Raw genomic sequence first — 230,686 nt, 5'->3', positions numbered from 1 at the left:
CTGAACCTGGCGCTGGGCCATATTCGCGCCATCGAGCAGGGCGACCTGACCCAGCCAATTGAGATCGACCGCAGCGCGCGTAACGAAATGGCGCGTTTGCTGGCTGGCCTGCACGGCATGCAGCTGGCGCTGGTGAAAACCGTGGGTAACGTGCGCGCCAGTTCGGACAGCATTCTGACCGGCGTCAGTGAAATTGCCGCCGGTAACAACGACCTCTCTTCCCGCACCGAACAGCAGGCCGCCTCGCTGGAGCAAACGGCAGCCAGCATGGAGCAGATCACCGCTACCGTGAAGCAGAATGCCGATAACTCGCATCAGGCGGCAAAACTGGCGCTGTCAGCGGCGGAAACGGCAGAAAAGGGCGGAGAGATCGTCGATGGCGTAATCAAAACCATCTTCGGGCTGGAAGAAAGCTCGAAGAAAATCGCGGAAATCACCGGCGTGATTGAAAGTATTGCCTTCCAGACCAATATCCTGGCGCTGAATGCGGCGGTTGAAGCGGCGCGTGCCGGGGAAAATGGTCGTGGTTTTGCCGTGGTGGCCGGAGAAGTCCGTAATCTGGCACAGCGCAGTGCTGTCGCTGCCAAAGACATTAACACCCTGATTGCCGAATCGTCCGCGCGGGTGCAGAACGGTTCGAAGCTGGCGGGACAGGCCGAAGACTCGATGCAGGCGATAGTGGTGTCGGTGAAGCAGGTGCGCGACATCATGGACGAAATTTCTTCTGCTTCCGATGAGCAAAGCAAAGGCATCAGTCAGGTGGGGCTGGCGGTGTCAGAGCTGGATCGGGTGACGCAACAGAATGCGGCACTGGTGGAAGAAGCGTCCTCTGCCGCGCAGTCGCTGGAAGAGCAGGCAGCCCACCTTAACAGTGCCGTTGCGGTGTTCCATCTGACGCAGGAAGCGGAACGTAAGGCGGTGTCAGTGAAATCTGTCCCGTTACGCGCGGTAAGGAAACCGGCGATGGCCGTCGCCTCAAACACCAGTGAGAACTGGGAAGCGTTCTGATAGCAACCGGGCTGCCCCTTAACTGGGGCAGCCCGGTAGTGTCGCAGACTCTGGCTACATCGCCCGACCGATGATTGCGGCGTTTTAAATAAAAAAAAACCAGCAGCGTGGCCCTGCTGGTTGGAGAAAATGTGAAGTGTAGAATCCGTCAGCTTATTTTTGCTAAGCGACTGAGCGGGAGGCTGCTTTCTGAATGACCTTTTTTTCCTTCGCGATGCGGCGGTTCAGCTTCATGCGGATTAACGAGCCATACAGCGCCGGGTGATTTAACAGGATCATATTGATCAGGCTGCCGGGCTTCAGGTCGCGTCCCAGGTACTGCACCGCGTCGAGAAGGTATTGCGGTGGGGCGGTATTATCCCAGGCGCAGAGATACATCATCAGCTTGAACTGCTGGATGGCATACAAACGCTTCAGATAGTCGCGGTCAGGATCCTGATCCAACAGCATCAGCAGAATGTTGTATGAGCATAAAAAGGCATCGTAACGCTGACGGTAGAAGCTGTCGTTTTTGGCGCTGTTGGTTAAAGAACCACTTCTTATGCGCTGTTTATAATAGACATTCCGACTGACGAAGGCTTTGCCGCTGCGCAGAAAGGCCTCGACGGTGAAAATATGGTCTTCGTGCAGGCGACGGCTGTAGCGCATGCCGTTGTCGATAATCACCGCGCGTTTCAGCGCATAGTTCCAGGTGGCCGAGGTATAGCTGTCGGTTTCCAGTAACGAAGTGAAAACGGCCCTGGCGGGCATCAGGCCAAAGCGCTGATGGACCATTTTAGGCTGGGTTTTGGCTTCCGCATCATCATCAAACATCACCGAATTAAAGCAGAATATCTCCACATCAGTATGCTGATTGGTCACCCTGTTCAGCTCATCAAAGAAGCCGGCACCCAATACATCATCGGGATCGCAACAGAAGACAAATTCGCCCATCGCCATGCGAATGCCATAGTCACGTGCCTGGCCCAGTCCGCCATTGGGAATGGTAAACACTTTAACGTTACTCAGGTGGCGATAATGCATTTCGACCAGCGCTAACGTATTGTCGGTAGAGCCATCGTTAATAATAATTAATTCATTGGGTGCAGAGATCTGCATCAGGAGAGAATCAATGCACTCCACAATATACGGTGCGACATTATAGGCAGGGATGATTACGGATAGTTTCATTGAAATTCCCATCGGGCTGCGTTGGTTTTAATAATTCTATCAAGCCCTTTACCGTGGAATAAGTCAACTCTTTGTCCCAATGGCCAATGTTAATCAGAGGATTCGCACGGGAGAACGCTATTGCATCATAGCCGCTAATATCTTTACTTAACTTAGGCTGGGCGTAATTCCTGAGGTAAATCCGAAGGCAATGTAAAAAGCAGTAAGGTAATATGATAAAAACGCATAAGAAATAATTTCATATTGTTGTTTTAATTGATATTTTTATTTGTTTATTTTCTCTTATACCTTCCTTTCACGTCGTAAACCCATTTGGTTATTTACCATTATTAAAAACAATCGCCGAAAAAATCATTTGTAAGATTAACATTAGCGAATTCACATCAAAATTAACCTGGTATTGTCGCGGTATCAGGAATAAAGGCCGGGCGTCAACTATAGGAATAAACGGATGTTTACAATTTGTCATTGCTGTGGTGATGTAATGGCCATAAATATAAGAGAGCAACCGACAATGCTGTTTTCTCAAACACACAGGGCTAGAAGCGTAAACCTAATCGAGGTGCAGAATGATCGTCGGCATTTCTAATGATAGTTATCCTGAGAAGCGAACAATTATTGTCGACAATAATGTCGAATATATTAACTTCAAGACCAAAAACGTTTATTACTATATTAATCTTCTTAATATGAAGGTTTTGAAGAAAAGAAAGAACTTTCTCTTTAAACCCCTGAGCATCCAGGACAAGGGGAATGTCGATATATTCCATCTTTTTAACGAGGTAGCGCAGACCGATCGCAAATGGGTGGCCACCTTTGAGACAGAATTACCGCGGGTCCTGCCGCAAAAGAGTGGTGATAAAAGCGACAATTTTCCTGAACTGGATCGCCTGGCGCCGCTGCTGGCCGCCGACAACTGTTTAGCGCTGATTGCGCTTTCCGGTGCGGCTTACAAGATGGAAAGCAAGCTGTTTCTGCGCACGCCTGAGCTGGCAAAGGCGATTCTGGCTAAAACGGTGGTGATGCATCCACCGCAAAAACTCACCCTGGCACACCGCGAAGCGCGCGATCCTTCTCAACCGATTCATTTTGTCTTTATTGGTAATGAGTTTTACCGCAAAGGCGGCGGTGAGGTGGTTCGCGCCTTCAGCGAACTGGTGGAAGAAAACCTGATTAACCCAGAGCAGCTTAAAGTGACGCTGATTGGTGACCTGGAGAAAAAACATAACTACGCGCATGGCCACTATCAGGACGACCCGCTGTTTGCCAGCTACACAGAATCGGTCATTGCCCGCCACGGCTGGATTGAGCATGTCGGCTTTATGCCGAACGATCGGGTACTTAAGCTGTTGCAGCAGGCGGATGTCGGGCTGTTGCCGACCTGGGCTGAGACCTACGGTTTCTCGGTACTGGAAATGCAGTCCTGTGGCTGTCCGGTTATCACCACCAATGTCCGCGCACTGCCGGAGATTAATCCTGAACAGGCGGGCTGGCAGGTCATCAATAGCCTGAATGACGATCTGGATTACAGCGTGAAATCCATTCAGGAACGAAATTATGTCCGTATGCAAACCATCGAACAGCTCAAGGCTATTATCCTGTCGATCTTCGCCGCGCCGGAACAGATTAACCAGAAAGCGAATGCGGCTATTGCAAGAATTAGAAATGAACACGATATATTAGCCTATCAACAACAGCTTCAAATGCTTTACAACCGTTGAAAGCAGGGCGCTAAAGCCCGTGTTGTCAGAATAATTCCTAATAAGCCTCTGTAAAAGAGGCTTTTTTATGCCCAACACCTGCCTCGGACCCCGATCTTACCGTAGCTGCAAAGTATTACCGTACTGAAATAATAACCTGCTATACATTAAATAAATGGGTTTTATTTCTAATGTTTTTTTAGTTAAATTTGTGTTGTCGAATTGTAAGGGTTCGTAAGGATAATATTTATCCATTTGTATACATTGAGAGATGAAAATGATTAACAAATTGACGAGTATCGTTATAGCGATTGTGGGTCTCGCTATGCTTTACATGGGTGGTCAGTTGCTGATGATCGGCGGCTCACCATTTTATGCCATTATGGCAATCGGACTGCTGATTACCGCAGTTGCGCTGTTCAAGAATAAAAAGATTGCCTTAACCATTTACGCCATCCTGATGTGGATTGTTCTGGCGTGGATGATTTTTGAAGTCGGCTTCGACAAATGGCAGTGGATCCCTCGCGGCGATCTGATCGGCCTGATCGGTGTCTGGCTGGCCTTACCCTGGGTGGTTCGTCCGCTGTCGAAAGCACAGAACCCTGCAAACCCTGCCAAATTCCATCCTTTCCTGGGCACCACCGTTATCATCATGATCGCCATTGTGATTGGCCTGATGTTTTACGATCCGTATCCAAAGGAAGGGAACATCACTAACCAGCGTGCGCCAGCAGAGACCGACGTGGCAGGCAACGACTGGGCCGCTTACGGCGGAACCAACAACGGTGCGCGTTTCTCCAACCTGAAGCAGATCACCACTGACAACGTCAGCAATCTGGAAGTGGCCTGGACCTACCACACCGGCGACCTGCGTGATGCGAAAGATGCGTCAGAGTACACGTTCGAAGCCACGCCGCTGAAGGTGAACAACAGCATCTACTTCTGTACGCCACATAATGAAGTGCATGCACTGAACCCGGAAACGGGTGCGCTGAAGTGGAAATATGAGCCAACCAAAGATCGCTCATATCTGCAGCAGCATCAGACCTGTCGTGGCGTGAGCTACTACGAAGCGCCAGAAGCGGCAGCGACCAATGCCGTACAGCCTGCCGCCGTGGCTAACTCTCCAGCCGTTTGCCGTAAGCGTATCTTCAATGCGGCGAACGATGCCAAACTGCTGGCGCTGGATGCCGATACCGGCAAGCTGTGTGCTGATTTTGGTAATAACGGTGTGGTCGATCTGCGTGCCAACATGGGTGAAATCCGTCCGCATGCGCTGATGCAAACCGCAGCACCGCTGGTTGCCGGTAATCTGGTGATTGTGGGTGGTTCCGTGATGGATAACGGCTTCAACGCCGGCAACCCATCGGGCGTTATTCGCGCCTATGACGTGATCACCGGTCGTCTGGTGTGGAACTTCGATCCGGCTAATCCGGAAAACACCCAGCCGATTGCTGCGGGCCAGACCTATCCGCAGGATACGCCGGTTGCCTGGGCCACGCTGAGTGCTGACATTAAGAATGGCCTGGTGTATGTGCCGTTCGGTAATGCATCCCCGGATGAACTGGGTATTGAGCGTGATGCCAACAGCAACACCGAGAAATTCCGTGACACGCTGGTGGCACTGGATCTGAAAACGGGCCAGTTCAAATGGCGCTTCCAGTCCTCTAAACACGACCTGTGGGACCGTGATAATCCCTCCCAGCCGTCGCTGGTAGACATCGATTATCAGGGCAAAAAACAGCCGGTGGTTATCCTGCCAACCAAGACCGGTAACCTGTTTGTGCTGAACCGTCTGACCGGCGAAGCGGTATACCCAATCAATCAGGTGGATGTGTCGACCAAAGGGATTGCCGGTGAGAAGTATTCACCGACTCAGCCAGTGTCTGCGCTGAACTTCCTGCCAGACCCAATCAATGAGAAATCCATGTGGGGCCTGACGCCGTTCGATCAGATGGCGTGCCGCATCGACTTCAAATCTCTGCGTTATGATGGCAACCCATGGACACCGGCAACGGAAGGCGGCTCGATCATCTTCCCTGGCAACATTGGTGTCTTCAACTGGGGTTCTGTCACCGTGGATCCTCAGCGTCAGATCCTGATTGCCTCTCCAGTGCGTCTGGCGTACAAGTACAACCTGATCAAACGCACGCCAGAAACGGCCACTCAGCGTCTGTTCACCAAAGACGGCACGCCTTACTGGAACGAGAACTTCGACGGCGATTACGCAATCCATATCCAGCAGCTCTCTTCCAGCCTGGGTATTCCGTGTATCGCGCCACCGTGGGGCCGTATGGTCGGCGTGGATCTGAAAACCGGTAAAACCGAGTGGCTGCGCCGCGTGGGCACCACCAAAAACCTGAAAACCAGCTTCCTGCCGGGTCGCTTCCCAATTGGTTTCCCAATGGGCATGGTTGCACACGGTGGCCCACTGACCACCGCAGGTGATTTGGTGTTCCACGGTGCAACGGCGGATAACTTCTTCCGTGCGTATGACATCAGCACCGGTAAACTGCTGTGGGAAACCGAGCTGCCAGCCGGTGGCCAGGCCACACCGTCAACCTATATGGGCGCGGATAACAAGCAGTACGTGGTGATTGCCGCAGGTGGACATGGTTCACTGGGCACGAAAGAGGGTGATGCGGTTGTCGCATACCGTCTGAAGTAATACACTGAGGGCGGAACGCCAGTTCCGCCCTGATTTACCGCTCCGCCTGATGACTTTTTCCGGTCAACAATTCCCGCCTTATCCAGAATTCATATCTTAAAAATGAGATATTGGTCACACTTTTATTGAATAAAATTCAAATCGACCTACACTATTGCGCTTTCGGACGTCTTTCTTTCATCCAGGAGCTGCACGCTATGTCTGATTTGTTAGCCGTTTCGCGCAAGGTTGCCTGGTCCAGGGTTTTGACTCTGGCAGTTGCCGCCTTCGTGTTCAACACCACCGAATATATCCCTGTTGGTTTGCTCTCTGACATTGGCAGCAGTTTTGGCCTCGCGTCGTCGCAGGCCGGCATAATGATGACCGTCTACGCCTGGATAGTGGCGTTGATGTCGCTGCCGCTGATGCTGGCAACCAGCCAGGTGAATCGCCGCACGCTGCTGATCGTGCTGTTTATCCTGTTCGCCGGCAGCCATTTGCTGTCGTTTTTTGCCTGGAATTTTGACGTGCTGCTGATCAGCCGTGCGGGCGTGGCGCTGGCACATGCCTTGTTCTGGTCGATCACCGCGTCGCTGGCGGTGCGACTGGCACCGGCCGGTAAACGGGCCCAGGCGCTAAGCCTGCTGGCGATGGCCACCGCTTTAGCGTCGGTGCTGGGTTTGCCGTTGGGGCGCGTGATCGGCCAGTTTGCCGGCTGGCGTTATACCTTCCTGATCATCGGTGCCGCCGCGTTGGTACTGTTGTGGATGATTATCCGCGTGATGCCGTCAGTGAAGTCTGAGCAAGGCGGTTCGGTGAAAAACCTGCCGACGCTGCTGCGTCGTCCGGCACTGATGAGCCTGTATGCGGTGACGGTGGCGATTGTCACCGCCCATTTCACCGCCTTTACCTATATTGAATCCTTTGTGGTGCAGGTGGCCGGTTTCACCGAAGGATTTGCCACGCTGCTGCTGTTCCTGATTGGCATCGCCGGTATCGCCGGCAGCGTCATCTTCAGCCGGATGGGCGATCAGCGTCCTGCGCAGATGCTGACGGTGTCGATTGGGGTGATTTCGGTCTGCCTGCTGATCCTGCTGGCGGTGTCGGTCAGCGAATATGGCACCATTGCGGTCTCGATGCTGTGGGGCATGGCGTTTATGATCGTCGGCATGAGCCTGCAAATGAAGGTGCTGACGCTGGCACCGGATGCCACCGATGTGGCGATGGCGCTGTACTCCGGTATCGTCAATATTGGTATCGGTGCGGGGGCATTGCTGGGGAACAAGGTGAGCATGGATCTGAGCGTGTCATCGGTTGGCTACATTGCCGCCATTCCGGCCATCGCCGCGCTGATAGGGTCGGTGGCGATGTTCCGCAAATGGCCATCACGAACCGTCGAGACCGGCCAGCAGATGGGCGCGAAGTCGGAAGCCTGATACTCAGCTGCTGAAGAAGAAAAACCACTCCTGACCGGAGTGGTTTTTTTATGCGCGAAACCTTATACCTTCACCACCTTCAGCAAATGATCGGCCAGCCGCAGGCTTAACGCCGCGCCGGTCAGCGTCGGGTTCATGCAGGAGGCTGAAGGCATCACGCTGGTCCCGGCGATAAACAGGTTAGGGTGATCGTGGGTCCGGCAGTTGCTGTCGACCACCGAGGTTTTGGCATCGTTGCCCATAATGGTGGTGCCCATAATGTGCTGACGATCCTGATAGCCGGTATCGATTTTTGACACGTCGGCATTCAACAGACGGGCAAAATTATCGAAATCTTTCAACCCTTCGGCTTTGCCGGCATGCCAGTAATCGGTGACGCTGTAGTAAATCTCCGGCAGCGGCAGGCCAATTGCATCCTTTTTGGTTTTGCTGGGCACAATGCGGTTTTCGGCCAGCGGCAGCGTTTCAAAATCGATGGCAAAGTTCAGCGACCGCGCTGACAGGGTTTTCAGCTGTTGATCCAGCTTCGAGCCCAGCACGCCTTTCTTGATCAGCCCGGCGGCATAGTCGGCGGTCGGCACGGTATTGCGCACCTTGATTTTATAACTGGGGAAATTCTTCCTGAACGCGCCATCGCGGTTATTCAGGTACACCAGCAGCTCGGTCGGTCCCTGACCCGGCCAGACGTCCTCTTTCATCATCACGTTCATGCTGATCCCGGTATGGCCCATCAGATTCCGGCCGACCTGATCGGAGCCATTGGCGATGCCGTTCGGATAACGTTCGGAGGTGGACATCAGCAGCAGCTTGGGTGATTCGATGCCATACGCCGCCAGCACAAAGTAACGTGCGGTGAGATGATGCTCAGAACCGTCCGGCTTCTTGTACCAGATGCCGGTGATTTTCCCGCTATCATCGGCCTCAATGCGATACACCACCGAATTATCCAGCAGCTGCGCGCCGTGCCGTTCGGCCTCGTCGATGTGCATTGAGCCATCATATTTGGCGCCAATCGGACAGACCGGGTTGCAGTTGTTATTCCCGGCGCAGACCGGACGCTTACCGTAAGGGCGCGTGGCCCGTCCGTTCGGCTCCATCACCGGGTTGTAGCCGCCGTTGCCTAACAGCTCCGACAGCCGCTTAAACAGGTAGCTCGGCTCCAGACCGACCATCGGAAAAGGCGTGGAGCGCGGCGGCCAGGGCTGGCCACCGTGACCACTCTCATCCTGGCCATCCATGCCGGACACGCCGAGTTCCGCTTCCGCTTTGCCGTACCAGCTTTCCAGCTCGTCATAACCAAACGGCCAGTCCCGGCCGCGGCCATACAGACTTTGCAGCCGGAAGTCGTTAGGGATCATTCGCCACAGGGCGGAACCGAAGTGCCAGGTAGTGCCGCCGACCACCCGCAGGTATTTGGTCGGATACTTTACCGGGCCGGTTTGTTGCAGATACTCGCCGTAGGTGGACGGCACATGCGGCAGGTCGGGATAGGGCGAACCGACCCCTTGCAGCTTCATATTGGTCAGCGACATTTTGAACGGCGAATTGCGGAAGCGTTCGACTATGTCCTGGCGCTTAATGCGCGGACCGGCCTCAACGATAATCACCGATTTTCCCGCCTTCGCCAGCTGGGTTGCCACCAGACCGCCCATCACGCCGGAACCAATAATGATCACATCGGCATCGACTTTGTTCATGCTGTTGCTCCTTTCTCTGTCTGCGGGTCAACGGGCTTGCTACCCCAGGAATCTGGGCCGCCGCCATAGGTCGGGACCACCAGAATCCCCTGGGTGGGCAGGTACATCATCGCCCCGGAATAGGCGATCAGCTCGCTGTCCGCGCCTTCGCCAACCACGCCGGTGTACCAGCTGCCGATGATCAATGCCGCCGTCTGGTACAGGGCATCATCCGGCTTAACCGCCTGTAAAAAGTCATCCACATGGGCGAAATTATGCGTTTTCAGGGTGTCCGAAAGCGCAGCCAGCCGTGACGGAAAGTCGGTGTAGTGACGTTGTAACGCCTGATAGTAGCGTTGGCTGAGGATCGGGCTGGTTGGGCGGCTGACTAAAAAGGCCGACAGGCCCGCAAAGCCGCTGTCGACGGCCTGCTGCGCTCTGGCCATTTGTGCCGGAAACAGCGAGGCGCAAACCGCGCTGGCAGACAGCACCGCCATTCCTTGCAGCAAGCGGCGACGGCTAATCCCGGCGGGTGTATTACGATTTGCGGGCATGTTGCCTCCTGTTTCTGATCCAAACACCCATCAGGCCGAGCAACAGCACAACTCCCACCGCGCTCCCCAATACCGCAGGGCGCGTCAGCCTGACCAGCAGCGGCGTGTCACCGCCTTCACGCAGGGTTTTCACCCGCGCCTCGGTCACTGTCAGCTGAGGATTGCCGTAATTTTTCAGCACGTAATTGCTGACATCGGCAATCTGCCTGTCGCTCAGGCGGGTAGTGAAATCGGCATCCGGTCCAAAGGCCGGCATGGAAATGCCTTCGCCGTTCACCGTCCTGTGCACGCCATACAGGATGGCGGAGACCAGGTTATCGGGATTTTCAGCACCGGTGGCGGAGTTGTGGAACAGCGACGGGTAACGCGCGTTGCCCTGACCATCAGGCTGATGGCAGTTGGCGCAGCTGCCGCTGAATACCGTCCAGCCAGCATCGGCCGTGCCGCTCTGGCCACGAACCTGCTGCTCAGTTTCTGACGGCGCGCCGTAGCTGTCCCTCGGCATCACCGCGCCGTTGCTGACGGCGGGGATCTGGCGCAGATACGCCACCATCGCCTGGATATCGCTGTCAGACAGGTATTGCAGGCTGTGTTCCACCGCTTCCGCCATTGGACCGGCGGCCTGTGCTTTGCCGGCAACATGCCCGGTTTTCAGGTACTGAGCCAGCTCGGTAGCTGACCAGTTTCCGATCCCGGATTGCGGATCGGGGGTGATATTGGGCGCGTACCAACTGCCAAGGCTGCCTCCCGATAAGGCCCGATCGTTTTGCTGCCCCATCAGCACATTGCGCGGCGTGTGGCAGGTATCGCAGTGCGCCAGCGCGTTCACCAGATAGTCGCCGCGATTGACTTCAGCCGAGGCGCCAGGCGTCGGCGTCCAGGGTTTGTCTCCGGCAAACATCAGGTTCCACACCGCCATCGAACTGCGGATGCTGAACGGGAAAGGCAGCGCAGTGTGGGTTGGGGCGACATCAACCGGTGCTACGCCATGCATAAAATACGCGTACAGCGCGTGAATATCGTCATCGCTGATTTTTGCATAGGAGGGATAGGGCATCGCCGGGTAGAGATGTTGCCCTTGCTTGTTGATCCCTTGCCGCACGGCGCGGGCGAAATCCGCCTCGCTGTAGTGGCCGATGCCCTCGCTCAGTGAAGGGGTGATGTTGCTGGCATAAATACTGCCCATTGGGGAGGAGATTGCGACTCCGCCCGCCATCGGTGCACCCTGGTGAGGTGACGTGTGGCAAGCCCCGCAGTCGGCTGCGGTCGCGAGAATTTTTCCTTTCGCTATCAGATCGGGCGACGGCGGCGCAGCAACGCTGGCGGCCGACAGCAGGCTCAGACTGATGGCGAAAGGCAGACATAATCGTCTCACCTGACATGCTCCTTAAAAAAGAAAACGGTTTTTTTTATACAGGGTGCAAAGGGCGCCTCTGCGTGCGCCTCTGGGTTAAAGCAGTTCGTAATCGTTAAAAATCAGCGGGGTCTCGCCGCCGTTGGTTAATTCGATTTTGCCAGGCTGGGTCAACATCGCATCACCGCGATGGATCCACTGTTCTTTGTTGCGATTGGGCTGGCCGGGAATGGCGGTCAGCAGGCGACCTTCGGTGAAGAACACCCTGACGCCGGGGCCATGCTGGGTATACAGCGTGGTGCTTTCACCGGGTTGCAGCGTGACCTTCCAGCCTTTCACCGTTTTCTGATCCAGCACCTGCTGGAATAACGGCAAGGCGGGACGGGTCGCGCCGCCAAAATTCAGCGGACCGGCCTGTTTGATCTCAAAAGAAACCTGATGATTCAGCGTGGTGCCGGTATTGGTGACCTTATCGGTCTCGGATTTGCCCTGATGCGCGCCAAACTTGACGTTGCCGCTTTTCATCTCGGTATCTTTAGCCGGTTTGTCCGGGTAGGAGATATTCACCAGGCTGCCGTTAACGTGGGTATTCACATAATCAAGATGCTGCTCATGAAACATCGTCGACTCGCCCGGACGCAGCATCACCCGCATTACGGTGACATATTGGTTCTCAAGGATAACGTGATGGAGCGGTTCAAGATTGGTGGCAATCACCTGTTCGGCGGCCTGACTGGTTGGGATAGCGCAAAGCGCCAGCGAGCCCGCAGCGAGCAGGGCGGAAAGGGTTGAACGTTTCATAATGACTCCAGTTAGTTCAGACGCAGCCCGGCCAGAAACAGCGCGCCGGGCCCCAATGAATGTTTATTGTTCGACCATGGTCACCCAGTTGGCGCCTTTGCCGGTCGGATAGCGCCCGACCAGCGTCAGCTCACCGGTTGCTCCATTGATGGTGTACAGCGAAAGCTGGGTGGATTTCTGACCCGACTCGATCAGGAAACGCCCGGTTTTATCGATGGCAAACCCGCGAGGCTGCTGCTCGGTCTTGATGCTGGTGAGATAGCTCAAATGCCCGTTTTCAGCATCGACGGAGAAGGATGACAGGGTGCTGCTGGTGCGCTCGGTCGAGTAGAGATAGCGGCCATCCGGCGTCAGGTGCAGGTCGGCCTGCCAGATGCGCGGTTTATGCGATGGCGGCAGGTCGTCATCACCGGTTAACGGACGCGCTTCGCCACGCTGCAGCTCTTCTTTTGGAGACACCGAGCTGACGTCTTCCACCGGCGTCGCGGTGCCATCCTTATTCAGCGTCAGGCGGGTAATGTTGCCCGCCATCTCGGTCAGGATGTACATATTCTGCTTACCTTGCCGGTCCCGCTTCGGCGCGAGGACAAAGTGGCGCGGGCCGGTGGCGGCTTCGCTCTGAATATTGATAAACGGCGGCGTGTTTGGCGTGACGTGGCCGGTTGCCGCATCAAAATGGTACTGAAGCAGCTGGTCAGCGCCCAACAGCGTGACGTACAGATAATGATTGGTCGGGTCGACCTGAATGGCATGGGCGCGCTTACCGGTATGCACCACCTGCACCGGCTTAGCCTCGACCAGGCCGTTGCTCTGGATGCGGTTGATGCTGAACAGATCGCCACCGTAAGAGGCGCTCAGCAGATAGTGCCCGGTTTTATCCATCGACAGATAGGCCATGCTTTCCGGCAGCGGCGACTGTCCCGCTTTGATCAGCTTGCCGTCCGGCTGGATATCGAACACCACCACGCTGTAAGGTTTGCTGCGCACCGAGACATAGAGCTTTTTCTTATCCGGGGAAACCACGGAAGACATCGCTTTACTGCCCACCGGGAAGGTTCCGGTCGGCAGCAGTTTCATCTGCTGTTTATCCAGCTGATAGCCGGTTACCGTGCCGCTGTCGGCATTGGAAACATACAGCAGGCTTTCCGCCTGAGCGCCTGCACTGACCGCCATCATTGAGACCAGTGCGCCTGCGTAAATAGTGCGTTTCATGATCAATCCTTGCCTTTGTAGGGGAGAGCGAAGCCGCCGTCGTTAGAGTTATGGGATCAGGCCTGACGGTCGGCAGGGATAGCGTTAGTCACCTCGGGCTTTTTTTTCAGCTCGAGCGGCTCAACCTTGCCCATGATGAACAGGAAGTTAAAGGCGCCGAACAGGCAAATCCCACCGGCAACCAGCAACGGGATGACAAAGGAGCCGTGGCTCAGCGTCAGCATCAAACCGGTGAAGGAGGCGGTGACGATGCCCGCCAGATTGCCGGCAAAGTTCTGGATGCCGCCGAGGGTGCCCACGTACCCGGAGCTTGGCGCCACATCGGCCGGTAAGGTCCAGATATTGGCGGCGGTAAAGGCCAGTCCGGCATAGGTCAGCGAGAACAAGGTGAGGATCACCGCAATGCTGTCGGTAAAGGCGGCAAAGGCGATCACCGATGACAGCAACATGCCGGCAATCAGACAGGTTTTACGCGCGGTGGTCAGCGAGTAGCCTTTGCGGTACATCCAGTCGGAGGCCAGGCCACCCAGTAGGCTGCCGGGGATCCCCATCAGCGCAGGGATCGCGCCCAGCGTACCCAGCTCTTTCAGGGAGAAGCCGTGCGCCATGGTCAGATAGGTCGGGAACCAGGTGACGAAGAAGTAGGTGGCGAAGTTCATACAGAAGAAGCCGATCATCATTCCCCACACCGTTCTGTAACGGAACAGGGCGCCGATGTGCACTTTTTCACTCTTATCGACCACATGCACGCTGCGATCTTCCAGCAGATTCTGGCGCTCCTGCTCGTCCAGACCTTTCATCTCTTCCGGTTCGCGGTAGAACGCCAGCCAGACGCCGACCCAAATCAGCCCCAGCGCACCGGTAACGATAAACGAGGTTTCCCAGTTCCAGGTGCTGATCAGCCAGGCCACCAGCGGCAGGGCGATGGCGCTGCCCGCACGCGGACCGGCATCGAAGATCCCGCTGGCGGTGGCGCGTTCCTTTTTAGCAAACCAGGAGTAGACCACTTTTGCGCAGCCCGGATAGCCACCGGATTCACCGAGGCCGAGCATCAGGCGTGAGGCGAAAATTGAGGTGAAGCCTTTACCAAAGGCGGTAAACACGGTGAACAGTGACCACCAGCCCACGGCAATCGCCAGGCCGGTACGGGCACCCACGCGGTCAATCAGACGACCCGCCGGGATTTGCATCAGGGCATAGGTCCAGAAAAAAGCCCCGAGGATCAGACCCATACTGGTGTCATCCAGCCCCAAATCCGCTTTAATGTGAGGTGCCGCGATGGCCAGGTTAATGCGGTCTATATAGTTGATGGCGATGGCGAGGAAACAAAACGCGATCATCAGCCAGCGGACCCGTGGGTATCTACGCATGGTGAATTCCTTTATTATCTCGGTGCTTTTAAGGGCGAGGCCGGTGTCAGAGGAGGGTGCTCCGGCACGGCTCGTTGTTATCATTTGGTGAAACCAGACGCTATATTTGATAATATGATGTTAAAAGTAAGCGATTACAAAAATCAATCAAGCTAAAAGTAAGCGCTTTCAAAATGAATCTTTGCCTGTCTGCAAACTTTGTGGACGACGTCACTAATTTCAGCCTGGAGTCCGATCATGTCCGATAAGCCTTTACCTCCGTCGAGGGTTTCACTGGAAGATGTTGCGCTGCGTTCGGGGGTCTCCACGGCGACCGTTTCCAGGGTGCTGAACGGCAGCACCACCGTCAGGCAGTCGCGCCGCGAGGCGGTCGAGCAGGCATGTGAAGAGCTGGGCTATGTGATCAACCGGGCCGCACGAACGCTGGCTTCGCGCCGCAGTATGACCATCGGCGCCGTGGTGCCGACGCTGGCAACAGAGACGTTTTCCCGCCCGCTGGCGACCTTCCAGCAGCAGATCCACCAGTCGGGTTATACGATGCTGCTGGCGAATTCTGACTTCGATCCGGACACCGAGCTGAAGGAAGTGAACAAGCTGGTGGAGTACGGCATTGATGCGCTGATGCTGGTGGGGAATTCGCACCATCCTAAGTTGTGGGATCGGATCACCCAGCAGAACATTCCCTGTATTCAGACTTTCTCGGTCGACCAGCGCTATCCCAGCGTGGGCTATGACAATGAGCTGGCGGCGGGCGAGCTGACCGCACATCTTCTGGCGCTGGGGCATAAAAATTTCGGCGTGATTGTCGGTACGCCGCCGTCAAACGACCGCGTTTCCGATCGGATCACCGGCACGCGTCAGGCGCTGGCGGCGGCGGGCCTGAGCCTTGACGATCGCAATCTGTTTAACCGCGCGTTTTCAATGAACGATGCGCGTCAGGCGATGTTCCAGCTGCTGGATGGTCCCAATCCGCCAACGGCGGTGATTTGCGGTAACGATTTGCTGGCGTTTGGCGCGATGCGGGCGGCGGGCGAGCGCTATTTGCGCATCCCCAACGATATTTCGATCACCGGCTTTAATGACTATGAATACTCCGAACATCTGGAGCATCCGCTGACCACCATGCGGGTCGAGCTGGATGAGATTGGCGTGCGCGCCGCTGAGTTTTTGCTGGCAGAACTAAACGGCGAGACCGGCGTGCGACAGACGATATTGAAACCGGAATTGATTGTACGCGGCAGCACTGGCTCGGCGCCCCGCGTGGTAAGCAAGTAACGTTCGGCTAGTTACGCCACTGTAATCCAAAACCTTCAAACGCCTTGCGGGCCGCCCCGGTCCGCAGGCTGTTCAGCAACAGTGCAGCACCCTCTGGATTGGCGGCCTCAGTAAACACGCCGCCGGAAAACGACAGCACCTTTTCAGCACCAGCCGGCAGCGGTCCAATCACCTTGATGCCTTTCACCATCAACAGCTCGCTGATTTGCTGCACGGCGATATCCGCTTTGCCTTCCAGCAACAGGCTGGCGGTAAAGCCTTCCGGTATAGTGGTCGCTTTCGCGTTCACCTGCTGTTCTATCCCCAGGGTTTTCAGCAGCGTCTGGAAATAAAGCCCACTGGCACCGGCCAGCGAATAGCCCACCGAGCGTGCACTAAGCAGCGCCGTTTTTAGCGCCTCAACGCTGCTGATGTCTGGCACCCTGGCATCGGGCAGCATCGCCAGGCCCACCTGAGAATCCACCAGTTCTACCCGGCTGGCGGCCACAATCCGCCCGTCAGCGATCAGCTTGTCCATCGCCGGTGCGGTGACAATGGTGGCATCGGCCCGTTCGCCGCGGGCCACCTTCTCCTCAATCACCGTGGTCGGGTTCCAGTCAATCAGCAGCGGTTTATCAGGATGCTGTCGTTCCCATTCAGCCTGCAGTTCAACAAAGGGGGCGCGGATCGCCAGCACGTTGAACAGGCGGATCGGAAGTGCAGAAGTCATGGTCAATTTCCTTACAGGTCAGGGCATACGACGGAGGTAGCTGCTGTCCAGCTCGCCAGGGGTGCGCACGCCGATGAGCGCCAGGTCACGGTCAATTTCATCGCGCAGGATATGCATCGCATGTTCGACGCACGCCTGGCCGCCAATCACTGCGCCATACAGGAACGGTCTGCCAAGAAACACAAAGTCTGCACCGAGCGCCATCGCTTTCATCACGTCGGTACCGCGACGAATACCGCTGTCGATAATCACCTTCATCGCGCCTTTTTTCGCGGCAATTTCTTCCAGCGAATAGAGCGGTGGGAAGGTGTAATCCAGCTGACGACCGCCATGGTTGGAGAGGATCACCGCATCCGCGCCGAGGTCACGAGCGATAAAGGCATCTTCTGGCGACATCAGGCCCTTAACCACCAGATTACCGCGCCATTTTTTACGGATTGCTTCGACGTTTTTCCAGTTCAGCTTGTCCCGCGCCTGGGTATTTCGCACTTTACTCGACATCATCGGTGGCCCGCGCTCGGCATCGGTATTTTCAAAGTGCGGCGCGCCGTGGCGCAAAAAGGTTTGCGCCACGGTTCCCAGCAGCCAGCGTGGGCTCATGGCGCTTTCGAACGCCACTTTTGGCGTGATTTTAATCGGCATGCTGAAGCCGCTGCGGGTGTTGTGTTCACGGTTACCCAACATCGGCGTATCACCGGTGACGACCAGCGTTTTATAGCCTGCAGCGGCAACCCGATCGACCAGACGATCGATGCGCGGCTGATCGCCGGCCAGATAGGCCTGGAACCAGGCATCGGGGTTGGCCGCATGAACATCTTCCAGCTTCACCAGCGAAGACGCGCTGAGGATCATCGGCACATTCATCTCGCGGGCGGCTTTCGCTAACGCCACATCCGCCTGATAGGCGACAAACGACGCGCCGCCCAACGGCGCCACGCCAAAAGGGTGCTGATACGTATGGCCGAACAGGGTGGTGCGCTGGTCGCGTCCGGAGACGTCGCGGAACATGCGGGGCAGGAAGGCATACCGCTGATACGCCTCAAAGTTGCCGGCGATGCCCCGGCCAGTTTCCACGCCACCGGCGACATACTGGTAGATCATATTCGGTAAACGGCGGCGGGCGTGGCGTTCAAAATCATCCAGCGCCAGCAGATCGCGGAAGTGGCGCGGCAGTTTTTTTACCGCCGGGTTGCTGTCAGCCTTTGCCGGACTGGCGGCAGCGACATTGGGTAAAGATGAAGAGTTGGCAGGTGATGTCATAAGGCGTTCTCACACTCCGTCAGTAGCGTCCCGGCAGACAGGAGGAACCTGCCTTGCCGGAGTGGAATTTATTTTGTAAGCGCTATCAATTCTGGTCAATACTCACTAACATTTCAATAACACCTTATCGCTAACCGCGTGCTTTTATGTGATCCACTTCACTTTACAGAAACATTTGTAAGCCCTTACATTAGTATCACGCTTACGAATGCCAACCCGGAGTCAGTCATGACCACACGAATTGTATTACTGCATGCCACACCCGTTGCCATGGAGCCGATCCATACGGCTTTCAAAGAAGAGTGGCCAGAAGCCGAGCTGATAAACCTGCTCGACGATGGCCTGTCTTTGGATCGTTCCAGAGCGTCGGATCTGAGTGAATCCATGATTGAACGCTTTGTCCGCCTGGGTCAGTACGGCTATGACATGCAGGCCGACGGAATTTTGATTACCTGTTCGGCATTTGGTCCGGCTATCGACAGGCTGGCAGACAGCGTGCCGATCCCGGTGCTGAAGCCCAATGAAGCGATGTTTCATGAAGCGGTGGCGCAGGGGAAAAATATTGGCATGCTGGCCACCTTCGGCCCGTCAGTTGAGACCATGACCGAAGAGTTTAATGACTATGTCGCTGAACATGGTTCATCAGCGACGCTGACCACGCTGCTGGTGGCGGATGCCATCGATCTGATGAAAAAAGGGGATGCGGAAGGGCATAACCGGCTGGTGGCGGCCCGAGCCAACGAGCTGGCTCACTGTGATGTGATTATGCTGGCGCACTTCTCCACATCACGCGCCGCGGCGGACGTCCGTGCACAGGTGACGGTGCCGGTACTGACCGCGCCGCATGCGGCGGTGAAAAGAATGAAGGCCAGCGTGCTGGCGCAACACAACCGGTAAACGGGGGCCGGTCAGGCAATCTTGCTCTTCAACGCCGTGGCGTACTTGCTCATCAGCCTGACCAGCTGTTCAACATCTTCTTCCTGCCAGCTGGCGAAGATCTCCTTCGCCATTCTTTCCCTCGCCGCATCAACATGATCGGTCATGGTTTTGCCTTTAGGCGTGATAACCGCTTCTCGGACCCGACGATCGGCTTCGCTGGGGCGACGCTCTACCAGTTCACTGTTCTCTAACTTGGCCACCTGGCGACTGACGGTGGTGTAATCGCGCCCAACCCGTTCCGCCAGTTCCACCACGCCAATTGGCCCAAAGCGTTCAATTCCCACCAGTAACGGGAACAGGGCGCGTTCCAGATTGATCCCGGCTTCTTTAATCAGCACCTCATCGCCCTGTGGGCGGTTGATCACCGCGACAATTTCCAGTATCGCCCGATGCAGCTTATGCAACTGCTGGCTGATATGTGTATTTTGCACATTATTGCTTGACGACATACGACCTCCAATTTAATGTGTGCATTATACACCTAATTATTCATGCACCGACAGAGGGAAATTCATGAAAGCAGCCATAGTAACAAAAGCAGGGCAGTTACCGGTTTACGGGGACTTTGCAGAACCGGTCGCCACGGACAATGCTCAAAGGATCGTGGTGAAAGCCGCGGCGTTGAGTCATCTGGTAAAAAATCGCGCGTCAGGCAACCATTACAGCGCCAGCGGGCAATACCCGTTTATCGCCGGTATTGATGGCGTGGGTATTCAGGACGATGGGCAGCGGGTCTATTTTATCAAGCCGGTAGCGCCTTACGGCAGCATGGCAGAGCAGACCTTAGTGCCGGCCGCTCAGTGCATCGCGCTGGCGGATGATCTGGACGACATAACTGCGGCCGCGATTGCCAATCCCGGAATGTCTTCCTGGGCGGCATTAACGGAACGGGCGCAGCTGCAGATCGGCGAAACGGTGCTGATCAATGGCGCAACCGGCATATCGGGCAAGCTGGCGGTGCAGATTGCCCGCTATCTCGGGGCCAAAAAGATTATCGCTACCGGACGCAATCCCGCCGTGTTGGAGCAACTGATGCTGTTAGGGGCAGATGTGGTGATCCCGCTGACGCAGGAAGAGGAAGCGTTAAACGCACAGTTCGGCGAACAGTTTGCGCAGGGTGTCGATGTGGTGATCGATTATCTGTGGGGCAAGTCCGCCGGGCAGTTGCTGACATCCGCCGCAAAAATGGCGGAAGACGGCAAGCCAGTGCGCTTTGTGCAGGTCGGGTCAATGAGCGGCAATGAGATCACCTTATCCAGCGCAATTCTGCGCTCAAAGGCAATCGCCCTGATGGGCAGCGGATTGGGCAGCGTGTCCGATCGGGGATTACTGCGTACGCTGAAAGGATTGCTGAAAGCCGCCGTACCGGCTGGATTCCAGCTCGCCACCAACCCAGTGACGTTGTCACGCGTAGCGGAGGTCTGGGAAGCGGATGACAGCGCTGCACGCACGGTGTTTACGGTTTAACGTTGGGCTTCAAATTGCGATACGTTTTCAACGCGGCGGGTGATGTTCATCCCGCCGTGCGATTTCAGCGGTATTACAGGTGGGTTTTAAACCATGAGGTTTGAACGTCGATTACCTGCTTAAAGTGCTCGCCGGTATAGATGTCGTAATGACGGGCATCGGCTTGCTCATATAACCTTTTTTCTTTAGCACCGACCGCTTCAAACAACGCGCGCCCCTGCTCAGGTGGATTAACCCGGTCCTCGCCGGCGATAACTACCAGCGTCGGGCAGGTGACCTGTGCCGCATTCAGGGCAGGTTTATACAGCAGGGTTTCTCGTACGGTAAGAAAGGGTATTTTGATATCCATCCTGGGATACTGCGACCTGTTTTCTTCAAAGAAAGCTTTTGACTCATCATCACTCAAAACGCGGTTAACGCTAACAAACATCTCTTTTCCGGTAATCTTCTGCTTTTCAGCCATCTTATTCAGGGTTAACAGAAACGCCTCTTTATCTGAGTCATTCATTTTTCCTGTAACGATCTCTTCTCCATCCGCAAAGGCCAGCTGGCTGACAATGCATTTTATGGCCGGTTCTCTGGCTGCGGCGCCAAATACATGACAGCCACCAAATGATGTTCCCCACAGGCCAATACGCTGTGCGTCCAGCGAGGGCTGCGCTTTGGCCCAATTCACAACAGCAATAATATCGTCAATCTGCATGGCGGGTACCAGACGTCCGCGTTCACCATCGCTATCGCCGAAACCGCGATAGTCGAAGGTAATGGTCGCGAATCCGGCGCGGGTAAATGCTTCTGCAAAATCAGGCAGTAAAATATCCCTGATACCGCAGAAGCCATGGCACAGAATAATCACCGGAGTGTTGTGGCTGTTCGCAGGAGAGCGAAGCGTCAGGACAATGCCGTCAGAAAGCGTGTGTGTAGAGGTTTCCATTACAAACTATCCTTATAGAATTAACGTGAGCGAAGCGCCAGGAAGAAGTTAGCCATCCTGCCAGAGCGAATTTATTTATTGGATGAAAAAAACAGCCATAATGATTACCAATATAATTAATACGCCAACAATGGCAATAGTCAGTGTATAAAAGTAGCATCCAATAAATAGCGCTATGAAAACTGTTAACAATATTGGTGCAAGAATACAACTTAAAAATACCATTTTTTCTAAAAACCACTTTAAGTCGATTTTAGTCATGTTTATTTAATCCGACTGTAATTTTAATTATACCGAACAGCCTGAGGTGTTCTCATGCACAGACACGCTGGTTCCAGGTGTCACGGTAGATGATATTGGAGTCCGTGTACTTCCAGGTAATCGCTTCATAACGAAGTTCGAGCGTTTCCTGATGCGTGCTGCTCATGCCGCCGGGATACAGGTAAGGTGAAATCGTGGTGATTTTGACGTTTTCCAGAATGATATTGAAATATTCAGCCTCAATACCCGACTCAAGGATTCGATACATCCTGATCGTGGCCTTTTTCAGCGTGCGTCCCTCACATACTGCGCGATATAGAATTGGCGTTGCCTGGTCAAATTCTTTCACAATTTCAATAGCCCGATGGACGCGTGTGCCGGTGAGTTTTCCCCAGTTTGGATCGACAGGAATGGTGACGCCGTGAGAGAAAGACTTTAGCTCAATAGAGCCTGAACGCAACGGCATTAAACAACCGCCAATGATTGGCGAACCATTTTCATCTTCAAGCCATAAATGCGCAGGAGTAGACAAGTTATATCCTTATAAAGTTAATTTAATGTTATGCTGAACGTTAGAACCTTACCCTTTCACGTTTCGGGTGAAAATATATACCATTACTAGGAAGAAAATGGGTATCAGCCAGAGTGGGCTATTAGGAAATAAAAACTCCTTAACTAGTGCAAATATGATTGTCAGCACGGAGGGGCCATAATCAGTAAGTAGTGACCTTGATATCCGAAAAAATAGTCTTTTGATTAGATTATTCATGGTTATCGAATCATCCTGATGATGAGGTTTGCAATCTCTTCATCTGACGCTGATTGCCAGTAAGCATTTGCCCGTTCGAACAAGGGTTCGATCAGGAAGTACATCATTTCCAAATTTTGAGAGTAAAGTGATGCGTAATAAGCAGGGTGGGTATAATGAAGTTTATTGGCACTCTCCGCCGCTTTCTGAACGACGCCATACATCCCAACGCCTTCCAGTAAACCCGCCATCCTGTAACCGGTTAAGGCGCTGACATTGAAACTTAATTTTGTACCGACGGCGACAATTGAGGCAACCGCAAATGCGAATCCTGCCTTTGTAAGTGAGTTTGCTGCTATGTGCACATTTACTGCCATTAACCTTTTTTTTATACGTTCTAATTGATCAGATGTTTTATCTCTAAATATTATTTCAAAATATATTTCCAGCATTGCATAGATCACATCACCATGCAGTATAAGGTAAAAAACAGCTTTATTAAATCGGATATCTTCGGTCATCTGACGCTGACAAACATCTTGATACTCCTCAGTAAAACAAGATGTATAGAACAAGGCACGTTTCGCACCTGCCCCTATCAAATGAATCTTATTTGATACGGCACTACCAACACCTGACATTGCGTGGTCCAGCTTTAATGCGAGGATATTATTAGACTGCAAATAACGTATAACTTCATCTCTGTAGTACATCACTAAATCCCTCAGTTAATGACTCCATCACTCGGTAGAATACACTCCTTTTCTACCGGCAGTCAGCTCCGCTGACCTGACCGCTTCCAGTCATTAATAACATCTACCTTAAATAATCGGTCACATCCCAGCTTAAGACCCAGGAAAAATCCAGGAGTTCAAATTAAACGTGATGGTCTGCAATGCCGAAATTATTAAACTTCGGCATTACAAATTAATAACATTACGAATGGAAAGAATGACGATTATTCAGAAAGCGTCATTGGCTACCAGCTAAGCTGTTTGCCGGCGTAATCAATATAATGATGGCCGCCTTTGCCTGACCAGAGTTGCAGCTGATCGACGATGCAGCTGGTGCTCTCGTTGATGGTGAGAGTGGCGTTTTCTCCGCCCATATCCGTTTGCACCCAGCCCGGATGAACATTTAACAGCGTCTGACCGGTACTCAGTTTGGCCGCTAACGTGCGGGACAGCATATTCAGCGCCATCTTGCTGGCGGAATAGAGCGGGTAGGTTGCGCTGGTATTTTCGTTCAGGCTGGCTAACTGAGAGGTCATCAACGCCAGTACGCCGGTTGAAGAGAGCAGCGGCTGTAATTCCATGCCGCAGCGCACCGGGGAGATGGCGTTAGTCAGGAACAGTGTGGCCAGCTCATCATCTTTGGCCTGTTCGATATCCTGATGATCCGGCCCAAATACACCGGCGTTGACGAAGATCAGGTCAAAGGTTTGCTCTTCAATGGCATTCTTCAGCGTCTGCCGTTGGGTGGGCTCGTTGATGTCGGCGGTCAGCCAGTAAATGCCTGAATCGGAAAGGGGGGCGTTATTTCGGGTGGTGGCCGTCACTTTCCAGCCGCGTTGCGCCAGGGTGTTGGCCAGACCCAGCCCAATGCCGCGTGAAGCACCGATAATCAGCGCCTGTTTTGAGGTTTCCATATGCTTTCCCTTTAGTGAAGAAAAAAAACCGGTGCCCCAACTGTAGCAGATCGGGGTAGCATTCAGTGACTGGCAGCGGATAATGCAGAACAGTCTTGTTTATTCATCACTTTCTGGCAGGCCTGGCCTGCTGTGTTTTCTGATTAAAACAGACCCACGGTCTGAAAGGAGTCAGTATGTTTAAAGCACTTATGGTCCGTAAAGATGACGAAGGCTATCGGGCATGCATCGAAAACCTTGAGCTGTCGGCCTTTCCGGCGGGTGACGTGGTGGTTGACGTTGAATACTCCTCGCTGAATTACAAAGACGCGTTAGCCATCACCGGGCGCGGCCCAATCCTTAAATCCTTCCCGATGGTGCCGGGTATTGATCTTGCCGGCACGGTTAGTGAAAGCGACAGCGCGGATTTCAAACCGGGCGATAAGGTGCTGCTGACCGGCTGGGGCGTCGGCGAAAGCAGCTGGGGTGGTCTGGCGCAGAAAGCAAAAGTCGCCAGCCAGCATCTGGTGCCGCTGCCATCTTCTTTAACGACGCAACAGGCGATGTCGATTGGCACCGCAGGTTTCACTGCCATGCTTTGTGTGGAGGCGCTGGAAGCCTGTGGCATCACTCCTGAGCAAGGTCCGGTGCTGGTAACCGGCGCGTTGGGCGGCGTGGGCAGTTTTGCCATCAGCCTGCTTGCGGCGCTGGGCTACACCGTTGAAGCCTCGACCGGGCGGGTTGAGGAAAATGACTGGCTGCTGAAATCGCTGGGGGCCTCTGCGGTCATCAACCGCGATGAGCTGAACGCGCCCGGCAAGCCGCTGCAAAAATCCCGCTGGAACGCGGCGGTGGACACCGTTGGCAGCCATACGCTGAGTAACGTTTGTGCCAGCCTGAATTACGGCGGCGCGGTTGCCGCCTGCGGCATGGCTCAGGGGATGGATCTGCCTGCCAGCGTCGCGCCTTTTATCCTGCGTGCCGTGACGTTGAAAGGCGTCGACAGCGTACGCTATCCGGCAGAGCGTCGCGCAGCCGTCTGGCAAAGGCTGGCGTCTTTACTGTCACCAGAACAACTGGCCGGTCTTGCCGGTGTTTGTAGGCTGGACGAGGTGGCGGAGAGAGCCGTTGAGCTGCTGGACGGAAAGGTGCGCGGCAGACTGGTGGTGGAGTGCCGCTAAAAAATCAAGGCAATATATATATAAATGCCCTGGATGGCGATCCCGGGCAGATATCATCAATCAATGGGCAATTAGCCTTTAACTTCCTTTTTCCCCGACATCCAAATCCTCCGAGTGAATCGCCATATATAGCTGACTGGCTAATCTCCCTCCTTTATCCTACCCGATCGTAATCTGAGTAATTATCTTTTACCAATATAATGGATGAAATAAGCCAGATCATCACCCGTTAAATCAAAATGAGTTATCTCCAAGTCGGCGACCGAAAGAAACACCTCAGGGATGTGGTTAGGGCGTGAGAAGATAACTTATTGATTTTAGGTGCATTGTTCTCATGAAATTTTCATGAAACTCTCATAAAAAAATCATTCGGATTTTAAATATCATAAATTTCTCATTAATGGATTTTGCCATGGATTTTTTCATTTGAGTACATTAAATTCTCTACAAGAAATGAGTTCGCTACTGATTAATCATCAGTCCAAATTGATAAAATTAGAGGATAGCAATATGAACCCTATCTATTTCATAACGGCTCAAACGTGCACCATCATCAGCCGGTTAGCGCCGAAGGTTAATGAGAATGATCAACGGTTGTCTGAACTTTTAGAAAAAAACTTCGATGATGTATATGCGGTTATCGAGAAAAAACTTACTGAAAAGCTGAATGCAAAATAAAGGAGGTATTACTTTCATTTTTTACATGATGAGGTTAATAGAAGCCTTTAAATAACCACGTTTTTTAAAAACCAACCACTACTGGAGATTATTATGGAACAAATTAACGCAGAGACCAATGAGATTTTAGAGTGCAATCTTGAAGAATTCGGTAATGTAGAAGACTCATTAGAGTCAGTCAAGCATCATCAGGAAAACTTCATGTGTACCGAACTGGGTTGTTGTAGCATCATTACTTCAACGCTTTATTAATTGTTGAAATTAAATGGGGTTGATTAATCCAACCCCATTTTTTATAAAATGGCGCCTGAAAATATGAATGCATATACGAAAACATTAGAAGCCATCCTCAAAAAATATCCTGAAGCCAAAGATATTTATAGTGAGGTAGTAGGGGGGGGATTTGAATGCGAAGAGACTATTCACCCTGAGACTTTATTTGTTAAAGCCAATAGAGAAAGAATTCGCGATCGATTTTATCATTATGATCTTTCTCTAAATAATGCTAATGATTTCTTATGTGTTTTTAAAGATACTTTAACAAACGCAATAGCCGATGAGGTAAAATCTTTTCTTTATCAATTTAGGGATGTTTGCCATAATTTAGATGCGTTAGAAAATGATTTTTATAATCAGATTAAAATTAAATTGCCTGAGGATATTCGGCAGTTGTGCCTTTTCATCTCTAAAATGAATGCATCAACTAAAAATAAGATGGATAGCTGGGATAAGTTATTTACTACCTATCCTTCACTGCTTGATAAAGTCACATCTTATGCTGGGCATATGATGTATTCTTTTACCGATGTTTTGCATAACCTTGCTTCTGATAAAGAAATCGTTGCCAGAAATTTTGATATGGCAGATTACAGAGTATCAAAAATCGACATTTCAATGGGTGATTACCATTCTTTTGGCCAATGCGTCTCAAAGATAGTGTTTACTAACTCACTTGAGATTATTTATAAACCACGGACTGCAAAAAATGAACTCATTGTTTGTGAGCTTTTGGATTTATTAAAGCATGATCTAGGATATTTGAAAATTGGCATTCCTAAATGCATTGATAGGGTTACACATAGTTGGCATGAAAAGATAACCTTTAAAGACAGTTTGTCATCTGAAGAAATTTCACGTTTTTATGAAAACATTGGTGCAGCCGTAGGGCTATTCCATATGCTTAATGCAGGTGACTTTCATTTCGAAAACATTATATGTTCAAATGATATTCCCTTCTTTGTAGATTTAGAGTGTATTTTTTCTGGCGTAATAAAGACCAGTGATTTCTCAAATTCAGTCCTTACTACCTGCATTCTTCCAGGCCTTTCTGGAAGTACAGTTGATCGCTTCACTTGCGGCATCGGTGAAAGAGATCTCAATGGTGAGGTTGAAAAACAGGTTTTGTACATTGATGAAGATAATGAAATCATCAAGGGCAAGCAAACTGTTAAGATCCCCAACTTCCATAACAGGCCTGTAAGATATCGGTCTGACATATCAAATTGTGAGTTAAGAAAATCCGTTGCCAAAGGATTTGAGTGCATGATGAATGCTTTTAGTAAAAACATAAAAATTATAAGCATTCTAATCAATAAAAAAGAGTTACCTGGACGTCTCCTTTTGAGATCGAGCAAATACTACGGTGATGTGATTAATTTTTCAAGTCATCCCAGATACACGCTTTTCCCTAAACTTAGATCGCTCTTTATAGCATGTGCAGTGTATGATAAAACAAAGCCCATAGAGATAATTAAATATGAGTTTCAGTCTATTTATCAAAATATAATTCCAATTTTCTATTATGACATACTTAATGGTGAGTTTTTCCTCGGGGACAAAACGAAAATTGAACTTGATGAAAATTCGGAGTTTTTCAAAAAACTATATACCTTCAAAGAACTTAATGAAAAACATCTTAATAATGAAGCCTCCACTCATGCAATGTTGTATCAGCGGCATCTTTTGAATATGTCCTTATGGTCACTGCTACCATCAGTAAAGCCTCTGAATACAAGTAGTAACGATAATCAGGAATACATCAACTTCCTTAAGGGGAGTGCAGTCAAACATAATGGAAATGATGTATGGCTGGGTGTTAAAAAAGACTACTTTGGCGCAACAACGATCCTTAAAAGGAATGATGATCTTTATGACGGCCTTGCTGGCCCAATGATAATTCAGTTGTGTGATTTTATAGAATCCCCAACGCTTTTAAAAGAAAATGCTTTATTCAATCTTTATGAGAAAGCGGATGCGCAAAGGGAAGGCGATACTTATGGTATCTTCGAGTCCAATGGAGGGCTTTTATACATTGACTATCTGTTTGTGAAAAACTTTGGCACGGAACACGTTGAACGCTTTATGAAAAGATTAGAAAATGTCATTTCATTGTTTAATAGGAATAAAAAGTTTGATGTTATTAGTGGTGCTTCTGGGATCCTAATATTATGTTGTAGAGTATATTCTAAATCCCCTAATAACAAATTGCTATCCATAATATCATATTTAGCAGGGCAAATATTAAGTAGTTCAAAAAAAATTGATGATGAATGCATTACATGGGGGAAGAAATGGACGGGTTTCTCGCATGGTAATTCAGGCATTGCTTATTCGCTTGTACTTGCAAATAACATTTTGAATCGCAAGGACATTAACACGTTAATTCTTAAGTCTCTTAATTATGAAAAACGCTTCAAAATAAAATCGGGTTGGAAAGGGGTTGAGTTTCATGATAATGATACTGACTTCAATGCTTGGTGTAATGGGGCCCCAGGAATATATATGTCCCGCCAGGCAATAAGAGCAGAAGGCCTGAATATTTCAGGTGAAATTATGGATATTTTAGAGTCTGATATTAGTCATTATTTTAAAACTGCCGACGCCCGAGGTGTTAATAGTGCTAAATCCTTATGTCATGGGATTTATGGAAATACTATAATACAACGAGAAGATTTCTCGTCTCGGTTCCCTGTTGACCTGGACTTGAATAACCTTAGCGAAGAGAAGTCCTTAATGACCGGTGCTATTGGTGCAGTTTATGCTAATTTCATGCTTAAAAATAATCACTGCGACATGCCAAATGTTTTACTTTTAAAATAAAATGATATATCGAGAATTTCAAACATAGTTAGAATTCTGTGAGAACGCGTATTTCATGCCTGCAGAGAGTGCCCGGGATGGCGATCCCGGGCAGTCAGCATTAACTAAAGGTCAGCTGGACTTTGGCGGCCTGGCTTTTATCGCTGGCCATCTCCAGCGCTTTCACCACGTCCTGCTGCGGGAACACCGCAGAAAGCAGCGGCAGAGGATTAATGCGACCACTCTCCAGCCAGCGCACGGCAATGTCGAACTCATTGATAAAGCGGAATGAACCGACCAGCTCAATCTCTTTCACCAGCATCAACCCCAGCGGGAAGTCAACCGTCGCGGCACCCATGCCGAGCTGAACAATCCGACCTTTCGGACGGGTAAAGCCCACGGTGGAAGCAATGGCCGCCGGCGCGCCAGATGCCTCAAAGCAGACGTCAAAATAGCCGCTGTTTTCCTGCCATTTACCGGTGACCTCGCCATCGGTGGGATCGGCCGCTTTCGAGGCGCCCATTTCTAACGCCAGCGCACGGCAACGATCGCTCATATCGGTGGCGATAATCTCTGAAGCGCCTGCCGCAAAGGCTGCCGCAATCACCAGACAGCCAATCGGCCCGGAACCGGTCACCAGCACTTTTTTGCCGACCAGGTCACCCGCCTGATGTACCGCATGAATTGCCACGGCCAACGGTTCGGCAAAGGCGATCACCTTTGCATCGGCCTTATCGGAATAGGGCACACATTGCGCCGGGCTGACCGCGACAAAGCTGGCAAAGCCGCCCTGAACGTGCGGGAAGAACTGCGCGCTGCCCATAAATTTCATGGTGCGACACAGGTTCTGCTTACCCGACAGGCAAAATTCACAGGCGTTACAGGGTTGGGATGGATTCACCGCCACGCGCTGACCGACCTTCAGCCCGCTGTCTGCCGGGGCTTCCGCAATGCGACCAACAAATTCGTGGCCCAGCGTCATTGGCTCTTTCAGCACTGACATCCCCGCACGGCCATGCTGGAAATAGTGAATATCCGAGCCACAAATCCCGCCGCGTTCAACCTGTACCAGCACCTGGTCATCCGCGCATTCAATGGTGCGCGACTGGTTGCTGACGTCATGCGCGGCACTGACCACGCTGGCAACTATCTCTTTCTGCTTCATAACAAATCCTCAGGCTTTGGACGGGTTTTTGAACGGTTTCTGCGGCTCTTTTTCTTGCCCCCGATCGTCCGGTAGCGAAATCACCTCAATTTTACCCACCAGTAATAAGTAGGCGAGAAAACCGATCAGCGCCACGGCGGCGATATACCACATGGCGTACTGGAAGTTTTGCGTGCGTTGCAGGATCACGCCAATCACGATCGGGCTGATAATCCCGGAAAGGTTACCGAAAATGTTGAGAAATCCACCGATGGTGCCAATCAAATGACGGGGGATCACATCACTGCATACCACCCAACCCAGATTGGAAAACGCATTGGCGAAGAAGGCCACCGACAGGATGGCGATGGCGATGGTCGGGCTGTGCTGGAAGAAATTCACCAGCGCGATCGACGTCGTCACCAGCAAACCGGCCATCACCGGCAGCTTGCGGGCAAAGGTGCGGCTGTGGCCTTTTTTCAGCAGCATATCGCTCAGGGTTCCACCGCACAGCACCCCAGCCATCGCCATCAGGTAAGGAAACATCGCGCCGATACCGGCTTTGGCAATTGATAAGCCCAGTCCTTTCTCCAGATAGACAATAAACCACGTCAGGAAGAAATAGAGTGTGGAGGAGGCCGCAAACTGGGCAATAAACAGTCCCCAGACGGTGCGCTGACGCAGAATGTGCTTAACACTGGCCCAGTTTACTTTGTCATTCCCCCCTTGCTGATTGGCCGAGCCGTAACCGCCACCGTCACGTATGTAGGCCAGCTCGGCGTCGTTAACCTTGTTACTGTCCTGCGGATCGCGGTAGGCAATCAGCCAGTAGATGCCAAAAATAATTCCCACGCCGCCCGAAAGATAGAACGAGGCTTCCCAGCCATATTCGGCCACGATAAACGACAGTAACGGCGTCAATAAGGCCAGGCCAATGTACTGCGCGCTGGAGTAAAACGCCGTGGCGCGCGCCCGTTCATGGTCCGGGAACCAGCTGGCAATGATCTTGGTATTGGACGGGAACGAGGGCGCTTCCGCCACGCCAATTAACGCCCTGCAGACCAGCAGCATCGCAAAGGATGCGGTCGCGGTGGCGAAGATATGGTGAGACGCAAAGCCCATCACAAAGGTGAAGACGCTCCACAGCACGATAGCGCTGCCATACAGGATCCGGGAGCCTACCCGGTCGAGAATATAGCCCACCGGGATCTGGCTCATGGCATAAAACCAGGTAAACATCGAGAACAGCAGTCCGAGCTGCGTCGGGGACAGCTCAAATTGTCCCTGAATATGGGAACCGGCCACCGAGAGATTGGCGCGGTCCATATAATTTATCGCGGTCACCACAAACAGCATCATCAAAATGCTCAGGCGTGAACGGGTCGGTTTCATGATCATTTTTACCTCCCTGTGGTCAGTAAGCTGACGTGGTTTTCGCCACGACCGGCGTCTGACTGCTGAACCGGGTCAGAGCGGTCAGCAGCACTGCAAACACCAGCGATCCGCCCATAAAGACATAAGACGCATCCGGGCTGCCGGTGACGCCATTCAGATAACCGACAATCCACGCGCCGACGAAGGAACCCAGCGCACCAAAGCACACCACAAAGGACATGGCGCCAGCGACCACGTTGCGCGGGATCATTTCAGGGATGGCGGCAAAAAACGGACCGTACGGCGTGTACATTGCGCCGCCGGCGATCACCAGCAGTGCCCAGGAGAGCCAGAAGTGCGACGCACCAATGCTGAACGAGGCGATAAAGCAGACGGCGCCCAGTCCCAGGAACAGCACAACAATTAATTTACGTTGCTGGAATTTATCGGAGAACCAGGATGCGGCGAGCATTAGCGGAATGGCAAGCACATAAGGGGCGGCAGAAAGCCAGCCGGTAGCGACGATGCCGAGCCCGGATGCGGATTTGAGCATCGACGGCAGCCACATAATGAAACCGTACATGCCGATATTCCAGAAGAAGTGGATAAAGGCCAGCGCCAGCACTTTCGGTGAACGAAACGCTTCCCGATCGTTTTTAACCGGTTTGATATTTTCCTGCTCAGCCGCCAGCGCTTCTTCGATGGTTCGCTTTTCGCTGTCGTTCAGCCATTTAGCATCGCGCGGTCGGTCGGCGTACACCGCCCACCAGATAAAGGCCCAGAGGATAGCGGGCACCCCTTCGATAATAAACATTCCGCGCCAGCCAAAGGCATTAACCAGGTAACCGGAGAGGATCGACATCCACAACACGGTAATCGGGTTGCCAAGGAACAAAAAGGTGTTGGCTTTGGAGCGTTCCGCGCGGGTAAACCAGTGGCTGAGGAAGATCAGCATCGCCGGCATCACCACGCTTTCCGCCACACCCAGCAGGAAGCGGATGGCCGCCAGCAGGGCGATGTTGTGCACCATACCGGTGGCCGCAGCCAGTATCCCCCAGAGGATCAGGCTCCAGAAAATCAGACGCTTTGCCGAATGCTTTTCCGCATAAATCCCGCCAGGCACCTGAAAGAAGAAGTAGCCGAGGAAGAACAGGGCGCCCAGCAGAGAAGAGATGCCTGGGGTGATATTCAGATCTTCTGCCAGTCCGGCCGCCGCACCAAAGCCATAATTGGCGCGGTCCAGATAGGCAAGACTGTAAGTGATAAAGGCGATGGGGATCAGTTTCCCCCAGCGGCTGGCGGGCAATGTCCCTGCACGGGTCTGGTTCATGGTAGTACCTCGGCGTTTTCGAACGGTAGGGCACGAGGCCAGGTCTTATTGCCTGGCGGGATTATTATGTTGTGCTCGTGAGACGGTTACAGCGTGGCCAGCCAGCCACCATCGACATAGATGATCTGGCCGTTGACGTAATTAGAGGCGTCAGACGCCAGGTACACGGCGGTGCCAATCAGTTCATCGGGTTTTCCCCAGCGGCCGGAGGGGTTGCTGTTGCGCACCCATTGATCGAACTCAACGTTATCGACCAGCGCCTGGTTCATATCGGTAAGGATGTAGCCGGGACCAATTGCATTACTCTGGATGTTGTACTGTGCCCATTCAGCGGCCATTGATTTGGTCAGCAGCTTGATGCCGCCTTTCGCCGCGGTATAAGGCGCCACCGTGGCGCGGGCGGCCTCGCTGGTCAGCGATCCGATATTGATAATTTTGCCGCCGGTTTTGCGGGATACCATACGTCGGGCGGCGGTTCGGCCGATCAGAAAGGCGCTGGTCAGGTTTACGTCCAGCACGCGCTGCCAGTCACTTAACGCCAGCTCAAGCATCGGCTGACGGAACTGAATGCCGGCGTTGTTGATCACGATATCGACATGAATATCCCGATCGTCGAGCTCCTTAAACACCGCTTCGACCGCGTCTTCATCCGCCACGTTGAACAGGAAGCCATGCGCATTGGCGCCCTGTTCCTTCAACGTGGCCAGCGCCGTCTGCATATGGCTTTCCTGCGTGCCGTTCAGAATGACCGTTGCACCGGCAGCGGCCAGTCCCTGTGCGTAGGCCAGTCCCAGACCGCGAGTTGAACCGGTAATCAGCGCGGTTTTGCCGCTGAGAGAGAACAGTGAAGACATAATCACTCCTGAAAAACTTCATGTAACATGACTAACAAGTTGTGTTTTTAGATCTACGTGAGGCGAGGTAGTTGAGCAATCTACAGGTTAAGAAATTGTAGCCCCGATCACAATAATCTGTGGTGTGGCCACTTTATGCCTTGAATATAGCCTGTAAAAACAGGGTGATGAGGCGGTTTTGTGATTCACTTCACAGTCTGGCACAGTGAAAAACTATTCCTTGCCAGAGAGATATTGGGAGTGCTAAAAAGAGATTCGGACTTGTAGGACAAGCTGATGGTCGACGTCAATCATGCTGTTTTGCTGGTATCAGCAAGCCAGCAGAATAGAATGGCGACATTAACCAGCAACAGGGGAAAGACGTGACACTGGAAAGCGTGCAGAAGCATAACGTGGTGAACGTTATCTACGAGCAAATGAAACAGAATATCCAGGACGGCGTCTGGGAGCCCGGCTGCAAGCTGCCTTCCGAGTCAGAGCTGACGCAGACCTTTAACGTCAGCCGCGTCAGCGTTCGCAGTGCCGTGCAGAAGCTGCGCGATCTGGGCGTGGTGATCACCCATCAGGGCAAGGGCACCTACGTCACCCGTGAGATCGCCCGCTATGGCGCGTTCAGTGACAACCAGCCGATCCTGCACCTGTCGCAGGAAGAGTTTGATGATATGCGGGTGTTTCGTCAGACCGTGGAATTCCGCTGTATGGACCTGGCGGTAGAGAAGGCGACGGATGAGGACATCCGCCAGCTGGAGCAGGCCTTAAACCGCATGCTGGTCAGCAAAGACGACTATAAGAAATATTCGCAGGCCGACTATGATTTCCATCTGGCAATCGTTAAGGCGTCGCATAACAAGGTCTTCATCCATGTGATGGAGTCGCTGAAGAACATTTATATCCATTACCTTGAAGAGTTAAACCGGGTACTGGGGATCACGCTGGAAAGTGTTGAAGCACATATCAAAGTGTTTATGGCACTGAAGAATCGCGACGCGACCACCGCCAGCGAGACGTTAAACAATGCCATGGCCCACAACGTGGACGCGATTACAGAAGTGAAGCTGACAGAGAAATAACCTTAAGAAAACCTCGTCATGAGGTTTTTATTTACCTCTAACATGTAGGACATCATACATCATTGCGGTGATCCGGAGAGACTTATGGAAACGTTGAAAATTACCAACATTAAAACGCTGCTGACCGCCCCGGGTGGTATCGACCTGGTGGTGGTGAAAGTGGAAACCAATCAGCCGGGATTGTACGGCCTCGGCTGCGCCACCTTTACCCAGCGCATTTTTGCCGTGGAAGCCGCAATTGAAAACTATATGAAGCCGTTCCTGATTGGTAAGGATCCGCTGCGCAATGAAGATATCTGGCAGTCGGCGGCGGTCAGCGGTTACTGGCGCAGCGGCCCGGTGATGAACAATGCGCTTTCGGGCGTGGATATGGCGCTGTGGGATATCAAAGGGAAAGTGGCCGGCCTGCCGGTGTACCAGTTGCTGGGCGGACGTTGCCGCGACGGCATTCCGCTCTATCGCCACTGCGATGGTGCCGATGAAGTCGAAGTGGAAGATAACATTCGCGCCAGAATGGAAGAGGGTTATCAGTATGTCCGTTGCCAGATGGGCATGTACGGCGGTGCCGGCACTGACGATCTCAAGCTTATCGCCGGCAAACTGGCGAAGGCGCGCAATATTCAGCCGAAGGTCTCCCCGCGTTCGCAGACGCCGGGCATTTATTTCGATCCGGATGCTTACGCCCGCGCGGTGCCGCGTCTGTTCGATCATCTGCGCAACAAGCTTGGCTTTGGCGTCGAGTTTATCCACGATGTGCATGAACGCATCACGCCGGTTGCGTCGGTGCAGCTGGCCAAGAGCCTGGAGCCCTATCAGCTGTTCTTCCTCGAAGATCCGGTTGCACCGGAGAATATCGACTGGCTGAAAATGATCCGCGCACAGAGCAGCACGCCGATCTCGATGGGTGAGCTGTTTACCCACGTCAACGAGTGGAAACCGTTGATTCAGCAGCAGCTGATTGATTACATCCGTTGCCACGTCAGCACCATTGGCGGCATTACCCCGGCGAAAAAACTGGCTACCTATGCTGAGATCCACGGCGTGCGCACGGCCTGGCACGGACCGGGCGATATCTCGCCGGTGGGCGTGGCAGCCAATTTGCATCTGGATATGAGCGTCACCAACTTCGGAATTCAGGAATATACGCCGGTGAATGATGCGCTGATGGAGGTGTTCCCGGGTTGTCCTGAAATCGATCGCGGCTATGCCTACCTGAGCGATCGTCCGGGACTGGGCGTCGATATTGATGAAGAGAAGGCGAAACGCTTCCCGGTGACCGGTGGCTTGCCGGACTGGACTAACGCACGTTTGCCGGACGGCACCGCCGCCCGACCATAACGCTTAGCGATCCTGAGGTATCGTGGTGTCGCCTTCACCCAGCGTGCATTGCATCATCACGGTATCTACCCAGCGGCCATGCTTAAAGCCCACGGATTTCAGTACGCCGGTCAGCTCAAAACCCAGCGAGCGGTGCAGGGCCAGTGAAGCCACATTTTCACTGTTGCCGACGACGGTCATCACCTGACGGAATCCGGCTTCCTGCGCCTGGCGCAGGCCTTCACCGAGCAACGCGCGGCCAATACCGCGTCCGGCGCAGTCAGGATCGAGATAGATCGAATCCTCCAGCGTAAAGCGATAAGCATAACGCGGGCGGTAGGGCGCCAGGTAGCAGTAGCCGACAACCCGGTGCTCTTCTAATGCCACCAGCCAGAATCCTCCGCTTTCCTGTACTTTCGCAAGCCTTGCCAGCATCTCATCCGCAGTAGGCGGTTCGGTCTCAAAAGTCGCCAGTCCATTAAGGACGTGCCACGCATAAATCTGCTGTATTCCTGCAACATGAGCGGCTTGCGCCGTAACAATTTCCATGAGTTTCTCGTCGGTTGGCTGGTCTGCGCACTATCGTAACGCTGATCGGTTTTTTCCGGCAGAGGTGGCACGCATAGGAAATTCTTATGACGTGGATCGGGCTAAAGACCGGGGTCTGAGAGCCGGACATTTCCGGTTGCCTCAGAATTTCACTGTGGTAGGGTATACCCCGTTAAATATATTGCGGCACTCCCTGATACGTTATTCATGAAATAACCCTCACTCAGCGCAGCAAATATTTACCCAAAAACTGCCAGAGTGGCTGTTGTTATTTGTAAGAGAGTGGCGTGATTTTTTCTTCTATTTTTAGCGTTAACACCTAAAAAAATAAAAAGGACTCATCATGCGAACCAGCGGAATTTTGACGTTAGCCATTACAACCCTTGCCAGTGCATCCCCAGCGTTCTCGGCAACGTTACCAGGCAAAGGTGTAGTGGTTAACGCCGTACAGAGTAGCTTGCCGGAAGAAACCTTCCAGACCGAGCTGGTTAACCGGGCCTTACAGGCGTTAGGTTACGACGTTCAACCGATCAAAGAAGTGGATTACAACGTGGCCTACACGGCGATTGCCAGCGGTGACGCCACCTATATGGCGGTCAATTGGGATCCGCTGCAAAAGGACATGTACGCCTCAGCAGGTGGCGACAATAAATTTTATCGTCAGGGCACCTATATTTCCGGCGCTGCGCAGGGCTATCTGATCGATAAAAAGACCGCGGATAAATATCATATCCACGATATTTCGCAGCTGAAAGATCCCAATATCGCCAAATTATTTGATGCCGATGGCGATGGCAAAGCTGACCTTGCCGGCTGTAATCCAGGCTGGGTATGTGGCTCGGTAATCAGCACCCAGATTGAAGCGTATGGCTTGAGTAATACGGTGGTGCAGAACCAGGGAAATTATTCCGCTATTATCGCCGATACGCTCACCCGATTTAAGGCCGGCAAGCCGGTGCTTTATTATACCTGGACGCCATACTGGGTCAGCGATGAACTTAAGCCTGGGAAAGATGTGGTGTGGTTAACGGTGCCACATTCTGCCAATCCGGGTAGCCAGAAAGATCTGGATACCACTTTACCGAACGGCAAGAATTACGGCTTCCCGGTGAATAACGAACATATCGTCGCCAACAAGGCCTGGACCCAGGCGAATCCGGCCGCAGCGAAGCTGTTTGCGGTGATGAAGCTGCCGCTGGCGGACGTGAATGCGCAAAACCTGCGGATGCATGAAGGACAGGGCAGTTCCGACGATATCGACCGTCATGTGGATGGCTGGATTGCCTCCCATCAGGCGACGTTCGATGGCTGGGTGAAACAGGCTGCTGCTGCCAAATAACGCCGTTTCGCGTGCGTTAAGACAAAAAAAATGGCCTTCATTGCGAAGGCCATTTTGTTATTTAAGAGGATTAGCTGCGTTTCGCCCGTTCGTCAGTGACCTGCTGGGCAATGCGGTCGCCGATGGTCTGGTCGATATTGCGCCAGTATTCAAAGGCGCGCGACAACACCGGTTCCTCAACGCCATTCAGCAGATGGCCGGTAACGTTACTCACCAGACGATCGCGTCCCGCCTGATCCATCACCTTATTGATCAACGTATTGGCCTGGCCAAAATCGTCATCATCGCGGCGCAGGGTGTAAGGCGCGCGCACCATTTCGCCGCTGGACGGCCAGGTGGAGTCGGTCGGATAACGATCGCCATCCGCCACCGGGCCACCTTTGGAGTTAGGCGCATAGACCGGATCGGACACCGGATTCATGCGCATGGCGCCATCTTTGCTGTAGCTGTTCACCGGCGAGTGGGGAGCATTGACCGGGATCTGCTTGTAGTTGACGCCCAGACGCGCACGGTGCGCATCAGCATAAGAGAACACGCGGCCAATCAGCATTTTATCCGGGCTCAGTCCAATGCCGGGCACCAGGTTGTTCGGCTCAAAGGCAGCCTGTTCAATCTGCGCATGGTTATCCGTTGGGTTACGGTTAAGGGTTAATTTGCCCACCGGGATCAGCGGATAATCGCTGTGCGGCCAGACTTTGGTCAGGTCAAACGGGTTAAAGCGGTAGGTTTCCGCTTCGGCAAACGGCATGATTTGCATATGCAGCGTCCAGCTTGGGAACTGGCCGTTTTTGATCGACATGAACAGGTCGCGGGTATGGTAATCACCGTCTTCACCCGCCAGCTTGTCGGCTTCTTCCTGGGTCAGGTTCTCAATACCCTGATCGGTGTGGAAATGGTATTTCACCCAGAACTTCTCGCCCGCCGCATTCACCCACATATAGGTATGGCTGGAGTAGCCGTTCATATGGCGCCAGTTTTTCGGAATGCCGCGATCGCCCATCAGATAGGTCACCTGATGCGCTGACTCGGGTGACAGCGACCAGAAATCCCACTGCATATCGTTATCGCGCAGGTTGTTATCCGCACGACGCTTTTGCGAGCGAATAAAGTGCTGGAACTTCATCGGGTCACGGATAAAGAACACTGGCGTGTTGTTGCCCACCATGTCGTAGTTGCCTTCGGTGGTATAGAACTTGATCGAGAAACCACGCGGATCGCGCCAGGTATCCGGGCTGCCGCGTTCACCGGCAACGGTAGAGAATCGCATCACCAGATCGGTTTTGGTTCCCGGCTGGAAAACGGCGGCTTTGGTGTACTGGCTGACATCATGGGTCACTTCAAAGTGGCCAAAGGCACCGCTGCCTTTCGCATGCGGCTGGCGTTCCGGAATGCGTTCACGGTTAAAGTTCGCCATCTGTTCAATCAGATAGTGATCGTGGAGCAGGACAGGGCCATTCGGCCCGACTGATAATGAGTATTCATCGCTGGCAACCGGGATGCCAGCATCAGTGGTGGTAGGTTTACGTGGATCATTGCTCATTGTTGTCTCTCCGACTTATCGTTTCATCTTGCAGATAAAGATAGAAGAGATAAACAGGAATGCACATCCACAGACTGATTAAGGGCATTCGCTGCGCAAATCAGTCAGACCGCAGCACAACGATTCCCGGTTTCGACTGCATATATTCGATAAAAGGCGAATCCACGACTTTTCTGTTTGCGGCCAGCGAAGAGGCATTTCTGAACCACACCTTACCGTCGTGGCGAACCACAATCCCGACATGTGAAACATCCAGTCCGCTGAGTGGGGAGAAGACACCGACATAATCGCCGGGTTTCAGCCGGTTGAGCAGGTGTCCATTAATGGCCTTGCCGGGAACATAGTTGATTTTACGTGGATGAACGCCAAGGCCGGCAATGTATTCGCCACCGTCGGCTTTGCGGTTAAGTTGCTTGTTAGCGACGAGAAAGTCCGGACTGATCTCGGGCGTGACGTCGCGGGCATTGCGTGGGACGGTGGCGAACCAATCAGTAAAGAAGTGCCGGCGGCTGAGGTAGTCGACGTGCCCCCCGGCATAGCGGATTTTGACAAGGTTATTCAGGAAGGATTTTTGGTCGCGGCTTCGGGTCAGGGCTTCCACGTAGTCGATCAGGGTAAAGCAGTCTACATGGTTGAAATTGGCGACAAGCACTTCCGGGGTATCAGCTCCGCCAATCAGCGTGTCGGCCTGATAGGGCGTGCCGAGAAAGGCTGACGATACCCGGCTGATGACTTCACCGTGGCTTTCACCGGTTGAGGGAATAACGTCTGATTGGAGTATCCGCTGTATGTTTTCAGACGTGACGTTATCGATGAGGGTAGGATATTTTGCTGTTTCTGAGCCGGCACAAGCGGTCAGGAATAATGATATAACGAGAACTGCCCCTGTATTTATCTTCATTTTCATGTCCTTGAAAAGTAAAAAACGCCTTACCTTCACAGCAAATGCTTTGCGTGGCGAAAGAAAAACAACACTGGTTGAGTTTTCGTTGATAAATCACGGCACTGATGCTGAAAAATGCGATGTTCATCACCTGGCGAGACTGCATTAAGTTTTTACAAAGTATGTCTCAACTTGTTTTGCATCTGATTGTTTGCCAGGTTTAAGCCATTAAGGTCTAACCGAACCAGCGACAGGAAATGAATGATGAAACGCGATGTGCTGAGTGAAGAGTATTACGATGAAGTGTGCCGGGTGATTGGCGATGCGGTGATTGTGCTGGCAGAAGGGGGTTTAGACACCGATCGTAAGGTGTTGTCGAATCTGCTGTTAAAGACCCGGCAGGGCCGATCGGATGCCGACCGTGATGAACAGAAGGTGCTGGAACACGCTATCCGGCTGGTGAAGCCGGACTGATCACCGCCCGCCGAGACTGACCTGCCCTCTGCTGCAAGACAACGTTTACGTGAAATCCCCCTTTTGACTGAAAGCGACTTCACGTAGCGAGCGCCGTGCCGTTAACCTCTCCAGCGCGACTGGCGGATCACCTGACAGAAATTCCCCGGCGTAAAGCCTGCTTCCTTATCTTTAATCACGTCCGCTTTCACGTTGCCGAAGGTGGTTTGCGGCTTGTGCTTAATGCCGTCATAAAAGGCCTGAATGATCGCTTCTTTAAAGGCCTCAGGGCGCGGATGCAACGCGGTGACCGCCGCAATTTCCTGCTCGCTGTAATTCTCATATCCCATCCCCAGCACATCCATCTCCACGCCGGCAGTGACCAGTGCGATCTCCGGCGCCATAAATTCCGGGATACCTGGCGTGGTGTGCAGGGCAATCGCCGTCCAGACCTTATCAATATCGGCCTGTTCAATGCCGTGGCGCTGCAGGAAGTCCCGCGCTGCGTTAGCACCGTCCACTTCAAAACGTTTGTCGCAGCTACAGTGATCGTGAGTTAACCCCATATCGTGGAACATGCAGCCGACGTACAGCAGCTCGCTGTCGACCTTTAGCCCGCGCTGATGTCCCGCCAGCGCGCCCCAGTAGTAAACGCGGCTGGAATGGTGAAACAACAGTTCGGATTCGGTATCGCGCACCAATTCGGTGACTTCTTTCGCCATCTGACTGTCTGGAACGTTAATTGTCTGGTTCATGATTTTCTCGCCTTGGGATTGTGTTTAAGCAGTATGCTGTGCATCATAAATGACTTAAAGCGACTGATTAAGACGATACGGGACATTCCGGCAAACCCGGACACCGGAGGAATAATGAACAGTGATATTGCCATTCTCGCCGTGCCTGGCGTACAGATGCTGGATGTCTGCGGCCCGCTGGACGTGTTTGCCGAAGCGAACCGCATTCTGCAACGCCAGGTGTATACGCCGGCAGTGATGTCATTTTCCACGCCGGTGTTGCGTTCCTCTTCCGGCGTTCGCCTCACCGCCGATCGGCTGCTCAGTGAATCCGCAGATTACTCGCCGCAGACCTTTTTAGTGGCTGGCGCACCCGGTATCAGCGAAATCATTGCCGAGCCTCAACAGCTGGACGCGATTAGCGGGCTGTGCCGGCGAAGTCAGCGATTTGGCTCGGTGTGCAGCGGGGCATTATTGCTGGCACAAACGGGTCTGTTGCAGGGCAAGCGGGTGACCACGCACTGGGCCTGCGCCAGCGAGCTGGCCAGCCGTTTCCCGCAGATCAGCGTCGATGCTGATGCGCTGTATGTTGCCGATGGCCCGATCCGCACCGCAGCGGGCGTCACTTCAGGTCTCGATCTGGCGCTAAGGCTGGTGGAAGAAGATTTGGGGCGGGACGTCGCGCTGGAGATCGCCAGTAACCTGGTGATGTTCTTCCGCCGACCGGTAAGTCAGAATCATTTTATGCGCGGTGACAATGTCACTCTTTCCGGCCGTTCATCCTTTCAGGAGCTGCTGCGTTGGAGCGCCAGCCATCTCGATAAGGTGAAAAATGTCGCGGTGATGGCAGAGCATATGAACGTCAGCGAGCGCCACCTTTCCCGGTTGTTTCGTCAGACGTTGGCCGTTTCCCCGGCGCAATGGCTGGAAAGGGAGCGCGTGGCAAGAGCGAAACAGCTGCTGGAGCAGGGGATGGCCAGCAAAACCCTGGCCGGAGAGTGCGGCTTCGCCAGCGTCGATGTTTTGCGCCGAGCCTTTGTCAGAGTCACCGGCATGACGCCGGGTGTCTATGGACGGTTGTTTACGCGAGCTGAGGCCCAGGTGCACGAGAATGGTTACCCGATAAAAGATTGATACAGTCAAAAGCTTGCAAGCTACGGGTATTCAGCTTCATTCTGTCGGACGCATTACCACTTTTAACTCTGAAACAAGGCACTCCGGTCATGAAAAAAATTGGATTTCTGTCATTTGGACACTGGACGCCATCACCGCAGTCGGCGACGCGATCCGCTGCTGATGCGCTGTTGCAATCCATCGATCTGGCGGTGGCAGCAGAAGAATTAGGCGCTGACGGTGCCTATTTCCGCGTTCACCATTTTGCCCGCCAGCTTAGCGCACCGTTCCCGCTGCTGGCTGCGGTCGGCGCGAAAACCAAACGTATTGAGATTGGTACCGGCGTCATTGATATGCGCTACGAAAACCCGCTGTATATGGCCGAAGATGCCGGTGTGGCCGATCTGATCAGCGGCGGCCGTCTGCAGTTAGGTATCAGTCGTGGATCGCCGGAGCAGGTGATTGAAGGCTGGCGCCATTTTGGCTATGCGCCGCAGGAAGGGCAAAGCGATGCGGATATGGGGCGTCGTCATACCGAGCGTTTGCTGGAAGTGCTGAGCGGCGAAGGCTTTGCGAAACCTAATCCACAGCCAATGTTTCCTAATCCGCCAGGCCTGTTACGGCCGGAGCCCTTCTCCGAAGGCCTGCGTGAACGCATCTGGTGGGGATCCGGTTCTAACGCCACCTCGGTCTGGGCGGCGAAGCTGGGTATGAACCTGCAAAGCTCGACGCTGAAAGATGATGAAACCGGCGAGCCGTTCCATATTCAGCAGGCCAGACAGATCCGCGCCTATCGCGCCGCCTGGCAGGAAGCAGGGCACACGCGTGAGCCGCGCGTTTCCGTCAGCCGCAGCATCTTCGCTTTGATGAATGCGACAGATCGCGCCTACTTTGGTGCCAGCCGCGAAGGTGGCGATCAAATCGGTTATCTGGATGAGAAAACCCGCGCCATCTTTGGCCGTAGCTATTCAGCCGAGCCGGAAGCCTTGATTGCGCAGTTAGCGAAAGATGAGGCGATTGCTGAAGCGGATACGCTGCTGTTGACCATCCCGAACCAGCTGGGCGTCGACTATTGTGCGCATGTGATGGAGTCGATTCTGAAACATGTCGCGCCCGCGTTGGGCTGGCGCGACTAGTTCGAACAAATCAGAGAAAGGGTGCGTGCTGGAGGCCATCGCCTTCAGCGAGCCTTACCGGATGAAAATACCGACACCGTGACCGAATTATCCGTTAGTAGAGGACTCAGTGGTCTCGACTGGCGTGGCGGTTGAGCTGCCAGAGCTTTGCGCGTTTTCCGTGTTGCTGGTCGCTGAATGCGTTGTCTCGCTATCAGTACTCTTCGACGTTTCGGTGGTGGTCGTTGCCGGTTTGGCTGACGACTCCGTCGCGCTTTGCGTGGTGGTGGTGGTTGTCGTGGTCGCAGGCTGACTGGTTGTTGCCGCATTCTGCGTGGTGGTGGTCGACGTGGTTGCCGGCGCCGTGGCTGTCGTACTCTGCGTGGTGTCAGTTGAGGTCGCAGCCGGTGTTGCCGCCGAACTCTGACTGGCCGTTGCAGGTGTAGTGGTACTTTCAGTGGTTGTTGCAGGCGTTGACGTGCTCTGAACGGTAGCAGCAGGTGTAGTCGTCGCCGCGGTGGTGCTTTGCGTCGCTTGGGTACCCGTCGTTACCGGCACCGCAGCGGGTGGCGTGGCGGCAACCGTTGGGATGGTGGCTGAGGTTGCTGTTGCCGCAGTCTGGTCGGTCTGCGCTGGCGCAGCCTGTTCTGCCGGCGCTGCAGCCGGCGCCGCAACCGGTTTAGGCGGAAGCTTGGTGACACCTTCTTTCGCAAACACCGGCTTGTCGCGAGTGACCGAATAGGCCAGCTGCGTCACTTCTCCCGGTTTGGTTGTCACATCGACAGACTGAATCGTCACGCGCCCCAGGCCAAGCAGCGTCTGAGCATAACCCCCGACTTTGTGCTTACCGGCCGGAATATGCAGCTCGGTGTTTTTCCCGGCAACCAGTGGGCCAGCGTCATTACCGTCAACCGTCAGGAAAATGGCGGAACCATCGTCCGCACGGGTCACAACATGAGACACATTGATTTGGGTCGGGCCATTGAAGAAATCTTCTGGCGCGCCGGGCTTCTGTTGTTTGGCGCAACCGGTGAGCGTTATGGCGGCCGTTACTGCGGCCAGGGTGAAACGATAAGACATTATACCTCGCTATCCAGCGTTGCTTTGAGACGGCCATTTTAACGCTACTGGCCGGAGTAATACAGCAGCGTAGCGTTAGGGTTCGTCTCAAAAATTAACAGCAAGTATGTCAAGCGGGCGATCTTTGTTCGCAATCCACGCGTCCTGAAAATTCAACGCGGGCATTTATCCGTTTTTGAAAAAAGCCGATAGCGGCAGTCTCTGCTGGCCATCAGCAGTGAAGTTTGCGGCTGAGAGCCAGCCAGACAGTGCGGCCTCGATCGCCGGCCATTCGCCATCGATAATCGATAACCAGTCGGTGTCACGGTTGCGTTGCTTGCGGGTCATCGCCTGACGGAAACAGCCCTCGAAGGTAAAGCCGATCCGCTCAGCCGCGCGGCGTGAGGCGAGATTAGTTGAATCACAGCGCCAGGCCACGCGGCGATAGCCGAGGGAAAAGGCCTGGGTCAGCAGCAGAAACAGGGCGTCAGTGCCGAATACCGTGCGCTTCATCAGCGGCGACCAGGTGACGTGGCCGATTTCGCAGGCGCCGTTGACCGCATCAATATTGGCGAAGCACACTGCGCCAACGGCATGCCGGGTGCTGTTATCGACCACGGCATAGCTCACCAGCCCCTGATCCAGGCATTTATGCGTTACCCACGCGATCATCTCCGACAGTGAGGCCGGTTTTTGCGCCCCCAGCCAGGTCCAGTCGCGATCGTCTTCCGCCAGCGAAAAGGCCTGAAACAGGGCGTCGCTGTGCTGCGGATCAAGCGGTTCGAGCGTGCAATACCGTCCGGTTAGCGAACCGCGCGGAAAAGGGCGCGCGGGCTGCCAGTCGGGTAACGCCACGCCCACCTGTTGACCGTAATGATTGATATTCACCTGCCTTTCTCCTGTTATCGTCAGCGCGTTGCGGCGTTCTGAATCGAGCCTGTTAGTTTCTATACTACGATAAAGTCACTACTTTTCTGCGTTGAGCTTAAGCGCAACACTGGTGCTCACACAACCAGGAGGCTATCTGATGCTTGTATTTCTCACTGGCGCGACAGGGTTTATCGGCTCGCGCATTGTTACCGAACTGCTGGCTGCCGGACATCAGGTCCTTGGCGTCACCCGCTCTGACGCCGGGGCGGAAGCGTTAACCGCGGCGGGCGTGGAAGCGTATCGCGGCACGCTGGAAGATCCGGACAGCCTGCGTGCCGGGGCGGCTCGTGCGGATGCGGTGATCCATACCGCGTTCGATCATAACTTCGATAACTTTGTCGCCAACTGCGAAAAGGATCGTCGGGTGATCGAAGCGTTGGGGGATGCGCTGAAAGGCTCTGACCGCCCGCTGATCATTACCTCGGGCACCGGTATCGGCGATGCCGGCGACGGTCAGCCGGCGTCTGAATCGGTATTCAATCCTCAGCATGCCAACCCGCGCATTATGTCCGAATTAACCGGCAATACGCTGCTGGAGGCGGGCGTGAATGTGCAGGTGGTCAGGCTGCCACAGGTGCACGATACGGTGAAGCAGGGACTGATCACGCCGTATATCGCCATCAGCCGGGAGAAGGGCGTGGCGGCATATGTCGGCGAGGGCACTAACAGCTGGCCGGCGGCGCACGTGCTGGACGTGGCGAAGCTCTATCTGCTGGTGCTGGAAAAGGGCCAGAAAGGCCAGCGCTATCATGCGGTGGCTGAAGAGGGCGTGTCTGCCAAAGAGATCACCGACGTCGTTGCCGCCGGTCTGGGTGTTCAGGTGGTGTCGTTGCCGCCGGAAGAGGCAGCGGCGCACTTTGGCTGGTTTGCGATGTTCGCCAGCATGGATCTGCGCGCCTCAGGCAAATGGACGCAGCAACAGCTGGGTTGGCAGCCCAGGGGACGGGGATTGATAGCCGACTTGCAGGCAATGGATTACAGCCAGTAAAACTGCCATCCATGACGCAATAAAAAAACCGGTAACATCACTGTTACCGGCTTTTCTGTTAATGCTGCGAAAATTACGCGGCAATTAACGTCTGTGCAGTGCTCTCAACCAGCGCCAGCAGGATTTTGATGTCCTCAAGCGTTACGGTCGGGTTCAGCAAGGTCATTTTCAGACAGGTGACGCCATTCGACTCGGTCACACCGACGTTGGCGCGGCCTGAATCCAGCAGCGCATCACCAATCTTCTGGTTCAGCAGCGCAATAGCCGCATCCGTGGCGAACGCAGACTGCTGCGGACGATAACGGAACAGCACGCTTGCCAGCTGTGGCTTCATCACCAGCTCCAGCGCAGGCTGCTCAGCCACGTAGCTTGCCACCTGTTGCGCCAGGGTTACGCCGTGATCGATGATCTCCGCGTACTGCTTCTGTCCTAATGCTTCCAGACCCATCCACAGTTTCAGCGCATCGAAACGGCGGGTGGTTTGCAGCGATTTGGACACCAGATTTGGCACGCCCTGAGCTTCATCAAACTCGGAGTTCAGGTAAGCCGCCTGATAGCGCATCAGCTCATAGTGGCGCGCTTCTTTCAGCAGGAAGGCGCCGCAGCTGATGGTCTGGAAGAACTGCTTGTGGAAGTCCAGGGTAATGGAATCCACCAGCTCAATGCCGTCCAGATAATCGCGATACTTCTCAGACAGCAGCAGCGCACCGCCCCAGGCCGCATCAACGTGCACCCAGATCTGCTCTTCAGCGGCAAGCTTCGCAATCGCGCGCAGCGGATCGATAGCACCGGCATCGGTGGTGCCAGCGGTGGCGACAATCGCCAGCACCTGCTCACCGTTGGCTTTCGCCGCCGCCAGCTTCTCCGTTAAATCGGCCAAATCCATACGGGCGAATTCGTCGGTTTTAACCAGGGTAACGGACTGATAACCCAGACCCAGCAACGCCATGTTCTTCTGCACCGAGAAGTGCGCATGCTCAGAACAGAACACTTTAATCTTCTTCAGGTTGCCCACCAGGCCATCCTGCTGAATTGAGTGTCCCTGACGGGCAAAGAAGGCATCACGCGCCAGCATCAGGCCCATCAGATTGCTCTGGGTGCCGCCGCTGGTGAATACGCCCGCATCGCCAGCCTGATAGCCAACCTGAGTACGCAGCCATTCAATCAGCTTCATCTCAATGATGGTGGCTGACGGGCTTTGATCCCAGGAGTCCATGCTCTGATTGGTGGCGTTGATCAAGACTTCCGCCGCCTGGCTAACCACCAGGCTCGGGCAGTGCAGGTGCGCCACACACTGTGGGTGATGCACCGACAGGCTGTCTTTTAAGAAGAACTCAATCGCACGCTCAATAGCGGCCTGGTTACCCAGGCCCTGAGGATTAAAATCCAGCGTAATGCGTTCGCGAAGCTCAGCAACAGTTTTCCCCTGATACATCTCAGGTTGTTGCAGCCATTGCACCACGGCCTGGCTGCTCTGCTCGATCGCCTGCTTATATGCTTCTGTGCTCTGCGCAGAAGCCGCCAGAATAGGGTTTAATCCGGACATCAACTTCACTCCACTCAGACGGGTTTTACGCCAGCAGCTAACAGGGCGTTTTCAAATTTATCCAGGAACACGGTCAGCTCTTCCTGAGAAATCAACAGGGAAGGCAGCAGACGCAGCACGCAACCGTTACGGCCGCCGCGCTCAAGGATCAGACCCGCCTGGAAGCATTTCTTCTGCAACAGTGCAGAAAGTTCCGGATCGGCAGGGTAGCAACCCATATGATCCTGCGCTTCGCCTGGCTTCACGATCTCAATACCGATCATCAGGCCCAGACCGCGAATGTTACCGATCACCGGGAAACGTTTCTGCATCTCAGCCAGCTGGCCTTTCAGCCATTCGCCCTGTGCGGCCACTTTCCCGGCAATGTTGTTTTCGGTCAGGTGCTTCAGCGTGGTCAGGCCGGTCGCCATCGCCAGCTGGTTGCCACGGAAGGTGCCGGTGTGGTGACCCGGTTCCCAGGCATCAAATTCTTTCTTAATACCGAGCACCGCCAGTGGCAGACCGCCACCTACAGCTTTAGACATCACGATGATGTCTGGCTCAATGCCCGCGTGTTCGAAGGCGAACAGCTTGCCGGTACGGCAGAAGCCAGCCTGAACTTCATCGATGATCAGCAGGATGCCGTGCTCTTTGGTGACTTTACGGATGCGCTGCAGCCACTCAGCCGGCGCCGGGTTAACGCCGCCTTCGCCCTGAACGGCTTCGAGGATCACCGCCGCAGGTTTGCGCACGCCGCTTTCCACGTCGTTGATCAGGTTTTCGAAGTAGTAGGTCAACGCCTTCACGCCAGCTTCACCGCCAATGCCCAGCGGGCAGCGGTAGAGGTGCGGATACGGCATAAACTGCACTTCAGGCATCATGCCGTTGACGGCTTCTTTCGGCGACAGGTTACCTGTTACCGCCAGCGCGCCATGGGTCATGCCGTGATAGCCGCCGGAGAAGCTGATCACGCCAGTACGACCGGTATGTTTTTTTGCCAGTTTCAACGCCGCTTCGACGGCATCCGCGCCAGAAGGGCCGGTGAACTGCAGGCAGTACTCTTTACCCTGACCAGGGAGTAAAGAGAGAAGATAAGCAGAGAACTCATCTTTTAATGGCGTGGTCAGGTCCAGTGTATGTAACGGCAAGCCGCTGGTAATGACACTTTGTATGCTTTGCAGGACGTCAGGGTGGTTGTGGCCAAGAGCCAGGGTTCCCGCGCCAGCCAGGCAGTCAAGATAGTGATTATTCTCAACGTCGGTAATCCAGACGCCCTGTGCTTTTGCTATAGCAAACGGCAACTTGCGTGGATAACTCCTGACATTTGATTCAAATTCAGCTTGTCTCGCCAAATAGGTTTCATTGTTTGCATGTGAAGACTTTGCACCTAAAGTATCAATACGGACTTTATCCGTCATCATATCTCTCCTACAACCGGGGGCATCGTTGGCACCCTGATTGAAACTGGTTAAAAAAGTAGCGACTCTGTATAAAAGCGCGCCCAATATAGGGCTTTTCCCCCCCGAGCTCAATGATTAATTTTGTTAAGATTTGTTTACTATTTTTCTTTATGAATCATACCGTTGCAGTGTCCTTTTACTGTGTGTGGTTATCATACAAATGTGACGTTTTTGTTAAACAGCACAAAAGGGACTTTGAGACCGGCTGAGAAGAGGGATGTTTAAGCAGAAATCGGCCAAAAGATACGCAAACACTTACCTTGCGTAACATGTGTTTAAACTTCATTTAGTCACTAACACCTGATAACGGGTGCTGCGTCCGCCGCCCGGCAGTTTTTCAATGCAACCTTTGTCCAGCAGATCCGCTAAATGGCGGGTTGCGGTGGCCTTACTGACTTTGGCCACCTTTTGGTACTGACTGGCGCTGATGCCCGCTTCAAAGCCCTGATCGCCGCCATCCAGCAGGCGGTTAAGCACTTTAATTTGTTCCTTGCTTAGCGCGTCATGGTGATGGCGCTGCCAGAAGCGGGCTTTGATCTGCGTGCGCTCAACGCTGTTAATGGCTTCGCGGATGCTTTCCTGCAACGTGTCCAGAAACCAACTGAGCCAGTCGGTAATATCCAGGCCGCCTTTCTGCGTCTGTTCCAGTATCTGGTAATAACGTGCGCGCCTTGCCAGGATTGCCGGTGACATGGCATACAGCCGGATGGTCTGGCTGTCCGCCTGCGATAACGCCAGGTCGGTCAATGCGCGGGTGATACGTCCGTTGCCATCATCAAAGGGATGCAGGGTGATAAACCACAGATGACTGATGGCCGCACGCAGCAGAGGATCCAGCAGCGCATCTTTCTCACTGGCAATAAACCAGTCAATAAACTGGGCCAGCTGCGCTTCCAGCCCCTCGCGAGGTGGGGCAATAAAGTGGATCACCGGTTTATCGATACGTCCGGACACCACCTGCATCGGCTCATTGCCGCGTAATTTGCCCACCCCAAGCGAATGGATGGAAAGCCCCTCCTGCGGGAAGATCCACTGATGCCACTGACACAGGCGCTCGACGCTCAGCAGATGCTGCCGGTTATCGATGGCATCCAGCATCATCGCCGCCAGGCCTTCAGAACGATCGGAAACCGGCCAGGGATGCTCTTCCGTTACGCCCAGCCGGCGTGCCAGCGACGACCGCACCGACTGCACATTGATCGGCTCTTCTTCAATGGCGGAAGAGGAGAGGATATTGGCCAGCAGAGTATCAAGGGTTTGCACTTCATCATCGGGCAGCATTCCCGCGCGCCCGAGCAACAGCCCACGTTGCTGCTGAATATCGCGCAGACGTGGCAATAATGCCGCCTCATCCCAGCGAAAGTGGGGCCAGTCCGGCTGTTGCCAAATCCAATCTGAAGTCATATTTTTGCCCGCCTTAATCAAGTGGTGAGCCGATTAATCTGACTATTCGGCTCACTGGATGAGCCGAATATAGCAAACAATCGGCTCACGGGCGAATGTGACCACACTTCCAAACACCCAAGAGAGAGCGACGCCAACGGTGCAAAAGCCGGCAACGACACGGCTGGCATTCGCTGGCCGGTTTGGTCTGACTGAGAAGAATAAATATCGTTAAGAGGGGTTGAAATGGAAGGGAGATAATTTTTAATTGCCCGTTAAAATTTAAGCCTCTCATTGTTTACGTATTCAACTGGTTAGACCTTTTTTGTTGCTGAGTTTTTGTCATTAATCGGCAAGTTTGAAAAGTATAAAAATGAAACGGCAGTAAGCGTGTTATACTCGATCTATTACCACTGTCTCTCATTTGGTTTTAACGAAGATCCCTTCGTTTGTTACCTCATTATTTCCATGAGGATTATTTTATAATAATCAAGAAAGGAAATTCAATGATCGCTTATTTTATTCTTGCACACCGTTACCCTCACCAGTTTAAACGTCTGTTTAAATCTATCTATCATGCGGATAATCATTACCTGATCCATATCGATAAAGGTGCAGAGGCTGAAACGGTTGATGACATCACCCTGTTTTTAAAAGACTATGACAATGCGTCGATATTAGAAAGCAAAGATGCGATCTGGGGCGGCTATAGTCTGGTGGATGCAGCATTACGCGGCATTAAAAAACTGGTCAATATGGACGTTAAATGGGAATATTTTATCAACCTCAGCGGGCAGGACTTCCCGTTAAAAAGTCAGGCAGAGATACTGAGCTTCCTGAATCTGCATAAAGGCGTTGAATTTATTAAGGTTGCCGATCAGGCCAAAATCCGTCCGGAAACCCTGCACCGCATTAAAGACTATGTGCAGGAAGTGGGGGATAAATTAGAAATCGATCCGCTTGCCAACCGGATGTTTTTAAAAGGTGTGACGCCCTATATTGGCAATCAATGGATGATCCTCAGCCGGGCATTCTGTGAGTTCATTACCTACAGTCCTGAACTGAAAAAGTTTGAAGACTTCTACCGAAATACGCTGATCGCAGATGAAGGTTTTTTCCAGACGGTATTGATGAATACCACCTTTAAATCAGTGATCGTCTCCGACGATAAACGTGAAATTGACTGGGTCGCCAGTGACGATATTAAGCTGCGTCCGCGTGATTTTGTCCGAAAAGATTCAGTGGTTTTGCTTAACAGTAAAAATCTATTCGCCAGAAAGTTCGATGAACAGGTCGATAGCGCCATTCTGGGTATCCTTGAAGACAGCCTGACCAGCCTACCGGTAAAAGAAAGAAGTGCCGCAACGGCTAAATTCCATCTGGTTAATTAGTTAATCGTGTAACCTAAATCGGCTTTACGTCATCTGGTGTTTCTTTATTCATCAACCAGATGACGAATATTCTGTTTAATCGACTAATTCAATCCCCAATCCTTCCAGCAAATTCACCGCTTCAAGCCGCGAAAATTTCGCCCTCGCGACGGTATTGTGCATCACGTCAATAGTGAAGTTCCAGGAGTCGGTAAAATCCGCCGCCCGCAGATTGGTGTTGTTAAATAAACTGCCTGCCAGGTCGCAGCCGGTGATCGTTGCGTTGGCCAAATCACACTCGCGGAAGTCCACCTCATGCAGCTTGCACTCGTCCAGCGTCAAACCATTTAACTTCAATCCCTGAAACGACGCGTTGGTTAACAGGCATTGAGTAAACTGCAGCTCAGGATCGAGATTGAAGGTTGGCCACTGCGCGCGCGTCCAGTCGATGCCGCTCAGCTTGCACTCATTGAACGCCACCTCATAAAACGTCGACCAGCTGATGCCCGTCACGCTGAGGTTACAGTGGTTGAAGGTACATTGGGTGAACTTACAGCGGGTCAGTTGCGCCGAGGTAAAGTTGCAGTTATTGAACACGCACTCTTCAAATCGCGCGCTTTCCAGACTGGCTGAAATAAGATCCAGCTTATCGAAGGTTTGCTGAAAATAGTCTTGATTGCTGACCGGATGTTCCATGATGATGCTCCTTGAGTCTTGATACTATCGATCGCCATCATCAGCAGGAGAGTCTGGCATGTCAGAGGCAGAGATCGGCTACAAAATTAATGAACCTATCACCGAAACGCAGTTTATCAACTTACTGAAAGAGACCTCGCTTGGCGAGAGAAGGCCAATTGCCGATCGGGATCGCATCGCCGATATGCTGAAACACAGCAACCTGCTGGTGACCGCCTGGATTGGCGACCGGCTGGTGGGCGTGGCGCGATCGCTGACCGATTTCAGCTTTTGTTGCTATCTGTCCGACCTCGCGGTGTCCGAGACGGTGCAAAAGTCCGGGCTGGGTAAAAAGCTGATATCTGTCACCGCCGCGCAGCTTCATCCAAAATGCCGCGTTATCCTGCTGGCGGCGCCGCTGGCGGTGGAATACTACCCAAAAATCGGTTTTGAACAGCATCCCAGCGCCTGGAATTTACTGGCCGAACAGGTTGATTAGCGTCCCCAGCGTGAGCGCAGATAATCGACCGCTTTCTGCGTCTGCGGTTGATTAAGATAGTTCTCCCTGAACAGGATCGTGCCGTCAATCTGCGGCACGGCATCATTCAGATCGAGCTGCTTTTTCAACTCGGGCACGCCGCCTTCAATCATCCAGTCCGGCTCCATCTTCGACGGTTCGCCAATTTTATACAGCGCCACGCCGATATAGAGTTTGGTCGGGGTGTTTTTCACCACGTTCGCCCACCAGTTTGCCAGCACATCATAGCGCGCCGCATCACGCGCGAAAGGCCAGTACAGCTGCGGCGCAATATAATCCAGCAGGCCCTGTTGCACCCAGCGGCGGGTATCGGCATAGGATTCGTCATAGGCGGCGGCACCACGAGTCGCTGAACCAGCCGGATCGTGCGAAATATTCCGCCAGACGCCGGCCGGGCTGACGCCAAACTGCACATCCGGTTTCAGCTGCTTGATGGTGCGCGACACCTGCTCGATCAGCAGCTGGGTGTTATGTCGGCGCCAGTCCGCTTTTGAGGCAAACCCCTGACCATAGCGGCTGTAGGTTTGATTGTCGTTCAGGGCAGAGCCGGGCGATTCGGTGTAGAAGTAATCATCAAACTGCACGCCGTCTATCGGGTAACGGGCAACCACTTCGGAGACGATGCTGGTGATCCAGTCCCGCGCTTCCGGAATGCCCGGATCGAGGACAAAGCGATCGCCTGAGGTACGGATCCAGTCGGGATGCAGCACAAACACGCTGGCGGGATGTAACGAAACGGTGCGGTTTAACTCGGCAACCGTCGACGCTTTGGTGTTGACCGACACGCGATAGGGGTTAAACCAGGCATGCACCTTAATGCCGCGCTTGTGCGCTTCATCGAGCATAAACTGCAGCGGATCGTAACCCGGATCTTCGCCAATTTTGCCGGTCAGCATATCTGACCACGGCAGGATTTTGGAGGGCCACAGCGCGGTGGCATCCGGTTTAACCTGGAAGAAGACGGTATTGATGCCGAGGCTTTTCAGCTTATCCAGCTTGTCCTTCAGCGCCTGTTGCTGCTGGCTGATACGCAGCGCCGCACTGCTAACGTTCACCGACGAGACCGGTGGCCAGTCCAGCCGCGAAACGGTGGTCAGCCAGACGCCGCGCATCGGCTGCGCGGTAAGTGACGGTGTCACAGGAACCGGTTGCTTAGTCACTGCTGGAAAGGGCGTTACCAGCGATTTGGGTGGCTGTGAGGCGCAGCTGGCCAGCAGCAACGCGGTGCCAACCAGCGCCAGCGCGCTGAATTTTTTCAGATTGGTGGCCGGGAAAAAGCGGCGAGAAAGGGCGATGATAGCCTCCGTGCTGACGTAAAAAGTTGCCGTATCTTACCCTAATCAGGCGTCTCAGAGACACCTGATTACCGACGGTGATTACTTCGGTGTGTAAGAGATATAACCGGCGATGCCGCCCGCGCCGCCGTCTTTGGGGTGATTAAGGCCATCGGAGACCGGGACCGGGGAAAAGTCGAAAGGCGTAACGCCCTCAATGCAGGCGACGTTAATGCCGTAAAATTCCGGATTCGAACGCCGTTGGTGGAAGGTATAGACACCGCAGGTTTTGCAGAAGAAATGCGCGGCTTCGCCTGAATTAAAGCGGTACTCGGTCAGCATATCCTGCCCGTTGATCACCTCAACCCGTTTACCCATCGCCATCACCGCGCCACGCTTCGCGCACAGGGAACAGTTGCAGCGAAGCACGCCGTTAAAGCCATCAATAAGCTCGACGTTAAACACGACGGAACCACAATGGCACTGTGCTGACTTAATGTCTGACATGACGACCTCTGAATAGTGTTGGTTTATCCCCCACGGACCGAGCCACGCCACACCACGCTGGCTTCATACAGGCATTTGTCGCTGGGCCGATCGACGCGAGGATCCAGTTCATGGCTGCTTTTTTCCTGAGCAACCAGCCACTGTACCGCCTCGCGGGAAAAGGTTTCCATCGGCGGGGCGAAGGTGGTGAGGTTGTAGGATGACCAGCCGCTTTGCGCAATATTGTCGTAGCCCACGATACACAAATCTTCCGGGATGCGTAAGCTGAAACGGGTTCGCGCTTCGTCCATAAAACCACAGGCCACCAGATCGGTAACGCAAAATACCGCATCGGGCCGCTTCTGCCGGGTCAGCAGGCGATGCGCCAGTATCTGTCCGCTTTCATACGAGGTGGTGCCGAAGCGCTCAACGTCCACCGTCAGGCCGGCGCGTTCGGCCGCGGCCAGAAAATCTGTTTCTCGTTTCATCAGGCTGGGCGTACCGGCCTGCGAATTGGCAAAGGCCAGATGGCGACAGCCTGCGCGCACAAAGGCGCTGATGGCGGTATCGGCCGCCTTGCGGGAATCCAGGTTGATGCTCAGCGAACCGGGCAGGGATTCGTCACGGTTAATCAGAATCAGGTGCTGACCGTGCTGATAGCAAAGCTGAGTGATGCCGCTGTCCGGCATGCCTGAAAGAATAATCGAGGCATCGGCGCGGAAGTTGATCGCCTGCTGCAGGGCCGCCGAGACGCTGTTATCGGAAAGATCGGTGTTAATGATCATCGCCACCTTGCCGGCTTCCTGCAAAAAATGTGTCAGCCAACTGACCAGACTGGCACGGTAGGGCGTGGCGACATCGGAGACGATCAGGCACACGATGCCGCTGCGGTTACTGACCAGGCTACGCGCCAGATGATTAACGTGATAACCCAGCTCTTCAGCCGCTTTCATCACCCGGTTGCGGGTACTTTCCGACACGCTGGCACCCGGCGTAAAGGTGCGCGACACCGCCGATCGGGACACGCCGGCACGCTGCGCGACGTCATAGGCATTAATCCCCGTTTTACCCTGGCTCACATTTTCTCTCCTGCTGGCAACCACACCTGAATGACTATTCCACCTTTTGCACAAGTGTGCAAAATAATGCGCCGTGATTATGTTGCAATTTTGTGACACTGCCAGTCAATTTGAAACCAAGGTGATTGACGGGCCAATTTATGTACTCTATTACTTTGCACACATGTGCAAGATGCTTGTTTTATCAGCAACACAAATAACAATCAAGGAGAATACCCATGCGTCACACCTTGTTGATCACTGCCCTTACACTTTGCGGATCGAGTCTGCCGCTTATGGCCAGCGCCGCCGGGAACCTCAATATGATCTGTTCAGCGGATGTGGTGGTCTGCGAACATATGACCGACATCTTCAGCAAATCGCATCCGGACATTAAAGTTAGCATGGTCCGACTCTCCGCCGGAGAAGCCTATGCCCGTTTACGCAGCGAAGCGCGTAACCCGCGCACCGACATCTGGTGGGCTGGCACCGGCGATCCGCATATGCAGGCCGCATCAGAAGGGCTGACCCAGGTGTATAAATCGCCGCTGTTGCCGCAGCAGCAAGACTGGGCACAGAAGCAGGCCGAGATTTCCGGTTATCGTACCGTCGGCATCTACGCCGGTGCGCTGGGCTGGGGCTACAACACCAAATTACTTGCCGAGAAGAAGATCAAAGCGCCAGCCTGTTGGGCGGACCTGCTTGACCCGGCCTTCAAGGGCGAAATCCAAATCGCTAACCCGAATTCCTCCGGCACCGCCTATAACGCCTTAGCCACGTTGGTGCAGATCATGGGTGAAGATAAAGCGTTCGATTACCTGAAAAAGCTCAATGCCAATATCTCGCAGTACACCAAATCCGGCTCTGCGCCGGTGAAAGCGGCGGCACGCGGTGAAACCACCGTCGGCATCGTCTTTATGCATGATTCGGTAGCGATGGAAGTCGATGGCTTCCCGGTGAAAACGGTCGCACCTTGTGAAGGCACCGGCTACGAGATTGGGTCGATGTCGATTGTGAAGGGCGCACGCAACCTGGCCAGTGCCAAGGTCTGGTATGACTGGGCGTTGAGCGCAGAAGCCCAGTCGCATATGAAAGAAGCCAAATCCTTCCAGCTGCCGTCCAATACCAAAGCTGAAATCTCTGAATACGCGCCGCGCTTCGAAAATATCAAACTGATTGATTACGATTTCAAAACCTACGGCGATACCGCAAAGCGCAAGGCGCTGCTGGGCCGTTGGGATAAAGAAATCGGCGCAAGCGCTCAGTAATCTCGCACTGCCGGGATCGCCCGGTAGCTTTACCGAACAGCGGTGGCTCACGCCTGACGTCCGCTTCAGCCTGCCCGTTCAGGTCGAGGTGTTGTATGAATACAAATAACCGGCGGTTAGTCGGCGCGCTGGGTCTGGGCGCGGTCGCATTAACGCTGCTGCCCTGGTACAGCCTGGAAGCGGGGTTCTTCCAGTTCTCCTGGCTCACCACGCTGTGGGGCGATGAGGCGACCGCGCCAGGCCTGTGGCAGATGCTGTCGCATTTGCATCCGTGGTTAATGGCGATCGTCAGTTTGTTTGGGCTGGCGGCACTCAGTGGCTTGATCAAACACAGCGGCACGAGGAGTGCCTTATTGCTGGCGGTCAGCGCGCTGGGCATCGTATTTATGGTGGTTGAAGGGCACGCAATTGGCTACAGCGGCTGGAACTGGCTGTGGCTGGAAAATGCCTTCGGGCCGCTGGCACAGGGCCAACCCGCGTTTGGCGCCGGCGCAATTCTGATGCTTACCACCTTTCTGCTGCTGTTCTCCTTTGCGCTGGCAGAGCGTGGAGTGTTGAAAGGCGATGCCTTTGTGGTCGCGTCGATTGTGATGCTGGTCGCGCTGGTGAGCACCTTTGTGCTGTATCCGGTGCTGAGCCTGTTTGTCGCATCGGTGCAGGATGTCGACGGTAGCTTTAAGCCGGACGGGCTAATCAGCAATATTCAGGACCCTGCCATCTGGAGCCTGTCCTGCCTGAACGGCGGAAGTTGCGGCACCGCCTGGCGCACGCTGATGCTGGCGCTGATGACCGCCACCGGATCAACGTTACTGGGACTGGCTTTTGCGCTGGCGGTATCGCGTACCGGCTTGCCGTGTAAAAAAGCGCTACGGATGCTGACCATCCTGCCAATCATCACGCCGCCGTTTGTGATCGGGCTGGCCCTGATCCTGCTGTTTGGCCGTTCGGGTGTGGTCACTACGCAGCTCGCCGCGCTGTTTGGCATTGAACCGGGACGCTGGCTGTATGGCATGACCGGCATCTGGATTGCCCAGGTACTGTCGTTTACGCCGGTGGCCTTTATGGTGTTGATTGGCGTGGTGGAAGGCATCAGCCCGTCACTGGAAGAAGCGTCTCAAACGTTGCGCGGCAACCGCTGGCACACCTTTTCGCGGGTTTCGCTGCCGTTAATGGCGCCGGGACTGGCCAACGCCTTCCTGATCAGCTTTATCGAGAGCATGGCGGATTTCGGCAATCCGATGGTGCTGGGCGGCAGTCACGGCGTGCTTTCTACCGAGATTTTCTTCTCGGTGGTCGGTGCGCAGAACGATCCGAGCCGGGCAGCGGTGCTGGCAATGATCCTGCTCTGCTTTACCTTATGCGCCTTTATTATTCAGCGCGTGTGGCTCTCCGGTAAAAGCTTCGCCACCGTCACCGGCAAAGGGGATGGCGGCCGCCATGCGCAGTTACCGAAACCGATGCGGATTGGCGTGTATGGGTTGGTGATCCCGTGGGGACTGTTCACCCTGGTGATCTACGGCATGATTATGATCGGCGGTTTTGTACAGTCGTGGGGACTGAACAATAACCTGACGCTGGAACATTATATTCGCGCCTTTAGCATCACGCTGCAGGATGGGCATCTGCTGTGGACCGGCGTCGCCTGGAATTCGTTCTGGACCACGCTGGAAATCGCGCTGATCGCCGCACCTCTGACCGCCATCGTCGGCCTGTTAACCGCCTGGCTGATCGTCCGGCAGAAGTTTGCCGGTCGTCAGGCGTTTGAGTTTGCGCTGATGCTGAGTTTTGCCATTCCCGGCACGGTGATCGGCGTCAGCTATGTGATGGCCTACAACCTGCCGCCGCTGGAAATCACCGGCACCGCGTTGATCCTGATCGTCTGCTTTGTTTTCCGCAATATGCCGGTCGGCGTGCGCGGGGGTATCGCGGCGATGAGTCAGCTCGACCAGAGTCTTGATGAAGCCTCCTTAACCCTTGGGGCCAACAGCTTCCGCACGCTGAGAAAAGTGGTGCTGCCGTTGTTGAAACCGGCGATCAGCGCCGCGCTGGTGTATGCCTTTGTCCGGGCGATCACCTCAATCAGTGCGGTGATTTTCCTGGTCAGCGCGCAGTACAACATGGCGACCTCGTACATTGTTGGGCTGGTCGAAAACGGCGAGTACGGTGTGGCAATCGCCTATTCTTCGGTGCTGATCGTAGTGATGCTGGCGATCATTGCCGTATTCCAGTTGCTGGTCGGCGAACGTCGCCTGGGCCGGGCAAGTAAAACCACACAGGTGGCGACGATAGCACCGTCTGCCGCTGCCTTAACCCAGGAGAATGCCGTATGAGCGCGTTAAAAGCCGGAACCGTTGTGTTTGAACATGTCTCAAAGCGCTTTGCCGGATTCACCGCCGTTCCCGACCTGTCGCTGACGGTTGAGGCGGGCACGCTGGTGACGCTGCTGGGGCCTTCGGGCTGCGGCAAAACCACCACGCTGCGTTTACTGGCCGGACTGGAACATCCCACGTCCGGCACCATTCGCATCAGCGGCAAAGATGTGACCAATCTGCCGGCCAATGAGCGTGACGTGGCGATGGTGTTTCAGTCCTACGCGCTGTTCCCGCATATGTCGGCTCTGGACAACGTGATGTACGGATTGCAGGCCGGCGGCATGAACAAGAAGGAGGCGCAGGACCGCGCCAGAGAAGGGCTGAAGATGATCGGTCTGGAGCATCAGGGCAACCGGCTGCCTTCGGAACTCTCCGGCGGACAGCAGCAGCGTATTGCCGTCGCTCGCGCATTAGTTCTGGAACCGCAGGTGCTGCTGCTGGACGAGCCGCTGTCTAACCTCGATGAGCGCCTGCGCCGTCGGGTGCGGACGGATATCCGCGATCTGCAACAGCGCCTGGGGTTTACCGCCGTGTATGTCACCCACGATCAGGAAGAGGCGCTGGCCGTTTCCGATAAAATCATCGTGATGCAGGAGGGGAATATTGCCCAGCAGGGTGCGCCGGAAACCCTGTACCGCTCGCCGAACTCGGTGTTTATCGCCGATTTTATGGGTGAAGCGAACATCCTGCCGTGTGAAGTTGAAACATTGGAAGGGGATAATGCCCTGATCCGCCTCGGTAGCCAGCGTTATCGGGTGCAGGGGAACGGCGCGCAACCGGGCAAGGCTCAGCTCTCGGTGCGTCCGCAGTTCATCACCGTCTGCCCGTCTGGCGAAGGCGCGCTCGACGGTGAAATTATGCATACCACCTGGCTTGGTGATCATATTGAATATGAAGTGAAAACTGACCTTGGCGCGCTGTTTATCGTTGATACGCAAATGGAACAGCGGCTGCCGCCTAATGCTCGGGTGAAGCTGGATTTTAAACCGCAAGGCCTGGCGCTGATTGCCCCTTAACCCTGGATGTAAGGAAAAATTATGACTGATGTAGATAATGGCGCGCTGATGGAGCGTCTGGCGCTGGCCGAAAAAGCCGCCAGAACCGGCGGCGCGCTGGCCCTGAAGTGGTTCAATCAGCGTGAGCGTTTAGTGATTGAAACCAAGAAAGATCTGCAGGATGTGGTCTCGATTGCCGATCGCGAAGTCGAACAGCATATCGACGATTTGATCCGTACGCAGTTCGGCAACGACGGTTTCCTGGGTGAAGAAACCGGATTACAAACCGGCACCTCAGGCTTCACCTGGGTGGTCGATCCGATTGATGGCACCAGCCCGTTTCTTAACGGCATGCAAAACTGGTGCGTCTCCGTCGCAGTGCTGTATGCCGGTGAGCCGGTGATTGGAGTGATTTACGCGCCTTGTTTTGATGAGTGCTACATTGCCGCCAGTGGCAAGGGCGCAACCTTAAACGGCGTCACGTTGAAGGTCGATCCGGCCAGAACCTTGCAAAACCATGTGGTCGGTTTTGGTGCCAACAGCTACGTGACGCCAAAAGAAGTCGGCGAGTTGTTGAGCGCCGTGCTGGAAGCGGGCGGCAACTTTATCCGCATCGGATCGGGCGCATTGATGCTGGCGTGGGTCGCTGCCGGTCGCGTGGTCGGATATTTCGAACCCTATATGCATGCCTGGGATTGCCTGGCCGGATACTGCCTGGTGAAAGAAGCGGGCGGCTGGTATTTACCGTTTAACACCGAAGGCGATCGGATAACCAAAGGCGCTAAGGTTCTGGCGGTTGCACCGGGTGCGGAAGAAGAGCTTAAGCGGATCGCCGGCGTTAAGTAGTTGCCGAACCCGGTAAAAAAGTAGAAGAAAAGGGCGCAAATAACCAATTTGCGCCCTCTTTTTTGGTGTTGCTACGTGAATTCTGCAAGGCCAGTGCCTTGATAGATTGGCAGAATTCACGTAGCGCGATCACACGTCAAGTCGGTGGATAACGCTGACAAACTGGCTGACGCCGCTGTTGATTTCCTTCAGGCTGCGCGACAGGTCGGTGATTTTATCCTGCTCTGAGGTGACGAACTGTTTCACCGCATCGAGCTGCTTATACATCTGCTGGATCAGGTCTGAGTTCAATTCGACCACGGTGGTGATTTTTTGCGTGGCGCTGGCGGTTGACGCCGCCAGCCGGCGAACTTCCGCCGCAACCACGCTGAATCCACGTCCGGCTTCACCCGCGCGGGCGGATTCAATGGCGGCATTCAGCGCCAGAATGTTGGTCTGCGCGGCAATCACGTTAATGGTATCCACCACTTCGCTGATGCTTTTGGCCGAAGCACTGAGCTGTGCACCAATCTCTGTCGCCGCATTAACCTGAACGGCAACCAGCCCGGAGTTGCGCACCGTTTCATCCAGCACTTCATTGGCATTGTGGGTAATCTGCGAGGTTTGCTCGGAGGTGGTGACGGCAATGTCGGCCACGCGTTTAGCTGCTTCCACCCGGGCGGTGATGTCCGAGGCAATCTTGATCACCTTGTACACATGGCCATCGGCGTCATACACCGGGTTGTAGCTGGCTTCCAGCCAGATACGTTCACCGCTGGCGGTTTTGCGCTCGAAGCGTCCGACAAAGTGCTGGCCTTTGCCAATTTTCTGCCAAAAATCCGGGTTTTCCCGGTAGAAGCTTTCAAAGCAGAAGATGCGATGATGCTGCCCGACGATATCAGACAGGCTGTAGCCCATATGGGTGAGAAAGTTGCTGTTGGCCGTCAGGATTTTGCCATCCGGCGTGAACTCAATCACCGCCATCGACAGATCCAGCGCGGTGATCACCGCTTCTTTTTGTTCCAGTTCCTGATGGCGGGCGGTGATATCACTCGCCACTTTGATCACTTTATAAACCTGGCCTTTATCATCGCTGACCGGGAAGTAGGTCGCGCTGAGATAGAAACGCTGGCGCAGTTTACTGAAGCGTTCAAAGATGCCGGTAACGGACTCGCCGCTGGCTAAAGTTTGCCAGAAGGCGGCATAAGCGGATGAGCGGCTGAAGTCTGGCTTACAAAAAATTCGGTGGTGCTTGCCCTGAATCTCACTGAGCGTGTAGCCGGTAACGTCGAGGAACTGCTGATTGGCGCTGAGGATCTCTCCATCGGGCAAAAACTCAATCCATGCCACATGCTGTTTGATCGCATCGATATCCCTTGCGATGCTATTACTTTTGGACGAGGGCAGAGAAAAAACCGATTTTTTCACACCAAACATAGAACACCTCAGGAAGTTAGCAATAGCGCAATGATCCCGTTGCGGGCGCGGCGTCTGGCCACGTCCATCACAACGAAATTCTGTTCGGCAAGCGGCCGCGTAATTTTCCCTGCTGGACACTTGATCCAACGCCTTAAGGCGACGGACGTATCTCTTTACGCACGTTGGTGCGCATGCTGGGATGAAATTGGAGTCATTTTCCTGATGTTCTGTAAAAAGTAACGGGCACGCAAATGCCTGTCTTAATTGGTATCGGCAGCGGTGAGAAAAGGATGAGGGGAACATGCAGATCATTTACGTGTTTTGTGCACTGGATGGGGTTATGGATGAAGTGAACTGCAAGGTTAAGAGGCGAGGGAGCCTGGCAGGTCTGTGGTGGGCAGATTGAGAAACGTGGAAGCCGTTGATGTCAGCCTGCAATTTTACTAATGTTGCGTGGGATTTTTGTTTATTCAGAGGCATGCAATGCGCATCATAACCAGGTTGTACCGGCCAGAAGATTTGGATGCAGCGATTGCCGTGTTCCAATGCGCGGTGCGTGGCATCGCCAGCAAGGATTATGATCAACAGCAGATTCTGGCGTGGAGTCAGGTCGATCGTCAGCGCTGGCAGCAGCGGTTAAATGATAGCAAGGTTTGGCTGGCGGAAATCCATCGGCGCATTGTCGGCATCATCAGTCTGGAAGCAGATGGTCATCTGGATTTGTTGTTTACCGATGCGGAGTATCAGCGACGCGGCGTAGCGACAGCGCTGTACAACACGGTTGAACAATGGGCGAGGGAGAACGGCGTGACGTCGATGGTGACTGAAGCAAGCATCACGGCAAAACCGTTTTTCATTCACCAGGGTTTCGATGTGAACGAACAACAGCTGGTGCAGGTGCGGGGGCAAGCGTTTATCAATTTCAAAATGCAGAAGATGTTGTGACGATCCAGTGGCGTCCCAGATTGATGGCCAGCAGAGAGATTGGCAATGACTAGCCGCCAGATGAGTAATAGAGGGAAGGTATGGGATTTATCAATGGGCGATTCGCGGGTTAATATGCAATTTAACATAATATACATTATGCGAACCTAGGTGTCGTTACGGGGAATCTGTGCTTTTGAGCTGCCATTGGCTTTGGTAGCCTTTTGCCGCGCTTCTGGCTCTTCCATGGCAAGCTTCAGATAATGACTGATGAAATCGTTCTTCATCTGCTGATACTGCTTTATGTCATTCCTACAAACTTCGGCCGCGTTCTGTTTCAGCTCCGAGTAAGCTTCTGCCACTTGCGGGTTCTCAATCAGATAATCTCTGAACGCCAGATGTTTAACGATTTGTTCATCACCCACTTCAAACGCATGCACCTGATGACTCCGACGATCTCCGCCTTTGGTGAAGTATCTTCTGCCGGCAATGCCGTTTTCACCCCGAGCATCAAAACCTGACGCAGCCATGGCCCGGTTGCATTTATCCAACTCGCTCAGGTCTGTGACTTCCAGCAAAATGTCTATCACCGGCTTCGCCACCAATCCCGGTACTGATGTGCTGCCGATATGATGACTGGACACCATCACTGACTTCAGCACAGTCTCCAACCTGGCGCGTTCTGCTTGATACTGCACTGGCCACTGCTGATCGTATGGCGCTACGACGACAATGCGCATTGGTATGCCCTCCGTTTTATCGTTTTTCGATGGCGTCGCTACGTGAATTCTTTTATGACGTGGCACCCCTTGCCTTGCAGATTTCACGTAGCGATATCATTTTTGAATGTCCGCGCTGTGGATCTCAAGTTTCGCCACCTCACCGCGCCTGATCCCCGTTGACCATAATGGAGGTTAGCTCGAGTACTCCAGATAAATATTTAAAGTCGGATAATTGACTGTTTTTAAAACAATACCCATCATATTTAAAATCCAGCAATTTCTCAGTCATATGGCATCACTCATCATATCTAAATTTAATTCTATTCTTACCAGACTGTATTTCTAACGTTGGTCTGCCATCTGTACTGCACTCTCTGACAACTTTGATTGGCAGGGATTTCTTCATGCTGATATATTTTTCTTTGACTGCTCAACCAAAATATTAAATTCGTTAAAATCTAAATCCCAACTATTGGCATGCTGACAATTAAATATTTCTATACGCATTCCTGTATCTGGTTCATTAGATACCTCAGCGACCTGATCTGTACCTAAATATATTTCATAAACTACATTTTCTCTATCCGGCAAGCTCGCTATTTGAGCATGAAGTTTGTTTGTCATTTTGGTGGTACCTAAAAGTCTATAAGGTTTCCTTGAGAGTCATATCGCAGCCCCTGAACATTGGACGAGAAAAGATCGACTACATTCCAATAAATCCTTGATTTAGCTATATTTTTTAATAAACTCTTCTAGTATTCTTTTTATTGGCGGGGAAGATTTTTCTGATAGAGGTTTTACCTGAGATAAGAATTGCTCTCTTTTAGACTTACTTAATAATGATAAGTTTAAAAACCTTAATGAATCAATACAGGTGACAAACAGATCTTCATCCTCAATATTAATAAGGTTTAAAATCACCTCTAATTCATATGTATTGTGTAAGTCACCCAAACATTCTACAAGTCTTTTTTGCCAAAACAACGAATTATATTTTAGCTGTTTTAATAACATCTCCCAGTCATCATCATTAAATTGCTTTAGTATTTCAGTTGCCTCTACAACAGCGCAGTCATACCAATAATCACCAGGTTCCCTCTCGTGACTAAAATCAAATATACAAACTTCAAATTTATTATACATATCTAGTGTCTCTTTCTGTGCAAATTGGTTACCATGTTCTTCCACAATATGCTGCAACCCCGACTTAGAATTTCCCTTCTCGAGGAAAATGATTTTTCCACTATTTTGCTTCACCATCTGTGCCAGCAGTAAGGCCGGCAAACACGCCGCTGATGGCCTGCGCGGCAAGTTACCCGCGCCTCCGCCAGATCTAAAATATCTAGATTAAGTCTTCACCATTAAGAAGCATGATTACATTTTCTTTACCAAGCTCATTTCTAATTACATTCGCTATTCCATCTGTCGACATTTCTAACGCCTTGTTATTTACACTCATTATGAAGTAAGAACATGGATCTAATCCAAATTCATTTGAGATTTCTTTTTGAATAGGATGTGGCACTACAGCACTAGATAAATAATAATGCAATGGGAATAAGTCAGAATATTTTTCTGATAAGTTATTTAGCTTCCCTTGTAACTCATAAGGGGAGTATTTTGTATAACATGATATGTGTATAGACATAACCTCTCACTTTATCCTTACAGGGTTTCCTGTGGATTGCTGGCAGTTTTAACGATGCTGTCAATCGTGTCATACAGCCCTGCCGGAACCCCGGCGACCATACCCGCCGCAAAGCCCCCGTCCTGCCCCAGGTCAATCGCGGTCCATTTCGCCTGTGCGCCAGCTTTACAGGCTGTGGTCTGACATTCAGCGATTTCTTTCTCTTTCTGAGCCTGCTGTTTCTGGCTCAGATAGTTATTCTCAACCTCAGTCCTGCCTGCAGATGCCCCGCTTCCAATTCCTGCACTGCCATCCCCTGCTCCACCTGTTGCTGCGCCTGCCAGCGTAACAATATTGGCAATAAGCATTTTTTCATCAGCAGACAGTTCAGAAGGTTTCCTGCCAAACAACAATTTACTGAGCGCGTCGTTATAACCCATTAAGCCTGCAGTTAACCCGCCCGCAGCGCCCCCAGCCACGCTACCGCCCGCAAGTCCGGCAAACACGCCGCTGATGGCCTGCGCGGCAAGTTACCCGCGCCTCCGCCAGAACAGGAGATCATGCAGACGCTGAAGAAGGTCTGTAAGCTTTCGGGACGTAAGGCAGGCTGTTATTCTCAACCACCGCTACAGCATGGCGGTAATGACAAAACGTGGCCGGGATCTTTTATGTAATAAAAATGACCACGTATTACAGCCGCACACCCAGCCTGCACCTTAAAGGCGACTGGCTGGAAGAGGCCGGATTTGGGACAGATACGCCGGTTACCGTGGCCGTTGAGCGGGGGCAACTGGTGATCCGGCCGCTTGTCGCTGAGTGGCAGATAAAGAGATCCCAGCAACATGTGTTAGCCGGGATCTCCTTTATGGACCAACCCAAGTAAGTTTTGATTCTAAATTTTCAGGTGCTATATTAAATAGCTATTTAATATAGCTAAGATGTTGATTGTAATTTAGGGATAAATCTTCATTGCATTTTTTAAAATAATATTTTGCTTGGTTGTTTAAAAACCAAATATCGTGTTCTTTAAAATCCTTATCCAAGATAGTACTAGATAAGTTATGAACAAGTTCAGCTTCCAGATAGCAAGACATATTCAAGCTTTGTTCTTTATTTTCCAACCGCTGTAGATTTCGTATGTAAGGCAATGCAAGCCCTAACATTTTTACGTATATCTCATTTTTATACATGCGGCCATCCTCATGATTAGTATGCATAAATTTTATCACTTTCTTGTCGGCATAGAGGAAGCCCCAGCCGGAGCATTTTTGGTCTGAGTCCAGGAGCCATTTTGTATAAGTTTTTCTATATATGAAGCATCTCCTGTTTTCTGATATATTTCCTGCGCTGCAACCATCCTGTGATTACCTTCAGATATATAATAATTTCCTTTACTATCAACATATCCAGCAATGCGACCTTCAGGTGCGGTAAATTTAAAATTATCACTCATCATATCGTTTTTAAGCTGATCAACCTGCTGCGGATTTCGTAAGCCAACTTGCTTTTTTATAGATTCTGAATTGAGCATGAAAAAACTCAAGTAATCAATGATATATCTATCCATTATTACTTCCCAGCTCCGCTTTCTCTGCGTCGATTAGTTCCCTCCCAATAGCAGTTGTGCCCTCACCGCCTGCACGTAATGCGCTATCCAGCGTAATTAGTTTAATAATTTTTTTCTGGCTTCGTGTAATGCATTTTGAAGCCAGTCAAGATCCAATGCATCAATGTTGGATGAAAACTTAACTTTAATATCAGTAACGCCATCTTCTTGTTGCAAAAGAGCAATGAACTTATCATTACAATAAATTTCAGCTATTAAATTTACATAATCACTATCACTAGCGATTATGATCTTTAATTGATCTTTAAAATTCATAATTAAGGTTCCAAAAATCCCCGGAAGTGAGCGCTACTTCCCCACATTAGACTTGGTTAAAAGATAGTTCCGCATATAGATCATCTCTTTCTAATGAACTTCCTACACTTTATTCCAATATATTGAGAATCTCTCCAATTGATAGATGGCTCACGGAAGCGCCTGATAGCGGCGTTTATTTAACTGGTTGCCGCGCCACAGAATCGGCTGATAAGTGGCGGTAACTGACTGGTGTAAAAAGTAAAACCCCGGCTCAGTGGACGGGATTTATATTTATACTACTAGTTACCCGCGTCGCCGCAAGAACCGGGGATCATGCAGACGCTGAAGAAGGTCTGTAACCTTTCGCGACGTAAGGCAGGCTGTTATCAACCACCGCTACAGCATGGCGGTAATGACAAAGTGGCCGGGATTTAAAGTTCTAAATTGAAATATTTTCAATTGAACCATCTATAAAATAAACCGTAATTTCATCCTGACCCAATTTGACATGGTCAATATACTCAACAAAAGCAATGCATTTATATTTATCAAGAGTCTCTTTCATAAAAATAATAACTTCAATTTCACATACTACAAATATGTATCTTTCATCAAGCTCAAAATTATAAAAGAAAGAAGATAGTTCTACTCTCTTAATTAATTCATTATCTGCGAGGCAAAAAAATGCTACAACCTGATCAAAGCCAATAATGATTACATTGTCTAATCTCATAACGGTAGGTTTTATTTCACTTTGCATAGAAAATTTAAAAACCACCACTTCATCACAAATAACACAGTAATAATGATGAGCATATTCAACATCATGAAAAATAGAGGGAATGTTTTTATGATAAAAGTCATCTTTTGTTAGGGGGATAATGTTTATCATTTTTTATAACTCGCAATTTTAGGGATTAATGTTGTAACCTTCGGTGTTGCTGACATATTACCTTTAGGATAAAAGAAACCAACTTGAATAGCTCCTTTATCTGAAACAGAAATGTTTTTAACAACAGTAGTACCAAAGTTATTCGATTTCTGAGAAATTATCGCACCATCAACTGCTGCTTTATTAAACAAACTTGTTAGTGCCTGTTCATTATTTATTCCTAGTATATTTAGATCATTTAAATTCTGAGCAGATCTTTCAATATTGTGAGGATTACCAGTTGTAACTTTTCCGAAGAAATAATCGAATTTCTTTGGATCGATATTGTAACCTTTTGGTAGCACTTCATTTGGTACAGACGGTTTAACTACCTTACCCGGCTGTAATATCTCTATCCCCTTCATTCCCGCCAGCGCAACCACAATGCTCTGTGCCTGCATCGCCGAATCATACTGTTTCGCGACTTCATTCCAGCTTTTGCCTGAAGATTTCGCTATCGCCGTTATCGCCTGATCCCGGCTGATGCTGCCCGCGTCTAGCTCCTGAAGTATACTTTCAAGATTCGCTGCGTCCTGCGGATACAGGTCTTTATACAGCAGCGAGTAAGTGACATTTTCACCATACTTCTTCAGCGCCTCCTGTGCCGGGCCAACCAGTGCTCCGCAGCCTGAACCTCCTTTATTACCATCCGTACAGACCGCTTTTATCGCTTGGTCGCGGGATTTGTCTGTCTGGTTGATTGCCGCCAGCTCATTTTTCTCGTCAGGTGTAATGGCTCCGGATTTTTCCTTACGCTCCAGTACCGCTTTTCTTTCCGCTTCCTCAACGCTCAGATAGTTATTCTCAACCTCAGTCCTGCCTGCATATGCCCCGCTTCCAATTCCTGCACTGCCATCCACTGCTCCGCCTGTCGATGCGCCTGCCAGCGTAACAATATTGGCGATAAGCATTTTTTCATCAGCAGACAGCTCAGAAGGCTCCCTGCCAAACAACAATTTACTGAGCGCGTCGTTATAACCCATTAAGCCTGCAGTTAACCCGCCCGCAGCGCCTCCAGCCACGCTACCGCCCTGAGCTTTGGCAATAAGCCCCGATGCCAGGGTGTGCAACAGAATTCGCAACGGCTCATTGTCTTGCGAAACCTGCTTCACCATCTGTGCCAGCAGTGGAGCCGCACCGGCTGCGACAGCCCCGCCTACGTTCCCGCCCGCAAGGCCGGCAAACACGCCGCTGATGGCCTGCGCGGCAATCTGCATTTTTGAGCCAATACCATATTTATCTTCGGCTGCCTTATCCAGCACTTTTTCTTTTTCAACGTCAGACAGCTTGTTGAATTCGCTGTCGTTCTCAAGCTTTTTCTTCTGCTCTTGCTTCTCCTGTTCTTTCAGATAATCGAACGTCTGTGTAATGACCTGCTGTGCCAGTGCGGCCATCTCGCGCTGTACGGTGAGGCTGTTCTGTACTTTTTCAGCATCGAAGCCGTCCTTTAGCGCATTCTCTGCGGACGCCGTGTCCCGACTGAGTTGCGAGACATCCTGCTGCTGATCGTCCGGGTTTCGTATCTCGATAGTACCCGGCGAGATGGCGCTGTAGGTGGTTGAACCCGCACACCGCAGAAGCGGCCACGGAAGATCCCGGAAGGGACGATTGAGTGTCGGCAGACCTAAGGTAGCTCGCTGGTTATAAAGTAAAATCCCAGCTGTAAGGGCTGGGATTCCATCTTGGTTAGGATACTTTCAATTCTTCCATTGCTTCCTCTAATATCTGCAAAAAGCTGCTCAGACTAAATTTCATTGCATTCTGTTCAGCTAACATTCTGGCATCTGAGAAGAATTCGATCTCAATATTATCAGGACCTTTATCTTTGTTTAATTGGCAAACTATTTGATCCTTATAAGAGATCTCTGCTGTGATTTTTTCGTATTTAGAATCACTGAAGAACGTTATTTCAAAATTGTTATCCATATTTTTATCTCGGCATTTTAGGATCTAAGAAACCAGAAAATGAACCATCAGAGTTATATCGCACCCCTCTACCGTCAGGAAGTCTGTATTCTACGCCCCCTCTGGACAGGTCTGTTTTTACAGTGTTTTTATTGTTCAAAACTTCGTTTACAAACTGATTAGCTGCTTCGCTTTTTTGTGCGGGATTACCTTTTAATGGTTCAAAAACACCGCCAGGTCTACCTGCATGTTTTTCCCACGCTCTGGCCGCTGCTGATAATCCTTGCTCATTAATTGGCTCATTGGCCGAAGAGACAAGATCATCTTTTTTGAAACGATCAAAATTATTATTCTGTTTATTCTCATTATTCCGCGCATTCTCCTCATCCTGAGGCTCCCAGCCGCCCGGTGTTCCGGATCCGGATCCACTCAGTTCAGCCTTCTCTGCATCGGTCAGATCCTTTCCAATATTAGGCTGATTTGCGCTGCTTTCGCCAGTATCTTCAGAACAGGCCCGCCCGAATGAACACTGTGTGGCTTTATCTATGGCTTCACCAAAATCTTTCAGCGAACCGTCCAGGCCGGAAGCTATCTGCTTATCCGCATCCTGTTTGACCTGATCGCCGGGGCCAACGGGCACGCCCGGTACAGGCACTGGTGCAGGCAGAATAAGATTGTTGTTTTCGAGCGACGTTTTACCCGCCTGCGCCCCCGCAACCGCATCCGCCGTGCTGTCACCAACAACGCCACCGGCAAGTCCTGCCGCCAGTGTCCCCAGCGCGCTTATCGTCTGGCGCTGCTCTTCCGTCAGGTCTTTACGGTCAACGCCCGGATACATCTGCTGGGCTATGTATTCACCCATTACCGCGCCGGAGGCCCCTGCTAATGCGCTGTTGCCCGCAGCCCAGGAAGTTACTGCACCAACCACGGCATGAGCCATCAGGTTGGCTTGTGTGTTCACCACATCCTTACCGTCAGGGCCTTTTGTGGTGGTCATATTATGAATTTGCTCAGCGAGGTAAGGCGCCGCCGCGCCGCTGACTGCCTGAGCGATATTCCCACCCGCCAGACCCTGCACCGCCGCAGTCGCCGCCTGGATACCCTGCTGGATGGCGCTGCCGGTTCCCCATTGCTGTTGGGCCGTTTTATAGCCGGAGGTTTCCGTCAGGGCTTTATTCCAGGCGGCACGTTCTTCCTTCGTGGCATTCTCACCCGGTTCTTTAACGCCTTTCGCAGCCAGCTCTGCCTTACCGGCTTTTGTGGCTTCTATCTGGCCCTGCGTCCTGGCAATATCCATTGCTTGCACGCCGATCTCACCTATCAACTGCGCTGTCTGCAGACGTTTTTGTTCTTTCTCTTTGTTAAAGATCGGACTGATACTGTCGTTAGCATGCTCGGTATCACGGCTCAAGTCATCCACATTCTGCTGTTGATTGGCTTTATCACGAACAATGATTGTGCCCTGTGCCACAGCAGACTGGGTGGTTCCTTCTGCATGCCCGGAACCCCCTGCGCCTGCCAGCAGTGTATTTGCCATATTGCCCGCAAACTGCCCCCCCATGCTCGCACCAGAACTAATACCAATTCCCGCATGTTCGGTTTTATAATCTGCTTCATTATGAATATCGGTATAACCCAGGGTACCGGTATCAAGACGATTTTTATCAGCGTCCGCCTGGCTGGCAATTACGGCGCCGTTCAATTGCGTGTGATTACCGACCGTAATGTCGAAACCGCCCTTACCCGCATAAATCCCGCTCTGGTCAGTCACACTGTCATAATTGCTGTGCATCTTGTCCTGACTGACGTTGACGTAACCAGAGCCCGTCATGGAACCAAAGGTGAAACTGCCTCCTGCCCCAAAACTGGTTTGTTTCGAATCGTAATTGTCGCTGTCCTGAAGGCTGGCCATCGTCAGGTCACGCCCAATATCAGCTTTGACGCTGTTGCCATTCACCTGCGCACCGCTGAGCGTGGTATCACGGCCGCTAGTAATAGATACATCTCCACCGCTATCCAGAGTGGTCTCACTCCAGACAGTACCATTGCCTTTTTCATGACCTTTAGCGCCATTGACGCTGGCAAAGATACTAAGCCCTGCACTGCCCGACCCTACGCCAAAGCTGATCCCAACTCCGCCACCGCTGCTGCTGTTCTTTCCGGTGGTCTGTTGCGTGTTAGACGCCGCGGCCAGTGTGATGTCGTTTGCTGCATGTAAGGAGGTATCGCCAGCGGCTTTCAGCTGACTGCCGGCAATCAGCAGGTCACCGCTATTAACACCGTTTCCTTTACCGGTCGCATCAATACTGAGATTTTTTCCGGCATTGATCGTTGAGCCGCTAACCGTGTCTGATTGTTGGTGTTGTTGTGATTTAGATTGTTGAGTAGTCAGTGACAGACTGATGCCAATGCCGTTGTTGGGATCGCCATTTGCCTGTGCGAGCTGACTTCCCTGATTAGCTTGTACACCGGAGAGTACCGCTTTTGTCGCCTGTAATGCGGCAAGTCGTCCGTCACTCTCCTGCTTTGCAGATTGCGCTGCGGCAATAGCACTATTGACTGCTTCAGCCACTGCACCGGAGAGCGCAAGAGTCAGGCCACTCGTGCGTTGTTCAAACCGTTCATCACGCGTCCGTACGTCATGGCCCGGAGTGATTGTCACGCTATCGCCCTGGAGTGCCATGTTACCACCGGCAATAAGATCGGCACCGTTGACCTGAAGTTGCTTACCAGCCGTAATTGAAACATCCCCGGCGGTGCTACCCACCGTGCTAATGCTTTGACTTTGCGTAGTCCCTTTCTGCTTCATCTCGTGAAGAGATTTACTGCTACCAATGCTAATCCCTAGCCCACCGGTACCCATCAAACCGCTTTTTTTGGTTTCCGAGAAACGCCAGGCCGAATCCATGTTGGTTGCGGCTGCGATCTCAACGTTATTACCTGCGTTTAGGTCAACTTTTCCGTCACCAACCACTTGAGAACCCTTAACCAGCAGGTCATTTCCAGCAGAAACGGAGACATTATTCCCGCTTAGCAGCGTGCCTTTTTCATTGGTTGCACTGTCTTCCTGAATGGTATGCGTCGTCTTCTTGCTGAGCAGACCTTTTTTGGTTTTGGTTTCTTCTTTGTAGTAATAATCGCTCTCTGTTGCAGTACCCAGATCTACGTTATTACCGGCGTGCAATGTAATGTCCTGTTGAGCCGTTATATCACTCGCCTGACTGTTGATGTCATGGCCTGCTATTAATGAAGTATTGCCGCCGCTGGCTATTTCAGTGCCCTGCTGACGCACGGTTTCATTGATCACCGTTTTCTTGCTGCCGCGCTCGCTGTTGCCGGATGTTGTCGCTTCCGCTTCAAGGTTGATATCACGTCCCGCCTGAAGACCAATATCACCCTCTGCTGCCAGCGCTGCCGCCTGACTGGTTATATCCTGCCCGGCTCTTAACGTCAGATCGCCGCCGCTGGAAAGCGTTGTGCGCTCGGCACCTGAGCTATGCGTTTCTTTGTTGCCTATTTTGCGGCTTTCGCTGGTCGCGATGCTGTTGAGACTGAGGTCGTGCCCGGCATTGAGCAGCAGATCGCCACCAGCATTGAGTGAGGCACCAGTGATATTTATATCGTTGCCGGACTTCAGACTGAGCGCATCTTGTGACGTAATCGCCGCCTTCTGGCCAATCAGCGTCTTGCTTGCCTGCACCGGTCCGTTGCCGCCTATCGTCCACATTGAGCTGGCGGTGATGTTATTGATGTCACCGTTAATGCTCTCCAGAGCAACTTTTTTACCACTGATGGTTGAGCTGACGTTGTTGATATTGTTTAACGCGCCTAGCTGAAGGTCACTGCCCGCTTTAATGAGACCTGCGTTGAGATTGTCGATGTTATTCTGACTGTCTATCGCTGCGGCGTTCTGCGCAGTCATGCTGCTGCCACTATTAGTGATATTGCCACCTGACAGCGTGACGTTATTACCTGCAATTACGCTGCCGTCATTCATCGCTGCGTCTTTGGATGACAGGTAAACTTTAGGGACCAGTACTGTCTGGCCATTCACTGAAGCGGACTCCCACCAGATAATGCTCTTATCCAGTGACGCGATCTGTTCTGCCGTCAGAGATATACCAAACTGCAGCCCGAGTGATTGCTGTGCCGCTGCCGCGTTATCCATCAGGTACTGCATCTGATCCAACTCGGATCCAATCCCATTCAGATAGCGGCTACCGGTCTGATTAAGCACGGTATTGCTGACGTAACGCGTATCAAACGCCGCATCGCCGAGGAAGCGGTAATCGCTTTCAGGTTTCAGGTTGAGGCGATCAAGCAGATAGGCCGAACCGAGGAAGGTGTTTACATCGGTATATTGCTGACGCGTTTCCTGCAACGCACTCCCCGGCTGTTTACCCAGCAGCGCATTGAGATCGCCAAACAGACTGCTATCGAGTTGCCCTAATCCATTGAGTTTTGGGTTGAGGGTGATCAGGTACGGACTTTTGCTGTCTCCTGTAACGAAGTAGCCATTTTCACTGGAGGGTAGCGGATAGGCGCTGGTGTCGACGTTCGCAGCGGCGTAATGGTGAAGCGATGCGGGCAGCACACTGGTGCCACTGGCGGCATTATGTGCCTTTTCAACGTCAGTGAGGTTTTTTGTCGCTTCTGACCGATCCCCCAGCGTCGCGCCGCCGTTAACCTGCTGCAGCGCATTTTGCAGTTGATCGCGCCATTCTGGCGAGTTGATCGCCACATTCTCACTGCCCGTCAACTGCTGGCGTTGTAATGATGTCGTCTTGTTTATGCCCGACAGACCGCTGAGGGCTGGTGCGGCCAGCGTATTCCCGCTCCATCCGGCATTCGCCGTGGTTGAGGTGTTGCTGATGTCGCCGCTGAAGCTGGCATTGACGCTGCCTCCCGCCTGGATAACGGCCCGTAATCCGTCCCCTGTGTAAGTCGTCTCATATTCAGGAGTGCCAGACAAAATGTACGTGACGGTTTCATCGCTGGTGTTACCCCTGTTTATGGCGAACCGATCCGGATCGTAAAACTCTACGTTGCTTGCGCCAATGTTATCCTCACCAGGTTTTTTCTTAACAATGACCTGCATAACAGGCCTTATGTCTGCTAATGAGGTGTAGGTTAAATATTGGCTGGTTGTCCCGTTCTGCCAGGATGCATTATTCAACTGTCCTCCTGACAGATTCGCATTCCTGCCGGCAAGCAGATAACTTGCCTGATTGTTCAGCGTAGAAGCACTCACTGAAAGGTCCCGGCTTGCCGCGATCCGACCAGCTCCTCCGTCAGCAAAAGCAGTTACGTTGGTTTCGCTCACCAGATAGCGCTTTACGCGTGTTTTTTCAGTTGGTGCAAGATAGGCCCGTACGGTTCCGCTCGCGCCGTGTCCACTGCTACCACCTTTAGATTCTTTGAAATAGTAACCTAACTCTTTATTTTCAACAGAAAAGTCAGCCAACTCCAGCTCAAAAGACCCGCTTTCAGCTCCAGCTGGAATACCGGGCCCCTCAATGGTGGTGGAACTCGTCGTGAGCCCATCCCGCGTATTAAGCAGATGCCCGGTTTTAATGGTGATATCACCATTCTGTGACTCAATCGTCCCGGACGTATTAATCACCTCCCCGTTGGCATTCCCCGCCGCATCTCGCTGCAGCCAGAGACTGTTACCTGCCAGCATGTCGCCGCGTTGATTTTGGATACTGTTGCCGTACAGATAGAGATTTTGGCCGGCATACAGCAGCGCGGTGTTAATGATGCTGCCTGGCGAGTTGATGGTCAGATTGCCAAGCGTGCCGGTAAAGCCATTCACCACGACATCGCTGCGACTGGTCAGCGCCAGATTGCCGCCGCCCTGTAATGACCCTGCGCCGTTCAGGTTGATGCGGTTGCCGCTGAGGCTGCTGTCGCCGGTTCCGGTGGTGATCTGTCCGTTATTGGTGAGATCGCCCCCGGCACTCAGCGTCACTGCCTGACCCTGCATCTGGCTCTGGTTCTCGATAGCACCATTGCTGCTAATGCTGAGGCGGTTGCCTGCCGCCAGCGTGTTTCTGCCGGTAAAACCATTGATTAACTGCAAGGTAGCGTCGCCCAACGCCACGACCTGACCGAGCTGATCAAATCCGGTACTTTTCAGCAGCAGACTGCCGCCACTGAACAGTCTCCCCGAAGCCTGATGGGTGACCTGGGTGGCATTGACGGTGAGCTGGTCAACGCCTAACACCGTTCCGCTGTTATTGAGCTGTGCGTAATTGACTGCCAGATTGCCGCCCTGTGCCATGCCCTGATTCTCCAGTTGCGAGCCGGTGAGCGTTCCCTGTTGATCGGCAAGCAATGTGCCGCTGTTGGTGGCATTGGCGGCGTTAAGAGTCAGTTGCGCCGCCTGTAGCCAGCCACTGTTGGTGAGCTGGGGGGTATTAAATGTCAGCTCACCCGCTGAAAGTACTTTGCCGCTATTATTCGCTGTGTTATTAGCCGTAATACGGCCTGTACCACCCTGAATCAGCCCGTAGTTGTAAAGTTCCGGCGTGGTGAGCGTCAGTCCACTCTTACTGAGCAATGTGCCGCTGACATTATTAGTCAGCCGACCGCTGGCAGTGATTGCAAGGCTATTATCCCCCTGAATACGCCCGGCGTTATTGACTTCCCCGGTGGTGACTTCAAGGGTTTGTCCCTGAATCTGCCCGGCGTTACTTAACGACGCTGAATGCAGATCCAACTTGCCAGCGCTCAACAGCGTTTTATTCTGCTGCTGCGTCAGTGCCCCGCTAAGCTGAACGCTGAGTGCATCCACACCACTGATGTCGCCATTATTGTTTAACGTCCCACCCTGCAGCGTCAGGTTTTTAGCGATCCACTGACCCTGGTTCGTGAAATTAAGGGCATTGAATACGGCGCTGCCGTTGGCCGAAATCTTGCTGCCAGAAGTGGATGTGAGGTTATCGCGCAGTGTGATTTGCAGGCCGTCCGCGCTCTGGATGGCACCGCCATTCGTCAGGCTATTGGCATCCAGCAGAATTTGCTGTCCTTGCCAGATGCCGTTATTGGTTACAGTGTCACCGGTTAGGCTCAACGTGCCCTGAGTCAGCAGCTTACCGCCGGCATTATTGATAAGAACGCGCGACGGTGTTGCCTGCGCGATGCGCATTCTCAGCGCACTGCGCTGTTGCAGCGGCCCAAGAGTTAGCGACTGCAGGCCAATCATACTGCCCTGATTGGTTACGCTGGCTGGCGTAATATCCAGCGTTTCGCCCTGCACGGTACCCGTGTTGTTCAGTGCGCCGCCATTAAGCGTCATGGCTTTCTCAGCCAGCATCGAACCGTTATTCAGCAGATTTTGCGCTGAAAACTGCGCGGTTCCTTCTGAAAGCAATTCACCGTCGTTGCGCAATTCTTCATCGATTGCGGCCGACATCCCGTCCGTGCCCAGTAATGAACCCTGGTGCCACCAGGTGTTGGCGGTAATATGTGCGTTGGCACCCTGCAATGTTCCGGCCGTACTGAGATTGCTGGCATTAAGGAGGAGATCACCAGCACTTAACGCTTTACCCGTTGAGGTCTGCGTCAGATCGTTGGTGGCTTGTGCATCAAGAGAAGAGGCTCCTTGCCACAGTCCACTGTTACCCAGAGAGCCACCACGTAGCTGCAGACTCGTCGCCATGATTTTGCCGCTATTCAGCAAACGGACTGCGGTGATCTTTGCTTTACCGCCCGTTAGCAAACTGCCGCGGTTATCAAGTAATGTTGATGATGTCCCCGTTAAGGCAGCTTTACCGTTTACGGTACCGGTATTAAGCAGTGAATCGAGTTGATAAGTAAGCCCCTGTCCCTGCCAGACACCGGCATTGTTGAAGGTTGACCCCGTCAGCGTTAAGTCACCGCCGCTGAGCAGCACGCCATCAGCACTATTCGTAACTTCCCGGCTATTGAGCAACAGCGCATTGTCAGCCTGCAGCAGGCCCGTGTTATTGACCTGCTGTGCCGTCATGTTCAGTTGATCGGCCGCCAGCGTACCGGCGTTGGTGATGTCACCGCTGGTCAGATTAAAATCCTTTTCACTCACCAATGTGCCACTGTTATGCAGCGCTCCGCTGACCTCAGCACTCAGCAGTGTGGAGACGCGGGTGTTGCCTGCGTTCTGCCAGCTTTGCAGCGCTACATCAAGCCGATCGGCCTCTACAGAGCCCTGATTATCTAAGGCGTTGCCCTGAACATTCAGCGTCCCACCGCTCAGCAACTGTCCACCGCGCTTGTTGCTAACGTCTCCGCCCCGCAACGCCAGGGTTTTTGTACCCTGCATCAAGCCGCTGTTGATCAAATCGCCCTGTAGGGTCAGCACCTGCGCCATCAGCCGGCCGCTGTTATCAGTGGAACGGGATGTGAGTGTGAGCTGTTGTCCCTGCAGCAAGCCCTGGTTATCAAGCTTATCCGCAGCGACCGTCATCTGGCCTCCGCTGAGCAACGTCCCGCTGTTCGTCAGCTGTTTGCCCTGGGTTTGCAGAGACCCGGTACCCTGTAGCGTACCCGTGTTAGTGACCTGGGCGGTGTCGATATCCAATTTTTCAGCGGCTATCTGGCCTGCGTTAGCAAGCGAGTTGTTCTGTAAAGACAGGGTGTTATCCGCAAGAAGCAGGCCGCCCTGCTGATTATTCAAAATCGTGTTGTGTGCAGCAATATCAGCCGCATTAATTTCACCCTGATTGGTCAGATTGCTGCCGGACAGCGACAGCGTGGCACCGCTGGTGATCAGCCCGCTGTTATTCAGTTCAGGAAGGTTCAATGCAAAGCTGTTATCAGAGCTGAGCGTGCCACCCGCGAGGTTTGTTAAGCGATTACCCGTTATACCAAGCGATTGTGAGCCTTGAATCAAGCCGCTGTTATCAATTTCCGCGCTGCTGAGTGACAGAACTGGCGCTGAAAACACGCCAAGATTCACCAGGCTGTTGCTGTTAATAGCCAGGCTATTCACCGCAGAAATCGCCGCGCCTTTACTGTTCTGCAGGTCGGTCGCCACAACAGTAGTCGTTGCGCCGGCCAACATGCCTTTGTTATTCAATTGCTGCGCAGTAGCCGACAAATTTTTGCTGGCCGTTATCTGGCCACTGTTGTCAAACCGGTTTTTCGCCCGCAGTTGGATGCCGGCATCGCTAACCAGCGTGCCCTTTTCCAGAGCAATATTCTGCACGACATTAACCGTCACCTGCCCGCTGGCCTTGTTATCACCGCTGAGGGTCACCGAACTGGCATTTGCCGTCAGCGAACCGCTGCTCAGACTGTTGTTTAGCGTCAGTTTCCCCTGGGCATCCAGCACCATATCGCCCTGCCGCGCATTGAGGTTACCGAGGTTAACGCCAACCCCTTTTTCGCTCGACACCAGATGAATACGGTTGGCATACATGCCTCCTAGCGCGCGGGTATCCACTGCGACAGAAGGAGCCGCGCCTTCGCCGGCAATGGGTGTGATCGATCCATCTTTCCCAACCCGGTTTGCACCAACCGTCACCGTCAAATCTTTCGCGTAGATCCCGGCATTGATCTCCGTGGCGCGCGCGACGATCGACACCGCATCGGCGCTGCTGCCATCAAGCCCCTGTCCTTCAACAATCACCGAACCTTTTGTGACTTCAAGCGCTGCCAGATTGCCGTTTGCATCCAGTTGCGGTTTACCGGTCGTCAGCGTGGCGTTTGGCGTATTGATAAAGCCGCAGCCGTTACAGGTGATGCCGTAGGGGTTGGCCACAATGACATTGGCTGCTTTGCCCGCCACTTCGGTGTAGCCCTGCAGCTGTGAGCGGTTGGCACCCACCACTTCGTTAATGATCGACTGCGCTTCATGACCGGCTTTCAGGTTGGGGTTATTTTGGATCAGCCCGCCAAGTTGCGTCTGAGTTAGCTGTCCGGTGGCGTTATTGAGGATCAGCCCCTCTTTACCGACGTTGTACTGCTGATACTGGTTATGGGAAACACCGGCCTGATTGGGCGTGGCGATATTCACCACCGGCACGCCGTTGCCGGCCGCATCTATTTTGGTGCCGGGCGTCACCGGGGTGATCTGGTCAGCAAAAGCCGGCAGCAAAGGTTGCGTGGCAATCAGACCGCAAATCAGGTAGCTCAGCGCGCGACGAAAAAGGGAAACGGGTTGACGATCGTCCATAATCATTGCCTCTTAGAAAGTCAGCCCGATGCGGGCATAAATACTGATATTGTCGGGATGCAGCGAGTCAGGATGGCTGAGCGGAACACCGAGGGTGTATTGGGTGTAGACGTGCTGATTACGGGTGGTGATGCCAACGGCACTTCCCCACAGCGACCCGGTGTAGCCACGGTTGAATTTGTCGCTTTTGAGCCAGCCACCGTCGAGGGCCACAGTGGTGCTGATTTCTCCCACCACCGGCAACGTCATCAGGCTGACATTCACCTCGTTGCGCAGGTTGCCACCCACGTCACCGCTAAGGTATTGCTCTTTAAACCCGCGCACTGAGCTTTCCCCACCGAGGGTCAGGCGTTCACTGCCGTAAAGTCTGTCCGGTGACCACTGGCCATAAAAACTGCTCAGCCACCACACCCGCGCCGTCAGCGGACGTTGATAGCTGCCGCTCAGGCTCCATTTACGAAACTCAGCCTTGGGCAAGTCGCCGTTTTTTCCCCGATCGCTCTCCGCATTGAGCCACGGCATCCCACGACTGAACATCGGGTTGAGGGTGGCCACGCCGCCGGCGATTTTTTGGGTGTGAGCGATACCTGCCTGCAGGCTGGTAATTTTGCGACTGCTGGTTTGCAACAGCGTGCTGTTGAGATAGTTGTGGTTGGAATAATGATTGAGGCCGAGCTGAACGCCGGTTTTGATATCGCCATTACGAAACAGCACCCAGGGACCATTTAAGCGGTGCGCACTGTTGTCGCCATTGCTTAGCCAGGTATATCCGTTATTCTCGAAGCTGCTGTGATAGCTGCTCCAGCTGTAACTGTAATCCAGCAGTCCATAGCCATAAGGCACGCTCACGCCGGCCTGCAGGTTCTGGGCGTCACGCCAATGACTGAACGCGCTGCTTCGGCCACCGCTGATGAACCACTTGTCAGCAATGCCCAGTAAGTTATTCCCGGTTAGCGCTCCGTTTATCTGGCCAACACCGGTGGATTTTTGTCCGCTGTTATCAAAACTGAGCGACGGGCTTAACGGGAATTGCGATACCGTCGTGAGGTTCACCACCGAATAACCCGCTTTTGGCGAGGGCAGGATTTCGATTTGCGCAGGCGTGTTTTGCACGCGATTGATTTGTTCCATTCCCTGCTCAATATCCCGCAGGTTCAGAATGCCCCCTTCCATTCCCGGAAAGGTCGTTTTTAAAATGCGCGTATGTGCACCATCCAGACGAATGCTGTCCAGCCTGCCTTCCAGCACAGGAATAACCAGTTCGCCCTGCGTGAGATCCTGCTCGGTTAAAAATGCCCGACTGGTGATATAGCCACGTTGCATATACCAGTCAGAAATAGCGTGTACCAGCGCATTAATTTCCGTTAAGTTCAGACAACGATTAATATAAGGGCGGATAAACGTGCGTTTTTGCTTTTCTGATATCAGCGTGGAATTTTTGATTAGAATGTGACGAACGGTGAAACACGGTCCATTCTGATTGGGCTGCGGAACGGGCCGGCTTTCAGGCGTAGCCGCATGCCACAGCGCATCGCGCTGGTCCTGATTCTGCTGCAGGCGCTGGCTTTGTTCATTCTGAATGAAATCATGATCGCCCGGTGACAAGGGTGCCGCTATGGCGCTGAACGTCATTAGTCCGATGGCTAATGCCACCCACTTCCCTGTATTAAGTTTCATAAGTCTGCTGAACGTTATTCTGATTGTAAGGATTGTGTAAATGATGAAAAGAAGAATATCACTTTAACAATCAGAGAGTTCCCTAACAACAAAAATAATAATAATAAAATACCACTCGCCGTTAATTCACTATTAGCGTTTGCACTAAGTTAAATTAATAGGATCACTAACTCAAATGTGTAAATAACATGTCTGTGCAGACCATCCTAATCCACGACTGAGATAAGGATGGCTGATAAATGAAGGCGATAAAGAGGTATAAAAATTGCCCAGCTTGATGTGTTGCTTATGGTTTAAATCAGTTCGGATAGCGGGTCAAGAATGTTAACCGTTTCGGATTACCGCAAAGCGATATTGGCACCCTCATTGACTAATGCCGCGGCAAACGCCTCTTTGCCTGGCCCTGCCAGCCATTCCTGCAATCGGGTTAAATGACCAAACTCCTGGTTCAGCGCCGGCAAATCCGCATGACCGGCGCAGCGACCGTCGTCTATCACGGCAGCCAGACGCTTGAGAAAATCATTCTCATTGAGCAGCGTCTCGGAGAAACGCTGATAGTGGATAGGTTTACCGGCTGCCTGGCTGAGCAAAGCCTGCAAATCATTCCCGGTAACCCGATCGCCGGCGATCTCGAGGGTTCGTCCCACAAACTGTTGCGGCTTGCTAAAAATTTCAGCCACAATTTTGCCGATGTCCTGCACGGCGATAAGCTGAAAAGCCTGCTCCGGGCGGGCAAAGAAGGTGAATTTATCCTGATCCAGCGCCATGCCAGGCAGCAGCAGCAGTTCCATAAAGGCCGCTGGTCGGATAATCGTATAGCGAATTTCCATCTGCCGTATATGGTTCTCAATCTCGGTCTTGCTGTCAAAATGCCCCAGCCCGGTGGGGCCCTGACCTGCGGCGTTCACCGAGGTGTAAACCAGATGCTGAACCCGTTGCTCGACGGCGATATCGGCGATCGTCTTGCCGTAACGAATTTCCTGCTCATCCGTCACGCCGTAGGCTTCACCCTGCCCTGAACTTGGCTGGATGCTGAATACGCCATAGACGCCGCGCAGTGCTTCGCGGATAGATTCACCGTCGTTGAAGTCGCCCTTTACCAACTGTGCGCCAGCGGCCGCCAGACTCATGGAGGCGGGGCTGGTCAGATCGCGAACGAATGCCCTGACCGGTAGGCCACGGGATAATAATGCAGAAGCCACGGCTCCACCTTGCTGACCGGTGCTGCCAAAGACCAAAATGGGGCGATTGTGCGGATGATTAAGCGTCATAGTGCTCTCCTTGTTATCAGAGATCTTATTAGTATACTATTTATACCTGATTGCAATTAGGTACCTGAATGCCACCAGGTAGCCTGGAGTATCCTTCCTTATGTCTTCATCAACGCCTCAACAACTGGAATCAAGTCGGGTGATTCTGGAAGAGTTAACCAGTAAATGGACGCTGCTGGTCCTTAATGAACTCTGTCATGGACCCGTGCGCTTCAATGCACTGCGACGCGCGATGCCGGACATCACGCAAAAGGCGCTGACGCAGACGCTGAGGAGACTGGAAGCCAATGGATTTATTACCCGCACGGTACTGACCCAGTCGCCGGTGGCGGTGATCTATGAAATATCCGCCCTTGGGCGTTCGTTAGAACCGCATCTACAGGCGATTTTGCTGTGGGTTGAGCAGAATAAGGGGGAAATTGAGGCGGCTAAACGTAACTGGGTCGGTTAATATCCTAAACAATCTCTTTAAAAGGAAGGCCTGCATGGAAATGCATAAAGCATCAAAAGGCGTCTTTGTTACACCTCCGCCATTACGGGCGAAAAACCACTTTAGTTCGCCTGACCTGATTGATTGTTACGGGGTTATTTTGCCTGCGGGCACCCGGGCAGATGCCTACTGGCTTGCTCAGATTGCCTTTTCAAAGCCGCCGGCCCTGTTTCGTGGCCTGATGAAATTGCGGGATATGATAGTCTCGCCTTTTGGCGTCAAAACCTCCGAAGAGATTAAGCATCACGACAGCAACGTCGATCATATCGCCTTCTTCCCGGTGATCCACTCCTCGCCTGACGAAGTAGAGCTGGGAATGTTGGACAGCCATCTGGATTTCAGGGCCTGGTTTACGCTTGATGCTACCGACGCCGGGATGATGCTGCGTTCAACAACCAGCGTAAAGGTGAACAGCTGGTTTGGCAGAATTTATCTTTTTGTCATTACCCCGTTCCACGTCGCGGTGGTGCGATCCGCTTTGCGCCGGGTTGTCTCGCGATCGGGAGATCCGGACTGGCAGCCTGGGGCTAAAAATTTGACCACGATTTAAAAAGACAACTTTCCCGGCAAGACGAGTGTGTTATTGCGATCGTCGCTAAACGATCGCAATAACTCGCGGTTAGTTCAGTGGATCAGAGTGATTAACTGACGTCTTCCCAGCGGCGAAAGAGAACGCTGGCATTGACGCCGCCGAAACCGAAGCCGTTTGATAATGCATAGGTGATGGCCGTTGGACAGGCTTTTAATGCCACAAAATTCAGTCCTTTTCCGGCCTCATCAGGATGATGCAAATTCAGCGTCGGTGGAATCACCTGGTCACGCAGTGCCAGCAGGGTAAAGATGGCTTCAATCCCGCCCGCTGCGCCCAGCAAATGGCCGGTCGCAGACTTTGTCGAGCTGATGGCCACATCAGATTCTGTGCCAAACACCGACTTAATGGCCGCCAGTTCGCCCCGATCACCCACCGGGGTTGAGGTGGCATGGGCATTGATATGCTGAATGTCGTCAGCCTTAACCCCCGCCTGACCTAACGCCAGTTCCATTGCCCGCCGGGCACCGCTGCCGTCTTCCGGTCCTGCCGTCAGATGCCAGGCATCGGCACTGGTGCCATACCCTACCAGTTCGGCAAGCGGGGTCGCGCCGCGCGCCAGCGCATGCTCAAGCGATTCGATCACCAAAAGTCCGGCGCCCTCTGCCATCACAAAACCATTGCGATCGCAGTCAAAGGGCCGTGATGCCTGTTCCGGTGCATCTGCAAATCCGGTTGAGAGCGCGCGCGCAGCGGCAAAACAGCCCAATGTGACGCGATCGATGGCTGCCTCGGTGCCGCCGCAAAGGGCAATATCCGCTTCACCACATCGAATTAGCCGGGCCGCATCGCCAATCGCCTGAACGCCTGCAGCACAGGCGGTGATCGGTGCGCCGAGCGGTCCCCGGAAACCATAGCGGATCGAGACATGGCCAGCCGCCATATTGGCAAGGAATGAGGGCGCAGTGAACGGTGATAGCCTGCGCGGACCTCGGGTATCTGTCGTCCTCACCGCATCCGCGATGGCACCAAACCCGCCCACGCCGGAGGCGATAATGGTGGCGGTTCGTTGCTGCTGATGGTCATCCTCAGGATGCCAGCCGGCCTGCGTCAGCGCTTCTTCGGCCGCAACGAGGGCAAATTCGATGAAACGGTCCATTTTCTTGCGTTCTTTGGCGGCGATAAACCGATCCGGATCGTAGCCTGCCTCAGGGTCTTCTGACAGAGAAGGAACCTGGCCTGCGACGGTAACGCCGGTTCCTTCACTGATTTCAGGCGACAGGCGGGTAATCCCCGAGCGCCCTTCCAGCAGCCTTTGCCAGACTTTCTCCGTGCCGCATCCCAGAGGGCTGACCAGGCCGCAGCCGGTCACGACGATGCGCATGTTGTTATGACTGTTCATGGGGGACTACCTCTTTATCGTCAGGCGTTGATTGCTGGGGGCGAATTTTGAACCAGATTGCGTACATCGCCGGCAAGAACACCAGCGTGATGATGGTGCCACCGAATGTCCCGCCAATCAGGGTATAAGCCAGGGTTCCCCAGAATACGGAGTGTGTCAGGGGAATAAAGGCCAGAATCGCGGCCATTGCCGTCAGTAATACCGGCCGGGCGCGCTGCACCGTCGCTTCCACCACCGCATCGAATGGCGCAAGTCCTTCGCGTTGGTTGTGATCGATCTGCCCTATCAGGATCAGCGTGTTACGCATCAAAATCCCCGACAGCGCGATGAGGCCGACCAGCGCATTGATACCAAACGGCTGGTTGAAGAGCAGCAGCGTGGGCACGACCCCCACCAACCCCAGTGGCGCGGTGAGGAAAACCATCACCATCGCCGACATCGAGCGAACCTGCAGGATAATAATCAACAGCGTCATGGCTATCATGATCGGGAACAGCGGCGCCATCGCTTGGGTGGCTTTGCCGGACTCTTCGATCGATCCCGCCTGTTCGATGCGGTATCCGGCCGGAAGCTGGGCGATGATCGGCTGCAAAGCGGTCATGATTGCCGTGGAGACATCCGGCGGCTGCAGGTGCTCGGCAATATCGCCGCGCACGGTAATGGTCGGGGTGCGATCGCGTCGGCGCAGTAGCGGATCTTCCATCCGCACGTCAACCGCCCCGATTTGAGAAAGCGGAATGCGCTGGCCGGCGGAACCCACCAGGGTGAAACCGGCAATTTTTGCCGGATCGAGCCGGATATCGCCTGCCGCGCGTGCCATAACCTGCACCGAACGAATGTCTTCACGCACGGAGGTCAGCGGAACGCCTGACAGCAGGAACTGAAGCTGTTGCGCCACCGCATTGGAGGTCAGTCCCACCGCCTGCAGGCGATGCTGATCAAGTGTGAAATGCAGCGTCGGCACGCGTGGGCCCCAGTCAGTATTGACGGTCCTCATCATCGGGCTGGCCTGCATCACGGCTTCCACCTTGCCGGCGATGGCGCGCACGGTGTCGGGATCCGGTCCCATCACGCGATAGGCCACCGGATACGGGGAATACGGACCAAACACCAGCTGCGTCACCCGCACGCGCGCTTCGGGCGCCAGCCCCGCTGCTACGGCGTCACGAAGCCGAAACTTAAGCTTTTCACGCGCTTCCTGACTGTCGGTCAGCACCACAATCTTGGCAAATGACGGATCCGGTAGTTCTGGCGCCATGGCCAGATAAAAACGCGGCGGCCCCTGTCCGATGTAAGACGTGGTGATTTGTGCCTCTCTTTGCTTTCTAAGCCAGCTTTCGATTTTCGCGGTTGTGGCGCTGGTCTGCTCAATCGAGTTGCCATAAGGCATCTGCACTTCTACCAGCACTTCCGGGCGATCGGAGGTCGGGAAAAATTGTTTATTCACCGCGCCCATGCCGACTATCGCCACAGCGAAGAGGGCAATGACGCTGCCGGCCACCATCCACTTTCGTGCAATGACGCGGGTCAGTAAGCGGCGAAAGCGGTTGTAATGGCGGGTGTTGTAAATGGCCGCATGTCCCCCTTCCACCTTTTTGATGTCCGGCAGCATTTTAACACCCAGATAGGGCGTAAATACCACCGCCACCACCCAGGAGGCGATCAGCGCAATCCCGACGATCCAGAACATATTGCTGGTGTATTCACCGGCGGTGGACTGGGCAAACCCGTTGGGCATAAAACCGACGGCGGTGACCAGCGTGCCCGCCAGCATTGGTGCAGCCGTGTGAGACCAGGCATAGGCGGAAGCTTTAATTCGGTCGTAGCCCTCCTCCATTTTCACCACCATCATTTCGATGGCGATAATGGCATCATCGACCAGCAGACCCAGCGCCAGAATCAGCGAACCCAGCGTAATGCGGTCGAAGTTTTTCCCGGATGCCTCCATCACCACAAAGACGATGGCCAGGGTCAGCGGCACCGCGGCGGCCACCACTACCCCCACGCGCCATCCCATACTGACAAAGCACACCACCATCACCACAAGCAGCGCGACGAAAAACTTGATCATAAACTCGTCAACGGCAGAACTGATGTTGACGGACTGATCGGTGACCTTGGTCAGGCTCATTCCCAGCGGCATGCCGTGGTTGATTTTTGCCGTCTCCGCATCCAGCGCTTTACCCAGATCCAGGCCGTTCCAGCCATCCCGCATAACGATGCCCAGCAACAGCGCCGGCTCGCTCTGATTGCGGATCAGGAAGGTGGCAGGATCCTGATAACCACGCGCAACGGTTGCCACGTCAGAAAGTTGCAGGGTCCGGCCTCCGGCGATGATCGGCGTTTCACGGATTTTGTCCAGCTTGTCGAATGCGCCATCGAGGCGGATAAAGACCTGCGGTCCCTGGGTATCAATCGACCCGGCAGGCGTGAGCAGATTCTGACTGTTGAGGGCGGAGAAAATATCTTCAGGGGCAATGCCCAGCGTGGCCAGTCGGTCATGGGAGAAGGAAACAAAGATACGTTCGGCCTGTTCGCCGATGATATTGACCTTTTTTACGCCCGGCACATGCAGAAGCTGCTGGCGCAGCGATTCGGCATCACGGGCCAGCAGCCGCTGCGGTTCGCCTTTTGCCTTTAAGGCAAAAAGCGCAAAGGTCACGTCGGAGAATTCATCATTGATCATCGGCCCGGTAACGCCAGCCGGCAGGTTAACGGCCTCATCACCCAGCTTCTTACGTGCCTGATAAAATTCTTCCTGCACCTGTGAAGGCGGCGTGCTGTCCTGCAGTGACAGCAGGGTAAAAGCCAGACCGGGGCGCGTGTAGGTTTCACTGCGGTCGTACCACTTCAGTTCCTGCAACCGCTTTTCAAGCGGTTCGGCCACCTGGTCCTGCATTTCCTGTGCCGTGGCACCTGGCCAGGCCGTAATAATCGTCATCTGCTTGACGGTAAAAGGCGGATCCTCAGCGCGCCCCAGTTCAAAGAACGACAGAATGCCGGCCACGGTAATCAATATAATCAGAAACAGTGTGATTGAGCGCTCGCGAACGGCTAGCGCTGACAGATTGAATCGCCCTTCCCTCATGGCCGGCTCCCGGCAATGCTGGCGTCGTTCTGCGCGATGCGCACGGCTTCACCCTCATGCAACAGATGTGCGCCCAGCGCGACCACCTGCTCTCCCGGCTTAAGCGAACCGGTCACGCTTGCCGCATCGTCACCCAATCCCACTACCGAAACCGGTCGCCATGACACTTTGGCTGGCGAGCCCGAAATCGTCCAGACACCCGGCCCTTTCCCTGAATCATAGAGTGCGGCCAAAGGGACCTGCATCATCTGCTGCGGTAACGGAGAGTCGCTGATATGCAGCGTGACGGTGGATCCCAGCGGGGCTGCCGCCAGCGTCCCCCCAAGCACATATCGCGCTTCGAAGGTACGGGTGACCGGATCGGCCGCATCGGAAAGGAGCCGCAGTTTGGCAGGAACGGCCTGTTGGCCGGCACCGTACAGCGTTGCGGCGGCCTCGCTGCCGGGAGCCGGTCGTAGCGTCTCGGGCAGTTGCACCACCGCCTCCCGCTGCCCTGCTCTGGCCAGACGGACAACCGGCTGCCCGGCGCTGACGACCTGACCGGGTTCAGCCAATGTTTCCATCACCACGCCGTCAGCATCGGCCAGCAGTACGGCATAGCCGGTGGCGTTTTGTGCCACATTCGCCTGTGCCTGAGCCGCACTGAGTTCAGCTTTGGCCGACTCTGCCGCCGCTTTGATGCCATCGTAGGCCGAGGCTGATACTGCGCCCGTTTTCACCAGGCCACGATAGCGCCCCTCGTCATCAGTCGCTTGTTTTGCCCGCGCCCGTGCGGCAGCAACGGTCTGTTGCTGAGCCTGTGCCTGCAGGCGTAAATCAACCGGATCCAGACGCATCAATGGCTGACCGCGTTTAACGTTCTGGCCAGTATCAACCAGGCGTTCGAGGATCTTCCCTTCAACGCGAAAGCCGAGGTCGCTTTGCACACGAGCAACCACAACGCCGGTGAAGGCGCGTGAGGCATCGACCGCACTGACGACGGTTGCCGTTCTTATCAGAGGGGGCTGAGTCCGGGGATCGTCAGCAACGGAAGCGTCACCGCAGGCCACCAGGGCAAGCGGCAACAGGTAAACAGCAAAACGGGCAGGATGTAGCCTGAGCATCGGTTCCCTTACACTTTAACAGGAGAGTAACCGCATTCTCAGACTAGTGACCAATATTGTCAATAGTCACCAGTCGGGTGACAGACTTCTCAGTATCAACGAAGACAGGAGTGTTGCCGCAGCCGGCGCGGTTTCCAAATTGAATTGCAGTTGTACTGGACTGATGTAAGGCAGCATGACCAGATATATTGCCTGGGTTGCCTCATCCAGCGGCGTTTTACCTTCAAACTCCCCGGCCTGACGCCCTTCGACAATGATCTGTTCGATCAGCTGGCGCACCCGACCTTTATACGCTTCTGCTGAGGGCCAGCTATCACGCGACGCGACGGCAGCAATGTCATAAAGCTTGCGGTCGTGAAAAAACAGATCGCTGCCTGCTTCAGTTATGGCACTGAATAAACGCCGTATTTTTTCAGAGGCAGACGGTGCATCGGCAATGGCTGCATTGACGATCACCATAATCATCGCCAGTCGGTTGCTGCAAATCACCTCGCCGATGGCCTGCTTGGAATCGAAAAATTTGTAGATGTAAGACTTAGAAAAACCAATGGCTTTCGCCAGTTCCGACACGGTGGTTTTCTCATAGCCGTAATGTCCAAAATGCTCGGTGGCAGCTTCGACAACCTGATCGCGGACACTGTGATCCGACGGCCCCCGCGGGGGGAGTTTATTTATTTGTTTCGTCATTTTGCCAGCTTAGCGTAATGCGTTCTGATTGACAACGCGTGACCGTATCGTAATTAAGTCACTTGCTGATGTCAGGTTTAGGGTGGATTTCTGGCCCGTTGTTGTCGTAGTCAACGTCGCAAAAATCGTGCCGCGCCCGATTAGCAATATCGGGCGCGACGGGACGCTAGCGAGGGAGTTATCTACTCCATCACCTTAATCTTCATTGCGTTTTTCATACTCTTTTTTCCATTTCTCCATGATGGAATCCAGTTTTGGGCCATTTTTAATGGTTCCGACATTGCTGCCGCCCTTCAGGTTGCCCTGCGGACTCAATGCCCAAACTTTACGCTTAGGTTTTGATTGCACGGTTGCATCACCCAATGAGGGATCCGTTGCGGATGAAAGGCCAGTATCCGGGACAGTTGTCGGAGATTCATGGGCCGTATCGGTATCTGATGGCGATTTTTCAGTTGAGTTTCCTGTTGAAGGCTCCTTCGCTGAGGAATGGCCAACATCCGGTACCTTTATTGGCGTCTCATGTGCCTGGTCAGGCTTCGCTGTGGATTTATCCGTGCTATTACCTGGCGTTTTCTCAGTCGAATGGCCCGTGGAAGGATCCTTCGCCGAGGCATGTCCAGTATCTGGGACATTTGACGGCGAGTCGTGTACAGGATGTGAAGGTGAGGAGTTGCTACCAGATTGACTGCCAGATTGACTGCCAGATTGACTGCCAGTATCCGGCGTTGCAGACGCGGTATTATTGCCGTTCTCAGTCCTGGACTTAGTTTTACCCTTACCTCTTGCGTTTCCACCCAGTGTGGCCGAAATATCGCTCCCTGCCGTAAAGATATCTTCTGTGACTTCGCTCATATTACTGCTGTCTTGATTCAGTGTGCCGTTGACGCTACCTCCCGCTGTATGGTTGCCCACAGAGAGTGTGGATTTTTGATCTTCCTTATAGTGAACTTCATCAACCGTGGTGACATATGCACTGCCTGTCAGATTGCCTTTTTTATCAACTCCGCCACTTCCGCCCGCATACAATCCATCCTGTTCGATTGAATCGACTAGCGTGACTGCATTGATGTCACCCTCTACGTCAACGCGACTGTTTTCAGAGTCGGAAAGAATATGCCCGCCGGTCAGGTTGAGATCCTTGCCAACCTTAATATCCATCTCTCCACTGCTGGTGATACCACTTTGCTTAGTAACAGTAGCTGAATTGTAATATTCGCTTCCCTGACCATATCCCGCACTTGCCGTGGGTATAATTCCCGAGGTTGAAACCGCCGCACCTGCTGATGCGCTTGCCTGGCTGCTGGACGCCGTGGAGTTAACCGTATCCTGGGCGCTGGTGATGTTCAGATCCCCTGCCACATCCACATCCCCCTTATCGGCAACGATGTTCGCCCCTTCAAGCGTCATATTCCCGCCGGTGGTAATGTTGACGTTGCCGGCATTCATCTGGGAATTTGTGTGTGTAGTAGATGATGCTGAGGACTTCTCGTCATATTGAGCATAATCAAGACTGGCACCGACACCTGCGCCGGTCGCCCCCGCTGAAGCACCAACACTGAGACCGCCGCTTTTGGTGCTGGAATAGGTATCGGACTGCGAATAGGTTTTCGCAGATTCCATGGTAAAATCGCCTCCCGCCTCAACGGTGACATTTTCTGCATTAATATCCACACCACTCAGCACGGTGTTATTATTAGATTTAAGATTCAAACTGCCCACATTAATGTTGTTAATGTTTTCCTGCGCGTTATAGGTTTTTTCTCCAGAGGTCGTCGTCTGATAGCCAAAACTGACCGATCCTCCCGCCAGGTCATTAAATATCAGGTTTGTCGCGTCACCAACGGCAGAAGCCGTTGTTTCACCGATATTGACATCGTTCCCCTCTTGAGCTAATGCAGCATATTTGTTGGTAACATCCGCAACGACACTATGCCCTTCAGCGTTAATGCCGGTGAAAGTCTGTTTTGTTTCAGTGGTGGTCTTGGATTCATCCAGATATTTGGTTGACGCAATATTATTTGCCTCAACATTCATTTCCTCCATGGCGAAATCACCGCCGCCGATATCGACAGTTTCTTCAGCAGAAAACGTACCGGAATTTGAAAAATCGAATTGCGCATTGGCGTTTTTCACCGAAGACTTTTCTGTGGTTGTGGTGGTGCTTTGCATACCCGCTTTGAAACCGGCGGTCGGTGTCACTCCTGCTGCGCCATTACTTTTGCCGCGACCGGTGGTCTCGCCACCATACTGGTTCACGCTATCATATCCATTGGAGGTCCCCGTTTCTAAACCATCAACGCTTGAAGCCTCCATATCAGCGGAATATCCACCGCCGGAAGCACTTGCCCCAAACACGAGCTCATTTTTAGTGGTGGTTTCTTTTTCCCAGGTAACATCTTGCGCAGTGGCGATATTGACATCATTTCCTGCACCAAAACTGCCATTCTCGGCGGAGAACGACGCCCCCTCGATATTGATATCATTTGCGGCTTTCACCTTGAGGTCTCCACCGGACGATACGCTACTGGTAACGGCAGTGGCGGTAATACTCTGTTTATCGACAGTGGTATCCGAAAACAATCCGTCATTGCTGTACTCGATGCTCCGCTCGGAGACAATCTCGCTAAGCGCATTAAACTCAACATCACCGTCTGTTGCAGTAATTTCCGCATCGCCACCTGCAGCAACATCAATCGCATTGAGGATGACATTTTCACCGGTGACTTTCAGATTGCCACCTGCCTGAATACTGTCATCAATGGTGTGAAGCTTTTTATTACCATCATATTGGGTGCCAATACTGGCGGTAAAGGTCGTATCGCCCTTTTCAGCCGTGATGCTCATATCATCACCACTGCGCAGGTAGGAACCACTAACTTCAATATCGCCCTCTTCAGAGGTAATAGCCAGGTTGCCGCCCGCTGCAATGCCGCCTGCCACGTCAGTAGAGGCAATGGAAATATCGCCCTCTGAAGTAAGATTTGCATCCTTTCCTGCGGAAATAAGCCCGTTAACGCTGGTTATTGAGCTGGCATCGATATTGATGTCCTGGTTTGCATGCACCACGGAACTTGGAACGCCTTCGTTGAGCTGCTTCTGCGTGGTTTTAGATAAATAGATGGTCGGTACCAGTACCATATAGTCGTCAACCTGCTGCTCGACATACCAAATAATATCTTCATCAATATTCTTACGCTGATCTTCAGTCAACGCCACACCAACTTCTAATCCCATAGCGTCGGCAACCAGTGCAGCATTATCCATCAGATGTTTAACCAGTTCAGTCCCGGCAAGGCTGTTGCGGTAACTGAAGAATGAACCCAATGTCGTTTCAATCTGGCGATTGATCAATTCGGTGAGATAGTAACTATCACCGACCACGGTTACCGGCTTATCGGAGGTATAGTTAATCTGTTTGAAGAAGTAATCAGAGCCGTAAAGCGAACTCTTATCAATCATCGTCAGGGTTGTCTCATACAAAGGGATGATCGTCAGGGTGTGGTCTCCCACGGCAGTGGTGGCATCCACTGTCCCGGTGACACTGCCCGTGGAAATATATTTTTTAAACGCGGTCGAATGCGTAAACATGCCCGGAATACGGTTAAGCTCGCCAACCGTCGGTAAGGTACTGATACCCATGAAAATCTCAGCCAACACCTTCTGATTCACGAGGATTTGAGCATTGGACTCCAGCGCTTTAACCGTTTTATCACCCACCTCAACATCAACTACGGTGTTGGTTTTGACGATATCGTCACTTATGCCATTATTGAATGAACCGCCGGTATGTGTGAAGTTCCTGCCCGCTGTAATCGCGCCCTGATCCATCGGTAAGAAATACACCATCTGCTGTTTGATCAGTTCGTCCTGTGAAGAGATGGCAGAAGACCACAAGGTTTGCATCTCATCCCAGGATTTATTCCTCCAGGTTTCGCCAAACAGGCGGGTCATGACTTCTTCAAACGGGTTGCTTGATTTAGAGACATTGATAAGGCTGGAGTGAAAACCCTTTGAAACATCCAGCGTTGAAGGTGATTTACCCTCTCCGAAAACATAGTCCAGCATGGCGTACAATGTCGAGAATTGCACTTTCTGGTGTTTAGTCGAAATCGCTTTGTAATAGTCATGTTGTAATATAACGTTGAACGGCGTGTTCATATATTCAAATAGCGACATGGACGCATATTCTGGTTCATTATAAAGATCGCCGTTAATAAAAATATCCTGCGAGGCTGCAAGTAAACCGCCGGTATTGGTCACTTTTGGATTACTGAAAACCCCGCGACTGTTTATTTTCAAATCTCTCCCGGACTTGATTGCCGCTTTCTGGTCGATGTAGATATCTGATTGCCAGGTGGGTAACGTCATAAAGACATAGTCTTCGTTGACATAAATCTTTGAGGTTTTGTATTGATGCATACCAGAAAGTTCATTACTTTGCCCTAACGACCACTTAACCTCATTATAGGAGCTTCTATTTATCAACTCGTTAGCATCAATTAACAAATCGCCACCAGATTGAATGTGACCAGCATAATTGAACAGGTTCAGGGCTATCAATGACATCGATTTATTGCTGTAAATATTGCCTTCGGAGTGATTTGTAAAATCGCCAGCGCCGACATTAACTGCGAGATCGCCAAGAGACCAAAGCAGCGTGTTGCTCTCATTAATAAAGTTTTTTGCTGTGATAATCAGATTCTTTGCGGTTACTAACGAACCGCCACTGTAATTGATAAAGTCTTTTTTAGCATGAAGAATGAAGCTGGCATAATTCTCTTCATTTTTATCATTGGTGATATTTCCCGCAGAGTTTATAGTGATATTGTCATTTGCGAGGATGCTTCTGTTGCCGAAAGAGAAGTCATCTTTAATATCTATAATGATGTCTTTCGACGAAGAAATTCGCCCATCACTATGGTCTATTCTGTTAACAATAAAATGATTGAGGGTTTTGGCATAGAGTGAACCATCATCTTTGTTCTCTAACAAATCTGCGGTAATCGCGATCTTATCAGCAGTCATGGTCCCCGCTGAGTTCGTCACCGTGCCTTTGTCCACGTGAACATTAAGGGCATTGGCGGCTGAAATCACCGCATTATCGTTAATTAACCGACCGGTGGTTACATCAATACTGCCATTTTCACTGAACAGATACGCTTCATCACTGTTGGTAATTTTATCGGCAGTGACCGTTAAATCATCCATAGCATAGAAAATAGATGTTTCGTCTATCCTGTCGACCAGCTTGCCTTCATCATTGTAAACATCCTCATAATAACTTCCGGTGTTCTCTATGCTTTTCGCACTGACGGTGACTGAACCATTCTGGCTGATCACGCTGGCAGCAGCGCTATTGAGGATGGTGCCAATTTTATCTAATACCAGTCCCATATCACCACTGATGATCGCGCGTTTACTGTTAGCAATATTTGCCACATCAACAATGTTAAGCAGGCCAAAGCTATTAATAACGGCTGTGTCACCGGCATTGATCAGGTTAGTGATGTTTTTTATCACCATGCCTGCATCGGCAATTATTTGTGCTTCACTACCCGATTTGCTGTCACTTGAATTGATTAAATCAATGAGGTCCTGAAGAGTGATATTTTTAGCGGAATAGAGTAAGCCACTGTTGGTTAATTTGTTGACCTGTTTAAATTCAAGATCCGACTCAGCGCCGATAGAATATGTATTATCGAGGGTGTTGATGTTATCAACCTTAACATTTCCAGAGGTAATTTCACCGCTGTTGATTAACTCACCGCTGTTCGAAATCGTTACGCTGCTGCCACTGGAAACCGTTCCGGAGTTATTAATCGTATTAATGGAGTCAGTAGATATGGTATCTTCTGCGGAAATTTTTGACGTGTTATCCAGGCTTTTAATGTTATTTAACGCCAGCTTGTCATTTGCAAAAATCAATCCTGCATTAGTGATGTTGCTCACATCTGAAATGACAACGTCCCTGCCCTGAATCTTGGCTTCATCGAGACTGTTTTTGATCGACTCAACATTTTTGATTATCAGATTAGCGGTACTGCCGATAACGCTTGAGCTGTTGATCAGGTTTGCAACGTTTTCAATAATCAACGCAGCGGCACTGATTTCAGCGCCATTAGAATTGCTGATATTTAACGTTTTCTCGTTGGCATTCCCGATAATATTCAGCGTGCCGCCTGCCATGATGTTGGAAGCATCATTTTCCAGCGCTGAGCTAAGGTTGAGGTTGAGATCGTTGCTTGCAGCAATAGTAGCACCCTCCTTGTTTGTCAGGCTGGCAGCGCTAACCGTCATGCCACCCTTTGATTGCACCGTTCCGCTATTATCCAGAGTGCCCGTTGTGAGGGTGAGCGTGTTCTCAGCCTGCAACGTACTGCTGTTCATGACGGACTTTGACACGATCAAGAGCGTATCGGTCGCGATTAACTGCCCGTCATTACTCAGTTTCTCATTGCCGGTTAAGGCGATATATGCGGCCTGAATCAGCCCACCATTCGATAGCGCCTGCAGGCGACTCATGCTTAAGCGGTCGGCGATCAAAATCTGCGCCTGGTCGGTATTATCCAGCGTACTGCTGCCATTGAGAGACAGGTTGTTTGCCTGTATCTGGGCGGCGCCCTCATTTTTCACCGCAACGACCGTGTTATCGAGGGTATTCACCACAATGTCATTGTCGCTGATGATTTCACCGGCCCCCTTGTTGGAAAGTGATTTTTTAAGGTTGAAATTGATGGTGTCGGCGGCGTGAATCTTGCCCTGGTTAATACTCTCTGTAGCGGTGATATCAATAGCAGTATCACTCGCGATCAAACCAGAATTGTTCACTGAGTTAGCGCTGGTCAGTGACACCCGCTTTTTACCCTTAATCGCGCCCGCGTTAGTCAAATCGTTGACATTGATACTGACCGCAGCCGAACTGTACGCCAGTCCGTTGTTTAACAGCGAGTTGGAGACCAGCACCAGATTGCCGGTTGACTGGATAATGCCGTTACTGGAAATGACATCTTGTACGTTGAAGGTCAGCTTCCCGACGTCTGCACTCAGGCTTCCCCCCTGATTGCTTACGCCTTTGGCATTGATGTTGACGTTTCCGTTTTTGGCGTTCAGGGCGACATCGGAGACAATCGTAGAATAAGCGACCTTATTACCCTTTACCGTGACGACATAACTGCCATCCTGCAGGGTAATAACCGCATTGCTGATAATGTTATTATTGCTGTCCAGTGCCTGGATTTGGCCAGTGAGCGTGTAATCGCCGCTCAGATTAATATCAATGGAAGTGATATCGGTACGCAGGCCTTTAGACTGAATTTTCGCTGCCTTTTGCAAAAGTGAATCAGCGACGATTCTGATTATCCCGCTATTTGACACCATATCCGCACCGACATTGAGCTTATTCAGTGCGGATATAAAGATGTCTCTTTCTGCATTGAAACCGCCAATGCTGCCCGAAGACGTGGTGGAGATATTTTCACCTGTCACGGTAATATCTCGCTCAGATTTCAGTGCGGCCAGAGAAATATCGCCCGAGGCTGAGATTTCAATATCGCTGGCACTGATGATACTGCCGTCATGTTTCACCCCCGCACCGCTCTCGGTACTGATCAGCTGTATCCTGCTGCCGTACATGGAGCCCACGCTTGAACCCGAGATGGCGATAGCTGGCGTGTTTTCGCCCTTCGCTGCGCGAACAGCATGCTCACGGCTCGACGGGTCATAGTCGTTATTACCGGTCAACACCTTTATTGCCGCCGGGCCGGATATACTGCCCTGCAGGGTGGCGCTTCGGCTGACAATATCGAAGTAGTCCAGCCCCTCGGTTGAGACGCCAGCCGAATCAATCAGCACGTTGCCCTTATCAACAGAAAGGAGGTAATGGCCATCATCTTGCTGCTGTGCTTTACCCGTCGACAAGGTGAGAGATTGGCTGTTGATGGTCGATATGCCATTCACCACAATGCCATTTTCATTAGCGATGATTAAATCCGCTTTGCTGCCTAAAACCTCCAACGTGCCCTGGAGATGGGACGATTTCGAGCCGGTGACTTCGGTAATAATGGCAGAGGACTCTTTACTCAGGTTACTGTTCTTAAGCGCATAGCCTCCAATCTGACTCACCCCATCGGTCATGCTGTTATTGAACACCACACCGGGGTTACTGGCATTGAACTCAGTGAATTTGTTATGTGAAATCCCCTTGTTGTTAGGATCAGCGATGTCGATCAAGGGTGTACCGTTGGCGGTTGCATTAATACCGGGACCATTAATTTGCGTTGGATCAACGACAATGTTACCCGCGTAACTCTGAGATAAAGGGAGAAGCCCCATTAAGCTGATAAATACCGGGCTTAATTTGAATTTTCTGGCCGTTCTGTAGGACTTTTTTTTGGCATTGCTTTTCATGATGTACACGCTCCATATGTATTAAAAATTAACGTTCATATTGTAATAAACAACGTTTCTGTCGATTTTATTTCTCTTCAAATCGTCAGGTATACTGACTGGCCATGCGGATGTTAATGCTGCAGAGAAATGGTTGTTTGAAACTTTGATACCGACAGCTGCACCTGAAAGGGTTTGAGTATTACACCTCGTGTCACAATTATCTTTCGCCACAGAAATATCGTAACCAACAAAAGGCGTCAGGGTATTAAAAGAGTAGGCATTAATAGCAACAGGGAAATTAATGTTATTGGATAGCACAGCACCTGATGCCGCGCGGATATAGTCATTTTTAAAGCCCCTGACCGAATATTCATCCCCTACCGTTATCTGCTCGCTGCTGACCACGGTATCATTGGTGTACTGGAATGTTGTCGTGCCTTCATACTGCAAGCCGATACGTTTGATGCTGGCAATATTTTTCTTCCATGTCATATAGCCGACGTATTTCACAAAATCGATGTCATAGCCTTTAAGGTCCGGATCGTCTGTCCAGCTGGCGTTAAACCACGGGGTGCCGGCCACCACCGACAAATCGCCATAGAACCAACCGTCAAGCACGTTTCCGACATAGTTAATGCCGGTAGAAACGTTGCTGTAGTTTTTTGAACTGACCGCTATTTTGTAATTTTCAATGAAGTTAGTGCTGTAGCGCTTCTCAACTTTCGCCCAGGCGCTAAATTTACCGCTGGCATCGCGCCCAATCAGCCGACTCACTTTGGCTGATAAGCGGCGTGAGGTGCCCTCACCATGGTAACGACCATAGGTACCCCCGACATAGTTTTCATAATTCGAATACAAATAGCTTAAATCGAGATTCCAGTAGCGATACGGCAGGTTGAGTGAACCATAAGCCGTATACTGATGCTCTTTATCATCCTTCATGTTGTACCAGGAGTACCTGCCGGATAAGGAGTCATTTACGCCAAGAATATTTCTGCCTGTTGCCGTCAGATAGTATTGGTGATCGCCTTGAGGCTCTGTACCGGAATTATTTAACCCGGCGCCAAATGAAAAATAGCGAACGTCCAAATCGCTATAATCGACAACGGAATAGCCGGGCTTCTCGGTTGCTTTGACTTTAATGGCGGTTTTTGGCGATACCTTCAACATATTTTCCAGCCCCTGATCCAGCTCTTGTATGTTGAGTTTGCCGTTCTGGGCAGCAGGGATCGCCGCAAACAGCTGCAGCCGGTCCCTCCAGCCATAATCACTTTTACCGTTTATGGTGATGCTATCGATCTTGCCCCAGAGCACGGTGAGTTTGAGAATGCCACTGTTGAGATTGGTTCTCTCCAGGCTGACCAGAGACGTTGAATATCCCTTTCCGATATAGAAATTGGTTAATTCGCGGATTAGCTTTATAATATCCGCCCTTCCCATCTTCGTACCTTGATATGATGAGATAATCTGATTTCTTTCTTTCGACGTGGCGAAGAGATCATCATTGGTGACTTCTATTTTTGAAATAAGATATTTTGGGCCAGCATTTTTATCTGCCACCCGATCGTTTGCTGTCTGTTGGCGGTTCTCCTCTTGCGCGGACTGAATTTTCTTCTCGTCTTCAATTGCATCCTGGCTTTCAGTGACGTTCTGTTCACGTAAAAATTGATCGATATCACGTTCGGCGAGGGATGCCGCATAGGAATGACACTGGAAAAGGAACAGGGTCATCGCGCATAAACTTTTAAGGGTTATTTTTTTAGTAAACATGGTATTTAAGCCATTTATAATTTAAGTGTTGGGATTTAATCAATGCTAATGGTGTAAAGTAACGTGCCCGAGACTTTACCTGGCGTGATGTTGGCTCTTTCTGAGTCTTTGACGTATAAGTGCGCAGACATATTAATGTTCTTTTCAACGACATTTGGGAATAGATATTTTTTTCCCATTTGCACATATGAATACCTGGTGCTTTTTTCGTTTATTTTCACTTTGACCGATATATTTTTAGCGTATCCGTCACCACTGATAACGCCAATTTCACCGGTTTCACCACCAAACAAATAATTATCAGAATTGAAAGTTAATCCGATTGATGATGCCGTTGGACAACTGACATGAAAGTTCCATTGTACCTCTTCGCCTTGCTTAGTAGATTTCGAAAAATAGGCAGAATCATAGGTGCCCAGATTAATAAAGGTAGATGAGGGGACGACCGCACAGCTCTTCGGTTTAATGACAATATTTGAACCCAAGTTGACATGCATCAGCGCCACTTCGCCGCTGTCGGTGGGGATATAGGCTTTGGCAATTTCTCCTGCAGAAATAATGTGTTCCCCTTCTGCAACAGAACCAATATGCACCAATTCAACCAATACGTTGTCCGCTGGAATGGTGCAGACTTCTATGCAGTTCAATGACTTACCGGGAACATAATAAGCGTCTGAAAAGGATGCTGGCCACTTCATTCTTATGCCGATACCAGCCACTTCTGTAATATAAATGTTTGAATAAACACTTTTGGCATAAGACCTTGAGTATGCTGATTGCCAGTTAACCGTCGCGCCGTTTTCACAGGTGTATGAAATGGCTGAAACAGGAAACTGGCGTGAGTAAAGCACCGTTTCCGTCGGCGATGTTGATTTAGAGGGATTCAAGGTGATTGATTCACCGATGTTAAGATTTATCACTCCTCCTGAAGTGATAGTGCACTTTGCGGCATGCGCGGGTGTTGCAAGAACAAACTGAATTACGAGCGCAAGACAGGATGAAAACAGTAATATCGTCGATTTAGCCTTCATTTTCATTTCCCTCTGACAAACAATGCACATCCTGGTGTGATAATCCTTCTGGCGTCTTTACTGATTCCGGGACTGGCGAAATGGTTAAACTGCAGTGATGGACGGATTTGTCTTTCTGCCATGCGATTGAGTAACGGGACGTTTGATTATTTTGAGGTAACATGACGCGTCCGCCCTGTCCCACCAGGCCTACAACCTGACCTTCATTGTCCTTAACCGCAGTACCAAAAGGTATATTCAGTCCACTACTGTGGCTGATGCGATATAACTTCATTGGCTCGTTTGTCGACTCGATATCAAGTAACAGAATGGCACCGCGGGTAGGAATGATTTTTTTATGGACGTCTTCTGTCTCCAGCTCAAAGGAACTTCCTTCGGGATCGAGGTATAACTCGTTATATTGATAGGGTATGAGATTACGGACAATGCCGTAGCCATTGCTTTGTATTCTGGCCAGGTTATCTGGGTAAATCCTTGCACCTTCAGCACCTTGAGAATTCACGATGGCAATACTGTCACCCATCCCCTGAGAGTAATTCACCCCCCCTGAATGAATGATCACCCCGCTGGATAAGCCGATTGCGGCAGAAACCGCATGAGATGTTTTACTTATACTCGCCGTCGTTGCAGCCAGATCGGTATTTCGGGAGAAACTCACCCCGCTGTTCTGGATGACTTTTTCACGGGTGTTTATATAGGCGTTAAAGTTATTTTCTCTTTCCTCGCCGGTGGTTCCCGTTACCGCGGTTCTCAGGGAGGCGCTGTTTGAATTGTACCCCCCTGATGCAACCAGACTCACGGTGTCTGTTGCAGAGCGGTGTAATGGCACTGAGAAATTGACGTAAATCTGCCGGTCATCATAACCTTTGCTGTCATGATATTGCGTCAGGGAAATTGAATAGTTGAAATTGCGATAGGCATTACGATATGAAACCTGGTAGCTTTTATTATAATTACTGTCGTCTTTATGCCATGTTCGTCCCATGTACCCACTTAAATACAGGCTTCCCCAGTAATCAGGTAACTGTTGCGAAAGGGTCACGTCGACTCTGTCACGCGATCGTTCTACACGTTCGAACTCCTTTTCATATAACGCGTCCGACAATGTATAATAATCATCTTTCATCGCCCGTCGGAATGACAGATTGATCGCCGTATCACTTTGATTGACGTATTTGGAGTAATTTAATTGTATGGCTGCGTTGCAAGTCCAGCTGCAATGCTCTTTCTTACCATCTTTGAAATCGGTATATGACCAGGTCATATCGCTGCTGATTGCGCCCACAGGCGTGTTGAATGCCACGCCGGTTTTAAGCGCTTTGTATGCGAAATCTGTTTGCTGTACACCACTGTAGAGCGTGGTATTACTGGCTATTCCATACTGGAGCATGCCCTCAAACAGCATTGGTGAGGCAGACACGCCGGAGAGCTGTATCTGCCCGACAGTAGAGGAATAACGCAGATACCCCTGGCGGAGAAGCTGAGGGACATTGGCATAGGGTACGGTGAAGCTTTGGACGCGACCATCCGACTCCTTGATGTTGACCACGATATCCCCGCCATAACTTGCAGGGTAAAATTCCCGAAGCTCAAACTCGCCAGGTGGCACATTGGTTTCATAGATCACATTATTATTCTGGACTAACGTGACCGTCGCATTGGTGTCCGCAATACCCCGCACTGACGGCAGGTAGTTTCTCATCGACATGGGCAGCATGGGGTCCCAGGTGCTAAGAGAAGCGCCCCTGATACTTAAGCTCTCGAAAAATTCGCCGGACGTCGAGATATCACCGACTAAAAATCTCGACTGCAGGCTTCTGACCGCGGTCTCAGCATAGGCATCACCATGTACCAGCGTACGGTTATAACTGGATTTCCCATTAGTAAAATAGAGATTGTCATTTGTATTAAAACGCCAGGAACCCAGATTGAAGCTTGTACTGGCTCCCACGTATAAACTGTTGACGGCATTCTTCCCTTTTTCCATATAACTGGCGACATTCGCATTGCCAGACATTTTTAATGCATTGACACCGTCGTCCCACAGGGCGGGATTGATATAATCATCGGAAGCGCGATTGAGGTAGATTTGTGGGATGGTGATATTCAGTGCGCTTTCACTCTTCTCGAACGCCACCACCGAGCCAGGGATTAACGATTCCAGCTTTCTACAACCGTCTAAGATGTTTTCAACAGAGTAATATTGACTGTCTATCTTAAACGCAACCAGCAATTCTCGGGTTATGCAGGGAGTCAATTGGCCATCGACAGTGTCGAATGTTATTTTTTCGCCACCCAGCTTTCTGTCATTAACCGTCAGGTCGACGTAGTTGATCCCTGGGGTTATTTTTTCCTTTGTTAAATAATCCAAATCGACATTACTATCATACTGTTTCATAAAGTCAGTATTAAACGTAAAGCGTTCGGACTTTTTTTCTATAACTTCCCCCTGTTTCTCGTCCGTGGCAAAAGTTTGCTTTGGAGAGATAATAATCAGTCCAAGCAATGCTAAAGAAAACTTCATCGCGAGCGTTTTTGTGTTCATAACACTTTATTTCAATGGTTTATTTATTGTTATCGTCGCTCCGAGGTCGGTGATGTAGCGATATTCTATCGTGTTACGCACCCCCGGATTAATGCCATCAAAAGTGAATGTTTTGGTGCTGAAAGGCGCGATCATGCTTGCCTCACCCTCTTTTTTTACTGCGCCATTATCAAAAGAGACTTTATTTACCGACACATGATAGGGATGATCATTCGTCACCTTAACCTGTGTTTTATTACCTGATGATGCGTAGGTAAAACTGAGGTTTTCGGCAGCCTGAATGGGTGTCCCCTTCAAACCAGCAGGACGATAGAAAAATTTGATGATAGTTCTGAAAACCATTTCAATGCCATTTTTATCCTGGTCACTTTCTTTCTGGGGCGGAATATCCATGACGTTAAACCACAAGACGGTTTCTCTGTCCTGCAATAGTGTGCTTTCAGCGTCATCTAACTTGAGGAAACGAAAGACCTTTGCCTCGCCGGCATCGATCAGTGATGCAGGTGGGCTGATAAAGAAAGGCAGCCGATCGTTGCCTCCCTCTAATCCTTTTGTTTCGGCATCGCTAAGCCAAACTTTTGTCAAAGAAGGCGCTGACCCGATGTTATTAATACGTACGCTGGCATCTTTTTTGTTTCCCGCGATGATAATGCGGGTAGTGTTGATCTGTAGCGTTGCGTACAGATTTGTACTGTTGAGCAACAGCCCGATACCCATGGCGATTAACCTTGACGTAAACATTGCAACTTCCCTCTTACCCATCGGCCCTTCCATGTGGGCATGTTTTAAAAGCTATCTCTTACCTTTAGGACAGGTAAGAAATAGCTTAATTTATTAATTATAAGTTATTGAATATAAGGCTTGCGACTGTACTAAACCTGCAGTTACTATACCTGTGGCATAATATTGCGCCCAATATTCGAACAAGGCTTTATTACTAGCAATAGTTACTGACTGATGCGATCCGCTGTTGTTCAAATTGATGTCGGTTTTATCATTATTCAATATGGCAATCTGAACATTTTCACTACCCCCACTAGCTTTTTTTATTTGATTAATGAGTTTACCTGTCGTCGCATCAATGGTGGATTGCGCTTTTTCAAAGACAACGTCAGCTACTTTACCATCTTGACAGTCAGCGCCCGAAAGCTGTATATAAAACCGTGTGTCTCCGGCTCTTTGACCTGATTTCTTCAATGCTGACGTGCTGACGTTAGGCAAAGTTATGGTAAAATCTGCTTTTCCATCTAATGAGCCGGGAGTTGTTCCGCCTGAAATTACACAGGTGACATCCTGAATCTTTCCATCGAAGGTGATAGTACCATCACTCGCGCCAGCACTACTTGCCACGCCACCGCCAGAAACCGCAATCACACTAGCGAGTATCGTCATTCTCATCGAATACTTACTTTTAAACCCCATCATTTTTCACCTCATATAAAATAGTCGACATTAATCCCAACGTTTATTTATCAAAATTGGTTGGTCTATTTAAAAAGCACACGCTACATGTAAGATGCTCTCTTCTCTCTGTGTAGAAACAAGATTGAGACGTATCTTAGTTATTTTAACTTTCACTTCTATATTATTCAGCAAAACAGAACCAAAATCTGCTTAGTTTGGTTACGGATTTTATCTATTTTTTTTAATTAGAATATACTGCCGAAAATTAGATGTCTATTTATAGGCTCATAACCTACTGATTAAATTGAATTTATCTGATTTATATGAGCTAAATATGGAGAATGCTTTACTGCGGTACTCTGTAAAGAGCGGGATGATAAAACGATGGAATGTGGTGTAGTACTGCTTAAAATTGAGTGTCAGTTCTTTCGGATTACGCCCCTGCCGATATACCTTACCGGAATATCAGACGAGGCGTAACGCTACAATGTACTCATTAAAAGCAAAAGAACATCGGTTCTGCAGACCAACTCATGATATGTGAATTTTGATACCTTTTTATCGAAAATGCGGTTGATTTATCCTGTTGCCAAAAAAAATCAGGATAGAAATTAATGAGCGAGCTCACTTCTTTGATTGACTCTGAAGGGTTGGTTTTTATTTTTTTCGCGGTGAACACATAACCTGTATCGCTAATTCTTTCAGCCGTTAAGAAAATTTGCCTGCTAATCATTTTCTTATCATCATCTCCTTCAAATCTCGCATCTATGTTGAACACCCCCTTGCTATCTTTAATGTTGATCTTATAGGTGGCATAGACCTTTCCTGCCGTATTTTCTATCACATGCAAAGCCGTACAGTGCATATCGGCTGCGCCAGCCGAAGTTGATATCAGCATAAGGGCCAGCGTCATTTTTATTCTCATTTATTCACCCGTGAGTCAGTGTATGACATACAATGCATCGTCGGCGGGCAATCAAAGATTGTGGTTCTGATCGATCCCAGATAAACAAATATCTTGTGTTTATTTTTGCATGATAAGGCTCTTGTTTCTAAAATTTCCTCAACACGACGCGTTGACACCCCTTCCGGACTCCCTTTATAGACATAAACACAGTCAGGTAAACCAGAGGTTCTGATATAGCGCTCGTCGCCAAAAAGTTCAGTGCCATCGTGACTTTGCAGAGCGTATAATGAATATATTGCTATAATAGACATTACCATGAAAGACAGGATTGATTGTTTCTTAGATAACTTCCACCCTCGCCCCTTCTCTTCCATTTCATTACATACTGATGGCGTGTATTCGGTAATGGCTATGCCTTCGTTTATTATTACGCCTTCTTTATGGATGGTTTTAATTAACTCCCCATCATAACCGATATATTTAAAGGCTTTCCTGAGATTAACAAAGCACTGGTAATAGGTGGCGCTTGAGACCTTCTTTAACGCATCATCTCCCCATGCTGCTTTATAAAGATCGGCTTGTGAAACCAGTTCTCTTCTTTCGATAAGAAGTAAAAGACACTTTGCTGCGGGAGAATGAATAGACAGCGATTTCTGTGTCGCTAACGATCTCAACACTTTGTCTTTTGGAATAAAAACAACATCATCATCAATGATATAATTTCGAGAGCTCATGGGCTCACCTTATTTCGTTTTCAACATCCTGCTGAAATATCCTATGGCATCTTCCAGCGCCTGTTACGCAATCGCGATCCTAATTTTTCTATCCTTGTTACGTTTAGTACGTGCCAATGTTATCGATTGCTCGTACCAAAAAGACCCAAAAATTTTAGGGGAGCCATTGTAGTTATTACCCGGTTGTTCTGTCTACCTTGATTCCTGTAAATTTTGCTAAATAACTCGCGATTGATCACAGTATTTTATAAATTATTCTTTTCTAACATTGAAAGAATTAATTATTTAATCACACCAATCAAATCTCCCTACATCGCTTAAACATTCGATTAACAGAAATTACGATAAAGCTGTAATAGTCGCGGCATTATTTTATTGACCACCGGCAGCCGTCCATTTTGGTTAACGTCGTGCCCTGTTGGAAACCTCGTTTTGATCACACTTTTCACCGCTGAATCCGTACGCCAACCCAATTGATGGTTTTCCATCATTGAAGCGATAACGTTCCTGTTATTGCTCTCTTTATAGTGTCTTCAACTTAAGCCGTAAGGAGCCTGTATTCCCATGAATTCATGCATTCAGTTAGGTGTCAGCCCACTCAGTTGGACCAATGATGTCCTGCTCGATTTGGGCGACAACATCTCATTAGAAACCTGTCTGAACCAGGCGGCATCCGCCGGTTATCAGGGTATTGAACTGGGCAGGAAATTTCCGCGTACTGCCGCGCAATTAGCGCCGTTACTGAAAGAGGTGAATCTGCGGCTGGCATCCGGCTGGCACAGCGGATTCCTTGCCGACCGCAGTGTGGCGGAAGAAGTCGCTGCCGTTCAGCCCCATGCCGCCTTGCTTAAAGCGCTGGGGGCAAAAGTAATGGTGTATGGCGAATGCGGCAAAATGCCGGGCAGCCATCCGCTGGACGAACCGCTTTCCCTTTCGCCGGTGTTGAGCTGCGTTGATATTGATGACTATGCCCGCAAGGTGAGCGAGTTTGCCAACATTCTGCTGCGCGAGTTTGGCCTGAAGCTGGCCTATCACCACCATCTGATGATGCTGGTTGAACAGCATGATGAGCTTCAGGAGTTTCTGGCGAAAACCTCGGACAACGTTGGGCTGGTGCTCGACTCCGGTCACGCCTTTGCAGGCGGCGTCAATCTGGCCCAGACGATCGAACGGTTTGGCCATCGCGTGGTACATATTCATCTGAAAGATGTCCGCCCGGACGTTTTGCGCCAGGTGCAGCAGGACGATCTCAGCTTTAATGATGCGGTCCGTGCCGGGCTGTTCACCGTGCCGGGCGAAGGCTGCATCGACTATGCCCCGCTGATTGAGTTTGTGGCCAATTCGGGTTACCAGGGCTGGCTGATTGTTGAAGCCGAGCAGGACCCGCAAAAAGAAGAGCCGTTTGCCGCCGTTTCCCGCGCGTTTCGCTGGGCACAAAACACTTTTCAACTTTCTGCCGATGTCGAGGAAACCGCGCAATGAAAGAGACGCTGAATATTGGCCTGATCGGCTCTGGCTTTATGGGACAGGCGCATGCCGATGCCTACCGTCGTGCGGCAATGATCTATCCCGACCTGCCGAAACGCCCAAACCTGTATGCGCTGGCCGATCAGAATCAGACCCTGGCCGATGAAAATGCCGCACGCTTTGGCGCAGAAAAAGCCTACGGCAACTGGCGTGATTTGGTGGCCGACCCGCATGTCGACGTGGTGGATATCACCTCGCCGAATCACCTGCATTTCGAGATGGCGCTGGCGGCGATTGCGGCCGGCAAGCATGTCTATTGTGAAAAGCCGCTGGCGGTCAGCACTGAGGAAGCGCTGGAAATGACGCAGGCCGCAGAAAAGGCGGGCGTGAAATCCATGGTGGCGTTCAACAACATCAAAACCCCCGCGGCCCTGCTGGCAAAGCAGATTATCGAACGTGGCGATATCGGCACACCGATCCGTTTTCGTGGCACCTTCGATCAGGGCTTTTATAACGATCCTGAACTGCCATGGTCATGGCGGTGTTCCAAAAAACTGGGCGGCAGCGGTTCGCTGGGCGACCTGGGCGCGCATACACTCTCCGTGGCGCAGTTTCTGATGGGCGGTATCCGCGAGGTCACCGCCAGTGCGCAGACCTATCTGCGTCAGCGCCCGGTTCCTCAGGTGGATGCCGGCTATGCCAGCCGCACCGATGAAAACGCCGAACGCCGGGAAGTCGAGAATGATGACCAGGTGCAGTGCCTGGTGAGTTTTACCAGCGGCGCCAGCGGCGTGATTGAAGCGTCGCGCATTGCCGCAGGACGTATTTTTGGTGTGTTTTGGGAAGTCTCCGGCACCGAAGGCACGATTTATATGGACGGTGAGCGTTTTAACGAGCTGCAGGTTTATCGCTTCAACGACGACAAACACGATCGCGGATTTAAGACCCTGTACGCAGGCAGCCAGATCCCGGCCTATGCGGGCTTCTTCGGCTTTGATTTTGGCGGCGGCGGACTGGGCTATTTTGATGTGAAGGTCATTGAAGTCCACGACCTGGTGCAAGGCATTTGCAGCGACGAGGATTGTTATCCGAATTTTGCGTTTGGTTTACAAAATCAACAGATCCTGACCGCTATCGAGCAGTCCATGGACTCCCATCAATGGGTTAACGTGGCGAATAACCGCTGAACCGGCATCGCAACAAGGAGTTAGTATGTTTCCCTCTTCTTTACCTGTCCCACGGCTGCCGTCAGCGCAGTCAATTCCCGTCCTGCGCTGGGGCATTATCGGCCCCGGCTGGATCGCCGATCATTTTGCCCGCGCGCTAAAAGAACACACCGGACAACAGCTGGTTGCGGTAGCCGCACGTAATGGCGATAAGGCCCGGGCATTCGCCGATCGTTGGGCGATCCCGGCGGCATTCAGCAACGTCGACGAGATGCTGGCGATGAACGATCTGGACGCGGTGTATATCGCCACGCCACACAATCATCATTTCCCGGATGGTCTGCGCGTGTTGAAAGCGGGCAAGCACGTGCTGATTGAAAAGCCGCTGGCGTTGAATGCCAAAGAAGGCGCGGCGTTACAGGCGGAAGCGCAGCGTCAAGGCGTGCTCTGTATGGAAGGCATGTGGTGCGACTTTGCGCCAAAATACGATGTGCTGAGGCAACTATTGGCGGATGGCGCATTGGGCGATCTGCATACCCTGATTGCCGATCACGGTGAGTTTTTCACCCAGGATCACCGCATATTTAATGCCGATCTGGCCGGTGGCCCGATGATGGATTTAGGCAGCTATCTGATTTCACTGAGCGTGATGGTGGCCGGCGCGCCCGAGCGTATTCAGTCCAGCGGTCAGCAGGCTGAAGGGAATATCAACGGTCAGGCGTCGATGCTGTTTGAACATGCTAACGGCATGCATTCGGTGTTGAACACCACGTTATTCAGCAATACTCCGGGCAAAGCGATTATTGCCGGCCGCGATGCCGCGCTGGTGTTGGACGGTCAATTTTACGCGCCGGGCGGCTTTGTATTGACCTCAAGCCAGGGCAATAAATCATTACGCTGGGAAGAACCGCTGAACCGCTACACGCAGCTTAATCATGAGATCCAACATTTTGCCTGGTGTGTCGGTCAGGGATTAACGGATTCACCGGTTCGCCCGCTTGCCACGGCATTAATGACCCTATCCACCATGGATACCGTGCGCGGACAGCTGGGAATTGTGTTTAACGAAGAGCGCTAAACCGCGCGGTTCTGCCGTTAACGCCAACCCGGTCAACATCCTCAGCGCTGATGACCGGGTTGTTTTTTTCTACCGCATCAACCCTACCGGGCAAAAGGTCCGGGTTGCCAGAGATTTCACCGCCGCTTCTGCAATGGCTTGCGCCTGAATGCCATCCAGTAAACCTGGCAAGTCAGCGACCGCTTCCCCATGCAGATAACGCACAAACGCATCCAGATGCTGATAGTACGTTGCCTGCACGCGGGTGAACCAGTCCGGGTACAGCCCCGGTTTGGCGATGGTGTTGCCCTGATACAGCGTCATTCCCTGCGGACTTTGAGAACCGGACTCTGCCAGCCCTTTCTCACCCATCACGCTGATGCGTTCATCGTAGCCATAGCCGGTGCGGCGGGTATTATCCAGCTGCGCTAATCCTCCCTGACGCATCTGCATAATCAGCACCGAGGTGTCGACATCACCAAATTCACCGATGGCCGGCATTGCCAGCGCTGCCCCCATCGCCCCAATCGAAACCACCTCATCGTCGGTCAGCCAGCGCAGAAGATCGAAGAAGTGGATGGCCTGATCCCGCATCTGCCCGCCGGAAGACTGCAGGTAGCTGAGCGGCGGCAATTCAGACGCGCGGCAGACCATCTGAATCAGTTCAGGACGTCCAAGGGTGCCCAGCTGCAGCTGGCGTTTTAACTGCTGATGGCTGCTGTCAAAACGGCGGTTGAAGCCCACGGTGACTTTTGCGTTCAGGGGCAGCACTTTCTCTACCACGTGGTTGGCCCGTTCCAGCGATAAATCGATCGGCTTTTCGCAATAGACCGCTTTACCGGCCCGAGCGGCGGCTTCCAGCAGCTCCGCATGGGACGGCGTTGCGCTGGCGATCAGCACCGCGTCAATGTTGTCACTATTGATGGCGGCACTGACCTCGCCCGCCTGGCTGTGAAATTGTGCGGCGGTTGCGCTGGCGCGAGCGCGGTCCACATCGGCCACCATCGCCAGCTCAATGCCCGGATGGGCCGCCAGATTCGCAGCGTGTACCTGGCCGATAAAGCCACAGCCAATCAGGGCAAAACGTTTTTTCTCAGTCATGGTGAATTCCTGTCTGCAGGTCAAAGTTCAGCAATAAAGTCGTTGCCAAAATAGCCTGCTGGCTTACCCTGAGGAACGCGTGTTTTGATGGATTTCCCTCAACAGGAACGGCAATGAAAACAATCACTCTGGAGATGCTGGCTGAACTGGCAGGTGTCGGCGTGGCAACGGTCGATCGCGTGCTTAATGAGCGTGGCGGCGTCTCGCCGCGTACCACGCAAAAGGTGTTACAGGCGGCGCGTGAGGCCGGACTGAAGCGCATTCTGCCCGAGGAGCACCGGCATGCCTGGCAGATAGAGGTGTTATTAAGCGGTAACGACTCGTTTTTCTTTAAACAGCTGGCCATCGACTTTGCCGCCATCGCCACCCGTTTGGGTTATCGCCGCATTGTGCTGCACCGCACTTTTGTGCCCGAATCGCGTCCGGACAGGCTGGCGACGCTCATTGGTGAGCGCAGCAAAACACGCGACGGGTTGATCGTCTTTGCGCATGAACACCCGGCAATTTATGAAGCCCTGCAACTCTGCAAACAACGCGACGTGCCGGTGATCACCATCGTGACCGATCTGCCCGGCGCGGAAAGGCTGTGTCACGTTGGCATTAACCAGTTGCAGGCCGGCCGCACCGCCGGGTTGATGATGGGCAGCATGATCAAACAGCAAGGTGAGGTGATTGTCGTCAGCGGACGCTTTGAGTATCGCGCGCATCAGCAGCGCATTCAGGGCTTTCGCGATGTTCTTGAGGAGCGCTTCCCGCAGATCGCCTTACGGGAGGTGCTGGCCGGTCAGGAGAGCCGCATCACCATCAGCAAGCTGCTGGAGAAGCAGCTGGCGCAGTCTGCCAACGTGGTGGGCCTGTACAATACCGGGCTGGGTAACACCGAGATCAGCCAGGCGTTAGCGCGGCATCGCCTCACCGATTCCTGCACCTTAATCACCCATGAACTCTATTCCACCACCAAAGCGCTGTTCGCCAAAAAAGCGCTGGCGCTCACGCTGGATCAGAATACCGTTCGCCACGCCCAGCTGGCGGTGGATATCCTGCTGGGCTATCTCGAACAAGGGGACGTGCCTGAAGATTTTGATCGCGGGAAGGTGACCTTTATGGTCTATACCCAGGAAAACTATGTCTAGGAAGACCGGAGAGGTTCCGGTCTTGCTGACTGGAATCGCCCTTAAACCGGGCTGAGTTCAACCGCCACTTTGGAGACATGCGCTGCAGCCGCCTCATTGGCGCTGACAACCGCGTCACCTAAGGGTTTACCGTTGGCCAGCGCCGAACACAACACGCCGGTGAAGCAGTCGCCTGCGCCATGGGTGCTGACCAGGGTAATCTTCTTCGCCGCCATTGACTGACTCTCTTCCGCCTGCACGCACCAGGCAACGCCATGCTCTCCGGCCGTCACCACCACCTGAGAATAGGTTGCTGAAAGTACTTCAGCCGCCTGCTTCGCCGAAGCCAGATCGCTGACCACAACCGCACACATATCGCGGGCTTCGATGGCGTTAACGATCAGCACATCGATGTTTTCCTGCAACTGCGGACTCAGCAGACGGGCTGGCGCGGCGTTAATGCACACGGTGATGCCGCGCTTTTTTGCCTGCTGCGCGGCATGGACGTTAAGTGCTTCCGTGACTTCATTTTGTAAAATAAGCAGCGACACATCCTGCCAGAAAGCGTCGCGATCAAATACCGTCTGCGGAATATGCAGATTGGCATTGGAGACCACCACTGCACCGTAATCGCCTTCCGCATCGGTAATGGCGACGCTCATCCCTGACGGCACGGACGCTATCACCGCCACCGCGTCGGTATTCACGCCCGCGCCCTGCAGCGTCTTAAGCAGAAAAGTGCCCTGCTCGTCGTTTCCCACCGCGCCGGCGAAGATCACGTTTGAGCCGGCCAGCGCGGCCGCGATCGCCTGATTGCCGCCCTTGCCACCAAACTTATAGCGGCACGCCGACCCCATCACGGTTTCGCCTTTTTCCGGGCGATGATGGGCATCCAGCATAATGTCGTAGTGCAGGCTGCCGGTAACAACGATCTTGTTCATGGTTAGAATTCCCGAAGGTTCTGAACCGCATGCTGCGTTTTAGTCAGGTTTTTCTCTGCCCGCTTCAAGTCTTTCTTGGCGATGGCCACGAACAGTGCATCCAGGATATTCAGCTGGGCAATGCGTGACGCGGCATTTTCCCCTAACAGATGCGATCCCTGAGAGGTTGAATTGAGCACGACATGCGCACTTCGCGCAATGGGCGACTCGGCATAGTTAGTAATGGCAATCACCTTGGCCCCATTGCGCGCCGCCAGTTTGACGGGGTCATTAACGGCACGCGTGGCACCCGAATGGCTGATAGCAATCACCACATCATCGTCAGATAACACCGCCGCCGACATCAACATAATATGCGCATCGTCATAGGCAGACGATTTAATACCGATCTTAAGCATCTTATGCGAGAGATCGCGCGCGACAGCGGCGGATCCCCCGACTGCATATAAATCGATATGGCGCGCCTTAAATATAATGTCCGCGGCGCGGTTGAATTCAGAAATATCCAGAATCGACAGCGTTTCTTCTATCGCCTGAATGGAGGTTCTGAATACTTTTGCCAGTAATTGTTCCGACGAGTCATCCGGCTCTATTTCCGCATGCAAACTTGCCACTTCAGACTGATTATAATAAACCAGGCTGCTTCTGAAGTTTCTGAAGCCCGTAAAGCTGAGCTTTTTGGTGATTTTAACAATCATCGCCTCGGAGACGTTATTTTCCAGCGCAATCTCTTTTAAAGAGGTTTGCTCGGTAATATCTGTCCTCGCCGTAATTGATTCAACCACACGGCGTTCTAAAGGCGTCAGTTGCGGCAAACGCATACGAATTTGAGCACCAATGGCTCGTGGATCTTGCTTCATTACTTGCCTCGGGTCGCTCGGTCAATCAACATCGCTATGATAATAATAAGGCCTGTGGCAAGCAACTGATAAAAAGCCTGAATATTTAGCAAGGTCAAGCCGTTACGTAATGCCCCTAAAATAATGACCCCGATGATGGTGCCAAACACGCTGCCCTTACCGCCCATCAATGACGCGCCGCCGATGGCGGCTGCCGCGATAGCATCCAGCTCCCACAGGTTACCGATGGTCGGTTCGGCCGCGCCCAGTCGGCCAATCAGAATCAGCGACGCCAGCGAGGCCAAGGTTCCAGAAATCACGTAGACCGTGACCTTGGTGCGTTTCACCGGCACGCCGGCCACGCGCGCGGCCTCTTCATTGCCACCAATGGCGAGGATAAACTCGCCCAGCGGCGTTTTGTTCATCACCGTCCACAGCACGACCGCAATCACCGCCACAATGATAATCGGCGTGGGAATGCTGAAAATCGAACTGTTGATGATGCTGCGAAACTCAGAAGGAATGCCGAACACGGGGTTGCCGTCGGTATAGATCAACGCAATGGCGCGGAAAAGGGAAAGCCCGCCAAGGGTGACGATAAACGGTTGCAGTCCGGCATAGGCGATTAACGATCCGCTAAATACGCCACAGACCGCACCCACGCCCAGCGTGGCGATAATGGCCAGTGGTACCGGAACGCCTGAGACCATCAAGGTGGCGCCTAATACTGCTGAAAGCGCGGCGGTTGGCCCGACGGAAAGGTCAATACCACCGGATATAATCACCAGCGTCATGCCCATCGCAATCAATGCGTTTATGGAAGACTGTTGTAAAATATTCAGCAAATTTGGCAGGGTAAAAAATACCGGTGACAAAAATGAGAAGGTGATCACAATAATAAGTAATCCGATCAGAGTTCCTGCATCGCGCACATTGAATTTAATCAATGATGAAGCAGGCGTAAACGGTCGACTTGTTGGTTGAGTCATCATTTTAGGGCCTTTATAAAATCAGGTTTAAACGCTAAACGGTTTCAGTATCTTTAATCGCATAACGGGCAATATTTTCTTCCGTTATTGCTTCACCGCTGAGTTCCTTGGTGATCTTCCCTTCTCTCATTACCAGTACGCGGTCAGATATCCGAATGATCTCGGTCATTTCTGAAGAGACGACCACGATGGCTTTGCCGGCCTTAGCTAATTTTTCGATTAAATTGTAGATTTCGGACTTGGCGCCAATATCGATTCCCCGGGTTGGCTCATCAAATAAAAAGACTTTGGCATCGGCTGCCACCCAGCGACCGATAATCACCTTTTGCTGATTACCGCCGCTAAGCGTGCCAATGGTTTTTTCAATATCCAGCGGCCGAAGATTTAATTCGCACATCACTTCATGGGCGACGAGGTCGAGTTTATTTCGGCTGATAATGCCCGCTTTGGTGAATTTAAACATGGAGGGCAACGCCATATTCATTTTCACCGCACGTTCTTTAATAATGCCCTCTTTCTTACGATCTTCCGGGACCAGCCCGATCCCCGCACGAATGGCGGCGGTGACGTTATGATTGCTTACCGGGCTACCGTTGACCATCACGCTGCCGCTGCTGCGCTTATCAATGCCGGCAATAAGTTTCAGCAGTTCGGTCCGCCCTGCGCCCACCAGCCCGGCAATGCCCAGCACTTCGCCGGCGCGGACGCTAAAGTTGGTGGCTTTGATCTCGGTGCCGCGCGTGACGTTTTCCACCTGCAGCACCACACGCTCGGTGACATACGCGTTGTGATCCAGTTTCTCGATTTTGCGGCCCACCATTTTGGCGACGATAGTTTCCTCGGTCTCGTCGCAAAGGTTAACCACGCCAACCTGCTGACCATCACGCATGATGGTGGCGCGATCGCAGACCCGGAAAATCTCGTTCATCTTGTGGGAGACGTAAATCAGCGACACGCCCATCGACTTCAGATCGCTAATCAATTCCGCCAGCCGATCGAATTCCGTTGGCGTCAGGCTGGACGTCGGCTCATCCATGGCGATGATTTTGGCGTCATCCAGCATGGCGCGGGCAATCTCAACGATCTGCTGTTGCGACACCTTCAGATTTTTGATCGGTTCATTAGGATCAATCGTCGGATCCAGCGTTCTTAAAATGAAGGTGGCTCGCGCAACCTGCGCCTTTTTATCAATCCACATGCCGTTCGCTTTGGTCAGCGGGCGACCGAGAAACATATTCTGCGCGACGGAAAGTTCAGGAACATGCTGTAACTCCTGATGGATCATGGCGATGCCAGCATGGCGGGCACTGAGCGGATTTTTCATCTGCACCGGCACCCCGTTCACGCTGATCTCACCACTGTCGGCGTTGCGCACGCCAGAAAGAATGTTCAACAGCGTCGATTTGCCCGCACCATTTTCACCAATCAGCGCATGCACTTCGCCTGGCCTGACAGTAAAGTCCACATTTTGTAACGCAGCGGCACTGCCGTAGGTCTTGCTGATGCCGCGCATCGTTAAGCGATACTGTTCCATACACTCTCCGCCTGACTTATTGCTGCGCTAACAGCTGACGTAATTTCACGTTATCTTTGGTGGAGAACGCGTCGGCATTTTCTTTGGTGATCAGCGCCTGTGGCGTTGAAATCACCCGGGACAGTTTCTGTCCACCAATCAGGCGCACCATCACATCCATCGCCACTTCGCCGGTCAGCACCGGGAAGCTGTCAACCGTGCCGGTCAGCTCGCCGCGTTTAATCGAGGCGTAAGCATCTGAAATACCATCGGTGCCGAAGACGGCGGTTTGTTTGGCTTTATCCAGTGAACGCACCGCTTCAACCACTCCCAGCGCCATGGTGTCGTTGTTGGCGTAAAAGCCAATCAAATCAGGATGCTGCTGTAAGATGGTCGATGCCGCGTTGTAGGCCGTTTCACGGCTCCAGTTAGCCGGCACGCTGGCCACGATGGTAAATTTACCGTTAGCCTGTAAGGTTTCTTTGAAGCCGCTGGTGCGCTGGCCTGCCGCATACACCCCCGGCTGACCTTCTATAATGGCGACGTTACCGCCCTGCGGATGGTGCTGAATAAACCATTTTGCTACCCGCACACCGTTGTCTTTCTGCACGTTACCGACGTAATACTGGGCATTGGGCATCACCGCATCGTTAACGTTAACCACCGGGATCTTTTTACTGTTGGCACTTTCCAGCGCCGGTTCCAGGTTGATATCGGTCTGCGGCGAAACCAGCAGGCCCTTAAATCCCTGTGAGATCATGGTTTCCGCAATCGACAGCTGACCCATCTGATCGTCTTCGTTGGCCGCCGCCTGATAGGCCACGGTAAAGCCGTATTTCTTCGCACCGTTCTGATAACCCTGACCCAGCGAGCGCCAGTATTCATTGGTCAGCGTTTTCGAGACGCCGCCAATCATCAGATTGCCTTCAACCTTCGGTATTGCGCCGTATTTGCTGTCGAGCTGGGTCCAGTCGGTACGATCGGGTTCGGTGTCGGACTTCAGCGGGGCAAGTTCGGCCGCATAGACGGTGGAACAAAGCAGTGAGGATGCGAGTACAGAGAGCAGGAATTTTTTCATCTTCTGAGCCTTTTTTATTATTGTCGCAGGGTAAGATACGGGGACTACTCTTTAGCCAGCATAATGTCGTTTACAATCTGTTGTGAGCTGACCGCATCCTGGCGGCTGATGGCGTCCAGCAGCGCCGGATTGTCGTGAAGCTTGTCGCATAACTTCAGCAGACGCTTCACGGTAAGCACATTGGTTTCTGCTTCACGGACCGGATCCAGGCCACTGGCATCCGGGAAGGTATCGAAATAGTAAGCGCCCTTATAGCCATCGCGCTGCATCTGCCAGAGGAACTCCAGCGTCGCCCGTGGGTTTACCGAACCGGCCATCAGGCCATCGTCACGTTTCCCCCAGCCATCATTGAGATCCAACCCTAACAGGCGCGAGCGACGAGCAACCATCGCCGCAGCATACGCCGGGATTTCGTTGGCGAATAACACGTGGGCGAAGTCCAGCGTAATGCCGAGGTTTGGGCTTCCCGCTTCTTCCACCGCCAGCAGGCAGGAGGTGACGTTGGGGAAAATGCTGTAGGCGCGCGGCTCATTCGGTTTGTACTCAATGCTGACATCGACATCCGGCGCATAGTCCGCAACTTCACGAACGGCGCTGACGGCGTCTTCCCAAATCTTCTTATAGTCCGCCTGGAAACAGTAATCAAAGCCATCCTGCCCCATCCATAAGGTCATCAGCGTCGAGCCGAATTCACGCCCGGCATCGATGCCGCGCTTGGTCAGTTCAATGGCTTCACGACGAATTTTTGCATCCGGATTGGTGAAGGCACCGATCTTAAATTGCGGCGCATCCCAACGCATTTGCATGCCGTTAACCGCCAGCCCGGCATCAGCAATGGCCTGACGCATGGTGCTGATATCGCTGGTGATATGCTGAGGATAGTTAAGATCGAGATGGGTTAAGCCTTTCGCCGTGCCGGCACGGGCAATCATCTGCAGAACTGAAGGTTTGCCCTGGAGATCGGGCCAGTATAAATGCGCTCCCGATGAAAAAGAGTTGAGACGTGTAGCGAATTTCAGTTCTGACATAGGAAGGCCCTTAATGAGGTTGTAATGTACTTTCCATATTCACGTTTATTTGTGAAGTTGTGTAATATATACACCCCGCAATTTAATAAACAAGCGGTATCAATTGAAAAGGATCAGATCTGAGAGGGAGTTCACGAAGTGAGTTGATTGGCTGGGGAGGATTTGCAGAGAAAACTGCCCGGCTCTACGGGCAATGGCTTGTCTTATTGGGGGCTGCGCTCAAATGGGGTGAAGCAAAGCCCACTAACTTCAAATCTGGGTCATGCCGCCATCGACAACCAGTTCAATGCCGGTGATATAGCTGGCATCGTCCGAGGCCAGAAACGACATCGCTTTTGCCATCTCATCGGCGCTGGCAGCCCGGCCCAGCGGGGTTTTCTCGGCCACCTGCTGCAGATATCCCTCGATGTCCTCATCGCTCATGCCTAATTCGGATTTATAGGCCGGGGTGATCACCACGCCAGGAGCGATGGCGTTAATGCGGATATGACGGCCTTTAAGATCGGAGGCAGCAGTGCGCACAAAAGAGCGCAGTGCGGCTTTGGTCGCGGCATACACGCCGAAAGCGGGCATCCCCTGATTAGCGGCGATTGAACCGGTGACCACGATGGCGCTTCCCTCGCCCATCAGCGGCAGCGTTTTCTGAATGGTGAATAGCGAGCCCTTAACGTTAATGTTGAAGTACTTGTCGAACTGCGCCTCGCTGATGGACTCCAGCGGCGCAAACTCGCCACCGCCTGCGTTTGCAAACAGCAAATCCAGACGACCGTGTGCCTCGCGGAGACTGGCAACAATGCGCTCCACATCTGCGGCGACAGAGATATCGCCCTGAATCGCGGTGGCGCCAGTCCCTATCTGCGCAATCGCGCTGTCCAGTTCAGTCTGACGACGGCCGGTGATGACAACCGTGGCACCCTCGCGGGCCAGACGCATGGCGGTCGCCAGACCGATACCCGAGCTGCCGCCGGTAACAAGCGCAATTTTTCCCTGATGTTTGCTGCTGTGGATATTGCTGAGGTCGGTAATTTTCATGGACATTCTCCGCGAGTGATTGGGTTGTCAGTACGGGAATGAATATAGAACTGGCGGATTCAGGAATAAATAGCGTAAATTCGAAATCTTTATTCCCCCACAGAGATAATCAGCCGGGAGCATTCTGCCATGGATCAACTTCAAGCCATACGGGCCTTTGCGCGGGTTGTCGAAACCGGTGGGTTCTCGAAAGCCGCGCAATCGCTGCAAATGCCCAATGCCACCCTGAGCAAATCGATTCAGGCGCTGGAAAAGCATCTCGGGGTAAAACTGCTTGAACGCAGCACCCGCCGGGTCAGCGTCACCCGCGACGGCACGGCATATTATGAACGGACCAAACATCTGCTCAGCGAGCTTGAGGATATTGATGCCACGCTGGGTCGATCGCAGGCAACGCCCAAGGGACGGTTACGTATCGAAACCGGTGGAGCCGTCGCCAGCCTGCTGTTGATCCCGGCGCTGCCAGACTTTTGTGCCCGTTATCCGGATATTGAGCTGCAGGTTGGCGTGTCCGACCGCACGGCCGATGTGATTGGCGAGAACATTGATGGCGCCATTCGCATCAGTGCCGCTGATGGCGCATTGATCTCGCGTAAAATCGGTGCGTTCGGCTGGACCACCTGCGCCAGCACAGCGTATCTGCAGCGGTATGGCGTCCCCAGGCATCCGCAGCAAATTCTCGACGGGGATTTCCCGGTGGCCGGCTATTTTTCGTCACAAACCGGCATTTTGTTACCGATGAAATTTTGCAAACAGGGGCAATCGCTGGAGATCACCCCGGCCTGCAAGGTGATGGTCAATGAGAGTAATGCCCACCTGGCCACTGCGCTGGCCGGTATTGGCTTAATTCATACGCTGGATTTTATGATTCACCCGTCAATCAAGGCAGGCAAGCTGGTGCCCGTCCTTGAGGACTGGCGGGCACCGCCGGTGGACATCTATTTCAGCTATGCGCCCAGCCGCCAACTCAGCACCAAAGTCAGGGTGTTTGCCGACTGGGTCACCGGGTTGATTGCGCGAAACTCGGTGACGGCTGACGATTAAACTCAGGCGCCAAATCCGCCATCAATGGTCAGGGCCGTGCCGGTTACCATGCCCGCTTCACTGCTGGCAATCCATAACACCATCGACGCGACTTCGCTGGCGTGCGCATGGCGTTTAATCGCCATAAAGCTGTGCATCATTTCATTCATTGGTCCGTCAGACGGGTTCATATCGGTGTCGGTCGGACCGGGTTGCACCACGTTGACGGTGATACCGCGCGGGCCAAAATCTCTGGCCAGCCCACGGGCCATGCCCTGAACGGCAGATTTACTGGCACCATAGGCGGTAAGGCCTTCAACCGGAACGCGGTCGGCATTGACCGAACCGATGATGATGATACGCCCGCCGTCCTTCATTTTGCGGGCGGCTTCCACGGCGGCGAAGTAAGGGGCATGGATGTTGATCACAAACAGCCGTTCAATTTCGTCGGCATCGATCTCCAGCGGATCGCCTGCGGCCAGCACCCCGGCATTAAATACCAGCACATCCAGTTCGCCTGCCTGCGCGATGGCTTCAACCAGCTCGGCACGGTTCGACACGTCCAGCTTGATCATCTGGCTGTGTGTCTCCTGCGCGATGACTTCAGCTTTCTGCTGAGAGCTGGCGTACGTGAACACCACGTCATCGCCCTGCTCAGCAAAGCGACGGACGATCGCCTCGCCAATGCCGCGGCTGCCGCCCAGGATCAAAACCTTTCTGCCTGTATCGGGTTTATCGGTGTAATCAGTCATGGTCATTCCTCGTCATCTATTGATAAAAAATCAGAATTGACCAGCCCACTGTCACGAGCTGGCGATTGAACAAACGGGTCTGCCTGCTTTACTGAAACCGTGTTTGCTGGCGCGGGACGCGATGGCAAAGCTCAGCAGCAAAAGTATAAGCATTACCCAGGGAAACGCGGTGACGCCGGCCTGTTGTAATAACATGCCTCCGCTGAGGCCACCGGCGGCGATGGCGCTGTTCCACACCACCACATTCATCGACAGCGCAATGTCGGCCCCTTCACCGGCAGCATCGGCCAGCGCGGTTTGCAGCAAGGTGGCAGCCCCGCCAAAGCTGAGGCCCCACACCGCCACGCCAGCATAGATGACCGCAGGCGACGTTGACGCGACGGCGAAAATCAGTGAGGTAAGCGCGAACACCGCCAGCGAAATTAAGACGGCCAGACGAAGATGACGATCGACAATCCGCCCGGTGATAACGATGCCCACCAGCGCCGCCAGACCAAAAATCAGCAAAATCAGGCTGACCTTATTTTCCAGCCCGGCCGGTGCCACAAACGGGGCGATATAGGTGTAAAGAATGTTGTGGGCCAGCATCCACGTGAACACCACGCCGAGCACCGGGCGGACGCCAGGCGTGGTAAAGACTTTCTTCAGCGCCATTTTTTGCTGCCCGCTTTGCCCGGCAAAATCAGGCACGGCCAGCACAACCCAGCCCACCAGCAGCACCGATAAGCCCGACATCACGGCAAACGTCAACCGCCATCCCAGCAAATTTCCCAGCCAGGTGCCCAACGGCACACCCAGCGACAGGGCAATCGGCGTGCCGACCATCGCCAGCGCCATCGCCTTTCCCTGCAATGAAACCGGCACCATTCTGCGGGCGTAGCCTGCCAGCAGGCTCCAGGCTAATCCGGCGGATGCGCCCGCCAGGAAACGCGCGGCCAGCGTCAGCACCACGTTGGTCGACAGCGCGGTCAGGGTGTTGAACAGCAAAAACCCGACAATTGTGGTCAGCAAAACGCTGCGACGCCGCCAGGTTCGGGTGGCGATGGTCAACGGGATGGCGGCAATCAGCGATCCGGCGGCGTACGCCGTCACCATCTGGTCGGCAAGCGACAGTGAAATCGTCAGTCCGGCGCTGATTTGCGGCAGCAGACCGGCTGGGATGGTTTCCGTGACGATGCAGATAAAGCCGGTCATCGCCAGTGCCAGCAGCGCCATCACCGGTAGTCGGTCTTGTTGGGTCGCCTTCGCGACCGGAGAAATATCAGCCAAACTGCCCTCTCTTAGGTATCCAGTCAATTATGTATCGTTTGGTATAGATATCCCGCGCGCGCAGCATTGTCAAATATTTATGTATCGATTAGTATATAACTTAGTTGAAAGGAGAAACCGAATGAGAACGGGCAGACCACGGCAGTTTGATCGCGATGAAGCGGTGCGACAGGCAATGCACCTGTTCTGGGATCGCGGCTTTGACTCGACCTCGCTGAGTCAGTTGAAAAGTGCGATCGGTAACGGCATTACCGCGCCGAGCTTTTATGCGGCGTTTGGCTCAAAAGAGAAGTTGTTCCAGGAAGCGGTTGCCTGCTATTTGCAGACACACGGGCGCGTGACCGAAGCCTTGTGGCAGGACGAGCTGCCGCCGCGCGACGCCATTGAATCCACCCTGCTACGTTCGGCACGCATGCAGTGCGCAGACGATCATCCCAAAGGCTGCATGGTCACGCTGGGCCTGATGTCGGTGAGTACCGATGAGCATAAATACCTGCTCAGCCCGCTGGAGCAATCGAGAAAAAAGACCTGCGACGGCTTTATTCACTGCGTCAATCGCGGCCTGTTAAGCGGCGAGCTACCCGCCGGGACGTCCGCGAAAACCCTGGGCCTCACCTTTAACAGTTTCCTCACCGGGGTTTCCACGCTGGCACGCGATGGTGTGCCCTTTGACGATATTGAACGGTCAATCAGGCAGGTTATGCGCTTATGGGACGGCCTGGTGGGCGATCGGAAGAGTGGGTAAAGACCTGAAACGCGCTGCATCGCGTGCCGGAGGTCGCCCAAAAAGGCGGGCATATTCACGACTGAATTGTGAAGCACTTTCATAACCCACCGAAAAGGCAACGATCGCCACATCGCTGGGTTCAAATATCAGCAGCCACCGTGCGCGGATCAGGCGTAATTGCTTCTGGTACTGGATCGGGGTCATATGGGTGATGGCTTTGAAATGGCGATAATAGGCCGCGACGCTCATGTTCGCGATGCCAGCTAACGCCTCTGCGCGCAGGGGTTCCGCATAGTGATCGCGTATCCAGTTAATCGAACGGCGAATCTGCGACAAATGGCCATCCGGGCAGGCAATATTACGCAGCACATCACCAGACGGCCCTTGTAACACTCTGAACAAAATTTCACGCTCAATCATCGGTGCCAGCACGATCGCGTCACCTGGCCGCGCCAGCAATCTCATCATTCGCAACCAGGCATCAAGCAGTTCCGGTGAAGTGGCTACCGGAGCATAGCTATCGTTCGCAGATCTGACAGCAATGTCACTGTTTGCGGCCAACAGCGAAGCGATGATGTGCGCATCTAACGTTAAGCTGACCGCCTGAAAAGGCTTGTCTGGACCGTCAGCGAAAATTTCCCCGGTGGCCGGCATATCGACAGGCACCACGAAATACGTCCCCGCAGTGTAGCGATACATCTGCCCACCAATGGACAGTGTTTTCTCTCCCTGCAGGACAAAATGCAACATAGGCTGGTAGATCTGATTGGCACAGGCTTCCGCGTTGACCATCGAGACGCGAGGAAGCTCCGTTGCTGTCCACTTATTATCCGCAGGCAACACATAGCTGCGCAGTTCATTCATCACGGTATTCATCCCGTCGAGCATAGGCCTGATATTTCCGCCGAACAAGGGCGTTGAGAAGAACAGGCAATTATCCGGGAAGATTGGGCACGCGCTTATTGCCCTTCAGACCCGATACTGTTTGCCGACAACCTCTCACTCATCTAAAGGTCATCAAATGAAATTATCAGGCAAAACAGCCGTCGTAACCGGCGCGTCTAAAGGGATCGGTGCCGGTATTGCTAAAGCACTTGCTGCGGCAGGCGCTACGGTCATCGTCAACTATGCATCAAGTCAACGCGATGCGGAAAAGGTGGTGTCGCACATCCGTGACGAAGGTGGTAAAGCATCGGCCATACAAGCGGATATGAGTCAGTCTGCGGATATTACGCGGATGTTTGATACGATCAGGCAGGAATTCGGCACCGTGGATATTCTGGTCAATAATGCCGGCGTGGCGGTGTTTGAAATGATTGAAGATCTGACCGAAGAGGCCTTTCATAAGCAGTTTAACCTCAATGTGTTGGGTTACCTGTTGGCCACGCGTGAGGCGCTCAAGCAATTCAGTCCGTCTGGCAGCATTATCAACATCAGTTCGATTCTGAGTACCGACCCGTATCTGGCTTCCAGCGTTTACTCCGCCACCAAAGGCGCGGTCGATACGCTCACGTTTGCCCTTGCCAGAGAGTTGGGGGCAAAAGGGATTAGGGTAAATTCGATCCTGCCGGGGCATACCAACACCCCAGGTACGGACGGGAATTTTGCCGGTGAGCTGGGTGAAAAGCTGCTGGCCGGAACACCTCTGGGCCGTTTTGGCGAACCAGAGGATATTGGCCCCGTTGCGGTATTCCTGGCCTCAGATGATGCACACTGGGTCACGGGCGAATCATTAAGAGCCGCCGGTGGCGTCCGGGGCGTCGGTTACTGAGCCGTCGCGCACGTTGATCGCCTTGCGCAGCTGCGTGACGTCCTTCAGCGGCGGGAGACCGAAGACGCGGGCATAATCGCGGTTAAACTGCGGCACGCTTTTATAGCCGACTTCCTGAGCCACAAAGGTGACGCTCTGTTGCCTGCCGAGCAGCATGCGGCGGGCATGCAGAAGCCGCACCCGTTTTTGATACTGGACAGGACTCATCGCGGTGACGGCTTTGAAGTGGCGATGAAACGCGGAAACGCTCATTGCCTCCCGCTCTGCCAGCGCCCCGACAATAAACTCTTCGGCAAAATTTTGCCGCAACCACTGAATCGCATTACCAATCCTCGCCAGCATCGTCCCCGGCGAGGCAATATCCCTCAGCATCCAGCCGTGTGGGCCTTTTAACACATGGTAGAGGATCTCTCGTTCGTATCCCGGTGCCAGCGCCGCAATATCCTCAGGGGTTTTCATCAGGCGCAGCATCCTGACCCAGGCATCCAGCAGTTCAGGCGTTACCGAGGCAACTGAAAATGCCCCACCGTCCGGTCGATCCTGCATCGCTGACGGTGGCAGATCCTCGATCATCGCCGCAACACGCTGTGGGTCGATGGTCAGGCTGACGGCTAAATACGGCTCACCACGCTCTGTGGGATGCACCGAGCCGACAGCAGGCAAATCCACCGACATGACAAAGTACGAGGCGGGATCGTAATTGAAGACTCTGTCTCCCACGGTCATCGACTTACTGCCGCGCAGGATCAGGTTAATCATCGGTTCATACACGGCGGCGAGCGCCTCAGCCGGCACATTGCCCTGCACCATTGCCACCCTGGGGATGCCCGTTTCAGTTCGCCAGTTTCTGGCATGGGCCGCCAGGTCGCGCAATTCATCAAGCTGCAGGTTAAACACCTTTTCATCCTTCCGCGAAACAACGTAAGGCAGCATAAAGCAGAAAAAGGCAAGAATCGAGCAGGAACACGGAATCCGCATCCGGCCGTTTTCCCTACTCTGAATGTCTTGAACGTCATCCAGAGGAAATATCATGAAAGTTATTCTCATCACCGGTGGAAGCAGTGGTATCGGCGCCAGTACGGCCCTTGAATGTGCGGCGCGCGGTATGGGGGTGATCCTGACTTACCATCGCAACCCCGAGGGCGCCGAACAGGTTGTCAGCCAGATCACTGCGGCGGGTGGTAATGCCATCGCCATTCCGCTGGATGTCTCGGCAACGGACAGCTTCCCGGCATTCAAAACCCGCCTTGAGGCGTTGCTGCTGGAGTGGAAACGCGCCGATTTTGATGTGCTGATCAACAATGCCGGCTTTGGCCTGTTCAATCCGATTGAAACGGTTACCGCAGAGCAGTTCGACAGCCTGTTTAATGTCCATCTGAAAGGGCCATTTTTCCTGACGCAGGCCTTATTGCCGTTGCTGGCGAAAGGCAGCCAGATTGTCAATATCACCAGCGCCACCACCCGGGTAGCAACGGCAGGTGTCGCCCCTTACGCCGCATTCAAAGGTGCACTTGAGGTGCTCACCCGCTATATGGCGAAAGAATTTGGCCCGCGCAACATTCGTGCGAATGCCATCTCTCCCGGGGCGATCCGCACCCAACTGGGCGGCGGGCTAAATGAGGCGTTTGAAGCCCTGCTCTCTTCGCAAACGGCGCTGGACCGCGTTGGAGAACCGGAAGATGTTGCACTGGCCATCGCCGGTCTGATTAGTGATGACAATCGCTGGGTCAATGCGCAGTCGATTGAAGTCGCCGGCGGCTATCAAACATGAAAACATTACTGATCTACGGCGCGACGGGTTACACCGGGCGCATGATTGCCGAACAGGCAACCTCAGCCGGACTAAATGTCATTCTCGCCGGAAGGAACCCGGTTAAGCTGCACGAGTTGGCGAGCGAGCTGAAACTTCAGGCATCAGTCTTCACGTTAAATGACGCGGACAGGCTTGCGCAGGAATTGCAGGGCGTGAGCGTGGTCCTCAACTGTGCTGGCCCGTTTGCCCAGACGGCTGAGCCACTGATGAATGCCTGTATTCAGCTGGGGATCCATTATCTTGATATCACTGCTGAGATTAACGTCTACCGTCTGGCCGAATCGTTGAATGAGTCGGCGTTGTCGTCGGGAAGTATGTTGATGGCTGGCGTGGGCTGGGATGTGGTGCCGACTGATAGTCTGTCGGTCATGCTGGCACAACAGGTTAATACACCGGTAAGGCTAAGAATTGCGTTGCAGGTAGCCGGATCGATGTCACGGGGATCGGCGATAAGTGCTGGAGAAATTATCAGTGCAGGTTTGCTTGCCCGGGTAAACGGGGTATTGACGACCAAAGCGAACAGCGCAACCGAGTGGTTTGATTTTGGCGAAGGCAAAGTGGAGTGCTTCCCGCTCTCTTTTGGTGACCTTGTGACTGCCTGGCATTCAACCCACATCCCCAATATTGAAATGTATGTGCACGTGAGCGGCGACGCGTTTCCTTCAGGTGATTTATCCCAGCTGCCTGATGGCCCGACGCCTGAAGAACGAGAAAAAAGTATTGCGCGCGCGTTGGTAGAAATCACCGCAGCCAACGGAGAGATTCACGATGCGGTGATTGAAACGGTGAATGGGTACTCTTATACCCCCCTCGCCGCCATAGCGGCTGTATCCCGCGTGCTGAATGGTGACCATCAACCGGGTTTTCAAACGCCCGCAAAAGTCTTCGGGCCTGATTTCGCCTTAACTATTCCGGGAACGCGGATTATCACCCGCTAAAAATCGCCTTTCTTAGCTTGCGCGGACAGAATATTTCTCACTCATTATCCAGCGTAATTAGCCGCGATGGTTTGCCCATCGCGGCCAGAGGGAATCAGGTCAGGTTATTCGCCATGCCGCCATCCACCAGCAGTTCCACGCCGGTAATAAAGCTCGCATCCTCACTTAACAGGAAGGACGCCGCAGCAGCCACTTCCTGCGGATGCGCCATGCGCCCTAATGGGATCGGCGCGATCAGCGTCTGGCGAACGGCTTCCGGCACGGCAGCCATCATATCGGTATCGGTTGGGCCCGGCGCCACCACATTGACACGAATGCCGCGCGGTGCCAGTTCCAGACTCCAGGTGCGGGCATATGAACGCAGCGCGGCTTTGGTGGCGCTGTAGGTGCCATAACCCGCCACGCCCAGTCCGCTGGCGACAGAGCCAATCAACACCACCGAGGCCTTGTCATTGAGCGAACTCAGCGCGGCCTGAAATGCCGTGACGTGACTTTGCACATTGACGCTGAACAGTTGATTTACGTGCCCGGCCGTTTCTTCCGTTAACAATGCGGGCGTACTCATGCCGGCGTTAAGTACCAGCAGGTCAATCTTGCCCTTGCGTTGCGTAATGGTGGCAATCGCCTGCTGAATATCACTCTGTATTCCGGCATCGGCTACCAAACCGGTCACGCTCGCGCCCAACTGCGTAACCGCAGCGTTCACTTCCTCTTCACGTCTGCCGGTCAGGAACACCACCGCGCCTTCTGCAGTCAGCCGTTCAGCAATGGCAAGACCGATGCCTTTGGCACCCCCCACGATCAGGGCAACTTTATCCGTCATTTTGCTCATCATTCTCTCCTCATTAGCGTAGAGAATGGATGATATACTTCTTATATCTGATATCAATAACGCACCTGAAGGATACAAGATATGGTTGAGTATACCGAGCTGGACAGGCTGTTTGAGAAAAGCCGCGCCGATATGGAGTTGGTTCGTCCGGTGCTGAATAAAATCGCCGATAAATGGACGATCATGATCCTGACCGTAATTTGCCCGCAGCCTGCCCGTTTTAACGAAATTAAAAAACGGCTGAATATCACCCATAAAGCGCTGGCTGATGCGTTGAAACGGCTGGAAAAAAATGGTCTGGTGACGCGCACCGTGTTACCGACAACGCCGATTGGCGTGGAATATGCCATTACGCCGCTGGGGCATTCATTACGCGGACCCTTTGAGGCGCTGTGTCAATGGGCGATGGAACATGGCGACAGTATTGAAGAAGCCAATCTTAGCTATGACAGTCGCGCTATTTAACGCGCTATCTAAGGCAAAAAAAAACACCGCATTCGGTTACGAGATGCGGTGTTTATTTATTCTGTTGGTGCCAGATAAAAACATCAGCCATTAGCCGCTTTTTCAGCAACATAATACAGCGTGGCTTTGGCGGCCAGCACATGTTGGTCATCATTACCCGGCTTGTGAGATTCCACATCGGTAATGTGATAACCCGCGGCACCCGCTTCCATCGCTTTTTTCACAAAGGCATCGTTAAGCTCTTCCATGGAGGTCACCCAACTGACCTGTGTTACGCCAACTGGATGCATGGAGGCAATCTCGCGATGGGTTAACCCTGCACGGATCAGGACAGGCTTAACGCTTTGTGGTGAGAAGATGGATAAAACATCGTTAACGAGATCTTTCATGTTGTGACTCCTGAGTATTCCAGTTCAAAACCGATAAGGCAGCATTATTATTGCTGTCAGGTCGACGGGAATGTTCCGCCCTGTCGGTTATTGCGCACGTCCGGCGAATTGCGCCGTCAGGTCTACTTAACTCCCTTTCTCGTTAATCGTTTTAGCTAAACTTGCTAAATTATTGTTAAGAAAGGTTCCGCCACAACTAACGGAACTTTCAGGAAGATATTCTCATCTGATTACATATTCGTTACATCTGACACGCATTATTCCTTGTCGTCCATTATGGCCTTCTGAATAAGGCAATGCTGCGCCCTTCCAGCTCGAAATCCTTTTCCCGGGTAATCACCAGCCCCGGTTTTGCGGTCAACGAGGTGGCGGTGGTCATTTCAAGCACCCAGCCACCTTCACCAAACTGCGGGATCTGGAACGGTACGTTGCCCTCATACGGGTTAAACAGCATCAGTACGTCATGCCAGATGCCCTCTTCGGTATGCAGATCCGGGCGGCCAATATACACCCCGAGCGTAACGCCTTCGTCCCACTGATCCGGCTGCTGGAAACCCCCGCCGGCATTGAACCACTTAATATCCATGCCATCGCGCCAGCTTTCGCGGCGAAGCAACGGCTGTTCTGCACGCAGCTTGATCACCTGGCGGGTAAATTCGCGCAGTGCCGCACCGGTATCCGGCACTTTATCCCACTCTACCCAGGAAATTTCGCTGTCCTGACAGTAGCCATTGTTGTTGCCCAGCTGACTGCGGCCAAACTCATCGCCGGCCAGCAACATCGGCGTGCCGTGAGAGAAGAGAATGGTGGTGAGGAAATTGCGGCGCTGGCGATCGCGCACCGCGTTAATGCCTTCATCCGTGGTCGGGCCTTCGGCACCATAATTGTACGATCGATTATCATTATGGCCGTCGTTGTTGTCCTCGCCGTTGGCTTCGTTGTGCTTGTCGTTGTAGGACGTCAGATCGTTAAGCGTGAAGCCATCATGGGCGGTGATAAAGTTGACGCTTGCCCATGGCCGGCGACCACGCAAATCGTATAAATCGCCGGAGCCTAACAGGCGTGCGGCAAACTCAGACGCGACGTTGTCACCTTTCCAGTATTCGCGCACCGTATCGCGATATTTGTCATTCCACTCTGCCCAGCCCGGCGGGAATCCGCCCACCTGATAGCCGCCAGGCCCAATGTCCCACGGCTCGCCAATCAGCTTCAGTTTCGACAGCACCGGATCCTGCATTATTGCGTCAAAGAAGCCGCTGCGCTGATCGAAACCTTCCGGCTCGCGACCAAGAATGGTGCCTAAATCGAAGCGAAAACCGTCGATATGCATCGATTCCGCCCAGTAGCGCAGCGAATCCATAATCATTTGTAACACGCGCGGATGCGAGGTGTTTACCGTGTTGCCCGTACCGGTATCGTTGATGTAATAGCGGTGTTGTTCGGGGAAGGTGCGGTAATAGGAGTAGTTGTCGATGCCCTTAAATGACAGCGTCGGCCCCAGCTCATTGCCTTCGGCGGTGTGGTTATACACCACGTCGAGGATCACCTCGATACCGGCATCGTGGTAAGCCTTCACCATATCCCGGAAACCCTGAATGCCATTCGGGCCGAAATAGCGGCTGGCGGGCGAGAAGAAATTCAGCGTGTTATAACCCCAGTAGTTCTTCAGCCCTTTTTCCAGCAGATGCTGATCGTCCGGGAACCAGTGAACCGGCAACAGTTCAACGGAGGTAATGCCCAGGTTTTTGATGTAATCGACGGTGGCCTTGTGCGCCATACCTTCGTAAGTACCACGGATGGCTTCCGGTACGGCGGAGTTGAGCTGCGTGAAGCCCTTGACATGGGTTTCGTAAATCACCGTTTCGGGCCAGCCGATCACCGGGCGATTCTCATCCTGCCAGTTGAACTCATCGGGGTCGATCACCCGGCATTTGGGCGTAAACGGCGCGCTGTCGCGATCGTCAAAGCTCAAATCTTTATCATCGTCATGCAGGTTGTAAGCGAAGTGCGATTCGTCCCACTCGATTTCACCAGACAGCTCACGGGCATAGGGATCCAGCAGCAGCTTGTTGGGATTAAAGCGGTGGCCGTTTTCCGGATCGTAAGGGCCATACACGCGATAGCCATACAGCGCGCCAGCTTGCAGATCCGGCACATAGCCGTGCCAGACTTCATCGGTGTATTCCGGCAGATCCAGCCGGGTGATTTCAAATACCCCGGTCGGATCGTAAAGACAGAGTTCGACCCGTTCGGCATGAGCGGAGAACAGCGCGAAATTCACCCCCTTGCCATCATAATTAGCGCCAAGACGCAGGCTGTTACCCGCGGTGATCCCGTAAGGTTTACCGTTAGACATGCCACTCTCCATTGCAAACGTTAATGTGACTGCGGTTTTAAGATTGTTTTTTTCAATCAACCCTGAAGGATCACAGGGGTAACGCATTCAATATTTTCTAAATTGAAGCGGCCGGTGAGGAAGTGTTCTTCGCCGGTCAGCACATCGCGATAACGACGCTGAGCCAGCTCAGGCGGCAGGTTAATCACAGCGTTATTCCAGTATTGCTTCGGCCCGGCAGACAGGCTTTCACCCACCAGACCCAACACCAGTCGCGGCAGGATCACAATGATTGCGTTAGCCCCGTCGCTGCGGGCGAAGGCCAGAATGTTTTCCGCCTGCTTTCCGCTGACCTGCAGCGGCAGATAATCGCCTTTTCTGAACAGCTCAGACTTATCCAGCCGCAGGTGCAGCAGTCGGGCGATAACCTGCTGTTTCAGCTTGCCGCTCCGCCAGTCGGCTTCTTCGCAGGACGATGGCAACACGCTGTCAGCCGTCAGCTGGTGTTGCAGCAGCGGGAAATCAGGATCGCGGCGGTTATCAGGATCGACCAGGCTGAAATTCAGCGCTTCGCTTCCCTGATAGATATCCGGTACGCCGGGCGCGACCAGTTTAATCACCGACTGGGTGAGGCTGTTGACCAGCCCCGCCCGCACAAAGGGTTGCAGCGAACGGTGGAATTCCTGCAGAAAGGTCTGATTCTGCGGATCGAGCAGATGGCGGGTATAGTCGAATACCGCCTGTTCGTAGGGTTCGTTGGTGTCGGCCCAGTCGGTGCGCTGCTTCGCTTCGCGCAGGGCTTTTTCCACATAGGCGAGGAAGCGTTCTTCCAGCGCTTTTAAGCCCGCTTGATCCTGCGGCTCAAGCGTGGCCGGCCAGACGCCAGCCAGCGCCTGATACAGCATCCACTCTACCGCCGGTTTCGGCGCCAGGCCATCCGCCAGCTTGCTGACCTTATGCTGATTCATCTGCTGCCAGCGAACGATGCACGCCTGCCAGATGTGCGGCGCTTCCGTCAGCGTATACAGTCGGGCGCGGGCATCCTCACCGCGTTTGGTGTCATGGGTTGAGGTGCTGGAAATCGCATCGGGCTGAAGTTGCAGCCGCTGCGCCATCTCCTGATGAAAACGCTCTGGCGTGAAGGTGCGCGGCAAGGGCTCGGCACCGACTTCATTCAGCGCCAGCTCCATATGCTGACGGAAGAACAAGGTGTCCTCTACCGATTTCGCCATCAGCGGTCCGGTAAGCTGCTGGAAACGGGTACGGAAGGTATCCGCCTCTTCCGTGGCACCGTCTGACACCTTGCCCGCGAGGATGCGGGTGAGAAAATCCCCCGCGCCACGATCCGGTACGTTCTCGCCCGTTTTAACCTCACCGGCCACCTGGTGCAGCATTTCAGTGCCTTCTTCCGGCAGACCCTCTTCGGTGCCGTAGGTGCGGTACACCGGGAAAGCGATCAGCAGTTCACGCAGCGCTTCCCGTCCGGTCTCCTCGTCCAGCATGACGTTTTCTTTGTTGGCAATCCCGGTGGCCAGCGTCAGCAAGGTGCTAAACTCACCGGCGAAATTTCGGTCCGCCATCAGCATTTTGGCGGCACGCAGTTCCGCCTCCATATCAACCTGTCGGCCGATCACCCGCTCATAAACTTTGCGCAAGGTGCCGATCTGCTTGCCGTCGACCAGCGCATCAGATATCGCCGCGATAAATTCATAGCCGGTGGTGCCGGAAATCGGCCAGTCCGCCGGAATAACCTCACCTTCACCCAGAATTTTCTCAACGGTCAGGTAGCAGTCCGGGCCAACCTGCTGCCGCAACAGCTCAAGGTAGCCTTTCGGATCGGCCAGGCCATCCACATGATCCACCCTGAGTCCGTCAACCGCGCCGGCATGCACCAGTTCGAGGATCAGCCGGTGGGTATCATCAAACACGGCGCGATCTTCCACCCGCACGCCCGCCAGACCGGTAATTTCAAAGAAGCGACGGTAGGAAAGCTCTTCTGGCGCATCGCGCCACGACATCAGCCGCCAGGGCTGACGGTCATGCAGTTCCGCAATGGCCGGTTTGTCGGTGAGTTGCAGGATCGCCTGCTCATTCCCTTGCCAGCTTTCCGGCGTCAGCGGATAGAAGCTGTCGAAATAGGCCAGCGCAGGACGTCCGGTTTCAGGATCGGCTTTGACCGTGATGTCGCCCTTTTCCAGCGCGACGTCAAAGGTGTCACCGAGAAATGGTAAGGTCAGCCGCCGCGACCAGTCGATATCGAAATAGCGCGCATAGCGGCTGTTTTCACCGTGTTCAATAACGTCACGCCACCAGGGATTTTCCAGTGAGGCGGCCATATGGTTCGGCACAATGTCGAGGATCAGGCCCAGTCCGGCATCTTTTAACGCCCTGACCATGCGGTCAAAACCGGCGCGGCCACCGATATCCGGATCGATTTCATTGGCATCAGTAATGTCATAGCCGTGGGTTGAACCCTGGGTGGCGGTAAATATCGGCGACGCATACAGGTGGCTGATGCCGAGTTGCAGTAAATAAGGCACCAGATCGGCGGCACGATCGAAGGTCATGCCATTACGGAATTGAATTCGGTAAGTTGCAGCGGGAATGGTCACTTCAGCTCTCCCTGGCCAGACGGACAATAATGGCGTTTTGCGCCAGCGTTTCTTCAGCGGCAGGCCAGGCGAACAGGGTTTCCCCCGGAAGGTCAACCAGCGGCTGAGCGGTTTCAGCCAGATTGATGGCCAGAGACAGCGTGCCATCCGGGAAGGTCCAGCTGACGGCGAGGAAGCCTTCCGCTGTCTTCAGCACCTTGCCGCTGTTTCCGCCGGCCTTGTCCAGCAACGGCACGATATATTGCTGACGCAGCGTCAGCAGCTGTTTTGTCAGTGCCAGCCACTGCTTGCCGTCTTCGCGGGTGAGTTTCTCCCAGTCAAGCTTTGAGCTAATGAAGGTTTGCTTGTCGTTAGGATCGGGCACGCGTGTCCCCTGGTGTCCGGCGTGACCCGCGAACTCCCGTGCGCGCCCTTCGCGCACCGCTTTGGCCAGATCGCCATGGAAGTCGGTAAAGAACAGGAACGGCTGGGTTTCGCCATACTCTTCGCCCATAAACAGCAGCGGGATATGCGGTGAAAGCAGCAGCATCGCCAGCAGCGCCTGGGTGCGCTCGGCACCGGCCAGATCGATCAGCCGTTCGCCGAGCGCGCGGTTACCGATTTGGTCGTGGTTCTGGATGAAATCAATAAAGGTCACCGGCGGTTGACTGAGGCTACTGACACCCCTTTTCTCACCAGACTGCGGCGCCACTTCGCCCTGATAGGCAAAGCCTTCGGTCAGCGTTCGGGCCACCAGCTTTTCGGGCTGCCGGGCAAAATCCTGGTAATAGGCATGGGTTTCACCGGTGGCAAACACATGTACCGCATTGTGGAAGTCATCGTTCCATTCGGCGGTAAACAACGGCGCCGAACCGTCTGCCGCGCGCGGATGCAGGAAGGTGACATTGCGGCAATCTTCGGTCGACAGATGGATATGGCGGTCAGGAAACTGATGGCGGATGCGTTCGGCAATTTCAATCAGTGCATGCTTCTCCGAGCTGTCTTCAATCTGGTCGATAGCGTCAAAGCGCAGGCCGTCAAGGTTGTACTCTTCCAGCCAGAACAGCGGCGCTTCAACCATATAGTCTCGCGCGGCCGCAACATCATAGGCGATGCCCGCTCCCCAGGGCGTCATCCGCTCTTTATGGAAGAAGTCCGGTGCCAGCAGCGGCAAATAATTGCCTTCCGGCCCGAAGTGATTGAGCACGATATCCAGCACCACTGAGATGCCGTGATGGTGGGCGCTGTCGACAAAGGCCTTAAAATCATCGGGTGTGCCGTACGTCGAGTGTGGCGCGTACAGCAGCACGCCATCATAACCCCAGCCACGACGGCCGCCGAACTGCGACAACGGCAGAACTTCGATCATGGTGATGCCGAGGTCGGCCAGATAAGGCAGCTTTTCACTGGCGGCGGCGAAGGTCCCTTCAGGCGTGAAGGTGCCGATATGCAGTTCATAAACCACGCTTTCAGACCACGGACGGCCTTTCCAGTCGGCGTTATGCCAGATGTAGTGCTCAGGATTGACCACCAGCGACGGACCGTTAACGTCCGACTTTTGCGCGCGCGATGCCGGATCGGGTACCACCATGCCGTCGGCCAGCACGAAGTTATATTCCGCCCCTGCTGAAACGCCGCTGGCCTGATATTCAAACCATCCGTCGGCTTGCGCCGTCATCGGATGATCTTCACCCGCAAGCCTTAAGATCACCTCTTTTTGCCCGGTCGCCCACAAACGAAAGCGGACTTTTCCGTCGCCAACGATCTCACTACCCCAACGTTTGATAAAAGATTTGGACGCCATTCGATTCCCTCGTTTAAGCCAGCAATGGGCAAAAGCAATAATGGTGGAGAAGAAAAAACGCGGTGGAGTCCGGTTCTCAGGCACTCATGGTAAAAAATAATCATAGACGATGAATTACCCGCTGATGGCCAGCCGGTGAAACTTTCCCCGGCTAAAGCGCTCGGAAAGTCAGGTGTTGCCCGCAGGATTGATCGGACGTCCGGACCGAATCAGACCGATGGCCAGCTAAGGACATTCGCCGGACAGCCAGCTGAATCGAGTTCAGCTTTTCGCTTTTCGTCCTCTTCCAGGTCACATTCAGGTGATGAAAGCTAAAATAACGCTCATGATTTCGTGATGAAACTCTAAGTTCTGCCGCCTTTTTCAACGAATTTACCTTGCGGTGACCCTGTTCACGTTTTTAATGCTCAGTGCTTTGTACTCTCGGGACGTTTTCAGCTAAATCAATTCAGCAAAAAGGCAGATAATAATGAAAAAACGTACCCTGGCCCTCGCACTACTCGCTGTAATAAGTACCCAGACCCCAGCTAAAACCTGGGTGCTGACGGACACAAGCACCAGTACTGAAAAGGGAAACTGGAAAGTCTCCAGCGATCAGCTGAAGGCTGGCGGAGAGAACTTCAGCATCGAACAGCAGGTGTTGCACGGCGGTAAGCAGGAAGGTTCGAAAATTATTACCCTGACCAGCGCCAACGGCCTGACTATCACCCTCAGCCCAACCCGAGGCATGGATTTACTGCATGTGCAGGGTCATGGCGTGCGTTTGGGGTGGGATTCGCCGGTAAATGAAGTGGTTAACCCGGCTTATATAAATCTGGAGAGTCGCAACGGCCTCGGCTGGCTGGAAGGCTTCAACGAAATGATGGTGCGCTGTGGCTTTGAATGGACCGGCCATCCGGTGACCAAAGACGGCGTTATTTATACGCTGCACGGCAAGGCAGGCAATACGCCAGCATCAAGAGTCGAGGTGATTGTTGATGACCAGGCGCCGCACCAAATCCGCATCCGCGGTCTGCTGAAGGAACATACCTTCAAGAAAGCCAATCTGGAGACCTGGACTGAACTGCGCTATACGCCGGGCAGCGACTCCTTTACCGTGCATGACGTGCTGACCAACCAGGCGGATTATCCGCACGACTACCAGATTATATATCACAGTAACTTTGGTACGCCGATCCTCGAGAAGAACGCCCGCTTTATCGCTCCGCTGGAATCGGTATCGCCGTTTAATGACTATGCCAAAAAAGGGCTGGATGGCTGGTCAACCTATGGTGCGCCAACCAAAGACTTTGATGAGATGGTGTTTAACCTGAAGCCGAAAGCGGACAAAGATGGCAAAACGCTTGCTGCGGTGATTAACAGTAAAGGGGATAAAGGCGCGTCGATTGAGTTCGATACCCATCAACTGCCGTTGCTGACCATGTGGAAGAATACCGACACGCTGAAACAGGGTTATGTCACCGGCATTGAACCGGGCACCAACTACGCCTATCCGGTCACCATCGAAAAAGAACAGGGTCGGGTTAAGCAACTGCAACCGGGCCAGAGCACCGAATTCACCCTCACCTATTCCCTGCTGAAAGATGCGGCAGCGGTGCAGAAAGTTGAACAGCGGGTTAAATCGATTCAGGGAGATGAGCCGGCCAAAATCGATGAGAAACCGATTGCGGTTGAGTAAGTCGGTATCACGATTGAACTGACTCAAGCCCCCGGCTCTGCGCAACAGCAGTTCGCAGAGCCGGGGCATTCAGCCTTTAGTCACTGGCAAGGGCTACCGTCTCGGAGACGACGTCTTTTGCGGGCTCACTGCGGCGGGCTTTTAAAGTGATCAATGTCAGCTCTGAAGGACGTCCAAGTCTTAGCGCCATGCCTGGCCACAGGCCGGTGCCGTTGTTAACGTAAAGCGTCATCCCCTCCACGTCATAAAATCCCGAAACAAAACCGCCGTTCGCCGGCGCAAAGAACCGATCGAGCCCGGAAATCAATCCGCCGTGCGTATGGCCTGAGAGCTGCAGCTGAACACCGCGTGCCGCGGCCTGGCGGGCATTCCTCGGCTGATGATCCAGCAGGATAATCGGCGCGCCGACCGGGGCATTTTCCAGCGCCTGATCGAGATCGGATGAGGTGGAAGAACGGTTGCTGGCGGAAAGATCGTTAACGCCGGCCAGCAGCAGCTTAGCACCGTTGCGGTTGATCACCGCATGCTTGTTCGGCAGCGACTTCATGCCCAGCTGGATCAGGTGTTCCGTCCATTTTTTCTGTTCAAAGAAATATTCATGGTTGCCGGTGATCACATATACGCCATCCGGCGCGCTCAGGTCACGCAGCGGTTCAACATCCTTCCGGCGGTTGTTAACGGTACCGTCAATCACATCGCCGGTTATCGCAATCAGATCCGCGCCCAGTCCGTTGGCTTTTTTCACCACGGCCGCCGACCAGGAAGCAGGAAACAAGCGGCTGATGTGCATATCGGTCAGTTGCACAATCTTATAGCCTTCAAACTCGGCCGGCAGACCGCTGACTTCCACAGTGATGTTTTTCACCGGCGGCACCCGTATCGCCTGATGCACGCCATACGCCGACAGCACCACGGCAATCAGTCCGATGGCGTAACGGTAGCCCGGCAGAATGGTGATTTTGTGCTGAACGATCAGCGAAATCAGCGCGACCGCATCGGTGGCGATCTGCATCAGCGCAATCAGGAAGATGGCGCAGAACGCCCAGTTAAACAGAATAACGATAAAGCGCGGCATTTCCGGCGCAAACACGCTGCCTGACGAAAAGCGGCAGAAAAGATGGTACTGAGAAGCGATCAGCAGCAACAGCGCCGTTGCCAGCCGGACGGACAGCGGCCAGGGCATTGGGCCAATAAAACGCGTGATAACGTACAGCGAAGGCAAACTGAAAATCAGGTGAAACATGGAACTGCTCCTCAGTGAAAGACGGTAACCGTAATACCGGCTGAATGGCACGGCGGCGCCGGACTCGCCAGACTACGCGACAATCCGGGGAATAGCAGCACACACCGTGCTCAGATGAATGAAACATTTCTCTGCTGGCAACGCCTGCTGACGCGTTTTAAGGTAGGGGTTCTCTTGATGACTTAACAGGATCACTCAATGCGTATTCTGGTGGTGGGTGCCGGAGCAACCGGTGGCTATTTTGGTGGACGTCTGGCGCAGGCCGGTCGTGATGTAACCTTTCTGGTGCGCGAACGTCGCCTGCAGCAGTTGCAGCAAAACGGGCTGATATTACAAACGCCCAAGGGAACCGAAACGCTGCATCCGCAGCTGGCCCAGGCCAGCACGCTCAACGGGCCGTTTGATTTGATTATCCTGACGGTCAAAAGCTTCGGCCTTGAACAGGCCATGCAGGATATCGCGCCGGCGGTCGGGCCGGAGACGCTGATCATGCCGATCCTCAACGGCATGCGCCATATCGACACCCTGCGCGATCGCTTTGGCAAGAACAATGTGATTGGCGGCCTGTGCAAAATCAACGCCACGCTGGGATCCAATGGCGAAGTGGTGCAAATGACGCCGCTGCAGCAAATTTATTACGGCGCGATGGATGGCAACAATGACGCGCGCCTGCAGCGGGTCGATGCAGCGTTAAGCGATTGCGGCTTAGAGACGATTTTCAGCGACGACATTATCAGCGAGCTGTGGGAAAAGTGGCTGCTGCTCAGCACGCTGGGCGCGGTCACCTGCCTGTCACGCGGCAACACTCAGCTGATCCTGCGTTCACAAGGCGGCGAAGCGCTGTTACAGGGCGTGTTCAGCGAGATCCTCGCGGTCATCAGCGCCGATGGCTATCACCCTCGCCCGGCGGTGACCGCCAAAATTTACGCCATCCTCAGCAACCCTGACACGCCGATGACCTCGTCGATGTACCGCGATTTGAGCCAGGGCTATGACATTGAGTCAGACCAGGTGATCGGGGATTTGCTGCTGCGCGCGGCAAGAAACAGCGTCAGCACGCCGCTACTGAATGCGGTAAACGTCAATTTGCAGGTGTATCGTCAGGCCTTAGCCTGACCGGTTAGCCAGTATTTTTTATATTTGGCCGGTGGGATCCCCACCATATTATTAAATATGCGGTGGAAGTTATTCACATTATCGTAACCCACCGCATTCGCCACTTCCGTTACACCCAGTTCGGTACTGAGTAATAAGTTCTGCGCCTCACCTATTCTGCGACGGCTCTGATAATGCTTGGGCGAGTAGCCTGAAAAATCCTTAAAGACATGGGCCAGATAAAACGGACTCATACTGATGGCCGCGGTAATCGATTTCAGGTCGATATCCTCTTTATAATGATCGTCGATATAATCTTTAATGCGCTGCCCCAATAATACTTCCGTGGTGTCATCAAGCGCTTTATTTTCGCTCCACAGGCTGCGGCAAAGCAGTAACAATACGTTCAACAGATTGTTGCCAATCTCCGCACCATGCAGCTTTTTGGCGCTGACGTGCCGCCACATTTGCTCAAAAAGATGACGGATCTCTTCGTAACACTCACCGCTGGGCATCACCGCAATGTGCGAACGTGGCGTCAGAACGTTAACCGGCAATCCTTCAAATTTCAGCTGCTCAACACCACAGCTGTACAGCAACAGATCGTCTGACGCATGCGGGTTTTCATCATGCAACACGCCGACATTAAACAGCATCAGGTCACCGCGTTTGACCTGATAACCGCGTCCATCAATGTTGTAGCTTCCCGTCCCTTCAACCACAAACATCAGTTCAAAACGCTCGTCATGCTTGTGCATTATCCTCGGTTTAGCCGCTTCTTTTCCCTGATGTTTGCAGATGAACATCAGCCGGGGACGACTGTCCTGGGCAAAACCGCCTGATGAAGGCTGTTGGTTACTGCAAAAAGTCAGCATGGCGCCTCCGCTGAGTTTGTCGCTATTCTTGCGGCCTGTTGTACGACCAATTTTGCGTGTTAATTAAAACTACGCAACTGATTTCCTGAATCCCGTCGCGTTATCTTTTTTCGGCCCAATTTTCGCTTATTTCGCTTCTCTCCATTCTTGCTATGTCAACGCGTTAAATCGTAACTGGGATGACCGTCACGGCTATTTCGCTTTTTGTCTTCAGATAATTGATCTTCAGCACAGTCTGAAATCACGCTTTTTGCCGCTGCGTCGCTTTCATTCATCTCTCTGTTATAACGATGCTCTGACTCTGAATAAGGACATGTTATGAAACTCGCCCTCTGTACCGACGTTCTGGCTGATTTATCGTTTGAGAAAATGTTGGATAAAGTTAAAAGCTACGGCATTACCGGCGTTGAAATGACGGCCGGCGGCTGGTCGCCCTGCCCGCATGTCAATACTGAAGAACTGCTCTCCTCGGCAGAAAAGCTCGACCAGTTTCGTCACGCGCTTGCCCAGCGTGAAATGGAGATTGTTGCCCTTAACTGCTCAGGGAATCCTTTAGCGCCGGGTGAGCTGGGCGAGCAACACACGCAAAGCAGCTATCGTACCGTTGAGCTGGCAGGCAAGCTGGGTGTTAAAAAGATCGTGATGATGAGCGGTTTGCCCGGCGGCGGACCGGAAGATCGTATACCCAACTGGATCACCTCAACCGTTTCCTGGCCGGGCTATATGCCAGGAGTGATTGATTATCAGTGGAACAAAGTGGCTATTCCGTGGTGGAAGAAATTTGTCGCCCATGCCAGAGAACATGGCATTGAGCAGATTGCGATCGAAGAGTTCCCTTGCCAGCTGGTGTTTAACCCATCGACATTACTGCGTTTGCGGGAGGCGGTCGGCGAGATGATCGGGATGAATCTCGACCCCTCGCACCTGATTGCCATGGGCGCCGATCCTATCGCTGCAGCGCGCAAGCTTGAGGGTGCGGTTTACCATGTGCATGGCAAAGATGCGCGCATCGAACGCGGGCTGGCCGACATCGATGGGCTGATGGAGTATCAGCCGGTGACCAACACCAAAACCCGCACCTGGAACTATGTCGCGGTCGGCTGTGGCCAGAATCTGCGCTGGTGGAAAGAGTTCTTTTCGGTGCTGCGTATGACCGGCTACGACGGCTATGTTTCGCTGGAGATGGAAGATCTGACCATGAGCATCGAGGCGGGGTTACAAACGTCGATTGATGCGCTGAACGCCACGCTCAGCCGTTAAGCGGACGGGATGATAACGACGCAACCCCCTCTGCAGCGGGGGTTGCGTCTTCAGAACGGACGGCGGTCAGTGGATCCACAGGCTTAACAGCAGCACCATTCCCAGGCCGACCACCGAGTTAATTAACTCCAGCAATCCCCAGGTCTTAAAGGTATCTTTCATCGAGATGCCAAAGGTCTCCTTAAACAGCAGGAAACCCCCGTCGTACATCAGCGTAATGGTATTACTGCCGCAGGCTACGGCCAGCACCATCAATGCCGGATTTAGATGGAAGGCACCGACCATCGGCGCCACAATGCCGGCGGAGGTAATGGCGGCCACCGCGCCCTGACCGGTCAGGATGCGAATGACGGCGGTGATCAGCCAGGCAATCACAAACGGTGAGAACGGTACGCTGCTCATCACGTGGACAATGCTGTCGCCAACGTCGGAATCAATGATCACCTGTTTCAATATCCCACCGGCGCTGATGACGAACAGCACGTTAGCGATCTGTGAAATCGACAGGCTGACGTTTTGGGTGACGGTGTCGGCGGTCATCCCACGTTTTATGCCGAGGAACCAAATGGCGGTACAGGTGGCAATCAACATGCTGATTTCGGCACTGCCGAGGAAAGCACATAGCTGCGTCAGCAAGGTCCCCTTGCCGGCCAGCGGCTTAATTATTGATGCCAGAATCATCAAAATAGCCGGGATCAGCGGCACCATGATGCTGGTTTTAAACGAAGGCAGCGACTGAGGATCTAATTGGGCAACCGGTTTGATCATCGAATTGAGCGGGATGTTTTTAATGCCCGGCAGGAATTTAGGCAGCAGGATCCCGGCACAAAACAGCGCAGGTATAATCACCAGCACGCCATACAGATAGACCTGCGCGATATCGGCATTAAAGGCACTGATGAGTGCCACCGGCCCCGGTTGCGGCGGGAACAGGCTGTGTCCCATAGTTGCACCGACAACAGTTGGGATCACCAGCTTCATATAGGGGATGTTGGCTTTTTTGGCGATATTCATCACCAGCGGCATAGCGATCAGGAAGGCCACTTCGTAAAACATGGCGATACCGAAGATGACCCCGATAAACATCAGCCCGACGCTCAGATATCGCGTGCCACAGCGCCGGATTACCGTGTCGGCAATTTGCTGGCTGGCACCGGATTCGGTCATAAACTTACCGATCACTGCACCGAAGATAATAATCAGCGCCAGGTGGCCCATGATACTGCCAATACCCTGCTGTACCGTGGAAACAATCTTATCTAGCGGGATCCCCTCTAAAATCGCCACCAGCACGCCGGCAATCAACAGCGAAAAGATATTATGAAATTTATATTTGAGATTCAGTACGACTAATAACGCAATCCCTAGCAGAACCCATGTAAGTGATAATATAGGCGACATAATGATCCCTCATAATGATGTTATATATTCATAAACTGACACAGAGAAATAGCGGGGAAAGCTCCCCGCTGGAGAGGTTATTTACTGCTGACGGCTTCCCACAAGCCAAGAAGATAGGTCACACCTAATGCACGATCGTACAGCCCATAGCCAGGACGACCGGTCTCGCCCCAGATAAAGCGGCCATGATCCGGGCGGATATAGCCATCAAAGCCATTGTCGTGCAGCGACTCAATGACCTTCAGCATATTCAGGGAGCCGTACTGAGTGGGATGCGCCGATTCGTAGAAATCTTTGTCCTGGATGATTTTGATGTTTCGCACATGGGCAAAGTGAATGCGCTTACGACGCGAAAACTCAGCCAGAATGCCGTACACATCGTTAGCCGGATCTTCCGCAATGGAACCGGTGCAGAGCGTGATGCCGTTCGCCTCAGAATCAACCGCGTTACAGATCCAGTCCAGATCGTCGCGGTTTTTCACTACGCGCGGCAGGCCGAAAATGGAATACGGGGGATCGTCCGGGTGGAGCGCCATCTTCACACCAACTTCTTCACACACCGGGATTACCGCTTTCAGGAAGTAGGCCAGATTTTCACGCAGTTTTACGTCATCAACGTCTTTGTACTGGGCAAAAAGCTCCTGCACTTTACCCAGACGCTCTGGTTCCCAGCCTGGCAAGGCAAACCCGTTGGAATTTTCCAGAACCTCTTTCACCACCTCTTCCAGACTCTTGTCGATGCCCTTCTTCTCGAAGGCCATGGTAAGGGATCCGTCTGGCAGCACGTAGTTCATATCGGTCTTCATCCAGTCAAATACCGGCATGAAGTTATAACAAATCACCTTCACACCCGCTTTGGCCAGATGACGAATGGTTTGCTGATAATTGGCGATGTAGCGGTCACGGCTTGGCAGGCCAATCTTAATGTCGTCGTGAATATTCACGCTTTCGATGACTTCCATCGTCAGACCTGCGGCCTGAGCCTGACCCACCAGCGCGGCAATCTTCTCTTCCGGCCAGACTTCACCGACGGCAACATCGTACAGTGCCCCAACCACGCCTTCCACGCCCGGTACCTGACGGAAATACTCCAGGGGGATTTTGTCCTGCTCCGGACCGAACCAACGCATCGTCATTTGCATGATTAATTCTCGCTATACTGTTTAGCTTGTATGGTAGCCTACCATCGCAGTATAACCCGCCAGCCAACAATTGGGTTGATGGCGGTCACAGAATGGACGCTTGCTGGTGAAGAAAATCGGCGGCGGCGGTCCCCAAAGTGGGGATTAATGCTGCTGTCCTGCCATCAGCACGTATTTCACCTGCACATATTCCTCAATACCGTAATGCCCGCCTTCACGACCATATCCCGAATGCTTGATGCCGCCGAAAGGAACCGATGCGGTGCCGACCGAGCCGGAATTCATGATGATCATCCCCGCTTCCAGCTGTTTCGACAGGCGGAAAGCGCGGCCAAGCTGGTTGGTCCAGGCATAGGTCACCAGGCCATATTCGGTGTTGTTGGCGCGACGGATCGCTTCTTCCTCGGTTTTGAAGCGATACAGGGCGAATACCGGGCCGAAAATCTCGGTGTTATGCAATGCTGAGCTGTCATCTAAATCACCGAGGATGGTCGGCTGGAAAAACAATCCGCCTTTCTCATGCAGTTTCCCACCCAGATGGACGGTCGCGCCCTGGGCAATGGCATCGTTCACCAGCGACGTGACTTTCTCCACCGCCTGCTGGTTGATCAGCGGCCCGACAACAAATTCATCCTGCATGCCCTGGTCCACCCGAATTTTCGAGACGGCCGCGATGAGCTGCTCTACAAAACGGGAATAAATGCCTTCCTGCACAAAGATCCGGTTGGGCGAAATACACACCTGCCCAGAATTACGCAGCTTGGCGCTGACCAGGCCGGCTACCGCTTCCGTAAGCGTGGCATCGTCGAAGACGATAAACGGCGCATTGCCACCCAGTTCCAGGGTCATTTTTTTCAGCGTGGTGCCACACTGGCTCGCGAGGATTTTTCCAACGCGGGTCGAACCTGTGAACGACACCTTATGGATGCGCTCGTCGCGGGTAAAGGCTTCGCCAATCTCTTGCGGATCGCCGGTGACCATTTCAAACACCCCGGACGGAATACCGGCTTCGTGCGCATATTCCAGTAACTTCCACGCCGTCAGCGGCGTCTCCTCTGCCGGTTTGATCACCATGGTGCAGCCCGCTGCCAGCGCGGTGGCCACCTTGCGGGTGATCATCATAAACGGGAAATTCCATGGCGTAATGGCGGCAGTCGGGCCAACCGGCTCCTTCATCACCAGCACCGAGGCATTGGCATCGTGCGACGGGAGGGTGTCGCCATACACGCGTCGCGCTTCCTCGGCATACCATTCGATAAAGCCCAAACCGTACTCGATTTCGCCCAGCGCTTCGCTCAGGCATTTGCCGTTTTCTCTGACCATCAGTTCGGCGAACACGCGCTTATCGGCGCGCACCAGGTCATACCAGCGGCGCATGATATCGCTGCGTTGTTTGGCGGTTTTTAGCGCCCATGCCGGAAAGGCTTCACAGGTGCGGTCGATCGCCTCGGCGACCTCTGCCGGGCTCATTAACGGCGTCTGGCCGATCACCGAGCCGTCGGCGGGATTGATTACATCGATCATGATGATTTCCTGAGTTGTCGTCTGAACAGGTTCTTCTCAAGCGGACGGAGAAGAGGTGTCCCGAGAGTGTGCTGCGATAGCTTTCTCGCCACAATCGATTAAAATTACGCAATCATTGAGAAAAACTAAATCGGGAAATTTCTGTGCGTGAGCTTCCACCGTTAAATGCCCTGCTCGCCTTTGAATCTGTTGCCCGCACCGGCAGCGTGCGCGCCGCGGCGGAATCCCTGTCGGTGACGCCTGGTGCGGTCAGTCGGCAGTTGCGCCTGTTAGAAGAACATTTTGCCACTGAACTGTTCCGCCGACAGGGACGCGGATTGCTGCTGACTCACGCAGGGAATGCGTATTACCAACAGGTCAGCGTGCATTTTGAGGGCTTACGCAAGGCGGGCGGCCTCTTACATCGTAGCGCAGGGAAATCCGTAATCCGCCTGCACTCTTTTACCACCTTCGCCACGCGCTGGCTGATCCCCAGGCTGACGTCATTTCAGCTGGCGCATCCGGCAATCGATATCCGGCTGACCACCGCCTCGGACTGGGACGATGCCACCGATTATGATGCCGCCATCCGCCTGGGCAGCGGCGACTGGCCGCAACTCCATGCCACCGCCTTAGTTGGCAACGTGCTGGTTCCGGTCTGTCGACCGACGCCGGGCAGAAAAGAAAGTTTCCGGCCCGACAGCCTGAATAAACATACCTTGTTAAGCGTGCGCGGAAGACCGGATGACTGGCAGATTTGGGGAGAGGCGTTTGGCGTCGACCTGAAGCAACAGAGCTGGCGTGAACTGGAAAGCTCCGCGCTGGCGTATCAGGCGGCGCTTGAAGGTCAGGGAATTGCTCTGGCGCAACGGGTCTTGGTTGAAAGCGAGCTGCAGGCCGGTTCGCTGATCGCCATGGAAGCGCACCAGGTTGACTGCGGCAAGCTGACCTACTATCTGGTGTGGAGAGAAAACAGTCTGAAGGAAGCCAGTTTACGACTGCTGGAAAACTGGCTTAGCAGGAATGGCTAGTGGTTAAATTCCCCGGTCTGACCCACCGGGGAAATCCTCAGGACGGCGGCCCAGTGATAATTACGCCACGATCCCGCGATCGATATATCGTTGTCGATTATTTACTGGCAAGAAAGAGATTTTTCTTATCGCTATTAAACGAAATTTCCGCCCCGACTTCTTTTTTCAACCTGCGCGCCTGGTAATAAACCGATTTCCAGTACGGATTATCCAGCGACGAACGCATCACGCCATTACTGACTGACGCATGCAGGAACTGATCCTGAGTATCATAAAAACCAACATGCAGCTCATTATGAATACGGAAAAATACCAGGTCGCCGGTTTGCAGTTGATTTCTTGCCACCGGCTTACCCATTTCAATCAGTTCTTTTGTGGTGACGCGATCCATCGGAATATTGAAGCGATCCTTCAAGGTGCGCCAGACAAATCCGGAGCAGTCAACGCCCTGCAGGTTGGTCCCGCCCCAGTGATACGGCGTACCCTGCCATGAGTGCATTTGATCGTGCAAAGCGGCGAGCACCGGAATCAAATCGGGTTGCTCAGCCAGGTTACTATTTTGCTGCTCATTATTATCTGCAACGTTACGGCCAGAATCATGTTTCGATGAACATCCCGCAATGACGATAAAGGCGAGAGTGAACAGATTCTTGAATGTGAATAAATGTTTCATTAATACGGCCGCAGGGAGAGATAAAAGATAACAACTTATACCGTAGATAATTATCCGACTAAACAGCCAGTGTTAACTATCCACCCCACCTTACTTATCTTTACAAAACTTCCCTGCTGCAAAAATAACACCGGGCAACGTTCAGGGGTGAAATTGCACTTATTTCCCCTGACCGCCTCCTTATTAATCTCATCGCGCTGTGCTTATTTTCCCGGTGCAGCCCCCCTCGCCTATTCGCGACGAAGCGGCGCTTCAGGCAGCAACCAGGATAAAACAAAGGCGAGGATCATCACGCACATCGCCATTAAAAACGCCGCATGAATGGCATCCCCAAACGCCAGCAGATAGTCATGGTGAATGGCCGTCGGCAAGTGCTGTATCGCTTTGGGATCCATGCTGCGCGGCAATTCTGTTCCTTCAGGTATCAGGCGTTCCAGCCCGGACTTCAGCACCTGACTGAATACCGTGCCAAACAGCGCCACGCCAATCGAGCCGCCAACGGAGCGGAACAGCGTCACCGATGAGGTCGCCACGCCGAGCAAATGCGGCTCCACGGTGTTCTGCACCACAATCACCAGCACCTGCATCACCATGCCCAGCCCCATTCCCATCACGCAGGTGAACAGATAAAGATGCCAGGTGGGCGACTCGGTGGTAATGGTGGTCAGCAGACCCATACCGATACTGGCCAGTAAGGTGCCGGCAATCGGGAAGACGCGATATTTTCCGGTGCGGCTGATGATGCGGCCACTGATGATTGACGTCAGTAATAACCCGCCCATCAACGGCAACAGCTGCATACCGGCCTGGGTTGGGGTCGCTTCCTTCACTATCTGCAAATAGAGCGGCAGGAAGGTCACGCTGCCGAATAAAGACATGCCGATAATAAAGCCGATCAGGCTCGACAGCAGGAAGCTGCGCTCGCGGAACAGCCGCAGCGGGATAATCGGCTCTGAGGCCAGCCGCTCTTCGTGGATAAAGCCAATCACACCGACGATACCAAACGCCAGGATGCACCATAATGCCGGATCGGACCAGGCTTTCACCGAGCCGCCTTCACTGGTAAACAGCGTGATGCCCACCAGCGCCATGCTGAGATAAAAGGCGCCCAGCACATCAATCTCATGCTGCTTGCGCTTGCCGCCGGGCTTCAGCACCAGACCAATAATCACCAGCGCCAGCAGCCCCAGCGGCAGGTTGATATAGAAAATCCAACGCCACGACATATGCTGGACGATAAAGCCGCCGGTTAACGGCCCGATCACCGTGGCCAGGCCAAACACGCCCCCAAACAGCCCCTGATAACGGCCCCGCGTGGCGGGTGGAACCACATCGGCCACCGCCGCCATACTGACCACCATCAGCCCGCCGCCGCCAAGTCCCTGTAGCGCACGGGTCAACACCAGCTGATCCATGTTTTGCGCCAGTCCGCACAGCGCCGATCCCAGCAGGAACAACACGATCGACAGCTGCAGTACCGGCTTACGACCGTAAAGATCGCCGAACTTACCGTACAGCGGCACCACTACCGTGGAGGCCAGCGTATAGGCCACCACCACCCAGGTGAGCTTATCCAGCCCACCCAACTCGCCAACGATGGTCGGCAGCGCCGTTGAAACGATGGTCTGGTCCAGTGCGGCTAGCAGCATCACCAGCAGTAACGCGCTAAACAGCAGACGCAAAGAAGGCTCTTTGGTCTGCACGTCAGGTTGATTTAATGAAGTGGATTCTGAATCCATGAGATGACTCGCTTGTAATTAATTAAATGCACAATTAATATTTACCGCAAAGCTTAACATGAACGCAACAGGCAGGTAAAAAATGTCCGCACTGAAAGCAAATTCTGGCGCTAAGCCGCTGAAAACTGGCCCACGTAAGCCAGGCCGCCCTCGCGGCGGTGCGATTAACGTCGAGCAGCGCGATCATCTGTTGGATATTGCGCTCCATCTTTTTGCCCAACAGGGCATCGCTGAAACCTCGATGAACGCCATCGCCCGTAACGCCGGTGTGACGCCGGCGATGATGAATTACTACTTTCACTCCAGAGAAGCCCTGCTCGATATCATTATCGAAGAGCGTTTCCTGCCGGTGCGCAGTCGTATTTTTGCGGTTTTTGTCGCCAACGCTGACGCACCGATGCTGGCGATTGAACAGATGGTCAGGGAACTGGCCTCTACCGCGCAGCGCGACAGCTGGTTTGCCCCACTGTGGATGCAGGAAGCGGTCAGTGAAAACTCGCCCCTGCGCCTGCGGATCCAGGAAAAATTTGGCAAAGAAGCGCGAATTAAAATCCTCAGCATTATGGACGGCTGGAAACAACAGGGAAAAATCAACGCGCAGATCAATACGGTGCTGTTGATGAGCTCTCTACTTAGCCTGGTGCTGGTGCCCCTGGTGCAACTGCGGCCGGGTGATGATGATGAAACCCGTGAAGCGATCGTCCAACACGCGCTCGCCCTGTTGTGCAAAGGGATTTCGCCGGAATAACGCCGTTGAGAGTCGTGTCGGATTTCTGCGCACAAGATTTTGCCAGGCATTCACTGTTATTAAATAATCCTGCTCGCCACAGCTTTTAACGTCATTGATGGCGATGTGCCGATGTTGCAATACACTTCAATCAATCCCCGGCGTATAACTTCTGCAGGAGCTACAGCATGAACTTTCGCAAAACGATTCTGACTGGCTTTTTACTTTCGCTGACGGCCCCGGCCGTGGCAGCACCCTACGACGACCTGGCGTATGCATTGAGGCAGCAAAAAATCATCAATGACTTACGCAGCCATTGCCAGATTGATACCGCTATTCCCGATGCAAAAATAAAATCCACGTTCCTGCACGATAAGCAGACCGAGTCGCAGATCCTGGCCGTGGCCGCGGCGTTGAGAAATAAGAACAACGACGCCTACGGCGAAGCGATTGACGATATTCAGTGCCCGGAGTTGCAAAAATAGTCGAACCTTATCCGCCTGCCTCGTTCATAAGGACTGCCGTCGGTGCGGAATGTGCCCCTAACGGCACCAGCGGTTACGGCCCTGCTCCTTGGCACGATACAGTGCGGCATCGGCATCGGCGAGGATCTGCGCCGCGCCCTTACTGCCATCCGATGAGGCAATGCCCATACTCACCGTGACAGTGTCACTCACAACTGACCGTTCGTGCCGCAGATGCGCCTGTTGCAGGTTAGTCTGAATGCGTTCGGCAATCTGCTCTGCGCCTTGTGGCGTTGGGCCAAACAGCATCACCACAAACTCTTCACCACCATAACGCGCCACCAAATCCCCGGAGGTGCGTACCGCCGTTCAGCACCGCAGCCACTTCCGCCAGACAGACATCTCCGGCCTGATGACCATAATGGTCGTTGTAGCGTTTAAAATAATCGACATCGAGCATAATCAGCTCAAAGCTCGCCTGTCGGCTGACGGCATTGTGCAGATGATCTTCCAGCCCACGGCGGTTGGCGGTGCCGGTCAGAACATCCTGGTGGGCCAGCGTATCCAGCCTGGAAATCAGCAGCTGATTTTCCTGAAAGCGCAGCCAGGCTTCATTAAACCAGCCCTGCAACATATAGCGGCCGTAAATCAGGATCAGCGTGAAGATCAGGCACACCGCTGAAAAACGCAGATTCAACCCGGCATTGACCTGCAGATTCCCCGCCACCGTGGCCAGCCAGATGGGCACCACAAACAGCATCAGACCTGAAGGCCAGTAATAGAGGGCTGCCAGCGCGCTCATCATCAAGATCGAACTTAAGGGATAGGCAAGTGGCGTCTGCAACGCGGTGATAAAGCTGAAGCAGCTGGCGGCCCAGAGTGCGCTTTGCAGCAGCAACAGGAGCGAGAGTAAACGCTTGATTGCTGGAGATGGCTTCGCCTTTAAAACGAAAGAGATGGCCAGCATGGCGACCGACACCAGCAGGATCGCTAACATCAGCAGGTCGATCAGCGTCAGAAGTTTGCCAGAGACAACCACTCCCGCATCAAAATTGCCAAACATGATGTTGCGCAGATAAATCATCAGCGCAAAACTGCCGTTCACAAAGGCGAACCAGCTCAGGCTTTTCGCTAAGGCATGGCTGACCATATGGCCACGGCTCTGCCACAAGGGAATGGAGGAAAGCGTGGTTTTACGCTGCTCGTTGATCACGACGTTGTTCCTTAACATGATAAAAATGAATCATTAAAGGAGTATGCGACGGATCCGGCCTTCCCGCCAATGGCGGCATGGGAGCTGTGATCCACCTTGCGCATTCCCCTTTTCACTGTCACCGACTGCCGGCCGAAATGAACATAACGTGCGCAATGCCGATCGCTGCCTGTTGCTATTTCATATCGTAAGATATAAAACTAGCACTATCTTACGATACAGTCGTAAGATACCTTTCAATCAGGAGAACCCTATGTTTAAAGAAATGTTTAATGACCGTCGTGGCGGTCGCCACCCTGCTCACTCCCAGTCTCAGGACCGTCGCAGTGATTGCTTCCAACAGGCCGAAAGTCGCGAAGAGGCGCTGGCGATGATGTTTGACCAGTGGCGTGAAGCGATGCGCAATGAGCGGATGCGCAGCCGCCATGAAGATCCCCGCAGCGAACATCACCACCACCATCGCGGACGTCATGATGCCTCTGGTGAACGTCAATTTGATCGCCGTGGCGATCGTCATGATGGGCATCGCGGCGGACACCGTGGTGGCCGGGACGACGCCGGTCATCGCGATCGCCCTTCTTTCCTGCGTGGCCGTAAGTTTGGCGCGGACGAACTGCAGTTGCTGCTGCTGTCCCTGTTAAAAGAACAGGCCAGCTACGGTTATGAGCTGATCAAGATCCTGACCGACAAGAGCGGTGGCTTTTATACGCCAAGCCCAGGCGTAATTTATCCGGCGCTGACCTACCTTGAGGATGTGGGTTTTGTGACCGTTCAGCAGGAAGGCAACCGCAAACGCTATGCGATTAACGAGCAAGGCGAAGCGCATCTGGACGAAAACAAGGCGGTGGCTGATGCCCTGATTGCCAAGCTGGCCCTGTTTGCCAGCCAGAGTGATTCCGTCAGTCAGGCGATGTTCGAACACCGCCAGCCGTTTTCAGCGGAGTTGACCCAGGCCATCCACGATTTGCGCAGCCAGCTGCATGCGTATCACGGCAGCGATGAAGACACGCAGCGCCAGGTTGCAGAAATTCTGCAGGCGACGCTGGTACAAATGCAGTCCGTTGGCCGTTAAGATAATGAAGTTAATTCGAAAACATTGAGGTTGACGATGAATCAGTCCCCTGTCCGTTTTGAGCTTACGTCTGTCCCGCCACCAAAGACCTTCCCTGATGCAAAATCGCCGGCGATCGGCGATGAAGCGATGCATCAGCGGCTGCAGAATATTCTCCTGGCCATGCAGCAGCACCGGCTTGATGCCATTGCGATCTATGCCGACAAAGAGCATGGCGGGAATTTTGAATACCTCGCCGGATTTATTCCGCGCTTTGAAGAAGCCTTACTGATCCTCACGGCGCAGGGGGAACTGACTTACGTAATGGGTAATGAGAATCTGAAACTGGTTCCCTTTGCGCGCAACGGCGGCAAATGCCTGCACGCACCGGCCTTTTCCCTGCCTAATCAACCGATGGATAACGACGCGCCGTTAGTAGATGTACTGCTGAAGGCAGGCCTCACCAGCGGAAGCCAGATCGGCGTGGTCGGCTGGAAGTTATTTACCAGCCGGCTGCGCGACACCCGTTATACCTTCGACGTGCCGTCGTTTATCGTTGAAGCCATTATCGACGCCGCAGGCGAGCGGAAAAATGTGGTTAACGCCACCTCGCTGTTTATTTCCCCTGACGTTGGCGTGCGCCGCTTAAATACGGCCAGCGAAATCGCCTTTTATGAGTATGGCGCTAATCTGGCTTCAACCAACGTGCTGGCCGCGCTTGAGCAGATTGAACCCGGTAAAACCGAGAAGCAGATTGGCCAGCTTTTGGCTGCGGATGGCCAGCCGAATAGCGTTATTACCATCGCCGCCACCGGCGACCGGTTTGCCAAAGCGGGCTTATACCCCACGGATAAAGCGATTCAGGCCGGTGATAAGTTCTCGATGACCGTCGGCTTTAAGGGCGGGCTGACCAGTCGTTCCGCCTATGTGGTGGCGGCTGAAAATGAACTGCCTGCGGCAGTGGCGGATTATCTGCCGGCGTTAGCCATCCCCTACTATCGTGCGGTAACCCGCTGGCTGGAAGCCCTTCGCCCAGGCCTGACGGGCGGCGAGCTTTATCAGGTTGTTGAAGAAGCCATGCCGAAGGCGAAATGGCACTGGCATTTAAATCCGGGCCATCTGGTGGCGGATGAAGAGTGGCTCTGCTCGCCGGTCTACCCGGATTCGACGATCGCGCTTGAGAGCGGAATGATTTTTCAGATCGACATTATTCCGTCACTGCCTGGCTATGGCGGTTGCAGCATTGAAGATACCGTTGCGCTGGCTGATGCGGCGCTAAGAGAAGCACTGCAAACCCACTATCCGGATGTCTGGCAGCGGATGGAAACCCGCAAACGCTATCTGCGCGATGTGCTGAATATCACGGTATCAGAGGATGTCATCCTGCTTTCCAACACCGTCGGTTATCTGCGCCCTTTCCTGCTGGATAAGACTCGGGCGCTGGTCCGTCAACCCTGATCGCTCCGCCAGCCACATCCTCTGTGGCTGGCGTTAACCGCCTCCCTCACGTTAACACCACGCAACATCCTCTTGACACTTCCTCACAACACATGCATAACTAAACCGTACAGTTCAGTTATAAACTGAGTTTATCCACTGACCTTTCTCTTTCCTTTATCCAGGGCCTAAAAAATGATCAGACCGTCGACTGTTGTCTTACTCACCGTGGCTTTTTTCCTGACCGGTTGTGCCGGCACACCCCCCGCCCGCTATGCCGGGATAGATTCCGCCTCGCGGCTGACACCCAATACGGGCGATGAAGCGGATCGCATCCCGTTTAAGTACAGCACGCAGGTGGACTGGAATCAGTACAGCACCATGATTGTTGAACCGGTGACGATTTATCAGGGTGCTGACGGCCAGTTTGGCGATATGTCGCCAGCCGATCGCCAACAGCTGGCGGCCTATATGAAGGAGAAATTCACCGCCAGTCTTCGCGCGCACTATCAGGAAACCACCGTGGTTGCGCCGAAAACGTTGCGGATAAAACTGACATTGACCGGAGCGGATACCACCACCCAGGTCGTGGGTACCTTCACCAAATTCGATCTTGCAGGCGGCCCGTACAATATCGTGCAGTCGGTTCGCGGTGGCCGGGGCATGTTCAGTGGTTATGTCGACTATGCGGTTGAAGTTTACGATGCGCAGAGCAATACATTACTGACTGCCTGGGTTGCCCGTCAGTATCCGAATGCCATGAACATCTCCGCAACGATTGGCTCGCTTAGCGCGGCCAAAGTCGGTATCGACAAAGGGGCCGATGAATTAGCGAATACGCTGAAGTGATCCGCCAGGGCCGGCCCATGAACCCAGAATCAGAATTGGTGGTGTGCCCACAGTGCAACTACCTGCATCGCCTGTCTCCTCCGGTTGGAAGTCAGGCGGCACTCTGTTGTCGCTGTCGTGCACCGCTGTGGCGAAAAGCAGGCCAGGCGCCATCGCTGTTACCCCTTGCTGTCGCGGCCGCGCTGGGCTGGCTGTTTGCCTGCCTGTTGCCCGTGATCGGCCTGAATTTTCAGGGCAGCTCAAAAGAGATGACGTTATGGCAAGCCGCCTGGCTGGGTCCGGGCGAGGCACACTCGCTGCTGCTGTCGGTGCTGTCGACTTTTTTGATCGTCGTCGCGCCGATGACGCAGATTTTGCTGATCGTCTGGCTGTCACTATTTGGTCAATTTCAGCGAAAAGCCCCGGGTTTTGCTGCAATTACCTCCCTGCTCAGAACCATCGCCCCCTGGAGCATGCCGCTGGTGGTTGCCGTGGGGTTTCTGGTGGTGGGCATCAAGCTATCCACCTTGCTTCAGGTCAAACCCGGTGCCGGCGCATGGGCACTTGCGGCGTCTGCGCTGCTTTTCTTCCGGCTATCTGCTCGGGATCTTCGTCCCCTCTGGGCAGCACCGTCAGTGCCTGAACAGCATGCAGGCAACGGTCAGGCGTGGGCGCTGTTGATAGCCGCGATGATTTTTTACCTGCCCGCGAATGTGCTGCCGGTGATGTTTACCTCTTTTTTCGGCACCGGCAGCGAGAAAACCATCTTCGAGGGGATCATTGAGTTCTGGCGCAGCGGATCTCCGGGCATTGCGCTGCTGATCTTCCTGGCCAGTATGGTTATTCCTTTTATTAAATTTATCGCGTTGGGCCTGCTGCTGCTGACCAGCCAGCGAAAAAGCTCGTGGGCGCGACGCGAAAGAGACCGGTTGTATCGCTTCACCGAATGGGTCGGGTGTTGGTCGATGCTTGATGTCTTCGTGGTGGTGATCATCACCGGCCTGGTGCAATTTCCGGGCTTGAGTGAAGCCGAACCCCGGCCTGGGATTATCTATTTCGCGCTGGTGGTGATCCTGACAATGCTGTCGGCACAGCGTTTTCGTTCACAAAGTATCTGGGAAGTCACGCCATGAACGCACAGCCAACTGACGAGCCACTCTATCTGCGCAGCCAACCCTATCTGATTTGGCTGGTGCCCATGGTGGCTTTGGTGATCGGGATAACCCTGCTCATTCAGTCTCATCTGGCCGCAGGGCCGCTGATCACCGTTGTCTTCACCAATGCGTCAGGACTGGAGGCGGGAAAAACCGTGGTGAAGTTCAAAGAGGTCAATGTCGGGGTGGTGGAAGCGGTTTCGCTAAGTTCTGACGATGCAAAGGTGCTGGTGCAGGTCAGACTGAATAAAAATGCAGAGAATTTAACCGCCGCAGACAGCCGTTTTTGGGTCGTCCGGCCGCGCGTGGCCATCAATGGCGTGAGCGGAATCGACACCTTGTTTTCCGGTGCCTATATCGGCGTGGATAAAGGCAAAGCAGCGCAACATGCCAGCGAATTTACCGGGCTTGAACAGCCGCCTTCGGTGATCAACGATACGCCCGGCAGTCAATTTCTGCTTAACACAGACGATCTGGGCTCGCTGGATGTGGGTTCGCCGGTCTACTTTCGCCGGGTGCAGGTTGGCCGCATTGCCTCCTACCATCTTCAGGAGGACGGGAAAGGCGTTCAGCTGCGAGTCTTTATTGACGCCCCTTACGATCGCCTGGTCACCGCCAATAGTCGGTTCTGGAACGTCAGCGGGCTGGATCTTTCCGTTGGCAGTAACGGTTTCCAGTTAAAGACACAAACGGTGGCCGCCATTATGGCCGGCGGCATCGCCTTTTACACGCCGGACAGTCAGCCATCAGCACCCGCTAATCCTGCCGCCATTTTCCCGCTGGCCGCCGATCAGGATAAAGCGATGGCGCCCGCAGATGGTCAGGCGATGACTTTTCGCCTTAGATTTGAACACGCGGTGCGTGGATTGGAGGTGGGCGCGCCGGTGGTGTTCGCCAGCGTCAGGATCGGCCGGGTCTCTGCCGTCTCGCTGGACTACGATCCCCACGGCTATCGTTTCCCCACGCTGGTCGATATTGAGGTCTATCCGGCCAGAATGGGCAACGTGCTCAATAAACTGCCTAAATCTTCAGGCGATCCGGCAATGGCGGCCGCTGTTTTCACCGAGGATCTGGTCGATCACGGGTTACGGGCGCAAGCCGTTGCCAGCAGCCTGTTAACCGGACAGCTGACCCTGACACTGGATTTTTTCCCCAAGGCGGCAAAGGTCCCGTTTGATCGCCATGCCCGGCCGTTAATGCTGCCAACGATCGGCGGCGGACTGGATGAAATTCAGCAACAGCTCGCCGATATCGTCGGTAAGGTCAATAAAATGCCGCTGGAATCGATCGGCAACCGGTTGGACAGCACGCTGTTCGAACTGAGCAAAACCCTGCGCATCGTCAATACACAAACCTTACCTGGCGCCAATTCGCTGCTGCTGTCGGTACAGAAAAGCAGTGACAACGTTCAGAACATAACCGCCGAAGACTCACCGCTGTTAATGGGGTTAGTGCAGACCCTGCAGGAATCGGCACGGGCGTTTAAAGCAATCAGAAATGTCAGCGACCAGTTGAGCCGCCATCCCGAATCGTTGATTCAGGGCCGCGCGGCCGATCGCCAGGCGATGCCAGAAGGGAAACAGTAATGGAGGGTCGAATGAGATATTTACTGCCCGGAATATGCCTGCTGCTGGCGGCATGTACGTCGCCTGATATTCACTATCACACCTTAATGAGCAGCACGCCTTCCGCCGCTCATCGGAACCATTTTGACATCAGTGTTTTGCCGGTTATCGTGCCAGCACAGCTCGATATGCAGCAGGTGGTGATCAGAGAGAACAGCAGCGGCGCGGCGATAGTTGAAAACGAGCGCTGGTTAAGCCCGCTGGCTGATGAGTTCACCACCGCCCTGTCCGCTCAACTGGCGGAGCGACTGGCAACGCAGGATATTGCCGGGTTGGCGAGTCAGCCGAACCGGCCCGTGGTCACCGTGAAGGTAAAAGTGCGCCGTTTTGACAGCTGGCCGGGAAACAAAATCCACCTGCAGGCTGACTGGATACTGACGCTGAAACCTGAAAACCGTCAGACCCTGTGTCACAGCGATTTATCACAAGCGGTAAGGGGTGACGTTTCAGCGCTGTTCCCGGCGTGGCAAACCCTGCTCAACCGGCTCAGTGAACAGATTGCAGCGACCGCAATCACCTTGTCGACGCAAACAGCATCCTGTCCGGCACAGGGAAACTTATGACTGGCGACGCGCCTGCCCAGCCAGGGTGCCGTACAGGAAGACGTTCACGCCCCTGGTTACCATCAGTGCGATCTGCCCTGAGGTGAACTGGGGGATTTCCCGCTGCAGCATGAAACCGTCTATCTCGGCTTTCATTAACGACGTGAATTGCTGGGCTCGCAGCATCGGATCGGCTTCACTCAGCTCACCTTTCCGCATGGCTTCAGACATCACCTGGCCAAGCGTGCCCATACTTTCGCGAATGCCGGCATCGAGGAAAAGGTTGCCGATATCAGAATGCCCCGCTTCACCGACCACCACGCGGTAAATCTGCATCGCCTGATTGTCACCGCCCAGCACCTTCAACATCCCTTCCCCAAACTGAATAAGCCGTTGCTCCAGGTTCAGGCCAACGTTTTCTTCTGCCACCAGTTGCAACGCGGCTTCAGTCAGAAAGCGGGTGCTGTGATGGCGGACCACCGTTTCAAAAAGCGCTTCTTTCGAGGCGAAATAGTTATACAGCGTGGCTTTGGAACCGCCGGCTCGTTTTGCCACTTCATTCATTGAGGCGCGTTCGTAGCCCACATCCTGGAAAAGTTGGGAAGCCGCCACAATGATTGCCTGACGTTTTTCCTCTGTCAGTGTTCTCATAATTATTCCTTAAAAACGGGTTGAGCCTTGATGCGAAGACGATCGGAACCGCATTATTAATTACTGAACCGTACGGTTTATTATACGCAGTATGCCACAGCTCAGGCCGATAGCGTATTTTGCGGCCGACAGACGCTCAGCAGCAGTTGGCGCAGCCAGCGATGTGCGGCATCCGCATCCAGCCTGGGATGCCACATCTGCGCAACGGTGATCTCGGCCGTTGTCACCGGCAGCGCAAAGGCAACCAGTCGCCCCGACAGCATGGCGTTGTTCAGGCAGGAAGCGGGCACCAACGCCACCAGATTGGACGCTTCAGCTACCGCCAGCGCGGCAGAAAAGCCCGGCACCACTGCCGCAATTTTCCGCTGCAGGCCGGACTCGGCCAGCACGTCATCTACCGGACCCCGTAGCTTTCCACGGCGGGACGCGATCACATGACTGAAAGAGACATAACGCGCTTTGCTGACAGGGGTTTCTGCCGCCAGGGGATGCCCTTTTCTGACCACGCCAACAAAACGATCGCGGAACAGCGCCTGCAACCGCACTTCCGGCCCCATCTCACCCAGTACACCGATCTCGATATCGATCTGCCCTTCCCTGAGCGGTTCGGCGCTTTTTTCCGGCTTGGGCGCAAACCGCAGACACACGCCGGGCGCAACGGCAGCGGCGGCCGCAATCAATGCCGCACCGAACGTTTCCACAAAACCGTCATTGGTACGCAGCGTAAAGGTTCGTTCCAGGGTGGCTAACTGTAAGGTATTTGAGGAAGGTCGCAGCAGCGATCGGGCATCGGAAACCGCGTGATGGGTGCGTTCGCGCAGGCCGTCGGCATAGGGTGTCAGCACCATTTTTCGTCCGGCACGCACCAGTAACGGATCGCCGGTGACCGCACGCAGCCGGCTCAGGGTGCGGCTCATCGCCGAAGCACTTAAGCCAAGCCGACGCGCAGCGCCAGCCACACTGACTTCAGCCAGCAGCACATCTAACGCAATCAGTAAGTTCAGATCGGGATCAGTCATGCCCTATCCTGGCATGCAACAGAAACGGTGGGAAGGCGTTTGATGCAGGTTATTACTGCAAATGCTGCGTCTTCCGCCCGGTCTGTTACGGGTCTATATTTCTTTCAGTGACGCAAACGTCTTCGCTTCCCAGACCGGAAGCCTTATTCAGAGGAACTGCATAATGCCTTTATCACATGCCAAAACCGTGCTGATCGTCGGCGCTTCTCGCGGGCTGGGATTCGCGCTGGTCGAAGAGTATCTGCAGCGCGGCTGCAAGGTGGTTGCCACCGGCCGCAGCGCTTCCACCGAAAAACTGGAGATGCTCGCAGAGCAGTTCCCGCATGCGCTTGAAGTGGAAACCGTCGACATCACCGTGCCGGACGAGGTTCAGGATCTGCACTCACGCCTCAGTGAACATCGCTTTGAGATGCTGTTTGTTAATGCGGGGGTGAAAAACAAGGACGGAGAAACCATCGCCGATGTGTCCACCGAGGAGTTTATTCGCGTGATGATCACCAATGCCCTCAGCCCGATGCGCTTTATCGAAGCGTTTCAGGATTTGGTGGAGCAAAACGGAACCCTGGCGGTGATGTCTTCCGGCCAGGGCAGCCTGACCAATAACACCAACGGCAATTACGAACTCTATCGCGGCAGCAAGGCGGCGTTGAATATGTTTATGCGCAGTTTTGCCGCGCGCCACAGTGATGACAGCAAAACGCTGCTGTTGATGGCGCCAGGCTGGGTACGTACCGATATGGGCGGTGCCGGCGCGCGGTTAACCATCGGTGAAAGCATCCCGTCACTGGTCAATACCATGGCGGAATATGAAGGCCGCCGCGGGCTGCACTATCTGGATTATCAGGGAAAGGTGGTGCCGTGGTAAGGCGCGGATCATTGATCTGGAGAGGGGGTATTGTGCTATAACGCCTTAAAATCAGAGTAAAAAGGGACCGCAATGAAACTGACCGTCAGCCATAAAATTACCGATAAAGATCGTGAAGAATTGCTGGATGGGCTTCGCGCGTATAACCGCCAATTTTTCAGCAACAGCCAGTGGCATGAGGTGGGGATTTACCGCCACGACAGTGAAGGCAAGATGACCGGCGGGTTAATTGCCGCCAAAAGAGGTCCCTGGCTGTGCATTGATTATCTGTGGGTCAGCGAAAGCAGCAGAGGCTCTGGATTAGGCAGTGAACTGATGAAAGCGGCAGAGCAGGAAGCCCTGACGCTGGGCTGCCTGCATGTTCAGGTCGATACGATGAGCTTCCAGGCGCTGCCGTTTTACCAGAAACTCGGCTATGCGCTGAAAATGTCTCTGCCGGATTTCCCCGAGCGAGGCATGCAGAGACATTATCTGACCAAAGAGGATCTGGCTGACTAAAGGGTCATCACCACGCGGCCAATGCGGCCGCGCTCTTCTGCACGGCGATGGGCTTCGGCCACATCGGCGAAGGCGAAGGTGGCGTCAATCGGCACGTTCAGTTCGCCGTTAAGCGCCTGGTTGAGCAGTTCCTCAATCAGTTTACGCGGTTCCGGCTCACCCATAATTGGGCCAAGCAGGCAGCCAATCACCGTTTGACGGCGCATCAGCAATTGTCCGGCATCGATTTGCGTTTTGCGGCCACCGAATACACCAACCAATACCGCCCGTCCGCCTTCGTTCAATGCCTGAAGCGCATCATTTAATACATCGCCGCCGACGTTATCGATAATCAGATCGACGCCCTTGCCGTCCAGCAGTGCGCGAACCTGCTCATGGGCGGTTTTATCGGCGGTGACGATGGCGTCAGACAGGCCATATTCGCGCAGTTTTTCCAGGCTTTCCGCACGGGTGCCGGTGCCAATCACGCGCGCGCCCTTCTTCGCTGCCAGTTGCACTGCCGCCACGCCCACGCCACCGCTGGCACCTAACACCAGCACGGTCTGACCGGCCTTGAGCGCGCCCAGTTCCAGAACCCATGCCGCCGTTCCGGCACTGACCGGGATAGTCGCCGCCACGCCCAAATCCAGTCCATGCGGCACCACAAAACAGTTGCCCGCCGGAACAGCGCGCAACTCAGCGTGGGAGCCTTTCCATGAGAAGGTCGTGACCTTTTGACCCAGACTAAATCCGCTGACGTCTTTACCGATTTGTACGATTTCACCGGCGGCGGAATAGCCGATCACCGCATGGTCTTCCTGAGGAAATTCGCGGCGATTTACCAGATCCCCCCCCTCAATGCTGATCGCTTCAACCCGAATCAACAGTTCATTATCCGCAGGAACCGGATCGGCAACGTCCGCAATATGGAGGACGTCAGGTTTGCCAGGTGAGGTGTAGATTGCAGCTTTCATGGGTAATCCTTTCGTTATTCGTCATAAACCAGCGCTGACCGTCAGGTCGTTGCCATGATGAATGAAAGAGTATCAGCCATAAATGCCTGCTCACTTGCCCGAACATGCCTTAAGCGCTAAGAAGCCTCTGATTTACTGGTCTTTCTTTTTCCAGTTTGCCCAGGGATCTTCGGTGAGGATGTCTGGCTCGTGCGTCGCGCTGTGATCGGGCACCGGCGCAGATTGCGGCACTGCTGTGGCGCGGGTGGTCGCGGCAGATTTGTCGTTCAGCGAGGCAAGGTACAAATCCTCCACTTCCTTACGCGCCCACGGCGTGCGGCGCAGGAATTTCAGGCTGGATTTGACGCTCGGGTCGCTTTTGAAGCAGTTGATGTTGATGCGGTTGGCCAACTCGGCCCAACCAAAGCGATCCACTAAAGCGAGAACGACGGCTTCAAGGGTTACGCCATGCATTGGGTCATTTGAAGAGTGAGTGGTCATGGTATGTCCTGATCCGGGTGAGAATGGCGGACAACATACTGAATGCTGCGCGGGAGTGCAATAACACTGATTATAGCGGGTGAATGCCCGGCTTCAGACAATAAAAAACCAGCGCACAGTGCGCTGGTTAACAATGTCAGGAACTTTTAGGCGCGAATCAGAAATCCGCTTTCAGAACCACACGGAAATTCGCTTTACCGGCGCGGACATGATCCAACGCGTCGTTGATTTTCGACATTGGGAAGAACTCGACCTGTGGGGCGATATTGGCACGGGATGCCAGCTTCATCAGAGAGCGCAGCTGGCCCGGAGAACCGGTAGAAGAACCCGTTACCGCTTTGTCGCCCATAATCAGGTCGAACGCGCTGACCTGGAACGGCTTCATCACTGCACCCACGGTATGGAATTTACCCTGTGGTGCCAGCGCGTCAAAGTACGGTTTCCAGTCGAGGTCGACAGCGACGGTGCTGAGGATCAGATCGAAACGTCCGGCCTGCGCTTTCAGGGCTTCAGGATCGCGGCTGTTCACTACTTCATCTGCACCCATATCCAGAATCGACTGCTTTTTGCCTGGCGTTGAGCTGAATGCCACCACTTCCGCGCCCATTGCCCGCAGAATCTTGATGGCGATGTGGCCCAGACCACCAATCCCAATCACCGCGACGCGGCTCATGGCGTTGATGTTGCTCATCAGCAGCGGTTTGAACACCGTAATACCGCCACACAGCAGCGGACCGGCGCTGGCCACGTCCAGGCTTTCCGGAAGCGGGATCACCCACTGCCAGTCTGCACGCAGTTTTTCAGCAAAACCGCCGTGATTCAGGATGGTCGGCGTTGAACCGTTTTCACAGTTAACCTGCTCACCCTTGATACAGGAATCACAGTGCTGACAGCTTTTCGCCGTCCAGCCAATGCCGACACGCTGACCGACTTTCAGGCCTTTGCCCGCAGCCGCTTCGCCCAGTGCCGAAACGCGACCAATCACTTCATGGCCGGCAATGGTCGGGTAGCTGGAGATGCCCCACTCATTATCAATCATCGACAGGTCAGAATGGCAGACGCCGCAGTATTCAACCTCCACTTCCACTTCTTCTGTACTCAGTGCACCTGCTTCGTATTCGTACAGTTCAAGGGCCTGTCCGGCTTGCATAGCTGCGTAGCTTTTAATTTTCACTCTTCACCTCGGTTTTTGAAATTACCTGAGAGAGTTTAGCAAACCGCTCAAGGCTGCCATGGACCGAAACGCGTCATAAGAGACCAGTCTATTGTATCTGATTGTAACTATTGCGGTTTTATCGACCAAACCGCATGAAAATTAACCTCGAGGTAAAATGAACCGCGAGGCGTCGATAACCAGAGATTTACGCCGGGCGCCACTTAATCCGTCAGTTTGTGGGTAACGTGGCCGATCGCTTCGACAACCTGCGAGGAATTGGCCTGAATATCGACGATCACGTTGCCCGCTTCGCGTACCAGATGGACGCCCTCATCGGCGCGAACCAGGTTTGCGGTGATGTTCTTCTGCGCCATCGCCGCTAACTCGTGGTTGCGATCGACCACACCGGAGATCTCCTGACTGGCGGTATGAATATTGGCCGCCAGGCTGCGCACCTCGTTGGCAACAACCGCAAAGCTGCGGCCATGGGTGCCGGCGCGGGCGGCTTCCACCGCCGCATTCAGCGCCAGCAGGTTGGTCTGGCTGGCAATCGAGCGGATAGTTTCGACAATCACCCCAATTTGCGCCGACTGCGAGCTGAGCCCGTTAATATCGTTGGAGACTTTGCGCAGCTCGCTGGCAATTTCATTCATTTTGCGCACGCTGTTTTCAATCACCGTCACGCCAACGCGGGTATTTTCACTGGTTTCCAGCGCGGCCTGATAGGCGTGCTCGGCGGCTTCGCGCTCCTGCTGGTTTTTCATCACCTGTGGTGAAACGTCGGTGGCAAACTTCACCACTTCATACAGCTGATTGTTTTCGTCGAATACCGGGTTATAGGTGGCGCGCAGCCAGATGGTTTTGCCCTGCTTATTGATGCGCGCAAACTGCCCGGAAACAAAGTCGCCACGGCGCAGCTTTTTCCAGAACTCGGCATATTCCCGGCTGTTCGCCAGCTCAGGCGTACAAAACTGGCTGTGATTTTTGCCGATAATTTCATGGGACTGGTAGCCCATGGTTTTCAGGAAATTGTCATTGGCGCGCAGCACCTGGCCGCGCAGGTTAAAGGCAATCACCGCCATTGAGCGGTTAATCGCATTGGTCATCGCCCGCTGTTCCTGCGCATCCAGAATGTGGTCGGTGATGTCCGAGGCCAGCTTAACGATTTTGATCACCCGACCGCTGCGGTCCTGCACCGGCACGTAATTGGCCTCCAGCCATAAGGGACGGCTGTTTTTGGCAATGCGCAGGAATTTATTGCTGAAGCTTTCGCCCTGTTTCAGCCGTTGCCAGAAGTGGGCATATTCGGGCGAACTGACCAGCGATGGCGGGCAAAACATCCGGTGATGCTGTCCAATCACCTCATGCAACTCGTAATCCATCTTTTCTAAAAAAAGCGCATTGGCATTCAAAATAATGCCTTCGGGCGTGAATTCGATCATCGCAATGGCGTCGTTCAGCGAACTTAATGTCGCTTTTGAATGACGGGTATTGTTGTAGAAAACACGTGATAAAACCCCGGATTTAATCGTGCTAATCATGTTGTAACCTTATTGTCATATTTATGGTATTCGTCACAAGTACACTATCGGCAGATTTGGCGGAAATTTAAGCTGTAATTGAGAGGCATCTTTAAAACGGTTTTTTCTGATTATTTTCAATGCGATTTGAAACCCTGTTGATTTCATGGCTATACTTCTGGCACCGATTAACCCTTAACCAATAGTAAGGAGGCCCCCATGCAGTATTGTGAAATGAATTTATTTTCACGTACTTTTGGTATTTGGGCTGCTCAGGCTAATCCGCTTTCCTGCGGCGATGACCTGAGCTTGAGCGAAGCTACCTACTGATTTTCCCTTCCCTCCGGCTTTCCGGGTTGTCGTCTGCTTTTTATGACGACGGGCATGCTTTTGCCTGCAACTCTGGATTAAGCAATGAGCACATTACTTTCTGCACAATCACTCTGTTTTGATAACGCCTTTGGTCCGCTGTTGGATCGGGTTTCCCTGACGCTTTCACGCGGCGATCGTATTGGCCTGATTGGTCATAACGGCTGTGGCAAAAGCACCCTTCTGCATCTGCTTTCCGCCGATATCGAGCCTGTTTCCGGTTCGGTGACTAAAGCCAGTCATTGTCTGATGGCGCATATCGAACAGCACCTTCCCGCAGCGTTGACCCAATCGACGTTGATTGACGCGGTTGTTGCCCAACTTCCCGCTGCCGAACGTCAAAGCGATCGCTGGCAGGCCGAGGTAATGCTCGACCGCTTAGGCTTTGACGAAGCGGTCTGGCAACAACAGGTTGATACCCTCAGCGGCGGACAGCATACGCGTCTGCTGCTGGCGAGAGCGTTAATGCTGCAGCCCGATTTATTGCTGCTTGATGAACCGGGCAACCACCTGGATTTGCCGACGCTACTGTGGCTGGAGCAGTTTCTGAAAAGCTGGCACGGCAGTTTTGTACTGGTGTCTCATGACCGCTATCTGCTGGATCGCGTCACTCAGCGCAGCTGGATTATGCGTGACCAGCAGCTGCACAGCTTTCACTTGCCCTGTAGCCAGGCGCTGGCGGAACTGGCCCTGCGGGATGAGACCGATGCGTTACGCAATCAGGCCGAGCAGCGTGAAATCGATCGGGTGACGAAAAGCGCGAAACGGCTGTCAGTATGGGGACAGGTTTACGATAACGAGGATTTGTCCCGCAAGGCTAAGCAGATGGAGAAGCGCGTCGACAAGCTCCGGGATGAGCAAACGCTGCTGACGGAAGGATCGAAATGGCGGCTGACGCTACAGGGCGAAGCACTGCCTGCCGATCGGCTTATTGAGCTACACAATGCGGCGATTTCCGCCGATGTTGGCTCTCCGCGGCTGTTTACCGTCAACAGTCTGAAGGTCAAAAGTGGCGATCGCGTGGCGATTATCGGCGCCAACGGCGGCGGTAAATCCTCTCTGCTGCGTACCGTCTGGCAGGGATTTTCGCACCCGCGTGACGGGCTGGTGTTTCATCCCCGCGTTGAGGTGGGCTATTACGATCAGCGGCTAATGCAGCTCGATGAGCGTGAAAGCCTGAGCGATGCGCTGGCGCATTTTGCCCCGATGACCAGCGAACAGCGGAAAATGGCGTTAATCAGCGCCGGATTTTCGTGGGTACGCCATCAGCAAGCGGTCAGTACGCTGAGCGGCGGCGAGCGATCGAGGCTGCTTTTTGTCGGCCTCTCGCTGGCGCGTTATTCCCTGCTGCTGCTCGACGAGCCGACCAACCATCTGGATCTGGAAGGCAAAGCGCAGCTCGCCGCTACGTTAGGCAACTATCAGGGTGCCGCGCTGATCGTCAGTCACGACCGGGAGCTGATCGCCTCAAGCTGCAATCGCTTCCTGCTGATCGACCAGCATCGCATTGAGGAATGGCACGATCTGGACAGGCTGTACGCCCGTTTAGCCGGCGAGTAAGCGGTTAAACGGCAGGATATCCCCCGGCCATGGATGGCCACCGTGAATTCTCACCCTATTCGGCACCGCCTTTCGCGCATCCCATTGCGAAAGTAATCACCTGTTTACCCTCTTATTTCCGCCTTAGCCTTAAGTCAAATTCAACTACACTATCGGCAACACTGGAGAAGAGTTTACTTTCCACTTCTGACTAGAAGGTCCTTTTTGCGTGGCAAAATCATTCTTACGCAGCGGAAGTCTGGATGCGGTTCTGCCTCTTGGCGAGAACGGTCAGCCCGTTTATTTGTCAGCCCTGCAACTGCGCGAAACGCTGCGCCTCAGGAAACAACCTCAGATTGCTGATTGCCTGGCTATCCCTCAGCCTAACGATGCCGGCGATCGCCTTGACTGGTACTCACCGATTTCCGGAAAGGTCACCTCCTGGGCCGCCGCGAGCGACAGCTCCCGCAGCCATGCGCTCAATCAGCTGATCGCCTGCCAGCAGGCCGTTGCGGATATGTGCCAGAAAGCGCAGCAGTCAGAAAAAACCAGCCAGAAGCTGTTCGGTGCCCTGCTCGCCAAGGCGCTGCAGTTCCCCGACCAGAACTTTGTCTATCTGGTGGGCGGTAAACCGGTGCTGACCTTCTGGGGTTTCGTTAGCCTGGATAAAAAATCCCGTCAGGATGCACTGGATTGCCTGCGCGCCGTGGAAGAGGACGAGCCGCCGCTGAATCTCTCCAAAATGACGGCGACGATCCCCGCGGTTACCGCCGTGGCCCCGGTTATCGTTCCTGCTCCGGTTGCCGCCGCACCCGACGTGCTGCCAGAGCCGGTTGCCGTGACGCCTTTATTACCGGAAGCCCCGGTGGATGCAGCCCCTGCAGCCGTAGAAGCGCACCCGCCGGTGACATCGCCTGCCGCGAAAAACAAGCTGATCCGCTACGGCTGGATGGTGCCGGCTGCCGCGTTGCTGATTGCCTTTGGCGTGCAGATTAAAGGCTGTGTTTCCCAACCGGACACGGCGAAAACCACCACGCCGGCGGAAGTGAAACCGGCCGCGCCTGAAGCGACGAAAGCGCAGCCAGAAGCCCAGCCACAGCCTGAAGCGACAGCCACAACGCCCGCCGTTGCACCTCAATCCGCCGCTGCACCTCAGCCAGCAGCCGCGCCTGAAGCCGCCAAGCCACAAACGCCTGCCGACGTGAAGCCTGCGCTGCCGGTCGCCCCTTCAACCGTTGCCCCGGTTGACGCGACGCCTGCGGCAACAACAGCCGCAGAACAACCCGCTGAGCCGGTCGCCGACCTGCCACCCGCGCAGAAAGATGACCTGGTGCTGCCTGCCAATGCGGTGAAGCTGGGATCAACCAAATTCCTTGACGGTCAGTGGCGCGTGATTGTTGGCGGCAAGAACCCGATCACCGGCAAGCCACCGAGCCTGCGCTATCAGATGAAAGCCGGCAAAGGCGTGGCAAAAATGACCATGGGCGATGGCATCGTGTGCCGCGTTGATGTGTATGCCGGCCTGATGAAATCCGGCAACCTGGTGATCAACAGCCGCACCAAAGCCAAATGCAGTGACGGTTCGCGCTATCAGATGCCGGACCTGGTATGTAAACAAGGCCTGACTGGCGCAGCCGAATGCAGCGGACAGTACGATGCCAATACGGTGTTACCGATGACGATGAAGCGCGAGAGTAAATGATGATGCTGGCAACGATCGCTGATTTTAAACCGAATATGACGCTGATTCAGAACAGTGGCATTCAGTTCCTCGACTTTGCGCTGACGCCTGAGCTGGACGCCGATCTGCCGGGCAAATTTGTCCGCCAGACCGCCAACGGCCCGCTGCTGCGCCTGAACTTCAACACGCAAAACGGCAAATATATGCTGCCGGTGAACGCCGGCACCGCGCCTGAAGTGGTGAAGCCGGAGTTCAGCTTCCCGCTGGCGCAATCCCTTGCGCTGCTGAACGGCATCTGGCTGCCGCTGCCCTTCCTGCGCTTCAATCCGCCGCGCACCTTTATTGGTGGCCCGGACAACTGGGCGCGCATGCAGATTATCGCCCTTGATAAGCCGGATCAGAATGGCAACTCGTACCGCGTCTGCCTGGCCTTTGAAACCCGTGTCTGGGCCGAAGGTGAAGATGAGTCGCTGGCGCTGAACGAAAGCGACGTCAAGAATGGCGTCAGCTTTGCGCTGGCACATCGCAGTAACGAACTGGGCGAATTCCTCGACCACACCTGGATTGACGGCTGGCTACGCGAAGTGTTCAGCCAGCAGGCGGCCAGCGTGGAAGACCGCCCGCAGGTCAATATTCGTGCCGCCCTGCGCGAGTTTGAATATCAGGCGCATTACCTGAATGTCCTGCATATGCTCGGCGAGCAGCTAAACCTGCCAGAGCTGAAAATCAGCGCCGCCACTCTGCAGGAACCGGCGATCCCGGTGGATTTAATCCTCGATGTCGGCAACTCGCACACCTGCGGCATTATGGTGGAAGAGCATGTTGACGATCATCATGGCCTCAAGCACACCTACGAACTGCATCTGCGCAACCTGAGCGAACCGCATCAGCTGTTTAACGAGCTGTTTGAAAGCCGCGTGGAATTTGCCCAGGCCAACTTTGGCAAACAGAACTTCTCGGTCGAAAGCGGCCGCGATGACGCCTTTATCTGGCCGTCGATCACCCGCGTTGGCCGCGAAGCCAGCCATCTGGCGTTGCAACGTCTCGGCACCGAAGGCGCCACCGGCATCTCCAGCCCGCGTCGCTACCTGTGGGATGAAGAGAGCTACACGCCGGGCTGGCGCTTCAGCCGGACGCCGGGCAACTCCGCTCAGGAGCCGCTGGCCACCGCTGCGCCGATGACCAATCTGGTCAATGACGAAGGCCAGCCGCTGTATAATCAACCGTTTGATGAGCGTCTGCCGGTGTTCCTGCCGCAGTACAGCCGCAGCTCGGTAATGAGCTTTATGCTGTCCGAACTGCTGGCCCAGGCCCTGATGCAGATGAACAGCGCCATCCAGCGCCAGAAAATGCTGCACAGCAGCGCGCCGCGCCAGTTACGCAACATCATCCTGACGCTACCGTCGGCGATGCCGAAACCCGAGCGGGAAATCTTCCGCCGCCGGATGCACGAAGCCATCGCGCTGGTGTGGAAAGCGATGGGCTGGCACCCGGCGGATGACGACTTTACCAGCGCCAAAGACAAGGCCAAAAGCCTGGTACCGGTGCCGGAAGTGCAAATGGAATGGGATGAAGCCACCTGTGGTCAGATGGTCTATCTCTACAATGAAACCCAGGTGAACTTTGGTGGCCGTGCGGAAGCCTTCTTTGTCAGCATGGCACGCCCGGACCGCGCCCGCGCGGCGGATGAGCCGGTTGGCAAAACCCTGCGCATCGCCTCGATTGATATCGGCGGCGGCACCACGGACCTGGCGATCACCCAGTACCGTCTTGATGATGGCGTCGGCAACAACGTCAAAATCATGCCGCGCCTGCTGTTCCGTGAAGGCTTTAAGCTGGCGGGTGACGACATCTTACTCGACGTGATCCAGCTGTATGTCCTGCCGGCCTTACAGGCGGCGTTTAAGCAGGCTGGGATGGTCAACCCGGAAGGCGTGATGACCCGCCTGTTCGGCCATGAAGGTCGTCTGGACGGACACTCCACGCTGCGTCAGCAGGTGACCTTGCAGGTGTTTATTCCGGTCGGCCAGGCGATTCTGGAAGCCTACGAGCGCTTCGACCCGCTGGATCTGAATGCCGAAGTGGATGCCCGCTTTGAAGAGTTGCTGGCGCTGCCACCGACCAGCAAGCTGCTGGATTACATCAACCGGGAAATCCAGCGCGAGCTGCCGGGTGAAGCCGATGAGTTTGATATTCTGCGCGTGCCGCTGATCGTCAAGTTGAGCAAGCTGCACACCGAGTTCCTGTCACCGCGCATGAACATCACCCACAGCCTGCGTTCGATGGCGGAAGTGGTGGCGGTATATGATTGCGATGTGCTGCTGCTTACCGGTCGCCCTTCACGCTTCCCTGGCGTGCAGGCGCTGTTCCGCCACCTTCAGCCGCTGCCGGTCAGCCGTATTCTGTCGCTGGACGGTTACCACACCAACGACTGGTATCCGTTTAACAAACAGGGCCGCATTGAGAACCCTAAATCTACCGCCGCCGTCGGGGCAATGCTCTGCCTGCTGTCGCTGGATTTACGCCTGGCGAACTTCTGGTTCAAAGCCGGCGATTTCCAGCCCTATTCAACCATCCGCTATCTGGGGATGCTGGACAGCAACGGCGCGCTGAGCAGCGATAACGTCTGGTATGGCGATATCGATCTGGATGACGAGAAGTTCAGCCTCGATTCCCGTCAGCGTTTCCAGGTGCGCGGTGCCCTGACGCTGGGCTTCCGTCAGCTGGATAATGACCGCTGGCCCGCCTCGCCGCTTTACACCCTGCACATTGCCGATCCGCAGCTGGCGCGCAGCGTGGCTGGCGACAAGGTGCTGAAAATTAAACTTGCTGTCGCTAAAGAATCCGGCGACTTTGGCCCGGAACGCTTTGAAATTGCGGACGCCACGCTCGATGACGGCACCCAGGTTCCGCTGGAGCATTTACGCCTGAAGCTGAATACCTTAGCCAGCAGCGGATCGGGATTAACCCATTACTGGATCGACAGCGGGAGCGTATACAAGAAATGAAACCTTTGACGCCAAAACAGCTGTCCGGCACCTTCGGCAAAAAACTGGAAACGCTGGCCAAAGGCATTGAGCGCTCGGTCAGCTGGCTGGAAAGCGCCCGCGAAACCTCGCCGCGCCTGAATATGGAAGCCGATCGCCTGAGCGTGCGGCTGCAGCGTCAGCTGAATAAAGCCACTAACCTGCTGGAAGCCGCCGGTAAAGAGTGCGCGATTGGCTTCTTTGGCCTGTCCCAGGCGGGAAAGTCGTATCTGATCACCTCCCTGGCGGCCAGTGAAAAAGGCAAAACCGAGATTGCGCTGGGCAGTTCAGTGATCGACTACAGCGTGCTGAATCCGCAACAGCTGACCGGCACCATGGTGGTTCGCTACAGCGGTCAGCAGGTTCGCGTTGATAACGAGTGGCCGGTGCAGCTGGCGCTGTTAAGTGAAGCAGAGCTGGTCGCTATTCTGGCCGACGTCTGGTCACGCCGCTGTGGCGATCAACCGGCGGTGTTCGACGAGCAGCAGATTTCTGAACGGCTGAAAACGGTGTCGATGTACCGTCAGCCAGAGGCCATCGATGGCATGAGCCGCCAGGACGTGGTGGCCTTGTGGGATCGCCTTGCCACCTCGCAGCTGTGTTCCGGTAAAGCGCTGGAAACGCACTTCTGGCCGCTGGCGATTGAGCTGGCGCCGATGCTCGGCGTCGACGATCGTGCCCGCCTGTTCTCGCTGTTATGGAATGAAGATCGCGGGCTGACCGCCCTTTATCGCCAGCTGGCGCACGTGCTGCATCATGTCTCCTGCGTGCCTCGCGTGCTGGCTCCGCTGGCGGCGCTGGACGATGCGTCCCTGAGTATTTTAAACAGCAACGGACTGCGTTATTTCAACGCTTCGTCGGATCGCGTGATTCAGGTGGTGCCTCAGCATAACGGCCGCAATCTGCAGCCGGTCAATCTGCCGCTGGCTGAACTGGCGCTATTAGGCCGTGAAGTGCTGATGCCGCTGTACAGCGCCCCGCGTGAGAGCCTGTTCGAGCAGGTTGATATGCTGGATTATCCCGGCTTCGAACAGCCTGCGGTGCTGCCCGATGACGAACACCATGAGCTGGCGCTGGCCTTTATGACCGCCAAGCGCCCTTTCCTGTTAACCCGTGCCGCAGAGCATCAGGATGTTAACCTGCTAATGGTATGCAGCGCCGTCGGTCACCGCGCGGAGACCCGCACCGTTGGCCGCGTGCTGGATAACTGGGTGAAGCAGACCCAGGGCGAAAATACCCAGGTGCGCAGCCGCCGCAAGCCCGGCCTGATTTGGGCACTGACGCCGTTCGATCAGCGCATCACCCGTGGACAGAATTTTGATGCTGCCGTTCAGCGTTATGTCGGTAATCCGGGCGATGTCTGGGGATCGATGCTGGCGATGGATGAAAAAGGCGTTAAGCGTATGGCGGGCTGGCTGATGACCGAGATCCGTCGCGAAGCCAAAGTGGAAAGATTGCAGGAACAAAGCGCCGAAATCCGTCGTGAACTGGCAGAAAACCTGCTGGGCCGCTGGTATCTGGCCTCCGAGAAGGAAGAGCCGCAGGCGCGTCTGCGCATTGCCGGAAGCCTGCTGAAATCCTTGCAGGCCAGAACCGGCGTGCATGGCGAGCTGCTGGAAAGGTTGTTGCCTGCGCGTGAAACCCTGCGTCACCTGTTCCTGCAGCGTCAGAATCCCGGCGAGCGTCCGCTGGTGGAAGAGTATGCGTTAAGTGAAGATGACCCGTTTGGCATCGGCATGAGCATCGATTTACTGAGCGATGAGCCGGTCGCCGGACTGCTGAATGCGGAAGAGCAACACGCCGCCGAAGAGCCCGAAGCCGAATTTGCCCAGCAGGTGTATCGACACTGGATCAATATTCTGCGTCAGTTGCCGGACCAGGGGCCGCTGCTGGAGCTGCTGGGCGTGAACAAGCCGACGTTGGAAATGCTGACCGAAGAGTTGGTGACCGCCAGTATCCGTTTAGATATTGAAGCCCTGCTGGTGAAAAAGCTCACCGATCATGACGCGTCAGGCACGCCGGTTGAAATGATGGCCGATCGTCAGGTTTCCCGCGCGCTAAGCGTGATGGGGGATTTTGTCGCCTGGTTAGGTTTCCAGCACGTGCCGGAAGCCGAACGTCCACAGAGCAAGATCAACCGTGGAAAGCCGATTTTCGCCAAACCGGAAACGCAGACAGCGAGCCTGGGCCCCGGCCAGCGCCTGACCAAACTGGATCTGAAACCGAACAATTACGCGGCCTGGTATATTTACGACTGGCTGGTGGGATTAAACGAGATGATTTTACAAAACGCGGGCTACTCGGCGGCGCGTGAAATCAACAGCGAACAGCGTGACGAGCTGGCGTTAATTCTGAAGCAGATAAAGTAGACGATAAAAAACCGGGGCAGAAAGCCTGCCCCGGCAACACAATTAGTGCAAAACTACAGCAAACCTCAACACACGACCCTACTTTCAACACATTCCTTCACCTCACGGTGATGGTTTCGACGTTCATTCATTACGCTACACGGACTTTCCCGATGGATTTCCTCAACTCTGACCCACTTGCGTGGTTACTGCGATTCAGCGTTAGCAAACCATCTCGGATCGAAATTGCCAAAATCCAGGCCATACATACCGGCGATAGGAATAATCGACTCAAACACGCGTTCTGAGATCGGATTGTGATTGGCCATTTCATCGGTTTGCCCGTTAGCGATCTGCCCAAACAGGCGAGTTAACCAGTTGCTCATCATCATCTCCTAAAGGATTATTCGTTCTGTGACACCAGATTTACCGGATCCCAGCATTGAACGGAAATAAGGATATCTGCATCCGTTATGCGGTGGACAGATATGCCAGGCGCTCACTTATCTGACCTTATAAAAGCCGCGACCTGTTCGCCGACATATCATCAGTGAAACAGGTTGCCACCCTGTTTCTATCGCCTTAATTTATCTACAAAAAACCCCGCTTATGCGGGGTTAAATTTATTCTAACGTCAACTGTTCGGGATCACACTTATAGAGTTGGGCAAGCCTTTCTAAATTATCTTTTCTGGGTTTTTCTGACTTTTCAAACTCTGAAACAGTTGCTTGAGTGATTCCTAATTTTTCAGCAACTTGCTTTTGCGTCATGCCTCTGTAGAGTCGCCAGGCAGCCTGCATGGTGCAGTTTTTCGATGAGAATATGTTTATCACCTCATTGGGGTATTTAACGTTATCGCTGGGGCCCCTTTCGGTTTCAAGGTATTCATAAAGCTCATCTAACTCGCTGTTAAAAATTAACTTTTTAAACAAATCCATAGGCACAATAGCCGAAAGTTTTTCACCTTTACTGTTGGTGATATATTGAATCGCCATGCCATTAATCCTTCCTAATTCAGAGAGTTATAAAATTATCATTATGCTGCTTGTTTTGGCGTCTTAGCCCAAAAATCATAAGCTAAGGTGAAAAGCCAGACGGATCGCCCAGTTTGCTTAGTAGGTCGAGTTGTTTCGGCGAAGAACGTGCAGAATTTCAATCACTACTGGGGTTCCACCATGTAACTCTATGAGGACACGATAATTTCCAGCTCTGAGGCGAAACTGGTTTTTCATATCGGTAAGCTTTTTGAAATCAAGATTGCCGATAATGGGGAAATCACCCAGAGAATTAACCTTGCTGCGCACAGCTTCCTGGTCTCTCGCTGGTAGTTTTCGCAGGTCTTTCGCTGCTTTACCTGTCCAATAGATCTGAACCATAAAACATCCTTGTTAGCTTAACATCCTTAAAACGCCATCCCAGCGCCATCCCAGCGCCATGCGAAAATATAGGGTTAAACACCTATACTGTCAATAAACTAACCCTATACCTATCCAAAAAACCAATATTCCTAATAAACAATCCCCTGCGGATTCACCGTGGAATGAGCAATCGCTTCATCCTGCTCGCCCCAGCGTTGCAGCACCTGTTGATACTGCCCGCCGGCAATGGTGCCATCCAGCGCGGTTTGTAAGGCCGGAGCCAGGCCGTTGCCCTTTTTGGTGGTGACGGCCACCCAGGCGCGGAATGGGCCGTTGCCCACCAGTTTGGTTTGCCCACGAGATGCCACTTTCCAGGCGGCGATAGAGTGTGGACCAAACATCGCATCCGCGCGGCCGGATAGCAGCGACAGCGTCGCCGAGGCATCATCGGTCAGATAAATCGGCTCAACCGGCGCCAGCCCTTTTTCCCGGTTCTGCTGGTCCCAACTCAACAGGATGCGTTCCTGATTGGTGCCAGAAGCGACGATAATCTTCTTACCGGCGACATCCTTCGGCGAATTAATGACGGCGATCGGGCTGTTGGCCTTCACCGAAAACGCATGGTTATCCGAGCGATAGGTGGCAAAATCGAACTTCTTTTTGCGCTCCTCGGTGACCGCAATATTAAACATCGCCACATCATAACGCCCGGCCGCTATCCCTAACGGCCAGTCCTCCCACGAAGCCGGCACCAGTCGCAGCTTTAAGCCCAGACTGTCGGCTAATAAGCGGGCGATATCCGGATCGCTGCCAATGCGGGTTTTATTGTCCGACGCCAGCAACGCCAGCGGCGGCGAATTGGTGGCTGAGGTCGCCACCGTCAGATATCCCGGTTCGATAAAATGAAATCCCGCCGGGATCTTGCCGATCGCGTCCGGGTTCGCCGGCGCATTAATTGGCGTTTCGTTCTTCAACACGTCCAGTTTTTCTGCCGCCGTGGCGGTAACGCTGCTGAGCCAGATCACGCTGGTCAGCGAAGCGGCAAGCAGACTGCATTGCCATAATGGGTTTGCTTTGATCATCATGTCCCTTCCTTACAGCACACGGGCGAGGAAACGCCGCGTTCGTTCATGACGGGCATTGTTCAACACCTGGGTGCTGCTGCCCTGCTCGATGATTTTGCCCTCGTCCATAAACACCACATGGTCCGCCACTTCACGGGCGAAGCCGATCTCATGGGTAACGATCACCAGCGTGGTGCCGGACCGTGCCAGCTTCTTGATCACGTCCAGCACTTCGCTGACCAGCTCCGGATCCAGCGCGGAGGTCGGCTCGTCAAACAGCATCACCCGCGGATTCAGCATCAGCGCCCGCGCAATGGCGACGCGCTGCTGCTGACCGCCGGAAAGATGGCGCGGCCAGGCATCGGCCTTGTGACGCAGGCCAACAATATCCAGCAGCTCACCGGCGCGAATAATCGCATCGCGTTTTGACAGCTGACGATGGGCGATCGGTGCTTCAATCAGGTTCTCCATCACGCTCAGATGGGGAAACAGATTGAAGTTCTGGAACACGTAGCCGACGTTGATGCGCTGCCGCAGGATCGCCTTCTCCTTCAGTTCATACAGCTTGTCTCCCCGCTGCTGATAGCCAATGTAGTCGCCATCAATGCGGATAAAGCCCTCGTCGACCCGCTCCAGATGGTTAATCGAGCGTAGCAGGGTGGATTTCCCGGAGCCCGACGGGCCGAGGATCACCGTGACCGAACCGGGTTCCAGTTCCAGCGAGACGTCGTTCAACGCCTTATGCTGGCCAAAGCTTTTGCTGACGCCGGTAATGCTGATGGCACCGGTGGCATTGACGTTGCGGTAATCAATGGCTTCTGACATGAACGATCTCCTCTGACGGGGTAACAGGCGTGACGAGGGTACGCCATTGACGCCAGCGTGAAGGTTTAGGTTCGCGGGTGACGCTGCGTGCCAGCCAGCTTTCCACGTTATGTTGGATCACGGACAGCACGGTGGTGATAATCAGATACCAGGCCGCACCCACCATCAACAGCGGGATCACTTCCTGATTGCGGTTGTAAATCATCTGAATGGTGTAGAACAGTTCCGGCATCGCCAGCACGTACACCATCGCGGTGCCCTTCGCCAGGCTGATGATTTCATTAAAGGCGGTCGGAATAATGGCGCGTAACGCCTGCGGCAAAATGATGCGGAAGGTACGGCGGAAGGCCGATAAGCCGAGCGCCGACGCCGCTTCGTGCTGACCAAAATCCACCCCGAGGAAACCGCCGCGAATGATTTCGGCGCTGTACGCCGCCTGCACCAGCGTCAGGCCAATAATCGCGGCCGGGAACTGACCGAGCACGTTAATGGTCTGGAAATGGCCCCACGACAGGCTGGTAAAGGGCACGCCGACCGACAGGGTTTCGTACAGGTACGAGAAGTTATACAGAATGATCAGCACCACAATCAGCGGCAGCGAACGGAACAGCCAGATATAGCCCCAGGCCAGGCTGCTCAGCAACCAGGAGGAAGAGAGCCTGGCCAGTGCCAGCAGTCCGCCGAACGCCAGGCTGAACACCGTGCCTAACAGGGTCAGCAGCAGCGTTTGCCCCAACCCGTGCAGGATAACCGGATCGAAGAACCAGCGGGCAAACACGCCCCATTCCCAGCGCGGGTTAAAGGCCACCGACTGCACCACACCGGCAAGAATAAACAGGGCGACCACCGCCCCGATGATGCGCCCTGGGTACCGGGCCGGTACCACTTCCAGCTGCTTTTCCATGCTCACTCCTTAACTGGCCTGGGCGATGCGGTCAGCATCGACCACTTTAATAAAACGCAGGCGACCGTCATGCGGCGGCTGGCTGTAACGCTCCAGGTCGCCACTCAGATCGAACTGCGGCACGTAGCCATGGCCGCTGTACAGCCGCACGGCTTCGGGCTGACGGAATCCGGTGGTGAGGAAAAAGCGTCTGTAGCCGGCGAGGATCGCCCGGCGCTCCAGCTCTTTGACCACAATCAGCGCCAGCCCCTGACGACGCAGATCGCTGCGCGTCCAGATGCGCTTCAGCTCTGCCGTCTGCGCGTCATACGGCTTATACGCGCCCATTGCGATGATCTCGCCATCACTCTCCAGCACGATAAACAGCCCCTGCGGCGGCAGATACCATTCGGTCAGCTCCACCTCTTTCAGACTGCTAAAGTAATCGCCGTAGCGCGCGGCATACTCGCCAAACAACCCGGTGAGGATCGGTTGCAGTTCGGGCGCCTCCGGCGAGACATCGCGGAATTGTCTGTGGCTCATTGCGGGCTCCTTAGTCGCCTAATCCGGGTGGGTTGATTTCGGAATGGTCGATGGCTTCAACCCCTTCTCCCCAGCGATTCAGCACCTTTTGGTAGTCGCCGTTCTTCATCACGCCATTCAGGGCGATATTCACCGGATCGACCAGGCCGCTGCCTTTTTTCAGCGTCACCGCGATATGCGCCGCCTTTGGCCAGCCACCATCGACGCTGCCGACCAGTCGGGTTTTACCGGTCAGCGCCGCTTTCCAGGCACCAATCACGTTCGGGCCAAAATAGGCATCCGCGCGGCCGGACTGCAGCGCCAGCGTCTGGGCGGCATCATCTTTGGAATAGACCGGGGTAAACGGCTTCAGCCCTTTCGCCTGGTTCTCTTTATCCCAGGCCAGCAGAATCGCTTCCTGGTTGGTGCCGGAACCGACGATGATGCGCAGGCCAGCGATGTCTTCCGCTTTGCTCAGCGATTTAATCGGGCTGCTGGTTTTGACATAGAAGCCCAGCGAGTCTTTACGGTAGGTGGCGAAATCAAACTTCTCTTTGCGCTCTTTGGTGACGGTAATATTGGTGATCGCCGCATCATATTTGCCGGAAGCCACGCCCAGCGGCCAGTCTTCCCAGGAAGTTGGCACCACGTTGAGCTTCAGGCCGAGGCTGTCGGCCACCAGACGGGCGATATCCACTTCGCTGCCGGGCAGGGTTTTGTTGTCATCGGAGAACACCGTCAGCGGCGGCGAATTCAGTGCTGCCACCGCCACGGTAAAGGAGCCGGGAACCGCCGGGCGGAATCCGGCCGGTAATGCCGAGACCGCCTGCGGATTTTTTTCGGTATTGACCGGGGTTTTATTGGCTTCAAGACTGACGCGCTGACCGTTAACCGCCACGTTGGTGGTATCTGCAAGGCTGCTGCCGCTGGCGGCCAGTAACAGTAACGCGATAAGGGTATGAGTTTTCTGCATTGTTCAGGCTCTTATTATTTAGCGAACTGATTAAGGGGATTTTTCAGGGCAAAGCTGTCGCGCAGGGTTTTGCCGGGATACTCGCTGCGTGACAAGCCTCTTGCCTGCAGGATCGGCACCACGCGATCGACAAAGCGCTCAAAGGTATCCGGCGTTCCGCCATTGATGATGAAGCCATCGGCCGCTTCGCTGTCGAACCACAGTTGTAAACCGTCGGCGACCTGCTCCGGCGTGCCGTGGAACAGTGGACGCGGCGTGGCCGATTCCAGCGCGGCCTGACGCAGGGTGTGGCCGTGCTGACGGGCTTTCTGTTTGATCTCATCGGTGGTGCTGCGGAAGCTGTTCTGGCCAATCTCGCCCAGCTCCGGGAACGGCTCATCCAGCGGGTATTGCGAGAAGTCATGATGGTCGAAGAAACGACCGAGATAGTTCAGCGCATCTTTGATCGACACCAGCGCGGCGGTGGCCTGATACTGATCCTCAACGTCCTGCGCATCGTTACCGACAATCACGCTGACGCCCTGGAAGATATGCAGCTCATCCGCCTGACGGCCGTTCTGCACCACCTGATTTTTCACATCGCGGTAAAAAGCCTGCGCTTCTTCACGGGTCGGTTGATGGGTAAAGATGGCATCAGCATGGCGGGCGGCCAGCTTGCGACCATCTTCAGACGCGCCGGCCTGGAAGATCACCGGACGGCCCTGCGGCGTGCGCTCAATGTTCAGCGGGCCCTGCACCTGGAAGAAATCGCCGTGGTGATTTGGCGTGTGCAGTTTCTGCGGATCGAAGAACTGACCGCTCTCCTTATTGCGCACAAACGCGCCCTCTTCCCAGGAATCCCACAGCCCTTTCACCACCTGCAGATATTCATCCGCAATGCGGTAGCGCAGCGCGTGTTCCGGGTGCTGCTGGCGCGAGAAGTTTTTTGCCGAGCCTTCCAGCGGCGAAGTGACCACGTTCCAGCCGGCGCGCCCGCCGCTCAGGTGATCGAGGCTGGCAAACTGCCGGGCGACGGTAAAGGGTTCGCTGTAAGAGGTGGAAACCGTTCCCACCAGCCCCAGATGCTCGGTGGCGCCCGCCAGTGCGGACAACAGCGTTAACGGCTCGAAGCGATTGAGGAAGTGCGGGATCGACTTCTCGTTGATAAACAGACCGTCGGCGACAAACAGGAAGTCCAGCTTGCCCTGCTCGGCTTTACGGGCGATATTTTTGGCGTAATCAATGTTGATGCTGGCATCTGCCTGCGCCGCCGGATGGCGCCATGCGGACATATTGCCAGATGCGCCGTGCAGAATAGTGCCCAGTCGAAGCTGTCTACGGGTCATGATGTTCTCTCTTTTTTAGCGATAGCGGTGCCGGACGGGAGGAAGGTGATCCTCCCGCTAAGGCGTTAATCGGGGATTTAGTGCGTTTCGGTCAGGGGCGTACAACATCGGGCGTTAAGCTGTTGCAACGCCTGCTGCGCCAGTAGCGCGAAATAGTGTGAGGCCGGGGCGATAGACGCCTCGTCAGGGTTGAAGCTGCCGTGATGCAGGCCATATTCGCTGGCGCTGCCGATGCTGACAAAAGCGCCTGGCACCTGTTGCAGATAGAAGGCGAAGTCTTCGCCCCCCAGATGCAGATCGGCATTCAGCACCCGGTAACCGGCCTGCTCAGCGACTTCCCCGCTGAACTGCGCCCAGTCCGCATCGTTCACCAGCACCGGCGGGCCGGCATGCCAGCTCAGGGTGGCTTCAGCGCCGCTGGCCAGCGCGTAGCTTTCCACCAGCTGGCGCACGCGGGCTTCCAGCTCTGCGCGCACCTGCAGATCGTGGGTCCGTGCGGTGCCACCAAATTCGACGCCCGCTGGCAGCACGTTCCAGGTCTTTCCGCCGTCAATGCGGGTAATGCTCAGCACCAGGCTGTCGAGGGTATTAAAGCTGCGGCTGGTCAGCCCTTGCAGCCCCTGAATAATCTGGCTGGCGACGACAATCGCATCAACCCCCTGTTCGGGATGGGCGGCGTGCGCGCCTTTGCCGGTCACCCGAATAATAAATTTGTCGGCATTGGCATAAAACGCGCCGCTGCGGGTGGCAAAGGTGCCTACCGGCAGGCCCGGCTCGTTATGCATGCCGAAAATCGCCTGCACGCCGTCGAGCAGCCCGGCAGCGATCAGTTGCTTTGCCCCGACGGCGATCTCTTCCGCCGGTTGAAACAGGATGCGTACCCGGCCTTTCAGCTGCGCTTCATTGGCCTTCAGCTCCAGCGCGGCACCGAGCATCACCGCGCTGTGCAGGTCATGACCGCAGGCATGCATCACGCCCGCTTCCCGCGAGTGAAAACGCACGCCGCTGGTTTCAAAAATCGGTAACGCATCGATGTCCGCACGCAGCGCAATCAGCGGTTCACCCTCACCGATTTCCGCCACAACGCCGGTTTCCAGCGCCGTTTCCAGCAGCCTGATGCCGGCATTCTGCAACCATTCACGCAGGCGTCGGGTGGTGGCAAACTCTTTGCCGGACAGCTCCGGCCAGGTGTGCAATTCGCGACGCCATTCAATCAGCTGTGCTTCATTTGGCTTCAAGGTAAACCTCCGCTGCACGTTTCAGGCCGCGATCAGATGATGGGTCGCCAGCAGTTCCAGCGAGTTTCGTCGCGCTGCGGCATCGACGATCGGTGTATCGATGATGAATTCATCAATGCCAAAGTTCTGATGGAGCGCTTCAAACTGCGCATGAACCTGCGCGGCGGTGCCTTTCAGCAGCGATGGTGTGCGCGGTTCGATCAGGTAATCGGTAAAGCCGCCCTGTCGTATATAGCGTTCCGCCTGTTCAAGGCTGGCAACATTAACGCCGGGACCGTTTTTGACCTGCACGTGGAACTGCTTCATGCCGGAGACCAGCAGCTCGGCCTGCGCCGGCGAGTCCGCCGCCACCACCTGCACCGCCACCAGCGCTTTCTGTCCCTGGCTTAAGCGTGCATAGGTGTTTAACGCGTTTTCCAGCTGCTTTCTGTCGCCGTTGATATGCGCCGCGAAGACAAACTGCCAGTTCAGCTCAGCCGCCAGCCGCGCACTCTCTTCACTGGCCCCCAACAAAAAGCGGGACACCGGTTTTAACGGCAGCGGCGTGGCATTCAGCGTTTCCTCATCGGCTTCATCACCCGGCGATGGGGTTTGCAACCAGTTATCCAGTAAGCTCAACTGTTCGGCAAAGCTGCCCTTTTCGTCAGCATGAACGCCTTGCTGTAATGCATGGGTCGAAAGGGGTAATCCACCGGGCGCTTTACCGACGCCAAGATCAATTCGACCGGGCGCCAGTGAGGCGAGTAAATTAAAATTCTCGGCAACTTTATACGGGCTGTAATGCTGCAACATCACGCCGCCAGAGCCGACGCGAATATGTCGGGTCTGGGCGATAATCCCCGCAATTAATACTTCTGGCGAAGGCCCAGCCAGATGACGGGTATTATGGTGTTCAGCCAGCCAGAAACGATGAAAGCCCCAGGCTTCCGCCTGCTGAGCCAGTTGCAGCGTGCGCTGCAGGGCTGCGCCCGGCGTTTCACCCGGTGCAACCGGTGATTTATCTAACAGACTCAGTCGATATGCCATTCACCCATTCCTTTTCACGTCTAATTGCCACTGAGTGTGGCGTGGCAATGCGAACAGGTAAAACAACAAAAAGTGAAATATGTAGTGATAAAATGGCAATACGCCATTTACCTCGCAAGCAGATTGAAGTTGACGTAATTAACACGGCAAAATTCGGTTATTTTATTTTCGGCAAAGCTTTGCCTGAAACAGATTAAGCAATGCGGTTTGCTGTATTTGGGGTGGGGTTTTCATGGCCAGTTAAATGGCACACGGGTAATAAAAGGGGATGGTTCGAGCTTCAGGCTAATTATGGTTTTCAAGCGGCGTGAGGAAACGGAAAAAAGCCCCTGTCCGGCAGGAGCTGTGAAATAGTGAACTTACGGCGCTTTGATCTGTTGCGCCTGGACATGGCGGGATTTGCCCTGACCTTTCACATAGCCGCTCAGGCGGACCAGATCTTTGGCGCTGTACTCTTTACCTTTCCAGGCGCTTTGCGGCACGGTGACGCGGATCGTGCCGCTGTCATCGCGGAAATCGAAGGTTTCCGCCCCGGTTTTCTTAATCAAAAATCCTTCCAGCGTCACCCAGGCATTTAATCGTTGATCCGCCAGTGAGGCGACCGTGCTTTCGGCGGTATCTTCGGTGCCTTTTTTACCCGCATCTTTCTGCTGCGGTGGCGGTGGCGCTTCGCCGGTTTTATATCCGCCCTCTGCGGCCATCGTGTGGCTGCTAAAAGCCAGTAATGCGGCCAGTGCCAGCATCTTTTTCATTGGTTCTCCTTAAGGTCTCAGGCGATGTCTTATGCTATGCATCGCTTGTAAGCCTGGCACAGGAAAGCAGGGTTAGCCGGGTTCAGAGCGGTTATGACGGTACTGGCTGATGGGATGATCGTCCGGCAGCCTTGATTGCCCTTCGCCCTGTAACCGCTCACGCAGCGTTAAGGGCGTGGCCGGTCTGGCGGCGATCCTGCCGCGCGCCGCGAGTTCAGGCACCACATAGTGGACGAAATCTTCAAAGCTGCCGGGACTGATGGCATAACCGATATTAAAACCATCGACGCCGGATTCAGCCGCAAACTGCTCAAGCCGATCGGCGATGGTGGCCGCGCCGCCAACCAGCGTCGGATGCAGGCCACCAATGGCGATATAACCTGCTGCTTCCCGCAGCGTCCACTGTCGGCCTGCGTCAATCCGGGTCAGGCTGGCCAGCGCCGAACGGCAGGCATCGGTTTCGATATACTCCAGCGGGCGATCCAAATCGAACGCCGACCAGTCAACGCCGGTCCAGGCGGAGAACAGCGCCAGCGCCGCCTCTTCACTGATGTAGTGCTGGAAATCCTCATAGCGCGCCTGGGCCTGCGCATCGTTTTCCCCGGTGACCACGGTGACCGCCGCAATAAAGCGCAGCGAGGCGGGATCGCGCCCGTACTCCGCCGCCAGCGTGCGGATAAGCGCAATATCGTTGCGGATCGCCTCGGCGGTCAGCCCGGCCATAAAAATGACTTCGGCATGTTTCGCAGCAAAGTGGCTGCCGCGCGATGAGGTGCCCGCTTGCAGCAGCACCGGCGTGCGTTGTGGACTGGGCTCGCTGAGGTGCGCATCCGGCACCTGATAATAGCGGCCCTGGTGCGCGATCGGATGCACCTTGCGCGGGTCGGTATACACCCCCTGCCGTTTGTTATTCCGCACCGCGTCGTCTTCCCAGGACCCTTCCCATAACTTGCCGGTGACCTGCAGAAACTCTTCCGCGCGATCGTAGCGTTCGTCATGGGAAATTTGCCGGGTCAGTCCGAGGTTGCGAGCCGCTGAATCCAGCATTGAAGTGACGATATTCCAGCCAATCCGGCCGTTGGTCAGGTGATCGAGGGTGGTGAATTTTCGTGCCAGCAGATAGGGGTGTTCATAGGTGGTCGACACCGTCACCCCAAAACTCAGATCGCGGGTGGCGGCCGCCATCGCCGAAACCAACAGCAGCGGATCGTTCACCGGCATCTGCGCCGCCAGTCGCAAGGCACTGTCAGCGTTGCCCTGGTAGACATCCAGCTGGCCCAACGCATCGGCGAGGAACAGCGCGTCAAAGCCCGCATCATCCAGCAAGCGGGCGATCTCCACCCAGTAGCGGATATCCTTATAGCGATCGGCGCTGTCCTCGGGATGGCGCCATAATCCGGCGGAAATATGCCCGACCACGTTCATCATAAAGCCGAACAGGATAAAGGGTTGCGGCGTCTTGTCAGTCATCATTGTTCCTTATTCAGGCGCGTTGCCGGCCTTTCAGCGCACCGGCGGCCAGCACCAGAAAAATCAGCACGCCGGTGGCGACCTGCTGCCAGTAAAAGTTCCAGCCAATCAGCAACAGCCCGTTGGCGACAAAGCTCAGCAACACCACGCCCAGCAAGGTCCCCGCGACGTTGGGCCGCTGTTGAGCCGAAAAGGTGCTGCCGATAAAGGCCGCGCCGATGGCGTTCAGCAGGTAGGCATTGCCCGACATCGGCACCCAGGCCTTAACGTTGGCGGCCAGCATCAGCCCCACCACGCCCGCCACCACCGCACTGAGCACAAATCCCACTGCCAGCGTGCGGCCCACGGCGATGCCCGAGTAGCGGGCGACGCAAATCTGCACGCCGGTAAAGGTCAGCGCGCGACCAAAGCGGGTGCGTTGCAGCAGGATATGCAGCACCACGGCAATCACCAGCACGTACCACAGCGGCAGCGGGATCCCCGCCAGCGAACCGTGGCTGATGGCGGAGAAGCCTGGCGGCAGCACCTGGCTGAGTAAATAGACCGGCTGGCCGCCGCCCGACGAGAGCTGTTGCACGCTCTGGCCGATAAACAGCGTGCCGAGCGTGGCCAGAAACGGCTCCACGCCGAGCACCGCCACCAGAAAGGCGTTGAACAGCCCGACGCACAGCGCCGCCAGTAACGCGGCACCCAGCGCCAGCGGCAGGCCGACCTGATGCAGCATCAGCGTCACCAGCACCAGGCAGGCAAAATCGATGGCGGTACCGATCGACAGGTCAATGGCCCCCATCGAGGCCACCACGGTCATCGCCAGCGCGGCAATCGCCAGCGGCGCGACATTATTCAGCAGCACGCTTTGCAGATTATTGAGGCTGAAGAATCCCGGCGCGAAGCAGCTAAAGAAGATCAGCAGCGCCGCAAAACAGATCAACACGCTGACCCGCAGCAGGTTGCCACGCAGCCGGGTCAGGACCGGCGACAGAGTGATATCAGACAAGGACCTTACTCCTTTGATGGCGTTGACGCAGGAAGGCGGTCAGCGAGACAACCAGCAGGATCAGCACGCCTTCCACGCCGTTGATCCAGTAGCTGGAGACGTTGATCAGCTGGAAACCATTGGCGATCAGCCCGAGGAACACCACGCTGACCAGCGTGCCGAGGATGGTGGGCACCAGCCGACGCGAGAAGACCACGCCAAGCAACACGGCGGCGATCACCATCAGCAGGTTATCGTTGGCGCCCGGCGAACTGCCGCTGAGCACCGTGACCGAACCGAATGCCGCCAGACCGGCTGCCAGCCCGCAAAGCACGTAGCTGGCGGCAAGGTAGCGCGTGACGGACAGCCCGTTGGCCCGTGCGGCCAGCGGATGACTGCCCACCGCCTGCAGCCGCAGGCCGAACGGAGAAAGATGGGTCAGAACCGCGAACAGCCCTGCCACGATGGCAAAGGCCCAGGCCAGCCACGGCAGCGATAACGGCCCTGCGCCAATCAGCGCATCGAACAGCGGGCCGCTCACCGGCACCGTTGAATTCTGCGTCACCACCATCTCCAGCCCGAGGGCGATATTCATGGTGGTCAGGGTGGCCAACAGCGGCAGAATCTTCAGCCACACCACCGCGATGGCGTTGACCAGCCCGACCGCGCCGCCGGTAAGTAATGCCAACAGCAAGGCGGTTTCAAGCGACGCGCCCTGGCTAAGCTGAGTGGCAAAAACCGCCGCGCTGAGGCCCATATTGGCCGCCACCGACAGATCGATGCCGCCGGTCAGCGAATGGCTGCCGCCACCGCTCAGCACCAGCGTCAGGCCAAAGGCCAGCGTGCCGGTGACCGCAGTTTGCTGCAGGACGTTGCCCAGATTGCCGAAGGTGAGGAAAATGGGTGACAGGAAGGCAAACACCGCCAGCACCGCAATAATCAGCAGAAACGCGCCCACTTGCAGCAGCGGCCCTTTACGATCGCGCGCGGAGGCAGTGCGTCCGCTAACCGCCGTTGCTGACGCAGCAGAAGAAAGTTCGGTCATGTTAACGCTCCCGTCTCTGCCGACAGTGCGCCAGCGGCCCAGGCGAGGATTTCATGGTCATCGGTGTCCGCGCCCTGCAGGGTTTTCACCACTTTGCCGCGCGCCATCACCAGGATGCGATCGCTGAGCGACTGCAACTCCAGTAAATCGGTTGAGAACAGGATCACCAGCGCCCCTCTGGCCGCCAGCTGGTGCAGCGCGCGGTAGATTTCGGCCTTCGCACCGATATCCACCCCCACCGTCGGCTCATCCAGCAGATAGACTTTCGCCCCGGTGTTCAGCCATTTTGCCAGCACCACCTTTTGCTGGTTGCCGCCGGACAGCAGGCGCACGGCGGCCCGATCGCCGGGCGTGCGGATCCCCAGATCGCGGATATTGTCCGCCACCAGGCTGCGTTCTTTACCACCATCGATCAGCAGTTTTTGCGTTAAGGCCGACAGGCTGGTCAGCGCGATATTTTCCCTGACGCTCAGATCCGGCGCAATGCCGTTGGCCCGGCGATCTTCCGGCACAAAGGCCACGCCATGCTTCACCGCCTGATGCGGCGAATGCGGCAGCCAGGCCTCGCCATCCAGCGTCAGCGCGCCGCTCAGGCCATGTTCCAGCCCAAACAGCGCGCGCACCAGCGCCTTGCCGCCGGAGCCCAGCAGGCCGGTGATACCAAGGATTTCACCGCGATACGCGGTAAAGCTGACCTGTTCGAAGCGCCCGGCGGCGGCCAGATTGTCAACCCGCAACAGCGGATGCGTTTGCGGCTGCGCATCCCGGCGGGTCAGCGCTTTATGTTCGCCGCCGAGCATATCGCCAATCAGCTGGCTGGCGGTGATCTGACTGACCTGATGATGGGCAACGTTACGGCCATCGCGCAGCACGGTTACCTGCTGGCAAAGCGCGGTAATTTCATCGAGATAATGCGAGACATAGAGGATCGCCAGACCCTGTTGCTGCAAGCGGCGAATGGCGCGAAACAACGCCGCCACTTCATGTTGCCCTAACGCGGCGGTCGGCTCGTCAAACACCAGAATGCGCGGCGACTGGCGCATGGCACGGGTAATCTGCACCAGCTGCTGCTCCGCCACGCTTAAATCTGCAATCAGGCGATCGGGAGGAATGGCGATGCCAAACAGATCCGCTATCGCCTGTGCCGCCGTGCGGCGCATCAGCCGTCGGTTGATCAACGGCAGGCCGCGATAGCGCGGCTCCTCACCCAGTAACAGCGCTTCCGCCACCGTCAGGCTCGGGGCCAGCAGCCGCTCCTGATGGACAATTTCAATCCCCAGCGCCTTTGCCGCCTGCGGCGAAGGAAGCGCGGTTTCCCGCCCTTCCAGCACAATCTGCCCGTCATCCGCCTGCTGCAGCCCGGCGAGAATTTTGATCAGCGTCGATTTGCCCGCACCGTTATGGCCGATCAGGCCATGGATTTCCCCGGCTGCCAGCGTCAGCGACACCTGACGCAGCGCCGGGATACCGGCAAAAGCTTTACTGATGTTGCTCATCGCCAGCAGCGGAGCGCTATTTTGCATCGCTCTGTCCCAGCGTTTTCTGCACCTCAGCGGCATTCTCTTTGGTCACCACCAGCGCCGGTACGTAGGTGGCTGGCGGCAGAGAACGATCGCCCGCCAGATAGCGTGCGACGTTCTGCACCGCAGTCTGGCCAATCAGGTACGGTTGCTGCGCCACGACCGACGCGGCGCTGGATTTCGGATCCTTCACCAGCGACACCACGTCCGGGCTGCCGTCAACGGCGTAGGTTTTGATCTCGCTGCGCCCGGCTGCATCCACCGCCTGGGTGGCCCCAATTTGCGGCACATCCCACGCTGCCCAGATCGCCTGCACCGTGCCTTTCGGGTATTTATTTAACAGCTGGCTAATTTGCGCATAGGCATCCTGCACCGTATTGGGGATCACATCACGCAGCTCCGGCTGAATAATTTTAATTTTTGGATACCATTTCAAAACGGCTTTGAGCTGGTCATAACGCATGGCAACCACTGGCACGCCATAGAAACCGTTAAATACCAGAATATTGCCCTCGCCATGCAGATCGTTAACCATTTTCAGCGCCAGCTGCTCGCCAATATAAAAGTTATCTGAGGTGGTAACGTTAATACTCGACGGACTGGCGGTATCGACGGTAAATAAGGGGATCCCGGCGGCGCGAATTTTTTTCAGCCAGGGTTCCAGTACCGAGGCGGTGCCGAGCGTTTCGATAATCGCGTCCGGCTTTTGCGCGATCAGCGTCTGGATCTGGCCGATTTGCTGCGCCTCCTTCCTGCCGCCATCCAGCGCGATTGGCGTGCCGCCAAGGCGTTTCACCTCATCCACCTGACCCTGATAGGCTTTCAGGTCCCAGTAGTGATCGGTCCCGGCCACGGTGATCCCGATGCGTTTTCCCTGCAACGACGGCACCTCACCATTCGGTGCCGCCTGAGCGGATAAGGAAAATAACACCGACAGGGTAAATAAGGCTAAACCTGACGCACGCAAACCTGACTTAATAACCCCACTGTTTTTTATATTTTGGCTAATCATCATCTGTACCTGGTGAAATTAATAAGAGTTCAACTTAGCATGCTGAAATTAATCCATTCAGATCAATTTCAGCTAAGCCTGAGCGAGTTTTAGCAATAGAACGGATTACTGATTATTACGGTAATTCCGCCCTCCTTTACGCCAGGCTGCGGCCGGATGGCGTTCGGCAAGCCTGTCGCTATTAAACAGTTTTTTCCGCAGCGAGCCGGGCTGATAAGCAGTCTTATACCGCCCGCGCTGTTGCAGTTCCGGCACCACTAATTCAATAAAGTCGATATAGCTTTGCGGATTAACGATGCGCGTGAGGTTAAAACCGTCGATCCCGGCCTGGTCGATCCAGTCGATCAGCGCGGTCGCCACTTGTTGCGGGTCTCCGACAATCAGCGCGTAGCGACCGCCCAACGCATGCTGTTCCAGCAGCTGACGTTTGGTCCAGCCGCTGTAGGCTTTGCTGACCGACTCGATCGCCCGGGTGGCACCGCTCTGAATCGGCTCATCAAGGTCGAACGCCGCCAGATCGATGCCGGTCGAGCTGGAGAAGTGGGCGATGCCCGCTTCCGGGCTGGCATAACGCAGGTATTCCTGATGCTTCTCCTGCGCCTCGCGTTCGGTGGGAGCGACGATCACCGAAATGCCCATAAAGATTTTCAAATCCTCGGGCAACCTGCCGGCCTCTTTCGCCGCCTGCCGCAGCCTGTCCACCTGTGCGCGCATCGCCTGTGGCGTGCTGCCATTAACAAAGGTGCACTCCGCATGGCGCGCGGCGAACTGGATGCCCCGTGCGGAACTTCCCGCCTGGAACAGCAACGGCGTGCGTTGCGGAGACGGCTGGGAAAGGTGATAACCCTCCACCTGATAAAATTCCCCGTGATGACGCACAGGATGAATTTTGCTGGCATCGGCATAGCGCCGCTGTTGACGGTCGGCCAGCACCGCGTCCTCTTCCCAGCTGCCTTCCCACAGCTGATAGCTGACGTCGAGAAACTCATCGGCCTGATCGTAGCGACGGTCATGCCCCAACAGTTCCGTCTGCCCCATGGCGCGGGCGGCGCTGTCGAGATAACCGGTGACGATATTCCAGCCCACCCGCCCGGCGGTCAGGTGATCGAGCGTCGAAAAGCGGCGGGCAAACGGATACGGCGCTTCGTAACTCAGGTTGGCAGTCAGACCAAAGCCGAGATGTTCGGTGACGCTGGCCATTGCCGACACCAGCATCAGCGGATCGTTGACCGGCAGCTGGATAGATTCGCTGGCGGTCAGGGCGATCCCCTGCTGATAGACGTCATACACGCCGAGAATATCGGCGATAAACAGCCCGTCAAACAGCCCTTTTTCGAGGATCTTCGCCAAATCCAGCCAGTAACTCAGGCTGTTAAATTCCGTGGAACGATCCTGAGGATGCGTCCACATGCCGTGATGAATATGCCCAACGCAGTTCATATTGAAGGCGTTTAACAGGATTTTTTTCGGCGCGTCCACAGCCCTATTCCCCATTGCCAATCTGCCAGATAAACGTCGGTTCGCGGCCATTAACCGCCCAGTCGCCGACGTTGCGGATTTTGTAAATCACCGGGTTGTGTGACGCCACGGTGCGCGCGTTACGCCAGTGACGATCCAGCGCCTTGCTGACGCGGGTGTCCGATGCGCCCAGCGCGTTAAACAGTTCGGTGGCGGCACGCGGGATCAGCTCGGTGGCAATCACCTGCGCTCTGGCAGCTTCCAGCTCCGCCTGCACGTTAGCCTGCTGGATCGCCTCTTCGCTGCCGCCCTGATGCTCGACGTCAAACGCCCGTTGCAGCGAATGGCCGGCACGCTGCACGGCGGACTCCACCGCCCATGCCCAGCTGTCGATCTGTCCGACCACCTGCAGCACCTGAACATCCTGCTTCACCAGCGGCGCGTTGCCGTGGCTGTAAATACGCTTACGCGCCGCCACGCCCTGCGCAGCATCGCGGCTGACCGCGCGGCCAATGCCGGCCAGCGTCGCCAGCAACACGTGCTGGTAAAACGCGGTCTGATAGCGGAAGCGCTCGCTGAAGTCATAGACGTGCGCCTGCTCCACTTCCGCCTCGTTAAAGCGCGTGGTGCCGCTGCCGGTCAGGCGCTGACCAAAGCCATCCCAGTCATCGTCGCGCTGGACCGCCGGTTGATGGGTGCTGACCAGCGCAATCACATCGCGGTCGTTGTCGGTGCGCTTTGCAAAGACATCGATCCAGTCGGCGTACAGCGTGCCGGTGCTGTAAAACTTCTCGCCGTTCAACCGCCAGCCGTTTTCGCCCGGCGACACCCGGGTTTTGATTTCGCCCAGCTTAAGGTTGCCGATTTCGCTCCAGCCGCTGCCGACCAGTTCACCGTCGGCAAACCGGCTGAACCACTGGCGACGCCCTTCGCTGTCGGGCTGATTCAGGCGATCTTCGACGAAGGCAAAATGGGCGCGCAGCGCCTGCGGCAGATTGGAGTCGGCTTCGGCCAGTTCGATCAGCAGCTGGAACAGCTGCGGCAGGCTGGCACCCAGTCCGCCCTGATCGACCGGGATGCGCAGGGTGCCGAATCCGGCCTGCTTCAGCCAGCGGATCGGCTCATCGGCCAGCGTCCGCTTATGTTCACGCGCGACCGCGCCTTCGGCAATCTGGTTGAAGATCGGGCGGAATCGGGCGGCCAGAATTTCGTAATCCGGGTAAGTGGCTTCAGACATGGTGTTCTCCAGTTTCGTGTTCGGTGTCAATGTCCTGACGGGTCGGTTCAAAGCGAATAATCAGCAGGAAGAAAATCGGGATAATGGCGGCCAGTGAAACAATCCAGAACATATTAGTGCCGTACGCCGCCTGCAGGATTGGCAGGATAAACAGCGCCAGCGCGCTGCCAATGCCCGACAGCGAGCGGCCAAAGCCGACGCCGGTGGCGCGAATATGGGTGGGATAAGAGAGCGCCGGATAGATCATCATCTGCGCGCCAGGGCCAAAGCCTTCGGCGAACAGCCACAGACCCAGCATCAGCATGGCAAACACCACCCCGGCGGTCGCTTCAGGATGGCCGACCAGCGCCAGCGAAATCAGCGCGATAAACTGCAGCGCAAAGCCGGCGATCGCCACATGCCGTGACGGGAATTTCCACGCCAGGCGCATGCCCAACAGGCCGCCGGTAAAGGCAAACAGTGCGTTAAGGCCGAGCGAGGCGGAGATGGTTTCAAACACGCCGGCGCCCAGGAACTGCGCCAGAATCGACGGCAGGAAGAAGGCAATCGCGGTGTATTCAAACGAGATACAGACGTTCATCACCGCGGTCACCACGGTGCGCTCCAGATAGGGTTTCTGGAACAGCACGCGGAAGCTGACCTTTGGCGGCGCTTTTTTCTCAACCGCCGGCTTTTCTGGCTCAGCCTCGTGGGCAACGATGCCGTAGGAATCGCGCAGGATACGCACCGCACCACTCAGATCGCCCTGATTGGCCGCCCACAGCGGCGATTCATTCATAAACTTGCTGCGCACGGCGATGATCAGCAGCGCAGGCACCGCGCCAAACAGCAGCGATGCGCGCCACAGCCAGTCCAGATGCTCTTTCGGCAGCAGGAAATAGAGGGCAAAAATGATAAAGAAACAGGCCGAGGACGCGGCGTACCACATCGGGCACCAGGCTGCCAGCCGCGAGGCTTTATTGCCCTTGCCGGTGAATTTAGAGAATTCCGCCAGGTAGGCCATCGCCACCGGCAAATCAATCCCGACGCCGACGCCCATCAGGAAACGCGCGCCGATCAGCACCCAGACGTTCGGTGCCAGGCCAGCTGCGATCGCCGACACCACAAAAAACAGCATGTCGGCCATAAATACCGAATAGCGGCCGTATTTATCGGTCAGCCAGCCGCCGACCAGGTTGCCGACGATGGTGCCGATCATGATCGACGAGGTCACCAGCCCGGTCAGGGTTGGCGTCAGCCCGAACTCTTTCACCACGTCATCAATCCCGTAGGACAGCGTGGTCAGATCGTAGGCATCGAGGAAGACGCCGCCCAGTGCCAGAAACACGATCCAGCGGGCGTAGCTGTTTTTACTGCTGCTGCTGTTAATGACGTTTGCCACGTCACTGACAGAGCTTATCGGTGTTGAATGCGGCGGCGGGAGTATCCGTTCGCCCTCAAGATTAATCGTGCTCATACTGGCCTCATCATTTTATTATTCGCGGGTGATGAGCTGTTTATAGAAGGATCTTGCGGCGGGGACAAACAACAAATAATCATTATAAAACCATAAAAATCAATAAGATATTCATGTTTTTTTGACAAGCAGAAAAACCGGATAAGCCAAAGGCCTATCCGGTGATTCAGGGTTAAAACGCGCGCGATTATTCTGCCGAAACAGGCACCAGCACACCTTTCACTAACGGGTCATTGGTCTCTTTCAGCCACTGCTGCAAGCGTGGGTCGGCAAAGGCCTTCTTCAGCTTGACGATGTTCTCGTCGTCCAGATACGGCGTGCCAATCACCAGCTGCGAGGCAAAGGTTTTCGGCGCGGGCGGGAAAAGGATCCCTTTCTCACGCGGGACTTTGCCGGCGTCAAACTGGGACACGTAGCCAATCGCCGCATCCACCGAGTTCAATGCGCGCGGCATGGTTAACAGGTCCAGCTCCTTGAACTTGAAATTATGCGGGTTGGTTTTGATGTCCTTAAGCTGCGCCATTCGCGGCTCCACCGCCGGATCCAGACCAATCAGGCCGATGCGTTGCAACAACCACAGCGCCTGGCCCTGATTGGCACCGTCATTGGGCACCACAATTTCCGCGCCTTCCGGTAAATCCTTAATCGAGCTATAGCGATCGGAGTAGATGCCAAACGCCCACTGGAAAATCGGCAGCGCCGGGGTTAAAGCAAACTTGTTGGCGTCGACCACCTGCTTTAACCACCACTGATGCTGATAGACGGTGGCGGCATACTGGCCGTTGGCCACCGTGCGGTCTGCCTGCACCGGATCCTGCAGGCCCACCGCTTCCAGCTTGATGCCGTAATCCGGCGCGATATGCTGACCGACGTACTGGATAATGCGCTCCTCACCGGCCATCGCCGGTTCAAAGTGGACTTTCAGCGTGTCGGTAAAGGTGACGGCGTCACTCTTTTTCGCCAGCAGATGCCAGGCCACGCCCGCCACGACAATCACTACCACCACGGCGACAACGCCCGGCCATTTTTTCTTTTTTCTGATTTCAAACTGGTGCTGCGACATGGTCAGGATCCCTGAGAAGGTTGAAGTGCGGCAACCAGGCGGTCGCCAGTAAACTGAATCAGTTGAATGGTGGCAATAAGCACCAGAATGGTGGCGATCATGATGTGGTTGTCGAAGCGCTGATAGCCGTAGACCACCGCCAGATAACCGATACCGCCTGCGCCGATGGTGCCGGCAATCGCCGAGTACTCAATCATCGAGATCAGGTTAAGCACGATAGCCGCAACGATGGCGGGCAAGGCTTCGCTGACCTGCGCCCGGCGGATGATTTGCCAGGTCGACCCGCCGGAGACCAGCCCCACGGCGGTGACGTCAGCCGGCAGCTCGCGCAGCGCCGTTTCCACCAGCCGGGCAAAGAACGGCGTACCGGCAACAATCATTGGGATCACCGCCGCAGGGATGCCGATGGTGGTACCCGTCAGCCAGAAGGTGAACGGAATGATCGCCGCCATCAGCACCAGAAACGGCAGTGAGCGTCCCATGTTCACTATCCAGCTCAGGCTGCGGTTCAGTGCCACATGCGGAAACAATCCGCGCTTTGAGGTGTTAAACAGCACGATGCCCAGCAGGCCGCCGAAGGTGACCACAAACAGCATCACGATGCCGACCATCAGCCAGGTTTCGCCGTAGGCCGGCAGCATCAGAGTGTGGATATCGCGCCACGGGGTGTCATGGCTCATGACGTCTGCGGGTTTCATCCGGCCTCCTGCAATGCGGGCTGGAGATCGAGGATCTCGGCATTGATACCCAGTTGATAAAGCTGCTGGATCAGCACCTGATGGCGGGGCCGCTGCGCGCCAAAGCGCACGGCGATGCGCATCCGCCCTGCCAGCCGCTCGCCCACCTGCTCAACGTGCGCCGCCAGCAGATCGATGTGCAGCTGATATTGCTGGCTAAGCTGGCTGATCCAGTCGGTGGCCAGCGGGCGATCGCCATAGGTCAGCTGCAGCAAAATATCCCCCGACGCCTCCAGCGGCTGCAGCGGAAACAGCCGTTGTCCCAGGCTCGACTGCGGGCTGGAGAGCAGATCGCTCAGGGTGCCCTGTTGCACCAGCCGACCGTCGCTGATTTCGGCCACCGCATCCGCCGCCCTGCGCACCACGTCCATTTCATGGGTGATCAAAATAATCGACAGGCCAAAGCGATCGCGCAGCTGTTTCAGCAATGCGAGGATTGAACTGGTGGCCTGCGGATCCAGCCCCGAAGTAGCTTCATCGGCCAGCAGCACCGACGGTTTCAGCGCCAGCGCGCGGGCAATCCCGACACGCTGGCGCTGGCCGCCGGACAGCTGCGCCGGAAAGGCGTTGGCTTTGTCGCTCAGGCCAACGCTGTCCAGCAGCTGCCCGACGTGGCGTTTGATTTCACCGGGCACCACGCCGAGCCACTCCAGCGGCAGCGCGATGTTTTCCCAGGCGGTTTTACGCTGCAACAGCGCTGACGACTGAAACACGGTGCCAATGGCCCGGCGTTTGGCGCGCAGCGCGTCACCCGACAGCTGCGACAGATCCTCGCCATTGACCCGGATGCTGCCCGACGAGGGTTTTTCCAGCAGGCTGATGCACTTCGCCAGCGTGGATTTTCCCGCGCCGCTCGGGCCGACCACGGCGGTGATCGACGCCGCTGGTACGGTCAGCGAGATGCCTTTCAACACCTCCACCGTTTTCCCGCCCGGCGCGGGATAGTGTTTTTTCAGCTCAGAAATTTCAATCATTGAGCACCTCACTCTCCGGCTGCGGCACGTCGCCCGACACGCGGCGATAGCCCACGCCAGGATGCGGCGCTGCAAGACGGTCGCCCTGACCAAACAGTTTTTCGCGCAGGGTGCCCGGCTGATAGTCCTTCTTGTAGACGCCGCGTTTTTGCAGCTCCGGGATCAGCAGCTCCACCACATCGGTGAAGGTTTCGTGAGTGACGGCGTAGGCGAGGTTAAAGCCATCGACATCGGTCTCTTCCACCCAGCTTTGCAGCTCGTCGGCCACGGTTTCGGCACTACCCACCAGCAGTGGGCCAAAGCCACCAATGCCCACCCAGTCGGCCAACGCCTGCACCGTCCACTGACGATCCGGATCGGCGGTGGAGAAGGTTTCCACCGCCGACTGGATGGCGTTGGTGTGCAGGTGTTTAAGCACCTGGTCCGGCTGATACTGACCAAAATCGATCCCGGTCCAGCCGGAGATCAGCGCCAGCGCGCCCTCGTAACTGACGTATTTTTTGTACTCTTCCCACTTCGCCTGCGCCGCCTGGTCGGTTTCCCCGACGATCACCGTTTGCAGGTTAAAAATCAGGATGCTGCGCGGATCGCGGCCAGCCTCCGCCGCGCGGCGACGAATATCCGCCACGGTTTTCTTCAGCAGCACTTTCGATGGCGCGGCAACAAACACGCACTCGGCATGCTCAGCAGCAAACTGCTTGCCCCGGCTGGAGGCTCCGGCCTGATACAGCACCGGCGTGCGCTGCGGTGACGGTTCGCACAGGTGAATGCCCGGCACCTGGAAGAAGGTACCCTGATGTTTAATCGGGTGGATTTTTGTCGGATCGCTGAAGATGCCGCGCACGCGGTCGCGCACCACCGCATCGTCTTCCCAGCTGCCTTCCAGCAGCTTGTACACCACCTGCAGATACTCGTCGGCATAGTCATAACGCGCATCGTGATCGGTCTGGCTCTGATGACCGATATTCTTTGCACCGCTCTCCAGATACGAGGTGACGATGTTCCAGCCGATGCGACCTTTGGTCAGGTGATCCAGCGTGGAAATGCGGCGGGCAAACGGATAAGGATGCTCAAAGGAGAGCGAGGCGGTCAGGCCAAAGCCGAGGTGTTCGGTGACTAACGCCATTGGGGTGATCAGCGCCAGCGGATCGTTAACCGGCACCTGGGTCGCGTTGCGGATCGCCGCATGGTTGTTGCCGTCCAGCACGTCATACACCCCCAGCACGTCGGCAATAAACAGCCCGTCGAACTTGCCTCTTTCCAGCAGGCGGGCCAAATCGGTCCAGTAGGCCAGATCCTTATATTCCCACGAGCGGTCGCGCGGGTGCGCCCACAGGCCGGGAGACTGGTGACCGACACAGTTCATATCAAAAGCGTTCAGGCGAATTTCACGTTGCGATGACATAGCAGACTCCATAGCAGGCACGGCAAGGGCTCGCCCTTCCGTTCCGGCAATCAGTAAAAGGATATTTTTTCAGGAAAAATCAGCGGTTCAGGAAGGGGGACATCGCTCGCCGTCGGACGGGGAAACGATCCCCAGCAGCTGCTGCGCCAGGGATTCGGCGTGTTCGGCAACCTGCGGTAAGCCCATTAATTCACCGAAGCGGCCGCGCGCGGCGGGCCCGACGACGTAAAGATGGGGATTGCTTTGGTCGTGGCGGTTCAGGGTGCGGGAATGGGCATCGACAGCGATCCCCAGCGCCAGCGGATCGGCCTTGATCAGCCCTTCCGTCGCCAACTGCTGTAGCAGCGGATTACTGCTTAACAGCGCGCCGTGGGCCGGGCCGGTGGTGACGATCAGCCGGTCGACCTGCACGCTGTCGGTGCTGGCCTCGCCGCGTCGCTTCAGGCTCAGGATCACCGTGTCATTATCGACCGTCACCTGTTGCAGGCTGGCGGCCAGCACCTGAAGGTGCCCGCTGTGCAGCAGTCGCGTCAGCACCGCGCTGACCTGCGGCGCAATGCGGTAGCGATGCACATCCCACCACGGCCGCAGATGGCGCAGAAAACTGCGCTGCTGGCTGAGCGGCAGCTGTTGCCACAGGCGTTGACCGTTGAGGCGAATATCGTCCAGCACCAGCTGCCACGGCTGCTGTTCGGCGGCGGCCAGACGGACTTCCTCACGGATGCGGCGCAACCAGCCGAGCGCCGTCGCGGCCTGCGGTTGCTGGTAATCCAGTGGTCGCGGCGCAAAGTCACCGGTGATATTCGGACGCGGCAGCTGACCCCGGCGGGAGAAGGCGACGATGCTGCCGCGATGTCCCTGACGGTGCAGCGAGGCGACCACGTCCGACATGGTTAAGCCGGAGCCGATAATGGCCACCCGATCGTCTTTAGCCACCTGGCTTAGCGCATCGGCCTGCCACGGATTGGCGATCAGCGCAGGATGCCCGGCCAGCGCCTGCTGAAGTTTTGCCGGCACCGCAGGCGGCGGATGGCTGACCGCCAGCACCACGTCATCCGCGCGGTATTTTTTGCCGGACGCCGTCAGCACCTCGCCGTTTTGCAGCGCTATCGCCCGATCCTGAATATGGCTCACCCGCACCGCCGAGGTGTTCAGCGCCTCGGCCAGCTTGCCTGCCACGTAAGCGCCAAACTGGCCGCGCTGCGGATAGACTTTGCCGTCCTGCCACAAGGCTTTGGCATCGATCTGAAAGGCGGCCGAGGCACGATACCAACGGTCAAAGTCCCCTTCTTCCGCCGCCGAAAGCTGCATCCTGGCCGCCGGCACGTTAATCCTGTGCGCCGGATCGGTGGTGCCATAGGCCACACCCTGAGCCAGCTGGGCGCGCGGTTCAATAATTGTCACCTCCAGCCCGGCGTGACCCAACCGCGCCAGGTGGACAGCCAGCGCCGTGCCGGTAAAGCCGCCGCCAATAATGACAATATGCCGATCGCTCATGACTCAGTTTCCCTGTTTGCCCGGACGGCGATCGCCACCGATGGTTTCGCCAAAGGGTCCGGTATTGATGGTGCGCTGGCGCTTCTCGGCATTGCTGGCCAGCGGCAGCAACGGCATCACCAGTTCCGCAAAGCGGTGCGCTTCTTCCAGATGAGGATAGCCCGAGAAGATAAAGTTTTTGATGCCCAGCGCCTGATATTCACGAATACGATCCGCCACCTGCTGCGGACTGCCTACCAGCGCCGTGCCCGCTCCGCCACGCACCAGGCCAACCCCGGCCCACAGGTTAGGCGCGATGCGCAGGCCGTCTTTGGAACCGCCGTGCAGCGCGCTCATGCGGGCCTGTCCGGTGGAATCCATCCGCGAGAAGATCTTCTGCGCGGCGGCGATGGTGTCATCATCAAGGTGGGCAATCAGCTTGTCGGCGGCGGCCCAGGCTTCTTCTTCGGTTTCCCGCACAATCACGTGCAGACGAATGCCGTAATCCAGCGTGCGGCCCCGCTCTTCAGCGCGCTGACGCACCACGGCGATTTTCTCCGCCACTTGCTCAACCGGTTCGCCCCAGGTCAGATAGGTGTCGATCTGGTTAGCGGCCACCTCCAGCGCTTCTTCTGAGGAACCGCCAAAGAACAGCGGCGGACCGTTTTCCTGCACCGGTGGGAACAGCACTTCAGCCCCTTCCACGCGGATATGCTCGCCGTGATAATCGACCTTCTCGCCCTTTAACAGGCGCGAATAGACGTCGAGGAACTCGCGGGTGACCTGGTATCGTTCGGCGTGGCTGAGGAAGATGCCGTCGCCCTTGTTTTCTACCGGATCGCCGCCGGTCACCACGTTGATCAGCAGACGCCCTTCCGACAGGCGATCCAGCGTGGCGGCCATCCGCGCGGCCAGGCTCGGCGGCTGTAAGCCGGGACGCACCGCGACCAGATAGCGCAGCCGTTTGGTGATCGGCGCCAGCGCGGAGGCCACTAACCAGGAATCCTCGCAGCTTTTGCCGGTGGGGATCAGTACGCCGTAATACCCCAGATTGTCGGCGGCGAGCGCCACCTGCTGCAGGTACGGCAGATCGACGGCTCTTCCGCCTTCGGTGGTGCCGAGATAACGGCCATCGCCGTGGGTCGGTAAAAACCAAAATACGTTGAGATTGTCCTGCGCTGCGTCGCTCATTATCCGTTTCCTATATAACGATATCTGAATTTATTGTATTGATTATTCTCGTTTGGTTATAAAGACCATAGCAGGAACCATGCCACAATTTAATCCTGCCATTGTTATTATTTTTCAATGGGTTAGATTTTAAGATCCCCGTCCCTTTTTGCTGCAAATGCAACAGCCACTGATGACCGTCTGCTGCATTTGCAGCAAACCGGCCGGTCACCCCCTCGTTATCGCCCGCGTCTGAAGGTATGGTTTCCGTTCCGCTTAATGTGAGGGATCCCCGATGCAAACCCACGGCCCGGTGTTAATTGATCCTGCTTCTATTGCCTTCCAGAGCGTTCTGGACCGCCTGGCGCCGACCGACGCCACGGTGCTGATCGTCGGGGAAACCGGCACCGGCAAAGAGGTGGTGGCGCGCTATCTGCATCATCACAGCCCGCGACGCGACCGGCCGTTCCTGGCGGTTAACTGCGGTGCGCTGACCGAAAGCCTCGCCGAATCCGAACTGTTCGGTCATGAGAAAGGCGCCTTTACCGGCGCGGCAGATCGTCATCAGGGCTGGTTTGAAGCGGCGGAAGGCGGCACGCTGCTGCTGGATGAAATCGGCGAGCTGAGCCTGCCGTTGCAGGTGAAGCTGCTGCGGGTGTTGCAGGAGCGCGAAGTGACGCGGGTGGGATCGCGTCGCCCGGTAAAGGTCAACGTTCGGGTGGTGGCGGCCACCCATGTGGATCTGGCGCATGCCATTCGTGAACGTCGTTTCCGTGAAGACCTCTATTACCGGCTAAATGTCGCGGCGGTGGCGCTGCCGCCGTTACGCCAGCGGCGGGAAGATATTCCGCTGCTGGCCGATCACTTTTTAACGCTGTATGCCCGGCGGCTGGGCCGTCCGCAGCTGCGCCTCAGTGAGGAAGCGCTGGGCACGCTAATGGATTATGCCTGGCCGGGCAATATCCGCGAGCTGGAAAACACCCTGCACAATGCGGTGCTGTTGAGCAGAGAGCCGCTGATTACGCCGCAGCAGCTGCGGCTCAGCGCCGCCAATCTGACCTCGCTGCCCCATGATGACGATTCGCTGGATGCGTTCTTACGCCAGCAGCTGGTGGAAAATGACAGCCCGCTTTATCAGCGGGTGCTGGATTCGCTGGTGCGCAATGCCTTTGAACTGAGCCAGGGCAACCAGCTGCAAACTGCCACCCTGTTGGGCATCAGCCGCAATACTCTACGCACCCATCTTGGCCATCTGGGCCTGATTAAAGCCCGCCGCAGTGTGGCCGGCGCGACAGGCAAAACCCCGAACGAATCGGGCAGCAGCGAGCGCGAACTGCGGATTGGTTACCAGAAGTTTGGCAATCTGGGGATTTTGAAAGTGCGGCAGACGCTGGAAACGCAGTTTGCCGATCATGGCGTCAGCGTGCTGTGGAGCGAGTTCCCCGCCGGTCCGCAGTTGCTGCACGCGCTGACCAACGGTGAGATCGATTTTGGCACCACCGGCGAGGTGCCGCCGCTGTTCGCCCAGGCCAGCAACAGTCCGCTGCTGTATGTCGCCTGGGAACCCGCCGCGCCGCAAAGCGTGGCGCTGCTGGTGGCGCACGACAGCCCGGTGCAGACGCCGGCCGATTTACGCGGCAAGCGCATCGCGGTGAATAAAGGCTCCAACGTCCATTACCTGTTGCTGCAAATTCTTGATGAGGCGGGCCTGACGCTGGACGACGTGCGCGTGGTCTATGCCCCGCCGAAATATCCGCTGACCCCCAGCGATCATCATGCGGTCGATGCCTGGATGATGTGGGACCCGCTGCTGAGCGATGCCGAACACGGCGAGCAGCTGCGGGTGATCGCCAACGGCGTTGGCCGGGTGAACAACCATCAGTTCTATCTGGCGCATCGCGACTTTGTCGGGCATTCCGCCGATTTGCTGGACACGCTGATGTCGGCCCTGGAACACACCGGACAGTATATCGAGGCACACCGCGATGAGGCCGCCGCGCTGCTCTCCGCCGAGCTCGGGCTGTCCACCGCGTCCCTCGGCCATGCGCTGGCGCGCCGCAGCCATCAGCCCCGGCGCATGGATTTGACCATTATTCGCCAGCAGCAGGCGATTGCGGATCGCTTCTACGCCCTTGGCCTGCTTTCCCGCGCGATCAAGGTGCGTGAGGCGGTCTGGCCATAATTTTTTCAGCTAAGCAAAGCAATTTTACTCGTTAAGCCGTTTTCGCGCGGTTTGCTATGTTGCTGAAACACCACTTAAAACACTGGGATTAAAGATGAAAAAAATCGTATTGAGCGGCCTGATTGCCGCCGCACTCAGCGCCTCGGCGTTTAATGCCATGGCAGAAACGGCTCCTAAGCAGGTCACTATCGGTTTCCAGAAAGCCAATATTTTTGCGCTGCTGAAGTATCGCGGCACGCTGGATACTGAATTCAAAAAACAGGGCATCGCGGTGAAGTGGGTCGAATTTCCGGCCGGCCCGCAGATGCTGGAAGGGCTGAACGTCGGCAGTATCGATCTGGCCGCCACCGGCGATGCGCCACCGACCTTCGCCCAGGCGGCGCAGGCCGACCTGGTGTATCTGGCGCACTCGCCCGCTAATCCCAAAACCGAAGCGATTGTGGTACCGGAAAACTCAGACATCAAAACCGTGGCCGATCTGAAAGGCAAACGCGTGGCGCTGAATAAAGGCTCCGACGTTAACTATCTGCTGGTCAGCGCGCTGGAAAATGCCGGATTAAGCTACAAGGACGTGAAGGCCATTTACCTGCCGCCTGCCGATGCGCGTGCCGCCTTCCAGCGTGGCGCGGTCGATGCCTGGGTGATTTGGGATCCCTACTACGCGGAAGTGGAAACCAATGCCAAAGCCCGTTTGATCAAAAATGCCGAAGGGCTGGTGCCGCATTACACCTTCTATCTCTCCAGCCGTAAGTTTGCCGATACCTATCCGCAGACCGCCAAACAGGTGGTCGATCAGCTCGGCACGCTGAGCGACTGGGCCAACAAAAACCCGGAAGAGGCAGCCAAAATACTGTCAACGTCGACCGGTTTGCCGCAGCCGATCTGGCAGCGGGCGATTGCCAGAATGCCGTTTGGCGCAGAGCGAATGACGCCGGAAGTGTTTAAGGAACAGCAGGCGCTGGCAGATAAGTTTACCCAGATTGGCCTGCTGCCGGTGAAGGTTAACGTTGCCAGCGCAACCTGGTCGCTGGATAAGAAATAATGTTGATGTAATGGCAAAAAGGGCAATCAGCTGATTGCCCTTTTTTATGGGCTGGGGTGACTCAGGCGATCGCTTCCGCCTGGCGATTCAGCGCGGCCGCCTGCAGCTGTTCAACGCTGAGGGCGGGATCGAACAGGCCGGTGGAGAGGTAGGTCAGGCCGCTGTCCGCGAGGATCGCCACAATCCGCTTGCCGGCATATTCCGGCCGCCGGGCAACCTCGCGCGCGGCATACAGCACCGCACCCGAGGACTCACCCACCAGGATGCCATCCGACAAGGCGACTTCCCTCGCCGTCTGCACCGCCTGCCAGCTCTCCACCGCAATCGCTTCATCGCACAAACCGCGATCGAGCGTCAGTGGCACCCGCTCCGGGGGCACCTCGCTGAAGGCATGCACGCCGGTGATCTCGCGGGTGTCCGGGTTGTCCTTGTCCGGGATGCTGAAGCGGCCGGGCTCGACGGCGATCAGTGTGATCTGCGGGTTAAGCTGCTTAAGATAGCGTCCCGCCCCTGACAGCGTGCCGCCGGTGCCGACGGACGCGATCAGCACGTCAACCTGCCCTCCGGCCTGTTGCCAGATTTCCGGCCCGGTATTGTGGAAATGGGCCTGCGGATTGGCCGGGTTTTCCAACTGGCAGGTGAAGCAGATATTCGGCTCTTTCAGGATCACGTTATCGGCCAGCCAGCGGGCGGCAGCCACAAAGTCGCCGTCACTCGCTTCGATCACCTTGTCGAAGCCGGGCACCGCGCTAAACGGGATGATTTCCGCACCAAAGGCGTTGAGGATGGCAAAACGTTCGGCGCTAAGTTTGTCATGCAGATAGACGCGAAACTTATAGCCTTTGGCCGCGGCAATCGCGGCCAGGCCAATGCCGGTATTGCCGCTGGTGGTGTCGACCAGCGTCATGCCCGGCCTGAGCTTGCCGCTGCGCTCCGCCGCTTCGATCATCGCCAGCGCGGTGCGATCTTTGATGCTGTGATTGGGATTAAAATATTCCAGCTTGGCGACCAGATCGGCAGTCAGTTGATGCTGTTGGGAAAAGCGGGTGAGGCGTAATAGCGGGGTCTGACCTACCAGTTCGGTAATGCCATTATGTATTGTCATCATGCGCTCCAGTCAGGCGGGTTAAGCAATCTACTGGCAAATATTCCGCTTATCGTCTGAAAGGTAAATTAAGAAATAGCGCAAAGGTTTCCAGAGAAATAACTAAGTCCGCCAAGCATAACGCCTCGATGTGAAAAAGGCCGGTTTCCCGGCCTTTGCATAAACAAAACCTGGAATCAGTTATTCACCGGAATAACGGCACCTTTATATTTGGTGCGGATCCAGTCCTGAATTTGTTTCGAATGCAGCACGGTGACCAGCGCTTTTATATCCGGCTTGTTTTCATCGCCACGGTGCACGGTGATGATATTGGCGTACGGGTTATTTTCACCGCTTTCAACGGCAATCGGATCTTTTACCGGATTAAGGCCAGCATCAATGGCGTAGTTGGCGTTAATCACCACCGCATCGCCTTCGTCATTGTTGTACATCTGCGGCAGCAGCGCGCCTTCGACGTTAGCAATAAACTGCAGGTGTTTTGGGTTCTCAACCACGTCGCTGATGCGCGCGTCCACTTTGCTGACGCCAGGCTTCAGCTTAATCACGCCTGCCTTCTCAAAGATTGACAGGATACGGCCCTCTTCCGCCACCGCATCACGCATGATCACTTTGCCGTTCTGTGGCAGATCCTTCAGCGATTTGTATTTCTTCGAGTAAATGCCAATGGGCTCGATATGGATTGCGCCAGCGCTGACAAAATCATAGGTCTTGTCGTCGGCATGGTCTTTCAGCACGCTGTTCAGATACGGCACGTGCTGGAAGTAGTTAGCGTCGATATCACGGCTGGCCAGCGCGGTATTTGGCAGGATGTAGTCCTGGAAAGGTTTGATTTCCAGATCGATGCCCTGCTTCGCCAGGATTGGCTTGGCCTGCTCCAGAATTTCAGCATGCGGTACGTTGGACGCGCCAACGGTCAGCGTATCAGCCCATGCGCTCAGACTCATCGCAGCCAGAGTGGCAGCAGCCAGCAGTGTCAGTGTTTTTTTCACAGTAAATCCCCTAAAAGTTAACGTTTATCGAGCCGTGTGGTCACGAGATCACCTACGAACTGGATGATAAAAACAATCACCAGAATCATTGCCGTCGCCACCAGCGTCACATCGCCGTGGTTACGTTGAAAACCTTCCAGATACGCCAGATTGCCGAGGCCACCTGCGCCAATCACCCCGGCCATCGCGCTGTAACTGACCAGCGCAATCAGCGTAACGGTGATGCCCGACACCAGGGCTGGCGAGGATTCCGCCAGCAGCACGCGGAAAATCAAGGTGCTGATGCGCGCGCCCATCGAACGCGAGGCTTCAATCACCCCTTTATCAACTTCGCGCAGGCCGATTTCCACCAGCCGCGCGTAGAACGGCGCCGCCCCGACAATCAGCGCCGGCAGGGCCGCATCCGCGCCCAAAATGGTGCCGATCAGCTTTTTGGTGAACGGGATCAGCAGCACAATCAGAATGATGAACGGGATCGAGCGGAAGACGTTGACCAGCACCGAGATCAGCGCATAGATCGCCCGGTTCTGGAACAGGCCGCCGCGCGCGGTCAGGAACAGCGCCAGCCCGAGTACAATTCCCAGCACAAAGGTCGCCACGCCGGAAATCGCGGTCATATACAGGGTTTCGCCGGTCGCAGCCCACAGCTGGTCCAGTTTCAAATGCGGAAAGAGGGACTCAATCATTGGCGACCACCTCGGTTGTAATGCCATGCGCGTGCAGGTCCTGCAGAATGTTCTCCAACTGGCTGCGGTTTGCGTTGACCTGTAACCACAGTTCGCCAAAGGTGCCGTTGCTGGTTTGCGTCATCTTGCCGTGCAGGATGTTGAACGGCAGAGCATATTTCAGCGTCAGTTCGCCGACAATCGGCTGGCGGGTGCTCTGACCGATAAAGGTCAGCTTCAGCACGCTGCCGCCCGTCTCATCAACCAGCTCAGCATTGAACGGCGTGTCTGCGCGGCTGTACTCGCTGGTTTGTTTAACGAACTGGCGGGTGATCGGCTGTTGCGGATGGGTAAAGACCGACAGCACCTCGCCCTCTTCGACGATGCGACCGTCTTCCATCACCGCCACGCGATGGCAGATTTTGCGCACCACGTGCATCTCGTGGGTGATCAGCACGATGGTCAGCTTCAGCTTGCGGTTGATATCCAGCAGCAGATCGAGGATGGCATCGGTGGTTTGCGGATCGAGCGCCGAAGTGGCTTCGTCACACAGCAGCACTTCGGGATTGTTGGCCAGCGCGCGGGCAATGCCGACACGCTGCTTCTGCCCGCCGCTGAGGTTGGCCGGATAGGTCGACTCTTTGCCGGTCAGCCCCACCAGCTCAATCAGCTCTTTGACCCGCGTCTGGATCGCCGCTTTCGGCGCGCCGGCAATTTGCAGCGAAAAAGCGATGTTTTCGCTGACGGTGCGCGACCACAGCAAATTAAAGTGCTGGAACACCATGCTGATTTTCAGCCGCGCCGCGCGCAAAGCTTCGCCTTTTGCCTGGGCAATATCCTGCCCGGCAATGGTCACGCTGCCCGACGTGGGTTTTTCCAGCCCGTTAAGCAGACGGATCAGCGTACTTTTTCCCGCGCCGCTGTAGCCAATAATGCCGTAGATCTGCCCCTGTTCAACCTGAAGGCTGACATCGTCGACGGCCCTGATCGGACCCGCCGTGCCTTTGAAGGTCTTGAATACGTTGCGTAAAACTATCATCTGTTGCCTGTCTGTCTGCGTCGATTGAATCGCTTATTAAATGAACTGATTGTTTTTGCTGCATTATTGATAAAACTTATGACACGGGATAGTAGGCAGAGCCGATATGACTGGAAAGGACTTAAACGGAATGTCTTATAGCTAAAATGAATATGTCGTTACGGCGTCTGGATAGTGCGCGTTATTCAGGTCAAACCCGCTCGGGTGGTATGGCGTCAGCATAGTGCGCATTATTCAGGTCAAACCCGCTCGGGTGGTACGGCGGCAGCATAGTGCGCATTATCCGGGGCGCCGTGAATCCATCCCTGGAGGCTTGGCTGCCGCATCCCTGCGGCATACACCCGGCTAATGCGCACTATGCCGCCACCCTAAAACACTGGAGCCGTTGATGGGATTGGTGGACGCGCAGGTCAAAATCAAATGGGTTTTAGGGGGCTCCCGAGGTGAATTTCAGAGGTGAACTCAGAGGATTTTGACGTGTGCGTCCACAATCAACCCTACGACACTGAAGCCTGAGGGAAGGGAGAGAGGGGGGAAAAGCAAAGCATCGGCGACAGGGATGTCGCCGCTGAGCCCCCAGGGATGGGTTTACGGCGTCTTTGCGTTCACCCCTCTCTCCCTGACCCTGCCACCGAAACATACAGACGATTTCCACTCAGTATATTCGGGCTGAAGCAGTCTTTGTGCAGCTTCAGCCCACAATAAGACTGCCGTACCGTCAATCCCGCCTATATTCGCCTGCCGATTAACCTTAGATGATTTCCTTGGTTCACCCCGCTCCTGCTAAGGCCTGATATTTAACGTCACTTCCCTGAAAATATTGACGTTAAAGGATCCCACTATGCCACACACTTTCCGCCCTGAGGCGCTGGCTCGTCCGCTGGCTTTAAGCATTGCCCTTGCCCTGTTTGGTGGAAACGCCGTTGCGGCGGATTCGCCGGTTAAAGGCGGCACGCTGATTTATCTGGAGCAGCAGGCGCACACAAACCTGTATCCCCCGGCGGGCGGTTTTTACCCTAACGGCGGCATCCTGAATCAGATTACCGACAAGTTGACCTGGCAAAATCCGGAAACCCTCAAGGTTGAACCCTGGATTGCCCAGAGCTGGACAACTAACGCCGATAAAACCGAATACACCTTCAAACTCCATCCCGGCGTGACCTTCTCCGACGGCACGCCGCTGGATGCCAATGCGGTCGCCAAGAACTTCGACACCTACGGATTGGGTAATAAAGCCCTGCGCCTGCCGGTTTCAGAAGTGATTAACAATTATGATCATAGCGAAGTGGTCGATCCGCTGACCGTGAAGTTCTATTTCAAAAAATCGTCCCCCGGCTTCCTGCAAGGCACCGCCACCATCGGTTCAGGACTGGTGTCACTCAGCACCCTGGCGCGCAGCTTCGATCAGCTGGGCGATGCCCGCCATATCATCGGCTCCGGCCCGTTTGTGGTCAGCGATGAGAAGCTGGGTCGTGAGGTCGATCTGGTCGCCCGTAAGGATTACCAGTGGGGACCGGCAAACATCTCTCAGCAAGGCCCGGCGAACCTCGACGGCATCAAGATTATTGTGACGCCTGAGGATAGCGTGCGCATCGGCGCGTTGCTGGCCGGTCAGGCGGATTTCATCCGCCAGGTGCAGGCCTACGACGAGAAGCAGGCTAAAGAGCAAAACTTCCCGATTTATGCCGCACCCACCCGTGGCGTCAACGACAGCCTGAGCTTCCGTCCTGATAACCCGCTGGTCAGCGATCTGCGCGTGCGTCAGGCCCTGCTGACTGCCACCAACTCGAAGCAGGTGGTGGAAACGCTGTTCTCCCCTAACTATCCGCAGGCCACTTCGGTGATTGCTACCACCGCCGCAGGCTACGTCAACCTTGCCGACAAGCTGACCTTCGATCAGGCGAAAGCCAAAAGCTTGCTGGATGAAGCGGGCTGGAAACCGGGCGCCAACGGCATCCGCGAGAAAGACGGCAAGTCGCTATCACTGACCGTTTACGAGTCCCTGCCGCAGCCACAGAACAAAGAGGTGCTGCAGCTGATTGCTCAGCAGTGGCGTCAGGTCGGTGTGGAACTGAAAGTGAAGGCGGGTGATGCAGGCAGCAAAACGCTGGACAGCCTTGACCCGCTGAAAACGCCGTTGAACGTCACCGAAGTGGGCCGTGCCGATCCGGACGTGATCAAAAGTAGCTTCTATCCGGCCAACCGCGATGCGCTGCTGCAAAAAGGCGGATCGAGTGACAAGGTGAAAAGCTTCCGGGATGACAAGCTGAATCAGCTGCTGGTGAATATTTCTGCCGAGATCGCCCCTGCCAAACGTCTGCAGCTGACCGGCGATGTGCAACGCTACCTGCTGGAGCAGGCTTACGTGATCCCGATTTTCGAAGAGCCGCAGGTGTTTGCCGGCGCGCCATGGCTTAAGGGCGTGAAGTTCGAAGCGGTCGGCCGTCCTGCGCTGTACAGCGCCTGGCTTGAAAAGCATTAAGGAGATCTGAATGCGCCATTATCTGCTGTATCGGGTTGGGCATGGGGTGCTGGTGCTGTGGGCAGCGTTTACGCTCTCCTTTGTGCTGCTGCAGGTACTGCCCGGCGATGCGATCCTGATTAAGTTTCAGAACCCGGATTTGGGGCTGAGCCCGCAACAGATCGCCGAGATGCGGCAGGCCTATGGCGCAGACAGTCCGTTGTGGCAGCAGTATCTGCATACCCTCGGCGCGATGCTGCAAGGCGATTTTGGCTATTCGGTGCAGGCCGGCGTGCCGGTCAGCGAACAGTTGCAGAGTAATCTGCCAGAGACGCTGCGCCTGGCCGGCTGCGGTTTTGTGCTGGCGGTGGTGCTGGCATTTGTGCTGGCCGCGTTGTCGCGCATTCCGGCGCTACGGGGCTTGCGAAACCTGCTGCAATCGGTGCCGGTGCTGTTTATCTCCATCCCGACCTTCTGGCTGGGTATCGCGTTAATTCAGTTGTTCTCTTTCCAGTTGCGCTGGATACCGGTGATCAACCCTTCCCCGCTACAGGGCCTGATTCTGCCGGTGATCACCGTGGCAATCCCGATTTCCGCCCCGCTGGCGCAAATCCTGTTACGCAGCATCGACGAGGTGGCAACCCGGCCGTTTGTGGCGGTGGTTCGCGCCAAAGGCGCCAGCGAAAGCTGGGTGTTGTGGCGGCACGTGCTGCGTAACGCCATGCTACCGGTGCTGACCGTGGCCGGACTGCTGCTGGGCGAGCTGATCGCCGGTGCGTTGATCACCGAAACGGTGTTTGGTTTGGGTGGCCTTGGCCAGTTAACGCAACAGGCGGTGAATAATCAGGATGTCGCGGTATTACAGGCGGTGGTGATGATTTCGGCGCTGGGCTTTGTGCTGATTAACATGCTGGTCGATCTGTTAATGCCGCTGTTCGATCCCCGTCTGCAAACCGTGACCAGAGGTGCCGTATGAGCCTTGTTGATTTTGCCACCGCGCGGCAAAAGCCCACGCCAACCCGTCAGGCCTGGAATGTTCAGCCCGGTCTGTGGCTGGCGTGGTTAGTGATGCTGCTGGCGGCCATCGCCGCGCTGTTTCCCGCTTTACTGACGCCATACAGCGCGGTCGAAGGGATTGCCGGCGCGCAGCGTCTGGCCCCGCAGGCCGGACACTGGCTGGGAACCGATCAGCTGGGTCGTGACGTTTTTGCCCGCATTGTCTATGGCGCGTCGCACTCGTTGTCCGCCGCGCTGCTGGCGGTGGCCATGGGCGGGATTTTTGGCACCGCGCTGGGCGTGCTGGCCGGTGCGGTAGGCGGTAAAACCGAGTCGGTAGCGATGCGCGCGGTTGATGTGCTGCTGTCGATACCCTCGCTGCTGCTGTCGTTAAGCGTGCTGATCCTGCTGGGCTTTGGCACCCTTAACGCGGCAACGGCGGTGGGGATTGCCTCTATCGCCAGCTTTGCCCGCCTGGCGCGCGGTGAAGTGGTGCGCATTCGCCACAGTGATTACGTCGAGGCGGCGTTTGGCAGCGGCGGACGCTTTTTGTCAGTGCTGTGGCGCCATATTTTACCCAACGCGCTGGCCCCGGTCATTGCCTATGGCGCGCTACAGTTTGGTCAGGCGATCCTCGCCCTTTCTACCCTGAGTTTCCTCGGCTACGGCACCCCGCCGCCGGCCCCGGAATGGGGATTGCTGATCGCCGAAGGCCGCAACTATCTGGCCACCGCCTGGTGGCTGACCACCTTCCCCGGTCTGGTGGTGGTGTTCGTGGTGCTGGCGGCCAACCGCATCAGCCAGCAACTTTCAGGAGGCCGGAAATGAGTTCGCAACCCGAGTTACTGCTCAACGTTGAGCAACTGAGCCTGAGCTATCGCACTGGCGCAGCCTGGAAAGAGGTGGTGCATCAGGTCAGTTTCCAGCTTAACAAAGGGGAAATGGTGGCGCTGGTCGGCGAATCCGGCTCCGGTAAAACCACCACCGCGCAGGCGATTATTGGCCTGCTGGCGGAAAATGGCCGTCGCGACGGGGGTCGTATCCTGTTGAACGGCGAAGATATCAGCCAGTGGTCGTCGCGACGGATGGACAGCGTTCGCGGCGCGCGTATCAGCCTGGTGCCGCAGGATCCGGGCAACTCGCTTAATCCGGTGAAAACCATTGGCGATCAGGTGGAGGAGATTTTACGTCTGCATCGCGTCTCTGACCGCGCCGGACGCAAACAGCAGGCGATCGAGCTGCTGACCCGCGTCGGGCTCAGCCATCCAGAGCAGCGCGTTAACCAGTATCCTCATCAGCTGTCAGGCGGCATGAAACAGCGCGTGCTGATTGCCATCGCCCTGGCGCTGAAACCGGACATTATTATTGCCGACGAGCCGACCAGCGCGCTGGATGTCACCGTACAGAAGCGCATTCTCGACCTGCTGGATCATTTACGCCGTGAGTCCGGCACCGCCGTGCTGTTTGTCACCCATGACCTGGCGCTGGCCGCCGAGCGCGCCGACCGCATTATTGTGTTCCGCAATGGTGAGATTCAGGAACAGGGCGCGACCTCGCAGGTGATCGGTGCGCCAAAACAGGCTTATACCCGCCAGTTGCTTGCCGATGCCCTGCCGCGTCCGCGCCAACCTGACCCCGCCAGCCCGCGTTCATTCTCGACTCCGGCGATTCAGGCCTCGCGCATCAGCAAGGGTTTCGCGCTGGGGAAAAGCCAACGGTTACAGGCGCTGAACGAGGTCAGTTTTGCCGTGGCCCGTGGCACCACCCACGCTATCGTCGGCGAGTCGGGTTCGGGCAAAACCACGCTGGCGAGGATCCTGCTGGGATTTGAGTCGTCGGACGCTGGCCGCATAACCCTCGACGGTATCGTGGTCAACGGCCTGCAGGGCGAATCATTACGCCAGCTGCGACGCCGCATCCAGTTTGTTTACCAAAACCCGTTCGCGTCACTCGATCCGCGGCAAACGCTGTTTCGCATTATTGAAGAGCCGCTGCTGAATTTTGACCGGCTCAGCCGCGACGAACGCCGCCAGCGGGTGGAAGCGGTGACGCAGAAGGTGGCGCTGCCGCTCGATATCCTGTCGCGCAGCGCGCGGGAACTCTCCGGCGGCCAACGTCAACGCGTGGCGCTGGCCCGGGCGCTGATCCTGCAACCGTCGATTCTGGTGCTGGATGAAGCCACCTCGGCGCTCGACGTCACGGTGCAGGCGCAGATCCTCGCCCTGCTGCAACAGTTGCAGGCAGAACAGGGCCTGACCTACCTGTTTATTACCCACGATTTGGCTACCGTGCAGCAGATTGCTGACACCCTGACCGTGCTGAAGGCCGGTGAAGTGGTGGAATCTGGTGACGTTGTCACGATTTATAAGGCACCGCAACACGCTTATACCCGCGAGCTGCTGGCCGCGATCCCTGTTTATTCCCCGCCGGTTAAGGAGTTTTCATGACCGCTAAACGTATCGGCTTTTTCACCCGCCTGCTGGATAAGGTCCCGGCCAGCGCGCGCTACCGCCTGGCCACCGAGCAGATCCAGCACGCTGAGCGGCTGGGATTCGACAGTGCCTGGATAGCCCAGCACCATTTCCATGAAAACGAAGGCGGTTTGCCTTCGCCGCTGCTGTTTCTGGCGCATGTTGCGGCCCATACCCAGCGCATCCGTCTGGGTACGGCGATTATCACGCTGCCGATGGAAAATGCCCTGCGCGTGGCGGAAGATGCCGCAGTGCTGGATTTGCTGGCCGAAGGTCGACTGGAGATTGGACTGGGTTCCGGCGGCACACCAACCTCGTTCCTGCCGTTTGGCCTGACCTTCGAACAACGCGGTGCGGTGTTTGGAGAACATCTGCACACGCTGCTCAGTGCCTGGCGTGGCGACTCGCTCAGCCATCCCGATAATCACCTGTATCCCCCGGCGCCGCAGCTGGCGGACCGCGTGTGGATTGCCACCTTCTCGGTGGAAGGCGCAGTACGCGCGGCGAAAAGTGGGCATGGACTGATGCTGTCACGCACCCAGCCTCGCCCGGCTGACCAGCCCAATCTGCCGCTGGATGCGCTGCAAAACCCGATGATCGATGCCTATCTCGACGCCCTTCCGGCCGGCGTTGAGCCGAGGATCCTCGCGTCCCGCACCGCCTTTGTTGCCGACTCCGATCACTACGCCCGCAAGCTGGCAGAGCCGGGTATTCGTGCCCAGGTCACCCAGTTTGTGGCCTCCGGTCAGCCGCTGCGCGGCGACAGTTTTGACGACTATTTACGCCAGGTTGACGCCCATGTCGGCAACGTGGAACGGGTCACCGCATCGCTGTTGCAGGACAGCGTGCTGCCCCGCGTCACCGATATCTCTTTCCAGGTTCATTCGGTTGAACCGCCGCACGCCGACACGTTGCGCTCTGTTGAGCTGATTGCTGAGCACATTGCGCCACTGCTAAGAACCCTGAAACCTTAACCGGAGATGATGATGACCACTGCAACGGATTTACTGGCTTCGCTGGCGGATATCGCGCCGGATTCTGAGCTTGCCCAGGCCCGCAACACGCGGGAAGCGGCAACCCGCCACGCGCAAGGCAGCTATGAGGTGATCTTTAGCCAGCAGGATGCCGATTTCCCGCTGGCTGAACGTTTCGCCCTGGCGGCACGGGTGGCGGAATGGAATGCGCAGCCCACTTTACAGGCGCATTACCAGCCGCAGGCTGGCGCACTGGATAACAGCCCCCGTCATGAGCTGGCGTTAGCCTGGGCGCACCGTCTGACCTTCGAGCCGGTCAGCGCCACGCCTGAACATCTGCAGGCCTTACAGGCGGCGGGCTGGACCGCGCGCGGCATCGTGACACTGTCACAGTTAGTGGCCTTTATTAACTTCCAGAGTCGCCTGCTGGCCGGCTTACAGCTGTTGCAGGGCCACGCCTCAACCGCCACCGCACTGCCGGTGGTGGCAGGTGTCTGGCATCAGGCGGCCACCACCGCCAGTGGCAAAACCGCGCTGACCGCCTTCACCCAGCAGGACCTCGGCTGGGAACCCTGGCTGGCCGCCAAACCGCTGACGGAATTCACGGATGAAGAGAAACAGGTGCTGGCGAAGTTTGGTCATAGCGACTCCGATTATTTCCGCCTGCTGGCGCGGAATTTACCGGTGCTGGAACAGCGCACGCTGACGGATAAAGGCATTTTCTTCACCTCCGGCGGCCTGCCACGCGCCGACCGCGAACTGGCGGCTGCGGTGGTCAGTAAGGTTAACGGCTGCATCTTCTGCGCCTCGGTACACGCCCGCAAAGCCAGCCAGCTGTCGAAAGATTTCGATTCGGTCGAAAAACTGATTGGCGTCGCCCCCGGCGGCAAGCTGTCCGCAGGCCAGTCCGCGCGTTGGGCGGCCATTATCGATTTCTCCGCTGCCCTGTCCGTGACGCCGCAACAGGCCACGCTGGGACAGATTGTCGCGTTGCAGCAGCAGGGTCTGGATACCCTGGCGCTGCTGGATGTGATCCAGTCCAGCGCCTTTTTCGCCTGGGCCAACCGTCTGATGCTGACGCTGGGCGAACCCTTTATCCCTTCTGACGTATAAGGAGCCGTATGACTTCGTTACCCTCCAGCCAACTGGTGCAATGGCGCCGTGAGTTGCATCAATATCCGGAGCTGTCGAATCAGGAATTCGCCACCACGGAACGGATTACCGCGTGGCTGAAGCAAGGCAATATCCGCCTGCTGCCGTACGATCTGAAAACCGGCGTGGTGGCTGAAATCGGCCAGGGCGAACCGCTGATTGCCCTCCGGGCCGATATTGATGCGCTGCCGATTGATGAAGCGGTGAATCATCCCTGGACGTCGACCCATGCCGGCGTGATGCACGCCTGCGGCCATGATATCCATACCTCGGTGATGCTCGGCGTGGCGCATCAGCTTAAGCAGCAGGAAGCCGAACTGACGGGCCGGGTGCGCATCCTGTTTCAGCCGGCGGAAGAGACCTTTAACGGCGCGCAACAGCTGATCGATGCTGGCGTGCTGGACGGCGTTCAGGCAATTTTTGGTATGCATAACGCGCCCGATTTGCCGCTGAACAGCTTTAAAACCCGCGCCGGTCCGTTTTATGCCAACGTCGACCGCTTTGTGATCCGCCTTGAGGGCAAAGGTGCGCACGCCGCACGGCCACATGAAGGCATTGATTCAATCGTGATTGCCAGCCAGATCGTCACCGCACTGCAAACCTTGCCGAGCCGGACGTTCAGCTCGCTGGAGTCGGTGGTGGTCAGCGTAACGCGCTTCACCGCCGGCAACACCTGGAACGTGCTGCCACAAAGCGTCGAGCTGGAAGGCACGGTGCGCACGCACAATGCGGCTATCCGCGCGGCAATACCTGAAAAGATCACGGCGTTGATTAAGGGCATTGCCGGCGGCTTTGGCGCCAAAGCCGAGCTGGAGTGGATTGAAGGTCCGCCTGCGCTGGTGAATACGCCGGAATGGGCGGAGTTTGCGCTCGATCTGGCCAGCGAGGCCGGCTTTAAGGCGGAAGCCGCCGCGACGCCACAGATGGGCGGCGAGGACTTTGCCTTCTATCTGCACCATGTGCCGGGGGTGTTTGTCAGCATCGGCAGCGCAAGTGAGTTTGGCCTGCATCATCCAGGCTTTGATCCTGATGAAGCGATCATTGATTCCTCCGTCCGCTATTTTACCCAGCTGGTTCCTCGCGCCTTAGCGCGGGTGGCGGCGAAATAATAAAAAAAGGAGCACCATTATGCCTGTCCCTACCCCTAAGGCGGTTCTTGATCATGTGGTGATTAACGTCGCCGACCAGTTAGATGCTGCCAGCGCGCTGTACCGCAGGTTGGGTTTTCAGCTGACCGAACGTGGCCATCATTCTCTTGGCTCCAGTAATCATCTGGCAATTTTTGGTGAAAATTACCTTGAGCTGCTCGGCTATGAGAAAGGTAAAAAGAGCAGCCGCGCCGATCTCTGGCAGGCGTCTCCGGGCCTCAGTGGCCTGGTGTGGAAAACGGAAGATGCCGATCAGGATTATAAGCATCTGTTACGTCAGGATTTAGACGGCGATGAGCCCGCCTCTTTCCACCGTCCGGTGACCCTGCCGGACGGCACGGTGACTGAAGCGAAGTTCCGCACCGTCCGGGTTCGTCCGTCGCTGATCGCCGATGGCCGCAGCTTTTTCTGTCAGCATTTAACTCCGGAAGCGGTGTGGCAGCCCGCGTGGCAACAGCACCCGAACGGCGTGAAAAACATCAGCGAGTTTGTGATTGTGGCCAGAGATCCGGCCTCGGTTGCCTCGCTGTACAGCCGCCTGTTTGGCACCAACAGCCTGAGAGCCTGTCAGGAAGGCGCCTTTTTGCTGACCGCCGGCGTGACCAGCGTGCGCTTTGCGACGGAAGATTACGTCAGGTCGCGCTTCCACGCGCTGCCGGATAACTATGATGGCTCGGCACGCATGGCGGCGTTGAGTTTTCAGACTGAGGATCTGGCGAAGGTCAGAGCGGCACTGCATCAGGGCGATCTGCAGTTTAGCGAGGCAGAGGACGCGATTGTGGTCTTGCCGCAGCAGGGCTTTGATGTCGCCCTGCGCTTCCATCAATAGCATCAGCGAATGCGCAGGCTGAATTTTCCCCCGGAAGCCTCTTCCGCTTCCCGCAGCACGGCAATCACGCCGTCAAACTGCTGAGGATCGGCATGCGCGGTCAGATGACGTAGCGTTACGCGCGCCGGTAGTGCGATCATGCCGGTTAGCGCATCCCATAATGCATCCAGATTGTTGCCGAAGGCCATGTCAATGGCGAACTTGTGGCAGAACTGACGGTAAAAGTCTGTTACGTCGGCGATATACTCAAAGTCGAAGCTGACCGTGTTCATCTCAGTACACCTGTTCAACGTTGCGGTAATGGTCCTTGGTCACGTAAATCAACCCGTCGCTGGAGTACAGCATGCGGTCGCTTCCCCGGCGGCCGCAGTCATAATTTACGTCCGCTTCAAACCAATGTCTTCCCTGCTTTTCCGGCAGCACTTTTTCCCGGTTGGAGAAGCGATCGCCACCGATTGCCCGGCCTGGCAGGCTCTGGCACAGATTGCCCCGCGACGGTTCCCAGCCCTGTTTTCGGGCTTCACCCTTGGTCAGGTAATAGGCAGGAAGGCGCTGATGCTGGTGCAGATAGTCGGCCACCCGCTGCTGTTGCGTGAGCGTGCTGATATCGCTGCTGCTGTTGGTCGCGGAGGCGGTTGAGGTGTGCGCCGCCTGCTGACGATCGGCAGGCGGTTTGGACGGGTGGCGTAAGCCGGCGGCGGTGGCCACAATGGCGAGGATCGCCGCAATGATCAGTTTTTTATTCATCGCCGGAGTTTACCGCGACGGCAGATTTAGCGTCTATTCCTTATCAACGTATTTTTGTAACGTGGCCGGGGTGACCAGCTCAAACGGGATCCAGTAATACGGGTCGAGCTTTTCGCCTTTAATCATCTTCTGCGCCACATCCACCGCTGCTTTGCCCTGGCCAATCGCATCCTGGAAAACGGTCACCTGCATTTTGCCCGAGGACATGGCTTTCAGACCGTCCGGCGTGGCATCAATGCCGCCAATCAGGATTTTACTGTCTTTCTTGCCGGCCTGTTGCAGGCCCATAATCGCGCCAATCGCCATTTCATCATTGTTGGCGGCCACGATGTCGATCTCTTCACCGTTAGTCATCCAGTTGAGCATCAGATCCATCCCCTCATTGCGGGAATAGTTGGCGGTTTGCTTCTGTACCACGCTCATTTTCGGGTACTTGGCGACCACCTGCTCCACGTCTTTGGTGCGCTGAATGGCACCCGCATCGGTCAGGTTGCCGATCATGATGCCCACTTTGCCCTGATAGTTTGCCAGACGCGCCAGCTCTTCCATCTGCAGGGTGCCGGATTGCTTCTCATCAGAACCAACAAACACCACGCCGCTCGGCAGTTTGATATCGCCAGGCGTACGGTTGACGTAAACCAGCGGAATTTTGGCGGCGGTCACCAGTTTGGTCATCGCCGGAGTGCCGGCCGAGTTGACCGGATCGACGATGATGGCATCAACGCCGGCGCTGATAAAACTTTGCACCTGATCGGTCTGCCGGCCGACGTCGCCGCGCGCATCTTCAAACTGCACGGTGATGCCACGGGCTTTGGCCTCTTTATCAATCGACTGGCGGATGATGGTCAGGAAGTTCTGGTCGAAATAGGCCATTGAAACGCCGATGGTTTCCGCCAGCACGCTGGTTGAACAGCTCAGTGAGGCGACGAGCAGCAGGGCTTTGTAGGTTTTCATTCTTCTTCTCCGGAGGTAAGGATCGGTCCGTTTCGCCGTGCTTATAAACGAAACAAAATTACCGATAAAAGAAGATAATGAAATAAACGTACTTACCGCAAGCGTCTCGCGTCAGTTCCGCCAGCTGGCTCACACTTCCTCGTCAGGCAAGGTCCATTAGCATTAGCAGCAGCGGCGTGGTCACCGCGGAGAAAACCGTCGACAGCAGCATGCTGGTGGCGGCCGGGCCAGTTAAGGCATTGAATTGTTGGGACATTAAATAGACGTTGATGCCGACTGACATCGACCCTAACAGCACCACCACTTTGCTTTCCAGCGGCGGCAGGCCCAACAGTACCGCCAGGCCCCAAATCACCAGCGGCTGGACAATCAGCTTCAGCAGGCAAATCGCATAACTCTCTCTCAGGCCCTCCTTCACTTTGTAGGCGGCCAGACTCATCCCTAACGCCACCAGCGCCAGCGGCACGGCGATGGTGCCCAGCATGCTCACCGGTTTATCAATCATCTGCGGCAGCGGGATGCCGGTCAGGCTGAACAAGGTGCCGGAAAGAATGGCGATAATCAGCGGATTTTTCAGCACGCTGATCGCGGTTTTGCCAAACCCTTTCAGATTAAGCGCGCCGTGCTTGACCCACTCGACGGACACCGTGGCCAGCGTCCATAAAATCAGGCCGTTAAATACCAGCACCAGCGCCACCGACGGGATCGCCTTTTCGCCCAGCATCACCGTGGCAATCGGCAAGCCCAGCATCACGTTATTGGAGAAGATGCCGCCCAGCGCAAATACCGACCCTGAAATGCCATCCAGCTTGAAGAGCCGGCTGGCCATCACTCTGCCGAGAACAAAAACGATCAGGCAGCTGCCAAAGAAAGCGATCAGTAAGCGGGCATCGACCGGCGGGCTTTGACCAAAATCGCTCATCAGCCGGAATAACATCGCCGGAAGCGCAATTTTAAACACCACGCGGTTTAGCGCTTCGGTAATGCTGTCGGGCCATTTTCGCCAGCGAACCAGCATCCAGCCTAAGGCAATAAGGATAAATAACGGCATGGAAAGCAGGATTTGGTGCAGCAGAGTGTGCAAAAGCGCGGGCATGGCGGGCTCAACTGTCAGTCGTTTTCCCTACCATAAGATCGATGTGATGTGGCGTAAAGCCTTGATAGTGGCGACGGTGGGAAAAAGGCAGTGCGGGCCTGATATCAGGCCCGCGACAAGGATTAAATCAGCCGGGCAATGCGCAGCTCGCTTTTCAGGTAGGCGTAATAGACCGGTGCCGCGACCACCCCGGCCAGGCCAAAGGCGGATTCAAACACCAGCATCGCCAGCAGGATTTCCCAGGTTTTGGCGTTGATCCGCGAACCAAAAATCCGCGCGTTGATAAAGTATTCCAGCTTATGCACCAGCATCAGGAACACCAGCGAGATCACCGCCGCTTCAAGGGAAATCGACAGGCCAATCAGCACAATCACCGTATTGGAGATCAGGTTGCCGATAATCGGCAGCAGCCCGGCGACAAAGGTCAGCACCACCACCGTTTTGCCAAACGGGAAGTGCAGGTCGAACAGCGGCAGTACGCCGAACAGGAAGCCACAGGTCAGCACTGTGTTCACCAGCGAGACCTTGATCTGCGCGAAAACCACGTTGTGGAACGAGTCGGCCAGTACGGTCAGACGCTCGAGCAGCGCATGGCGCAGCGGTGCATCCTGCGTATCCACATTGCTGATGCGCAGGGAGATGATAGCCCCCAGCAACATGCCAATCAGCATGGTGGCAAAGGTGTGGGCCGCGGTACGACCAAAGGTCTGGACCACCACCAGATGCTCGCGCAGCCAGGTGACCACCTGATGTTGCAGCTCATCAATATCGGCCGGTAAATAGCGGGAAACCACCGGAGAAAGCGTGCGCTGGGCGTCTTCCAGCAGTTTGCTGGCCGCCGCATGGAACGCGGCCGGGTTCTGGAAATCATTCAATAAGAAGCCGATCAGCTTGCTGACGCCAACCACCAGCCCTAACACAATGATGACGGTAAGGAAGAATATGATGATCCAGCGGGCAATCGGCCCTTTGACCAGTCGCTCAACCCACGGCGTCAGCGCCAGGATGGTTTCGTAAACGATAAATCCGGCCAGAAAACAGGGCAGCAGGCGTAACGGGAAAATCATAAAGAGCGCGGCGAAAATCAGTAGATAACTGGCCGCCTCGCACCAACCCTGTTTGTTCTGTTTCCACATCAATGACAATTCCTGTCTGAATAGTAATAAAAATCAGCGTGATTCAGACAGTATACAATGCGTTGCGGCTATCGGGCGGAATAAACAAGACGAGTCTGAGGTGTGGATGGGACTTATTGCAGAAATCACAGCGGGCTGAGACGCCCGCTATTGAAGAAATGCGCAGTTTATGAACAGGCGCTGACCTGAACCTGGCGACGCCATGCGCCCGGAGACTGGCCAAACTGACGTTTGAAGCTGCGGTTGAATGACTGCTGGGAATCAAATCCAAACGAAATCGCCACATCCAGAATCGGCTCACCACCCGTTGCCAGGCGCTCAGCAGATTTTTTCAGACGACGTGCGCGGATGTATTCGCCCAGTGCGTAGCCGGTATGCTGCTTGAACATCCGTTGCAGGTGCCATTTCGAATACCCGGCCCGATCGGCAACGGTATCCAGATCCATTTTCCCTTCGATGTGGGTGTCGATCCACTTTACGAGATCGGTAATAAAATCATCATGGCTCATTGCGCTTCCCCTTTTAATGCTTTTTGTTTTAGCCTGGCTTGACCTCTCCCCCGTAGAAGGGTAAAAGGTAACTGTAATGAATGCATATCCACAAGTTAAAGCAGCCGACCGCTTAATGCAAGTTTAATTGTTGCATTAAATGCGATTCGCTGGCACTCTCCTCTTTATCGCCTCACTCTTCCCCCCTGTTTTCTTGCCGTTCACATTTTGATACGGGTGTTGACAAGAAAATGCTAAAAGCAACAATAACACTTGCACTTAATTTACCCTCTCCCTACAATCCCTGCGTTTAGTGTATTTATCATAAATACATTTTATGCATTATGCCGTGCTCCTTTTTTCACGTCGTCAGCATCTGCAAGGGATTAATAACCATGAAATCTTTCACCTCATCGCACCTGCGCCTTAGTGCACTGTCGCTTCTCACAGCAATCTGGCTGGTGGGCTGCGACTCCAAAGGGGCTGAACAGAGCGCACCGCCTGCCCCGCAGGTCAGTGTCGCTGAGGTTCAGCAACAAACCGTCAGCCAGTGGGATAACTTCAATGGCCGCATTGAAGCGGTGCAGAGCGTCCAGCTGCGCCCGCGCGTGACCGGGTATATCGATAAAGTGAACTACACCGAAGGCCAGGAAGTTAAAAAAGGCGACGTGCTGTTTACCATTGATGACCGTACCTATCGCGCTGAGCTGGAACGCGCTCAGGCCGATCTCGCCAGTGCCATCACTCAGGCGCAGCTGGCCCGCAGCGAATCTGGCAGGACCGAGAAGCTGATTGGCACCCAGGCGATTTCACGTGAGGTGTGGGAACAACGGCGTTCAGCCTCAACACAGGCGCAGGCGAACGTGCTGGCGGCGCAGGCCGCAGTGGATATGGCGCGCCTGAATCTCGATTTTACCAAAGTCACCGCGCCGATTGATGGCCGCGCCAGCCGCGCAATGATCACCTCCGGTAACCTGGTGACCGCCGGCGACAGCAGCAGCGTGCTGACCACGCTGGTGTCGCTCAACACCGTGTATGTCTATTTCGACGTCGATGAAGCCACCTTCCTGCGTTATCAGCGCATCAGCCGCGAAGGCGAAAGTGCCGCTGCGGCGCATCACGCGCTGCCGGTAAAAATCGGCCTGGTCGGTGAGGATGGCTATCCGCACACCGGCAAAGTCGACTTTACCGATAACCAACTGACTGCCAGCACCGGCACCATCCGTATGCGCGCACTGCTGGATAACGACCAGCGTCTGTATACGCCAGGGCTGTTCGCCCGCGTGCAGCTGCCGGGCCGCGCCGACTTCCCTGCCCTGTTAGTCAATGACAAAGCGGTGCTGACCGATCAGGACCGTAAGTTTGTCTGGGTGATCGATGCGCAGAATAAAGCCCAACGTCGTGATATCCAGCCCGGCCAGATGGCTGACGGCCTGCGCATTGTGCAGCGCGGCCTGACGTCCGGCGATCGGGTGATTGTCGACGGCGTGCAGAAAGTATTTATGCCTGGGATGGCGGTAAATGCCAAAACGGTGCCTATGGCGCCAGCCTCCCTTTAATTTAAGCTGCGGGAACTGTTATGGATTTTTCCAGATTTTTCATCGACCGACCGATATTCGCGGCCGTGCTGTCGATTCTGATCTTCGTATCCGGGCTGATTGCCATTCCGCTGCTGCCGATCAGTGAATACCCTGATGTGGTACCGCCAAGCGTGCAGGTGCGTGCGGAATACCCAGGCGCCAACCCAAAAGTGATTGCTGAAACCGTGGCGACGCCGCTGGAAGAAGCGATTAACGGCGTCGAAAACATGATGTACATGAAATCGATTGCCGGTTCCGATGGCGTGCTGGTGACCACCGTCACCTTCCGTCCGGGGACCGATCCGGATCAGGCGCAGGTTCAGGTGCAAAACCGCGTGGCGCAAGCCGAAGCGCGTCTGCCGGAGGATGTGCGCCGTCAGGGTGTCACCACGCAGAAGCAGTCGCCGACCATGACGCTGGTGGTTCATCTGGATTCACCGTCCGGTCGCTACGATTCGCTGTATCTCCGCAACTACGCGCAGCTGAAGGTGAAAGATGAGCTGGCGCGTCTGCCGGGTGTCGGCCAGGTGCAGATTTTCGGTGCCGGTGAATATGCCATGCGTATCTGGCTGGATCCGACCAAGGTTGCCGCGCGCGGTATGACCGCAGGCGATGTGGTGTCGGCGATCCAGGAGCAGAACGTGCAGGTGTCTGCCGGGCAGCTTGGCGCAGAGCCGATGCCCAATAAAAGCGATTTCCTGCTGTCGATCAATGCGCAGGGACGCCTGCAGAACGAAGAAGAGTTCGGCAATATCATTCTGAAAAGCGGCGAAGACGGGCAGATTGTTCGCCTGCGCGACGTGGCCCGCATTGAAATGGGCTCGGGCAGCTATGCCTTACGCTCGCAGTTGAATAATAAAGACGCGGTAGGGATTGGTATTTTCCAGGCGCCGGGCGCGAACGCCATCGATCTGTCGAATGCGGTGCGGGCGAAAATGGCCGAGCTGGCGACCCGTTTCCCGGATGGCGTCGAGTGGAAAGCCCCTTACGATCCGACTATTTTCGTACGTGATTCCATCAGTTCCGTGCTGCATACCCTGCTGGAAGCGATTCTGCTGGTGGTGCTGGTGGTGATCCTGTTCCTGCAGACCTGGCGCGCCTCGATCATTCCGTTGCTGGCGGTGCCGGTGTCGGTGGTCGGGACCTTCTCAATCCTGTACCTGTTGGGCTTCTCGCTTAACACCCTCAGCCTGTTTGGGCTGGTGCTGGCGATAGGGATCGTGGTCGATGATGCCATTGTGGTGGTGGAGAACGTCGAGCGAAATATCGAAGAAGGTCTGGAACCGCGGGCGGCAGCGCATCAGGCGATGCGCGAAGTGTCGGGTCCGATTATCGCCATTGCGCTGGTGCTCTGTGCGGTGTTTGTGCCGATGGCCTTCCTGTCAGGCGTGACCGGACAGTTTTACAAGCAGTTTGCGGTGACCATCGCCATTTCCACGGTGATCTCAGCCATCAACTCCCTGACGCTCTCTCCGGCGCTGGCGGCGCTGTTGCTGAAACCGCATGATGCGAAGAAGGATCGCCCTACCCGGATTATCGATGCGCTGTTCGGCTGGCTGTTCCGTCCGTTTAACCGCTTCTTTAACCGTAACTCTGCGCGCTACCAGGGCGGTGTTTCCCGCATCCTGAAGCGCCGTGGATCGGTGTTCGGCGTCTATATTCTGTTGCTGATTGGTGCCGGCGTGATGTTTAAAGCCGTGCCGGCGGGCTTTATCCCGACTCAGGACAAGCTTTACCTGATTGGCGGCGTGAAGATGCCGGAAGGATCCTCGCTGGAACGGACCGATAAAGTGATCCGCCAGATGAGCGATATTGCGCTGCACACCGACGGTGTTGCCGATGCGGTGGCCTTCCCTGGCCTGAACGCGCTGCAGTTCACCAACACGCCGAATACCGGCACGGTGTTCTTTGCGCTGAAACCGCTGAATCAACGCACGCGCTCCGCGTCTGAGATTAACGCCGAAATCAACGCCAAGCTGTCGCAGATTCAGGAAGGCTTCACCTTCTCGATCATGCCGCCGCCCATCCTTGGCCTCGGCCAGGGTGCCGGTTATTCGCTGTATATTCAGGATCGCGCGGGATTAGGTTATGGCGCATTGCAGGAGGCTGCCAATGCCATGGCCGGCACCATTATGCAGACGCCTGGCCTGCACTTCCCGATCTCCACTTATCAGGCCAACGTGCCACAGCTGGATGCGCAGGTTGACCGTGATAAGGCCAAGGCGCAGGGCGTGGCGTTGACCGATTTGTTTGGCACGCTGCAAACCTATCTCGGATCGTCTTACGTTAACGACTTCAACCGTTTTGGTCGTACCTGGAAAGTGTATGCGCAGGCCGATGGTCAGTTCCGTGACAGCATTGAGGATATTGCCAACCTGCGCACCCGCAATGCGAATGGCGAAATGGTGCCGATTGGCAGCATGGTGCATATCGGCACCACCTATGGGCCCGATCCGGTGATCCGCTATAACGGCTTCCCGGCGGCGGACTTGATTGGCGATGCCGATCCGCGCGTGCTCTCTTCTGCCGAAGCGATGCAGGCGGTACAGCATATTGCCGACCAGATCCTGCCTAACGGTATGAACATTGAATGGACCGACCTGAGCTATCAGCAGTCCACGCAGGGCAATGCGGCGATCATCGTCTTCCCGGTGGCGGTGCTGCTGGCCTTCCTGGTGCTGGCGGCACTGTACGAAAGCTGGACGCTGCCGCTGGCGGTGATCCTGATTGTGCCGATGACCATGCTGTCCGCGCTGTTTGGCGTCTGGCTGACCGGCGGGGATAACAACGTCTTCGTGCAGGTGGGATTAGTGGTGTTGATGGGGCTGGCCTGTAAAAACGCCATCCTGATCGTCGAGTTTGCCCGTGAACTGGAAATGCAGGGACGGACTATCGTTCAGGCCGCGCTGGAAGCCTGTCGCCTGCGTCTTCGCCCGATCGTGATGACCTCAATTGCCTTTATCGCCGGGACCATCCCGCTGATGCTGGGCCACGGTGCCGGTGCCGAAGTGCGTACCGTTACCGGCATCACCGTGTTTGCCGGCATGTTGGGCGTCACGCTGTTCGGCCTGTTCCTGACGCCGGTGTTCTATGTTGCCCTGCGCAAGCTGGTGAAAAAGGAAGAACCCGCAGCAGAACCGTCACCGGCCTTTGAAGGCTAAACCTTAAC

General features: G+C 54.6%; 193 protein-coding genes and 1 pseudogene (1 of these 194 only partly in view). 69 read left to right on the top strand and 125 right to left on the bottom strand.

Annotation, left to right across the window (positions count from 1 at the left end; all coding sequences use genetic code 11):
* Positions 1-1,008: the 3' portion of a methyl-accepting chemotaxis protein gene (locus tag E2F51_RS18445; RefSeq protein ID WP_134824201.1), read on the top strand. 660 nt of this gene lie to the left of the window's left edge; 1,008 of the gene's 1,668 nt are visible here — the last part of the coding sequence; its start codon lies beyond the left edge, outside the window; the stop codon is at positions 1,006-1,008.
* 162 nt (positions 1,009-1,170) lie between these two features.
* Here E2F51_RS18445 and E2F51_RS18440 read toward each other — a convergent pair whose 3' ends face one another.
* Positions 1,171-2,178: a glycosyltransferase family 2 protein gene (locus tag E2F51_RS18440; RefSeq protein WP_245174132.1), complete on the bottom strand. Its 1,008-nt coding sequence runs from the start codon at positions 2,176-2,178 to the stop codon at positions 1,171-1,173.
* Between the two features lie 689 nt (positions 2,179-2,867).
* On the opposite strand from E2F51_RS18440, the gene E2F51_RS18435 reads away from it, so the two are divergent.
* From E2F51_RS18435 to E2F51_RS18425, 3 genes are all read left to right on the top strand, one after another.
* Positions 2,868-3,899, top strand: a complete 1,032-nt coding sequence (locus E2F51_RS18435; RefSeq protein ID WP_225309835.1) for a glycosyltransferase family 4 protein — start codon at positions 2,868-2,870, stop codon at positions 3,897-3,899.
* A gap of 256 nt (positions 3,900-4,155) precedes the next feature.
* Positions 4,156-6,546, top strand: a complete 2,391-nt coding sequence (locus E2F51_RS18430; protein ID WP_134824199.1) for a membrane-bound PQQ-dependent dehydrogenase, glucose/quinate/shikimate family — start codon at positions 4,156-4,158, stop codon at positions 6,544-6,546.
* A 197-nt stretch (positions 6,547-6,743) separates the two neighbouring features.
* Entirely contained in the window at positions 6,744-7,961 is a 1,218-nt protein-coding gene (locus tag E2F51_RS18425) for a sugar transporter (RefSeq protein ID WP_013202264.1), read from the top strand.
* Positions 7,962-8,023: 62 nt separating this feature from the next.
* On the opposite strand, the gene E2F51_RS18420 is transcribed toward E2F51_RS18425, so the two are convergent.
* The 6 genes from E2F51_RS18420 to E2F51_RS18395 form a co-directional block, all read right to left on the bottom strand.
* A complete protein-coding gene (locus E2F51_RS18420; protein WP_134824198.1) occupies positions 8,024-9,658 on the bottom strand; it encodes a GMC family oxidoreductase in 1,635 nt (544 codons plus the stop codon).
* Positions 9,655-10,191, bottom strand: coding sequence for a sugar dehydrogenase complex small subunit (locus E2F51_RS18415; protein ID WP_134824197.1), 537 nt, complete (start codon positions 10,189-10,191; stop codon positions 9,655-9,657). Before E2F51_RS18415 ends, E2F51_RS18420 begins: the two co-directional genes overlap by 4 nt.
* A complete protein-coding gene (locus E2F51_RS18410) occupies positions 10,175-11,566 on the bottom strand; it encodes a c-type cytochrome (protein ID WP_134824196.1) in 1,392 nt (463 codons plus the stop codon). Before E2F51_RS18410 ends, E2F51_RS18415 begins: the two co-directional genes overlap by 17 nt.
* 75 nt (positions 11,567-11,641) lie before the next feature.
* Complete coding sequence (locus E2F51_RS18405; protein WP_134824195.1) at positions 11,642-12,346, bottom strand: hypothetical protein; 705 nt, start codon at positions 12,344-12,346, stop codon at positions 11,642-11,644.
* A 63-nt stretch (positions 12,347-12,409) separates the two neighbouring features.
* Positions 12,410-13,558: a beta-propeller fold lactonase family protein gene (locus tag E2F51_RS18400; protein ID WP_134824194.1), complete on the bottom strand. Its 1,149-nt coding sequence runs from the start codon at positions 13,556-13,558 to the stop codon at positions 12,410-12,412.
* Positions 13,559-13,614: 56 nt separating this feature from the next.
* On the bottom strand, positions 13,615-14,928 hold the full coding sequence (locus E2F51_RS18395; protein ID WP_013202258.1) for an MFS transporter: 1,314 nt from the start codon (positions 14,926-14,928) through the stop codon (positions 13,615-13,617).
* Positions 14,929-15,165: 237 nt separating this feature from the next.
* Between E2F51_RS18395 and E2F51_RS18390 the strand changes: the two genes are divergently transcribed.
* Positions 15,166-16,203 (top strand): LacI family DNA-binding transcriptional regulator, encoded by a 1,038-nt coding sequence (locus E2F51_RS18390; protein ID WP_105758922.1) that lies wholly within the window; start codon positions 15,166-15,168, stop codon positions 16,201-16,203.
* Positions 16,204-16,210: 7 nt separating this feature from the next.
* On the opposite strand, the gene E2F51_RS18385 is transcribed toward E2F51_RS18390, so the two are convergent.
* Together E2F51_RS18385 and E2F51_RS18380 are read right to left on the bottom strand one after the other, a co-directional pair.
* Entirely contained in the window at positions 16,211-16,912 is a 702-nt protein-coding gene (locus E2F51_RS18385; RefSeq protein ID WP_134824193.1) for a substrate-binding domain-containing protein, read from the bottom strand.
* A gap of 18 nt (positions 16,913-16,930) precedes the next feature.
* Positions 16,931-18,172, bottom strand: coding sequence for an alpha-hydroxy acid oxidase (locus E2F51_RS18380; RefSeq protein WP_013202255.1), 1,242 nt, complete (start codon positions 18,170-18,172; stop codon positions 16,931-16,933).
* A gap of 228 nt (positions 18,173-18,400) precedes the next feature.
* On the opposite strand from E2F51_RS18380, the gene E2F51_RS18375 reads away from it, so the two are divergent.
* The gene (locus E2F51_RS18375; protein ID WP_134824192.1) at positions 18,401-19,069 is read left to right on the top strand and encodes an aspartate/glutamate racemase family protein; all 669 of its coding nucleotides are present in this window, start codon (positions 18,401-18,403) and stop codon (positions 19,067-19,069) included.
* Between the two features lie 11 nt (positions 19,070-19,080).
* Here E2F51_RS18375 and E2F51_RS18370 read toward each other — a convergent pair whose 3' ends face one another.
* Positions 19,081-19,560 carry a MarR family winged helix-turn-helix transcriptional regulator gene (locus E2F51_RS18370; protein ID WP_013202253.1) on the bottom strand — a complete coding sequence of 160 codons (480 nt, stop codon included), beginning with the start codon at positions 19,558-19,560 and terminating at the stop codon, positions 19,081-19,083.
* Positions 19,561-19,624: 64 nt separating this feature from the next.
* Between E2F51_RS18370 and E2F51_RS18365 the strand changes: the two genes are divergently transcribed.
* On the top strand, positions 19,625-20,578 hold the full coding sequence (locus E2F51_RS18365; RefSeq protein ID WP_134824191.1) for a zinc-binding alcohol dehydrogenase family protein: 954 nt from the start codon (positions 19,625-19,627) through the stop codon (positions 20,576-20,578).
* A 73-nt stretch (positions 20,579-20,651) separates the two neighbouring features.
* Here the strand turns inward: E2F51_RS18365 and E2F51_RS18360 are convergent, their stop codons facing one another.
* The 4 genes from E2F51_RS18360 to E2F51_RS18340 all read right to left on the bottom strand — a co-directional run bounded on the left by E2F51_RS18360 (position 20,652) and on the right by E2F51_RS18340 (position 24,169).
* Positions 20,652-21,512 carry an alpha/beta hydrolase gene (locus E2F51_RS18360; RefSeq protein WP_134824190.1) on the bottom strand — a complete coding sequence of 287 codons (861 nt, stop codon included), beginning with the start codon at positions 21,510-21,512 and terminating at the stop codon, positions 20,652-20,654.
* A gap of 313 nt (positions 21,513-21,825) precedes the next feature.
* The gene (locus E2F51_RS18355; RefSeq protein WP_134824189.1) at positions 21,826-22,305 is read right to left on the bottom strand and encodes a type VI secretion system tube protein TssD; all 480 of its coding nucleotides are present in this window, start codon (positions 22,303-22,305) and stop codon (positions 21,826-21,828) included.
* Between the two features lie 239 nt (positions 22,306-22,544).
* Positions 22,545-23,234, bottom strand: a complete 690-nt coding sequence (locus E2F51_RS18345; protein ID WP_134824187.1) for a hypothetical protein — start codon at positions 23,232-23,234, stop codon at positions 22,545-22,547.
* Between the two features lie 266 nt (positions 23,235-23,500).
* A complete protein-coding gene (locus tag E2F51_RS18340) occupies positions 23,501-24,169 on the bottom strand; it encodes an SDR family oxidoreductase (protein WP_134824186.1) in 669 nt (222 codons plus the stop codon).
* Between the two features lie 176 nt (positions 24,170-24,345).
* On the opposite strand from E2F51_RS18340, the gene E2F51_RS18335 reads away from it, so the two are divergent.
* From E2F51_RS18335 to lanM, 4 genes are all read left to right on the top strand, one after another.
* Positions 24,346-25,329: an MDR family oxidoreductase gene (locus E2F51_RS18335; protein WP_134824185.1), complete on the top strand. Its 984-nt coding sequence runs from the start codon at positions 24,346-24,348 to the stop codon at positions 25,327-25,329.
* Between the two features lie 510 nt (positions 25,330-25,839).
* The gene (locus E2F51_RS23885; RefSeq protein WP_013202247.1) at positions 25,840-26,007 is read left to right on the top strand and encodes a hypothetical protein; all 168 of its coding nucleotides are present in this window, start codon (positions 25,840-25,842) and stop codon (positions 26,005-26,007) included.
* Between the two features lie 93 nt (positions 26,008-26,100).
* Positions 26,101-26,259: a hypothetical protein gene (locus tag E2F51_RS23880; RefSeq protein ID WP_013202246.1), complete on the top strand. Its 159-nt coding sequence runs from the start codon at positions 26,101-26,103 to the stop codon at positions 26,257-26,259.
* A gap of 63 nt (positions 26,260-26,322) precedes the next feature.
* Positions 26,323-29,106 carry a type 2 lanthipeptide synthetase LanM gene (gene lanM / locus E2F51_RS18330; protein ID WP_167738414.1) on the top strand — a complete coding sequence of 928 codons (2,784 nt, stop codon included), beginning with the start codon at positions 26,323-26,325 and terminating at the stop codon, positions 29,104-29,106.
* A 100-nt stretch (positions 29,107-29,206) separates the two neighbouring features.
* Here the strand turns inward: lanM and idnD are convergent, their stop codons facing one another.
* From idnD to E2F51_RS18310, 4 genes are all read right to left on the bottom strand, one after another.
* Entirely contained in the window at positions 29,207-30,250 is a 1,044-nt protein-coding gene (gene idnD, locus E2F51_RS18325; protein ID WP_134824183.1) for an L-idonate 5-dehydrogenase, read from the bottom strand.
* Between the two features lie 9 nt (positions 30,251-30,259).
* Complete coding sequence (locus E2F51_RS18320) at positions 30,260-31,621, bottom strand: MFS transporter (RefSeq protein ID WP_134824913.1); 1,362 nt, start codon at positions 31,619-31,621, stop codon at positions 30,260-30,262.
* Positions 31,622-31,643: 22 nt separating this feature from the next.
* Entirely contained in the window at positions 31,644-32,933 is a 1,290-nt protein-coding gene (locus tag E2F51_RS18315) for an MFS transporter (protein ID WP_134824182.1), read from the bottom strand.
* Between the two features lie 86 nt (positions 32,934-33,019).
* On the bottom strand, positions 33,020-33,787 hold the full coding sequence (locus tag E2F51_RS18310; RefSeq protein WP_134824181.1) for an SDR family oxidoreductase: 768 nt from the start codon (positions 33,785-33,787) through the stop codon (positions 33,020-33,022).
* 362 nt (positions 33,788-34,149) lie between these two features.
* Here E2F51_RS18310 and E2F51_RS18305 point away from each other — a divergent pair, with 362 nt between their 5' ends.
* Complete coding sequence (locus E2F51_RS18305; RefSeq protein ID WP_134824180.1) at positions 34,150-34,857, top strand: FadR/GntR family transcriptional regulator; 708 nt, start codon at positions 34,150-34,152, stop codon at positions 34,855-34,857.
* An 84-nt stretch (positions 34,858-34,941) separates the two neighbouring features.
* Complete coding sequence (locus tag E2F51_RS18300; protein WP_013202239.1) at positions 34,942-36,195, top strand: enolase C-terminal domain-like protein; 1,254 nt, start codon at positions 34,942-34,944, stop codon at positions 36,193-36,195.
* A gap of 3 nt (positions 36,196-36,198) precedes the next feature.
* On the opposite strand, the gene E2F51_RS18295 is transcribed toward E2F51_RS18300, so the two are convergent.
* Positions 36,199-36,723, bottom strand: a complete 525-nt coding sequence (locus E2F51_RS18295; protein WP_013202238.1) for a GNAT family N-acetyltransferase — start codon at positions 36,721-36,723, stop codon at positions 36,199-36,201.
* A gap of 343 nt (positions 36,724-37,066) precedes the next feature.
* On the opposite strand from E2F51_RS18295, the gene proX reads away from it, so the two are divergent.
* Positions 37,067-38,062, top strand: coding sequence for a glycine betaine/L-proline ABC transporter substrate-binding protein ProX (gene proX, locus E2F51_RS18290; protein WP_134824179.1), 996 nt, complete (start codon positions 37,067-37,069; stop codon positions 38,060-38,062).
* Between the two features lie 70 nt (positions 38,063-38,132).
* On the opposite strand, the gene E2F51_RS18285 is transcribed toward proX, so the two are convergent.
* Both E2F51_RS18285 and E2F51_RS18280 read right to left on the bottom strand, forming a co-directional pair.
* Positions 38,133-39,602, bottom strand: coding sequence for a catalase (locus E2F51_RS18285; protein ID WP_134824178.1), 1,470 nt, complete (start codon positions 39,600-39,602; stop codon positions 38,133-38,135).
* A 100-nt stretch (positions 39,603-39,702) separates the two neighbouring features.
* Positions 39,703-40,509, bottom strand: coding sequence for a DUF1460 domain-containing protein (locus E2F51_RS18280; RefSeq protein ID WP_371732140.1), 807 nt, complete (start codon positions 40,507-40,509; stop codon positions 39,703-39,705).
* 240 nt (positions 40,510-40,749) lie between these two features.
* On the opposite strand from E2F51_RS18280, the gene E2F51_RS18275 reads away from it, so the two are divergent.
* Positions 40,750-40,959: a DUF2767 family protein gene (locus E2F51_RS18275; RefSeq protein ID WP_134824912.1), complete on the top strand. Its 210-nt coding sequence runs from the start codon at positions 40,750-40,752 to the stop codon at positions 40,957-40,959.
* 101 nt (positions 40,960-41,060) lie between these two features.
* On the opposite strand, the gene E2F51_RS18270 is transcribed toward E2F51_RS18275, so the two are convergent.
* Positions 41,061-41,693 (bottom strand): HD domain-containing protein, encoded by a 633-nt coding sequence (locus tag E2F51_RS18270; RefSeq protein ID WP_134824176.1) that lies wholly within the window; start codon positions 41,691-41,693, stop codon positions 41,061-41,063.
* Positions 41,694-41,807: 114 nt separating this feature from the next.
* On the opposite strand from E2F51_RS18270, the gene E2F51_RS18265 reads away from it, so the two are divergent.
* Both E2F51_RS18265 and E2F51_RS18260 read left to right on the top strand, forming a co-directional pair.
* Positions 41,808-42,806: a GlxA family transcriptional regulator gene (locus E2F51_RS18265; protein ID WP_134824175.1), complete on the top strand. Its 999-nt coding sequence runs from the start codon at positions 41,808-41,810 to the stop codon at positions 42,804-42,806.
* Between the two features lie 89 nt (positions 42,807-42,895).
* A complete protein-coding gene (locus E2F51_RS18260) occupies positions 42,896-43,921 on the top strand; it encodes an LLM class flavin-dependent oxidoreductase (RefSeq protein ID WP_134824174.1) in 1,026 nt (341 codons plus the stop codon).
* Between the two features lie 87 nt (positions 43,922-44,008).
* On the opposite strand, the gene E2F51_RS24325 is transcribed toward E2F51_RS18260, so the two are convergent.
* Together E2F51_RS24325 and E2F51_RS18250 are read right to left on the bottom strand one after the other, a co-directional pair.
* Positions 44,009-44,980 carry a hypothetical protein gene (locus tag E2F51_RS24325; protein ID WP_371732139.1) on the bottom strand — a complete coding sequence of 324 codons (972 nt, stop codon included), beginning with the start codon at positions 44,978-44,980 and terminating at the stop codon, positions 44,009-44,011.
* A 165-nt stretch (positions 44,981-45,145) separates the two neighbouring features.
* Positions 45,146-45,847 (bottom strand): GNAT family N-acetyltransferase, encoded by a 702-nt coding sequence (locus E2F51_RS18250; RefSeq protein WP_134824173.1) that lies wholly within the window; start codon positions 45,845-45,847, stop codon positions 45,146-45,148.
* A 139-nt stretch (positions 45,848-45,986) separates the two neighbouring features.
* Between E2F51_RS18250 and E2F51_RS18245 the strand changes: the two genes are divergently transcribed.
* Positions 45,987-46,877, top strand: a complete 891-nt coding sequence (locus tag E2F51_RS18245) for an SDR family oxidoreductase (RefSeq protein ID WP_134824172.1) — start codon at positions 45,987-45,989, stop codon at positions 46,875-46,877.
* A gap of 73 nt (positions 46,878-46,950) precedes the next feature.
* Here E2F51_RS18245 and E2F51_RS18240 read toward each other — a convergent pair whose 3' ends face one another.
* From E2F51_RS18240 to E2F51_RS18230, 3 genes are all read right to left on the bottom strand, one after another.
* Positions 46,951-48,423, bottom strand: coding sequence for an aspartate aminotransferase family protein (locus tag E2F51_RS18240; RefSeq protein ID WP_134824171.1), 1,473 nt, complete (start codon positions 48,421-48,423; stop codon positions 46,951-46,953).
* Between the two features lie 14 nt (positions 48,424-48,437).
* A complete protein-coding gene (locus E2F51_RS18235) occupies positions 48,438-49,823 on the bottom strand; it encodes a diaminobutyrate--2-oxoglutarate transaminase (protein ID WP_013202226.1) in 1,386 nt (461 codons plus the stop codon).
* 321 nt (positions 49,824-50,144) lie between these two features.
* Positions 50,145-51,266, bottom strand: a complete 1,122-nt coding sequence (locus E2F51_RS18230; protein WP_134824170.1) for a Fic family protein — start codon at positions 51,264-51,266, stop codon at positions 50,145-50,147.
* A 485-nt stretch (positions 51,267-51,751) separates the two neighbouring features.
* Between E2F51_RS18230 and E2F51_RS18225 the strand changes: the two genes are divergently transcribed.
* On the top strand, positions 51,752-52,636 hold the full coding sequence (locus tag E2F51_RS18225; protein WP_105758945.1) for a beta-1,6-N-acetylglucosaminyltransferase: 885 nt from the start codon (positions 51,752-51,754) through the stop codon (positions 52,634-52,636).
* 75 nt (positions 52,637-52,711) lie between these two features.
* On the opposite strand, the gene E2F51_RS18220 is transcribed toward E2F51_RS18225, so the two are convergent.
* The gene (locus E2F51_RS18220; RefSeq protein WP_134824169.1) at positions 52,712-53,311 is read right to left on the bottom strand and encodes a pentapeptide repeat-containing protein; all 600 of its coding nucleotides are present in this window, start codon (positions 53,309-53,311) and stop codon (positions 52,712-52,714) included.
* Between the two features lie 58 nt (positions 53,312-53,369).
* Between E2F51_RS18220 and E2F51_RS18215 the strand changes: the two genes are divergently transcribed.
* Positions 53,370-53,789, top strand: coding sequence for a GNAT family N-acetyltransferase (locus tag E2F51_RS18215; RefSeq protein ID WP_013202222.1), 420 nt, complete (start codon positions 53,370-53,372; stop codon positions 53,787-53,789).
* On the opposite strand, the gene E2F51_RS18210 is transcribed toward E2F51_RS18215, so the two are convergent.
* From E2F51_RS18210 to E2F51_RS18200, 3 genes are all read right to left on the bottom strand, one after another.
* Positions 53,786-55,087: a glycoside hydrolase family 10 protein gene (locus E2F51_RS18210; protein ID WP_134824168.1), complete on the bottom strand. Its 1,302-nt coding sequence runs from the start codon at positions 55,085-55,087 to the stop codon at positions 53,786-53,788. The genes E2F51_RS18215 and E2F51_RS18210 overlap by 4 nt on opposite strands.
* 117 nt (positions 55,088-55,204) lie before the next feature.
* On the bottom strand, positions 55,205-55,609 hold the full coding sequence (locus E2F51_RS18205; RefSeq protein WP_134824167.1) for a GFA family protein: 405 nt from the start codon (positions 55,607-55,609) through the stop codon (positions 55,205-55,207).
* A 23-nt stretch (positions 55,610-55,632) separates the two neighbouring features.
* Complete coding sequence (locus tag E2F51_RS18200; protein ID WP_105758949.1) at positions 55,633-56,667, bottom strand: LacI family DNA-binding transcriptional regulator; 1,035 nt, start codon at positions 56,665-56,667, stop codon at positions 55,633-55,635.
* A 218-nt stretch (positions 56,668-56,885) separates the two neighbouring features.
* On the opposite strand from E2F51_RS18200, the gene E2F51_RS18195 reads away from it, so the two are divergent.
* The 4 genes from E2F51_RS18195 (at position 56,886) to E2F51_RS18180 (ending at position 62,127) form a co-directional block, all read left to right on the top strand.
* The gene (locus E2F51_RS18195; RefSeq protein ID WP_105758950.1) at positions 56,886-57,914 is read left to right on the top strand and encodes an ABC transporter substrate-binding protein; all 1,029 of its coding nucleotides are present in this window, start codon (positions 56,886-56,888) and stop codon (positions 57,912-57,914) included.
* Positions 57,915-58,009: 95 nt separating this feature from the next.
* Complete coding sequence (locus E2F51_RS18190; RefSeq protein ID WP_134824166.1) at positions 58,010-60,244, top strand: iron ABC transporter permease; 2,235 nt, start codon at positions 58,010-58,012, stop codon at positions 60,242-60,244.
* On the top strand, positions 60,241-61,302 hold the full coding sequence (locus tag E2F51_RS18185) for an ABC transporter ATP-binding protein (RefSeq protein WP_105758952.1): 1,062 nt from the start codon (positions 60,241-60,243) through the stop codon (positions 61,300-61,302). The genes E2F51_RS18190 and E2F51_RS18185 overlap by 4 nt, the downstream gene beginning before the upstream one ends.
* A 21-nt stretch (positions 61,303-61,323) precedes the next feature.
* Positions 61,324-62,127 (top strand): inositol monophosphatase, encoded by an 804-nt coding sequence (locus tag E2F51_RS18180; protein ID WP_134824165.1) that lies wholly within the window; start codon positions 61,324-61,326, stop codon positions 62,125-62,127.
* Between the two features lie 129 nt (positions 62,128-62,256).
* Here the strand turns inward: E2F51_RS18180 and E2F51_RS18175 are convergent, their stop codons facing one another.
* Positions 62,257-63,543, bottom strand: coding sequence for a PAS domain-containing methyl-accepting chemotaxis protein (locus E2F51_RS18175; protein WP_013202214.1), 1,287 nt, complete (start codon positions 63,541-63,543; stop codon positions 62,257-62,259).
* 465 nt (positions 63,544-64,008) lie between these two features.
* Here E2F51_RS18175 and E2F51_RS18170 point away from each other — a divergent pair, with 465 nt between their 5' ends.
* Positions 64,009-64,470 (top strand): GNAT family N-acetyltransferase, encoded by a 462-nt coding sequence (locus E2F51_RS18170; RefSeq protein WP_134824164.1) that lies wholly within the window; start codon positions 64,009-64,011, stop codon positions 64,468-64,470.
* A 146-nt stretch (positions 64,471-64,616) separates the two neighbouring features.
* Here the strand turns inward: E2F51_RS18170 and E2F51_RS18165 are convergent, their stop codons facing one another.
* From E2F51_RS18165 to E2F51_RS18145, 5 genes are all read right to left on the bottom strand, one after another.
* Positions 64,617-65,189, bottom strand: a complete 573-nt coding sequence (locus E2F51_RS18165; protein ID WP_134824163.1) for a GrpB family protein — start codon at positions 65,187-65,189, stop codon at positions 64,617-64,619.
* Positions 65,190-65,573: 384 nt separating this feature from the next.
* Positions 65,574-65,795, bottom strand: coding sequence for a hypothetical protein (locus E2F51_RS18160; protein WP_013202211.1), 222 nt, complete (start codon positions 65,793-65,795; stop codon positions 65,574-65,576).
* 102 nt (positions 65,796-65,897) lie between these two features.
* Entirely contained in the window at positions 65,898-66,431 is a 534-nt protein-coding gene (locus tag E2F51_RS18155) for a hypothetical protein (RefSeq protein ID WP_134824162.1), read from the bottom strand.
* A gap of 82 nt (positions 66,432-66,513) precedes the next feature.
* On the bottom strand, positions 66,514-66,819 hold the full coding sequence (locus tag E2F51_RS18150) for a hypothetical protein (protein WP_134824161.1): 306 nt from the start codon (positions 66,817-66,819) through the stop codon (positions 66,514-66,516).
* Between the two features lie 17 nt (positions 66,820-66,836).
* Positions 66,837-67,238, bottom strand: coding sequence for a VENN motif pre-toxin domain-containing protein (locus E2F51_RS18145; protein ID WP_245174131.1), 402 nt, complete (start codon positions 67,236-67,238; stop codon positions 66,837-66,839).
* 239 nt (positions 67,239-67,477) lie between these two features.
* Between E2F51_RS18145 and E2F51_RS18135 the strand changes: the two genes are divergently transcribed.
* Positions 67,478-67,681, top strand: a complete 204-nt coding sequence (locus E2F51_RS18135; RefSeq protein ID WP_134824160.1) for a SymE family type I addiction module toxin — start codon at positions 67,478-67,480, stop codon at positions 67,679-67,681.
* Between the two features lie 37 nt (positions 67,682-67,718).
* On the opposite strand, the gene E2F51_RS18130 is transcribed toward E2F51_RS18135, so the two are convergent.
* The 9 genes from E2F51_RS18130 to E2F51_RS18090 form a co-directional block, all read right to left on the bottom strand.
* Positions 67,719-67,988: a zinc ABC transporter substrate-binding protein gene (locus E2F51_RS18130; protein WP_134824159.1), complete on the bottom strand. Its 270-nt coding sequence runs from the start codon at positions 67,986-67,988 to the stop codon at positions 67,719-67,721.
* Between the two features lie 35 nt (positions 67,989-68,023).
* A complete protein-coding gene (locus E2F51_RS18125; RefSeq protein ID WP_134824158.1) occupies positions 68,024-68,365 on the bottom strand; it encodes a hypothetical protein in 342 nt (113 codons plus the stop codon).
* 96 nt (positions 68,366-68,461) lie between these two features.
* On the bottom strand, positions 68,462-68,680 hold the full coding sequence (locus E2F51_RS18120) for a hypothetical protein (RefSeq protein WP_134824157.1): 219 nt from the start codon (positions 68,678-68,680) through the stop codon (positions 68,462-68,464).
* Positions 68,681-69,101: 421 nt separating this feature from the next.
* Positions 69,102-69,554, bottom strand: coding sequence for a hypothetical protein (locus E2F51_RS18115; RefSeq protein ID WP_134824156.1), 453 nt, complete (start codon positions 69,552-69,554; stop codon positions 69,102-69,104).
* Positions 69,551-70,987, bottom strand: a complete 1,437-nt coding sequence (locus tag E2F51_RS24110; RefSeq protein WP_245174130.1) for a DUF6862 domain-containing protein — start codon at positions 70,985-70,987, stop codon at positions 69,551-69,553. Before E2F51_RS24110 ends, E2F51_RS18115 begins: the two co-directional genes overlap by 4 nt.
* A 292-nt stretch (positions 70,988-71,279) precedes the next feature.
* On the bottom strand, positions 71,280-71,519 hold the full coding sequence (locus tag E2F51_RS18105; protein WP_013202207.1) for a hypothetical protein: 240 nt from the start codon (positions 71,517-71,519) through the stop codon (positions 71,280-71,282).
* A gap of 4 nt (positions 71,520-71,523) precedes the next feature.
* Positions 71,524-81,654, bottom strand: coding sequence for a hemagglutinin repeat-containing protein (locus E2F51_RS18100; protein WP_134824155.1), 10,131 nt, complete (start codon positions 81,652-81,654; stop codon positions 71,524-71,526).
* Positions 81,655-81,666: 12 nt separating this feature from the next.
* Positions 81,667-83,331 (bottom strand): ShlB/FhaC/HecB family hemolysin secretion/activation protein, encoded by a 1,665-nt coding sequence (locus tag E2F51_RS18095; protein WP_134824154.1) that lies wholly within the window; start codon positions 83,329-83,331, stop codon positions 81,667-81,669.
* A gap of 338 nt (positions 83,332-83,669) precedes the next feature.
* Positions 83,670-84,602 (bottom strand): NmrA/HSCARG family protein, encoded by a 933-nt coding sequence (locus tag E2F51_RS18090; RefSeq protein ID WP_134824153.1) that lies wholly within the window; start codon positions 84,600-84,602, stop codon positions 83,670-83,672.
* A gap of 100 nt (positions 84,603-84,702) precedes the next feature.
* Here E2F51_RS18090 and E2F51_RS18085 point away from each other — a divergent pair, with 100 nt between their 5' ends.
* Both E2F51_RS18085 and E2F51_RS18080 read left to right on the top strand, forming a co-directional pair.
* Entirely contained in the window at positions 84,703-85,053 is a 351-nt protein-coding gene (locus E2F51_RS18085) for a helix-turn-helix domain-containing protein (protein WP_013202203.1), read from the top strand.
* A gap of 34 nt (positions 85,054-85,087) precedes the next feature.
* Complete coding sequence (locus E2F51_RS18080; RefSeq protein ID WP_134824152.1) at positions 85,088-85,642, top strand: DUF2867 domain-containing protein; 555 nt, start codon at positions 85,088-85,090, stop codon at positions 85,640-85,642.
* Between the two features lie 91 nt (positions 85,643-85,733).
* On the opposite strand, the gene fabF is transcribed toward E2F51_RS18080, so the two are convergent.
* From fabF to E2F51_RS18020, 12 genes are all read right to left on the bottom strand, one after another.
* A complete protein-coding gene (gene fabF, locus E2F51_RS18075) occupies positions 85,734-87,023 on the bottom strand; it encodes a beta-ketoacyl-ACP synthase II (protein WP_134824151.1) in 1,290 nt (429 codons plus the stop codon).
* Positions 87,010-90,111 (bottom strand): efflux RND transporter permease subunit, encoded by a 3,102-nt coding sequence (locus E2F51_RS18070; protein WP_134824150.1) that lies wholly within the window; start codon positions 90,109-90,111, stop codon positions 87,010-87,012. The genes fabF and E2F51_RS18070 overlap by 14 nt, the downstream gene beginning before the upstream one ends.
* Complete coding sequence (locus E2F51_RS18065) at positions 90,108-91,214, bottom strand: efflux RND transporter periplasmic adaptor subunit (RefSeq protein ID WP_134824149.1); 1,107 nt, start codon at positions 91,212-91,214, stop codon at positions 90,108-90,110. Before E2F51_RS18065 ends, E2F51_RS18070 begins: the two co-directional genes overlap by 4 nt.
* 66 nt (positions 91,215-91,280) lie before the next feature.
* Positions 91,281-91,901 carry a TetR/AcrR family transcriptional regulator gene (locus E2F51_RS18060; RefSeq protein ID WP_134824148.1) on the bottom strand — a complete coding sequence of 207 codons (621 nt, stop codon included), beginning with the start codon at positions 91,899-91,901 and terminating at the stop codon, positions 91,281-91,283.
* A gap of 195 nt (positions 91,902-92,096) precedes the next feature.
* Positions 92,097-100,307: a hemagglutinin repeat-containing protein gene (locus tag E2F51_RS18055; RefSeq protein WP_134824147.1), complete on the bottom strand. Its 8,211-nt coding sequence runs from the start codon at positions 100,305-100,307 to the stop codon at positions 92,097-92,099.
* A 21-nt stretch (positions 100,308-100,328) separates the two neighbouring features.
* The gene (locus tag E2F51_RS18050; RefSeq protein WP_134824146.1) at positions 100,329-102,059 is read right to left on the bottom strand and encodes a ShlB/FhaC/HecB family hemolysin secretion/activation protein; all 1,731 of its coding nucleotides are present in this window, start codon (positions 102,057-102,059) and stop codon (positions 100,329-100,331) included.
* Positions 102,060-102,094: 35 nt separating this feature from the next.
* The gene (locus E2F51_RS18045; RefSeq protein WP_134824145.1) at positions 102,095-103,090 is read right to left on the bottom strand and encodes a fimbrial protein; all 996 of its coding nucleotides are present in this window, start codon (positions 103,088-103,090) and stop codon (positions 102,095-102,097) included.
* Positions 103,080-105,635, bottom strand: a complete 2,556-nt coding sequence (locus E2F51_RS18040) for a fimbria/pilus outer membrane usher protein (protein ID WP_134824144.1) — start codon at positions 105,633-105,635, stop codon at positions 103,080-103,082. The genes E2F51_RS18045 and E2F51_RS18040 overlap by 11 nt, the downstream gene beginning before the upstream one ends.
* A 6-nt stretch (positions 105,636-105,641) precedes the next feature.
* A complete protein-coding gene (locus E2F51_RS18035) occupies positions 105,642-106,352 on the bottom strand; it encodes a molecular chaperone (protein WP_013202193.1) in 711 nt (236 codons plus the stop codon).
* Between the two features lie 117 nt (positions 106,353-106,469).
* Positions 106,470-107,060, bottom strand: coding sequence for a fimbrial protein (locus E2F51_RS18030; RefSeq protein WP_041692006.1), 591 nt, complete (start codon positions 107,058-107,060; stop codon positions 106,470-106,472).
* A gap of 475 nt (positions 107,061-107,535) precedes the next feature.
* A complete protein-coding gene (locus E2F51_RS18025) occupies positions 107,536-107,952 on the bottom strand; it encodes a hypothetical protein (RefSeq protein WP_134824143.1) in 417 nt (138 codons plus the stop codon).
* Between the two features lie 8 nt (positions 107,953-107,960).
* Positions 107,961-108,680 (bottom strand): hypothetical protein, encoded by a 720-nt coding sequence (locus tag E2F51_RS18020; protein WP_134824142.1) that lies wholly within the window; start codon positions 108,678-108,680, stop codon positions 107,961-107,963.
* Between the two features lie 564 nt (positions 108,681-109,244).
* Between E2F51_RS18020 and iolE the strand changes: the two genes are divergently transcribed.
* From iolE to E2F51_RS18005, 3 genes are read left to right on the top strand one after another with little or no spacing between them, the layout of a single operon-like run.
* On the top strand, positions 109,245-110,162 hold the full coding sequence (gene iolE / locus E2F51_RS18015) for a myo-inosose-2 dehydratase (RefSeq protein ID WP_134824141.1): 918 nt from the start codon (positions 109,245-109,247) through the stop codon (positions 110,160-110,162).
* Complete coding sequence (locus E2F51_RS18010; protein ID WP_134824140.1) at positions 110,159-111,334, top strand: Gfo/Idh/MocA family protein; 1,176 nt, start codon at positions 110,159-110,161, stop codon at positions 111,332-111,334. The genes iolE and E2F51_RS18010 overlap by 4 nt, the downstream gene beginning before the upstream one ends.
* 25 nt (positions 111,335-111,359) lie before the next feature.
* On the top strand, positions 111,360-112,391 hold the full coding sequence (locus E2F51_RS18005) for a Gfo/Idh/MocA family protein (protein WP_134824139.1): 1,032 nt from the start codon (positions 111,360-111,362) through the stop codon (positions 112,389-112,391).
* Between the two features lie 69 nt (positions 112,392-112,460).
* On the opposite strand, the gene E2F51_RS18000 is transcribed toward E2F51_RS18005, so the two are convergent.
* Positions 112,461-113,471 (bottom strand): Gfo/Idh/MocA family oxidoreductase, encoded by a 1,011-nt coding sequence (locus tag E2F51_RS18000; RefSeq protein ID WP_134824138.1) that lies wholly within the window; start codon positions 113,469-113,471, stop codon positions 112,461-112,463.
* A gap of 113 nt (positions 113,472-113,584) precedes the next feature.
* Here E2F51_RS18000 and E2F51_RS17995 point away from each other — a divergent pair, with 113 nt between their 5' ends.
* Positions 113,585-114,604 (top strand): LacI family DNA-binding transcriptional regulator, encoded by a 1,020-nt coding sequence (locus E2F51_RS17995; protein ID WP_134824137.1) that lies wholly within the window; start codon positions 113,585-113,587, stop codon positions 114,602-114,604.
* Positions 114,605-114,645: 41 nt separating this feature from the next.
* On the opposite strand, the gene E2F51_RS17990 is transcribed toward E2F51_RS17995, so the two are convergent.
* The 7 genes from E2F51_RS17990 to E2F51_RS17960 all read right to left on the bottom strand — a co-directional run bounded on the left by E2F51_RS17990 (position 114,646) and on the right by E2F51_RS17960 (position 122,003).
* Positions 114,646-115,524, bottom strand: a complete 879-nt coding sequence (locus E2F51_RS17990; RefSeq protein WP_134824136.1) for a ribokinase — start codon at positions 115,522-115,524, stop codon at positions 114,646-114,648.
* A 2-nt stretch (positions 115,525-115,526) separates the two neighbouring features.
* On the bottom strand, positions 115,527-116,384 hold the full coding sequence (locus E2F51_RS17985; protein WP_013202183.1) for a MurR/RpiR family transcriptional regulator: 858 nt from the start codon (positions 116,382-116,384) through the stop codon (positions 115,527-115,529).
* Positions 116,384-117,355 carry an ABC transporter permease gene (locus E2F51_RS17980; RefSeq protein WP_134824135.1) on the bottom strand — a complete coding sequence of 324 codons (972 nt, stop codon included), beginning with the start codon at positions 117,353-117,355 and terminating at the stop codon, positions 116,384-116,386. Before E2F51_RS17980 ends, E2F51_RS17985 begins: the two co-directional genes overlap by 1 nt.
* A 31-nt stretch (positions 117,356-117,386) precedes the next feature.
* Positions 117,387-118,886: a sugar ABC transporter ATP-binding protein gene (locus tag E2F51_RS17975; RefSeq protein WP_134824134.1), complete on the bottom strand. Its 1,500-nt coding sequence runs from the start codon at positions 118,884-118,886 to the stop codon at positions 117,387-117,389.
* 16 nt (positions 118,887-118,902) lie between these two features.
* On the bottom strand, positions 118,903-119,943 hold the full coding sequence (locus E2F51_RS17970; RefSeq protein ID WP_013202180.1) for a substrate-binding domain-containing protein: 1,041 nt from the start codon (positions 119,941-119,943) through the stop codon (positions 118,903-118,905).
* Between the two features lie 44 nt (positions 119,944-119,987).
* Positions 119,988-120,971: a TIM barrel protein gene (locus E2F51_RS17965; protein WP_053143097.1), complete on the bottom strand. Its 984-nt coding sequence runs from the start codon at positions 120,969-120,971 to the stop codon at positions 119,988-119,990.
* Positions 120,972-121,220: 249 nt separating this feature from the next.
* Positions 121,221-122,003, bottom strand: coding sequence for a glucose 1-dehydrogenase (locus tag E2F51_RS17960; RefSeq protein ID WP_134824133.1), 783 nt, complete (start codon positions 122,001-122,003; stop codon positions 121,221-121,223).
* 129 nt (positions 122,004-122,132) lie between these two features.
* On the opposite strand from E2F51_RS17960, the gene E2F51_RS17955 reads away from it, so the two are divergent.
* Positions 122,133-123,047, top strand: a complete 915-nt coding sequence (locus E2F51_RS17955) for a LysR family transcriptional regulator (protein ID WP_134824132.1) — start codon at positions 122,133-122,135, stop codon at positions 123,045-123,047.
* Positions 123,048-123,049: 2 nt separating this feature from the next.
* On the opposite strand, the gene bdcA is transcribed toward E2F51_RS17955, so the two are convergent.
* Together bdcA and E2F51_RS17945 are read right to left on the bottom strand one after the other, a co-directional pair.
* Entirely contained in the window at positions 123,050-123,778 is a 729-nt protein-coding gene (gene bdcA, locus E2F51_RS17950) for an SDR family oxidoreductase (protein WP_134824131.1), read from the bottom strand.
* 51 nt (positions 123,779-123,829) lie between these two features.
* Positions 123,830-124,993 carry an MFS transporter gene (locus E2F51_RS17945; protein ID WP_134824911.1) on the bottom strand — a complete coding sequence of 388 codons (1,164 nt, stop codon included), beginning with the start codon at positions 124,991-124,993 and terminating at the stop codon, positions 123,830-123,832.
* A gap of 175 nt (positions 124,994-125,168) precedes the next feature.
* Here E2F51_RS17945 and E2F51_RS17940 point away from each other — a divergent pair, with 175 nt between their 5' ends.
* Positions 125,169-125,792, top strand: a complete 624-nt coding sequence (locus E2F51_RS17940; protein WP_209215451.1) for a TetR/AcrR family transcriptional regulator — start codon at positions 125,169-125,171, stop codon at positions 125,790-125,792.
* Here E2F51_RS17940 and E2F51_RS17935 read toward each other — a convergent pair.
* Positions 125,754-126,662, bottom strand: a complete 909-nt coding sequence (locus tag E2F51_RS17935) for an AraC family transcriptional regulator (protein WP_245174129.1) — start codon at positions 126,660-126,662, stop codon at positions 125,754-125,756. The two genes, E2F51_RS17940 and E2F51_RS17935, sit on opposite strands and share 39 nt — an antisense overlap.
* 133 nt (positions 126,663-126,795) lie before the next feature.
* Here E2F51_RS17935 and E2F51_RS17930 point away from each other — a divergent pair, with 133 nt between their 5' ends.
* On the top strand, positions 126,796-127,545 hold the full coding sequence (locus E2F51_RS17930; protein ID WP_134824129.1) for a glucose 1-dehydrogenase: 750 nt from the start codon (positions 126,796-126,798) through the stop codon (positions 127,543-127,545).
* On the opposite strand, the gene E2F51_RS17925 is transcribed toward E2F51_RS17930, so the two are convergent.
* Positions 127,507-128,478 (bottom strand): AraC family transcriptional regulator, encoded by a 972-nt coding sequence (locus tag E2F51_RS17925; protein ID WP_134824909.1) that lies wholly within the window; start codon positions 128,476-128,478, stop codon positions 127,507-127,509. The two genes, E2F51_RS17930 and E2F51_RS17925, sit on opposite strands and share 39 nt — an antisense overlap.
* 97 nt (positions 128,479-128,575) lie before the next feature.
* Between E2F51_RS17925 and E2F51_RS17920 the strand changes: the two genes are divergently transcribed.
* Positions 128,576-129,316, top strand: coding sequence for an SDR family NAD(P)-dependent oxidoreductase (locus E2F51_RS17920; RefSeq protein WP_134824128.1), 741 nt, complete (start codon positions 128,576-128,578; stop codon positions 129,314-129,316).
* Complete coding sequence (locus E2F51_RS17915) at positions 129,313-130,296, top strand: trans-acting enoyl reductase family protein (protein WP_134824127.1); 984 nt, start codon at positions 129,313-129,315, stop codon at positions 130,294-130,296. Before E2F51_RS17920 ends, E2F51_RS17915 begins: the two co-directional genes overlap by 4 nt.
* Positions 130,297-130,390: 94 nt before the next feature.
* Here the strand turns inward: E2F51_RS17915 and E2F51_RS17910 are convergent, their stop codons facing one another.
* Positions 130,391-131,131, bottom strand: coding sequence for an SDR family NAD(P)-dependent oxidoreductase (locus E2F51_RS17910; protein WP_371732138.1), 741 nt, complete (start codon positions 131,129-131,131; stop codon positions 130,391-130,393).
* Between the two features lie 78 nt (positions 131,132-131,209).
* On the opposite strand from E2F51_RS17910, the gene E2F51_RS17905 reads away from it, so the two are divergent.
* Positions 131,210-131,593 (top strand): helix-turn-helix domain-containing protein, encoded by a 384-nt coding sequence (locus E2F51_RS17905; protein WP_105758987.1) that lies wholly within the window; start codon positions 131,210-131,212, stop codon positions 131,591-131,593.
* An 83-nt stretch (positions 131,594-131,676) separates the two neighbouring features.
* On the opposite strand, the gene E2F51_RS17900 is transcribed toward E2F51_RS17905, so the two are convergent.
* The 4 genes from E2F51_RS17900 to treZ form a co-directional block, all read right to left on the bottom strand.
* Positions 131,677-131,982 (bottom strand): DUF1471 domain-containing protein, encoded by a 306-nt coding sequence (locus E2F51_RS17900; protein ID WP_013202164.1) that lies wholly within the window; start codon positions 131,980-131,982, stop codon positions 131,677-131,679.
* A gap of 274 nt (positions 131,983-132,256) precedes the next feature.
* Positions 132,257-134,338, bottom strand: coding sequence for a glycogen debranching protein GlgX (gene glgX, locus E2F51_RS17895; RefSeq protein ID WP_134824125.1), 2,082 nt, complete (start codon positions 134,336-134,338; stop codon positions 132,257-132,259).
* A gap of 56 nt (positions 134,339-134,394) precedes the next feature.
* Positions 134,395-136,929: a malto-oligosyltrehalose synthase gene (treY, locus tag E2F51_RS17890; protein ID WP_134824908.1), complete on the bottom strand. Its 2,535-nt coding sequence runs from the start codon at positions 136,927-136,929 to the stop codon at positions 134,395-134,397.
* Between the two features lies 1 nt (position 136,930).
* Positions 136,931-138,712: a malto-oligosyltrehalose trehalohydrolase gene (gene treZ / locus E2F51_RS17885; RefSeq protein ID WP_134824124.1), complete on the bottom strand. Its 1,782-nt coding sequence runs from the start codon at positions 138,710-138,712 to the stop codon at positions 136,931-136,933.
* Positions 138,713-139,181: 469 nt separating this feature from the next.
* Here treZ and E2F51_RS17880 point away from each other — a divergent pair, with 469 nt between their 5' ends.
* Complete coding sequence (locus E2F51_RS17880; RefSeq protein ID WP_134824123.1) at positions 139,182-140,390, top strand: aldose 1-epimerase family protein; 1,209 nt, start codon at positions 139,182-139,184, stop codon at positions 140,388-140,390.
* 76 nt (positions 140,391-140,466) lie between these two features.
* Here E2F51_RS17880 and E2F51_RS17875 read toward each other — a convergent pair whose 3' ends face one another.
* On the bottom strand, positions 140,467-141,633 hold the full coding sequence (locus E2F51_RS17875; protein ID WP_134824122.1) for a metallophosphoesterase: 1,167 nt from the start codon (positions 141,631-141,633) through the stop codon (positions 140,467-140,469).
* Positions 141,634-141,831: 198 nt separating this feature from the next.
* Between E2F51_RS17875 and E2F51_RS17870 the strand changes: the two genes are divergently transcribed.
* The gene (locus E2F51_RS17870; protein ID WP_134824121.1) at positions 141,832-142,749 is read left to right on the top strand and encodes a ketopantoate reductase family protein; all 918 of its coding nucleotides are present in this window, start codon (positions 141,832-141,834) and stop codon (positions 142,747-142,749) included.
* On the opposite strand, the gene E2F51_RS17865 is transcribed toward E2F51_RS17870, so the two are convergent.
* Positions 142,734-143,603 (bottom strand): AraC family transcriptional regulator, encoded by an 870-nt coding sequence (locus tag E2F51_RS17865; RefSeq protein ID WP_245174128.1) that lies wholly within the window; start codon positions 143,601-143,603, stop codon positions 142,734-142,736. The genes E2F51_RS17870 and E2F51_RS17865 overlap by 16 nt on opposite strands.
* A 318-nt stretch (positions 143,604-143,921) precedes the next feature.
* Between E2F51_RS17865 and E2F51_RS17860 the strand changes: the two genes are divergently transcribed.
* Complete coding sequence (locus E2F51_RS17860; protein WP_134824120.1) at positions 143,922-144,863, top strand: sugar phosphate isomerase/epimerase; 942 nt, start codon at positions 143,922-143,924, stop codon at positions 144,861-144,863.
* A 66-nt stretch (positions 144,864-144,929) separates the two neighbouring features.
* Here E2F51_RS17860 and gntP read toward each other — a convergent pair whose 3' ends face one another.
* From gntP to E2F51_RS17845, 3 genes are all read right to left on the bottom strand, one after another.
* Complete coding sequence (gene gntP, locus E2F51_RS17855) at positions 144,930-146,264, bottom strand: gluconate permease GntP (protein ID WP_134824119.1); 1,335 nt, start codon at positions 146,262-146,264, stop codon at positions 144,930-144,932.
* Between the two features lie 77 nt (positions 146,265-146,341).
* Complete coding sequence (gene uxuA, locus E2F51_RS17850) at positions 146,342-147,406, bottom strand: mannonate dehydratase (RefSeq protein ID WP_134824118.1); 1,065 nt, start codon at positions 147,404-147,406, stop codon at positions 146,342-146,344.
* Positions 147,407-147,550: 144 nt separating this feature from the next.
* Positions 147,551-148,930 (bottom strand): NAD-dependent succinate-semialdehyde dehydrogenase, encoded by a 1,380-nt coding sequence (locus E2F51_RS17845; RefSeq protein WP_134824117.1) that lies wholly within the window; start codon positions 148,928-148,930, stop codon positions 147,551-147,553.
* A 143-nt stretch (positions 148,931-149,073) separates the two neighbouring features.
* Here E2F51_RS17845 and E2F51_RS17840 point away from each other — a divergent pair, with 143 nt between their 5' ends.
* Positions 149,074-149,940, top strand: coding sequence for a LysR substrate-binding domain-containing protein (locus tag E2F51_RS17840; RefSeq protein WP_134824116.1), 867 nt, complete (start codon positions 149,074-149,076; stop codon positions 149,938-149,940).
* 97 nt (positions 149,941-150,037) lie between these two features.
* On the opposite strand, the gene E2F51_RS17835 is transcribed toward E2F51_RS17840, so the two are convergent.
* Both E2F51_RS17835 and E2F51_RS17830 read right to left on the bottom strand, forming a co-directional pair.
* Positions 150,038-150,613, bottom strand: coding sequence for a C40 family peptidase (locus E2F51_RS17835; RefSeq protein ID WP_013202151.1), 576 nt, complete (start codon positions 150,611-150,613; stop codon positions 150,038-150,040).
* Between the two features lie 230 nt (positions 150,614-150,843).
* Positions 150,844-152,352, bottom strand: a complete 1,509-nt coding sequence (locus E2F51_RS17830) for an MDR family MFS transporter (RefSeq protein WP_134824115.1) — start codon at positions 152,350-152,352, stop codon at positions 150,844-150,846.
* An 82-nt stretch (positions 152,353-152,434) separates the two neighbouring features.
* Between E2F51_RS17830 and E2F51_RS17825 the strand changes: the two genes are divergently transcribed.
* Positions 152,435-153,100, top strand: coding sequence for a TetR/AcrR family transcriptional regulator (locus E2F51_RS17825; RefSeq protein WP_134824114.1), 666 nt, complete (start codon positions 152,435-152,437; stop codon positions 153,098-153,100).
* 167 nt (positions 153,101-153,267) lie between these two features.
* Positions 153,268-153,564: a YicS family protein gene (locus E2F51_RS17820; RefSeq protein ID WP_134824113.1), complete on the top strand. Its 297-nt coding sequence runs from the start codon at positions 153,268-153,270 to the stop codon at positions 153,562-153,564.
* A 57-nt stretch (positions 153,565-153,621) separates the two neighbouring features.
* Here the strand turns inward: E2F51_RS17820 and E2F51_RS17815 are convergent.
* A pseudogene (locus E2F51_RS17815) lies at positions 153,622-154,693 on the bottom strand (membrane-associated sensor domain-containing protein).
* Between the two features lie 316 nt (positions 154,694-155,009).
* Between E2F51_RS17815 and E2F51_RS17810 the strand changes: the two are divergent.
* The 6 genes from E2F51_RS17810 to E2F51_RS17785 all read left to right on the top strand — a co-directional run bounded on the left by E2F51_RS17810 (position 155,010) and on the right by E2F51_RS17785 (position 161,414).
* On the top strand, positions 155,010-155,828 hold the full coding sequence (locus tag E2F51_RS17810) for a PadR family transcriptional regulator (RefSeq protein ID WP_167738412.1): 819 nt from the start codon (positions 155,010-155,012) through the stop codon (positions 155,826-155,828).
* Between the two features lie 36 nt (positions 155,829-155,864).
* On the top strand, positions 155,865-157,265 hold the full coding sequence (locus E2F51_RS17805) for a Xaa-Pro peptidase family protein (protein WP_134824111.1): 1,401 nt from the start codon (positions 155,865-155,867) through the stop codon (positions 157,263-157,265).
* A gap of 174 nt (positions 157,266-157,439) precedes the next feature.
* Positions 157,440-158,093, top strand: a complete 654-nt coding sequence (locus E2F51_RS17800) for a DUF3313 domain-containing protein (RefSeq protein WP_134824110.1) — start codon at positions 157,440-157,442, stop codon at positions 158,091-158,093.
* A 17-nt stretch (positions 158,094-158,110) separates the two neighbouring features.
* The gene (locus tag E2F51_RS17795; RefSeq protein WP_134824109.1) at positions 158,111-159,205 is read left to right on the top strand and encodes a paraquat-inducible protein A; all 1,095 of its coding nucleotides are present in this window, start codon (positions 158,111-158,113) and stop codon (positions 159,203-159,205) included.
* Positions 159,202-160,812: an intermembrane transport protein PqiB gene (locus E2F51_RS17790; RefSeq protein WP_134824108.1), complete on the top strand. Its 1,611-nt coding sequence runs from the start codon at positions 159,202-159,204 to the stop codon at positions 160,810-160,812. Before E2F51_RS17795 ends, E2F51_RS17790 begins: the two co-directional genes overlap by 4 nt.
* An 11-nt stretch (positions 160,813-160,823) precedes the next feature.
* Positions 160,824-161,414 (top strand): membrane integrity-associated transporter subunit PqiC, encoded by a 591-nt coding sequence (locus tag E2F51_RS17785; RefSeq protein ID WP_245174127.1) that lies wholly within the window; start codon positions 160,824-160,826, stop codon positions 161,412-161,414.
* On the opposite strand, the gene E2F51_RS17780 is transcribed toward E2F51_RS17785, so the two are convergent.
* Together E2F51_RS17780 and E2F51_RS17775 are read right to left on the bottom strand one after the other, a co-directional pair.
* Entirely contained in the window at positions 161,409-162,044 is a 636-nt protein-coding gene (locus E2F51_RS17780) for a TetR/AcrR family transcriptional regulator (RefSeq protein WP_134824106.1), read from the bottom strand. The two genes, E2F51_RS17785 and E2F51_RS17780, sit on opposite strands and share 6 nt — an antisense overlap.
* Positions 162,045-162,145: 101 nt before the next feature.
* Positions 162,146-163,063 (bottom strand): LysR family transcriptional regulator, encoded by a 918-nt coding sequence (locus tag E2F51_RS17775; protein WP_134824105.1) that lies wholly within the window; start codon positions 163,061-163,063, stop codon positions 162,146-162,148.
* A 163-nt stretch (positions 163,064-163,226) separates the two neighbouring features.
* Between E2F51_RS17775 and E2F51_RS17770 the strand changes: the two genes are divergently transcribed.
* Entirely contained in the window at positions 163,227-163,928 is a 702-nt protein-coding gene (locus E2F51_RS17770; RefSeq protein ID WP_013202126.1) for an SDR family NAD(P)-dependent oxidoreductase, read from the top strand.
* A gap of 72 nt (positions 163,929-164,000) precedes the next feature.
* Positions 164,001-164,426: a GNAT family N-acetyltransferase gene (locus tag E2F51_RS17765; RefSeq protein WP_134824104.1), complete on the top strand. Its 426-nt coding sequence runs from the start codon at positions 164,001-164,003 to the stop codon at positions 164,424-164,426.
* Here E2F51_RS17765 and E2F51_RS17760 read toward each other — a convergent pair.
* From E2F51_RS17760 to E2F51_RS17745, 4 genes are all read right to left on the bottom strand, one after another.
* A complete protein-coding gene (locus E2F51_RS17760; protein WP_134824103.1) occupies positions 164,423-165,379 on the bottom strand; it encodes an SDR family NAD(P)-dependent oxidoreductase in 957 nt (318 codons plus the stop codon). The two genes, E2F51_RS17765 and E2F51_RS17760, sit on opposite strands and share 4 nt — an antisense overlap.
* A gap of 132 nt (positions 165,380-165,511) precedes the next feature.
* A complete protein-coding gene (locus E2F51_RS24320; RefSeq protein WP_013202123.1) occupies positions 165,512-165,859 on the bottom strand; it encodes a VF530 family DNA-binding protein in 348 nt (115 codons plus the stop codon).
* A 157-nt stretch (positions 165,860-166,016) separates the two neighbouring features.
* The gene (locus E2F51_RS17750) at positions 166,017-167,033 is read right to left on the bottom strand and encodes an NAD(P)-dependent alcohol dehydrogenase (RefSeq protein ID WP_013202122.1); all 1,017 of its coding nucleotides are present in this window, start codon (positions 167,031-167,033) and stop codon (positions 166,017-166,019) included.
* Between the two features lie 203 nt (positions 167,034-167,236).
* A complete protein-coding gene (locus tag E2F51_RS17745) occupies positions 167,237-168,556 on the bottom strand; it encodes a PAS domain-containing methyl-accepting chemotaxis protein (protein WP_013202121.1) in 1,320 nt (439 codons plus the stop codon).
* Positions 168,557-168,949: 393 nt separating this feature from the next.
* Between E2F51_RS17745 and E2F51_RS17740 the strand changes: the two genes are divergently transcribed.
* From E2F51_RS17740 to E2F51_RS17725, 4 genes are all read left to right on the top strand, one after another.
* Positions 168,950-170,464: an ABC-F family ATP-binding cassette domain-containing protein gene (locus E2F51_RS17740; RefSeq protein ID WP_134824102.1), complete on the top strand. Its 1,515-nt coding sequence runs from the start codon at positions 168,950-168,952 to the stop codon at positions 170,462-170,464.
* Between the two features lie 208 nt (positions 170,465-170,672).
* Entirely contained in the window at positions 170,673-172,145 is a 1,473-nt protein-coding gene (locus E2F51_RS17735; protein WP_134824101.1) for an SrfA family protein, read from the top strand.
* Positions 172,146-172,147: 2 nt separating this feature from the next.
* Complete coding sequence (locus tag E2F51_RS17730) at positions 172,148-175,132, top strand: virulence factor SrfB (protein ID WP_134824906.1); 2,985 nt, start codon at positions 172,148-172,150, stop codon at positions 175,130-175,132.
* Complete coding sequence (locus E2F51_RS17725; protein WP_134824100.1) at positions 175,129-177,519, top strand: virulence factor SrfC family protein; 2,391 nt, start codon at positions 175,129-175,131, stop codon at positions 177,517-177,519. Before E2F51_RS17730 ends, E2F51_RS17725 begins: the two co-directional genes overlap by 4 nt.
* Before the next feature lie 185 nt (positions 177,520-177,704).
* Here E2F51_RS17725 and E2F51_RS17720 read toward each other — a convergent pair whose 3' ends face one another.
* The 11 genes from E2F51_RS17720 to E2F51_RS17670 form a co-directional block, all read right to left on the bottom strand.
* Positions 177,705-177,884: a hypothetical protein gene (locus E2F51_RS17720; RefSeq protein ID WP_134824099.1), complete on the bottom strand. Its 180-nt coding sequence runs from the start codon at positions 177,882-177,884 to the stop codon at positions 177,705-177,707.
* Between the two features lie 237 nt (positions 177,885-178,121).
* On the bottom strand, positions 178,122-178,493 hold the full coding sequence (locus E2F51_RS17715; RefSeq protein ID WP_013202115.1) for a helix-turn-helix domain-containing protein: 372 nt from the start codon (positions 178,491-178,493) through the stop codon (positions 178,122-178,124).
* A gap of 117 nt (positions 178,494-178,610) precedes the next feature.
* A complete protein-coding gene (locus tag E2F51_RS17710; protein ID WP_134824098.1) occupies positions 178,611-178,874 on the bottom strand; it encodes a type II toxin-antitoxin system RelE/ParE family toxin in 264 nt (87 codons plus the stop codon).
* A 131-nt stretch (positions 178,875-179,005) separates the two neighbouring features.
* A complete protein-coding gene (locus E2F51_RS17705; protein ID WP_371732137.1) occupies positions 179,006-179,941 on the bottom strand; it encodes an ABC transporter substrate-binding protein in 936 nt (311 codons plus the stop codon).
* 9 nt (positions 179,942-179,950) lie between these two features.
* Entirely contained in the window at positions 179,951-180,745 is a 795-nt protein-coding gene (locus E2F51_RS17700; RefSeq protein WP_134824097.1) for an amino acid ABC transporter ATP-binding protein, read from the bottom strand.
* The gene (locus tag E2F51_RS17695; protein ID WP_371732136.1) at positions 180,729-181,649 is read right to left on the bottom strand and encodes an amino acid ABC transporter permease; all 921 of its coding nucleotides are present in this window, start codon (positions 181,647-181,649) and stop codon (positions 180,729-180,731) included. Before E2F51_RS17695 ends, E2F51_RS17700 begins: the two co-directional genes overlap by 17 nt.
* 9 nt (positions 181,650-181,658) lie before the next feature.
* Entirely contained in the window at positions 181,659-182,171 is a 513-nt protein-coding gene (locus E2F51_RS17690) for a GNAT family N-acetyltransferase (RefSeq protein ID WP_134824095.1), read from the bottom strand.
* A 10-nt stretch (positions 182,172-182,181) separates the two neighbouring features.
* The gene (locus tag E2F51_RS17685) at positions 182,182-183,123 is read right to left on the bottom strand and encodes an ABC transporter substrate-binding protein (RefSeq protein ID WP_134824094.1); all 942 of its coding nucleotides are present in this window, start codon (positions 183,121-183,123) and stop codon (positions 182,182-182,184) included.
* Positions 183,124-183,137: 14 nt separating this feature from the next.
* Entirely contained in the window at positions 183,138-184,448 is a 1,311-nt protein-coding gene (locus E2F51_RS17680; protein WP_134824093.1) for an LLM class flavin-dependent oxidoreductase, read from the bottom strand.
* 77 nt (positions 184,449-184,525) lie between these two features.
* Positions 184,526-185,686, bottom strand: coding sequence for an amidohydrolase (locus E2F51_RS17675; RefSeq protein WP_134824092.1), 1,161 nt, complete (start codon positions 185,684-185,686; stop codon positions 184,526-184,528).
* Between the two features lie 21 nt (positions 185,687-185,707).
* Positions 185,708-186,712, bottom strand: a complete 1,005-nt coding sequence (locus E2F51_RS17670) for an MsnO8 family LLM class oxidoreductase (RefSeq protein ID WP_134824091.1) — start codon at positions 186,710-186,712, stop codon at positions 185,708-185,710.
* 41 nt (positions 186,713-186,753) lie between these two features.
* On the opposite strand from E2F51_RS17670, the gene E2F51_RS23875 reads away from it, so the two are divergent.
* Complete coding sequence (locus E2F51_RS23875) at positions 186,754-186,909, top strand: hypothetical protein (protein WP_157868017.1); 156 nt, start codon at positions 186,754-186,756, stop codon at positions 186,907-186,909.
* Between the two features lie 162 nt (positions 186,910-187,071).
* Here the strand turns inward: E2F51_RS23875 and E2F51_RS17665 are convergent, their stop codons facing one another.
* The 15 genes from E2F51_RS17665 to ssuD form a co-directional block, all read right to left on the bottom strand.
* A complete protein-coding gene (locus tag E2F51_RS17665) occupies positions 187,072-187,464 on the bottom strand; it encodes a YgiW/YdeI family stress tolerance OB fold protein (RefSeq protein ID WP_013202105.1) in 393 nt (130 codons plus the stop codon).
* 72 nt (positions 187,465-187,536) lie between these two features.
* A complete protein-coding gene (locus E2F51_RS17660) occupies positions 187,537-188,934 on the bottom strand; it encodes an LLM class flavin-dependent oxidoreductase (RefSeq protein WP_013202104.1) in 1,398 nt (465 codons plus the stop codon).
* A gap of 13 nt (positions 188,935-188,947) precedes the next feature.
* The gene (locus E2F51_RS17655) at positions 188,948-189,931 is read right to left on the bottom strand and encodes an ABC transporter permease (RefSeq protein WP_134824090.1); all 984 of its coding nucleotides are present in this window, start codon (positions 189,929-189,931) and stop codon (positions 188,948-188,950) included.
* Complete coding sequence (locus E2F51_RS17650; protein WP_134824089.1) at positions 189,924-190,955, bottom strand: ABC transporter permease; 1,032 nt, start codon at positions 190,953-190,955, stop codon at positions 189,924-189,926. Before E2F51_RS17650 ends, E2F51_RS17655 begins: the two co-directional genes overlap by 8 nt.
* Positions 190,952-192,478, bottom strand: a complete 1,527-nt coding sequence (locus E2F51_RS17645; protein WP_134824088.1) for a sugar ABC transporter ATP-binding protein — start codon at positions 192,476-192,478, stop codon at positions 190,952-190,954. The genes E2F51_RS17650 and E2F51_RS17645 overlap by 4 nt, the downstream gene beginning before the upstream one ends.
* Positions 192,468-193,490 carry a sugar ABC transporter substrate-binding protein gene (locus E2F51_RS17640; RefSeq protein WP_134824087.1) on the bottom strand — a complete coding sequence of 341 codons (1,023 nt, stop codon included), beginning with the start codon at positions 193,488-193,490 and terminating at the stop codon, positions 192,468-192,470. The genes E2F51_RS17645 and E2F51_RS17640 overlap by 11 nt, the downstream gene beginning before the upstream one ends.
* A gap of 102 nt (positions 193,491-193,592) precedes the next feature.
* Positions 193,593-194,981 (bottom strand): LLM class flavin-dependent oxidoreductase, encoded by a 1,389-nt coding sequence (locus tag E2F51_RS17635; protein WP_134824086.1) that lies wholly within the window; start codon positions 194,979-194,981, stop codon positions 193,593-193,595.
* Positions 194,971-196,182, bottom strand: a complete 1,212-nt coding sequence (locus tag E2F51_RS17630; protein WP_134824085.1) for an acyl-CoA dehydrogenase family protein — start codon at positions 196,180-196,182, stop codon at positions 194,971-194,973. Before E2F51_RS17630 ends, E2F51_RS17635 begins: the two co-directional genes overlap by 11 nt.
* Entirely contained in the window at positions 196,175-197,638 is a 1,464-nt protein-coding gene (locus tag E2F51_RS17625) for an MFS transporter (RefSeq protein ID WP_105759041.1), read from the bottom strand. The genes E2F51_RS17630 and E2F51_RS17625 overlap by 8 nt, the downstream gene beginning before the upstream one ends.
* Positions 197,639-197,825: 187 nt before the next feature.
* Entirely contained in the window at positions 197,826-198,701 is an 876-nt protein-coding gene (locus E2F51_RS17620) for a MetQ/NlpA family ABC transporter substrate-binding protein (RefSeq protein ID WP_134824084.1), read from the bottom strand.
* A 2-nt stretch (positions 198,702-198,703) separates the two neighbouring features.
* Positions 198,704-199,399: a methionine ABC transporter permease gene (locus tag E2F51_RS17615; protein ID WP_134824083.1), complete on the bottom strand. Its 696-nt coding sequence runs from the start codon at positions 199,397-199,399 to the stop codon at positions 198,704-198,706.
* On the bottom strand, positions 199,396-200,412 hold the full coding sequence (locus E2F51_RS17610) for a methionine ABC transporter ATP-binding protein (protein WP_134824082.1): 1,017 nt from the start codon (positions 200,410-200,412) through the stop codon (positions 199,396-199,398). The genes E2F51_RS17615 and E2F51_RS17610 overlap by 4 nt, the downstream gene beginning before the upstream one ends.
* Positions 200,405-201,817 (bottom strand): LLM class flavin-dependent oxidoreductase, encoded by a 1,413-nt coding sequence (locus tag E2F51_RS17605; protein ID WP_134824081.1) that lies wholly within the window; start codon positions 201,815-201,817, stop codon positions 200,405-200,407. Before E2F51_RS17605 ends, E2F51_RS17610 begins: the two co-directional genes overlap by 8 nt.
* 87 nt (positions 201,818-201,904) lie before the next feature.
* Positions 201,905-203,314, bottom strand: a complete 1,410-nt coding sequence (locus tag E2F51_RS17600; protein ID WP_134824080.1) for an FAD/NAD(P)-binding protein — start codon at positions 203,312-203,314, stop codon at positions 201,905-201,907.
* 3 nt (positions 203,315-203,317) lie between these two features.
* Positions 203,318-204,484 carry an FMNH2-dependent alkanesulfonate monooxygenase gene (gene ssuD, locus E2F51_RS17595; protein ID WP_134824079.1) on the bottom strand — a complete coding sequence of 389 codons (1,167 nt, stop codon included), beginning with the start codon at positions 204,482-204,484 and terminating at the stop codon, positions 203,318-203,320.
* Between the two features lie 274 nt (positions 204,485-204,758).
* Between ssuD and E2F51_RS17590 the strand changes: the two genes are divergently transcribed.
* Complete coding sequence (locus tag E2F51_RS17590; protein WP_134824078.1) at positions 204,759-206,645, top strand: sigma-54-dependent Fis family transcriptional regulator; 1,887 nt, start codon at positions 204,759-204,761, stop codon at positions 206,643-206,645.
* Between the two features lie 94 nt (positions 206,646-206,739).
* Positions 206,740-207,687, top strand: coding sequence for a sulfonate ABC transporter substrate-binding protein (locus tag E2F51_RS17585; RefSeq protein WP_134824077.1), 948 nt, complete (start codon positions 206,740-206,742; stop codon positions 207,685-207,687).
* Positions 207,688-207,748: 61 nt separating this feature from the next.
* Here the strand turns inward: E2F51_RS17585 and E2F51_RS17580 are convergent, their stop codons facing one another.
* The 4 genes from E2F51_RS17580 to E2F51_RS17565 all read right to left on the bottom strand — a co-directional run bounded on the left by E2F51_RS17580 (position 207,749) and on the right by E2F51_RS17565 (position 211,485).
* A complete protein-coding gene (locus E2F51_RS17580) occupies positions 207,749-208,792 on the bottom strand; it encodes a PLP-dependent cysteine synthase family protein (protein ID WP_209215568.1) in 1,044 nt (347 codons plus the stop codon).
* A 176-nt stretch (positions 208,793-208,968) separates the two neighbouring features.
* Positions 208,969-209,781, bottom strand: coding sequence for a MetQ/NlpA family ABC transporter substrate-binding protein (locus E2F51_RS17575; RefSeq protein WP_013202087.1), 813 nt, complete (start codon positions 209,779-209,781; stop codon positions 208,969-208,971).
* 17 nt (positions 209,782-209,798) lie between these two features.
* Complete coding sequence (locus tag E2F51_RS17570; protein ID WP_134824075.1) at positions 209,799-210,467, bottom strand: methionine ABC transporter permease; 669 nt, start codon at positions 210,465-210,467, stop codon at positions 209,799-209,801.
* The gene (locus E2F51_RS17565) at positions 210,460-211,485 is read right to left on the bottom strand and encodes a methionine ABC transporter ATP-binding protein (RefSeq protein WP_013202085.1); all 1,026 of its coding nucleotides are present in this window, start codon (positions 211,483-211,485) and stop codon (positions 210,460-210,462) included. The genes E2F51_RS17570 and E2F51_RS17565 overlap by 8 nt, the downstream gene beginning before the upstream one ends.
* Before the next feature lie 841 nt (positions 211,486-212,326).
* Between E2F51_RS17565 and E2F51_RS17560 the strand changes: the two genes are divergently transcribed.
* Genes E2F51_RS17560 through E2F51_RS17525 form a run of 8 tightly spaced genes read left to right on the top strand, consistent with a single transcriptional unit; the run spans position 212,327 to position 221,516 of the window.
* The gene (locus E2F51_RS17560; protein WP_134824074.1) at positions 212,327-213,967 is read left to right on the top strand and encodes a TIGR04028 family ABC transporter substrate-binding protein; all 1,641 of its coding nucleotides are present in this window, start codon (positions 212,327-212,329) and stop codon (positions 213,965-213,967) included.
* Positions 213,968-213,977: 10 nt separating this feature from the next.
* Positions 213,978-214,922 (top strand): ABC transporter permease, encoded by a 945-nt coding sequence (locus E2F51_RS17555; RefSeq protein WP_013202081.1) that lies wholly within the window; start codon positions 213,978-213,980, stop codon positions 214,920-214,922.
* A complete protein-coding gene (locus tag E2F51_RS17550; protein ID WP_013202080.1) occupies positions 214,919-215,770 on the top strand; it encodes an ABC transporter permease in 852 nt (283 codons plus the stop codon). The genes E2F51_RS17555 and E2F51_RS17550 overlap by 4 nt, the downstream gene beginning before the upstream one ends.
* A complete protein-coding gene (locus tag E2F51_RS17545) occupies positions 215,767-217,389 on the top strand; it encodes an ABC transporter ATP-binding protein (protein ID WP_134824073.1) in 1,623 nt (540 codons plus the stop codon). Before E2F51_RS17550 ends, E2F51_RS17545 begins: the two co-directional genes overlap by 4 nt.
* The gene (locus E2F51_RS17540) at positions 217,386-218,387 is read left to right on the top strand and encodes a putative FMN-dependent luciferase-like monooxygenase (protein WP_013202078.1); all 1,002 of its coding nucleotides are present in this window, start codon (positions 217,386-217,388) and stop codon (positions 218,385-218,387) included. Before E2F51_RS17545 ends, E2F51_RS17540 begins: the two co-directional genes overlap by 4 nt.
* Before the next feature lie 12 nt (positions 218,388-218,399).
* Positions 218,400-219,500, top strand: a complete 1,101-nt coding sequence (locus E2F51_RS17535) for an alkylhydroperoxidase domain protein (protein WP_134824072.1) — start codon at positions 218,400-218,402, stop codon at positions 219,498-219,500.
* Between the two features lie 8 nt (positions 219,501-219,508).
* Complete coding sequence (locus tag E2F51_RS17530) at positions 219,509-220,648, top strand: amidohydrolase (RefSeq protein ID WP_134824071.1); 1,140 nt, start codon at positions 219,509-219,511, stop codon at positions 220,646-220,648.
* Positions 220,649-220,667: 19 nt separating this feature from the next.
* Complete coding sequence (locus E2F51_RS17525; protein WP_013202075.1) at positions 220,668-221,516, top strand: VOC family protein; 849 nt, start codon at positions 220,668-220,670, stop codon at positions 221,514-221,516.
* Positions 221,517-221,518: 2 nt separating this feature from the next.
* Here the strand turns inward: E2F51_RS17525 and E2F51_RS17520 are convergent, their stop codons facing one another.
* The 6 genes from E2F51_RS17520 to E2F51_RS17495 all read right to left on the bottom strand — a co-directional run bounded on the left by E2F51_RS17520 (position 221,519) and on the right by E2F51_RS17495 (position 225,958).
* On the bottom strand, positions 221,519-221,788 hold the full coding sequence (locus tag E2F51_RS17520) for a barstar family protein (protein ID WP_134824070.1): 270 nt from the start codon (positions 221,786-221,788) through the stop codon (positions 221,519-221,521).
* A 1-nt stretch (position 221,789) separates the two neighbouring features.
* Positions 221,790-222,263, bottom strand: a complete 474-nt coding sequence (locus E2F51_RS17515) for a ribonuclease domain-containing protein (protein WP_013202073.1) — start codon at positions 222,261-222,263, stop codon at positions 221,790-221,792.
* 33 nt (positions 222,264-222,296) lie between these two features.
* Entirely contained in the window at positions 222,297-223,217 is a 921-nt protein-coding gene (locus E2F51_RS17510) for a sugar ABC transporter substrate-binding protein (RefSeq protein ID WP_053143335.1), read from the bottom strand.
* Between the two features lie 142 nt (positions 223,218-223,359).
* Positions 223,360-224,313 carry an AEC family transporter gene (locus E2F51_RS17505; RefSeq protein ID WP_134824069.1) on the bottom strand — a complete coding sequence of 318 codons (954 nt, stop codon included), beginning with the start codon at positions 224,311-224,313 and terminating at the stop codon, positions 223,360-223,362.
* Between the two features lie 122 nt (positions 224,314-224,435).
* The gene (locus tag E2F51_RS17500; protein WP_013202070.1) at positions 224,436-225,449 is read right to left on the bottom strand and encodes an AI-2E family transporter; all 1,014 of its coding nucleotides are present in this window, start codon (positions 225,447-225,449) and stop codon (positions 224,436-224,438) included.
* Positions 225,450-225,616: 167 nt separating this feature from the next.
* Positions 225,617-225,958: a helix-turn-helix domain-containing protein gene (locus E2F51_RS17495; protein ID WP_013202069.1), complete on the bottom strand. Its 342-nt coding sequence runs from the start codon at positions 225,956-225,958 to the stop codon at positions 225,617-225,619.
* Between the two features lie 374 nt (positions 225,959-226,332).
* Here E2F51_RS17495 and E2F51_RS17490 point away from each other — a divergent pair, with 374 nt between their 5' ends.
* Both E2F51_RS17490 and E2F51_RS17485 read left to right on the top strand, forming a co-directional pair.
* Positions 226,333-227,496: an efflux RND transporter periplasmic adaptor subunit gene (locus E2F51_RS17490; RefSeq protein WP_013202068.1), complete on the top strand. Its 1,164-nt coding sequence runs from the start codon at positions 226,333-226,335 to the stop codon at positions 227,494-227,496.
* A 20-nt stretch (positions 227,497-227,516) separates the two neighbouring features.
* On the top strand, positions 227,517-230,678 hold the full coding sequence (locus E2F51_RS17485) for an efflux RND transporter permease subunit (RefSeq protein ID WP_105759066.1): 3,162 nt from the start codon (positions 227,517-227,519) through the stop codon (positions 230,676-230,678).
* Positions 230,679-230,686: the final 8 nt, after the last annotated feature.

Origin of the sequence: Erwinia sp. QL-Z3, assembly GCF_004551645.1 — a bacterium.
Lineage (GTDB): Bacteria > Pseudomonadota > Gammaproteobacteria > Enterobacterales > Enterobacteriaceae > Erwinia > Erwinia billingiae.
The sequence above is the reverse complement of the archived record's forward strand: the minus strand, read 5'-3'. Positions and strand labels throughout refer to the sequence as shown.

Excerpts from the sequence above, each read along its gene's own strand:
- E2F51_RS18440 (WP_245174132.1), bottom strand. The coding sequence starts at position 2,178 with ATGAAACTATCCGTAATCATCCCTGCCTATAATGTCGCACCGTATATT.
- E2F51_RS18435 (WP_225309835.1), top strand. The coding sequence starts at position 2,868 with ATGAAGGTTTTGAAGAAAAGAAAGAACTTTCTCTTTAAACCCCTGAGC.
- E2F51_RS18430 (WP_134824199.1), top strand. The coding sequence starts at position 4,156 with ATGATTAACAAATTGACGAGTATCGTTATAGCGATTGTGGGTCTCGCT.
- E2F51_RS18425 (WP_013202264.1), top strand. The coding sequence starts at position 6,744 with ATGTCTGATTTGTTAGCCGTTTCGCGCAAGGTTGCCTGGTCCAGGGTT.
- E2F51_RS18420 (WP_134824198.1), bottom strand. The coding sequence starts at position 9,658 with ATGAACAAAGTCGATGCCGATGTGATCATTATTGGTTCCGGCGTGATG.
- E2F51_RS18415 (WP_134824197.1), bottom strand. The coding sequence starts at position 10,191 with ATGCCCGCAAATCGTAATACACCCGCCGGGATTAGCCGTCGCCGCTTG.
- E2F51_RS18405 (WP_134824195.1), bottom strand. The coding sequence starts at position 12,346 with ATGAAACGTTCAACCCTTTCCGCCCTGCTCGCTGCGGGCTCGCTGGCG.
- E2F51_RS18400 (WP_134824194.1), bottom strand. The coding sequence starts at position 13,558 with ATGAAACGCACTATTTACGCAGGCGCACTGGTCTCAATGATGGCGGTC.
- E2F51_RS18395 (WP_013202258.1), bottom strand. The coding sequence starts at position 14,928 with ATGCGTAGATACCCACGGGTCCGCTGGCTGATGATCGCGTTTTGTTTC.
- E2F51_RS18390 (WP_105758922.1), top strand. The coding sequence starts at position 15,166 with ATGTCCGATAAGCCTTTACCTCCGTCGAGGGTTTCACTGGAAGATGTT.
- E2F51_RS18385 (WP_134824193.1), bottom strand. The coding sequence starts at position 16,912 with ATGACTTCTGCACTTCCGATCCGCCTGTTCAACGTGCTGGCGATCCGC.
- E2F51_RS18380 (WP_013202255.1), bottom strand. The coding sequence starts at position 18,172 with ATGACATCACCTGCCAACTCTTCATCTTTACCCAATGTCGCTGCCGCC.
- E2F51_RS18375 (WP_134824192.1), top strand. The coding sequence starts at position 18,401 with ATGACCACACGAATTGTATTACTGCATGCCACACCCGTTGCCATGGAG.
- E2F51_RS18370 (WP_013202253.1), bottom strand. The coding sequence starts at position 19,560 with ATGTCGTCAAGCAATAATGTGCAAAATACACATATCAGCCAGCAGTTG.
- E2F51_RS18365 (WP_134824191.1), top strand. The coding sequence starts at position 19,625 with ATGAAAGCAGCCATAGTAACAAAAGCAGGGCAGTTACCGGTTTACGGG.
- E2F51_RS18360 (WP_134824190.1), bottom strand. The coding sequence starts at position 21,512 with ATGGAAACCTCTACACACACGCTTTCTGACGGCATTGTCCTGACGCTT.
- E2F51_RS18345 (WP_134824187.1), bottom strand. The coding sequence starts at position 23,234 with ATGTACTACAGAGATGAAGTTATACGTTATTTGCAGTCTAATAATATC.
- E2F51_RS18340 (WP_134824186.1), bottom strand. The coding sequence starts at position 24,169 with ATGGAAACCTCAAAACAGGCGCTGATTATCGGTGCTTCACGCGGCATT.
- E2F51_RS18335 (WP_134824185.1), top strand. The coding sequence starts at position 24,346 with ATGTTTAAAGCACTTATGGTCCGTAAAGATGACGAAGGCTATCGGGCA.
- E2F51_RS23885 (WP_013202247.1), top strand. The coding sequence starts at position 25,840 with ATGAACCCTATCTATTTCATAACGGCTCAAACGTGCACCATCATCAGC.
- E2F51_RS23880 (WP_013202246.1), top strand. The coding sequence starts at position 26,101 with ATGGAACAAATTAACGCAGAGACCAATGAGATTTTAGAGTGCAATCTT.
- lanM (WP_167738414.1), top strand. The coding sequence starts at position 26,323 with ATGAATGCATATACGAAAACATTAGAAGCCATCCTCAAAAAATATCCT.
- idnD (WP_134824183.1), bottom strand. The coding sequence starts at position 30,250 with ATGAAGCAGAAAGAGATAGTTGCCAGCGTGGTCAGTGCCGCGCATGAC.
- E2F51_RS18320 (WP_134824913.1), bottom strand. The coding sequence starts at position 31,621 with ATGAAACCGACCCGTTCACGCCTGAGCATTTTGATGATGCTGTTTGTG.
- E2F51_RS18315 (WP_134824182.1), bottom strand. The coding sequence starts at position 32,933 with ATGAACCAGACCCGTGCAGGGACATTGCCCGCCAGCCGCTGGGGGAAA.
- E2F51_RS18310 (WP_134824181.1), bottom strand. The coding sequence starts at position 33,787 with ATGTCTTCACTGTTCTCTCTCAGCGGCAAAACCGCGCTGATTACCGGT.
- E2F51_RS18300 (WP_013202239.1), top strand. The coding sequence starts at position 34,942 with ATGGAAACGTTGAAAATTACCAACATTAAAACGCTGCTGACCGCCCCG.
- E2F51_RS18295 (WP_013202238.1), bottom strand. The coding sequence starts at position 36,723 with ATGGAAATTGTTACGGCGCAAGCCGCTCATGTTGCAGGAATACAGCAG.
- proX (WP_134824179.1), top strand. The coding sequence starts at position 37,067 with ATGCGAACCAGCGGAATTTTGACGTTAGCCATTACAACCCTTGCCAGT.
- E2F51_RS18285 (WP_134824178.1), bottom strand. The coding sequence starts at position 39,602 with ATGAGCAATGATCCACGTAAACCTACCACCACTGATGCTGGCATCCCG.
- E2F51_RS18280 (WP_371732140.1), bottom strand. The coding sequence starts at position 40,509 with ATGAAAATGAAGATAAATACAGGGGCAGTTCTCGTTATATCATTATTC.
- E2F51_RS18275 (WP_134824912.1), top strand. The coding sequence starts at position 40,750 with ATGAAACGCGATGTGCTGAGTGAAGAGTATTACGATGAAGTGTGCCGG.
- E2F51_RS18270 (WP_134824176.1), bottom strand. The coding sequence starts at position 41,693 with ATGAACCAGACAATTAACGTTCCAGACAGTCAGATGGCGAAAGAAGTC.
- E2F51_RS18265 (WP_134824175.1), top strand. The coding sequence starts at position 41,808 with ATGAACAGTGATATTGCCATTCTCGCCGTGCCTGGCGTACAGATGCTG.
- E2F51_RS18260 (WP_134824174.1), top strand. The coding sequence starts at position 42,896 with ATGAAAAAAATTGGATTTCTGTCATTTGGACACTGGACGCCATCACCG.
- E2F51_RS24325 (WP_371732139.1), bottom strand. The coding sequence starts at position 44,980 with ATGTCTTATCGTTTCACCCTGGCCGCAGTAACGGCCGCCATAACGCTC.
- E2F51_RS18245 (WP_134824172.1), top strand. The coding sequence starts at position 45,987 with ATGCTTGTATTTCTCACTGGCGCGACAGGGTTTATCGGCTCGCGCATT.
- E2F51_RS18240 (WP_134824171.1), bottom strand. The coding sequence starts at position 48,423 with ATGTCCGGATTAAACCCTATTCTGGCGGCTTCTGCGCAGAGCACAGAA.
- E2F51_RS18235 (WP_013202226.1), bottom strand. The coding sequence starts at position 49,823 with ATGATGACGGATAAAGTCCGTATTGATACTTTAGGTGCAAAGTCTTCA.
- E2F51_RS18230 (WP_134824170.1), bottom strand. The coding sequence starts at position 51,266 with ATGACTTCAGATTGGATTTGGCAACAGCCGGACTGGCCCCACTTTCGC.
- E2F51_RS18225 (WP_105758945.1), top strand. The coding sequence starts at position 51,752 with ATGATCGCTTATTTTATTCTTGCACACCGTTACCCTCACCAGTTTAAA.
- E2F51_RS18220 (WP_134824169.1), bottom strand. The coding sequence starts at position 53,311 with ATGGAACATCCGGTCAGCAATCAAGACTATTTTCAGCAAACCTTCGAT.
- E2F51_RS18215 (WP_013202222.1), top strand. The coding sequence starts at position 53,370 with ATGTCAGAGGCAGAGATCGGCTACAAAATTAATGAACCTATCACCGAA.
- E2F51_RS18205 (WP_134824167.1), bottom strand. The coding sequence starts at position 55,609 with ATGTCAGACATTAAGTCAGCACAGTGCCATTGTGGTTCCGTCGTGTTT.
- E2F51_RS18195 (WP_105758950.1), top strand. The coding sequence starts at position 56,886 with ATGCGTCACACCTTGTTGATCACTGCCCTTACACTTTGCGGATCGAGT.
- E2F51_RS18190 (WP_134824166.1), top strand. The coding sequence starts at position 58,010 with ATGAATACAAATAACCGGCGGTTAGTCGGCGCGCTGGGTCTGGGCGCG.
- E2F51_RS18185 (WP_105758952.1), top strand. The coding sequence starts at position 60,241 with ATGAGCGCGTTAAAAGCCGGAACCGTTGTGTTTGAACATGTCTCAAAG.
- E2F51_RS18180 (WP_134824165.1), top strand. The coding sequence starts at position 61,324 with ATGACTGATGTAGATAATGGCGCGCTGATGGAGCGTCTGGCGCTGGCC.
- E2F51_RS18175 (WP_013202214.1), bottom strand. The coding sequence starts at position 63,543 with ATGTTTGGTGTGAAAAAATCGGTTTTTTCTCTGCCCTCGTCCAAAAGT.
- E2F51_RS18170 (WP_134824164.1), top strand. The coding sequence starts at position 64,009 with ATGCGCATCATAACCAGGTTGTACCGGCCAGAAGATTTGGATGCAGCG.
- E2F51_RS18165 (WP_134824163.1), bottom strand. The coding sequence starts at position 65,189 with ATGCGCATTGTCGTCGTAGCGCCATACGATCAGCAGTGGCCAGTGCAG.
- E2F51_RS18160 (WP_013202211.1), bottom strand. The coding sequence starts at position 65,795 with ATGACAAACAAACTTCATGCTCAAATAGCGAGCTTGCCGGATAGAGAA.
- E2F51_RS18155 (WP_134824162.1), bottom strand. The coding sequence starts at position 66,431 with ATGGTGAAGCAAAATAGTGGAAAAATCATTTTCCTCGAGAAGGGAAAT.
- E2F51_RS18150 (WP_134824161.1), bottom strand. The coding sequence starts at position 66,819 with ATGTCTATACACATATCATGTTATACAAAATACTCCCCTTATGAGTTA.
- E2F51_RS18145 (WP_245174131.1), bottom strand. The coding sequence starts at position 67,238 with ATGGGTTATAACGACGCGCTCAGTAAATTGTTGTTTGGCAGGAAACCT.
- E2F51_RS18135 (WP_134824160.1), top strand. The coding sequence starts at position 67,478 with ATGACCACGTATTACAGCCGCACACCCAGCCTGCACCTTAAAGGCGAC.
- E2F51_RS18130 (WP_134824159.1), bottom strand. The coding sequence starts at position 67,988 with ATGTATAAAAATGAGATATACGTAAAAATGTTAGGGCTTGCATTGCCT.
- E2F51_RS18125 (WP_134824158.1), bottom strand. The coding sequence starts at position 68,365 with ATGGATAGATATATCATTGATTACTTGAGTTTTTTCATGCTCAATTCA.
- E2F51_RS18120 (WP_134824157.1), bottom strand. The coding sequence starts at position 68,680 with ATGAATTTTAAAGATCAATTAAAGATCATAATCGCTAGTGATAGTGAT.
- E2F51_RS18115 (WP_134824156.1), bottom strand. The coding sequence starts at position 69,554 with ATGATAAACATTATCCCCCTAACAAAAGATGACTTTTATCATAAAAAC.
- E2F51_RS24110 (WP_245174130.1), bottom strand. The coding sequence starts at position 70,987 with ATGGCCGCACTGGCACAGCAGGTCATTACACAGACGTTCGATTATCTG.
- E2F51_RS18105 (WP_013202207.1), bottom strand. The coding sequence starts at position 71,519 with ATGGATAACAATTTTGAAATAACGTTCTTCAGTGATTCTAAATACGAA.
- E2F51_RS18100 (WP_134824155.1), bottom strand. The coding sequence starts at position 81,654 with ATGGACGATCGTCAACCCGTTTCCCTTTTTCGTCGCGCGCTGAGCTAC.
- E2F51_RS18095 (WP_134824154.1), bottom strand. The coding sequence starts at position 83,331 with ATGAAACTTAATACAGGGAAGTGGGTGGCATTAGCCATCGGACTAATG.
- E2F51_RS18090 (WP_134824153.1), bottom strand. The coding sequence starts at position 84,602 with ATGACGCTTAATCATCCGCACAATCGCCCCATTTTGGTCTTTGGCAGC.
- E2F51_RS18085 (WP_013202203.1), top strand. The coding sequence starts at position 84,703 with ATGTCTTCATCAACGCCTCAACAACTGGAATCAAGTCGGGTGATTCTG.
- E2F51_RS18080 (WP_134824152.1), top strand. The coding sequence starts at position 85,088 with ATGGAAATGCATAAAGCATCAAAAGGCGTCTTTGTTACACCTCCGCCA.
- fabF (WP_134824151.1), bottom strand. The coding sequence starts at position 87,023 with ATGAACAGTCATAACAACATGCGCATCGTCGTGACCGGCTGCGGCCTG.
- E2F51_RS18070 (WP_134824150.1), bottom strand. The coding sequence starts at position 90,111 with ATGAGGGAAGGGCGATTCAATCTGTCAGCGCTAGCCGTTCGCGAGCGC.
- E2F51_RS18065 (WP_134824149.1), bottom strand. The coding sequence starts at position 91,214 with ATGCTCAGGCTACATCCTGCCCGTTTTGCTGTTTACCTGTTGCCGCTT.
- E2F51_RS18060 (WP_134824148.1), bottom strand. The coding sequence starts at position 91,901 with ATGACGAAACAAATAAATAAACTCCCCCCGCGGGGGCCGTCGGATCAC.
- E2F51_RS18055 (WP_134824147.1), bottom strand. The coding sequence starts at position 100,307 with ATGAAAAGCAATGCCAAAAAAAAGTCCTACAGAACGGCCAGAAAATTC.
- E2F51_RS18050 (WP_134824146.1), bottom strand. The coding sequence starts at position 102,059 with ATGTTTACTAAAAAAATAACCCTTAAAAGTTTATGCGCGATGACCCTG.
- E2F51_RS18045 (WP_134824145.1), bottom strand. The coding sequence starts at position 103,090 with ATGAAGGCTAAATCGACGATATTACTGTTTTCATCCTGTCTTGCGCTC.
- E2F51_RS18040 (WP_134824144.1), bottom strand. The coding sequence starts at position 105,635 with ATGAACACAAAAACGCTCGCGATGAAGTTTTCTTTAGCATTGCTTGGA.
- E2F51_RS18035 (WP_013202193.1), bottom strand. The coding sequence starts at position 106,352 with ATGGGTATCGGGCTGTTGCTCAACAGTACAAATCTGTACGCAACGCTA.
- E2F51_RS18030 (WP_041692006.1), bottom strand. The coding sequence starts at position 107,060 with ATGATGGGGTTTAAAAGTAAGTATTCGATGAGAATGACGATACTCGCT.
- E2F51_RS18025 (WP_134824143.1), bottom strand. The coding sequence starts at position 107,952 with ATGACGCTGGCCCTTATGCTGATATCAACTTCGGCTGGCGCAGCCGAT.
- E2F51_RS18020 (WP_134824142.1), bottom strand. The coding sequence starts at position 108,680 with ATGAGCTCTCGAAATTATATCATTGATGATGATGTTGTTTTTATTCCA.
- iolE (WP_134824141.1), top strand. The coding sequence starts at position 109,245 with ATGAATTCATGCATTCAGTTAGGTGTCAGCCCACTCAGTTGGACCAAT.
- E2F51_RS18010 (WP_134824140.1), top strand. The coding sequence starts at position 110,159 with ATGAAAGAGACGCTGAATATTGGCCTGATCGGCTCTGGCTTTATGGGA.
- E2F51_RS18005 (WP_134824139.1), top strand. The coding sequence starts at position 111,360 with ATGTTTCCCTCTTCTTTACCTGTCCCACGGCTGCCGTCAGCGCAGTCA.
- E2F51_RS18000 (WP_134824138.1), bottom strand. The coding sequence starts at position 113,471 with ATGACTGAGAAAAAACGTTTTGCCCTGATTGGCTGTGGCTTTATCGGC.
- E2F51_RS17995 (WP_134824137.1), top strand. The coding sequence starts at position 113,585 with ATGAAAACAATCACTCTGGAGATGCTGGCTGAACTGGCAGGTGTCGGC.
- E2F51_RS17990 (WP_134824136.1), bottom strand. The coding sequence starts at position 115,524 with ATGAACAAGATCGTTGTTACCGGCAGCCTGCACTACGACATTATGCTG.
- E2F51_RS17985 (WP_013202183.1), bottom strand. The coding sequence starts at position 116,384 with ATGAAGCAAGATCCACGAGCCATTGGTGCTCAAATTCGTATGCGTTTG.
- E2F51_RS17980 (WP_134824135.1), bottom strand. The coding sequence starts at position 117,355 with ATGATGACTCAACCAACAAGTCGACCGTTTACGCCTGCTTCATCATTG.
- E2F51_RS17975 (WP_134824134.1), bottom strand. The coding sequence starts at position 118,886 with ATGGAACAGTATCGCTTAACGATGCGCGGCATCAGCAAGACCTACGGC.
- E2F51_RS17970 (WP_013202180.1), bottom strand. The coding sequence starts at position 119,943 with ATGAAAAAATTCCTGCTCTCTGTACTCGCATCCTCACTGCTTTGTTCC.
- E2F51_RS17965 (WP_053143097.1), bottom strand. The coding sequence starts at position 120,971 with ATGTCAGAACTGAAATTCGCTACACGTCTCAACTCTTTTTCATCGGGA.
- E2F51_RS17960 (WP_134824133.1), bottom strand. The coding sequence starts at position 122,003 with ATGAAAATTACCGACCTCAGCAATATCCACAGCAGCAAACATCAGGGA.
- E2F51_RS17955 (WP_134824132.1), top strand. The coding sequence starts at position 122,133 with ATGGATCAACTTCAAGCCATACGGGCCTTTGCGCGGGTTGTCGAAACC.
- bdcA (WP_134824131.1), bottom strand. The coding sequence starts at position 123,778 with ATGACTGATTACACCGATAAACCCGATACAGGCAGAAAGGTTTTGATC.
- E2F51_RS17945 (WP_134824911.1), bottom strand. The coding sequence starts at position 124,993 with ATGGCGCTGCTGGCACTGGCGATGACCGGCTTTATCTGCATCGTCACG.
- E2F51_RS17940 (WP_209215451.1), top strand. The coding sequence starts at position 125,169 with ATGAGAACGGGCAGACCACGGCAGTTTGATCGCGATGAAGCGGTGCGA.
- E2F51_RS17935 (WP_245174129.1), bottom strand. The coding sequence starts at position 126,662 with ATGCTCGACGGGATGAATACCGTGATGAATGAACTGCGCAGCTATGTG.
- E2F51_RS17930 (WP_134824129.1), top strand. The coding sequence starts at position 126,796 with ATGAAATTATCAGGCAAAACAGCCGTCGTAACCGGCGCGTCTAAAGGG.
- E2F51_RS17925 (WP_134824909.1), bottom strand. The coding sequence starts at position 128,478 with ATGCTGCCTTACGTTGTTTCGCGGAAGGATGAAAAGGTGTTTAACCTG.
- E2F51_RS17920 (WP_134824128.1), top strand. The coding sequence starts at position 128,576 with ATGAAAGTTATTCTCATCACCGGTGGAAGCAGTGGTATCGGCGCCAGT.
- E2F51_RS17915 (WP_134824127.1), top strand. The coding sequence starts at position 129,313 with ATGAAAACATTACTGATCTACGGCGCGACGGGTTACACCGGGCGCATG.
- E2F51_RS17910 (WP_371732138.1), bottom strand. The coding sequence starts at position 131,131 with ATGATGAGCAAAATGACGGATAAAGTTGCCCTGATCGTGGGGGGTGCC.
- E2F51_RS17905 (WP_105758987.1), top strand. The coding sequence starts at position 131,210 with ATGGTTGAGTATACCGAGCTGGACAGGCTGTTTGAGAAAAGCCGCGCC.
- E2F51_RS17900 (WP_013202164.1), bottom strand. The coding sequence starts at position 131,982 with ATGAAAGATCTCGTTAACGATGTTTTATCCATCTTCTCACCACAAAGC.
- glgX (WP_134824125.1), bottom strand. The coding sequence starts at position 134,338 with ATGTCTAACGGTAAACCTTACGGGATCACCGCGGGTAACAGCCTGCGT.
- treZ (WP_134824124.1), bottom strand. The coding sequence starts at position 138,712 with ATGGCGTCCAAATCTTTTATCAAACGTTGGGGTAGTGAGATCGTTGGC.
- E2F51_RS17880 (WP_134824123.1), top strand. The coding sequence starts at position 139,182 with ATGAAAAAACGTACCCTGGCCCTCGCACTACTCGCTGTAATAAGTACC.
- E2F51_RS17875 (WP_134824122.1), bottom strand. The coding sequence starts at position 141,633 with ATGTTTCACCTGATTTTCAGTTTGCCTTCGCTGTACGTTATCACGCGT.
- E2F51_RS17870 (WP_134824121.1), top strand. The coding sequence starts at position 141,832 with ATGCGTATTCTGGTGGTGGGTGCCGGAGCAACCGGTGGCTATTTTGGT.
- E2F51_RS17865 (WP_245174128.1), bottom strand. The coding sequence starts at position 143,603 with ATGCTGACTTTTTGCAGTAACCAACAGCCTTCATCAGGCGGTTTTGCC.
- E2F51_RS17860 (WP_134824120.1), top strand. The coding sequence starts at position 143,922 with ATGAAACTCGCCCTCTGTACCGACGTTCTGGCTGATTTATCGTTTGAG.
- gntP (WP_134824119.1), bottom strand. The coding sequence starts at position 146,264 with ATGTCGCCTATATTATCACTTACATGGGTTCTGCTAGGGATTGCGTTA.
- uxuA (WP_134824118.1), bottom strand. The coding sequence starts at position 147,406 with ATGCAAATGACGATGCGTTGGTTCGGTCCGGAGCAGGACAAAATCCCC.
- E2F51_RS17845 (WP_134824117.1), bottom strand. The coding sequence starts at position 148,930 with ATGATCGATGTAATCAATCCCGCCGACGGCTCGGTGATCGGCCAGACG.
- E2F51_RS17835 (WP_013202151.1), bottom strand. The coding sequence starts at position 150,613 with ATGAAACATTTATTCACATTCAAGAATCTGTTCACTCTCGCCTTTATC.
- E2F51_RS17830 (WP_134824115.1), bottom strand. The coding sequence starts at position 152,352 with ATGGATTCAGAATCCACTTCATTAAATCAACCTGACGTGCAGACCAAA.
- E2F51_RS17825 (WP_134824114.1), top strand. The coding sequence starts at position 152,435 with ATGTCCGCACTGAAAGCAAATTCTGGCGCTAAGCCGCTGAAAACTGGC.
- E2F51_RS17820 (WP_134824113.1), top strand. The coding sequence starts at position 153,268 with ATGAACTTTCGCAAAACGATTCTGACTGGCTTTTTACTTTCGCTGACG.
- E2F51_RS17810 (WP_167738412.1), top strand. The coding sequence starts at position 155,010 with ATGTTTAAAGAAATGTTTAATGACCGTCGTGGCGGTCGCCACCCTGCT.
- E2F51_RS17805 (WP_134824111.1), top strand. The coding sequence starts at position 155,865 with ATGAATCAGTCCCCTGTCCGTTTTGAGCTTACGTCTGTCCCGCCACCA.
- E2F51_RS17800 (WP_134824110.1), top strand. The coding sequence starts at position 157,440 with ATGATCAGACCGTCGACTGTTGTCTTACTCACCGTGGCTTTTTTCCTG.
- E2F51_RS17795 (WP_134824109.1), top strand. The coding sequence starts at position 158,111 with ATGAACCCAGAATCAGAATTGGTGGTGTGCCCACAGTGCAACTACCTG.
- E2F51_RS17790 (WP_134824108.1), top strand. The coding sequence starts at position 159,202 with ATGAACGCACAGCCAACTGACGAGCCACTCTATCTGCGCAGCCAACCC.
- E2F51_RS17785 (WP_245174127.1), top strand. The coding sequence starts at position 160,824 with ATGAGATATTTACTGCCCGGAATATGCCTGCTGCTGGCGGCATGTACG.
- E2F51_RS17780 (WP_134824106.1), bottom strand. The coding sequence starts at position 162,044 with ATGAGAACACTGACAGAGGAAAAACGTCAGGCAATCATTGTGGCGGCT.
- E2F51_RS17775 (WP_134824105.1), bottom strand. The coding sequence starts at position 163,063 with ATGACTGATCCCGATCTGAACTTACTGATTGCGTTAGATGTGCTGCTG.
- E2F51_RS17770 (WP_013202126.1), top strand. The coding sequence starts at position 163,227 with ATGCCTTTATCACATGCCAAAACCGTGCTGATCGTCGGCGCTTCTCGC.
- E2F51_RS17765 (WP_134824104.1), top strand. The coding sequence starts at position 164,001 with ATGAAACTGACCGTCAGCCATAAAATTACCGATAAAGATCGTGAAGAA.
- E2F51_RS17760 (WP_134824103.1), bottom strand. The coding sequence starts at position 165,379 with ATGAAAGCTGCAATCTACACCTCACCTGGCAAACCTGACGTCCTCCAT.
- E2F51_RS24320 (WP_013202123.1), bottom strand. The coding sequence starts at position 165,859 with ATGACCACTCACTCTTCAAATGACCCAATGCATGGCGTAACCCTTGAA.
- E2F51_RS17745 (WP_013202121.1), bottom strand. The coding sequence starts at position 168,556 with ATGATTAGCACGATTAAATCCGGGGTTTTATCACGTGTTTTCTACAAC.
- E2F51_RS17740 (WP_134824102.1), top strand. The coding sequence starts at position 168,950 with ATGAGCACATTACTTTCTGCACAATCACTCTGTTTTGATAACGCCTTT.
- E2F51_RS17730 (WP_134824906.1), top strand. The coding sequence starts at position 172,148 with ATGCTGGCAACGATCGCTGATTTTAAACCGAATATGACGCTGATTCAG.
- E2F51_RS17725 (WP_134824100.1), top strand. The coding sequence starts at position 175,129 with ATGAAACCTTTGACGCCAAAACAGCTGTCCGGCACCTTCGGCAAAAAA.
- E2F51_RS17720 (WP_134824099.1), bottom strand. The coding sequence starts at position 177,884 with ATGAGCAACTGGTTAACTCGCCTGTTTGGGCAGATCGCTAACGGGCAA.
- E2F51_RS17715 (WP_013202115.1), bottom strand. The coding sequence starts at position 178,493 with ATGGCGATTCAATATATCACCAACAGTAAAGGTGAAAAACTTTCGGCT.
- E2F51_RS17710 (WP_134824098.1), bottom strand. The coding sequence starts at position 178,874 with ATGGTTCAGATCTATTGGACAGGTAAAGCAGCGAAAGACCTGCGAAAA.
- E2F51_RS17705 (WP_371732137.1), bottom strand. The coding sequence starts at position 179,941 with ATGATGATCAAAGCAAACCCATTATGGCAATGCAGTCTGCTTGCCGCT.
- E2F51_RS17700 (WP_134824097.1), bottom strand. The coding sequence starts at position 180,745 with ATGTCAGAAGCCATTGATTACCGCAACGTCAATGCCACCGGTGCCATC.
- E2F51_RS17695 (WP_371732136.1), bottom strand. The coding sequence starts at position 181,649 with ATGGAAAAGCAGCTGGAAGTGGTACCGGCCCGGTACCCAGGGCGCATC.
- E2F51_RS17690 (WP_134824095.1), bottom strand. The coding sequence starts at position 182,171 with ATGAGCCACAGACAATTCCGCGATGTCTCGCCGGAGGCGCCCGAACTG.
- E2F51_RS17685 (WP_134824094.1), bottom strand. The coding sequence starts at position 183,123 with ATGCAGAAAACTCATACCCTTATCGCGTTACTGTTACTGGCCGCCAGC.
- E2F51_RS17680 (WP_134824093.1), bottom strand. The coding sequence starts at position 184,448 with ATGACCCGTAGACAGCTTCGACTGGGCACTATTCTGCACGGCGCATCT.
- E2F51_RS17670 (WP_134824091.1), bottom strand. The coding sequence starts at position 186,712 with ATGGCATATCGACTGAGTCTGTTAGATAAATCACCGGTTGCACCGGGT.
- E2F51_RS17665 (WP_013202105.1), bottom strand. The coding sequence starts at position 187,464 with ATGAAAAAGATGCTGGCACTGGCCGCATTACTGGCTTTTAGCAGCCAC.
- E2F51_RS17660 (WP_013202104.1), bottom strand. The coding sequence starts at position 188,934 with ATGACTGACAAGACGCCGCAACCCTTTATCCTGTTCGGCTTTATGATG.
- E2F51_RS17650 (WP_134824089.1), bottom strand. The coding sequence starts at position 190,955 with ATGACCGAACTTTCTTCTGCTGCGTCAGCAACGGCGGTTAGCGGACGC.
- E2F51_RS17645 (WP_134824088.1), bottom strand. The coding sequence starts at position 192,478 with ATGCAAAATAGCGCTCCGCTGCTGGCGATGAGCAACATCAGTAAAGCT.
- E2F51_RS17640 (WP_134824087.1), bottom strand. The coding sequence starts at position 193,490 with ATGATGATTAGCCAAAATATAAAAAACAGTGGGGTTATTAAGTCAGGT.
- E2F51_RS17635 (WP_134824086.1), bottom strand. The coding sequence starts at position 194,981 with ATGGGGAATAGGGCTGTGGACGCGCCGAAAAAAATCCTGTTAAACGCC.
- E2F51_RS17630 (WP_134824085.1), bottom strand. The coding sequence starts at position 196,182 with ATGTCTGAAGCCACTTACCCGGATTACGAAATTCTGGCCGCCCGATTC.
- E2F51_RS17625 (WP_105759041.1), bottom strand. The coding sequence starts at position 197,638 with ATGAGCACGATTAATCTTGAGGGCGAACGGATACTCCCGCCGCCGCAT.
- E2F51_RS17620 (WP_134824084.1), bottom strand. The coding sequence starts at position 198,701 with ATGTCGCAGCACCAGTTTGAAATCAGAAAAAAGAAAAAATGGCCGGGC.
- E2F51_RS17615 (WP_134824083.1), bottom strand. The coding sequence starts at position 199,399 with ATGAAACCCGCAGACGTCATGAGCCATGACACCCCGTGGCGCGATATC.
- E2F51_RS17610 (WP_134824082.1), bottom strand. The coding sequence starts at position 200,412 with ATGATTGAAATTTCTGAGCTGAAAAAACACTATCCCGCGCCGGGCGGG.
- E2F51_RS17605 (WP_134824081.1), bottom strand. The coding sequence starts at position 201,817 with ATGTCATCGCAACGTGAAATTCGCCTGAACGCTTTTGATATGAACTGT.
- E2F51_RS17600 (WP_134824080.1), bottom strand. The coding sequence starts at position 203,314 with ATGAGCGATCGGCATATTGTCATTATTGGCGGCGGCTTTACCGGCACG.
- ssuD (WP_134824079.1), bottom strand. The coding sequence starts at position 204,484 with ATGAGCGACGCAGCGCAGGACAATCTCAACGTATTTTGGTTTTTACCG.
- E2F51_RS17590 (WP_134824078.1), top strand. The coding sequence starts at position 204,759 with ATGCAAACCCACGGCCCGGTGTTAATTGATCCTGCTTCTATTGCCTTC.
- E2F51_RS17585 (WP_134824077.1), top strand. The coding sequence starts at position 206,740 with ATGAAAAAAATCGTATTGAGCGGCCTGATTGCCGCCGCACTCAGCGCC.
- E2F51_RS17580 (WP_209215568.1), bottom strand. The coding sequence starts at position 208,792 with ATGACAATACATAATGGCATTACCGAACTGGTAGGTCAGACCCCGCTA.
- E2F51_RS17570 (WP_134824075.1), bottom strand. The coding sequence starts at position 210,467 with ATGATTGAGTCCCTCTTTCCGCATTTGAAACTGGACCAGCTGTGGGCT.
- E2F51_RS17565 (WP_013202085.1), bottom strand. The coding sequence starts at position 211,485 with ATGATAGTTTTACGCAACGTATTCAAGACCTTCAAAGGCACGGCGGGT.
- E2F51_RS17560 (WP_134824074.1), top strand. The coding sequence starts at position 212,327 with ATGCCACACACTTTCCGCCCTGAGGCGCTGGCTCGTCCGCTGGCTTTA.
- E2F51_RS17555 (WP_013202081.1), top strand. The coding sequence starts at position 213,978 with ATGCGCCATTATCTGCTGTATCGGGTTGGGCATGGGGTGCTGGTGCTG.
- E2F51_RS17550 (WP_013202080.1), top strand. The coding sequence starts at position 214,919 with ATGAGCCTTGTTGATTTTGCCACCGCGCGGCAAAAGCCCACGCCAACC.
- E2F51_RS17545 (WP_134824073.1), top strand. The coding sequence starts at position 215,767 with ATGAGTTCGCAACCCGAGTTACTGCTCAACGTTGAGCAACTGAGCCTG.
- E2F51_RS17540 (WP_013202078.1), top strand. The coding sequence starts at position 217,386 with ATGACCGCTAAACGTATCGGCTTTTTCACCCGCCTGCTGGATAAGGTC.
- E2F51_RS17535 (WP_134824072.1), top strand. The coding sequence starts at position 218,400 with ATGACCACTGCAACGGATTTACTGGCTTCGCTGGCGGATATCGCGCCG.
- E2F51_RS17530 (WP_134824071.1), top strand. The coding sequence starts at position 219,509 with ATGACTTCGTTACCCTCCAGCCAACTGGTGCAATGGCGCCGTGAGTTG.
- E2F51_RS17525 (WP_013202075.1), top strand. The coding sequence starts at position 220,668 with ATGCCTGTCCCTACCCCTAAGGCGGTTCTTGATCATGTGGTGATTAAC.
- E2F51_RS17520 (WP_134824070.1), bottom strand. The coding sequence starts at position 221,788 with ATGAACACGGTCAGCTTCGACTTTGAGTATATCGCCGACGTAACAGAC.
- E2F51_RS17515 (WP_013202073.1), bottom strand. The coding sequence starts at position 222,263 with ATGAATAAAAAACTGATCATTGCGGCGATCCTCGCCATTGTGGCCACC.
- E2F51_RS17510 (WP_053143335.1), bottom strand. The coding sequence starts at position 223,217 with ATGAAAACCTACAAAGCCCTGCTGCTCGTCGCCTCACTGAGCTGTTCA.
- E2F51_RS17505 (WP_134824069.1), bottom strand. The coding sequence starts at position 224,313 with ATGCCCGCGCTTTTGCACACTCTGCTGCACCAAATCCTGCTTTCCATG.
- E2F51_RS17500 (WP_013202070.1), bottom strand. The coding sequence starts at position 225,449 with ATGTGGAAACAGAACAAACAGGGTTGGTGCGAGGCGGCCAGTTATCTA.
- E2F51_RS17495 (WP_013202069.1), bottom strand. The coding sequence starts at position 225,958 with ATGAGCCATGATGATTTTATTACCGATCTCGTAAAGTGGATCGACACC.
- E2F51_RS17490 (WP_013202068.1), top strand. The coding sequence starts at position 226,333 with ATGAAATCTTTCACCTCATCGCACCTGCGCCTTAGTGCACTGTCGCTT.
- E2F51_RS17485 (WP_105759066.1), top strand. The coding sequence starts at position 227,517 with ATGGATTTTTCCAGATTTTTCATCGACCGACCGATATTCGCGGCCGTG.